Source organism: Bradyrhizobium barranii subsp. apii, from assembly GCF_011516635.5.
Classification (GTDB): domain Bacteria; phylum Pseudomonadota; class Alphaproteobacteria; order Rhizobiales; family Xanthobacteraceae; genus Bradyrhizobium; species Bradyrhizobium barranii.
On sequence record NZ_CP096255.1, the window covers coordinates 6,000,967 to 6,228,725 of the forward strand.

The following is a 227,759-nucleotide window of genomic DNA, read 5'->3' on the forward strand; positions in this document are numbered from 1 at the left end:
GCGAGCTCGTCGAGTTCCGGCTTCCAGTTCATTCACTCCCTCCGAATTGATCGGCTTGTTATTGTTGTGCACGGCCATTGCGACCGGTTTACGCGAGATACGGTTGTTGAAGACGTCGCCTTCCGCGCCCTCCATCAGGCTTCCGAGCGAGCGGCCGAGCGCGACCATCAACGGCGCGACTTCAGCATGCAGACGCTGCTCGTCATACATCGACGACAGCAGCCCGATCGTGATGACGACGAAGGTCTGGTATTGCGGCGACCAGATCGGCACCGCGAGGCCGTTGATGTGCGGGCTCCACAGGCCGCAGGCCGTGACATAACCGCGCTCGAGCAACGACTGCCTGTTGGCCTCGATGCGGGGCCGCAGGATCTTTGCAGCTTCGGGCGCTTCCCGTTCCATGTCTGTAATGAAGGCATCGCCGACTTCAGGCGCCAGCGCCGCGGTGTAGGCCGCGCCCGCGGCCGTCGAGGCCATCGAGATGCGGCTGCCGGTGCCCTCATGCAGGCCGAGCGCAGTCGCCGAGCGCGCGAACTGGAGATAGACCAGATGGAAGCGATCGGGGACGACGAAGCCGACAGTGCCAGGCAATTGCTCGGCGACTTCCTGCAGCCGCTGCCGGATCATGCTGCGCAGCTGCGCGCCCTTCATCATCGAGGCGCTCATCGCCACTGCGCTCGGACCGATGCGATATTTCTGGTCGCGCGGCAGGTAGACGAGTTGCCCCATCCGCGTCAGCGTGTGCGTGTGCGTGTGCGTGAGCCGCGACACCGTCGAGCGCGGCAGGCCGCAGCGATTTGAAATCTCGAGATTGCCGAGTCGGGCCTCATGGCCCTCGAAGCATCGCAACACGTCGAACGCGCGCGACACCACCTGGATGACATCACCCTCGCCGGCATCGCCAGCGAGCGCACCTTGCCTGCTTAACCGCTCCGATCGTCGTCCCATGTTCCCTACCGTTCGTTCCGCTCTGCGGAATTAAATTCCACTTGCAGACGACGCTACCTCAGGCATTTTGCAACGACAACAAAAAGGCGATGGCATGCCAGAAATTAAGATCGTCACGGAGGTCGCGGGTCGCATCTGCGCAACTCCCGTGCAAGTTGGAGGAACCGTTGCTGATGGCGATGACGTTGTAGTCGTCGAGGCCATGAAGATGGAGATACCTGTGCCCTCGCCTGCGAGCGGCACGATCACATCGCTGCTCGTCAAGCTCGACGATGTCGTCGCCGAAGGACAGGCGATCCCGATCGTCGCGAACTGACTGCATTATCCGTGGCTTCCGCGACAATCTGTCTGCCTCATCGCCGCGTTCGCGGTACGGCGTTGCCATCGCCTGATCGCGATGACATGATCTGCTTCAAACAAAAATCTGTTTCAAACAAAGAATGAAACTCTTCGCGGCAAACGCGAGGATCATTGGAGGGAAACATGCTTCGTGGGCTGACCATGCTCGCGCCTGCCTTGGTTGCGGGCATTTCTTTTGCGTCTACAAGCTATGCAATCGCCGAAGACATCAAGCTGCCGGCGACATTGACGTTCACCGCCTATGACACCGGCACCGCCGGCTTCAACATCGCGGTCGGCGTCGGCAAGATGATGAAGGACAAATACGGCACCGATGTGCGTGTGCTGCCCGCAGGCAACGACGTCGCGCGGCTTGCACCATTGCGCGCCAAGCGCGCGGCGTCATCGGCGATGGGATCTGGTACCTATTTCGCGCAGGAAGGCGTGTTCGAGTTCGGCTCGAAGGAATGGGGCCCGCAGCCGCTCCAGATCATGCTCTCGAGCGTCGATTGCATTGCGGTTCGCTTGGGGTCGCAGCCGATAGCGGCGTGAAAGATCTGAAAGACCTGAAAGGCAAGCGCGTCGGATTCGTGGTCGGCTCGCCCGCGCTGAACCAGAACTCGCTCGCGGTGCTCGCCTTCGCAGGCCTGACACAGAAGGACGTCAAGGTCGTCGAGTTCGCGAGCTACGGTGCGATGTGGAAAGGCCTGATCAACAACGACACCGACGCCGCCTTCGGCACCACCATCACCGGCCCCGCCAAGGAAGCCGAGACTTCGCCGCCCGGCCTGGTCTGGCCGCCGCTGCCCGCCAAGGACAAGGAAGGCTGGGCGCGGATGCAGAAGGTCGGCTCGTTCTTCTTCCCGCAGACCGCAACCTGCGGTGCCGGCATCACTCCGGACAAGCCGATCGAGCTCGGCAACTACCCCTATCCGATCTTCGTCGCCTATGCCTCGCAACCCGCCGACCAGGTCTATGCGATGACCAAGGCGATGACCGTCAACTACGACGCCTACAAGGACTCCGCGCCCGGCGCCGGCGGGCTCGCCGCCGACCGGCAGACCAAGAACTGGGTGGTGCCCGTGCATCCCGGCGCGGTGAAGGCCCTGAAAGAAGCCGGGCAATGGTCTGACGCTCAGGACGCCCACAACAACAAGCTGTTCAAGCGACAGGACGTGCTCGGCGCGGCGTGGGCGGATTACGGCAAGTCCAATCCGCCGTCGGACGAAAAGGCCTTCCTCGAGGGCTGGATGAAGGCGCGCGCCACGGCGCTGGCCAAGGCCGACATGCCGAACGGGTTTGACTGACCGTCAAGCTGCCTGCCGCAGAACTGTTTGAGGAGAGCGCCGATGTCAGAGACTGCGGCAGCGCCGGCGACGAAGGTTGAGTTCGCAGATCCGCATCTCGGCGCCGCCGCCGACCTGCAGGAAGCCGAGGTCACGCGTGTCCGTACGCTGAAGGGCGCGTGGCGCTGGGTGCTGATGGCGGCCACCGCGGCCACCATTCTGTTGTGTGTGAACCAGCAATTCTCGCTGCGGTTCTTCATCGACTACACCCAGCTCAACACCGAATATTTCTACCTGCTGATCGCGTTGATGCTCCCATTCACCTTCCTGATCTTTCCGGGATCGGAGAAGGCACCGCTCGACCGCATCCCCTGGTATGATCTGCTGCTGTTCGCGGCGACCTTCGGTTCGGCGATCTGGCTGATGCTCAACATCCGCAAGGCCGCGCAATTCGGCTGGGAGTTCGATGGCGCGCCTGGCAGCGTCATCGCCGCCGGACTCGTGATGTGGTTCGTGCTGATGGAGGCGCTGCGGCGCACCGGCGGCTGGAGCCTGCTGCTCAGCGTATTGCCCTTCACGCTCTATCCGCTGTTTGCGGACTCTTCCTGGCTCGGGCCGTTCCGCGGCACGCAGTCGACGCTGCAGCAGACCACGTCCTATCACATGCTCTCCGGTGAGAGCCTGCTCGGCATTCCCATCCAGGCCTTTGCCGACACCGTGATCGGCTTCCTCGTCTTTGGCACCGCGCTGATGATGACGGGCGCGGGCAAATTCTTCATCAACATCGCCTTCGCGATGTGCGGCACCTTCCGCGGCGGCGCGGCAAAAGTCTGTGTGTTCGCCTCCGGCCTGCTCGGCACCGTCGGCGGCAGCATCGTCTCCAATGTTCTGACCGCCGGAACGATGACGATCCCCGCGATGAAGAAGACGGGGTTCACGCCGTCCTATTCCGGCGCGATCGAGGCCTGCGCCTCGACCGGCGCCGTGCTCGCGCCGCCGGTGCTGGGCGCCACCGCCTTCGTGATGGCGCAGTTCATGAACACGGGCTATGCCGACGTCGCGCTCGCCGCCACCATCCCCTCGATCCTCTATTATGTCGGCCTGTTCGCGCAGGTCGACGCCTATGCCGCCCGCCACAAGCTGAAGGGCCTGCCGCGCGCCGAGCTGCCGCGCTTCTGGGACGCTTTCAAAGAGGGCTGGTATTATCTCTTCGTGATCGTCGTGCTCGTGGTGATGCTGCTCTACTTCAAGCGCGAGAGCCACGCGCCGTTCTATGCCTCCGTGCTGCTCGTGATCCTGCATCAATGGTCCGGGCCGGCGCGCTGGAAGCACGGCAATACGCTGGTGCTCGCCGGTTCGATCGCGGCAACGGCTGCGATGTTCTGGTTCGGCGTGCTCAACGCCGCGCTGTGGGGCATGTGCCTGCTGGCAGCACTGAACGAATTCTTCCCCGGCAAGAACTGGGGCGGCGCGCGCTGGCTGCATTTCCTCGAACTCAACGGCAAGACCTTCGTCGAGCTGATCGCCATCCTCGCCGGCTGTGGCCTGCTGATCGGCGCCTTCTCGCTCACCGGCGTGATCTCGAGCCTTGCTAACGACCTGCTCAGCATCGCCGGGGGCGATGCCTTCCTGCTGCTGATCATGTGCGCCATCACCAGCCTGATCCTCGGGCTCGGGCTGACCACGACCTCCTGCTACATCTTCCTGGCCATTCTGGTGGCGCCGGCGCTGGAGAAGCTCGGGCTGAACAAGATGGCCGTGCACATGTTCATCTTCTACTGGGGCATGCTCTCTTCGATCACGCCGCCGGTGGCGATCGCCTCCTTTGCGGCGGCCGGCATCGCCGGTGCGCCCGCGATGAAGACGGGCTGGGAGAGCATGTGGGTCGGCAGCATCATCTATTTCATCCCGTTCTTCTTCGTGCTCAATCCGGCGCTGCTGCTTCAGGGCAGCAACCCGTATCTGGAGGCATTCGGGCTGACCGGACTTGCCTGCTTCGGCATCGTCTTCATTTGCGGCGGCATCCAGGGCTACCAGGCTTTTGTCGGCGACCTTCGCGGCGCCGGCCTGATGGAGTGGCCTTTGCGGGTGCTGCTGGTGATCGGCGGCTTCGTCGTGGCCACCCCCGGCGGCGGGATCATGCCGCTGTCGCAGATGCAGGTCACGCTGCTGGGCCTCGCGATCCTCGTGCCCACGGTTTTGATCGCCCTGCTGCTGGTCCGGCGGCAGGCCGTGGTGCTGGACGGGTTGCGCGTGCCCTGATTGCGTTGCACAACAGGGGCGATGACATCACTCTCGCCTCTCGCCTCTCGCCTCCGCCTGGACCCGCTCTAAGCCGCCCTTGCTGCGGTTTCTGGGCAATTGTCTCAACGAATTCTCGGCCGAGACCTCCGGCGCCGTCGCCGACTACATCCCCGAGCTGAGCAAGGCCGACCCTGCCCATTTTGGCATCAGCCTCGCGACCCTGGACGGCCATGTCTACGAGGTCGGCGACAGCCGGGTGCCCTTCACCATCCAGTCGATGTCAAAGCCGTTCGTGTTCGCGCTGGCGCTGGACCTGCTGGGCGCCGGCCGCGTCGAGAGCGCGATCGGCGTCGAGCCCTCGGGCGATCCCTTCAACTCGATCCGGCTCAATTCCGACAACCATCCGTTCAACCCGATGGTCAATGCCGGCGCGATCGCCTGCACCGGGCTGATCTATGACAGCAAGGGCACGGAAGCCTTCGAGCAGATCCGGCTTGCGCTCAGCCGCTTTGCGGGGCGCGATCTCGCGGTGGACGAGGCCGTTTACAGCTCGGAGAGCCAGACCGGCGACCGCAACCGCGCCATCGGCTACCTCCTCAAGACCAATGCGGTGATCTCGGACAATGTTGCGGGCGTGCTCGACGTCTATTTCCGGCAATGCGCGGTGCTGGTCACGGCGCGCGACATCGCGGTGATGGCGGCGACGCTCGCCAATCGCGGCGTCAATCCGGTCACGGGCGAGCAGGTGCTGACGCCCTACGCGATCTCGCGCACGCTGTCGGTGATGACGTCGTCGGGGATGTACGACTATGCCGGCGAGTGGATCTACCGGATCGGCATCCCCGCCAAGAGCGGCGTCGGCGGCGGCATCCTGGCCGCACTCCCTGCCCGCCTCGGCCTCGGCAGCTATTCGCCGAAGCTCGACAAGCACGGCAACAGCGTGCGCGGCATCAAGGTCTGCGAGGCGCTGTCCTCGCATTACGACCTGCACATGCTCAACCGCAGCGACGACGCGCGCAACGCCGTCATCGCCGACTACGACATCGGCAAGAGCCCGTCGCGGCGCGTGCGCCGGCCGCAGGAGCGCGAGATTCTGGCCGGGCATGAGCAGGAAGTGCGGGTCATCGAGCTGGTCGGCACGCTGTCGCTGTCGGCGGTCGACTATGTCTCGCGCAGGCTGGCCGGACAGCCGCGGCCGCAAATCGTGATCTTCGATCTCCACCGCGTCACCTCCACTACTCGCGCCGGGGCGCGGCTCGTTGCCGAGGCGTTCGAGGAGCTGGCGGCGCTGAACGTGACCGTCGTACTGTCGGGGGTCAGGCGTGCGTCGAAGGAATGGGACAGCCTGCGGGAATGGACGGCGGAGCTAAAGAACGTCCGCGACTTCTATTTGCTCGACACCGCGATCGAATGGGCGGAAGACCAGATCGTCTACCGCTACGGCGGCTCGATCGATTTCCACGAGACCACCGAGCTTGCCGAACAGCCGCTGCTATCAGGCATGAGCGAGGAAGAGCTGACCGACCTCGCCTCGATCTGCACGATCCGGACCTTTCCATCCGGGGCAAAGATCATCACGACAGGCGACCCCGCCGATTTCCTGTTCTTCCTGCGCAGCGGCGCCGTGCATGTCACCCTGCCCGACGGCGTGCGGCTGGCGACGCTGACCGCCGGCATGGCCTTCGGCGAGATGGCGCTGCTGGAGCCGACGCGTTCGGCCGATGTTTACGCGGACATGGCAGCGACCGCATTCGAGGTGCCGCTGAAGGATTTCGAGCGCTTCCGCAAGCAGCACCCGCGCGCTTCCGAGCGCATCATGCGCAATCTGGCGCAGCTGCTCGCCGACCGCCTGATCGTCGCCAATGCCAAGGTCGACATTCTGACGTCGACGTGAGCGCGCTGATCCGGGTCAGCGGCTCGCGGCTTCGCTCAGTCGCCGCTTGATCTTGGCCGCGCTCGCCTTGAGCAATTCGGACGGCTGCTGGCCGGTCGCGGCGCACAGGCAAGCCCAGTAGTAGATGACGTCGCCGAGCTCATCGACGAGGCCCGCCTTGTCGAGCCAGTCATCGCGCAGCAGCTTCTTGATGTGGTCGGCGACCTCGCCGGATTCGCCGGCGAGGCCGAGCCCGAGATAGGACAGCCGCTCGTTGGACGGATGCTCATCGACTTTCGCAATGCTCGCGGCCCAGACCGCGTATTCATCGATCGTCATCGGCAGACCTCGCCACAGTTTTTGGATCAGCCCACCACTTCCGTGACGGGCTGGAGATCGATTTCAAAAGTCTCCAGAAATTTCGACGTCATGATGTAGAAGCCGACCGAAAGCTGGAGTTCGACCAACGCGGCCGGTGTCAGCTTCGATGCGATCGCCTTGAACGTCGCATCCGTCGGCTTCTTCAGCTTCACGATCTCGTCGGTGAAGGCGAGCGCGGCGCGCTGCACCTCATTGAAGCAGGTCGCGGCCTGCCAATTCTCCAGCGCTTCGTTCTGCTCGTCGGTGACGCCGACATTCTTGCCGATGCGCTTGTGCGCGACGATCTCATACGGCGCCTCGCACAAAATGCCGGTGCGGGTGATCGCGAGCTCACGCACGATGGGATCGAGCTCGCCCTTGTGGCGGATGGCTCCGCCGAGCCGGCAATACTGCTCAAAATAGCTCGGCGAGTGCGCCATCATGCGGAAGATGTTGGCGTTGCGGTTCTTGTCGAGAATTTCGCGGGTGCGGTCGGACGCCTTGATCGGGTCGCTGTAGTTGATGCGGGCCATCAGTCACCTTGGGTCTTGGTCTTGTTGTCGTTTTTTCGAGCAGAGGTCCCAAGAGTATTCTCGCACCGGCCCAAGAGCAACATCGTCGCGTGAGGTCATCCCCCTTGTGCGGGGGCCTTCGGCACCGGGAATGGCGTCGAATCGGCGAAGCGCCTGACGATGTTGGTCACCAGCAGGGCTGCCACGTTGTTGTAGCCGTCGACCGGCAACGCGCCGATGAAATTCATCGAGCCGACAGAGAACACCGCACCGCCATTCGGCGTCTCGAAAAAGGTCAGGTCGGAGCGGATGATGTCCTCGCGCGATGCCGGCCAGGTATGGTCGTAGCGCTCTTCGTTGACGGGCTGATAGGTCGGATCAGTGAGGACTGCGCGGCCGACGATGATCGCATGATGCGGGGTGCCAAGGCGCGTGTCCGCCCGATCCAGCTCGTGACCCGCCGCGCCGCCGCCCATGAAGCCGCGCTCGCCAAGCTTGGCACCGGGCTTCGCCAGATCCTCGATCCCCTCGCGCATGAAGGCGACGCGGGAATCGAGAATGCCGTCGAGGAAGGTGTACGGGAAACCCATATACTCCCCTTGCGTGCTGAAGCCGACGCCGACCAGCGCCTGCGGCGGGCGGCCGAGCCGCCGCCAGAGGCCGCCATAGGACCCGTCGAACGCGTGATAGCTCTCGCCGGGCAGCGTTTCCCAGAGCCGGATGCCGCCCTCGGCGCGGCGCAGCTCGAAAGCCCAGGTGCCTGTCGCATGCGGCACCACTTTCCAGTAGAAGCCGTTGCCGCCGAGATACATGAAGCGGCCGCCATTGTCGAGATAGGCGCCGAGCGCGTCGAGCGTCTCATGGGTGTGATATTCCGGATGCTGCCCGGTCAGAACCACAGAATATTTCGACAGCAGATCGACGCCTTCGGCATGGACGTCGTGATCGGTGATGACTTCGAAGTCGATACCCTTGCGGGTCAGCAGATCGGTGATGGCGCTGTCGGCGGAGATCCAGTAGAGGCCGGAACCGTAGTCGCTGGGATCGACCAGATGGATCTGGTTCACACGCTTGTCGATCAGCGGCCGGCGCATCGTCGACATCACCACGCCGCTGCCGTCAGAGTGGAAGTTGTAGGGCGAGACGCCGTACTCGGGATGACCGTCCGGCGCCTGCGCCAGCGCGCCCCAGGCCAGCGAGCGCTCCGTGATCAGGGCTTGCCTGCCCTTCTTCTGATACTGGCTGTAGACCGTGTAACTGAAGGTCGGCGCGAGAAAAGCCACCTTGGCCTGCGATCCCGGTATCCGGGCGCGGACATAGAAGACGATGTTGTCGCGCGTGCCATCCTTTTCGAGATGCAGTGCGTGGACGCCGCTCTTCCAATCCTCCGGCACGGTGAAGGTCAGCGACGGCTGCCAGCCGGAATCGCCGATATCGTCGTCGTGAAAATGGATCGCACCCCAGAGCTTGGGTTCTTCTGTCCAGCGATGCGTCACGCCGCCGGTCCAGCGCGACCCCGTCATCGCGCGCGTCGGCAAATTGATGCAGGTGCCGTGCGCCTTGGCAGCGCCGATATCGGTCGCGGAGTCGGTCGGAATGCCGATGGAAAAATCCCATTCGGCGATCGACGGAGCCGCCGTTCCAGAAGCCTGCACGGCGATGGTGCCGTCAAGGCCGGTGCTGCCATCGGTGATGCGCGGCCGCTCGATCTTGCCGTTGAAATGGTGGACTACGCCCCGGCCTGCGCGCTCCGCTGCAATCGCCGCCGCCCCCGTGCCGGCCAACGCGGCCTTTGGCGCGCCCAGCGATTTCGTCGTGCGCTCGTCGCGGTCGAGCCTGATCTTGCGCGGTGCCTGTGCGATCGCCAGCGATCCGGTTGCCGGGTCGAACAGGCACGCGATGTCGTGCCACGCCCGCTCGGTGAGCGCGATGCCGGTCTCGACCTCGATGGTGCCCCCGCCAGTCACGAGTCGGACGAAAGCGCCCGCCTTGCCGACGCCGAGCGTCATTGAGCCGCCTGCGCCGGCCCAATTCAGCACGGCCTGCTGGCCCGCGGCCAGCAAGGTCGGCCAGACAGTCGCGGCAAAGGCGATCGGGCCCGCCGGCAGCGTCAGCGCCGATACATCGACCCATGAGCCCTTGGCGATGGTCTGCTCGATGCCATCGTGCTGGCCTTCCAGGTCCCACTTGACCGGAATCTCGCGATAGCCTGGTCCCCTGGGATTCGGGTCGCCACAGATGATGCGGGCGATCCGCGCCGAGTAGCGGCCGCCGCCCTTGACCGCAATCATGAAGTTGATGTCGTCGCCGGAGCGCACGCTCCAGCGGTCCGCATAACCGGTGATCGGAAGCATCGAAAATCCCTCTTCAGGCGCCGCGCACGTTCCAGAACAACGGCAGGCCCTTGAGCATGCCCGTCAGGCTCTTCTTGTAAGCCGTCGGCTGATAGAAGACACCAAGCGGAACATAGGGAACATCGATGAAGCACTGCTTCTGCATCTCGACGCCAATCTTCGTTTGCGTGGCGGCATCGGGCGCGGCGAACCAGGCATCCCGGAGCTGCTCCAGCCTCTCGCTCTTTGCCCAGCCGAAGGTCGCCTTGTCACCGCTGCCGCGGATGAAGTTATGCGCCGAGGGGTTCAGCTGCGTGACGCCCGCAGAATAAGTGCAGAAGGCGCTATATCCGCCCTTGTCCGGTGTCTCGCGGTTGCCCATGCGCCGCAGCATCGAGCCCCAGTCCATCGCCGCGTAGTCGACATTGAAACCGAGCTTGCGGAACAGATCGGCTGCGACTTCGCTCATCTGCCCGATGACAGGGAAATCGCCCGGCGCCATCAGCAGCACTTTCTCGCCTTTGTAGCCGGCGTCCTTGATGGCTTTGGCCGCGGCGGCGATATCCCGGGGGCCGTTCAGCGCGTCCATGCCGGCATCGTTTGCCATGATGCCGCCGGGCGCGAAGAAGCCGACCTTGTCGCGCCAGAGACTGGTGTCGTCGCCCGCAACCGCGGACATGAATTCCTTCTGGCTGATGGCGGAGAGCACCGCGCGGCGGATGGCCGGGTTGTCGAACGGCGGCTGCGTATGGTTGAAGCGCAGCACGCCGACATTACCGATGGGGTCGAGCAGTTCGACGGTCAGCGCCTTGTTGCCCTTCAGCTTCGGCAACAGGTCGACGATGGGCTGATCCCACCAGTCGATCTCGCCCTGCTGAAGCGCAGCCGCAGCCGTCGCGGGGTCCGGGATGACCTGCCACTCGACCCGGTCGAAATGCGCGATCTTCGGACCGGCGAGCAGGCTCGGCGTCCCCTCGGGGCGCGGCACGTAACCATCGAAACGCGTATACACCAGGCGCGCGCCGGGCACGTGCTGATCGGCCTGGAATTTGAACGGACCGGAACCGATCAGCTCCTTGACCGGCGTGACGCTGTCGGTCTGCGCAAGACGTTCCGGCATGATGAAGGCGATGATGGCACCGACCTTGCCGAGCGCTTCCGGCAACAGCGGAAACGGTGACTTCAGACGCCAGCGCACGGTCTTGTCATCAGGCGCCGAGAGTTCGTCCACCAAATTGAAGAGCGAATTGCCGAAGGCATCGCGCGCGGCCCAACGTTTCAGGCTCGCCACCACATCGCGCCCGCGTACCGGCTCTCCGTCGTGGAATTTCAAGCCGTCGCGCAACGTCATCGTCCAGAGCTTGCCGTCGTTCTCGACGGTATGGCCGGCGACCATCTGCGGCTGAACCTGGAATTTCTCATCTACGCCGTAGAGCGTGTCCCAGATCAGGAAGCCGTGGTTGCGGTTGACGAGGCCGGTCGTGATCATCGGATCGAGGATGGCCGCATCGGCCTGCGGCACGAAGCGCAGCACGCGCGAACCTTGCGCGCGGGCCAGCCGCGGCATCGCAAGACTCGAGCCCAGGGCGACGCCGAGACCGGCGCCCAGTGTGGATCGGAGCAGGTCTCGACGGCGCATGCTATGGTCTCCTCAAGGGGTTACGCAGATGGACGTGTCTCGGCAAAGTTGGCTTCGGCGCTGAGCAAGGTCCGCGCGAACAGGTCGAGCGCCTCGTCAACTCCGGCTTCGTCGATGATCAGCGGCGGGCAGAACCCGATCGTGTCGCCCATCGCGCGGATGATCAGGCCATTCTCGATTGCGAGCGCATCGAACATCGCGCCGACCTTCAGCGCGGGATCGAAGGCCTGCCGCGTCGCGGGGTCCGCGACCAGCTCGACCCCGATCATCAGCCCCTCGCCCCTCACCTGCCCGACGATGCGCGAATCCCGCGCGATCTGCTCCAGTCCGGCGCGGAGCCTCGAGCCCATGCGGCGGACGTGCGGCACCACATCCATCTCGTGATAGATCTTCAGCGTCTCGAGCGCGATCGCCGCGCCAACCGGGTGCCCGGAATTGGTGAAACCGTGGCCGAACAGCTCGCCGCCCTTGTTCATCTCGCTGAGCGCGTCGCGGATCGGACGGCCCAGCAACACGGCCGACATCGGGAAATAGGACGAGGTGATGCCCTTGGCGAGCGCCACCATGTCCGGCTTCATGCCGACCGTCTGGCAGCCGAACCAGTTGCCGGTGCGGCCGAAGCCGCAGACCACCTCGTCACCAAGCACCAGGATGTCGTGACGGCGCAGCACGGCCTCGATCCTCGCGAAATATCCCTTCGGCGGCACGACGATGCCGCCGCCGGCGTTGATCGGCTCGGCGATGAAAGCTGCGATCGTATCGGGTCCCTCGGCCAAGATCAGTGCTTCGAGATCGGCTGCGAGGCGGTCGACAAACGCCGCCTCGCTCTCACCGGGCCTCGTGCCGCGATAGGCATCCGGGCAATGCGTGTGCAGGAAGCCTTCGAGCGGAAGACCGAATTCGCGGTGCATGCGGGGCAGACCGCACATCGAAGCAGCAACGATCGTCGAGCCATGGAACCCGCGATCGCGGGCGATGATCTTGCGCTTTCCGGGCTTGCCGTGAACGGCGTGATACACCCAGGCGAGCTTCACCATCGTCTCGGTGGCTTCCGAGCCTGACGTTGCGAAATATGCTTGAGCATCCGGGATCGGCGAGATCTCGACCAGCTTCTCGGCGAGGTCGATCGTGTTGTCCGGCGTCTTGTGATTGAAGCTGTGATAGAAGCCGAATTTGTCGTAGGCCGCCGCTGCTGCCGCTTTCAGGCGCGTCTCGGAAAAGCCGAGCGAGGTACACCAGAGCCCGGCCATCGCTTCCAGATAACGCTTGCCGTTCGCGTCAAAGACATGGACGCCCTCGCCGCGCGCCATGATCAGCGGTCCGATTTCTGCATGTCGCTGGGGGTTGGTCTGCGAGTGCAGATGGAACGCGATGTCACGCGCCTCGGCTGAATTCGGCTTGCTGTCGAACACGCGCGCAGCCTCCATCGTCCCACCGACAGAGTATTCCCAACCCCGGTCGCGCGAAACTGGTCAGTCCAAATTGGTCTGACCAACTTGGCTTTCGCGCGGCAGCTTGTCAAACTCAAAAAAAGGACTGATGAGCACGAAGATGTTGCACGATCCCCCGTCCAAGCCTGAACGCAGCTTCGAGATCGTTGCCCGGCGCATTGCTGCGATGATCCAGGCGAGTTACCGGATCGGCCAGCGCCTGCCGGCAGAGCGCGATCTCGCGAAGACGTTTGGCGTGTCGAGGCCGACGGTGCGCGAGGCCATCCTGTCGCTGGCAATGGCCGGCATGCTGAAGGTGCGCAGTAACAGCGGCGTCTATGTGATCAGTCGTCAGGAGGCACCTGACGTGCACGTGCTCGAAGGTTTTGGGCCATTCGAGAACCTGGAGGCGCGCCAGCTGATCGAACCGCAGATCGCCGCGATCGCGGCGCAGCGCGGCTCCGAGGCCGCCTTCGCGCAGCTCGCCGAAGCGCTCGCGATGATGCGCTGGGAACATGCGCAGGGACGCGAGGCCGACACGTCCGACCACCGCTTCCACATGGTGCTGGCCGAGGCGACCGGGAACGGCGCGCTGGTGTCGATCAGCGACTCGCTGTGGCGCGCACAGACCGAGTCCGGCATCTGGCAGGAGATTCACAACCACATGCAGATGGAGGACTACCGGCCCGTGTGGCGCAGGGATCACGAGGCCATCTTCGAAGCCGTTCAAGCGAGGAACCCGCGCAAGGCGAGCCACGCCATGACGCGTCACCTCACCAACATCAGGGATGCGCTGATGGAGGCTTCGAAAGCCAAATCGATGGCCACAACGAAGCCCGCGAACTCTCGCGGGAAACTCCGATGATTTGTCGCGGTTGAAGAAAGTTGCCGCAAACCCTGCGCTGCTCGACCGCAACAGCAACATCATCGAGTCAAAATGCCGCCGCATTGCTGATCGACCTTGGCACAGTCGATATTCGCCGTGTGGGGACAAATCACGGTGAATACTCGCAAGGGGTGTTCCGAGTAAAAACAATTGACCGTCGGGTGCGCAGTGCGCGCAACGATGAGTCACGCCCAAGTCTACGGAGAATAGGCATGAAGGAAGCCACCAAGGGGGCGGCCTCGGGAGCGCTCGCGCACATGCTGGCGGTGACGGCGATGCTCGTCATCGCCAGCATCTTGTTCTACGGGCGTTAGCAAAAGAGTTGCGTAGAGTGTTTTCGTCATTCCGGGGTGGCTCTCGCACAAGCCAGGCCCAGAATCCCGTTCCAGGCTCGGTCCCTTGGACCGCCCCCGAATGACGAATCCTACTATTTCCTTTTGCTGAAAAACGGCACGAGCTTGCCGGCGAACGTCGGGAAGCTCGCGGTGACCTCATCGCCGATAGCTAGATTCGTCTCGCCGTGCGCCATCATGCGAAATCCCTCGACGCAATCGACCAGCAGGATGTTGTAGGGCACGTGCGCACGCGTCTCGGGCGTGGCGGCGCGGCAGACCAGCGAAGTCGCGTAGACCCTACCCTTGCCGCTGGCGCGCGCATCGCGCGGATCGGGCGCACCGCAGGCCGCGCAGAAGGCGCGATGGAAATACTGCACATGGCCGCATGCGCCACAGGTCTGGTAGGTGATGGCCTGCTCACCCTTGGTCCAGTCCGCGATTCGTTCGCTCATCGCACGCGCTCCAGAAACATGCTCACGTGGGACGACAGCACGCCGCCGTCGCCGTGCAGCAGCGCGATCGATGCGTCGCGCACCTGGCGGCTAGCCGCCCGCCCCGTCATCTGCAAATGCGCCTCGACCAGATGCGCCATGGCGCTGCCGACGCCGCAATGGCCATAGCTGAGCAGGCCGCCATGGGTGTTGAGCGGCTTCGCGCCGTCGCGGCTGAAATGGCCTGATCGCACGCGCGCAGCCGCCTCGCCGCGGCCGGCAAGGCCGAGGTCTTCCAGCAGCATGGCGAGCGTGATCGTAAAGCTGTCGTAGATCGCGGCGTAGCGCACGTCGGAGATCGCAAGGCCGGTGGCCTCCTTGGCGCGGGCGACGGAGATTTCAGCACCGAGCTCGCTGAGCGCGGGCGCGGCCGTCACGTGCTGATGGGTATGCGCCTGGGCGCAGCCGCGGATGCGCACGCCGGCCTCGCCGGTCCGCTCACGGCTGATGACGAAGGCCGCGCCGCCGTCTGACACTGGGCAACAGTCTAGCAGCTTGAGCGGCATTGCCACCGGCTTGGACGCCATGACATCGGCGACCGTGATGGGATCGTGGAATTGCGCGCCGGGATGGGTGCAGGCATGCGCCCGCATCAGCACAGCGAATTCGGCGAGGTCCTCTTCCGTCACGCCGTATTCGTGCATGTAGCGCGTGGCGACCAGGCCGTAATAGGCGGGAATGGTCGGGCCGAGCGGCACCTCGTAGTCGGGATGACCGACCTGCGCCAAAGCCTGGATCGAAGCGTCGCGGCTCTGCCCGGTGAGCCGGTTCTCGCCGGCAACGACGAGGACGTTGCGCGCGACGCCCGCCTCGACGAGGTGATGTGCCAGCATGGTCATAGCAAGGCCCGTCGCGCCGCCGACCTGCACGGCATGCGCGTAGGACGGGCGGATGCCAAAATGCTCGGCGAAGACGGTCGCCAGCATGATGTGCGGCGACACGGTGGAGTAGCCGCAGAGGATGCCGTCGATGTCCGAACGCTTCAGCCCGGCATCGTCGAGCGCGGCTTGCGCGGCCCGGCTCATCAGGTCGAGCGAGGACGAGCCTTCGTGCTTGCCGTAGGGTGTGAGGCCGACGCCGGTGATGAAGCTCATGGTGACGTTCGTGCTCCTGCGATCTGGTAGCGGCGCGCTACTGCAACACCATCTCTACCCGGCGGTTCCGCGTACGGCCCGCGTCGCTTGCGTTGTTACCGAGCGGCGCATAGTTGGCGACGCCGGCCGCCGACAGCCGCTTCGGGTCAACCTTGTACGTCGTCGCCAGGGCATCCACGACCGATTGCGCCCGTGCTTTCGACAGGGCCAGATTGGCGTCCAGCGCGCCCTGGTTGTCGGTGTGCCCGACAATATGGACCTTGAGAGATACATCGGACTGGAGCAATTGTGCCATCTGGTCGAGTTGAGCTTTCGACTCCGGCTTGATGACGGATTTACCCGTATCGAAGTACAGGCCGTACAGCGCCACCTTGCCCTCGGCCTGCAAGCCCTTCGTCAGGGCCCTCACGTCCACCACCACCTTGTCGGACTCCATCGCCTTGGCCTCGACGATCTCCACGATGGTGGCCACGTACTTGCCGGACAGTGCAACCGTTCCCGGCTTCGCCGTGACAATCGCGACATGCAGCATTGCACCGGATGCGTTCACGGTCCCGTACCAGTAGCGCTCGGTCCCGGGTTCCTGCCATTGCTGGAGCAAGGTGATGGGGGTCCACCCTTCAAGCTGGGCCTTTGGCAGCGACGGGTTAGCCGGCAGCCTGCGAAGCTGGCCGAAGTCGCGCGCCCCGCAGTCCTCGGCGCAGCCATCCTGCCTGGCCGCGCCAGCGCGCTCCAACGCCTGCTCGTAGTTGCGCTGAACCTCCAGCGCCGATTTGCCGGCCGGGGCAAGGTAGAACAAGCGAGTGACACGGCCCTCGACTTTCACGACCTCGCCATTCTGACTCCCGCGCGGCATCCCGACCTGATCGAAGCCCTGGACGTCCCGCGCCACCAGCCAGGAGCCGGCATAGCGACTGATCAGCGCGTGGTCGCGGGCATCGGGCGCATCGGCCGGCATCGCAGCACGAGCGACGGCAGGCGCGAGCACGATGCTGCACGCAATCATGAGCAGACGGGTGAAGATGATCATGAGAAGGTCCGTTTTACGAGTTCGGGGAGCGGCGCTTTGATGCAGGCCCACGGATCTTGTCCAACAATGGATACATTTTCACGACTGCGCCGCCGCAGGGCACGAATCGACATAGCCAATCCCTACTGGCCGGCAATAGCCCTGGTGACACCGTCGCGCACCATGGCGGCGATCTCGTCCGGGGAGTAGCCGACCTCACGCAGAATCTCCGCGCCGTGCTCGTTGAGCCGCGGCGCGAGCCGTACCGGCTCCGCCTCGGTCTCTGACCAGGTCGCCGTCACCTTCATGCTGCGGATCGGGCCTTCGGTCGGATGGTTCACGACCGGGAAGAAGCCGGTGGCTTCCAGATGCTCGTCGTGCAGGATGGACGCGAGGTCGTGCATCGGCATCACGGGCACGTCGGCCTTGGTCAGCAAATCGATCCACTCGGCCGTGGTGCGCGTCTCGAAGATGCGCGCGAGCTCGGCATAGACGACGTCGATATTGGCGGCACGGCCGGCGAAGGTCGCGAATTTGGGATCGGCGCGCAGATCGTCGCGGCTCGTTGCCTTGAAGAAGTTCTCCCACTGCTTGTCGTTGTAGACGATGACGCTGAGATAGCCGTCCGAGGTCTTGTAGGGCCGGCGGTCGCGCGAGAGGTGGCGGGCATAGCCGCCCTTGTCGAGCGGCGGCTCGTAGGTGAGCCCGCCCATGTGGTCGCCCATGACGAAGCCGGCCATGGTCTCGAACATCGGGATGTCGACGCGCTGGCCGCGGCCGGTGCGATCCCGATGCACGAGGCTGGCGCAGATCGCGCCGACCGCAGTGAGGCCGACGATGCGGTCGACCAGCGCGTTGGGCACATAGCGCGGCACGCCGTCACCGGTCTGCGCCATCAAGGCGGGGAGCGCCGTCGCGCCCTGGATCAAATCGTCATAGGCGGGCTTTGCCGCATAGGGCCCGTCCTGGCCAAAGCCGAACACCCCGGCATAGACGAGGCGCGGGTTGATTGCGGAGACGACGTCGTAGCCGAGCTGAAGCCGCGCCATCGCCTGCGGGCGGACATTGTAGACGAGAACGTCGGCGTCCTTCAGCAGCCGCAGCACGGCATCGCGGCCGGCGGGCTTCTTCAGGTCGAGACAGATCGAGCGCTTGCTGCGGTTGGTATTGAGGAACACCGGGCCCATGCCGGCATGGCGCATCGGGCCGATCAGGCGAGTGACGTCGCCGTCGAGCGATTCCACCTTGATCACGTCGGCACCGTAGTCGCCGAGCATCTGGGTCGCATAGGGACCCATCAGCACGGTGGTCATATCCACGACCTTGATGCCCTTCAGCGGCCCCATCCGTTCGCTCCCGATTGCGCGGGCTCAACCTGACCCTGCGATTTCGGTCCAGCTAAGGGCAGCGACGCCGCGCGCGCAAGGGCGGCCGGGGTATGGCCGCATGCGCGGTGCCGCGGCCGCTATTTCTTCTGGCGGGATTCGCGGATCTTGATGAGACGGTCGAGCTCATCGTTCTGCTGGTTGATCCGGTCGGCGATCCGCGACTCGTTCTGCTCGCCGGAGGCGGCCGCGGCCTGCTCGATGAGCTGCCGGATATTGTCCTCGAGGATCGCGATGCGATCGTTGAGTGCGTCTATCGACAGCGAGTCTTCGTAGTCATTGCCCATGATGCATTCCCTGCCAATCAATGAAGAGCCGCAGGATGGGCAAAGCGTAGCGTGCCCACCATGATCTAGCGCAACAAAAAGGTGGGCGCGGCGCAAACGCGCCTTTGCCCACCCTACGAGAACTTACTTCAGCGGCTCCAGCACGGAAACGTAATTCGCCACCGCTGCGCCGCCCATGTTGAAGATGCCGCCAAGCTTGGCGTTCTTGAGCTGCATGCCCTCGGGCGCCTGGCCGGCGAGCTGCATCGCGGTCATCACGTGCATGGAGACGCCGGTGGCGCCGATCGGATGGCCCTTGGCCTTCAACCCGCCGGACGGATTGACCGGCAGCTTGCCGTCCTTGAGCGTCCAGCCTTCCTTGATGGCGCGGGCGCCCTGTCCCTTCGGCGTCAGGCCCATCGCTTCGTACTCGATCAGCTCGGCGACCGTGAAGCAGTCATGGGTCTCGACGAAGGAGAGATCGGTGAGCGCAACGCCCGCCTTCTCCAGCGCGCGCTGCCAGGCGACCGTGCAGCCCTCGAACTGGAGGATGTCGCGCTTGGACATCGGCAGGAAGTCCTGGGCGTGCGCGGTGGCGCGGAAGCCGATCGACTTGCTCATGCCCTTGGCGGTCTCGGCATCGGCCAGCACCAGCGCCGCGGCGCCGTCGGAGACCAGCGAGCAGTCGGTACGCTTCAGGGGACCCGCGACATAGGGGTTCTTCTCGCTCTCGGCGCGGCAGAACTCGAAGCCAAAGTCCTTGCGCATCTGGGCGAAGGGGTTGGCGACGCCGTTCTTGTGGTTCTTGGCCGCGATCAGCGCCAGGGCGTCCGACTGGTCACCGTACTTCTGGAAATAGGAGCTGGCGATCTTGCCGAACACGCCGGCGAAGCCGCCGACAGTGTCGCCGTCTTCCGGCAGATAGGACGCCTTGAGCAGGTTCTTGCCGATCTCAGGCCCCGGCGTGCGGGTCATCTGCTCGACGCCGACGACGAGCACGATCCTGGCCGCGCCTGCGTCGATCGCACGCAGGCCCTGATGGACCGCGGCGGAGCCGGTGGCGCAGGCGTTCTCGACGCGGGTCGTCGGCTTGAAGCGCAGCTTCGGGTCGGCCTGGAGCACCAGCGAGGCGGTAAAATCCTGCGGCGAGAAGCCGGCGTTGAAATGGCCGAGCACGATCTCGTCGACGTCGGACGCGGAAATGCCGGCATCGGCCATCGCCTCGTTGGCCACGCGGGTGACGAGGCTTTCGACGGTCTCGGTGTCGAACTTGCCGAACGGCGTATGCGCCCATCCGACGATGCTGGCGGTCATGGTCATCTCCCTGGGGTCTCTTACTGACCTAAGTCTTAGCCCACCAACCGCAAGACTTCACGTGGCTTTCAGGGCCTTGAGGGTGCGCTGGCAGATGGCAGTTATGCCGGCCCAGTTCCCTGCCTTGATCTCCGCCGTCGGGCATAGCCAGGAACCGCCGACCGCGACCACGTTGGGCTCGGCGAGCCAGGTCGCCGCATTGGCCTCGCCCACACCGCCGGTCGGGCAGAACCGCACATTCGGGAACGGCCCGCCCAGCGCGCGCAGGCCCTTGATGCCGCCGGCCTGCTCGGCCGGGAAGAATTTTGCGACGTCGAGGCCGTACGACAGCGCCAGCATCAGTTCGGACGCGGTGGCGATGCCCGGCGCGAACGGCAAGGAGCTGTCGGCGGCGACCTTCAGGAGATCGGGGGTCAGGCCCGGGCTGATGCCGAACGCGACGCCGAGCTTCTCGACGCGGACGAAATCGGCCGGATTGAGGATCGTGCCGATGCCGACGACCGCCTCGGGCACCTCGGCCATCATCGCCCTCGCCGCCTCGATCGCAACGGGGGTGCGCATGGTCACCTCCAGCGTGCGGACGCCGCCGGCAACCAGCGCTTTCGCCAGCGGCACGGCATCCTGGATGCGCTCGATGGTGAGGACAGGAATGACGGTCGCGGCCTTGAGCAGCGCGACGAGATGGTTCTGTTGGGCAGTCGTGGTCATCTTGGCTTTCGTTTCACTTGGTCGCTTGACGCGTGGTCGCCGGCCGGTGCCGCTTCTTCGGCGGCATGGCATAGCCCGGAATGATGGCGCCGGCATAGCAGATCACGAGGCTGGCGAGGCGGTGCCCGGCCTGGGCCGCCTCGACCGGATCGGAGCCGCCGAGCCGGGCCGCGATATAGGCCGCGGCAAAGCTGTCGCCCGCCGCTGTGGTGTCGACGACCGGGTTTGTCATGGGCTCGGCGCGGACTTCGCTGGTGCCGCCGGGGAAGCGCAGCAGGCTGACCGGCTCGGCCAGCCGGAACACCAGCTCGGGGCTCGGGATGCGTGCCATCAACTGCTCGTGGCTTTCGCCGGGATAGAGCGCGAGCAGATCCTCGGTCGAGGTCAGCACGATGTCGGCGGTCGCAAACGCCGTGGCAAAGACCTCGCGGGCGACGTCGCGGTCCGGCCATCCCCGTGCGCGGAAATTGGTGTCGAACACGAAGCGGGTGCCGAGCAGGCGCGCCCGCTTGATCGCCGCGAACAGTCGCTCGCGTCCGGGCGCATCGTAGATCGAGAGCGTGATCGCCGAGAGATAGACGATGTCGTAGCTCATCAGCGAGTTGAGCAGCTCGTCCGTCTCGGGCAGGCTCATCAATTGGCGCGCCGCCGCGCTGTCGCGCCAGTGGAAGAACTGCCGCTCGCCCTTCGCATCCGTCTGGATCATGTAGAGGCCGGGCAGCTTGCCCGGCAGCCGGGAGACGCGGCGGGTCCCAACGCCCTCCGCATTCCAGGCCGCGATCATCTCGTCGCTCAGGGCATCGTCGCCGAGCGCGGTGAGATAGTCGACCTTGACCTCGAGCCGCGCCAGATACACCGCCGTATTGAGGGTGTCGCCACCGAAGCCGCGCGAATACAGGCCGCCGCCCTGGCCATGCCCGGTGGACTGTCCACCCTGGGCCTGCCGGAGCTCGACCATGCATTCACCGATGCAAGCAACGCTCGCCATCGTCATATCCACGCTGTTCATCGGTTGGATCAAGCGACGAAGTTGCCGCCGAGCTCGTCTTCGATGTGAATGCGGATGATGTCGTCAAAAGTCTTTTCTTCGGTGGTGAAGCCGAGCTCGCGCGCCCGCTTCGCCTCGAAATTGCGCGGCCAGCCGCCGACGATGCCGACGATGAACGGATCCAGCTCGTGCTTGATGCGCGCGGCGACCTTGTCGCCGGCCACCCGCTTGAGCGCAGCGATCTGTTCGCCGACCGTGGCCGAGAAGCCGGGCATCGTCAGGTTGCGGCGCGGGCCGACCTTGGCGAGATCCATGGTGCCGGCATGGAGCAGGAAGCCGACAGCCGAGCGCGGCGTGGCGTGCCAGTGGCGGACATCCTCGGAGACCGGGAGCACCGCTTCCTTGCCGGCCAGCGGCTCGCGCAGGATGTTGGAGAAGAAGCCCGATGCCGCCTTGTTGGGCAGGCCGGGCCGGATGCAGATGGTCGGCAGACGGATGCCGATGCCGTCGAGGAAGCCGCGGCGCGAATAGTCGGCGAGCAGCAATTCACCGATCGCCTTCTGGGTGCCGTAGCTGAGCAACGGGGTGTGGAAGAACTCGTCGCCGATCGCATCCGGGAACGGCGCGCCGAACACCGCGATTGACGAGGTGAAGACCACGCGCGGCTTGTAGCCGCCGCCGACGAGCCTGACGGCATCGAGCAGCATCCGCGTGCCGTCGAGATTGATGCGGTAGCCCTTGTCGAAATCGAGCTCGGCTTCGCCGGAGACGATCGCGGCGAGATGGAAGATCACGTCGGGGCGGCCGGCGATCAGCCTTTCGGCTGCGCCCGGCACGGCGAAATCGCCTGACACGGTCTCGACGGGGAAACCGGCCTTTTCCGGCTTTTTGGGCTCGACCACGTCGTGCATGGTCAGCTTGGTGATGTCGCTCTTGCCGAGCCGGCCGTCGCGCAACAGCCGTTCACACAATTTACGGCCGACCATGCCGGCGGCGCCCAGAACCAGAATGTGCAAGAGCCTACTCCTTCTTATTGGCCGGAGCGCGCCGCTCCTGACACGTTCTCCTGGCACGCTCTCAAGGCAGGCCCCGCGATCATTCCTTCACGGCGCCGGTCATCGCCGACACATAGTACTCCACGAAGAAGGAATAAAGGATAACTACGGGGACCGAGCCGATCAGGGCCGCCGCCATCAGCGCGCCCCAATGGTAGACGTCGCCGCTGACGAGCTCGGTGATGGCGCCGACGGGAATCGTCTTGTTCTCCGACGAGGAGATGAAGGTCAGCGCGTAGATGAACTCGTTCCAGGACAACGTGAAGGCGAAGATTCCGGCCGAGATCACCCCCGGGAGCGACAGCGGCAGCGTGATCTTGACCAGGATCTGGAGCCGCGTCGCCCCGTCGATCAGGGCGCATTCCTCGAGCTCGTAGGGAATGGTGCGGAAATAGCCCATCAGGAGCCAGGTGCAGAACGGGATCAGGAAGGTCGGATAGGTCAGGATCAACGCCAGATTGCCATCGAACAGGCCGAGCTGGAACACGATCGCCGCCAGCGGAATGAACAGGATCGAGGGCGGCACGAGATAGCCGAGGAAGATCGCAAGGCCGATATAGCGCGAGCCCTTGTAGCGGACACGTTCGATCGCGTATGCGGCGCAGACGCTGGCGAACAGCGAGATGAAGGTGGAGGACACCGAGACGATCACGGTGTTCCACATCCAGAGCGGATAGTCGGTTTCGACCAACAGCTTCTTGATGTGCTCAATGGTCGGATTCACGATCCAGAACGGATTGTACTTCTCGTAATCGTACATCTCCGCGTCCGGCTTGAACGTCGCGACCGCCATCCAATAGAACGGGAACAGCAGGAAGAAGATGATCAGGCCGAGCGGAAAGTATACCCGCAAGAACTTCCGCGGGAAGCTCTCGAGATAATCCATTCCGACGCTTTGGTCGTCTGCGGTGCTCATGGTCAGTCCCTCCCGCCCTGCTGCCAGCGGGAGCGCTGAAGCCCGAAGAAGCTGAGCAGGATCGCTGCGACCAGGAACGGGATCATCGCGTTCGAGATCGCTGCGCCCTCCCCGAGATTGCCGCCGGTGATGGCGCGCTGGAACGAAAGCGTCGCCATCAGATGCGTGGCATTGATCGGCCCGCCCCGCGTGATGGTGTAGATCAGCTGGAAGTCGGTGAACGTCATCAGCACCGAGAATGTCATCACGACCGCGATGATCGGCGACAGCATCGGCAGCGTGATGTGGCGGAAGCGCTGCATGTTGGTGGCGCCATCGAGATTGGCGGCCTCGTAGAGCGAGGGCAAAATCGTCTGCAATCCCGCCAGCAGCGTGATCGCCACGAAGGGCACGCCACGCCAGATGTTGGCGGCGACGACCGACAAGCGCGCATTCCAGGGATCGCCGAGGAAGTCGATGTAGCGCGTGATCAGGCCGGCCTTGATCAGTACCCAGGAGATGATCGAGAACTGGCTGTCATAGATCCACCAGAACGCGATCGCGGACAGCACTGTCGGCACCACGAAGGGCAGCAGCACGATGGCGCGAATCATCGACTTGAACGGCAGCCGCTCGTTGAGCAGCAGCGCGAGGTAAAGGCCGATGGCAAATTTCACGATGCTCGCGGTGAACGTATAGAAGATGGTGTTGAAGACCGAGAGCCAGAACACCGAATCCTTGGAGAGCGAGACGAAGTTCGCAAAGCCGATATAGCGCCCGGCCCCGCCGATCTTGGTGTCGGTCATGCCGAGCCAGAAGCCCAGCGCCAGCGGATAAGCCAGAAACAGGATGAGGATCGCGATCGCCGGCACCATGAACATCGCGCCGAGCCAATTCCGGCTCTCGAATGCTCTGTTCCATAGGCTGCTGCGCTTGACCTGCGCGACAGCGGACTCGGCCATGACTGCCATGTCGGATTCCCCTCGGAAGAAGAGTCACGGCGTCCGGCGAACCGGACGCCGCGCAGATTGGCGTTGATCAGACCTGATAGTAGCGCTTGGCGCGCTCGGCGGCGCGCGCCGCCGCCTGCTTCGGCGTCGCCGAGCCGGAGGCTGCTTCCGCGAACATGTCAACGACGACGAAGTCGCCCATCACCGCGGCGGAGGCATAGCCGAGATCGCCGGCAAAGCCGTTGTCGCGGCAGCGCTTCAGGCAGTCGCGGTACGGGGTGATCTTCGGATCCGACGTCCACACCGGGTTGTCGTTGTAGGCCGGCAGCGGCGGCGACACGTAGCCGTTGGAAGCGACCTCCCAGGCGTCGTAGTTCTCCTTGTCCATCATGAACTTGATGAATTCCTTGACCGCCTTGGGATACTTCGAGTGCTTGTAGCCGTAGTAGACCAGCACGTTCTGCTGCTCGGTCGACACGCCCACGGGGCCGATCGGCATCGGCGCGTGGTTCATGTCCTTGGCGATCTCCTGCTGCTTCGCATCGGTGGAGTTCTTGCCGACGGTCCAGATCGAGATGCCGTTCAGCGTCAGGCTGAGTTCGCCGTTCAGGAACGCCTTGTTGTTGTTCGAGTCATTCCACGACAGCACGCCCGGGATGAAGGTCTCGTAGAGCTGCTTGACGTATTCGAGCGCGGCGACCGTCTCCGGGGAGTCGATCACGACCTCGTTCTTGTCGTTGACGACCTTGCCGCCGAACGCCCAGAGCGCCCACTGGCACCAGCCATTGGCATCGCCCGTGGCATGGCCGAGCGCGAAGCCGGCCGGCGTGTTGTTCTTCTTCAACGCCTGGCAGAGCTTGAGGAAGCCGGCGGTGTCCTTGGGGAATTCCTCGAAGCCCGCAGCCTTCACGTGGCTGATGCGGTAGTTCAGGCAGCCGCCGGTCGCGCCCTGCGGAATGGCGATCCAGCTGTTGCCCTTCTTGCCGTAACGTTCGGCAACCGGATACCAGCCGCCATACTGCGCGCCGAGATAGTCGGCGACATCAGTCATGTCGATCAGCTTTTCCGGGAATTTGTGGGGATCGTCGAGCGTGCCGATGATGAGGTCGGGGCCGGCGCCGACATTGGCGGCCACCGCGGCCTTGGGGCGGATGTCTTCCCAGCTCTCGGCCTCGAGCTTGATCTTGACCCCGGTCTTCTCGGAGAACTTCTTGGTCTGCTCGGCGAACTTGTCGAACTCGGCCTGGATGAACTGCTTCCAGCGCAAGACGCGGATGGACGCGTTCGGTTCGGGCGTGTTGGTCCACTCCGCGGCGCGGACCGGCACGATGCCCGGGCCGGCCAGCAGCGCTGCGCCGCCCAGGCCGGCCTTAAGCACACTTCGCCTGTCGAAATTGCTCATCGTTCTCTCCCTGAATTTTATATTTGTATTGGGTCGTTCTTGAACAGTCGTTGGGCAATCCTTCGGCGCGGCTACATGCGTTTGCCCGTCGCCTCGTCGAACAGATGAACCAGTGACGGGTCAGGCTTCAGCTTGACCTTGTCGCCCGGATTGAACTGGTGACGCTCGCGGAAGACCGCGACGACCTGCTCGCCACCCACCTTCGCGAACACCTGCGTCTCCGAGCCGGTCGGCTCGACCACGATGATCTCGGCATCGGCGCCGTCGTCCGCGATGGTGAAATGCTCGGGTCGCACGCCATAGACGACAGGGCGACCGTCGGACGCCGCCGGCGCGTTCTTGAGCGGCAGCTTGACGCCGTTCGGCCCCTCGAAGGTCGCAACGCCGTTGACGCGCACATGGCCCTTCAGGAAGTTCATGGCCGGCGAGCCGATGAAGCCGGCGACGAACTGGTTGTCGGGCTTGTCGTAGAGCTCGAGCGGGGTGCCCATCTGCTCGACGATGCCGTCATGCATGACGACGATCTTGTCGGCCATGGTCATGGCCTCGATCTGGTCGTGCGTGACGTAGACGGTCGTCGTCTTCAGCCGCTGGTGCAGCTCCTTGATCTCGGTGCGCATGGCGACGCGCAGCTTGGCGTCGAGGTTCGACAAGGGCTCGTCGAACAGGAACACCTGCGGATCGCGCACGATGGCGCGGCCCATCGCGACGCGCTGGCGCTGGCCGCCGGAGAGCTGGCGCGGATAGCGCTCGAGCAGCGGCGACAGCGCGAGAATTTCGGCGGCGCGCTTGACGCGCTTGTTGATCTCGTCGGAGCTCGCGTTCCGCAGCTTCAGCGAGAAGCCCATGTTCTCGCCGACGGTCATGTGCGGGTAGAGCGCATAGTTCTGGAACACCATCGCAATATCCCGCTCCTTGGGCTGGATATTGTTGACGACGCGGTCGCCGATCGAGATCGTGCCGGAGGTGATGTTCTCGAGGCCTGCAAGCATGCGCAGAAGCGTCGACTTGCCGCAGCCGGAGGGGCCAACCAGGACGACGAACTGGCCGTCCTCGATCGGAATCGAAACGCCGTGCAGGACTTCAAAATTGCCGAACGATTTCCGCACGTCGCGGATTTGCACAGACGACATCTAGCTCCCTCCTCGAAAGTCCACGACGCCTCACGCGCCGCGACCGTCTTGTTTTTCAGACTTCACCGAACGAAGCCCGATCTTAGCGAGCGACATTGTCGGCAGTTTGTGCGGTTTTGGCAATTTGTCTTTGGTTAGTCGTTGCTGGTAGCGCTGTCAACGTTCCTTTGTTTGCCGGACCGACTGTGATAAGAGCAACTAATGGGTCGAAAACGCACCAAGTCAGGTAAAATCCGGCTGGCGGAAGTTGCCGAGCTTGCCGGCGTCAGCCCGATCACGGCGTCCCGGTTCTTCCGCAATCCGGAGGCCCTGTCGGTCGCCAAGCGGACGCGGGTCGAGAGCGCGGCCAACGAGCTCGGCTATGTGCCGAACCTGGCGGCGCGAGCGCTGGCCTCGCAGCGCACCGAAGTGATCGGCGTCTTGATCCCGTCACTGACCAACAACGTGTTTTCCGACGTGCTGCGCGGCATCTATGACGCCTCCGAAGGCAGCCGGTACTCGATCCAGTTGTCCAACACACGCTACAGTATTCTCCAGGAGGAGAAGCTGCTGCGCCTGTTTCTTGCGCAGAAGCCGGCCGGACTGATCGTCACCGGCATCGACCAGACCGCGGAATCGCGCGCGATGCTGGAGGCCGCCGACTGCCCGATCGTGCAGATCATGGAGATCGGGCCCAATCCGGTCGACATGATGATTGGCTTTTCGCACTATGATGCGGCCCGCGCGGCGATCGCCCACCTGTTCGCGCAAGGCCATCGCAAGATCGGCTTCGTCGGCGCGCGCATGGATCCGCGGGTGCAGCGGCGGCTGGACGGATATGTCTCGGCCATGAAGGACGCCGCGCTGTTCGAGCAGCGCCTCGTCGTCACGACGGCGACACCGACCTCGGTGACGCTCGGCGGCACCCTGTTCACCGATCTGCTGGCGCGCGAGCCCGATATCGACTCGGTGTTCTGCGCCAATGACGACCTCGCGCTCGGCGTGCTGTTCGAATGCCGGCGCCGGGAGATCGCGGTCCCCGAGCAGATCGCGATCGTCGGATTCAACGACCTCGAATTCATGGCCTCCGCGGTCCCCACCCTCACCAGCGTGCGCACCAACCGCTACGAGATGGGCAACACGGCCGCCACCATGCTGATCGAAGCGATCGACGGACGCCGCCCCGAGCAGCCGGTGCTCGATCTCGGCTTCAAGGTGATCGAGCGGCAAAGCTCGTCGTCGCGGCGGTCGGACGACAGGCCTGCCGCATCAGGCGCGGGCGCCGCGAACAAAATGATAGCGTTACCAAGTGGCCAAGACTAGTATCGCGCTTGTGAGGGAATGACCCGCCAACGGGCCTTTGAACCATGGATCGCGCCGTTGGGCATCGCACCAGCCGAAGCTGAGCTCCCGACGCCAGTGCGTTTGCATTGCAGGAGAAACCAATGACAAAAAAACCAACCAATGGGCATGCGCCCGCCAGCAACGGCGCTCGCCGCCACCTCCGCTCGCAGGAATGGTTCAACAATCCGCATAATCCGGGCATGACGGCGCTCTATATGGAGCGCTACCTGAATTACGGCCTCACCCGGGCCGAGCTTCAGTCCGGCAAGCCGATCATCGGCATCGCCCAGACCGGCAACGACCTTTCCCCCTGCAACCGCCACCATATCGAGCTGGCGCACCGCGTCCGTGAAGGCATCCGCGAAGCCGGCGGCATTGCGATGGAATTCCCGACCCATCCGATCCAGGAGACCGGCAAGCGCCCGACCGCGGCGCTCGACCGCAACCTCGCCTATCTCGGCCTCGTCGAGATCCTCTACGGCTATCCGCTCGACGGCGTGGTGCTGACCACCGGCTGCGACAAGACCACGCCTGCCTGCATGATGGCTGCGGCGACCGTAAACCTGCCCGCGATCGTGCTGTCGGGCGGGCCGATGCTGAACGGCTGGCATGCCGGCGAGCGCACCGGCTCCGGCACCATCGTCTGGAAGTCGCGCGAGCGGCTCGCCGCCGGCGAGATCGACTATGAAGAATTCATGGAGATCGTGGCGTCCTCGGCGCCGTCGGTCGGCCATTGCAACACCATGGGCACCGCCTCGACCATGAACGGGCTTGCCGAAGCGCTCGGCTTCTCGCTGCCGGGCTGCGCGGCGATCCCCGCCCCCTATCGCGAGCGCGGCCAGATCGCCTACGAGACCGGCAAGCGCGCCGTCGAGATGGTCTGGGAAGACCTCAAGCCGTCGGACATCCTGACCCGCAAGGCGTTCGAGAACTGCATCGTGATCAACTCGGCGATCGGCGGCTCGACCAACGCGCCGATCCACATCAACGCGCTGGCCCGCCACATCGGCGTCGAGCTGTCGATCGACGACTGGCAGAAATTCGGCCACGACGTGCCGCTGCTGGTCAACATGCAGCCGGCCGGCTTCTATCTCGGCGAAGAATTCCACCGCGCCGGCGGCGTGCCGGCCGTGGTGCGCGAACTGATGAAGCACAAGCGCATCCACGAGGACGCGGTTACCGTGAACGGCCGCGGCATCGGCGAGAACTGCGCCAATGCGCCCGCGCCCGACAATGACGTGATCCGGGCCTACGACAAGCCACTGGTGAAGGACGCCGGCTTCCTGGTGCTGAAGGGCAATCTGTTCGATTCCGCGATCATGAAGACCAGCGTGATCTCCAAGGAGTTCCGCGACCGCTATCTCAGCAACCCCAAGGATCTGAACGCCTTCGAAGGCCGCGCCATCGTGTTCGAGGGCCCGGAGGATTATCACGAGCGGATCGACGATGCCTCGCTCGACATCGACGAGAATTGCATGCTGTTCGTCCGCGGCACCGGCCCGATCGGCTACCCCGGCGGCGCCGAGGTCGTGAACATGCAGCCGCCGGCTGCGCTGATCAAACGCGGCATTCTCGCCCTGCCCTGCATCGGCGACGGCCGCCAGTCCGGCACCTCGGGCTCGCCGTCGATCCTGAACGCCTCGCCGGAAGCTGCCGCCAATGGCGGGCTCGCGATCCTCAAGACCGGCGACAAGGTACGCATCGACCTCAACAAGGGCAGCGCCAATATTCTCATTTCGGACGACGAGGTGAAGAAGCGCCACGCCGAGCTGATGGCCAATGGCGGCTTCAAGCATCCGGCGAACCAGACGCCGTGGCAGGAGATCTACCGCAACACGGTGGGCCAGCAATCGACCGGCGCCTGCATGGAGCTCGCCACAAGGTATCAGAACGTCGCCGGCACGTTTGGTGTCGCCAGAGACAACCACTAACAGCCACGTCGTCATTGCGAGCGAAGCGAAGCAATCCAGAGATATCTCCAAGGAGACAGTCTGGATTGCTTCGTCGCAACAGTGCAAAATTGCTGCGCAATTTTGTCACGAGCTCCTCGCAATGACGAGCCGATAGACAAATTCAAGCCAAGGAGAAAAACAACATGGCAGACCGCCTCAAGGGAAAGCGCGCCGTCGTCACGGCTGCAGCGGCAGGCATCGGGCGCGCATGCGCCATCGCATTCGCGCGTGAAGGCGCAACCGTCATCGCCACCGACATCAACGAGGCCGGCATCGCGGGCCTGACCAAGGAAGGCATCGCCGAGGTCGCCAAGCTCGACGTCCGCAACACCGCCGACGTCAACGCCTTCGCCAAGCGCATCGGCAAGATCGACATCCTGCTCAACGCGGCGGGCTTCGTGCATCACGGCACCATCCTGGAGTGCTCGGAAGAGGATTTTGACTTCTCGTTCGACCTCAACGTCAAGTCGATGCACCGGACCATCCGGGCGTTCCTGCCCGAGATGCTGGCGGGCGGCGGCGGCAGCATCGTCAACATCTCGTCCTGCGCCGCGCTGCGGCCACCGGCCAACCGCTACGTCTACAGCGCGTCGAAGGCCGCGGTGTCGCTGCTGACGCGCGCGGTCGCGCTCGACTTCATCACCAAGGGCATCCGCTGCAACAGCATCTGCCCCGGCACCGTCGAGACGCCCTCGATGCTCGACCGCGCCGCCGCGCAGGGACCGCAGGGCAAGGAGATGTTCGTCTCCCGCCAGAAGATGGGCCGGCTCGGCACCGCCGACGAAATCGCATCCATGGCGGTCTATCTCGGCAGCGACGAAAGCGCATTCACCACCGGCGTCGACCTTGTCGTCGACGGCGGCTACATGCTCTGATCGCTCCTCATCCCGAGGAGGCGCGACAACGCCCTCTCGAGGGATGGGCCACGGGCTTATGGTTCGAGACGCGCGCAAGTGCGCGCTCCTCACCATGAGGGATAGACAAGGGAGTTCTCGATGAACAAGATCGATCTCAACGGCCGCATTGCCGTCGTCACCGGCGGCGCGCAGGGCTTTGGCCGTGCCATCACCCGGCGTTTCATCGACTCCGGCGCCAAGGTCGCGATCTGGGATTTCGACTCGGCTCTTGCCGAGAAGACCGCGAATGAAGTCGGCGGCGAGACAAAAGTCTTCAAGGTCGACGTCACCGACCCCGCCGCCGTCGAGCAGGCGCGCGATGCGACGCTTGCCGCCTTCGGCAAGATCGACATCCTCGTCAACAATGCCGGCATCGCCGGCGTCAACAAGCCGGTCTGGGAGACCGATCTCGAGGAGTGGCGCAAGGTCCTGCGCATCAATCTCGACGGCCCTTTCATCGTCTGCAAGGCGATCGTGCCGACGATGCTCAAGCAGAAGTACGGGCGGATCGTGAACATCGCCTCGATCGCCGGCAAGGAAGGCAATCCCAACGCCTCGCATTATTCGGCCTCCAAGGCCGGACTGATTGCGCTGACGAAATCGCTCGGCAAGGAATTGGCGGCACATGACATCCTCGTGAATGCGGTGACGCCGGCCGCGGCGAAGACCGCGATCTTCGACCAGATGACGCAGCAGCATATCGACTTCATGCTGTCGAAAATCCCGAAGGCGCGCTTCGTGCTGGTGGAAGAGCTCGCCGCGATGGTGAGCTGGCTCGCATCCCAAGATTGTGCCTTCTCCACCGGCGCGGTGTTTGATATTTCCGGCGGACGGGCGACCTACTGAAGCTTTGGCCGCCCCTGGAAGGGGCGGACCATGCGGCTTGGACGTCGGGATTTTGGGCGTCGGGATTTCGTGAAGCTCGCAGCGGGCGCAGGCGCGCTTCCGTTGCTGTCGCGTGTTGCGCCCGCGCAACAGGCGCCCAGCCCGCCGAGCATCCGTCCGCCCTCGCCGGCCGAACGCGGCGCCATGGCGCGGCTCGCACGCAGCTTCATGGACAAATACGACGTGCCCGCGCTGTCCTTTGCGATCGGCTATGCCGGCACTGTTGTCCACGAGGACGCCTTCGGTCTTGCCGATCGCGAGCGGAACGAGACCGTGACGCCGCGACATCTGTTCCGGATCGCCAGTGTCAGCAAGATGATCACCTCGGTCACGATCTTCCGCCTGATCGAGGAGAACCGCCTCAAGCTCACGGATCGCGTGTTCGGCCCCGGTGCGCTGCTCGGCACCGATTACGGGTCACCGCCCTACTCTGCCGGCATCGACCAGATCACGCTCGAGCATCTGCTGACGCACGCTGCCGGCGGCTGGAGCAATGACAACCGCGATCCCATGTTCACGCATCCGCGGATGGATCATGCCGAGCTGATCGCCTGGACGCTCGCCAACCGGCCGCTGGACCGGCCTCCGGGCCAGCACTACGCCTATTCCAAGTTCGGCTATTGCGTTCTGGGCCGCGTGATCGAGAAGCTCACCGGCCAGGCCTATGCCGAGCACGTCCGCACCGAGGTGCTGACGCGCTGCAGTGTCACCGACATGACCATCGCCGGTAATACCCGCGACCAGCGTCAGGCCGGCGAAGTCGCCTATTACGGTCAGGGTGAAAGTCCGTATGAGATGAAGGTGAGGCGGATGGATTCCCATGGCGGCTGGATCGCGACGCCGGCGGATCTCGTCCAGTTCCTGATGCATGTCGACGGCTACACGAGACCGGCGAACATCCTGCGGCCGCGCACCATCGAGGTCATGACCACCGCACCCAGTTACAGCCCGAACTACGCCAAAGGCTTCTGTGTCAACAAATTCGACAATTGGTGGCACAATGGCAGCCTGCCGGGCACGAGCACGATTGCCGTGCGCACCCATGGCGGCTTCTGCTGGGCCGCCTTCACCAACACCAGACGCGGGAATTCCAACATGGATGGCGATCTCGACAATCTCAACTGGAGCATGGCGCGCCAGGTCGGCGAATGGCGGGTGGCCTGAGCCATGATCCGGGAAGGTGGATGCCTGTGCGGCGCGGTGCGGTTCAAGGCGGAGGGTGAGCCGCTCAACGTCCGCATCTGCCATTGCCGCCTGTGCCAGAAGGCGATGGGCTCGCCCTACTTCGCCCGCGCGCAATTCGATCAACGCGCGCTGACCGTCGAGGGCGACATCGAGCGTTATGCCTCGTCCGAGAACATCGACCGCGTGTTCTGCAAGCGCTGCGGCACGCGCCTGTTCTCCTGGCGGCGCAACGGCACGCTGGCGGGCGTCTCGCTCACGACCTTCGACGATCGCAACGCCTTCGCGCCGACCGAGCACATCTGGGTCTCGGAGAAGGTCGCATGGCTGAAGCTCGACGACGGCCTGACGCAATATCAGGGCACCATCCCGGCGTGACGTCAGGCTTGCCCTGACGCAGGCACTCTCGCCGCCTGAGCGCGCCGTCCCGTCGTCGTCGCGATCCAGATCCCGGCAAACACCGCGACAATGCCGGCCGCCAGATTCCAGCGCAGCGGTTCGTTCAGCAGCCAGGCGCCGACCAGCGATGCCGTGATCGGGTTGACCGAGATCGCGACGCGCGTCGGCGTGGTCCGCTCCAGCGCGAAGGCCCAGAGATAGAAGGTCAGCGCCGCGCCAACGGCGCCGAGATAGAAAGCCGCCAGCCATTGCGGCGCGCCGAAGCCGGCGACCGGCGCAAAACTGCCGCGGACATAAGAGAGCAGGATGAGGCAGGCTGCGCCGGCCGCCATGCTCATGGTCGTGAAGGCGATCGGGCTGGAGCGCCGGATCAGCGGCTTCGACCAGATGCCGTACAGCGCCATGCACAGCGCAGCCGCCATCATCAGGAGATCGCCGCGCCAGGCGCCGGATGGTGCCGAGGTCAGGTCGGAGAGCAGCGCGACGGCAACGCCAAATGTCGCAATCGCGACACCGATCGATTTGCGCCAGCTCAGGGCTTCGGCGCCGAGCGCGGCGCCGATCACGAGCGACAACAGCGGAAGTGTCGACAAGGCGAGCGCGCCGCGCGCGGCGGTCGTGAAGATCAGCGATGCGTTGAACAGGATCGGAAACAGCGCGAAGAACAGGATGCCGAGCCCGGTCGCGGCGGCCCAGTCCCCTCGCCCCGGCCAGCGGTCACCGCGGAGCAGCGTGAGGGGCAGCAGCAGCAAGAAGCCGATGCCGAACCGGAACGAGCCGATCGCGAGCGGATCGAGGCTGCTCACGAGATAGCGCGTGGCACCGATCGAGGTGCCGCCGAGGCCGCTCGACAGCACCGCGGCCAGAACGCCGGAGATTTCGCCCACACTCCCTCCCTTGACGAGCCCTGAACGCAGCATACGAGGCGCGCCGAAACAGGGAATGGAGTTTCCGTCATGCTGGGATAAGTTTTCGTCATGACCACGCCTGTTCTCGACCCCGATCTGCTGAAGGCATTTCTCGCCGTCGCCGAGCATCGCTCGTTCACGCGCGCAGCCCGATTGCTCAACCGGACCCAGTCGGCGGTCAGCGTCCAGATCAGGCGCCTGGAGGAGCGGATCGGCACCAAGCTGTTTCAGCGCACCAGGGCCGGCGTCGCGCTGACCGCGGCGGGCGAAGAACTCCTCGTTTATGCGACACGGCTTCTCGACCTCAATGCAGAGGCGATCGATGTGCTCCGCGCACGCAAGCGCGACGCCGTGGTCCGGCTCGGCGTGATGGACGATTACGGTACGATCGTCATTCCGCCCTTGCTGGCGCATTTTGCCAAAAGCCATCCGGAGATCCGGGTCGAGATCGAGACCGGCCTGACCGCGACGATGCCGGCCCGGCTCGGCGAGGCCTATGACCTCGTCATCGCCATGCATCCGGAAGGACGCGGCGATGGCGTGCTGCTGCGGCGCGAGCAGGCGGTCTGGGCTGCGGCCAGGACGTATCGGGCCGAAGCACAGGACACGCTGCCCGTCGCGCTCTACCCGCCGGGCTGCCTGTTCCGGCAATGGGCCGCGGAGGCCCTCGATGCCGCAGGCCGGCCGTGGCGCCTCGCCTATGTCAGCCGCACCCTTGCGGCGGTGGAAGCGATCGCAGCGGAGGGCCTCGCCATCACCGTCGTGAAGGCCGGCACCCTGCCGCCTCGCCTGCGCGTCCTGTCGGACGGCCTGCCGCCACTGCCGCCCGCCGACATCCGCCTGCACCGCGCGCGCAACCTGTCGCAGCCGGCGGCGCTGCTGGCGGATCATTTACGGCTTGGGATTTCGGAACCCGCGTCCCATATCCTGACCTGACGCGTTGCCCCATCACCGGATCGGCCGGGTTGGCTGCAAGGCCGCAGGCAAACCGGGATAGACGAGCCGTGAACATTTCCTTCTATGACCTATCGGTGTGGGTGCTCCCGCTGGTGCTCGCCATCACCTTCCACGAGGCCGCGCACGCTTTCGTCGCGTACCGTCTCGGTGACAACACGGCCTGGCAGCTCGGCCGCGTCAGCTTCAACCCTATCAAGCATATCGATCCGTTCGGCACCCTGATCCTGCCGGCGATGCTGCTGTTCGCGCACTCGCCGTTCCTATTCGGCTATGCCAAGCCGGTTCCCGTCAATTTCCGCAAGCTCAACCATCCCAGGCTCGACATGGTCTGGGTGGCCCTTGCCGGGCCCGCCACCAACATCCTGCTGGCGCTCGCGGCGGCTCTTGCCCTCCATGCCGTGCCCTTTGCACCGGCCGGCTCGGCCCAGTGGATTTTCGACAACCTCAAGAACGCGCTGGTCATCAACGCGGTGCTGGCGGTGTTCAACATGATGCCGATCCCGCCGCTCGACGGCGGGCGCGTCGCGGTCGGGCTGTTGCCTCGGCTGGCCCGGCTCGAGCCATTCGGGATGCTGATCCTGATTGGTCTTCTGATCCTGCTGCCGCTCGCGGGCTCGCAGTTCGGTCTAAATCTTGATGTTATTTCAGGAATACTGCGGACGTTGACCGGTTATGTGATTCAGGCTGTTCTCTTCCTGACCGGCAACGCGTAGTTCAACAGAACACCCGAACATAAGCCGAAGGGCTCGAGGCCGACTTGGTCAAAGCTGCCGATATGCTGATCGCGCGACGCGCGGACACCCGTGCCCGCGCCGATTTTGCCACCTGGAAGATGATGGCCAAGCTCAACGGGGCCTCCGCGCTGCCTGCCGAGGCGCAGGAGTTCCTCGCCAGCTACAAGAACCTGCTCGCGCAGATGAGCGAGGGCGAGGCCACCGAGGCCACGATCGGCGCGATCTACAAGGCCTACTATGCCGAGATGGGTGGCGCGGGAACTCCGCCCGACGTCCGGACCCGTCCGCCCGAGCCGGCGGCGGACAATGTTACCGCTTTCCGCCGCCCGCCTCCGAAACCGGCGAAGACGGCCTCCTTTACGGCGGCGTTTAGCGGAGCCCAGAAACGGCCGCTCCCGGTGGCGCTGATCTTCGTCTGCCTGGTCGTGGTCTATGTCGGGATCCGGCTCTACTGGCGCTGAGCCGATTTCTTCTTTTTCTTCTCGTCCGGCGGCGTGAAGATGATGTCGACGGTCCGCTCGAACCGGTCTTCGGTCAGTCCGGCCGGGGGCTGCGGGATGGGATCGGACTTGCGGACAATCGAGAGCGCGGCCGCATCGTAGGCCACATCCCCTGACGACTCCACGACGTCGACGGACAGCACATTGCCCCTGCGGTTGATCGCGAAGCTGACCTTCACCTTCTGATTATTGGGCTGCTTGCCCTCCGGGTTGACCTTGTGGGCCGTGAGGTGCGCGCTGATCTTGCGATTCCAGTCGGTCGTAATCCTGAGGATGTCCTTGCCGAGGCCAAGCACCGGCGCCAGGGCCTTCTCGGCCTCGCGCGCGTCCTCGTCGAGGGTCTGCCGCGCCGTTGCAACCGACTGCGGCGAAGCCTCGGCAGCGGGTGTCTCGACCGCCGCGATCTTGGGATCCTCGTCCTGCGGCTTCTTCGAGATGTTTTCGGTGACGACCCGATCGGGATCGTCGACCTGTTGCGACTGGTCCTTTGGAAGCTCGGTTTCTTTGGTCTCGGCCTTTTGCTCGGGAAGCGCCTGCTGCTCCTGCATCGCTTCGCTGTCCGGTCCCGGCGGAAGGTCGGTCTCAGGCGCCTTGGGCGAGGCCATCTCGACGGCGAACTCCGCGCCGGACGCGCCCAGGCCATCGTCGTCGTCATCGGTCCGCAGATGGGCCAGGGCGAGCGCGGCCCCGCCCAGATGGAGCGCGAGCGCCGCCACCGCTGCCAAAATCCAGAGCTTCCGGGATGGTCTGACTTCGTCCGACATCGTGCGCCTCTAAGTGTCCGACCGAAAAATAAGTTGAGTGATATCAGCGAGTTCTGATTCCATCGGTGTTGCGAAGCATCAAAGGGATCGAGAATGTGGACTGATATCACCCGGGCACAGTTTGCCCGAGAGGAGCTGCGTTTGCCAAGCGACTTGACGGATGCGGAATGGGGCGTGCTGGAGAGGTTGCTTCCTGTGCGGGCCAAGCGCGGGCGGCGCCCGAAATGGAGCTATCGCGACATCGTCGAGGCAGTACTCTATCTGCTGCGCGGCGGATTGCCGTGGCGCATGCTGCCGCCCACTCTGTTTCCACCAATGACCACGGTGCAGTACTATTTCTACCAATGGCGCGACAGCGGATTGTGGCAATCGATCAACCACGCACTCCTGATGCTGGCGCGCGAGGCGATCGGCCGGGAGGCCTCGCCGACGGCCGGCGTGATCGACAGCCAATCGGTCAAGACCACGGAAAGTGGCGGCCCTCGCGGCTACGACGCGGGAAAGAAGATCAAGGGTCGAAAGCGCCACATCGTCACCGACACCCAAGGGCTCCTGGTCGGAGCGATCGTTCACGCTGCCGACGTCCAGGATCGTGACGGCACGCCAGATGTCCTGTGCAGCATTCGCTACCGCTTCCCCTGGCTGCGCCATATCTTCGCCGATGGCGGCTATGCCGGCGAAAAGCTCAAGGCGGTGCTGGAAAAGATCGGCCGGTGGACTGTCGAGATCATCAAGCGCTCCGATGCCGCACAGGGCTTCGAGGTGCTTCCGCGCCGCTGGGTGGTCGAACGAACCTTCGCCTGGCTCGGCCGCAACCGCAGATTGGCCAAGGACTTCGAGCGAACCATCGAAAGCGCAACTGCCTGGCTCTTCCTCGCCTCTGTCCAACTCATGACAAGGCGCATCGCAGCGATAAAAACAGCAATGCAATTTTGAGTCAGGCTCTAAGGCTGACCGGCGCCTGCCACGGGCGCTCCGGGAGCGCCCTCCAGCGCGACCAGCTTCACCCGGGAATAGCCGCCTGAGCGCAAGAGCTCCATGACACTCATCAATTCGCCATACGGCACCGAGCGATCGGCGCGCAGGAAGACATACTTGTCCTTGCTCATGTCGGACAGGCCGTCGAGGGTCCCGATCAACTCGGCGCGGTGGACCGGGTTTTCGCCGATCGCAAGCGTCAGATCGGGCTTGATGCTGAGATAGGTCGGCTTGTCCGGCTTCTTCTGCGGGGTCGCGCTCGAGGTCGGCAGATCGATCGGCAGGTCGACCGTGGAGAGCGGAGCTGCGACCATGAAGATGATCAGCAGCACCAGGATGACGTCGATGAACGGCGTGACGTTGATGTCATGCGTCTCGCCGAAATCGTCGTCGTCATCATTGTCTGCGAGCGAAACGCCCATGGTTCACTCCGCCGCGCGCGAATGCGCGCTGCCGTGGCTGCGGTCGAGATCGCGCGAGAGCAGCCGCCCCGCCGCGCCCGAGGCACGGCTGACGAGCTCGAGATAGCTTTTCGTCATGCGCGAGAAGTGGTTGTAGATGATGACGGCGGGAATGGCGGCGACGAGGCCGATCGCGGTCGCAAGCAGCGCCTCGGCGATGCCGGGCGCGACGACGGCGAGGTTCGTGGTCTGCGACTTCGAGATGCCGATGAAGCTGTTCATGATGCCCCAGACCGTGCCGAACAGGCCGACGAAGGGCGACGTGGAGCCGATGGTCGCGAGCACACCCATGCCGACGCGGATGCGCCGCGCCTCCGCGCGCACGATTTCGGAAAAGCTCGAGACCGCGCGCTCCTTGATGCCGGCATCGCTGGACAGGCCGGCCGACATCCGCGCCTCACGCAGCGCTGCCGCCAGGAAGGACGGCAGAATGCCCTGCTTGGCGCCGAGCGCCATTTGCGCTTCCGCGAGCGAGCGCGCCTCCGAGATCTTCTTCAGTGCCGAACGAAGCTTGCCGGACGCGACCGACAGCTCGATCGACTTGGCGATCAGGACGGTCCAGGTCATCAACGATGCGAAGGCAAGCCCGATCATCACCGCCTTCACGATGACGTCCGCCGACATAAACATCACCCAGGGGGACAGCTCCTTCATGGCCGGCGCGATAGCGGCCGCGTCGGGCTTCGCCACGGGCGCCACCACCGCCGGAGCGGCAGCCGGAGCCGGGCTGGCGGTGGCCGGCTGAGCCGTCGCCTGTGCCGGTGCAGGTGCCGCCGGCGGGGTCTGTGTCTGGGCAGAAACAGGGGATACGAGCCAGGCGGCCGCCAGCATCAAGGCGGCGGCAAGGCTTGCTTGGAAGGACATGATCTTCATACTTCGGCCCAGTAGCGAATGAGGTTGTGATAGATACCCGTCAATTTGACCGTTTCGGGATCGTCACGCCCGAGCCGTTCCACCAGCGCCTGTATCGCGGTGTCGAGGTCAAAGATCATGCTCCGGGCTTGATCGTCCCGTATCATGCTCTGAAGCCAGAAGAAAGACGCAACCCGCGTCCCCCTCGTCACCGGCGTGACGAGATGGAGGCTGGTCGAGGGATAGAGCACGCAGTCCCCGGCTTGCAACTTCACTTCGTGCGAACCGTAGGTGTCCTCGATCACAAGTTCGCCACCGTCATACTCTTCCGGCTCGGCCAGGAACAGCGTGACCGACAGGTCCGTGCGGATGCGAAGGCCGGTCAGGCGGTCGCCGCGGATCGCATTGTCGACATGCAGCCCGAAATGATGGCCGCTGTTCGCCGCATAGCGGTTGAACAGCGGCGGGAAGATCTGCAGTGGGATCGCCGCTGCCAGGAAACGCGGGTTCGACGTCAACGCCGAGATGATGCGGTTGCCGAGCTTGCGCGCGACCTCGCTGTCAGGCGGCAACTGCTCATTGCGCTTGACCATTGCTGACTGCGCGCCCGCGGTGGAACGGCCGTCTTCCCATTCGCTGGCGTCCATGATGCGGCGGAATTCCGCCACATCATCCTTGCTCAGGACGCCGTCTATGCATGTCAGCATGGCACCTCGTCGTTACTCCATCAGTAGCGCGCCGAGATCACCAGATAGGCGGCGCGTCCCGGTGCTTCCAGCACGAAGGGCGCGGCGCTCTGGTACAGCGCGTCATAGCAGCGTTTGTCGAAGATGTTGTTCACGAACAGCTTCAACTGCCAGTTCTTGTTGATCTTAGCTTCCGCGAACACATCGAAGCGCCAGTAGCTCGGAAGCGACGTGCCTGCGTTGGCCGCAAGCAACGAGCCACCGTAGATCTTCGAGCGGTAGACGGCCTGCCCGCCCAGTTCCCAGATATCGTTGAACTGGTACTTCGACAGCATGCTGAACGACTGATGGGCAACGTTGGCCAGAGGAAGCCCGACATTGGTGGTGTAGAGAAGCGGCGCGGGCATGTTCGCGGGCCTCACATTTGAAGCCGTAACCTCCGACTGCATCAGGACGAGACCGCCGAACACGCTCCATTTGTCCGTGATCTTGCCGCTCACGCCGAGATCGATGCCGCGAATACGATAAGCGGAACCTGCGGTGATACACGATATGTTGCCGGTCGTGCCGGCGGGATAGACGCATCCCAACGCGGACGCCGTGGCCACACTATTGACGTTCTGTGCCTCGCGCGCATTGTCCTTGGTGGTCTGAAACAGCGCAGCCGTCAGGAGCAGGTGGCGGTCGAACAGCTCCCACTTGGTGCCGAGTTCGATGGCCGTGTTCTTCTCCGGCCCGAAGATCTGATTATTGCCGCCGGCCAGAGCGGGATTGACGCCGCCATATGCCGTGCTGGTGCCGTCGAACTCGGCGCCCACCGGGTTCGCTGAGGTCGCGTAGGCCACGTACACGCTGCCGTTTGGCGCCGGCTTCAAGGTCAAACCGAGATTGAAGTTGGGAATCAGGAAGTTTGCCGATTGCTGCTTGAGAGCGTTGCCCGCCCCGTATGCAGACGTATCGAGGTTGTAGTTGTCGTAGCGGAAGCCGCCATTGAGGATCAGGAGGTCACGATAGTTCGCACTGTCCATGACGTAGCCGCTGACAGTGTCGATGCCGATCTTGGCCGGCAGACCGGCCAGTGCGAGCGCCTTCCCGGGCAAGAACGTGTCCTGAGGGAAGAAGACGCTGACACCTGTCGGTGAGCCGCCTGGAGTGATCGGAACTCCGTTCCCTTCCGAGGTGAGCCCGAGATACTTGTCGATCGACGACCGCTCGCGATCGACTTCGATCCCGGCCAGCGCGGTGTGCTTGAAGCCGGCCCAGTCCTGGAACTTGTAGGTCGCTTCCGTCTGGTTGGCGAGCACGTCAGTGATCTGGAGACGGCTCTGCGGATTCATCGTGAGCGTCGAATTCGAAAGCGGGTTGGCGATCACCGGCTGCTCAGGCAGCGTTCCGACATAGTTCTGGGTCGAACGAGATACGCGGAACTTGTTGCTGACCATCAAGTCGGGCGTGATCTGCACTTCCGCGTTCAACGAACCGATGTCCTGGCCGGTCCGGTAGAAGTCGCGGTTGATCTGGCCATACCAGTTGTTGCGGTTGGAGCCGAAGTCCGGGAACGGCCCACCGGCGGTCGTCGCCGTGCTCGGCCGGTAGTAGGGCACGCCGAAGTCCGGCACGCCGGTCAACTCGGTGTGGATGTAACCCCCGGTCACCTTGATCGTGTCGGTCGGCTTCCAGGTCGTGGCGACGAACGCGCCGTTGCGATTATCCTTGACGAAATCGCGACCGGCGACATCGGCGTCCTGGAACAGACCGCCGGCACGAACGGCCAGCGTCGGGTTGATCACCTGGTTGACGTCGAGCACCACACGCTTGGTCTGGTCGGTGCCAAACGTCGTGTCCATGTTGTAGAAACTGTTCTGCGTCGTCGCCTGCTTGGTGACGATGTTGATCGCACCACCGGCGACACCGCGGCCCGCGAAAGTTGAGCCCGGACCACGCAGAATTTCGACCTGCTCGGTGAAGAAGTTTTCGCGCACGCTGACACCGGCGTCGCGCACGCCGTCGATGAAGATGTCGTTGCGGGCATCGAAGCCGCGAATGAAGAAGCGGTCACCGAAGGCATTGCCGCCCTCACCCGTTCCGAGCGTCACGCCTGCCGTGCTCAGGATCGCCTGCTTCAGCGTCGTGGCGTTCTTGTCCGCGAGCACATCCTTTGTAAGCACGGTGATCGATTTTGGCGTGTTGAGGATTGGCTCAGGGAATTTACCCGACGCTTGCACTCGGGTGGCCATATAAGGCGCGGCGGGATTTGCGTACGGATCACGATCGGCAGGACCAGGGCTCGGATTGGCGACAGGCGCTTGTGCGGCCTGCTGCCGCTGCGCCGCGCGCCGCAGCGCGTTGCGCGCGCGAATCTGATCGGCGGTGGGCTTCGAAGCGGTCGGACGCGGACGCTGCTGAGGCGCATCGACGTTCACGGGGGGCAGATTGGTCTGCTGCGCCTGTGCGCCGGTCGAGACCGTCGCGACCGCGATCAGACTGGCGACCGTGGACACAGTCTTGCCGGTCGCAGCGTCGAAATTGTTGCCGAAGGATTTCCGATCCGCGACCGAACGCAACGATCGCGGTGTCTTCATCATGCCCATCACACGCCCCACAGTGCTTATGCTTCCATTGGTCGCGTTGCGACAACGCGACGCATTGGTGCTATCGGGCGTGTTCATGGGGGTCAACGCGATCTCTGCAACACTCCGTTTGAATCCGACCATTTCAAAGCAATTCTAAACTCGGTTGAGTGCGCCGCAGTTTTAAATGGTTCTAAACTTGAACCGTTCTAATCTGGACATTGATCGCTGCGATCTCGTCGTACCGCATCAACCTTCGAGCTGATGCGCTTCGTCGATGCAGAAACGCGAACGATGGGGCGGTGCTATCGGTCGGAGAAAAGCAGGTCAATGCGATTGATCTGCCTGCACATTTGAATTCATCCAGATCGGACTCGGTGCAGATTTCAATCTGGAAACATGGGCGCATGCGAGAGCTGCGCAGGCGCGAGCAGCGGCGCCGCTCTCAATCGCTGCTCGGCGGCTTCATCAGCGAGAACAATTCGTCGACGGTTTTCTGCGCGACGGCACGCACACGATCGGAGTTGTCCATGCCGGCGATGTTGACGCCGCTAACGACGGCTTTGATCTCGTCGCGGAAGTCGGTCAGAAATCGCAAGGGATCGCGCTGCTCGTTGGCGACGCGCGCGATCAGTCCCGTGATCAGAATCTGGCACGCGATCAGCTTGCCGTTCAGTTCGTCCATCCTGCGCTCCCGTTGTGGCGGGGCCGATATGACCGATGCCGGATTTCCTGACAACCGAAACGCCGTGCAGGCGAATTAGAACCGTTCTCACGGGGGGTGATTCCGGCGCGCTTCGCGGCGCAGCCGGGGCGCCCTCGCGGACAGCTCTGCAAGCCGCCCACACCGGCTCCGGGCATTGCCCAAGATTTGCGCGCGGATCGCTCGCGCCGGGAAAATGCAGCACTGCACACCGTAGTGTCACGGAGCTGCCTAGACAGTGCAAAGCTTTCCAATTGTTTAGGATTCCGAACCGATAGTGCTGTTTACACTGGAACTTGGCGTGTATTATACAAGCGCGCTGGAACCCTATGATTGCTCCACAATTCGTAGTTTTGGGCGTAAAAGCCAACGAGCCGACATGAAAAAAACACGGCCGATCCTCTGGATTCTGATCATCGCGGCTGTGGCCTCCGCGGGTTACTATGGCTGGCAGAAATTCAGCTCGCCCGAGGCCGGAAAAACCCAGACGGCTCAGAAGGGTCCGGCGCGTCCGCCCGCCATCCCCGTCAGCGTTTCGCCGGTCCAGAAGGCCGACTTTCCGGTATATCTGACCGGTCTCGGCACGGTTCAGGGCTTCAACACCGTACAGGTCCGGAGCCGGGTTGACGGCCAGATCGACAAGATCGCCTTCAGCGAAGGCCAGATGGTCAAGCAGGACGAGCTTCTGGTCTCGATCGACCCCCGGCCCTATCAAGCCACGCTCGACCAGGCCAAGGCCAAGAAGGCGCAGGACGAGGCGAATCTCGCCAACGCCAACCTCGAGCTCCAGCGTGCCATGAAGCTTGGCGAGTTCGCGACTGCGCAGCGGGTCGACACCCAGCGTTCCACCGTCGCGCAGCTGACCGCCCAGATCGCCGCCGACGAAGCCGCCATCTCCAACGCGCAGACCCAGCTCGACTACACCCAGATCAAGGCGCCGTTCACCGGCGTGGCCGGGCTGCGCCTGGTCGACGTCGGCAACATCGTCAACGCCTCCACGCAGACGGGAATCGTAACGATCTCGCAGGTCGAGCCGATCTCGGTGATCTTCACCGCGCCGGAAGATCAGCTGCCCTATATCAGCGAAGGCCAGAAGGCCGGTGCGCGCAAGGTGATCGCGTTCACCACCGACGGGAAAAAGACGCTGGCCGAGGGCAAGCTCGCGGTCATCAACAATCAGGTCGACACGACCAGCGGGACTATTCGGCTCAAGGCGGTGTTCGACAACAAGGAACACACGCTTTGGCCGGGCCAGTCGGTTTCGACGCGCCTTCTGGTACGCACCCTGAAGGACGCGACCGTGGTTCCGGATGACGCGGTTCAGCATTCGACCAACGGCCTCTACGCCTATACCGTCAATCAGGACAACAAGGCGGAAGTGCACAAGATCAAGGTCAGCTACGCGATCGACGGCCGTTCGGTCGTCGACGAAGGCTTGAGCCCGGGTCAACAGGTGATCACCGGCGGCCAGTTCAAGGTCCAGCCCGGAAGCCTGGTCTCGACGGCCGTAGCAAGCTCGGATCCGAGCCAGAACAAGGTACGACAGGAATGACCGAGGGCGGGATTTCGGCACCTTTCATCCGTTATCCCATCGGCACCTCGCTGCTGATGGCCGGCATTCTGTTCGTCGGTCTCGTCGCCTATCCCCTGCTGCCGGTCGCACCGCTGCCGCAGGTGGACTTCCCGACCATCCAGATCACGGCCAATTTGCCGGGCGGCAGCCCCGAGACGATGGCCTCGGCGGTGGCCCAGCCGCTCGAGCGGCAATTCGCCCAGATCCCCGGCATCGCCCAGATGACCTCGACGAGTTATCTCGGCACCGCCTCGATCACCATCCAGTTCGACCTCAACCGCAGCATCGACGGCGCCGCCAACGACGTGCAGGGCGCCATCAACGCTGCAAGCGGCCAATTGCCGAAGAACCTGCCCTCGCCGCCGACCTACCGCAAGGTCAACCCGGCCGACGCGCCGATCCTGCTGCTCTCGGCGACATCCGATACACTGCCGCTGACCACCGTCAGCGATGCCGTCGACGCCAAGCTTGCCCAGCAGATCAGCCAGCTCTCGGGCGTCGCCCAGGTCTTCATCGGCGGCCAGCAGAAGCCCTCCATCCGCATTCAGATCGACCCGGCGAAACTCGTCGCCAAGGGCCTGTCGCTGGAGGACGTGCGCAGCCAGATCGCGATCACCACGGTCGACAGCCCCAAGGGCAATATCGACGGGCCGAAGCGCGCCTACACGATCTACGCCAACGACCAGCTCACCCAGTCCAAGGACTGGAACGACGTCGTCATCGCCTATCGCAATGGCGGTCCGCTTCGAATCCGCGACATCGGACAGGCGGTGAGCGGCGCCGAGGACGCCAAGCAGGCAGCCTGGGCCAACGGCAAGCGTGGCGTGTTCCTGGTGGTGTTCAAGCAGCCGGGCGCCAACGTCATCGAGACCGTCGACCGGATCAAGGCCACCCTGCCCCGCCTCGTCGCGGCGATTCCGCCCGCGATCAAGATCGAGTTGATCAGCGACCGCACCACGACCATCCGCGCCGCGGTCGAGGACGTCCAGTTCACGCTGCTGCTAACCATTGCCCTCGTGGTCATGGTCATCTTCGTCTTCCTGCGCAGCTTCTGGGCGACGGTCATTCCCACCATCACGGTTCCGCTGGCGCTATTGGGCGCGTGCGCCCTGATGTGGGTGGTTGGCTATTCGCTCGACAATCTGTCGCTGATGGCGCTCACCATCGCGGTCGGATTCGTCGTCGACGACGCCATCGTGATGCTCGAGAATATCACGCGCTACATCGAGGAAGGCGAATCGCCCATGGCGGCCGCCTTCAAGGGCTCCAAGGAAATCGGCTTCACCATCGTCTCGATCAGCATCTCGCTGGTCGCGGTGCTGATCCCGCTGCTGCTGATGGGCGGCATCATCGGACGCCTGTTCCGCGAGTTCGCCGTCGTGCTGGCGATGACCATCTTCGTCTCGATGTTCGTGTCGCTAACGCTGACGCCGATGATGGCCTCGCGCTTCCTGCGCGCCCACGGCGAGGTGACCCACGGCAAGTTCTACCAGTGGAGCGAACGCGCCTTCGACGGCATGCTGCGCGGCTACGAGTACGTTCTCGATCATGCCCTGGCCTGGCGCCGCACCACGCTCCTGATCTTCTTCGCCACGCTCGGCCTGTCGATCTATTTGTTCATCCTGATCCCGAAGGGCTTCTTCCCGCAGCAGGACGTCGGCCTGATCACCGCGACCTCGGAAGCGTCCCAGGACATCTCTTTCGCCGAGATGCAGCGCCGCCAGGTCGAGCTCGGCAAGATCGTGATGGACGATCCCGACGTCGCCACGATCGCGATGAACATCGGCGGCAGCGGCCGCGCCGGCAACAACGGCAATTTGTTCATCACGCTGAAGCCGCGTAACGAGCGCAACGCGTCGGCGCAGGAGATCATTGCCCGGCTGCGTCCCAAGCTCGATAAGGTGTCGGGCGCCCGCCTCTACATGCAGGCGGCCCAGGACGTCCGGCTCGGCGGCCGGCCGACGCGCACGCAGTTTGAATTCACGCTACAGGATGCCGATCTCACCGAGCTCAACGACTGGGCGCCGAAAATCCTCGCCAAGATGCAGACGCTGCCGCAACTGCGCGACGTTGCGACCGACCAGCAGACGCAGGGCACCACGGTCCAGCTCAAGATCAACCGCGACACCGCATCGCGCTACGGCATCCAGCCGCAGCTGATCGACGACACGCTGTATGACGCCTTCGGACAGCGGCAGGTCACGCAGTATTTCACCCAGCTCAACACCTACAAGGTGATCCTCGAGATCCTGCCGGAGATGCAGGGCAGTCTCGACAGCCTGAACAAGCTCTATCTGAAATCGCCGCTGACCGGCGACCAGGTGCCGTTGTCGACCTTTGCGACCTGGACCACCGATCCGGTCCGCCCGCTCTCGATCAGCCACCAGGGCCAGTTCCCGGCGATCACGATCAGCTTCAACCTCGCCCAGGGCGTCGCGCTCGGCCAGGCCACCGAGGCCGTGCAGAAGGCGATGGCCGATCTCGGCGCACCCCCGACCCTGAATTCGAGCTTCCAGGGTACCGCGCAGGCGTTCCAGCAGTCGCTCGGCACCGTGCCGCTGCTGATCCTCGCAGCCCTCGTCGTGGTCTATTTGATCCTCGGCATTCTCTACGAGAGCTACATCCACCCGATCACGATTCTGTCGACCCTGCCCTCGGCCGGCGTCGGCGCGCTCCTGATCCTGATGGCGGCCGGCTTCGACTTCAGCCTCATTGCATTGATCGGAATCATTCTCCTGATCGGCATCGTGAAGAAGAACGGCATCATGATGGTCGACTTCGCCATCGCGGCCGAGCGCGACGAACACAAGACGCCGGAGGAATCGATCCGTCAGGCCGCGCTGCTGCGCTTCCGGCCGATCATGATGACGACGATGGCCGCCCTGCTCGGCGGCGTGCCGCTGATGCTCGGCCACGGCACCGGCGCCGAGATCCGCCAGCCGCTCGGCTACGCCATGGTCGGCGGCCTGATCGTCAGCCAGGCGCTGACGCTGTTCACCACCCCGGTGGTCTATCTCTATCTCGACGAGCTCAACAATTGGTTCTCGGGCTGGGGCCGTTCGGGTGACGGCAAAGGTCACGAGGCGCCCGAGCACAGCACCGTCAAGCAGGCCGCCGAGTAAGCTTGCACCGCGGCTTCCGCGACGCTACAGCGAGGCCCTCGGTTCACGCCAACGCGGTTTCGCCATGTCCATGCAATCCAGACTTGTCGCCCTCGCCGCCGCCCTTCTGCTGTCGACAGGCGGCGCGTATGCCCAGCAGAGCGCCAAAAAGAACGCCGCTTCCCCTGCACCGGCCGCACAGCCCGCGCCAGCTCCGACCCAGCCGCAGGCTGACGGTGCGCAGCAAGCCGGATGGGTCGTGCGCTGCACCAGCGTCAGCCGCGATGCGCCGCTCGAATGCGCGATGGAGCAGAACGCGGTGCTGACCAAGACCGGCCAGACCATCGTCCTGATCAACATCCGCATCGCGCCCGACACCCGCACGCCGGTGGCGCTGCTGCAATTGCCGCTCGGCCTCAACCTGCCCGTCGGGGCCAAGCTCCAGGTCGACGAGGGCAAGACATTCGACCTTCAGATCCAGACCTGCGAGAACCGCGGCTGCTACGCCTCGACGCCGATCGCGGCGGACCTGCTCGCGGCCTTGCGGTCGGGCAAGCAGCTGAAGGTCTCCTTCCAGAACATGGCCAAGGAGGCGATCGCGATCCCGATGCCGCTGGGCGATTTCGCGGCGGCCTACGACAAGATCAAGTAAGGCCCACACTGTCATCGCCCGCCTTGTGCGCAATTGCGCACTGGGGCGGGCGATCCAGTGCTCCGAGACGGTTATGGTTCAATCGATAGGCCGCGGCGTACTGGATGCCCCGCCTGCGCGGGGCATGACACCGGTTCTCGCCGCCGAACCTCCCGTCCCTACTGCCGCGCCATCTGGGCATTGCCGACGGCATCGCCGTCGAGCTTCTGGTCGTTGTGCATGGTGACGGTGACGCGCAGCAATCGCCCCTCGAACTCGAACGGCGCCTCGTAATGCGACACGGGGCTGCCACGGTCGCGGCCGATGTCGAGGCCGGACCACGAGATCAGCGTGTGGAAGCCGAGCTGGGTCTGGAGCGCCCCCGCCGGCTCGCCGTCGATCAGCAGCGTGTATTCGGTGACGCCGGTGCGCGAACCCTTGGCCGGCGGCTCCTTGCGCACGAGCCGCTCGACATGCACCCCGAGCCGCCGCGCGCCTGACGGCACTTTCCGGTCCGAGCGCACGATCTGGTGGCTGCCGCCGATGTTGAGATCGTGCACGAGATGGCCGTCCCTGACGTAGAGGCTGTAACCCGACGTCGCGTCGCCATGCGAGATCAGCACGCCGTTTGCACCCGCTTCGTCAATCTCGACATGCGCCTCGATTGTGTAGCTGCGGCTGCGCACATCAGGCGCGACATCGGTCGGCACGTGGCCCATGCCGGCGTGGAAGACGAAATGGTGGCGCGCACCGTGGAAGCGTGCGGCGTTCTCGGCGAAGCGCGGACCGAAGCGGTCGTCGAGCGGCAGCACCTTGTGCCTCTCGGCCTCCGCCCACCAGGTCGCGATCATTGCTGCCAGACGCTCCGGCTCCTTTGCGGCGAGATCGTCGGTCTCGGAGAAATCCTGGTCGAGATGAAACAGCTCCCATTTGTCGTTCTCGAACGGCGTGCCCGAGGGATGGAAGGCGACCGCCTTCCAGCCGCCCTGCCAGAGGCCGCGATGGCCGAACATCTCGAAATATTGCGGCGAGCTCTTTGAGGGCACGGACGCATCCGTGATCGAGCGCGCAAAGCTCTCGCCTTCCAGCGGCATCTGCGGGCACCCCGCGATCGTGCTGGGAGACTCGACGCCGATCAGCTCCAGTAGCGTCGGCGCGAGGTCGCAGGCGTGGACGAACTGGTGCCGTAGCTCGCCTTTACCTGCGATCTTCTTCGGCCAGTTGATGACGAAGGGATCGCGGATGCCGCCGCCATGGGTGTTCTGCTTGTAGCGCCGCAGCGGCGTGTTCGACGCCATCGCCCAGCCATGCGGGAAATTGCTGTGGGTGTCGGGACCGCCGATGTCGTCGATACGGCTGAGCTTCTCGGCGATCGGCTCCGGCTTGAAGTTGAACGGGCCCATGGCGTTGACGAAGCCGAGCGGCCCGCCCTCCTGGCTCGCGCCGTTGTCGGACATCACGATGATCACGGTGTTGTCGCGAATGCCGGCCGTTTCCAGGAACGAGACAAGCCGTGCAAGATGTCGGTCGGAATGATCGAGCATGCCGGCGAAAGCCGCCTGCAGGCGGGTGAAGACGCGGCGCTCATCGGCCGAGTGCTCCTCCCAGGCCTTGACGCCGTCGTTGCGCGCCGGCATCCGCGTTCCCTCAGGCACCAGCCCCATCGCCTTCTGGCGTGCCAGACGCCGTTCGCGCTCGACGTCCCAGCCGTGCGCGAATTCGGCGTCGTAGCTCCCAATGATGTCGGCCGGGGCCTGATGCGGCGCATGGCAGGCGCCAAGTGCGACCCAGGTGAGCCAGGGAATGTCAGGACGGTCGGCAACATGGTCGCCGATGAAGCGGATCGACTGATCGATCAGATCTTCGGTCAGATGATAGCCGTCCGCATACGTGCCCGGTGGATCGATATGCGTGTTATCGGAGACGAGCTCGGGCGCGTACTGGTCGGTCTCCGCATCGAGGAAGCCGTAGAAGCGGTCGAAGCCACGGCCGAGCGGCCAGCCGTCGAACGGGCCGGTGGCGCCGCTTTCGGTCAGCGGCGTGACATGCCATTTGCCGACCATGTAGTTGCGATAGCCGTGGAGGCGCAGCATCTCGGCCAGCGTCCCCGCCTCGCGCGCGATCTTGCCGCGATAGCCGGGATAGCCGGAATCGAAATTGGCAAGGCAGCCGACGCCGACCGAGTGATGATTGCGTCCGGTCAGCAGCGCGGCGCGCGTCGTCGAGCACATCGCTGTGGTATGAAAGCCGGAGTAGCGCAGCCCCTCCGCGGCGAGCCGGTCGATGGTCGGCGTCTTGATTGCCGAGCCATAGCAGCCGAAATCGGAGAAGCCGACGTCGTCGAACAGCACGACCAGGATGTTCGGCGCGCCCTCGGGCGGCCTTGGCGCATCCGGCCACCAGGGTTTCGACTCCGCGACCGTCTTGCCGACGGTGCCGCGGAACGGCGTGCCGCTGTTTGCGCTCATCTGCTCCTCCCGATGTTGCCGGCGGCTGCGGTTGACCCGCGGCTCGGCCATCTCTAAATTATAATCCGAATTATGATTATGATTTTGCCGGATGCAAGCACGGATGCGGCCAAGCTCGGACGAACCCGATTTCGACCTGCCCGGCGTTGCCCCGTCGCGGCAGAAGCGCAGCCGCGAGACGACGCTGGCGCTGCTGCGCGCCGGCGCCGGCATGCTGCGCACGCGCAGCCTTGCCGAGCTGTCGATCGAGGCGCTCTGCACCGAGGTCGGCGCCACCGTCGGCGCCTTCTACAGCCGCTTCGAGAGCAAGGAGGCCTATTTCAACGCACTGATGGCGCTGGCCGCGCGCGACGGCGAGCAACGGCTCGGCGACATGAGGCGACCGTCACCGGATACGGACCTCGACAAGCTCTGCCACACCATCGTCAGCGGGATCATCGCCTGGATGCGCAACCACGAGGGCGTGCTGCGCGCCGCGCTTCAGCACGACGACACGCGCCCGGACAAATGGACGCCGTTCAAGGCCCTCGCGAAGGCAACGACGGAACGCGCGACCCCTCTCCTGCTCCCGGCCATGGGCAAGGGACGCAAGGCCGCCAAGACCCGCACGATCGCCTTCGGCTTCCAGGTCGTGCTGGGCACGCTGGTGAACGCGATCCTCAACGATCCCGGGCCGCTTTCGCTTGGATCAAAGGAGATGGAGACGCGGCTGGCCGGTTGCCTGTTGCTGTTGCTCCAGGCGGAGATCAATCAGTCGACGCCGAGATAGGCCTTCTGCACCTGCGGGTCCTGTGCGAGCGCCGCGGCCGTGCCGGACAGCACGCTCTTGCCGACCTGGAGCACGGTCGCGAAGTCCGAGACTTCCAGCGCGAGCTCGATCGACTGCTCGGCGAGCAGGATGGTCAGGCCCTCGCGATGCAGGCGGCCGAAGGTCTCGTACATGGATTCGACAACCGCCGGCGCGAGGCCGAGCGACGGTTCGTCCAGCATCAATAGCTTCGGATCGCTCATCAGCGCGCGGCCGACCGCGAGCATCTGCCGCTCGCCGCCGGACATCGTGCCGGCGCGCTGGTTGCGGCGCTCCTTCAGGCGCGGGAAGATCTCGTAGACGCGCTCAAGCAAATTGGCCTGGCGTGACTTGTCGTGCAACGGCGTCGCGCCGAGCATCAGATTGTTCTCGACGCTCTGCTGCACGAACAGCCGCCAGCCTTCCGGCGACAGCGCCAGCCCCTTGCGCACGATCGCAAAGGCCTTCTGGCCGGCGATGTCCTCGCCGCGAAAGCTGATCGATCCGGAATGCACGGGAATGAGACCCGCGATTGCGTTCAGCGTCGTGGTCTTGCCGCCGCCATTGGAGCCGAGCAGCGCGACGACGCTGCCCTCCGGCACCTCCAGCGAGACGTCGGAGACACCGATGAGGTCGCCATAGCGCACCTCGAGGTGCTCGATCCGAAGAAGCGCGCCGCTCATAGGTCCCGCCCGCCCATCAGCTCGACCGGCGTATGGCCGGCCGCGGCCTTCGCCGCGCGTTTGCCGAGATAGGCTTCGATCACCGCCGGGTTCGAGGTGACCTCGCGCGGCGAGCCGCGGGCGATCTCCTTGCCCTGGTGAAACACCATCACGCGGCTCGCGAGCGACATGATCACTTCCATGATGTGCTCGACGATGACGAGCGTGATGCCGGAACGGTGGATGTCGCGCACGAGATCGATGGCGAGCCTCACCTCGTGGGCGTTGAGCCCGGCCATGGCCTCGTCGAGCAGCAGCACCTTCGGCTCGGTCGCAAGTGCGCGGGCGATCTCCAGCCGCTTGCGGCCGGGCGTGCCCAGCGAGCGCGCCGGCGCATCCGCAAGCCTGCTCATGCCGACGCGCTCCAGCACCGCGCGCGCCCTGGTCTCGGCCTCGTGGCGATGCGAGGTGCGCAGGAAGGCGCCGATCATGACGTTCTCGAGCACCGTCATGCCTTCAAAGGTCTGCGGCACCTGGAAGGTGCGGGCAAGCCCGAGCCCGGCGCGCTGCTCCGGCGCGAAGTCGGTGATGTCGGTCCCCTCGAACAACACGCGGCCCGAGGTGGTCTTGAGGTCGCCGGTGAGGCAATTGAAGAAGGTGGATTTGCCGGCGCCGTTCGGGCCGATCAGGCCGAGAATATCGCCCTGCTCCAGCGTGACGGACGCATCGTCCACCGCCTTGAAGCTGCCGAACGCCTTTGTGATCCCGCGCGCCTCAAGGAGCATGGCCGGCTCCCTTATCTGCGCCGGGCTTGCGTCGTCCCATGAACAGGCTGAGCAGGCCGCCGGGCTGGAAGCGCGCGATCAGCACGATGATCGCGCCATACAGGACGAAGGTGAGGCCGGCCCCCTTACCGCCAAGCCAGCTGTTGGAGATCTCCTCCAGCGGCACGAGGATCGCGGCTCCCACCAGCGGACCGAACAGCAACCCCGCCCCGCCCAGCGCCGCCATGATCAGGATTTTGACCGAGATCAGGATGCCGAGCCCGGACTCGGGATCGACGAAGCCGAACATCATCGCATAGAGCGCGCCGGCAACGCTCGTCAGCGCCGCGCTCAGCATGTAGGCGTAGAGCTTGGTCCGGCTCGCGGGTGCGCCCAGGGAACGTGCGGCCCTCTCGGAATCCTTGATCGCGCGCAGATAGAATCCCATGCGGCTGTTGGTCATCCACCAGGTGATGAACAGCGTGATCACGAGGACGACCAGGAAGAGGTAGTAGTACGGTAGCGACGACAGGAACGAGAGATCGAAGATGTTGCGGGGGACCGTTGGACCGGAAAGACCCACGGCCGCGCCGAGCCAGTCGGTGTTGGTGACGATCAGCCGCATGGTCTCGGCGACCGCGATCGTCGCCATGCTGAAATAGTGACCCGACAGCCGCAGCGTCGGCACGCCGATGATCGCGGCAAGCCCCACCGCCAGCACGATACCGCCGGGGATGCCGAACAGTGGCGACAGCCCGAACTTGGCGTAAGACCCCATCGCGGCATAGGCGCCGCAGCCGAAGAACACGACATGGCCGACCGAGACCTGGCCGGCATAGCCGCCGACGATGTTCCAGGCCGACGCGGCGATGGCATAGAGCAGCACCAGTGCGCCCAAGCGCTGCTGGAACGGCGAGGACAGCAGCAACGGATAGGCAATCGCCAGTGCTGCGACGATTGAGAGCCAGATCAAGCGCCGCATTGCAGCTTTCTCATCAGAGCTTGCCCATCAGGCCTTGCGGCCGGAACCAGAGGAAGAACAGGAACAGGACATAGACGACGATGTCCTTGTAGACCGCACCGATCAGATAGCCGGAGAGCGACTCGATGACGCCGATCAACAGGCCCGCGACGAGCGCGCCTGGCACGCTGCCGAAGCCGCCAAGGGATACCGTGACGAAGGCGACGATGCCGAGCGTCTCGCCGACCGTCGGCACGATGTAGAAGAAGTTCGCGATCAGCGCGCCGGCAAGGCCGGTGGCGCCGGCCGCGATGGCCCAGGCAATCGCCTGCATCGTATCGGGCCTGATGCCCATAAGCTGAGCCGCGGTCTGATCCTCCGCCACGGCCAGCATTTTTGAACCAAGCGATGTGCGCGTCAGAAGCAGGTGGAGGCCGAATGTCACCAGCAGCGCGACGACACCGGCAAGCAGCCGCGAGGCTTCGATCCGCAGGCCCGCAAACGCATAGGTGCCGCCGACGATATTCGACGGCATCGACAGGAAGTTGGCGCCGAACCACCAGAACACGGAATAGCGCAGCAGCAGCGCGAGCCCGAACGTGCCGAGGATCTGCGCCAGCATCGGCCCCTTCATGATGTCGCGGATCAGGGCGAAATAGACCACGACCCCGACGGTCGCGAGCACCAGTGTCGCCAGTGGGGCGCCGAGGATGGGCCCTCCCCCCATCAACGTATAGACGACATAGGCGACGTACATGCCAAGCATGACGAAGTCGCCATGCGCGAAATTGACGATGTTCATCATGCCCCACACCAGCGTGAGGCCCGAGGAAAACAGGGCGTAGACGGCGCCAAGCAGAAGCCCGCCGACAATCACCTGCACGAGTACGAAGGACATGAGCTGCGTTGCTCTGATCAAAACATTCTGGGAAAGGCGGGACGCGCGGTCCCGCCTTCAGGCAATCTCACCAGCCCTTGTAGGGCAGTACCGGCGCCTTCTCGGCATTGGCCTTCGGCCACACCGCGACATAGTTCTCGCCATCCTGAAGCTGGATGATGGCGCCGGACGCGAGGACGTTCTGGCCCTTGTCGTCGAACTTCACGCCCTTGTAGCCGATCATGAGCTGCTCGGGCTTCAGGTCCGTCGCCTTCAGCGCGGCCTGGATCTTTGCCGGATCGGTCGAGCCGGCGCGGTCGATGGCATCGGCCAGCACGAAGAAGCCCTGCATCTGCCGGGCGACCGTGTCGTCCATCTCCTCGCCGCTCTTCTTCTTGTACATGTCGGCGATGATGGCGGACGCCGAGCCCGGCGGTCCCACGACCCAGGACGAACGGTTGAAGACGCCTTGCGAGATCTTGCCGACCGCCTTGGTGAAGGACGGATCGGAGTAGCCGGCATCGTCGGCCAGCAGCACGGCCGGCTTGTAGTCAAGCGACTGCATGGTCTTGGCGAACAGGATCGCATCCGACGTGTAGCTGATCATGATGACGACGTCGGGCTTCTTGTCCTTGAGCTGGAGCACCTGGCCCTGCAAGTCGGTCGCATTGACGGGATAGGCGATGTCGAGCGCGATCGGTTGGCCCTTTTCCTTGAAGGCGCCGGCGATCGTGTTGGCGACCGAGGTGCCGTATTCGGTGTTGTCATGGACCACCGCGACGCTGTCGGTCTTGGCACCCTGCGCCTTGATGTCGGCGAGGAAGTCGACATAGATCTTGGCGAAATCGGTCGCAATCGGCGTGGTGCGGAAGAACCATTTGAAGCCGCGCTCGGTGAGATTGGCGGCGACCGATTCCGAGTTCAGGAAAGGAACGCCGTATTTCTCGGCGATCGCGCTCGAAGTCAGCGTGACGCCGGACTGGTAGGAGCCGAACACGGCCGCCACCTTCTCTTCCGTGATCAGGCGTAGCGCCTGATTCTGGCCCGTCGCCGGGTTGCCCTGGTTGTCGGCGAACACAGCCTCGATCTTGGCGCCGCCGAGGCCGGCAAGGCCGGCGTTCTTCGCCAGCGGCAGATTGCCAAGCTCAGGATGGGCGTTGTTGATGATGTCCATGGCGACTTCGAGCGCCGCCTTGGCGTGCGCACCGATCGAGGCGGTGCCGCCGGACATCGGCATGATGACGCCGATCTTGATGACCTTGTCCTGGGCCTGCGCGCCGGAGCCCAGCGTAAGGAACATCGCGGCTGCGCAAAACAGCCCGGTGACGTGCTTGAAATTCATCAAATCAGACCTCCCAAAGGGTTTCCCCGACCAAGCTATTTTGGAAGCTGCAGGCTAAGCGCCCGCTTCCGTTTGTTTATGCCTGGTGGATCTAGGATGGCATGCCAGCCGGACACCGGCAAGACGAAACGGACTTGCGCAATGCTGCATGGGAGAGGCAGCGAATGCGCCGGCGCGGGCGGCGTTCAAATCCGGCGTCGCCCGGCGCGAACGCGGTAACTCGAACGGTGGACGTCATTGCCATCTGCAGGGGTGGGTTAACACTGCGACTGCACCAAGCGCGGTCCGCTGGCGTAACCCACCCCCGTGTGTTTCCGCGAACGCAGAGGCGGTGGGTGACGCTGTCGCCAACCCACCCTGCGAGACGCCGTCAGCCGACGATGTCGCTCGCCCGCAGCAGCGTCGTGAAGCCGCCATAAATCATGCGCTTGCCGTCGAAGGGCATGTCGGCGCCCTTGAGCCGCTCATCGGCCATCACCTTCTTGTTGACGGCATCGCGGGTCTCCCGGTCACGGTAGACGATCCAGGAGAACACCACGACCTCGTCCTCCGTCGCGATCACCGCGCGCGGAAACGAGGTCAATTCGCCATAGGGCACGTCGTCGCCGATGCACTCGACGTAGTCGAGCGCGCCGTGCTCCATCCATATGGTGCAGGCGTTTCGCGCCAGCGCCTTGTAGGCCTCGATCTTGTCCTTCGGCACGGCCAGCACGAAACCATCGACATAGGGCATCACGGGATCTCCTTTGGGTTGCCTGCCCCAAGGACGTAGCGGCGCACGGCGATCCGACACGTCATCACACCCGCAAGGTGAGGCAAACTGTCGCGAGGATTTCGTGCGCTACTTCACATTTGAAGCTCGCCGCGCCGTGACATCATCCCGGACGTTTGCGCTCGCACATCGGCTACTTCAGATTGCAGTTGAGAAGGCAGCTTTCATGAGCACCCGCCTGTCATTGCTTTGTGTCCACGGCGTCGGTCACGCGGAGATCGACGCCGAGTTTCGAAAGTCATGGTCCGAGGCGATCATACGCGCCGTCCAGTCCGTCGATCAGAGCTTCAATCCGGCCATCGACTTCCTCTCGTATGACGACCTGTTCGACAAGAGCCCGCCGAATCTCATCACCTATGGCATCGCACTGGCAAAACTGCTCGCGAGCGCGACTGTCCACGGCGGCGGTGATCTGCTCGCGGGCACACGCAGCCTCGATGACGTACCAACCCTGATCAGATGGACCGCGGGCATGGTCGCCCAGTGGTCGGTGGATGAACAGCTGCAGGCCGCGCTGCGCGGCGCAGTCCTCGACAAGCTGAAGAGCGGCAACTACGACGTTGTCCTGGCTCACAGTCTCGGCTCGCTGATCTGCTACGACACGTTCGTGCGCAACCCCGCTGCGATCAGGGACAAGGTCTTCGTCACGTTCGGCTCGCAGATCGGCAATCCCGCGGTGCGCGACATCTTCGCAGGCCGCATTCAGGACCTTCCCTGCCGGAAATGGTACCATCTGTTCAACCGGGAAGATCGCGTTCTCACCTATCCGCTCGAGATCGCCGCAGACAATTTTCAACAGGTGCTGACACCGTTCGATGTCCCCAACGATCTCCTGAATCACAACGCGACCTGGTACCTGTCGCGCCCCGAGACCGTCGCCACCGTCTGGCACGACGTGGTCCCGGTGCCGACGTCCCGCTCCATCGTCAGCGCCGCGCGGGGGATTGCCCGCATTGACGCCCGGCCGACCCGCCGCGCCCTGCTGATCGGCATCAACGACTATCCCAAACCCGCGGACAGGCTCGAAGGATGCGTCAACGACGTATTCCTCATGAGCTCGGTGCTACAGGAGAGCGGCTTCAAGCCGGACGAAATACGCGTCGTGCTCAATGAGCGGGCGACGGCGCAGGGCATCATGGAAAGGCTTCACTGGCTGCTCGAGGGCGTCCGCGACGGCGACGAGCGCATGCTGTTCTACTCGGGCCATGGCGCCCAGATTCCCAGATACAGCCCGAGCGGCGCACCGGATAGCGTCGACGAGTGCCTCGTTCCCTATGATTTCGACTGGACGCCCGAGCACGCCATTCTCACGCCAGTTCAGCCAGCTCTACTCACAGCTTCCGTACGACTGCTATTTCGTCGCCATGCTCGACTGCTGCCATTCCGGCGGCATGACACGTGACGGTGGTCCGCGTATCCGCGGCCTGACGCCGCCCGACGATATCCGCCACCGGGCGCTGCGGTGGGAGGCAAGCGAAGGCATGTGGGTGCCGCGCGAGTTCCCTCCCCTCAACGAGAGCCTGAGCAAGAGCAAGAACGGTGCCGACTATCTCGGCGACAACGGCGCCACGCAACGGCTCGGGCGCAGCATGGCGCTCCGCACCCAGCCCGATAAGGAATACAACAAGACGCGGGCCGAGCTCGGGCATCACGGTCCTTATCTGCCGATCCTCCTCGAGGCCTGCCAGGAGCAGGAGCTATCCTATGAATATCGTGACGGCGTCACGTCGTATGGCGCCTACACGTTCTGCATGGCGAAGGTGCTGCGTGAACAACGAGACCGCGGCGCCAATCCGTCGTTCCAGGAGCTGAGCGAGCTCGTCACGGCCAAACTCCGTCGCCTCAAATACAACCAGACGCCCAATCTCGTCGGCGCCAAGACGCGCGTCAGCGCAAAAATTCCATGGGGCGCGGCAGATGCAGGTCGCGGCCAGCGGCGGACGCCGAAAAAGCGTGCCGCCAAGACGGGCCGGAAGAAGCGCCGCTAATCGTTTCGCCTAGCCCGCCCTATTCGTGAGAGCGCGGTATTTTGGTCCGACTGGTGCATCCGCACACCTCCGCTGACGAGGCGCACAGGATTGCCTTCGGCTTTTCACCGCCTGACGACCGGTACTTTGCAACGCGCTTGAGGGATGGGTTGGGTGAACGCGGGCGGACGCCCCACCGGTCAAGGACCGAGCGGCAGCAGCGCGCCGGGCAAGCTGCGGATCAGGTCGGCTTCGGGACATGCCGCGGCGAACGCAAGGCGAATGCGGCTCTTGGTCTCGACAACCCGGGCGGCGATTTTCAAGAGCCGAAGACGCAGCGTCGCGAACTCGGCAGTGGCCAATTCCCGGACTTTGGGAATGGCGTCGCGCACGGTCAGCATCAGCCAATAAGCGGCGGTATGGAGAACGAGGCGGACTTGATTGGCGAGCGCCGAACGGCAACTGGTGCGATCGGAGGCGAGCTGCGTCTTATGCAGCTTGATCAGATTCTCGGCTTGGCCGCGCGCGCAATACAGGCTGTCGTAGATCCACTCGGCCGAGCCGACATCGAGGCTGGTGACGACGAAGCGGATGTCGAGGCCGAGCATCGTCGCCTCAATACGGGCGACGGTGCGTCGTTCGCGATCCCAGGACTTTGCCTTGTGGCGCGTCTCGGTATAGCCGCGCAGAACCGGCAGGTTCTCGATGGCGCGTCGCGTGCGGATGTCGTCGGCGACCGCGTCGACTTTTCTGGCGAGCGGCTTGGTGCCGGACAGACCGAAGATGTAGTCGATGCCGTTGGTCTCGCACCACGCCATTGCCTCCGGCCGGGCATAGTGCCCGTCGCCACGGAACGTAATTCGCGTGTTGTGCCACCGCGTCCGGATATGCCGTACCAGGCGGCGCAGATGGGCACGCACCTCGACGCCGCCCGGCGTCTTGCCGGGCCGCAGCACGACCGCCACGGGCCGGCTCTTCTCCGTGTCGTAGACGTGGATCGGCAGGAAGCAGCGTTCGTCATAATGAGCGTTGAACAGCGAGAGCTGCTGATGGCCGTGGACGACATCGCAGGTATCATCGATGTCGAGCGTGACGGATGCCGGCTCGCGCGGGTAGCTATCCATCCATGCGTCGACCAAAGTGTAGGTCAGTCGGATCACGTCGCGCAGGCGCGGAGCATTCTCCAGACGCGACAGCGTCGGTTGGGAACACAGATCGCGACCCGTGTCCGGCAGCCGTCCGCAGGCCAGCTTGAATGCGGGATCGGACCGCAGATGATCGAGGTCGTCGGCGTCCTCGTAGCCGCAGCAGATCGCGAACATGCGCGCGCGGAACATATCGACCAGGCTGTGCACGACCCGCGTCGGATCGCGCCGATCCGGGAACACCCGGGCCAAATTGTCGGCCAAGCCGAGACGCCGCTCGGCCATCGCCAGAAGCATCACGCCCCCGTTCGAGGTCAGCCGACCGCCATCGAAGGCAGCTGTGACTTTCTTGGCGTGAACGGCTGGAAACGAGAAGGGCAGAATCGTATCGTCGGTCATGGCGGGCGTGGTGTTCGCGGCTGAAGGTGATGGGGTTGGCTTCGCAACCGAATCCTACGCCGCATCAGCGCTTTACACCACGCTCGCCAGCCTCTCAGGCGCCCTCTGACGAATAAGACGGGCTAGCATCGCGGCGCGGCGCATCGTGGGCGCCATGAGTCGGGCCAACGCGCCGAGGTGGCACCGACGAAAGGAGACGCCTGCCGACGGCACGTCAGGCTCGCGACGCGGGCCCGATTCAGAGCAGGTTATGATCTGGGTAAATCGCCCGGAACTGGCTGGGGAACCTGGATACTCAACCAAAACATCTCGGAAGCCCTATAACGCCTTGTTTATAGCGACTTCCGACGATAAGTCTAGGTGGGTGATCTAGGTGGGTTGGCATGGACCGCAAGTATCTCGTCAAGCAGTACAACACCTATTCCGTCGTCGTCGAGGTCCCTAAGGCCCTCCAGGCCAAGGCTGGCAGAAAGCGCTTCAAGAAGTCCCTTGGCACCGACAGTCTCGCTGAGGCGAATAGGCGCAAGCACTTCCACGTCGCCAATTTCCACAGACAGATTGCCGAATGGGCGAAGGGCGGTACTGACAGCGACGCCAAGTTGGCTCGGTTGGCAGCAGAGTTCCGACAGGCCCTCGAAAGCTCCAACAAGCGCTGGCACGAAGACGACCAAGAGCGAGAGTGGAACGAATACGAAGAGGAGCTTGACCGCCTCAGAGCGAAAGCGAACGAGATAGTAGATACGGACGGCTCCGACGCCGCAGCACGGTTCTACAACGCCGCCACAGGCCAAGCGACCTTCCTGAAGGATCAGTACCCCCTTTGGCTCGCTGAGGTCCAGCATGCAGGACAAACTAAGGGGCAGCACGAGAGCACCATTAAGCGCTTCATGGGTTGGGCCACCGACAGCGTGACCGTTGAGGAGGTATCCCGGAAGAAGGCAGGAGCCTACGTGACCGAACTGCTGACTGGCTCCGGGTTCGCCCGCGCCACCGCAAGGAGGCACGTATCGTCCCTCTCCTCCCTGTGGCTTTGGCTCGTAGGACGCGGCGTGGCCCAAGAGAACCCGTGGCGAGGCCAGCAACTCGGCAAGAAGGAGGAACCGGCTGAGCGCAAGGGCCTGCCTGACAAAGCACTCCTGAAGCTCCTTAGGGGCATCTACAGCACGCCCAAGTTCGCTCAGGTGCTCAGCGACCTCCTGAGGCTCGCACTGCTCCACGGGGCTCGTTTGGAGGAGTTGTGCGCCCTCAAGCGCGCCGACGTACACAAACGCGACGATGGATATTGGCTGGACATCACAAGCGGCAAGACGCGAGCCGCTAAGCGCGAAATACCAGTTCACCCACTGGCTGTGAGCATCATCGAGCGCCGCCGCGCTGACAAGGACGAATACCTTTTCGCCGGTCTTGATCCTGGAGGACCGGACAACCAGCGCTCTTGGTACATCAGCAAGGCGTATGGGCGGTTCAGGGATCAAGTCGAGGTCGATGGGGATAAGGAGGACTTTTCTTGATGCTGAGTGAGCCTGTAATAAAGCGCCTTGTGTTAGCCCGGTACTTGTTCGAGCTTGCTTTGCAAAACGTGCGTGCGCAGCAAGAGACGGGAGACGCCGCCTGCGTAAGTCTTCTACAGGACGCAATCGAGGTATTCTTCGTTGCCTCCCTTGATCATCTAAATGTTGCGCTGAAGCCTAAGAGTCTGTCCGGAAAGATTACCTTGGATTGCATAGCTTTCGCAGCATGAGTCGGATGGAGGCCAGCTTGAGAAAGGCGAGCGCCCTGTGATTGAAGCATTCCCAATCTTTGGACAGTCTTCGGCATCGCCCGAGCCAGGCAAAGGTACGCTCGACGATCCAGCGTTTGGGCAAGACGACGAAACGGTGAGCCTGATCGGAGCGTTTGACGATTTCGAGGTTCACGCGCTTCAGAGCGCTACGCAGCCCCTTCTGGAAATGTGGCCCTTGATATCCGCCGTCGGCGTAGAGCTTCAGAAGAAAGGGATAGAGGCCGAACAACGTTGCCATCAGGAGCACGCCGCCGTCGCGATCCTGGATGTCCGCCGCATGCACGATGGCGTGCATCAAGAGGCCTTGCGTGTCGACGAGAATGTGCCGCTTCTTGCCCTTGATCTTCTTGCCCGCGTCGTAGCCATGGAGATCATGAGGCCCCCTTTTTCAGCGCTTTTCACGCTCTGGCTATCGATGATGGCGGCGGTGGGAGAAGCCTCGCGCTCGGCCCTTTCGCGACATTCGACATAGAGGGCGTGATGAATTTTATCGAGCGTGCCGTTCCAGCTCCACAGATCGAAGTAGCCATACAGCGTCGAGCGCGGCGGCAGGTCCTTGGGGATCGCGCGCCACTGGCAACCTGTGCTCAGGATGTACATCAGCCCGTTGGCAATCTCGCGCAGGTCCACCGTACGCTTGTTGCCGCCGCGCTTGGCCGGCGGGATGCGAGGCGCGATCAGCGCCCACTCCTCGTCGGTCAAGTCGCTCGGATAGCGCAGGCGGCTGCGGTCGTAGCGTGCACGGTTCTCGGTAGTCCACATTGGCGGCGCGTCCCCATCGAATCAGGCCGCTCACCTTGAATCACAACCGATTCATTCGACTCAACATGTTTTGGAACAGACACTAAGACGGACTTCCCACAATATTTGGATAAGCTGAGCGAAGCCTTGGGCTCTGATCTGCCTTATCGCAGACGGCTGCTCGAAGTGAACAGGGTCCGAGTATCGGCAAAGCATGATGGAATTCCACCAAACCGCAAGGAGGTCAGCGGTTATGTGACGGACACCAGAAAATTTCTGGAGGAAGTTTGCCGGAAGGTCCATGGTGTAGACTTCTGGACCATCAGTCTCATTGACCTGCTTGACGGGGGATGTCCCGATCGCTGTTGAACTACGTCGGGTCGACGTTGCCGGAATGAATATTACGCAGCCCTCGTGACGTGGGCAACGGACTTGATTGTCATGCGATCGTGGTGAGCTTGAAGGGCCGCACGCAGAACCGACAATTGCTTATGCGCCTTCAATCGTCGGAAGCCCTTGTTGGCCTCGATCATACCGGCCGCGACCCATCGCAAGGCCATACCGGCATCCCGCCAGCGTTTAACGTTGCGCGTGACGCGGCGAATGGTGCCCATCATGTTCTCGGCGATATTGGTACAGGCGAGCGATCGGCGAAGCTCCTTCGGCAACTTCAACCGGACGACAGTCAGGATTTCGTCGAGGCCTTCGAGGATACTGGCCGCAACGCCGGGCCATTGCTGGTCGAGTCGACGCGCGAGATTGCGGATCAATTTTTCAGCCTTGTCGGCGTCATCGAGCTCCCAGGCCTGGCGCAGCACCCGGCGGGTGGCCGCATGATGCTCTTTCGGCAGGCGTTCCATGATGTTGCGCGCCTTGTGGATCTGGCAGCGCTGGATCGCAGCGGCCGAACCGAAGGTGCGGCGGATCGCCTTCGACAACGCCTTCGCGCCGTCGGCGATGAACAGTCTTGGCACCGTCGGGTCGAGCCCGCGCGAGACCAGGTTGTCCAGCAGGGCCTGAACCGTTGCTGCATTCTCGGTCGCCCCTTCCACCAGCGCCAGCGGATGCTTGTTGCCTTCGCCGTCAACCCCGATCGCGGCCACCAGCACGAGATCGTCGTCGAGATGCAGCCCGTCGATTTGGACCACCAGAAGGTCGAGCGCGGACAGATCGGCAGCCATGAAGTCGGCCAGCCGCGCCGCCGACAGAGCCACGAACCTCCGCGAGGCCGCCGACTTCGAAATCCCCGATCCGGGCGGTGCCGGCACGTCACCCTCGGGCAGCCGGACGGCGCGGCCGAACCGGCGCGTCGACACATTGATCAGCATCAGGTTCATCGCCCAGCGACCGAGCCAGTCCTCCTGCGCCGCCGTTTCCCAGCTCGGGATCGTGACCTCGCGGCCGTCCATGCCCCGGACCCGCGGGCGATCGACCTCGATCTTGCCGCCGTGGAAACCGATCCGCCCCCGCGTTCGGCCCCAACGGTGCGCCCGCCGCGCCGCATCACGACCGTGGCGCGGCCCGCAGGCCGCTGTCACATCCGCCTCCATCATCGTGCCGAGCGCCTCGATTCCTGCCGCAAGGCAGAACCGATCGAAGCTCGCTCGCACTTCCGCAAATGATTTCTCCACAGCCCCGGTCGCCGGCCAACCAGCCGGTGTGATATCTCTCGTCATGGCGTTGCTCTCCTTTGTGGAATCAGCACCCCGAGCCTACCGGCTCAAGGTGGGCAACGCCGACCTCTTCAGAAATTCAACAGAACCCGGGACATCCCCTGCTTGACGACGGAGAAGCCAAGAAGCTCTTGCAGGCGGCCGAAAAGGAACATCGCGATGGCAACTATGGTCAATGCTTGGCCGACTGCCGGAAGGCGTTCTTTGTTACATTCGAGACTTGGTACGATACACAGCGCGACTTGGACAACTCGTCGTTCGGACTGCTCTCTGACGGGAGTCGAGCGCCGTATTATGCTCGCAGCAAGGACTACATTGAGAAGAACGTCAAAGATCACTTCGGTTATGTTGTCTTGGACCACGCGCAGGTAGATCAGGACTTAACCAAGGAAGGCATAGACCACACAGGTTTCTGGAATGTGTGGCGCCTAACTCCGCAGGTTTATAGACACAAAGCGGAGGACAAGTGGCGTGTGAAGCATGACCCGCGACTTTACGACGAGGACGGCTTTCAGGAACGGTCGGCTCTAGTCCTATCCACCATGACATCAATTTTGCTTGCCCGACAAAATGCGCACAGGGCAGCGCGCTACGTCGAGGGGCACGGCCAGATAAACGCAAAGGTCAACAAAGACGCGAATATCTACGATAGAGCAGACAAAAGTGGTGCGGTTACTCACGTTGTGCCGAACGGGAAGGAAGTGTGGACGAGCTACGCAACAGAGGGAATGGTTGACGACGATTGGTACTGGTGGGTCATGTACAGCGATAAGGAAGGGGAGAAGCCCGTGCTAGTCTTTGGCTATGTCCTTGAGGATGATCTCATATTGACGTGACCTGGCCGATCGCTTCCATAATCTTCTCGCCGGAGTCATACTGGTGCGCTTGTGACCCACGAGGAGCTTCACCGTGCTCTCAGCGACCTCCAGGCCCTCCATAAGCTCAATGAACATTGGTCCATCATCCAACCAACCAGCACGATCCGTCATTGCGTGGTGGTGAGATAGACCACGATTGCTTGAAGGAGCGCTGAGGCGAACGCGCAACCGGCTGCGTACATGTTCAGCCGAGAAACCTTGCGCAGCGCTACCGAGAACGTCTCGATTTCTCCAATGCCGTCGAATGTAGCTCGCACTACGGGCAGATTTACAACGGCTGACCACGCCCACAAGAGCGCGGCCAGTCCCGCGAAGATAACACTCAACCAGCTAATGATCTTCATGTGCTCAACCCGCTTTCTCAGGACAGAAGACTTTCCTGTAGTACCTTCACGCGGCGTTAGATAGGCGATTGAGCAACCGCGCAACAGCGGTAGGATGCCACTCGCCGCCACGAGGCGCGTTGATGCCTTGACGGTTGACCGTGTTGTCAACGTCACAGGTACGGCGCTCGCCATCAACTTGGGCGCAACGGCTGTCGCTTATAACCCTCGCTTAGGAGCCTAAACGAGAACCGATAAAGACCTGGGATTGCCGAGTTCTTTACTAGGACGGCTTGGCCCACGATTGGGTCAGGCCGCTTCAGCATCAGCAGCGCCCCGGACCATACGCACACGACACAGTGACGTTTACGTTTTGGGGTGGATTGTTGATGCTCTGCAAGGACCTGCTCATGCCCTCAAGAGCCTCAGAGACCCTTGCGCGCTTCTGCTCTTCCTCCACCACGGCCTGTTGCCGGTAGCCTATCAAGTTCCTCCGGCACTGTGTGTAGGCGTCAGCGCCCTTTCCAGCGGATAACTGCCGACAAGAGGCGTCGTCTTGTGCCTCCATCTTAGCTGCCCTCACGCCAGCGTCCTCCTGCGTCACACAGCCTGCCAGCATCAGCGCCAGCACTAACCCCAAAGCTCTCATCAACCTCTCCTAAGCCCATTCACGTTGATGGAGCAGTGGCGGCTTAGAAGCAACCACCACCGACGACGATAATGCTGATGGCTGTGAGTTCTTCACTGCGAACCCCCCTGGGTCCTGTTCTCGGTGTTGCCCTCACGCGTCACCTTCAAAGCTCCTGAAGGGCACTAAGAATGATGACCTATGACCGTCATCAGGAATGGCCTCAGGACCTCGCAGCGGGGCTCACTGTGCGACTTAAGCGATGAAGGTGCCAAGGGAGCCTTCAGGCCGAAACGGCTCTGCGAAGGCCCTAGAGGCGCCTAAAGCGACCCTGTTTATGACCAAATAAACACACCCCTGAAACCTCTAGAGAGAGGGGTAAGAGCTTGAAGGGCGTATTTGACCTTTCAAGCGTCACGAGACCTCCGAAGCAGGCACGAGCCCCCCTCGCAGCCTTCAACCTCAATCCCGAAACATCAAGGTCCACAACTCATGACTACCGTTATCGGTATGCACGGGCAGTACGCTCTCGTGCCACCGCTGGAGTTTGTGTCCGCAATGAACGATCATTGGACACAGACGCTCCATATGCCGTCTTCAGGCTCTCTGCGCTCCCTTTGGGGATGTCCCGATCGCTGTTGAACTACGTCGGGTCGACGTTGCCGGAATGAATATTACGCAGCCCTCGTGACGTGGGCAACGGACTTGATTGTCATGCGATCGTGGTGAGCTTGAAGGGCCGCACGCAGAACCGACAATTGCTTATGCGCCTTCAATCGTCGGAAGCCCTTGTTGGCCTCGATCATACCGGCCGCGACCCATCGCAAGGCCATACCGGCATCCCGCCAGCGTTTAACGTTGCGCGTGACGCGGCGAATGGTGCCCATCATGTTCTCGGCGATATTGGTACAGGCGAGCGATCGGCGAAGCTCCTTCGGCAACTTCAACCGGACGACAGTCAGGATTTCGTCGAGGCCTTCGAGGATACTGGCCGCAACGCCGGGCCATTGCTGGTCGAGTCGACGCGCGAGATTGCGGATCAATTTTTCAGCCTTGTCGGCGTCATCGAGCTCCCAGGCCTGGCGCAGCACCCGGCGGGTGGCCGCATGATGCTCTTTCGGCAGGCGTTCCATGATGTTGCGCGCCTTGTGGATCTGGCAGCGCTGGATCGCAGCGGCCGAACCGAAGGTGCGGCGGATCGCCTTCGACAACGCCTTCGCGCCGTCGGCGATGAACAGTCTTGGCACCGTCGGGTCGAGCCCGCGCGAGACCAGGTTGTCCAGCAGGGCCTGAACCGTTGCTGCATTCTCGGTCGCCCCTTCCACCAGCGCCAGCGGATGCTTGTTGCCTTCGCCGTCAACCCCGATCGCGGCCACCAGCACGAGATCGTCGTCGAGATGCAGCCCGTCGATTTGGACCACCAGAAGGTCGAGCGCGGACAGATCGGCAGCCATGAAGTCGGCCAGCCGCGCCGCCGACAGAGCCACGAACCTCCGCGAGGCCGCCGACTTCGAAATCCCCGATCCGGGCGGTGCCGGCACGTCACCCTCGGGCAGCCGGACGGCGCGGCCGAACCGGCGCGTCGACACATTGATCAGCATCAGGTTCATCGCCCAGCGACCGAGCCAGTCCTCCTGCGCCGCCGTTTCCCAGCTCGGGATCGTGACCTCGCGGCCGTCCATGCCCCGGACCCGCGGGCGATCGACCTCGATCTTGCCGCCGTGGAAACCGATCCGCCCCCGCGTTCGGCCCCAACGGTGCGCCCGCCGCGCCGCATCACGACCGTGGCGCGGCCCGCAGGCCGCTGTCACATCCGCCTCCATCATCGTGCCGAGCGCCTCGATTCCTGCCGCAAGGCAGAACCGATCGAAGCTCGCTCGCACTTCCGCAAATGATTTCTCCACAGCCCCGGTCGCCGGCCAACCAGCCGGTGTGATATCTCTCGTCATGGCGTTGCTCTCCTTTGTGGAATCAGCACCCCGAGCCTACCGGCTCAAGGTGGGCAACGCCGACCTCTTCAGAAATTCAACAGAACCCGGGACATCCCCCTCCCTTTGGGAGACGATGGGAAATGTCTTTGAACGATCAATCATAGATAACATCAGCGAGCATGATGCGCGCTGGAAGGTCCTTCAGCCTCCTACCGGGTCAGGAAAGACACAAGGGGCGTGCCTCTATTCGGCGATGCAGGCGAAGCGCAATCGGGACACTCAAGGCAACCTCAAGCCTGTGGGTGTGCTCCTCGTGACCCGCCTGATTAAGCAGGCCGACGACCTCGCTGCTCAGGTCAACGCGATGGCGGGGGCGAACGTCGCCGTTGCTCATCACTCAAAGAGCGGAACTGATGCCGATGATATCGGGCGATATGACGTTCTGGTCGTGACACACCAAGCCTTCGTCAATGCCGCTGAGACCCTTGCCGGTGCCGCATGGTCACGCCTCGTGCAGTGGAACGGAGGTCATCGCCTCCTGACTGCATATTTCAGTGATCGTGAGCAGCCTCGCTCCGGCCGAGGCGGTGATAGGGTCAGCGTTCTGGCTGCTCGTCAAGGGTGATGGTTTTGGCGTTGCGTTTTCGCATGCTTTCGCCAGCAAGCTGGAGGCGGTGAGCGTTGTGGACGAGGCGATCCAGAATCGCGTCGCCTAGCGTGGGATCTCCGATAACTTCGTGCCATGTGTCCACAGGGAGTTGGCTGGTTACGATGGTGGAGGAGCGGCCATGGCGATCGTCAAGGATTTCCAGTAGATCGCGCCGCTCGGCAGCGGTGAGCACCGACAATCCCCAATCATCCAAAATCAGAACCTGGGCGCGGCCAAGGGTTTTGAGCAAGCGGGCATAACGTCCATCGCCCCGCGCGAGCCCCAACGCTTCGAACAATCTTGGGACGCGGTGATAGAGGACCGAGCGATTATCTCGGCAGGCCTTGTGGCCGAGGGCACAGGCTAACCAACTTTTGCCCAATCCGGTCGCCCCGGTTATGAGCAAATTCTCGTGGCGATCGATCCAGTCGCCGCTGGCGAGCTTGGCGAAGACGGCCCGGTCGATACCCCGCGGCGTGCGCAAATCGACGTCCTCCACGCAGGCATTCTGGCGGAGCGAGGCCAGCTTGAGGCGCGTGGTGAGCCGCCTGGTGTCGCGTTCCGCCGCTTCCCGGTCGACCAGCAGGCCGATGCGATCTTCGAACGGCAAGGCTTCGAGATCAGGCGATCGTCGCTGCTCCTCGAAGGCCTTGGCCATGCCGCTCAAGCCGAGCTCGATCAGGCGTTCGTGGGTGGGATGGTTGAGCATACAGGTCTCCTTGGCTTCAGTGAAAATAATCGCGGCCGCGGATGTTGCCGTGGCGCAGGGGTTGGTGTTCGGAGGGCTCGTCGAGAAAGGTACGATCCAGACCGTTCTGGAGGATGGAGCGGATCGAGGCGACGGATCGCGCCTTGATCAGAATGCCGCGCCGGCAGGCCGCTTCGACGCGCTCCGCGCTGTAGCTTTTGACCAGTGACAGAATGCCGAGGCAGGTGCGAAAGCCTTGCTCGGGATGCGGCCGGGCCGCGATCACGGCCTGGAAGAAGGCGGCGGTCGACGGACCGATCCGCTCGCCGGCGACGATCACTCCGGCGGGCGTCCATTGACCGTAGCGCCGATGGGCGCTGGGCATATGGTCGGCGATGGTGGTGTGGCCCCGCCGGTTGGGCGCGCGGGCGTGGCTGGCGATCCTGCGGCCGTTGTGGAAGATCTCGACCGTTCTGTCATCGATGCGTGCGTCGACAAGCTCACGGATGAGCCGATACGGCGCGGAATACCAGTGTCCATCGATCTCGATATGATAGTCGGGGCCGATCCGGCATCGCTTCCAGCGTGCGAAAGCGTAAGCCTGGTCCGGCAGCTTTGTAAGCTTGGGCTTGTCGAGCTCGGCGAACAGTTCGGCGCGACTGGCGCCAAAGTCGCGCATCTGCCTTGCATTGAGTTCGACGACGAGTGTTTTGATGGCTGCGTTCAGCTCCGCCAACGAAAAGAAGCGTTGGTTGCGCAGCCGCGCCAGAATCCATCGCTGGGCGACTTGCACCGCAACTTCGACCTTTGCCTTATCTTTTGGGCGCCGCGGCCGGGCTGCGAGAATGGCCGTGCCGTAATGGCTCGCCATCTCGGCATAGGTTCGGTTGAGGCCGGGATCGTGGCGGTCGGGATTGGTGACGGCGGCCTTGAGATTGTCGCAGACTACGAATGTCGGCACGCCGCCGAGGAAGGCGAAAAGATTGATGTGGACCCGGATCCAGTCGGCGAGCCCCTCGCTTGGACAGGCCTCGGCATAGGTATAGTTGGAGGCGCCCATCGCCGCGACGAACAGCTTCATCGACTGCACTTCCCCGTTTGAGGGATCGATGACGTCGATGGTGTCGCCGGCGAAATCCACGAAAACCTTCTCGCCGCCCAGATGCGTCTGCCGCATCGAAGGCCGGGCTCGCCCCTTCCAGGCCTCGTACGTCGTGCAGAACCAGGTGTAGCCGAAGCCATCGGGATGGGTGGCGCGATACTCGTCCCACAGCAGCCGACGGGTCACGTTGCGTCGGCGCAGCTCCTTGTCGACATAGCCCCAGTCGGGAACGGCCCGCTGGGGGCTCTGCGACGCAGGCCTCGGCGCCGGGAAAAGCAGCAGCTCCAGGTCCTCGTCGCTCATTCCGGCCGGCAACGGCCACTTCAGCCCGGCAGCCCCGGCTCGGCGTAGATAGCTGTGCACGGCGCCGTTGCTGATGCCCAAGGTGCGCGCGATGGCTCGCTCCGGCAAGCCTTGAACATGTTTTAAGCGGAGAACCTCTTTGATCCGGCGCATCGACAATCTCTGGGTGGGCATCGGCCTTCCTCGTTCACTGACGAGGCAGTTCCTAAGCCGGTTGAGTTGTCGGCCGAAGCGGGCTGAGTTGCTGAAAAGCTGCTCACGATCCCGCGAAATCCGTGCTCACGATCGTCTGAAATCTCTGCTCACGATCCCCTGAAATCCGTGCTCACGATCCCGCGAAACATGCATCCTGACCATCGTTGATGAGGCGTTAGCCAACGTGGTCGAGGAGAACAAGGTCACGCTGGAGAGCCTTCAGTTTGTTCTTGGCTGTGTGCCTTTTGACGTGGCGCAAGCCCATCCTGATCAAGTCAAGCTCGTCGAAGCGCTCAAAGACGTCCTGGTGAAACAGGCCCACTCGGACACCAACGACAGTACGGCGAAGCTGATGTGGAGGGATGGTGAGGCAAGCGCAGCACTAACCGCTCCCCCGGCCGCCATGAAGCCTCTGCGGGAGGCCATGCGCAAGGTGAAGTACGACCGCAGGATCAGGGAGGGCACCACCAAGCGAAACATAGCCAAGCTCGTAGACGACCCGCCGACTTGGTTGGCAAGCGTGTCCAGTTCCTGGCTGATCTTTGAAGCGGTTTGCATCAGCGCAAGCAAGGTTGCGAGGTCGGCTAGTTGCTGCGGGCTAGCACCTTCGACCGGGGTGGTTAAGCTAGGTGGGTTGATGTTTCGGGACATTCGGTAAGCTCCTGATTTCGTTGGCGAAACGGGCTTTCCGAGAACTTGGCTGGGGAACCTGGATTCGAACCAAGACAAACAGAGTCAGAGTCTGTTGTGCTACCGTTACACCATTCCCCAACGGAATAGCTGAACAAATTCAATAGCTTACTGACTTGTTCAGCTGCGGCCGGAAGCGCGTTTGGCGCAAATCACGGCTCAGGCGTGGCAGCCTTCTACCCGCTCGGCCTTGGGCTGGCAAGCGCTGCGGTGCACGGGCCTGTGAACCGGCGGCGCGACTGCGCCGGTGACCAAGACCGGCCGGCGCAGGCAGCGCCTGATCCAGTTCGCTGATGCCTGCGGCCGAAAATCCCCCCGTCTGCTGCTTCATCCGCGCCTCAGTTAATTCGAGCCGCAGACGCGGACCACGATCTCAGCCTTGCCGTTCGCGATCATCACCTGGCCGTATTCGTCCTGCGGCGGGCTCTCCTCGTAGCGGAGCGGGATCGGTGATCGCTTCCTGCGCTTCGCCGCCCGGCTGCTGCGTATTCACGTCGAGGATCAGGATCTTCGGATTGATCCCCTGCGGCGAGCGCCTGGTCAGCCGGGCCTGCCAGCCATCGGTCGGTACTCTCACGTCGCCGACCATGACCAGCTTGGGCGGCGCGCCCGGCGCCCGGTCGATCCAGGCCTTGAAGGTGTTTCTCAGCAGGACAGTCATGACACGTCTCTCCTTTGCCAAGCTGCGAATTGTCCGACCTCGTCCCGACGTGCGGCGCCGACCTTTCGCCTATCAAATCGGCGCAACGTGACGGACAGATATCAGGCCCCGACAAATCACCCGATCACCGCCTCCCCCTCCGACCAGGCTCTCAAGTCCCGGCCGCCACTTTGGCGCGGATTGCGTCAGCGACGGCCGGAGCCTTACCGCCAAGCGCCTTCACGGCCGGCAAGTTTTCCGGCCCGCCGACGGCTTTGGAGGCTTCCGCAACCTTGTTGATGTCGGGGACGCTCTTCTTCACGAACGCGTCGATGAAGTCGGCGCCAGCGTACCCGGCCGCCAGGACGCTCAGGAGAAATTGCCGGCCGATTTCCTTCGGCTCGACCATAAGCCCCGCGGAGATCCCCGCCACGCATCCGATAACGATCGACACCAGAAACGCCGACCCGTCAAACACGTCCTTGAAGCGGCGGGGGCTCGTGAGGAAGCCGAGCCGACAGCGACCCGATCGTCATCTCCGGATAAGCTACCACCCCTATTCCAGCTTGATATTCGCCGCTTCGATCACCTTCTTCCACCGCTCCGTCTCGGAGGCGATGTAGGCCTTGAAAGGTTCGGAATCGACCGCAACCGCGGCCGCGCCGAGCTCGGCCATCTTCTGCACCGTCTCCGGCTGCTGCATGAAGGCGCGGATCTCGCCCGACAGCTTTTCGACGATGGGCTTCGGCGTGGCCGCGGGAACGAAGAAGCCGTGCCAGGCCACGGCCTCGAAGCCCGGCAGGAATTCGGCGACGGCCGGGATTTCCGGATCGAAGGCGGCGCGCTTGGGCGTTGCCGTGGCGAGCATCGCGAGCTGGCCGGTCTTCACCTGCGGCAGCAGCAGCGGCACGTTGTCGAAGGCAAGATCGATCTGGCCGCTCAACAGATCCGTCAGCATCTGGCTGGAGCCCTTGTAGGGCACATGTACCATCTTGGTGCCGGTCATCTGTTGAAACAGTTCAGCGGCAAGATGCTGCGAGGTGCCGACGCCGGCCGAGCCGAACGAGACCTTGTCCGGGTTCGCCTTCAGATAGGCGATCAGCTCCGGCACGGTGCGCACCTTGATCTTGTTCGGATTCACCACGAGCACATTCGGCACGACGCTGATCTGGGCGACCGGCACCAGGTCCCTGTCCGGCTGGTAGCTGAGCTTCGGACCGTAGAGCGTGGGGTTGATCGCGAGCGCGGAGGTGCTGGCAAGGCCGAGCGTGATGCCGTCAGGCGCCGATTTCGCCAGCCGCGTCACGCCGAGGATCGAGCCGGCACCGCCGACATTCTCGACCACGAACGGCTTGCCCAGCTTCACTTGCAGCTGGTTCGATACCATGCGCGCGAAGATGTCGGCGGTGCCGCCGGCGGCGAAGGGCACGATCACCGTCACCTGCTTGGCCGGATAGCCGTCCTGCGCCTTTGCCGGCGACGTCGCCAGCAACACGGCTGACACAAGACCAAGCCACATCGATCTCATCGAAGTTTCCTCTACTGTTACTGTTTTGTTGATTGGGTGCCGCGCGCGGCGGAGGTGACTAGAACGCGACCTCGTACATGTTCAGGATCGCATCCCGGCCGAGGTCGCGCGGATTGTTGTCAAGCAGGCGGCGAATGGCGTGCGCCTCGTCGGCCATGACGCCGAGATCGCCCTTGGGCACGCCGAGCGCGGACAGACGCATCTCGATGCCGAGGTCCTTGCAGTACTCGTAAGTGGCGTCGAATGCGAGCTTCGCATCGTTCCGTGCCGGCAGGCCGAGCGCCGCCAGCACCGCGACCGTCTTCGCCTCGACTGCCGGCATGTTGAAGGCCAGCGTATGCGGGAAGATCACGGCACAGGCGAGCCCATGCGCGACATGATGGCGCGTGCCCAGCGGATAAGCGACGGCATGCCCGGCGGTGGTGTTCACTGGTCCAAGGCAATAGCCGCCATAGAGCGAGGCCAGGGAGAGACCCGCGCGTGCCTCGCGATCTCCGCCGTCAGCGACCGCCCGCTTGAGATATTGCCCGACCAGCCGCGCGCCCTCGAGCGCATAAAGGTCGATCATCGGATGCGCCTTGCGGCTGGTGTAGGCCTCGACGCAATGCGCCAGCGCATCGACGCCGGTGGCCGCAGTGACCTCCTTCGGAACGGTCATTGTGAGATCAGGATCGACGATGGCGATATCAGCAAGCATGAAGCGGCTCTGCACCGCCTGCTTGTTCTGGCTGACGGGATCGGTGACGAGCGCGCGGGTGCCGGCCTCGCTGCCGGTGCCCGACGTGGTCGGGATCTGCATCAGCGGCACGCTGCGGCCGGCGACTTTTTCCGGCCCAACGATATCGGCAAAGGCCACGTCGCTGGTGCAGAGCACCGCGACCAGCTTGGCGAGATCCATCGCGCTGCCGCCGCCGAAGCCGACGACGAGATCAGGCGCGACCTCTTTCGCCATCGCCACCGCCTTCTCCAGATTAGGCAGGTCCGGTTCAGGCTTGACGTCGCCAAACACTTTCACTGCACCCGGCAGCGCCAGCGCATCGACGCGGCGCGCATTGAACGGATCGGAAATCACCAGCGGCCGCCTGGCGCCGATCCGCTCGGCGAAGCGCGCAGCAGCCGTGATGGTGCCGTTGCCGAATTCCAGGATGGTGGGACGTTGGATTTCGATGGGCGTGAAGGCGTTGGTCATCGTGCGCTAGATCTCATGACTTGGAGGCGGAGACGCCGGCGGAGAGCCGCTCGGCATAGTCGATGGCCTCGATCAGGCTGTGCTCGTTGGCAATGCCCTTGCCGGCAATGTCGAAGGCGGTGCCGTGATCGACGGAGGTGCGGATGATCGGCAGGCCCAGCGTGATGTTGACGCCGGAGAGCTCCTGCCAGCGCCCGGTCGCGGGATCGACCTGGAAGCCCAGCAGTTTGACCGGGATGTGCCCCTGGTCGTGATACATCGCGACCGCAGCATCGTACTGGCCGGCGCGCAGCTTGACGAAGATGGTGTCGCCGGGCACCGGGCCGACGACGTCGAGGCCATCGGCGACGGCCTTGGCAATCGTCGGTGCCGAAACGTCGATATCCTGCCGGCCGAACAGACCGCCCTCGCCGGCATGCGGATTGAGCGCGGCGATCGCAATCTTCGGCTTGTCGATACCGAGCCGCAGCAAGGCCTCGTTGGTGAGATCGATCACCATGCGCAGACGCTCCGGCGTCAGGCGCTTCGGCACGTCTTCCAGCGCCACGTGGGTCGAGACATGGCTGACGCGCATGTTGCCGTGGGCGAGCAGCATCACCGATCCGCGCACACCGGTGAGGTGCGCCAGCATCTCGGTATGTCCAGGGAAGTGATAGCCGGCCTTGTTGAGTGCTTCCTTGTTGAGCGGCGCGGTGACAATCGCGGAGGTCCGCCCGGCCTGCGTCAGGCGCACGCCCTGCTCGATCGCCTTGTAGGCAAAGCGGCCACCGTCGGCGCTCAAGACGCCGGGCTTGATCGGGGTACCCTCGACATCCGCCTGGAGGAAGCAGAGGTTCGGCCAGTCAGCATCGTCGGCACTCACCTCCGGAATCGCAACGGCAGCGCCGAGCGCGGCCTTGGCATCCTCGAGCGCGGCGCCGCTGCCGATGATCAGGATGCGCAGATCGCCTTTCGCGATCCGGTCCTTCAGCCCGACGCAGGCCTTGACGATGATCTCCGGGCCGATCCCGGCCGGATCGCCCATGGTGATGGCAAGATGACGAGAGGTCATGTCGGGCTCCCCGTATTGAGCAAATGATTGTCCCGGAGCAGATCGCGCCACAGCTCGCTGGTGCCGAACGCGCCGGATTTCGAGATGACATCCACGCCGGCCCAGCGGCCGCCTTGCAGAATCGAGCGCGGCAGCCCCGGCACGATACGCCCCGTCACCTGGAGCGCATGCGCGCCGAGCGCAACGCATACGGCCTTCAAGGTCTCACCGCCAGCAACGATCAAGGTTCCGGGCGGATTGAGCACTGCAATCAGCGCTGTCAGCTCGCGCGCGATGCGCTGGGCGGCCTCGGCGCGCGAAAGGCCATCCGCGAACGCGAATTTCACCAGCGCCACGCCGTCGTCAGCCAGCTTGCGTTGAACGCCTGCGCCCCCCTCACCTTCGGCCAACGCGATGGTGGCTTCGCCACATGCTGCGAGCTGGGAGGCAGTGGTGGCCTGGTCGGAACCGAACAGCCCCAGCACCGGCCGCTTCAGCCGGCTAGGCGCATCGGCGCGATGGCCGCGGGCGAGCGCACCGGCCAGCCCGCCGCTTCCGCACCACAGCACGGGCCCCGGCATCTGCCGCGCCATTTCGACGACGCGATCGAGATCGATGTCGCTCTCGGCATCGAACACCTGAACGCCACCTTGCGCGAGCGTGTCAGGGCCGCCCTGCCACGCCTCGATACCTTCCAGTTTCAATTGGTCCAGCAGGTTGTCGCCGACGCGATGCCAGTCCCCCTGTACAGTGCGCGCGAATTGCTGGCCCTCGACGGTACGGCGTCCCTGATAGTCGAAGGCCGGTGCGACCACGCATGACGCCCAAGGGCCGCCGCGCAGGCAGGCGCCGAGCTCGGCCGCCCAGGCACCGCGGAGCAGGCTGTCGACCTTCTTGTAGGCGATCGTCCCACCCTGAAGCTGCGGCGCCAGCCGTCCGACGATCTCGACGCTGTCGGCTTTCGACCGCTCGCGGGTGCCGCTGTCGATCGCGAGGCTTTGCGCGCCCGGAGCCGCGGGCGAATCCGCCCAGGTGACGTCGAACGGTCCGCACAGGCCGACGAACTCCGCCGCGGTGTCGAGCGCGCCGGTGAGATCGTCGGCAAGCAGGCGCACGAACGTCGTCGTCATGCTGCTCCCGCGCCAAAGATCTTGCCGGGGTTCATCAGGCCGTTCGGATCGAGCAAGCGCTTGATGCCGCGCATCAGCTCGATATCGAGCGGATCGGCGACACGGGCCAGCCGGACGCGATTGGTGATCCCGATGCCGTGCTCGGCACTGATCGCCCCGCCCTGCGCCGCAGTCTCGTCGTCGACGATCTCATTGATTTGCGCCACCAGGGCGGCCGTCGTCGCCGGCTCCTGACAATGCGCACGGTCGATCAGGGCGATCACGTGGATGTTGCCGTCGCCGATATGGCCATGCATCACCACGCGGGCATGCGGTACCGCGGCCACAATTCGCGCTTCGACATTGGTGACGAAGTCCGCCTGGTGCTCCAGCGGCACAACGCTGTCGTGCGAGACGACATAGCCGCTGCGCTTGTTGCCTTCGGACACGCTGTGCCTGACGGCCCAGATTGCCTTCGTCTGCGCGAGGTTGGAGGCCAGGATGACGTCTTCGGCGATGCCGGCCTCCATCGCATCCGCCAGCGCCGTGGCGAGCGGCTCGTCGAGATCGACGCCCGCGAGCGTGTCGGTCAGCTCAACGATCAGGTACCACGGCGTCGTCAGCTCGAACGGGATGGTGACATGCGGCACGGTCTCCGCGATCGCCTCGATCTGCGAGCGCGACATGATTTCGAGGCTGCCGAGCCGGTCGCCGACCACGCCGCGCAGGCGCGCCATGATCTCGAGTGCCTGCGCGACACCCTGCAATTTCACCAGCGCCAGCGCCGAGCTGCGCGGCGGCGAGAACAGTTTCAGCACCGCCGCGGTGACGATGCCGAGCGTGCCTTCCGCCCCGATGAAGAGCTGCTTGAGCGCGTAACCCGTGTTGTCCTTGCGCAGCGCGCGCAGGCCGTTGAAGATACGCCCGTCGGGCAGCACGGCTTCGAGCCCGAGCACGAGATCGCGCGTCGGGCCGTAGCGCAGCACGGCCGTGCCGCCGGCATTGGTCGAGATGTTGCCGCCGATCTGGCAGGAACCCTCGGCACCCAGGCTCAAGGGAAAGTAGCGATCGACGCTACGCGCCGCATTCTGGACCTCGGCGAGAATGCAGCCGGCCTCCACCGTGATCGTGTTGGCGAGCGGACTGACGTCGCGCACGGCTCGCATGCGGTCGAGCCGGACCACGACATTGCCCGCGTGATCGTCCGGCGTCGCCGCTCCGCACATGCCGGTGTTGCCGCCTTGCGGCACGATCGCAAGGCGCTTGTCGGCGCAGTATCTGACGATTGAGGCGACCTCGGCAGTCGAGCCGGGCTTCACCACCGCGACCGCGCGGCCGCGATAGCGCCCGCGCCAGTCCACCACATAAGGCTCATGGTCGGCTCCGGACGCAATGACGTGCTTGTCGCCGACGATCGCGGCGAGCCCGGCCAATGCATCCTGGAATGAGTCGGACATCAGATCGCCTCGTCGTGCGTACCGGGCCTAGGCTGAGGCTGCGAATGCCGCAGCATTCGCAAGCAGCTCTTTCAGCTGGTCCGGCGGCAAGGACTCCAGTGGCGGCCGCAGGCGCTGCCAACCGGCATGCTTGGTGCGATCAGCCGCAAGCGCCTTCAGCGAGGCCATCTGCGGAAATTGCGAGACCAGCTCGCGCGCCTTCACGATGCGCGCCTGCGCCGCCTTGAGCGCCGGATCGTCGTCGCTGTCGCCAAAGTGCTTGAAGACATAGGCAAGACTGCGCGCGACGACATTGGAGGTCGCGGTGATGCAGCCCGCGCCGCCCTTGCGCAGCAGCGGCAGCATCAATGGATCGGCGCCGCCGAGGACAGCGAAGCCCGGGAAGCGCTCGACCATCGCCGTCATGTTGGCGAAGTCGCCGGACGAATCCTTGATGCCCGTGAACGTGGCCGGATAGGCCTTGCGCAGCCGCTCGATCAGCGCATGCGAGATCGGCTGCGCCGACATCTGCGGGTAGTGATAGAGGACGACTTTCAGACGCGCATCACCGATACGCTGAACCACCTCGCTGTAGGAGGCGAAGATGCCGTCATCGGTGACGTTCTTGTAGTAGAACGGCGGCAGCATCACCACGGTGTCGACGCCGACCGAGAGTGCGTGGCGCGTCAGCGCGATGGTGTCGCTGAGCGCGGCAACGCCGGTGCCGGGCAAAAGCCGCCGCGGCGCGATGCCGGCAGCCACCACCGCCTCGAGCAGCGCGGTGCGTTCGGCCACCGAAAAGGAGTTCGCCTCACCCGTCGTGCCCAGCATCGCGATGCCGTCGCAGCCTTCGTCGAGCAGATAGCGACAATGGTCCACAAAGCGCGCATGATCGGGAGCAAGCTCGGCGTCGAGCGGCGTCAACGCGGCGGAGAACACGCCATGAGGGTGCAGCGATGATGTCGACAAAACTTCCTCCGATCGTCAGAACGATGTTGTTCGGAATGCGAACATTTGTTATTTGCTGGTGCACTCGTAAAATCAGCTCGGCCCGACGTCAAGGGCATGGCTGTCATGGCGGGGCATTCGAGCATGACCAAGGCTGCAGGGAAGGCCGCGAAGCGCGTATCGGAAACTAGCGCCAAAAATCCCAAGAATTATGTGGCCTCCGTCGGCAAGGCCTTTGCCGTGCTCAAGAGTTTCACCAGCGAAACCTTCGAGCTGACCCTGAGTGAGATTGCCGCACGGGCTGATCTCGATCGCGGGACGGCGTTCCGCCTGATCCAGACCCTGACCGAACTCGGCTATCTCCAGGCCGTTCCGCAAAGTCGCCGGTTCCGTCTCGGCATCGCCTGTCTCGACCTCGGCTACACCGTGCTGTCGCACGGCTCGTTGCGGCCGATCGTCGAGCCGCTGCTGCGCGACCTCGTCCCTGATGTCGGCGATGCGGCATCGCTCGGCATTCTCGATGGCGGCGACGTGGTCTATCTCGCGCGCGTCGGTGCCGGCCTCGACCGTCACAAGATGGACCGCCGGCCGGGCACGCGCATTCCCGCCTACAGCGCCGCGCTCGGCCATGTCATGCTGGCGCATCTGCCACGCGACCAGCAGATCGAGCGGCTCGAGTTGCGTCCTCGCGTCAAACTGTCGGAGCGAACGCTGACCGATCTCGATGCACTGCTCGCCCGGCTCGATCAGGTGAAGAAAAAAGGCCATGCCGTCTCCGACGGCGAGAATGCCTATGGCCTGCGCACGCTGGCAACGCCGATCTTCGACGCTCAGGGTTTTGTGATCGGCGGCCTGAGCGTCACGGTCGATGCGATGCGCATGGACATGGCGGCCTTCCGCGACCAGGCGCTGCCGCGGCTCATGCAGGCGGCGGCCCAAGTCCAGGATCTCGCGATCAAGTCGGGATTGACGAGCTAAGTGCGGTGATGGCGATTAGATCGCGATGTGATCGAAGTCGGCGGCGATCCGCGTATTCGGAAACACCCTTGTCGCCTCCGCCAAGATCTCTTCATCCTCGTATCGTCCCGACATGTGGACCAGCACGAGCTGCTTGACGTTGCTGGCGGCGGCAAACGAAGCGGCTTCGGTTGCCGTGAGATGGCCGTAGTCCCGCGCGGTCGCGGCGTCACGATCGAGGAACGTCGCCTCGATCACCAGCATGTCGGCGTCGACGACATGTCGGGATAGACCATCCGTGGTTTCGGTGTCGCCGACCACGACGAGCTTCCTGCCGCCGCCCGGCGAGCCCAGGACGTCCTCCGGATCAATCGTTCGGCCGGCGATCACGACCGGCCGTCCGGCGGCCAGCTCTCCGCGCATCGGCCCGTCCGGGACACTGAGCGACGCAAGCCGCTCGGGCAGAAGGTGGCGGCGCGCGGGGCTTTGGAAAGAGAAGCCAAAGCTGTCGGTGTCGCGGTGGCGAACCGGAAAGCAGTCGATGGTGAAGTCGCCGGCATCGATGACCTGCCCCTCGCTCAGCGGCGCGAACGCCACGGGGATCGGCGCCCTGCCCGCGCCCCACAAGCCCGCGAGCATGCGAACGACGATGTCGAGCGTGCCCGGGCCCGCATGAACAGTCATCACTTCGGAGGTCTGCCGCAGCCCCAGCGTCGAGAAGAGACCGGGGATGCCGAGTACGTGATCGAGATGCCCGTGCGTCAGCAGGATGCGGCCGAGCCGGCGAAAGCCGGCGCCGCTGCGCAGCAACTGGCGCTGCGTGCCCTCGCCGCAATCAACCAGGATACGCTTGCCCGCGGCCTCCACCAGGAGGGCCGGATGGTTGCGCTCCACTGAGGGAACGCTTGCCGAGGTGCCGAGAAATGTCAGGGCGAACATGGTCGTCAGCGTCCAGAGACCGACCTCTCCCCGACAGCACCGCAACGGTCCGCACGGTGGGTGGCCTCACCGTCCCCAATGCCATGCGAGCAGCAGCGCGTACAGGCCCATCGAGCCCGCATAGAGCGCGGCAAGCAGTGCATATCCCGCGATCTGGCGGCCGAGCGCTGCCTTCGGCTTGATCCACCAGTCGAGCGCCCTGAAGGCGGCCGGCACGAGAAACCAGCCGAGCAGCTGGGTACTCACGAGATTGCCGACGAACAGCGACAGCCAGACCGGCACGCCGTGGCTGTCGATCAGCGGCGCGCTGACGAAATAACCCCAGAGATAGACCACGGGATAGAGCACCAGCAGGACGATGAGGTTGCTCTTCCAGATCAGGCCGGGCCCTTGCTCCGGAGCCTGCGTCTTGCCGGCCGGGAACCAGAAATTGAAGCCGTAGCTTGCCCGCTTCACGTTCATGCCGGCGTTGAAGCGCGCGCCTTCCTCAAGCAGCGTCTGCCGCAAGGGCGAGTCCAGCCATGCATTGAGGTTGGCATCGCTGTCGAACGACAGGATGACGATCCACTCGTCGTGCAGGCCCGGGATAGGCCGCTCGATCTTGTGGCGCAGGAACCCCCTGAATTCGGCCTCCGCGGCCTGGATGCGCTGTTGCCATTTGAGGAACGCATCCTCGAGTCCATCCGGCACCTTGAAGGAGATGACGGCGGAGACCGCGCTGTCGCGCTGAACGCCGGTGTCGGGAAGGATATGAACGTCCTCCGACCCGACGAAGAAGCGCTGCACGTCCGCGATCAGCCGCGCCCGTACATCGCTCTGAAGCCAGGCGCGGGCAGCGGCCGGGTTCGCGAAACGCAGGATGGTCACCCAGTCCACATGCGCCGGCGGCTGCGGCGGCACGACCTCCTGGCTGAGGAAGCCGGGCCACGCCTTCAGCGCCTCGCCGACCTCGCCGTTCCACCGCGCGAACGCGGCAAAGCCGTCGTCGGCGATGCGGCGCTGGATGACGAGGGCGACCGCCTGGGCCGCTGGATCCGGAGATGCGCTCATCGCGACCGTCCGCTTCAGCTCTGCTTGTAGAGGCGCTTGCCCATCACCCAGGTCTCGTCGACGCACCGGTCGTCGCCGACCATCATGACGGCGAACAGCATGTTCGCGGCGTCGTCGACCGTGCGCGGACCAGCACCGTCGGCGATCAGCGACTGGTGCCAGGGTTGCGCCAGCTGGCCACCATTCGGATCGAGTGCGACGAAATCGGCTTCCTTGCCGGGGTCGAAATTGCCGAGCTTGTCGTCGATATAGAGGCCTTCGGCGCCGCCGAGCGTGACCGACCAGAAACCGCGATAGGGCGAGAGCTTGTTGCGCTCGGCTTCCGCAAGATCCTTGCGCGCCGGATCGATGCTGCCGTCGAGCATCGTGTTGTTGCACATGCCGACCTTGTAGGCGTCGTCGAGCACGGAGATCATCGAGAAGCGGTTGCCACCGCCGACGTCGGTGCCGAACGACATCTTGACCCGATGCTCGGGATCGGTGGCACGGCCGAGGCGGAACAGACCGCTGCCGAGGAACAGGTTCGAGCACGGGCAGAACACCACCGCGGCGCCCTTCTTGGACATGCGGCGGAACTCGTTGTTCGAGAGATAGACACCGTGGCCGCCGGAGAACTTTGGCCCGACCAGGTCGAACTTCTCGTAGACGCCGAGATAGTCCTCGCAGTCCGGATGCTCGTGCTTGAGGCGCTGACATGCCTTGAGCAGCTCCGGCGAAGCGCCGAAGGCGAAGCGCGGCGTGATGGCGTAGAGGTTGCGGCCCTTGTTGTGGTACTGCGCGATCAGCCGCTTGCTGTCGCGATAGAAGTTTTCGGGCGTGTCGATGAACTCGGCCGGCGCGTTGCGGTCGATCCCGGTGAGGCCCGCGATCACGCGCATGTTGCGGCGGGCCGCCTCCTCGAACAGCTCTTCGGTCGCGACCGGCGAGGAGCTGGTGAAGGCCTGGCAGGTGGTGGTGCCGGCGGCGAGCAGTGCGTCGAGAAAACGCTTCACGCCGTCGCGCGCGTAGTTGCGATCCTTGTACTTGATCTCCTCGGGGTAGATCGACTTCTGGAGCCACGGCAGCAGCTGTTCGCCATAGGCGCCGAGCACGCGGGTCTGCGGCAGATGGATGTGGCCGTCGATGAAGCCCGGGACGATGATGCGGTCCTTGATATGGGTGATCTCGACGCCCGGATGCGCGGCGGCAATCTTGTCATGGGGACCGAACGCCTTGATGACGCCATCCGTGACGACCATCAGACCGTCCTGATGGAAACGCGCGGCCGCCTGCTCGTTGCCGATGTGCTTCCAGGGATCGTCGACGAAGTCGAAGAACGTGCCGCGAATACCAACGGTGGTCATGAATGGGTTCCTTCCTTAGGTCTGTGTGGCGTGGCGCGCCGAAGGCAGCGAGATCGCAAGCAGCGTCCCTGCGACGGCGCAGAGGCCGAGATAGAGCCAGCCGATCGGCGCCTGGGTCGCTTCAGGCAACACCGCCGCGATCGCCATGGCGCCGCTCACCGCGAGATAGCAGAGCGCGCTGATGAGGCCGCCGATCAGGCCGTGGTCGCGCTCGAACAGGCCGAGCGCCATGCCGTACATCATCGGGCACAGCACGCCGCAACCGCCGAGCACCAGCGCACCGCCGATCGTGATCGACATGAAATCGAGACCAAGCGTCATGCCGGTCGCGGTCAAGACCACAGCGCCGGCGAGAAACAGCGCGAAGGCGCCAAAGCCCATCACGCGGGCCGGCATGAAGCGCGCGAAATGCGCGCAGCCGAGTTCGCCCGCGAGATTCACGCCGCCAAGGCCGAGCGCGACAAGGCCGTAGATGGCCGCGGAATAACCGAGGCCGGTCTGGTAGAAGAACGGCGCGACGACGCCGAACGCCAGTTGCGCGCTGGCCGCGGCGGCGAACACCAGCACGAAGGCCAGGAAGCCCGGACGGACGAGCGCCTCGCGGAGAATGCTCGCCGTGCGGCGCGGATCGAACGGCGCGCGTCGCTCGGCCGGCAGCGTCTCGGGCAGAAGCAGCACGACGATCGCAGCGACGATGGCCGCGGCGATGGCGATAATGACGAAGACCCCGCGCCAGGATGTCAGCTCGACGATGAAGCCGCCGGCGGCCGGCGCGAGCACGGGTGCAAGCCCCCAGGCGGCACCAAGCAGTCCAGAGATCGCCGTGAGCTCGCGGCCGCGAAAGCAGTCGGCCGCAACCGCATAGGCGACGACGAGGCAGGTGCAGCCGCCGACGCCCTGCAGGAAGCGCAGCGCGAGCAGCAGCGATGCGCTGGTGGCGAGCGCACAGGCGATGCTCATCGCGATGAGAACCGATAGCCCCGCGAGCAGAACGTTACGGCGGCCGAGCGTGTCGGAGGCGATTCCAACGGGCACCAGCGCCAGACTCATGCCGAGCATGTAGGCGGTGACGGTGTTCTGCATCGACGCGGAATCGGTTGCGAGGTCCACCACCATCTGCGGCAGGCCCGGCGTATAGGCATCGAGCGGAATCTGACTGAACGGCACCACGCATAGCAGGATCGGCACGATCCCGCCCTTCGCGCGACCAGCGTCCGAAGCAACTGCAGTCATGGCTCACGCCCCCTCGATGCCCGCGGGTCCTGTCTTTTCGTGCGTGCAATGAGAGGCGACGATGCAGGTTGCGGATATTGACGCGCGGAGCGTGCCAGAACTGTGTATAAAAACTCTTAGAGTCTGTCCGGAAAGATTACCTTGGATTGCATAGCTTTCGCAGCATGAGTCGGATGGAGGCCAGCTTGAGAAAGGCGAGCGCCCTGTGATTGAAGCATTCCCAATCTTTGGACAGTCTTCGGCATCGCCCGAGCCAGGCAAAGGTACGCTCGACGATCCAGCGTTTGGGCAAGACGACGAAACGGTGAGCCTGATCGGAGCGTTTGACGATTTCGAGGTTCACGCGCTTCAGAGCGCTACGCAGCCCCTTCTGGAAATGTGGCCCTTGATATCCGCCGTCGGCGTAGAGCTTCAGAAGAAAGGGATAGAGGCCGAACAACGTTGCCATCAGGAGCACGCCGCCGTCGCGATCCTGGATGTCCGCCGCATGCACGATGGCGTGCATCAAGAGGCCTTGCGTGTCGACGAGAATGTGCCGCTTCTTGCCCTTGATCTTCTTGCCCGCGTCGTAGCCATGGAGATCATGAGGCCCCCTTTTTCAGCGCTTTTCACGCTCTGGCTATCGATGATGGCGGCGGTGGGAGAAGCCTCGCGCTCGGCCCTTTCGCGACATTCGACATAGAGGGCGTGATGAATTTTATCGAGCGTGCCGTTCCAGCTCCACAGATCGAAGTAGCCATACAGCGTCGAGCGCGGCGGCAGGTCCTTGGGGATCGCGCGCCACTGGCAACCTGTGCTCAGGATGTACATCAGCCCGTTGGCAATCTCGCGCAGGTCCACCGTACGCTTGTTGCCGCCGCGCTTGGCCGGCGGGATGCGAGGCGCGATCAGCGCCCACTCCTCGTCGGTCAAGTCGCTCGGATAGCGCAGGCGGCTGCGGTCGTAGCGTGCACGGTTCTCGGTAGTCCACATTGGCGGCGCGTCCCCATCGAATCAGGCCGCTCACCTTGAATCACAACCGATTCATTCGACTCAACATGTTTTGGAACAGACACTTAGATTAGGAGGCCCGCTTCAATGCGGGCGGCTGATGCTCTGGTCCTCGCGGCCTGGGGATGCTCCAACAAAAAATGCGAAAACAACCCCATGCACAGTACAAATCATTGAAGAATTTCGCTCCGGCATGGCGCTAGCGTGGCCCCCGAGGACGTTTGACACGTCGGGCAAAACAGGCGCAGGACTGCATCATCCCCGCTTGTGAATTCCCGCCGCACAGAAGCCATTAACCGTTCGGAAGGCATCGCCGTTTCGAGCGCAGGATCGGCATCGACCAGGCGCAGATCAAAGCAGGAAGCCGTTGAGAGCTACCAGAAACTGCCGCGGCGACTGAAGCTGCGGCACGTGCGCGCAGCCTGGAATGACCTTGAGTTCGGCGCGCGGCAAACCGGCGGCCAGCTCGCGCGACATTGGCGGAGGGGTCGCTTCGTCGTGCTCACCAACCAGAACGAGGGCAGGAACTTTCACCGCGGCAAGTTCGGCGCGGAGATCGAGGCTTGCCAACGCGTCGCATGCGCTGCGAAACACATCGGGATCCGTCTGCAGAAAAGCTTCACGACGATCCCGCATCAGTTCGGGATGCCGCTCCTGAAACTCCGGCGCAAACAAGCGTCGCATCGCAACGTCAGTGATCGCCTCGAGTCCCTTCTCCCGCGAGACCCTCGCCATGTTGCGAAACGCCTCGCGGCCGGGCTCCGAAAACGCCGCGCCGCAATCGGCGAGAACGAGCTTGCTGGCGATCTCCGGGTGCCGGATCGCCATCTGCAAGGCGACGAAGCCGCCATAGCCATTGCCGAGCACGATCGCCGGCGCACCGCCCGCAGCCTCCTTCACGGCCTCCGCCATCCTGTCCGCGACAACGACGAGCCCGCCTTCGACCGCGCGTGAACGGCCGAACCCCGGCAACTCCGGCACGATGGTGCGAAACGATCCCTCAAGCTCGGGCACGATCGCATCGAAGCTCGCACGGTCCGACAACAGCGAGTGGAAGAGAAACAGCGGCGGCCCCTCGCCCGATTGCGCGGCGTTGACGGTCCCGTTGGCAAGAAGCCTGTCCATGTCCGGTCTTTCCTTAACTTCGTCGGCGGGATCACACCCGTTTGCGTGCCGTGGAGGCCCCCGATTGATAAATCAACTGTCAGGGAATTCAAGCATTTGGCGCTTGACGTGAAATATCAGGATTGCCAAATTGGAGCCAATGAGGTCCCTAGAATCATGCTTTTGCGCGAAAACATCTACGATCTTCTCCGATCTGATATTTTAGCCTGCCGTTTTGCTCCGGGCGATGAAATGCGGGAGCAGGATCTGGCCGAACGCTATTCGGTGAGCCGCCAACCGGTTCGGGATGCGCTTTTGAGGCTGCAGCGCGAGCATTTGGTGACGGTGCAGCCGCGCCAGGGCTACCGGGTCACGCCGATCTCGCTGTCGGACGCCCGCGACCTCCTCCGCTTCCGTCTTACTCTGGAGCCGGCCTGCGTCGCCGAGGCGATCGAGAGCGCTCCGGACAGCGTTCTGAAATCGCTCGATGAATTTCGCCGCTTCTCCGGCAACCACGAAGACTTCATCGCCTACAACCGCGGCTTCCACTCCGCGCTGGCTCATGCGTCCGGCAATCGCCGCATGGCGACGGCGCTGTGCGACCTGATCGGCCAGGCCGACCGGCTGGTCCGCGTCAGCGTGTCCAATCTGAAGGGTCACGATCCGGCAAAGCTCGTCGCCGAGCACGTCGCCCTGATCGACGCCATGCAGAGCCGCGAAACGCGAACCGCGGCGCGCATCATCAAGGCCCATATCGGGGCCACCGAAAAACGCGTTCTGCCGGCGCTCAAGCGCAACGCCGTCATCGTCGAGGAGAGATCATCATGAACATTCCGTCAAAACCCGCGTCGATCGACGTCGAAACCCACGGCAATTTCATCGACGGACGTGAAGTCGAAGCCGGCAACGGCGTGATGCTCGACGTCCGCAATCCCGCGACCGGCGACGTCATCGCCCGCATCCCCAATTCGACCGCCGAGGACATCGACCGCGCGATGAAGAGCGCGCGCGCGGCGTTCGAAGGCAAAGCCTGGGGCGGCATGGACACACGCGCGCGTGCCAGACTGGTCAACAAGCTCGCCGATGCTTTCGAGGCCAATCTCGACAGCCTGTACCGGCTGGAAACCCTCAACAACGGCCGGCCGGTCAACGAGACCCGCGCCCAGCTCTCCCGCCTGCCCGACTTCTTCCGCTACTTTGCCGGCGTTGCGCTGGCGCGCCGCGACTCCGTCATCCCGGTCGAAGGCGCCTATCTGAACTACACGCTCCGCACCCCGATCGGCATCGTCGCCAATTGCACGCCGTTCAATCATCCACTGATGATCCTGTGCAAGTCGCTGGCCGTGGTGCTGGCGACCGGATGCGTCACCGTGGTCAAGCCGTCCGAATACACGCCGCTGACGACGTTGAAGCTCGCGCAGATCTTCACCGAAGCCGGCCTTCCGCCCGGCGTCTTCAACATCGTTCTCGGCCTCGGCCAGAACGCCGGCAAGATGCTGGCCGAGCATGGCGACATCAACAAGCTGGTCCTGACCGGCGGCACCGAGGCAGGCCGCATCGCCGGCAGCGCGGCCGCAAAAGTGTTCGCGCATCAAACCATGGAGCTCGGCGGCAAGACGCCGGTGATGGTGTTCGACGATTTCGACGTCGACCGCGCCGTCAACTACGCCGCATTCGGCGCTTTCATCGGCGCCGGCCAAACCTGCGTCTGCGCCTCGCGCCACATCGTCCAGGCTTCGATCTATGACGAATTCGTCGAGAAGCTGCAGGCCAAGACCCGCACGATCCGCGTCGGCGATCCCTTCGATGCGAACACCCAAATGGGCCCCGTGATCTCCGCCCGGCAGCGCGACCGCGTTCTCACCTACGTAGGCTACGGCCACGAGGATGGCGCGCGTCTCGTCACCGGCGGTGTTGCCGCGAAGGTGCCGGGTCACGACAACGGCTATTTCGTCGAGCCGACGGTGTTCGCCGACGTCACATCCGACATGCGCATCTTCCAGGAGGAAGTGTTTGGTCCCTTCACCTCGGTGACGCCGTTCAAGGACGAGGCCGATGCGCTTCGGCTTGCCAACAACTCGCCGTTCGGCCTCGCCGCAGCCATCCGCACCCGCGACGTCGCGCGCGCGCATCGTGTCGCCGCCTCCGTCAAGGCCGGCATCGTCTGGATCAATGATCACCACCGTCTCGACCCGGCCTCGCCCTGGGGTGGCGTCGACGATTCCGGCATCGGCCGCGAATGCGGCACCGAGAGCTTCAACGACCACTTCAACACCAAGAGCGTGATGGTCGCGACCCACGAGCAGCCGTTCGACTGGTATCGCGACACGGCCAACCAACAGCGCCTGAACTAGCAAAAAACGACGAGCGGCCGACCGCCCATAGAAGGCGGGCCGCATCGACCAGAACAACAGTCAGGGGAGAGCGTATATGTCGACATTGGTGAACGCAGGCAGCCGTCTGGATCGGCTGCCGATCGGGCCATTCCACCGCCGCATCATGCTGCTGATCGGCATCGGAATGTTTTTCGACGGTTTCGACATCTATATCGCCGGGACCGTGCTCAGCGTCACGCTGAAGACAGGCTTTTCAACCCTCGCGCAGAATGCGGTTTTCATCTCCGCGACCTTCGTCGGCATGATGCTGGGATCATTCGGCACCGGCTTCCTCGGCGACCGCTACGGACGCCGCTTCACCTATCAATTCAATTTGCTCCTTTTCGGCGTTGCCTCCCTGGCCGCGGCGTTCTCACCGAACATGGCCTTCCTGATCGCCTGCCGTTTCGTGATGGGCGTTGGGCTCGGGGCGGAGAACGTCGTCGGCTATTCGACGATGACGGAATTCGTGCCCGCGCGCACCCGTGGCAAATGGCTCGGCTTCACGACCGTGTGCGTCGTCACCGGTCTGCCCGTGGCGCTATTGATCGCGTCCGTGGTGGTGCCGCAATTCGGCTGGCGCTCCATGTTCGTGCTCGGCGGCGTCGGCGCGCTCGTGGTGTGGTACATGCGCAAGTCGCTGCCGGAATCGCCGCGCTGGCTGGAAGCTGTGGGACGCACCGCCGAGGCGGAAGCGCTGATGCAAGCCATCGAGAAGGAAGCCGCGCAGGGTCAGCCTCTGCCTCCTCCCGCGGCCACGACACCGGTCCCGGCATCTGCGGATCTCGGCACGCTGTTCACCGCGCCCTTGCTGTCGCGGATGATCGTCGGCGCCGTCTGCCTGATCACCATCAACACCCTGCTCTATGGCTTCGTGACCTGGCTGCCCGTGTTCTTCGTCAAGCAGGGCCTCTCGATCGCGACCTCGTTCGGCTATTCGCTGCTGATGGCGCTCGGCGCGCCCGTCGGCTCGGCCATCGGCGCGCTGACCGCCGACCGCTGGGGCCGCAAGCCGACCATCATCGGCGCATCCCTGATCACGGTGGCGCTCGGAATCCTCTACCCGATGATCTCCGACCCGATCCTGCTGCCAGCTGTCGGCTTCGCGCTGACGGTACCGATCTACGTCCTGGTCGCCCTTCTGTTCGGCATCTATATCCCCGAGCTGTTTCCGACCGAGGTCCGCCTGCGCGCCTCCGGCATCGTCAACACGCTGGGGCGCGGCGCCACGATCGTCACACCGTTCCTCGTCGTGTCGCTGTTCGAGACGCGCGGCGTGGCCGGCGTGATGGCGCTGATGATCGGACTGCTGGTGGTGCAGATCATCACGGTCTGGGCGCTGGGCATCGAGCCGCGGCATCGCAGCCTCGAGGAGCTCAAGGCGGAGGAATCTGCCGCGCCGGTGCTGAAGGAGGCTTCCTGAGGCTCTCCACCGCGTCATGGCCGGGCTTGTCCCGGCCATCCACGCCTTGCGACGCCGCACTGAGAACGTGGATGCCCGGGACAAGCCCGGGCATGACGACCAGATGCGATAGCGTCGTCGCCCGGATGAAGCGATAGCGTAATCCGGGTCATGCATCCGCGTCGGGATATCTCCTGGATTGCGCTGCGCTCCATCCGGGCTACAAGGTCTCAGTCGGGATACAATGGAGCTCGTGATGACCGCAGATGCCGCTGAGCTGGACTACGGCTCGATCAGCACACTTCTGACCGCCCTGCACGCTCGCAAAGTGTCCGCGTCCGACTTGCTCGCGCATACGATCGCGCGCATCGAGGCGCTGGACGGGCGCATCAACGCGATCATCGTTCGCGATTTCGATCGTGCGAGAGAGGCCGCACGCGCCGCCGATGCCGCGCTTGGTCGCGGCGAGCGGCTGCCGCTGCTCGGCATCCCCGTGACCCTCAAGGAACCGTTCAACGTCGCCGGCCTGCCGACGACATGGGGCTTCCCGCATTTCAAGGACTTCCAACCGGCGGAAGACGCCCTTGTCGTCGCGCGGTTGAAGGCGGCAGGCGCCATCATCATCGGCAAGACCAATATCCCGATCGGCTTGCGGGACTTCCAAAGTTACAACGACATCCACGGGACGACGAACAACCCGTGGGACCTCGGCCGGTCACCCGGTGGCTCCTCGGGCGGATCGGGCGCGGCGCTGGCGGCTGGTTTCGGTCCGCTTTCGATCGGCTCGGACATCGGCGGCTCGATCCGGGTGCCCGCGCATTTCTGCGGTGTGTTCGGACACAAGCCGAGCCTCGGCCTGGTGCCGCTGCGCGGCTACAGCCTGCCGCCTGCACTACCCGTCCCCGGCCAGGGCGATCTGGCTGTCGTCGGGCCGATGGCGCGCACTGCCTCAGACCTCGCGCTGGCGCTCGACGTGATTGCCGGCCCCGACGAGACGCGCGACGGGATCGGCTATCGCCTTGCGCTACCTGCCCCGCGGCACAACGATCTCAAGGATTTCAGGATCCTCGTGATCGATACCCATCCGCTGATGCCGACGGGTGATGCCGTGCGTTCAGCCATCGGGCGATTGGCCGACCGGCTCGACAAATCTGGCGCGCGGGTCGCGCGCGCGAGCACCTCGCTGCCTGATCTCGCCGACTCCGCGCGGCTCTACATGAAGCTGTTGAACGCAGCGCGAAGTCCGCGCCTGACACCGGCCGCTCTCGCAGAGGCGCAAGGAGTTGCCGCGGCACTCTCGCCCGACGACCGCAGCCTGCAGGCCGAGCGCGCCCGCGGCTGGGGCATGATCCATCGCGAATGGCTGGCGACCGACGCGGCGCGCTTGCAGTTGCAGCAGCGGTGGCAGCAGTTCTTCCGCGAGTTCGACGCCGTGATCTACCCGGCCGCCGCCGTGCCGGCCTTTCCGCACGACCAGTCCGAACCGTTCGACGCGCGGCAACTGGACATCGACGGAAAGCTGCACCCTTACGCCGATGCGTGCTTCATCTGGGCGGACCCGGCCTCGACCTGCGGACTGCCGGCGACCGCCGTCCCGGTCGAACGAACGCCGTCGGGCCTTCCAGTCGGGGTTCAGATCATCGGGCCTTATCTCGAGGACCGCACGACGATTGCGCTGGCCGGGTTGATTGAACGCGAGTTCGGTGGCTTCGTCGCGCCGCCGGCGCTGCAATCGTCAAATTGACAACGGCGGGCGGCCGTCACGTTCTGTCGGCCGACTGCGCCTCGACCGCCTGCACGGCAACGCTCGCGACCTGACGCAGCGCCTCGCGGTCGGAGCCTGAGGACGCCATCACGCCCATGCCGACCGAGACGGCCGAGACGTAGCGCGCGAGCGCGGCGGGATCAGAGCTCGGCTTGAGATCGCCTTCGGCCTTGGCGCGAACAAAGCGCTCGCGGAGCTGGTCTTCGTTCTCGGCGCGGCGGGCGGCGAGCTCGAACGGGACGTTCTCGGAGCCGCTGCCGCAGGCGATGCCGCCCTGCACGAGCAGGCAGCCGGGCGGGTTGGCGGGATCGGTCTGCTTGTCGGCGATGCCCGTCAGCATCCGCTCGGCGACGTCGCGGGCGGTCGGTGCGGCGACCACCTCGTTCATCCAGACGCCACGCAATTTGGTGTAACGGTCGAGCGCGGCCTTGAGCAGGCCTTCCTTGTTGCCGAAGCAGGCGTAAAGGCTCGGCGGATTGATGCCCATGGCCTCGGTGAGCTGGGCAATGGTGGCGCCCTCATAGCCATGGCGCCAAAACACTTCCATCGCCTGGTCCAACGCCGTTTCGGCGTCGAATTCGCGGGGGCGTCCCATGCCCATGTGCCTGTCTCCTCGGAATTCACGTTCTGCCTGAAGCTTAACGCCGAATCCTATCTATTTGTTCTAGCTTTATTTTCTCTGCCGTCTTCCAATTCTTGCGGTATGCCGCTACAATTTTCTTAGTGAATGGTACATAAGTATCTTGCACTGCGACATCCAGCTCCACATCTGTAGTGAACACTACATATCTGGAGCGCGCAAATGCATCCCTCGCAAAACTCCCCCCGCACCGGCCGTTTCCGCCGCCTCCTCGGCGGCGTTGCCATCGTGGGCGCCCTCGCCGTGGCCGGCTCGATCGCGACCGGCCATTACTTACGTGCCGCGCAGGCGACCGCAACGGCTGCGGCAGCTGAGCAGGCCGTCCCTGTCACGGTCGCGCTGATCGAACCGAAGCAGACCGTGCTGTGGGACGATTTCTCCGGCCGGCTCGAGGCCATCAACCGTGTCGAGCTTCGTCCCCGCGTCGCGGGTGCGATCCTTGCGACCAACTTCACCGAAGGCGCGCTGGTGAAGGCCGGCGACGTGCTGTTCAAGATCGATCCGGCGCCTTACGCAGCAGAGGTCGACAAGGCCAACGCCCAGCTCGAGGCTGCCAAGGCGCGCGTCGTGTTCACCCAGAGCGAGCTCGAGCGCGGCGCGCAGCTGGTCGGCAATGCCGTGGTCACTCGGCGTGACTACGACCAGCGCGACAATGCCAATCGCGAAGCCATCGCCAATGTGAAGGCGGCCGAAGCGACGCTCCAGACCGCAAAGCTCAATCTCGACTACACCGAGGTGCGCGCGCCCGTGGACGGCCGCGTCGGCAAGTTCGAGATCACGGTCGGCAATCTCGTCGCCGCCGGCACCGCCTCCCCCGTCCTGACCTCGCTGGTGTCGGTCAATCCGATCTACGCCTCGTTCGATGCGGATGAAGAGGTCGTGCTGCGCGCGCTGAACTCGATCGCGGATGCCTCCGGCAAGCGCGGCAATCTCGACCAGATCCCGGTGGAAATGACGACATCCGGCGGCCTCTCGGCGAGAGGTCATATCCAGCTGATCGACAACCAGGTCAACGGCCAGAGCGGCACCATCCGGGTCCGCGCGGTGTTTCGGAACGAGGACGGCCGTCTCATCCCCGGCCAGTTCGCCCGCGTACGCATGGGCCAACCGAAGCAGCAGACGCTGGTGATGATCGACGAGCGCGCGATCGGCACCGACCAGGACAAGAAGTTCGTGATGGGGGTCGGCGACGACAGCCGCGCGGTCTACCGGCCGATCACGCTCGGCGGCTCGGTCGACGGCCTTCGCATCGTGACGGCGGGACTGAAGCCCGGTGATCGCATCATCGTCAATGGCCTGCAACGCGTGCGTCCCGGTGCGCTCCTCAAGACGGAGGTCGCGGCGATGGGTGCGCGCGGGCCGCAGCAGGCCTCCAACCACAGCAACCAGGACGTGGTGCAACGCTAGTTACATCATTCCGGACCGCGTGCCCGGAATAACGACGTCATAGAGCTACCAAGACATCGCATCTCGATTCCGGGCTCGCGGGCGTTTCCCGCGTCCCGGTAACGGGAGAGCTGTCTCTCTTGCAGGGGCAAGGCCATGAATCTCTCAAAGTTCTTTATCGACCGTCCGATCTTCGCCGGCGTGCTATCCGTCCTGATCTTCCTCGCAGGCCTGATCTCGCTGTTCGCGATGCCGATCTCCGAATATCCGGACGTGGTGCCGCCCTCGGTGCTGGTGCGCGCGACTTATCCCGGCGCCAACCCCAAGGTGATCGCCGAGACGGTGGCGACCCCGATCGAGGAGCAGATCAACGGCGTCGAAGGCATGCTCTACATGTCGAGCCAGGCGACCACTGACGGCGCCATGACGCTGACGGTGACGTTCCGGCTCGGCACCGACCCAGACAAGGCGACACAGCTGGTGCAGAACCGCGTGCAGCAGGCCGAGCCGCGCCTGCCGGCCGTGGTGCGCCAGCTCGGCATCATCACCAAGAAATCGTCGCCCGACCTCACCATGGTCGTGCATCTGCTGTCGCCGAACAACCGCTACGACATGACGTATTTGCGCAACTATGCCGTGCTCAACGTCAAGGACCGGCTGGCGCGCATCGACGGCGTCGGCGACGTCCAGCTCTACGGTGCCGGCGATTATTCGATGCGGGTCTGGGTCGATCCGCAAAAGGCGGCCGAGCACGGCCTGACCGCGAGCGACATTGTCAAGTCGATCCAGGCCCAGAACGTCGAGGCCGCCGCCGGCGTGGTCGGCTCCTCCCCGAACGTCAGGGGTATCGACCTGCAAATGTCCGTCAATGCCGAAGGCCGGCTCGCCAACGAGGAGCAGTTCGGCGACATCGTGGTCAAGACCGGCACCCGCGGCGAAGTCGTGCGGCTGCGCGACGTCGCACGCATCGAGCTTGGCGCGTCCGAATACGGCCTGCGCTCGCTGCTCGACAACAAGCAGGCGGTGGCGATCCCGATCTTCCAGGCACCGGGCTCCAATGCGCTGGAGATTTCCGACCACGTCCGCGCCACCATGGCCGAGATCAAGAAGAACATGCCGGAGGGCGTGTCCTACCAGATCGTCTACGACCCCACCCAGTTCGTGCGCTCCTCGATCGAAGCTGTCATCCACACGCTGCTGGAAGCGATCGCACTGGTCGTGCTGGTGGTGATCCTGTTCCTCCAGACCTGGCGCGCCTCGATCATCCCGCTGCTTGCGGTGCCGGTGTCGATCGTCGGCACCTTCGCGGTGATGCATCTGTTCGGCTTCTCCATCAACGCGCTCAGCCTGTTCGGTCTCGTGCTCGCGATCGGCATCGTCGTCGATGACGCCATCGTCGTGGTCGAGAACGTCGAGCGCAACATCGAGGGTGGCCTGTCGCCGCGTGACGCCACCTACCAGGCGATGCGCGAGGTGTCGGGTCCGATCATCGCGATCGCGATGGTGCTGATCGCGGTGTTCGTGCCGCTCGCCTTCATCTCCGGCCTGACCGGGCAGTTCTACAAGCAGTTCGCGCTGACGATCGCGATCTCGACCGTGATCTCCGCCGTCAACTCGCTGACGCTCTCGCCGGCCCTGTCGGCGCTGCTGCTCAAGGGACACAACGAGCCGAAGGACCGGCTGACGATCATCATGGAAAAGGGCCTTGGCTGGTTCTTCCGCGGCTTCAACAAGGCCTTCACGCGTTCGTCGGAGAACTACAGCGGCACCGTCACCAAGGTGATCTCGGGCAAGGCGGCCGTGATGGGCCTCTATGTGGTGCTGGTTGGCGTGACCGCTTTCCTGTTCCAGCAGGTGCCGAGCGGCTTCGTGCCGGGTCAGGACAAGCAATATCTCGTCGGCTTCTCACGACTGCCCGACGGTGCAGCGCTCGATCGCACCGAAGAGGTGATCCGCAAGATGAGCGACATCGCGCTGACCCAGCCGGGCGTCGAGAGCTCGGTCGCGTTTCCGGGCCTGTCGATCGCCGGCTTCACCAACTCCTCCAACGCCGGCATCGTGTTCTCGACGCTGAAACCGTTCGACGAGCGCAAAGGTCCGGCCCTGAGCGGGAATGCGATCGCGGCCGACCTCAACAAGAAATATTCCGGCATCCAGGAAGCCTTCATCGCCATGTTCCCGCCGCCGCCGGTCAACGGCCTCGGCACCATCGGCGGCTTCAAGCTGCAGATCGAGGATCGGGCCGGTCTCGGTTATGAGGCACTGAACGAAGCGACCAAGGCATTTACGGCGGCGATGCAAAAGGCGCCGGAGATCGCCGGCGTGTTCTCGAGCTTCCAGGTCAACGTGCCCAGCTCTTCGCCGACATCGACCGCACCAAGGCGCTTCAGCTCGGCGTGCCCGTGACGGAGGTGTTCAACACCCTGCAGATCTACCTCGGTTCTTACTACGTCAACGACTTCAACAAGTTTGGTCGCACCTACTCCGTCTACGTCCAGGCCGACGCGCCGTTCCGCGCACGCGCCGATGACATCAGGCAGTTGAAGGTGCGCTCGTCCTCCGGCGACATGGTGCCACTGTCGGCGCTGCTGACGATCCGCCAGAGCGCCGGACCTGAGCGCGCCATCCGCTACAACGGCTTTTTGTCGTCCGACATCAACGCGGCCGCTGCGCCCGGCTTTTCGTCGGGCCAAGCGCAGGAAGTCGCGACGCGGATCGCGGCGGAGACATTGCCCCCCGGCTTTGCCTTCGAATGGACCGACCTGACCTATCAGGAGTTCATCGCCGGCAATTCCGGCCTCTGGGTATTCCCGCTGGCGATCCTGCTGGTGTTCCTGGTGTTGGCGGCGCTCTACGAGAGCCTGACCCTGCCGCTCTCGATCATCATGATCGTGCCGATGGGCCTGTTGGCGGCGATGTTCGGCGTCTGGATCTCCAAGGGCGACAACAACGTCTTCACCCAGATCGGATTGATCGTGCTGGTCGGACTCTCTGCCAAGAACGCGATCCTGATCGTCGAATTCGCGCGTGAGCTCGAATTCGCGGGACGCACGCCGATCCGGGCCGCGATCGAGGCGAGCCGCTTGCGGCTGCGTCCGATCCTGATGACGTCGATGGCGTTCATCATGGGCGTCTTGCCGCTCGTGCTCTCGACCGGCGCGGGCTCGGAGATGCGGCGCGCGATGGGCGTCGCGGTGTTCTCCGGCATGATCGGCGTCACCGTGTTCGGCCTGTTCCTGACGCCGGTGTTCTATGTGCTGCTGCGGACCGTCACCGGCAACAAGCCGCTGGTGCATCACAGCAGCGACACCAGCGCGGCGCCGGTCCAGGGTCTCAAGCACGAAGGCGCAGGCCACTAGATCAGGGAGATCCCCGAGAGCAGCAACAGAACGAGCACGGTCTTGCGAAAGACCGTCTCGTTGACCCGGTGAAAGGCGATCACGCCGAGCGCTGAGCCTGCGAACAGCGCCGGCAGGCTGATCGCGAGGTCGACGAACACCTTGGACGACAGGTCCTGGTGTCCGACCAGCAGCGCGATCGCAAAGACCTGCATCGCGGCGATGAAGGGCTGCACCAGGCCGCGCTGCTCGCTCTTGGGCATGCCGCGCATGTCGCACCAGATCGTGGGGATCGCGCCGGGCATCGCGGTCAGGCCGCCGACCAGTCCTCCCCCGAACCCGATCAGTGCGACCCAGGGCCGGCCAACGGCTTCGCCCGCCGTGACCAGCGTCGGCCGCAGCAGCGTGTAGGCCGCATAGAGCGCGACGATGATGCCGAAGCCGCGCCGGAGCAGATGCGTGTCCGTGGATTGCAACAGCGACACCGCGATGGGAACGCCGATCAATCCGCCGACGATCAGCAGCAGACTGCCCTCCCACCGGATGCTGCGCCGAAGCGCCCACAGATTGGTAGCCTGCACGCCGATGCTGCACGCCATCATCAGCGGCACGGCCTCCAGCGGCTGAAACACGCGGAGCAGAATCGCGCCCGCCACGGCCGAGAACGCGAAGCCCGAGAGCCCCGAGACGAAGGCGCCGGCGAACACGGCGACGCTCACGAGAAGGCTGGTCGTGATATCAGGCACGATGCGTTCTCCGGCTCAGTCGTAGGGTGTCTGCGTCGCCGGGACATCGGCAGTCCCGGTGCAGAGCTCCGCATCGTGCGAATTCAGGAGAGGCCGAGAGACCGGCTGCGCGTGCGAACGCTCCAGCATTGCCAGTCCGACCAGTTGAAGCGTGACGAGCGCCGCCGTCAGCGCGGCGGCGACAACATTGACGTTACGCGCGTTCGAACGTGGTGCGGCCGGCCGCGCGCGCGCGCGGATCAACTCCGTTGGCATTTTCAAAAGTATCCTCTTCATTGCAGACGGGAATAATTTCATTCAAACGCGACGTTTCATGCGGCGGCTCCAGCAAATGGCCGTAGCGCCGCAACGCGCGCTTCGCGTCGATCTCGCGCTGCGCGCGGAATGCCGCGCCGATGCGGGCGACGATGTCGCGGAACTTGCCGGCCGGAGCTGGTGACGCATTTGGCATGACAATCTCCTCTCAACTTGTGCGAGAGATTGATGAGGTTCACTTCCGCTTGCTGTGAGCACACGAAGATCGAACGCGTCGAGCAAGACAACGCGTGAGTTCTCGTAGAAGAGAGCGCGGAGAATCGCGTCATTCGATCGAACGACCCGCGATAACTTTCTAATGATTCTGCTGTTTGAACCTATCGCGAGCCGGAGCGACTCGCCTGCGCCTTCGCAAAGCGCGTCAGTGCAGAACCGGATTGGAGAATCCAGCCGCGAGCTTGACGAGATCGGCCTGACGCGAGACCCCGGTCTTCGCGAACACCCGATGCAGATGCGTCTTCACCGTCGTCTCCGCGATGCCGAGCGCCACGGCCGTCTCCGGCACACCGCCGACCTCGACGATCGATTGCATGACCCTCAGCTCCGCAGGGGTCAACTCGAACGCGCGGTCGATGAGGCCGGCACATGAGCGGCCGTCGAGTTCCGCCTTCCAGATCAACAAGGCGCCGACCGCCGACATGCGCTCCGCCGCGCCTTCACGCAACAACGACGGCAGCGCGATGACGTGCGCGACGTAGTAGGAGCCGTCATGCGACATCAGGGGAATCTTTCGTCCGGCGGCGGCCGCGACGGCAACCTCGCCTGCGTCACGGAAGATATCGCGCAGCGCCGAATTTGCCGCGGAAGATCGTGCCGCCAGCCGGCCCGCGACAGACCGCAGGACGTCATCTGCGGCGAGCAACGTGTCTGCGGCAGGATTGCTGTGGACGATGTTGCAGGCCGTATCGAGCAGGATGACGCCGGCATTCAGCCGATCCACGACATCGGCGAGCGCGATCGCCCGCTGCTGCTTCCGCTCGATCGCCCGGTTGATCAGCAGCGCCCGGCTCGCATGCGGAACCAGGAATTGCATCCGCGCCCGCTGCTCCGCATCGAGCATCCCCTTGCCGGGAATCACGGTGATCAGCATCGGACACGGCGACTTCGACTGTTCCAGAACCACGCTGGCGACATCGACGCAGCCGTGGGGCCGCAGCCATTCCTGATAGAACCGGCCGCGACGATATTCGTCGAAATTCACGAGATCGGGGATGTTACGAACCTCGCCATAGCGAGGCAGCCGTGCCAGCGGATCGTACTGGGCGTAGGTCTCGGCATAGAGCTGGATGTAGTGCGGATCGACACCGCAATAATAATGCGTCGCGCCGGACTTGCTGACGGGATCCTTCGAAATCAGCCCGCAAGCCTGGCTGCCGATGAACGCATTGAGCTTGACGACAACATCACTCCACAACTCAGGGTGGAGACCTGCGTCATATATGTTCTCGATCAACTCGGACTGTTTGGGAGGTCGGGACATCAGAACAGCCAATGGTGACTTGGAGATCGCGAAATGTTCGTCATGCCCGGCGGCACTAGTGAGTCTATCGTGGGAGCAAAAGGTTCAACCCCGACAGCGATTGACCGATCAGTTGACGAGCGGATTGGAGAATCCCGCCGCGAGCTTGACGAGATCGGCCTGACGCGAAACGCCGGTCTTGGCGAACACCCGATGCAAATGCGTCTTCGCCGTGGTTTCTGCGATACCGAGCGCTGCCGCCGTTTCCGGGACGCCACCGACCTCGACGATCGACAGGAACACGCGCAGCTCGGCCGGCGTGAGGTCGAAGGTCCGTGCGATCAGCTCGCCATAGGACTGCCCGCCAAGCGACACCTTGCGCAGGAGCAGCGCACCGGCGGCATCGACCACCTGCTCGCTGCCATTTCGCAGCACGGACGACAGCGGCAGAATATGCGCGACATAACGCTCGCCGCTCGGCGAAAGCAGCGGGATCGCATGGCCCCGTGTGGCAAGCAGGGCAATTTCGCTGCGGGTCGCAAGCGCCTCGCCCAGCGTCTGATTGGCTTCAGCGCTGCTGGTCACGAGCTGCCCGGCAACGGACCGGACCACGTCGTCGGCGGCAAGCAAGGCGTGGCCGGCCGAATTCGCATGCACCACCCGGCAAAAGGCATCGAGCAGGAAGATGCCGGACGCCAGATTGTCCAGGACATCCGCCAGCGCCGTCGCCAGCGTCAGTTGCGAGGTGATGGCGCGGTTGATCAGCAGCGCACGGCTGGCGTGCGGCACAATCAGCGAGAGCCGATGCTTCATCGCCGGGTCCACCATGCGCCGGCCCGACAGCACTGTCATCATCACGGGGCAGCTCGCATGCGATGTCTCGAGCACGACGTTGGCCGCGTCGCTGCAACCCTGCGGCTGCATCCACTCCTGGTAAAAGCGCCCTTTCCGGTATTCACCGAAATTGACGAGATCGGGGATGCTGACGATCTCGCCATGCGGCGGCAGCACCGTCAGCGGGTCGAACTTCGAATGGGTCTCTGAATAGAGCCGGATATAGTGCGGGTCGGCCCCGCAATAATAATGGGTGACGCCGAATTTGCTGATCGAATCCTTGGAAAACAGCCCGCAGGCCTGCCCGCCAACGAAATCGCGAATGCCGGCAACGGCGTTGTTCCACAGCGAGGGATCGAGCCCCGCGTCATAGATGGACTCGACCAGTTCGGGCAGCTTCCGTAGTCCGCGCATGGCTTGAAATGGCCTGAGTGATCAATATCACCAAACATACTACAACCACAGCATGCGGCGTCCTCCGATCGGAGGAGGCGCCGGCCGGGCGGATGGGGCCCGGCCGGCGGGCATCGCATTCGAGCCGCCAGGGCTGATACCGGCTCAGAACGCGACGCGAACGCCACCCTTCGCTGTGCCGGTGCGGCTCCGGTCGGACATCATCATGCCCTCGACCGCGCCGAACACGGACACGTTTTGGGTGGTGCGGTAGTCGAAGCCAAAGCCGGCCATCGCAGCATTGTTAAGTACTTGGCGCCGCGACCTGTTGTCGGCGTTGCCGCCCCGGAAGGTGAAGCCGGGACCGTCATGCCTGGTCCCAGCCGACCTTCTCGACATTTTCTGACCAGACCGCGGCGCGATAGACCTCTCGTCCGCCGGCATCCCTGACGCGAATCCAGGCGTCGCGATCGCGCAGATCGTCACGCCAGACAAACAGATGTCTCGCCATCTCGTCGGCCACGACGAACGTGGCCCTGGCCTGCTCGAAGACCATGCCGCCCGGATCGATCTTCACGACATTGTCGACCAGGAGATCAAAGAAGAAGCGGCGCATTCACAACTCCAATTGCCGGCGCCGTCCGAAACACAGCGTCATCGTTCTACTCCGCGCGCCAGAAGACGTAGTCGGCCGAATACGCGCACTCCGATAGGCACCCGCCTGGTCGCGCGAGCCGCGCACCGCGCGCAGTCACAGAGCTTCGCCGCTCCTGACGCCGCTGGGCGTCGCGCCATAGGCCCGCCGGAAACAACGATTGAAATAAGAGAGATCGCCGAAGCCCACGTCGTAGGCGATCGAGCTCACCGGCCGCCCGGCGAAGTCAGGCTCGCGCAGCATGCGATGCGCGCGTTTGAGGCGCTGCCCGGTCAGGAAGGACGAGAACGTCTTGCCGTCGGCTTCGAACAGCCGCTGAAGGTAACGTGTGGTCACGCCGAACTCCTGCGCCACAGTCGCGACCGAGAGGTCCTGATGCCAGCAATTGTTGACGATGAAGGACTTCACCTTCCGCAGCCGCGCGGCCCGGACGCCTCGGCGCCCGGCCAGCTCGTGAACCTCATCCGTCGCGCCGAGAACACGCGCCATCAGATCGTGGAGATGTGCAACAGCGAGCTGGCGCAATGCGGGCACCGCGAACGCGCGCTCGCGCACCAGAGACGTCGCGTAGTCGACCAGCAGGCGAAGTCCGGTGGCGCGCTCCGGAATGATTCGCATCACGGTGTCGTCGATGTCCACGATCATGGGCGCCAGCACCCGCCGCGGCACGCGCAGCGACAGACAATTTCCAAGCGAGAGGCGTTCGTAGATCGTCGCGTCCTCCGCGCTCGTCAGAACCGCGTCACCGGGATGAAGCCTCAGATCTCGTCCTCGCGCAGATACTTCGACGATGCCGGATCGGTTGATCATCAGGCCAAGGCTGTCGTTGCCGTCGACGACCAGTTGCTTGGTACGGATGACCCGCGCTCCGACCAGCCCGCCGATCACCAGCTGGACGTCCGGCAAACCATGGGATGTGAGGCTCGCCGCGAACGGTTTTTCGTCCGTCGGCTCGACCTCCGCCTTGAGCACGCCGCGGCAATAGAATTCGCGCAGCAGCGGCACACGCTCGTCTTCGGGAATGTGGTCCGTCGAAACATTGAGAATGGAAAATTCGTCCTTGCCGCTCACTGCAATTTCTCCAACCGACAGGCAGGCTCGCTCACGCGCTGTCGTCTCCCGCACCCGCGTCCGGTGCCGGCGCGCATTGTTCCGTGGCGCACGCTGCCCTTCTCATTCAAGTGGCGCCATATACGAAAGTATCAAATGACGCGCGTCGTACGTTCGGAGGACCAGACGATCCTGCTCATCACAATGGATTGACATTGCATCGCCGCGCGGCTTGCGCCGTCAAATGAATCACATGGTGTCGTCGTCGCGGCGCGTTCGCTGTACAAACGGCGCGGTGAAGCCGGCCGCGATCTTCACGAGGTCGGCCTGCCTGCCGGCACCGGTCTTCTCGAACAGGCGACCGAGATGCGTCTTCACCGTGGTCTCGGCAATGCCGAGCTTTGCCGCGATATCGGGAACGCCGCCGACCTCGACGATGGCCATCAGCACGCGCAATTCGGACCGCGTCAGCCTGAAGGCCGCAGCAATGGCGTCGGGCACGAGCGATGGCACCATCGCGGCCTTCTGTACGAGAAGCACCGTGGCCGCGACGTCTCGCGGCAGGCTGCGCTCCCGCTTCAATGGAAGGACTTGGACGAGATAGTGCTGACCGTCCGCCGACGTCGCGAGCCCGATGCGGCGGCGACCGGCCGGGTGAGTTTCACCATCTGCGGCAACTTCGAACAGGCCGCGGAATATTTTGTCGGCCTGGGTGCTACGGACCACGATCCGGTCGCCGACCATCGCGAGCAGGTTTGCATCGACGAACAGCTGCCGGCACGCCGCGTTGGCGTGGACGACCCGGCCATCCGCATCGAGCAGGCAGATCGCCGTGCTCAGGCCGTCGAGCACATCGGCAAGATCGTCCACGGTGTGCGAGCGAGCCCTGATCTGCCGGCCCATGATCCTGGAACGCTGGATGTGGGGTGCGAGCAGCCGCATGCGTTCGCGCATCGCCTCGTCGACGGTTCCGCGGGATCGGTGGCGCAACACCTGCAAGACCGTGGTACGCGCGTCCGATCTCTCGAGCGCGACGGTCGCGAGGTCTATCGCGCCCTGCGGCTCGACCCACTCGCGATAGAAGCTCGTCGCCACGAAGTCCGCGTGCGGCATGATATCGGTCACGCCGATGGCGTGCCCGGCCGCAAAAGCGAGATGACGATCGAGCAGAGGATCCTGCTCGACATATCTGTCGCGGTAGAGCTGGCGGAAGCGGGATTCGGTGCCAAAATGCTGGTGAATCTCGATCGAGAGCCTTGCCGCATCGCGGGACAGGATGGTCGCGGCACACCCGCCGACGAAATGGGAAACCTGTTCCAGCGCGCCGCTGCGCAGCGCAGGATCGACCGCCGCATCGTAGATCTCGCCGACGAGAGACGAGAACCGGTTTGCCTGGAGGATCGTCATCGGAACGACGATGCGATCGGCGTGCGGCCCCGGTGACGAAGGGAGCTTGCGCATTGGACATTGGCAGAGCCGACAGAGCGGTCGATCGTCGCCGTCGGCGTAGAAAAAGCAGTGCAACGAGATGCTAAAATATCGAACATCGTCCTTGCGTAACGTCAACCGCAGGGTGCGGCTTGGACGTTTTCGCCAAAGACTAGGATAAAAGCGAACAGCACGCGGGCTGTGTGCTGTGGGTCACGCGCCCTCGCGCTGCTTGCTCGATCGCGCGCGCTGTGCGCGGCGCAGCACTTTATTTCCGGTTCTCCTCGCAGAACTTCAGCGCGGCCAGCGCCTCGCCGGCGCGCGGGATCTGCATCTCGATGCTGTCCTCGTCATCATCCTCGAAATCGAGCGAGAGACGCCTGGCCTTCGACAGCCGGTCCATGATCGTCTGGTCGTATTCGAAGATGCCGCGCACGGTGGTCTTGTCCATGACCTCCCACTTCGCCTTCTTCATGATGTCGGCGTCATCGGTGCCGACGTCGGCCCGGAGGATCTCGCCGACCTTGTCCCACTCCCAACCGTCATAGATCATCACGATCACGATGGCCTTCTCGGAATAGGTGATCACGATGACGTAGTTGCGGTTCTCGTCTTCCTTGTCCTTGTAGCCGCGGCTCGCATTGCAATGCGTGTCCTGCGCGCGCTTCTCGATGGTCCAGTCGCCGACCCTGGATTGCTGCGCGAACGCCGGCCCTGTGCTCGAGACGGCTGCGCCTAGGGCGCCCGCGGTCAGCAAAGCGGCAAGAAGGAATCGTCTCATGTCAGCCTCCAGCGTTCCCCACGCGGAGATGACCACCTCAGCCTGCGGCCCGCAAGGGCTCGAGAAGGTTGATCCGGGCCGATGCTGAACGTCGCCGGCCTTACACCCGCCTGGGGATGATGGCGATCGGGGTGAAGGTGTAAACCTCCTCGCCGTTCTGGTTGAACATGGTCCATTTCACCAGCGCGATGCCCTGCGGCTTCGACTTCGACGGCGTCAGGCTCATGACCTCGCCGACCAGATGCAGGCGGTCATTGGGCCGTACCGGGATGGTCCAGCGCAGACCGTCGACGCCCGCGCCGATCAGCGGATGCGGGCCGAACGGGCGGGCCTGGATCGCGAGGTTCATGGCGATCGCGGCGGTGTGCCATCCTGATGCGGCCAGGCCGTTGAACAAGGTCTGCTTGGCGGCCTCGTGGTCGAGATGCATCGGCTGCGGATCGAACTCGGCTGCAAAGCGCTTGATATCGGCTTCGGTGACTTGCACCTCGGGGGATTTGAACCGCATTCCGATGGTGAGATCGTCGAACCACTCGACCTGCGCCATGATTTTGCCTCGCAATATGACTTGCCGTCCGCCGGAAAGGCGCGGCTGAAGGACTGAGCAGCGCGGGATGTAGCGGGTCTGCGGTGCACAAACCAGCCCCGGGTTCCCCGCGAAACCCGTTTCCCAAAACGACGAAACACGCCTGAAACAGATTGCCGGTTATCTGGTTGTCAAAATCATACAGGGACGGCCACCATGCAATTCTTCCTCGACCTCATCCTGGATTATGCCTGCTGCCAAAATCTCGTCTCCCAGCCGCTACGGGAGGATGAGCTATGATCGAGCTGATCTCAGCCGTGCTCGCGCTTTGCAGCGTCGCTGTCTTCGCGGCACATGCTTTGGATGCCTACCGCACCACGCACTCCTGATCTGTACGCCCTCCGGCCGCTAGAACGGGCGCCGGTAAAAGTGCTCCGAGTGCGTGGCCGGCGGAAACCGGTTGGCGAGCGCGATTGCCGCGTTCTCGTCAGTCTCGAGGGCGACCTTCTGCGCCAGCATCACGTCGCCGGGCACGAGAAAGCCTGACGGGACGAAGCACCATCCCATCGCCGCACGCCCCTCATCGTCGATCTCATGGACATTGGCGGCCGTGCCGTAGTGGATGCGGTACCTTTTGCCGGTATCGCAGCCGATGACATCGAAATACCGATGCTGCTCGAATTGCGCGCGCTGCGCCGGCGACAGCCATTCGGCCAAAAGCCGGCGGCCGCGGGCATCCGGCGTGTTCTCGCCGAAGAAGCGCCGATAGAGCTCGCGCAGCGCATGCAGCCGCGCACGCGCCGGCGCACGGAGCCAAATTGCCGCGATCATGAGCAGCTCAGATCAACCGCCGACCAGGCGGGGATAGAACAGCGTTTCGTGCGCGGTCGGATCGAATGACTTGATGCGGGTGACTTCACCGGGTCCAGTACGATAGGCGGCGGTGAAGCCCGCTCCGGTCAGCTCACGAAAGCGCCGTTCGGCTCGCGCCAGCGCTTCAACATTGTCAGGATCAAACTCGTGGCGCGTGTCGCCCGTCTGGTCCATCACGATCTGGGTAGCCATATTGAGTCTCCTCATGCCAGCCCTGCCCCCGATCAAAGCAAACCTCGTGCCGTCAGTTCCTCAACGCAAGAACTTTCTCGTGCGCGGCCGAGCCTTCATGCGGCCTCAACGCAACGCGGCCGCCCCTCCTCCCTCGTCGATCTACCGTCCCATCAGGGCGATTGCCTTCTGATAGACGCCGGCAGTATTCCAAGCCTCGATAGCGGCAAAATTCGGTTCGCCCGGCTGGTAACCGGCTCCTGCGCGCCAGCCATGAGCTTTCAGGAAATTCGCCGTCGAGTTCAGCGCATTGGCGGCAACCTCGAGATTGCCGGTGCCATAGGCCAGGATGTTCTTGGGCATGAACTGGGTCTGGCCGACCTCGCCGTGCATGGAGCCGCGGGTCGCCCCCGACAGCGTGCCGCGGTCGATCAGCTTGAGGGCGGCATAGAGCTGGTCGGTGAAGAATTCGGGACGGCGGCAGTCATAGGCAAGGGTCGCGATCGACGACAGCATGTTCTGGTTGCCGCGCTGGCTGCCGAAACCGGTCTCCATGCCCCAGATCGCGATCAGCGGCCCGGGCGGGACGCCGTAGCGCTGCTGGATCGAGGCGAACAAGGCGGCCTGCGATTGCTTGAGCTGCCGCCCCTTGGCCACGATGGTGGTGGCGCCGCGCTTGGCGAGGAACTGGTCGAGCGTCAGCGAGAAGCTGCGCTGGCTGCGGTCGGCCGCAATCGTGGCACCGGCGTAATTGGTCTGCATCAGCGCCGAGAGCGCGGCCTGGCCTACGCCCTTGCCCTGCGCCTCCGCGCTGAACTCGCGCTTCCAGGCCTCAAAGCCCGCCGGCGAGCTGCCGCATTGCGCGGCCTCGGCCATGGATATCAGGGACAAGGGCGCCAGCGAGAGAAGCAGCGCTGCAGCGCCGATCATGGCCGTCGCAACGGTCCTGCCCTTGGTCATTCCCTGGTCCTCTCACATAAACGTGCGCGACCGGCTCGCGCGCGCCCATGATCCTACGTCGGCCCCGATCGCTCAAGCCCCATCCGGCGCAACCTGTGCCTTGACACCGGAACGACTGCCTAGCCTTCCCCGTCGCGGCCGAGCAGGAAATCCACCATGATGCCCTGGTGCTGCTCGTACATGTCCGTACCGGTCCCGGTCACGCAGCCGACCCTGCGGGCGGCCGCGACGAAGGGCGAGACTTCGGGTTGTGTGATGACGCAGCCGCAATAGGCCGTCGGCGCGAGCCGCGCGACATCGACCGGCAGCGGATCGCCCTCCTTCATCCCGGCGGGTGTCGCATTGGCGACGAAATCGAAGCCCGCGGGATCCCTGGTGCCGACCCGCACAGGCTTTCTGCCGAGCCCGTTGAGCCGGCCGATCAGTGCGTCACGGCGCTCGGTCGCGCTGTCGTGAATCGCGAGATCGGTCACGCCGGCCTCGACCAGCGCCAGAGCGATCGCCGATCCTGCGCCGCCGGCGCCGACGAGCAGCGCCCGCATGCCCCGGGGATCGATCCCCTTCGCCCGCGCAGCACCAACGAAGCCGAGGCCGTCCACCATGTCGCCATGCCATGAGCGGTCGGCGCGCCGGCGCATCAGGTTCGCGGTGTGCAGGAAATGTGCGCGCTCGGTCGCACTGGCGCAGGCCTGATAGCAGGCAAATTTGTGCGGGATGGTCACGACGATGCCGTCGAGGTTCTTCAGCCGCGTTGCCACCGAGAGGAAATCCGGCAAATCCGCTGGCGCGACCTGGACCGGCACGAGAATGCCGTCATGGCCGCGCGCGGCGAAGGCGGCTGTTACGCCTGCCGGCGAGCGTACCTGCGCGATGGGATCGCCGACGATGACATGGAGCCGCGTCGCGCCTGATGGGGCCGGGATCATGCCGTTGAAGCCGGAACCAGAGAGCCGCCCGCCTCGGTCCCCTCAGTCAATTCCAGGCCATCCAGATTGCCTTCCTTGCGCCATTTGTCGAGCAGCCGCAGGAAAGCCACCGGTCCGCGCCAGTACTGGCTGTTTCTTGCCGCGATCGGATCGAACACGCCCTCGTTGTTGTAATAGCCCGGCGTGCACTCGGCCAGATAGGTCTGGCGGCCGAGCGCGGCCTTGACGACTTCGTCGACCCAGGCGTTCTCGGCGGCGAGCGTCGGCTCCAGCGTCCGCGCTTTGCGCTTGCGCGCCTCCGCAATCACATAGGCGATGTGCTGCGATTGCTCGTCGATGATGTGCGGAAAATTGGCGCTTTGGCCGGCCTGCACCGTGACGATCAAGAAGCAATTCGGGAAGCCGCGGCTGTAGAAGCCATGCAGCGTCTTGACGCCATCGCGCCATCGCTCGGACAGGCTCACGCCGTCGCGGCCGTAAACCTCGAAGCCCATGCGGCGCGCATAGTCGGTGCCGACCTCGAAGCCGCTGGCATAGATCAGGCAGTCGAGCTCATAGGCCTTGCCGTCAACGACGACGGCGTTCTCGGTGATGCGCTCGACGCCCTCGCCCCTGGTGTCGACCAGATGCACGTTGGGGCGATTGAAGGTGTCGAGATATTCGTCGTGGAAGCATGGCCGCTTGCAGAACGCCTTGTACCAGGGCTTGAGCGCCGCAGCGGCTGCTTCGTCCTTCACAACGGTATCGACGCGCGCGCGGATCTCTTCCATCTTGCGATAGTCGGCCTGCTCGATGACCTTCAACGCCTCTTCGAGCGAGGTCACCGGCTGCGGCTGGCGGCGCGGCGCCAGCAGGATCTCGCCAAGCAGGCCGGTCCAGCCGTCCTGTACCAGGTCCCGTTCGAACGGCTCGCCCGAGATCACCGCAGTGAAATTGTCCATGCGCTCGCGCTGCCAGCCGCGCTTGAGGCTCTGCGCCCAGCTTGCGTCCGTCGGACGGTCATCGCGCACGCCGATCGCCGATGGCGTGCGCTGGAAGACGTAGAGCTCCTTCGCCGATCGGCCGAGATGCGGCACGCATTGCACGGCGGTCGCGCCGGTGCCGATGATGCCGACGCGCTTGTCGGCGAGACCGGTGAGACCGCCTTCGGCCGTGCCGCCGGTGTAGCCATAATCCCAGCGGCTGGTGTGGAAGCTGTGTCCCCTGAAGGTCTCGATGCCGGGAATGCCCGGCAGCTTTGGACGGCTCAGCGGGCCACCGGCGAGAATGACGAAGCGTGCGCGGATGCGATCGCCACGATCGGTCTCGACCAGCCAACGTCCTTCCTGCTCCTGCCATTCCATCCGCGAGATGATTGTCTGAAACAGCGCGCGCTCGTAGAGGCCGAAGTGACGGCCGATGCGGCGGGAGTGTTCGTAGATCTCGGGCGCCCGCGCATATTTGCGCACCGGCATGTAGCCGGTCTCTTCCAGCAGCGGCAGATAGATGTAGCTCTCGGTATCACAGGCCGCACCAGGATAACGATTCCAGTACCAGGTGCCGCCGAAATCGGCGGCCTTTTCCACGATACGAAAATCCTCGATGCCGGCCTCGCGCAGGCGCGCGCCGCAGAGCAGGCCGCCGAAGCCGCCGCCGACGATGAGAACTTCGGTCTCCTCGCTGACAGCTGCGCGCGCAAATCCTGGATCGGCCCAGGGATCGTCGAGGTAGCGGCCGAAATCGCCTGCGACCTCGACATATTGCGCCTTGCCCTCGGCGCGCAAACGCCGGTCGCGCTCGTCGCGATAGCGCGCGCGGAGTGCGGAAATATCGACCGTAGATTCGCCGGCTGCACCGGTCTTGTGTCTTTCCGCTGACATCGATTTCCTCCACGGCGGACGCTGCTTCGGATCAGTTAGCCCCGAAAAAGTGACGCATGCAATCGCGTCCCTCGCTTTTTGCGTGAACGTCCCGTGACGTTCCGCTAACCTCGCACGAAAATCACAAGCATACGCCACGCAACGACGTGGCTGCGGAGGAGACCATGCAGGGATTGATGATGGATATGCCGCTCCTGATCAGCGGCCTGATCCAGTATGCCGCGGACTATCACGGCGAAGCCGAGATCGTCGCGCGCGAGATCGAGGGCGACATCCATCGCTACACCTACGCCGACGCCCATCCACGCATCAAGCGCATGGCGCTGGCTCTGAAGCGGCTCGGCATGAAGCAAGGCGACCGCGTCGGCACCCTGGCCTGGAATACGCACCGCCATTTCGAGATGTTCTATGCCGCGCCGGGCATGGGCTATGTGCTGCACACCATCAATCCGCGGCTGTTTCCCGAGCAGCTCGTCTACATCATCAACCACGCCGAAGACCGGCTGCTGTTCATCGACCGCGCCACGCTGCCGCTGGTCGAGGCGATCGCGCCGCAGCTGAAGACGATCGAGGCCTATGTCGTGATGTCCTCGCGCGAGCGGATGCCGGAGACCAAGCTTGCGAACGTGCATTGCTATGAGGATCTCCTCGCCAGCGAGAACGACGCCGGTTTCGTCTGGCCGGAGTTCGACGAAAAATCCGCATCGACCATCTGCTACACTTCAGGGACGACGGGCAATCCCAAGGGCGTGATCTACTCGCACCGCGCCGCCATCCTGCAGACCATGACTTGCTGCAATTTCGACTTCCTGCCGGGACATCTCGAAGGCGTGCGCGAAGTCATGATGCCGATGGCACCACTCTTCCACGGCAACGGCTGGAACATGCCGTTCACCGCGCCTTACACGGGATCAAAGCTGGTGCTGCCCGGCCGCAACTATGAGCCCGACAAGCTCTATGAGCTGCTCAAGGCGAGAAGGTGACGCTCTCCGCAGGCGTGCCGAGCTTCTGGCTGATCCTGCTCGATTGGCTGGGTCGCACCGGCAATAAATTCTCGACCCTGCGCGCGACGCTGTCGTCCGGCTCGGCGCCGCCGCGCGCGATGGTCGAGAGGCTCAAGCGCGACTATGACATCGACTACATCCAGGCCTGGGGCATGACCGAAGCCCTGGGCTGCTCGATGCCGGGCTTGCGGCCCGGCTCCGAGCTCCTCGGCGACAAGGAGAAATTCGACCGGCGCCAGGTGTCTGGCCGCGCCTGCTTCGGCACAGCCTTGCGCATCGTCGACGACGGCGGCAACGAGCTGCCGCGCGACGGCAAGACCGTCGGCCATTTGCGCGCCCGTGGCCCCTGGGTCGCCTCCGGCTATATGAAGCTCGACGAAGGTCTCGACCGTGACGGCTGGCTGATCACCGGCGACATGGCCGTGATCGATCCACAGGGCCACGTCACGCTGACCGACCGATCCAAGGACGTGATCAAGTCCGGCGGCGAATGGATCTCCTCGATCCAGCTCGAGGACGTCGCGTTGTCCCACCCCGACGTGCTGCAAGCCGCGGTGGTCGCGATCAACCATGAGAAATGGCAGGAGCGTCCGCTGCTCCTCGTCGTCCGCAAGAAGGGCGCGACCGTCGACGGCAAGACCTTGCTCGACCACATGCGCCCGAAGATCGCGAGCTGGTGGATGCCGGATGCGGTCGAATTCCTGGACGAATTTCCGATGACCGGCACCGGCACCGGCAAGGTGCTCAAATCCGCGCTGCGCGAGAAGTTCAGGGAGTACCGCGTCGCCTGAAGTACGCGCGCCCTGCCGTGTGCGGTCTTCATCTTTTGGTAGATTCGACGGCGATATATCGAGGTGTCGCTAACTCCAGGGATCGAGGACAGCATGGCGTTTTCCGGATTGGGCCTGCATCTCGGCAATCTGTCGCGCCTGTCGAATGCGCAGACGCGCTCGATCAGCCCCGAGAATTTCACCGGCGAGAAGGGCAAGGGCGGCATGTCCGTCGACGGACCCGCCGCACGCCAGGCTCGCGATCTCGGCCAGGGCTGGAAGATCTCGCCCTATGTCATCATCGAGCCCGGCGCTACCTTTACGCTCGGCGACATTCAGGGCCAGGGCGCGATCCAGCAGATCTGGATGACGCTGGCGCGCGGGCGCCTTCGTCACTCGATCCTGCGCGTCTACTGGGACGACCAAATGCTGCCAAGCGTGGAATGCCCGGCCGGCGATTTCTTCGCCTGCGGATGGGAGGAGTTCGCGCAGGTGTCCTCGCTCGCGGTCTGCGTCAATCCCGGCCGCGCGTTCAACTGCTACTGGGAAATGCCGTTCCGCACGCGCGCGCGCTTCACGCTGGAGAACCGCAGCGAGGAGCAGCTCACCGTCTACTACCAGATCAACTACACGCTCACTGAGGTGCCCGAGGACTGCGCCTATTTCCATGCGCAGTTCCGGCGTACCAATCCGCTGCCGTACAAGGAGGTCTACACCATCCTCGATGGCGTAAGCGGTGCGGGCCATTATGTCGGCACCTATATGGCCTGGGGCGTCAACAACAATGGCTGGTGGGGCGAAGGCGAGATCAAGTTCTTCATCGACGGCGACGGTGCATTCCCGACCATCTGCGGCACCGGCACCGAGGATTATTTCTGCGGCGCCTATAATTTCGATCCCTATGTCGCGCATGCCGGCCAGGGTCCGGCGCAACAATCCCGCTACCAGGAATTCACCACGCCCTATGCCGGCCTACCGCAGGTGATCCGTCCCGATGGCGTCTACAAGTCGCAGCAACGCTTCGGCCTGTACCGCTGGCACATCCCCGATCCCGTGCGCTTCCGCTCCGATCTGCGCGTGACGATCCAGGCGCTGGGCTGGCTGCCGGGCGTCAAGGAGGCGAAGTATCTTCCATTGCAGGACGACATCGCCTCGGTCGCGTTCTGGTACCAGACGCTGCCGACCCCGCCCTTCCCGACATTGCCCGGCCCGGATTATCTCGAAATCGGCTAGCCGCCCTTCCCTGCACTCACAGCATTTGCGCCGCCCGGACGTCGTGAAGATCGTCCGGGCGGCGCCTTCGTGTTCGGCGCCGGCTACCAGGAATACTGGAGCCCCACGCGTCCAAGGGCGCGCACGTCGCTCCACGACTGCGCCGGAAGCGCCACGCCAAACTCCGTCGCGGTCCGGTTGGACGTGGACGTCAAGCTGCCGCGATCGAGACCGAACGCGATGCCCATGGTCAGTGACAGGTTTCCCTGGATCCTGATCATTCCGACCACACCGGCGGCATGCTGCCCGTCGAAGACGGCCCAGTGCGTCGAGATCGCATAGTTGGTCCCGTCGGGCAGGAACGGATTGACGAGCGAAGTCGCCATGGCCGTTCCCGTCGCTGCACGGGTAATCTGGCGTGCGAGATCGAACTGGCTCTGCACCGTCTGCCCCGCGTTCACGCAGGTGTCAGTACCCGGTATGTAGAAGAAGTTGGCACCGTAGACTGAGCAGATCTTTTCGTACTCGACCGCAGCATGGCCGGGCGTCGGGATCGCCAGAACCAGAGCGGCAGTCGCAAGGATAGCGCGCAGGTGACGTCGGAAGACGTCTCGTGCCGCGTTGATTTGCTTCCACATGTTTGTCTCCAATCAGTGACGTTGGCGCGGCTCAGTAACGAGCAACGATGGCATCGCCGTTGAAGCGGTAGTTCACGCCGAGCTTCACGAGATGAAGGTCATGGTCGACGTTCTGGGTGCTGATCCGTGTGCTCAGCGCGATCGCGGCCGGACCGAAATACAGGTAGTCGTACTCCAGTCGCGCCGAGAGATTGCTCGTCAGCGCGTATTCAAGGCCGACGCCGCCGGTCAAGCCGGTCCGCTGGTGGTTCACGTCGAGCGGACCAACCGTGCCGACATAGGCCTGGTAGGCGACATTTGCCCAGGCAACCCCGCCTTTGGCGTAAGCCAGTACGTTATCAAACGCGTAGCCGATGCGACCGGTGCCCGTCGCCAGTGCCTGGTACGACACTGAAAGCCCGGACAAGATGGGGTTCGCGGGATCGAACGGCCGATTGCCCTTGATCGACGCCCAGGAGAGATCGAGCTCGGCACCGACCACGATGTTGTCGAACTGCCAGTTGCCGCCAACCTGCGCACCTGCGAGCGCGCCCTTTGTGTCCATCGTGAAGCGATCTTGCGCGAATGCGAAGCTCGGGTCGACGAGCCGGCTGCTGCCCATGCCATAACCGCCATGAGCACCAATGTAGAAGCCGTTCCAGAGCGGCACCGGAGCGACGACCGGAGCCTTCACGGTCATGTCGGCCGCGTTCGCGGATGTGGCGGTGAGCGGCATGGCCGCGAGAAGCGGCGTGACGGCAGCAACGCAGGAGAGGAAGCGGCGCGCCGATCGCGAGAGAGAGATTGTCATGGGATGATCTTTCAAATGTCAGAATGAATCTTAGGAGCGAGCGTCGCGTGCATCACCAGGCGTACATGAAGCCCGCGCGGCCGAGGCCACGGACGTCACTCCACGATTGCGCCGGGATCGCCGTGCCGAATTCCGTCTGCGTGCGGTTGGTGAGGGACGTGAGGCTTCCCTTGTCGAGGCCGAGCGAGAAGCCGCCCGAGAACACGAAATTGCCGGAGACCCGCACGAGCCCTGAGAAGCCCGCTGCGTGCTGGCCGTCATAGGTCGCCCAGTGGGTCGAGACCGCGTAATTGGTGCCGGTCGGAAGCCACGGCGCGACGAGCGACGCGGCCATCGCGGTGCCGGTCGAAGCGCGGGTCTGCGCACGCGCGAGATCGAACTGGTTCGTCGCGATCTGGTTGGCGTTGGTGCAGGTGTCGGTGCCCGGAATGTAGAAGAAGCCGGCGCCGTACAAGGAGCAGACCTTGACGTACTCGACTGGAGCGGCGGCGTGGCTTGGTGCGGCGATCATGGCGCCGAGGCCGGCGGTGACGACTGCGGCGATCTTGGACATGGTGGACATGATGTTGTCTCCGAGGATTTCTGTTGAATGTTGTTTCGATGTGCCGGGGAATTAACGCGGGAGGCCGCCGTCGCCGTTGAAACGGACGTTGATGCCGGCCTTCACCACCTGGACGAAATGCTTGATCTCGGAGGTCGTGTCCTGGCTCACCCAATGCAGCGTTTCGGTGGGGAGAAAGATCGCGTTGTATTCGACCTTGGCGGAGACGTTGCGCAGGAAGGCCACTTCCAGGCCGACGCCGCCGACGGCACCGAACAGCTCGCGGTTGTAGTTGGTGATCTCCGGGGTGAACCGCGACGAAAGCACCATGCGGGCATAGGCGGCACCGCCCTTGGCATAGGCGAGCCATTGGCCCGATGCGTAGCCGACACGGCCCGTCGCGGTCGCGAGGGCGGTGTAGCCGACCCCGTTGGTGGTGCTCGACGTGAGAAGGGGCGAGGTGCTGGTGTTGCCCTTCACGAAGGACCAGGAGCCGTCGACCTCGGCACCAAGGACATAGTTGCCCAGCTGCCAATTGTAGCCGAGCTGCCCGCCCGCGAGCGGTCCGTTGTAGTAGGCAAAGAACGGATTGTTGGCGGGGCTGTTGAGGGGATCGCGAAACTCCGACTTCCCCCATCCCCAGCCGCCATGGACACCGGCGTAGAATCCAGACCAGGAGACGACGGGTGCAGGCAGCGGACCGCCGGCGAAAGCAGGTGAAGTGATAATCGCGCTCACCGCTGCAACGGCGGCGGCGAGTCTGATGCGGTGAGTGACGGAGCGTTCTGATTGCGTGTGCATGTCGATGTCCATTTCCTTTTTCGAATTCAAGAGTGTGTTTCTTTATATTTATCTATTTTAGATTGCGCCTTGAGATGCAACGTTTGGATCAAGCCCTTGCTTGCTTTTGAACGAACGAAACCGGCGACCGCGCAGCTTGCGGATCGACGGGACGAACTATCGGTTGTTGGAAGAACCCGCGCGCAGTCTAGGACAATGCGCTCCGCGTCCTATCGACTGGCGAACTAGGGGCGCGCGATCCGTAAGGAAGTGCTTCCGTAGTCCCCTTGTGTTGTCATGACTGCTGCCCCCACTTTTGATTGAGGCCGATCTTAGGCACGACCTTTCGGATTGCCAGTCGCGTCAAAGTCACAGTTGCTGATTGTTTCCCACGCGCTTCTCATTCGGTGCACAAACGCAAGACAACGCATGAATGGACGTTAATATCGCTACGCAACAGGTGAGCTCTGACGCGATTTGCGCAGAGCCGCGCCGATGAAAATGCGATGAGGCAAGCGCCGCTATCGCCGACTCGATTCTGATGCAGGCCGGCCCCGCGTGCAGGCGCTGCTTGATCTACAGGAGGTCCAGATGCTCTACCCGATGTCGCCCAAAGTCGTCGAGCTCAAGCGCAAGCTCGAAAGTTTCATGGACCGGCACATCTATCCGAACGAGGAGCGCTTCTATCGCGAAGCGGAAGAGCTCGGACCGTGGAAGGTCTATCCCGTCGTCGAGGAGCTGAAGCCGCTGGCGCGCGCCGAAGGTCTCTGGAATTTGTTCCTGCCGGAGTCCGGCCACGGCGCTGGTCTCACCAATCTCGAATATGCCCCGCTCTGCGAGGTGATGGGGCGCACGCATCTGGCACCCGAAGTGTTCAACTGCTCGGCGCCCGACACCGGCAACATGGAGGTGCTGGAGCGCTATGGCACGGAGAAGGACAAGGAGCGCTGGTTGAAGCCGCTGCTCGCCGGCGAAATCCGCTCCTGCTTCGCCATGACCGAGCCCGCGGTCGCATCATCCGATGCGACGAACATCGAAAGCTCGATCGTGCGCGATGGCGACCATTACGTCATCAACGGGCGGAAATGGTACACGACCAACGCGACCGACCCGCGCTGCAAGATCTGCATCTTCATGGGCAAGACCGATCCGGACAATCCCGACCGCCACAAGCAGCAATCCATGATCCTGGTGCCGATGGACACGCCGGGCATCGAGGTCAAGCGTCCGCTGCCCGTGTTCGGTTTCTACGGCGTGCCCGACCGCGCTTCCGAGGTCGTCTTCACCAATGTGCGCGTGCCCAAGGAGAACATGCTGCTGGGCGAAGGCCGTGGCTTCGAGATCGCACAAGGCCGCCTCGGCCCCGGCCGCATCCATCACTGCATGCGGCTGATCGGCCTTGCCGAGCGTACGCTGGAAAAGATGTGCCGCCGCGTGCGCAGCCGCGTCGCCTTCGGCAAGCCGGTCTCGGAGCAGACCGTGACGCAGGAGCGAATCGCGGAAGCCCGCATCATGATCGAGCAGGCCCGGCTGCTGACACTCAACGCCGCCTACGCGATGGACACGGTCGGCAACAAGGTCGCGAAGGCCGAGATCGCGATGATCAAGGTCGCCGTGCCCAACATGGCCTGCCAGATCATCGACTGGGCCATCCAGGCGCACGGCGGCGGCGGCACCTCGAACGATTTTGGCTTGACCCAGGCCTACGCGACCGCGCGCCTGCTGCGGCTTGCCGATGGGCCGGATGAGGTGCACCGAAACCAGATCGCGCGATTCGAGCTGAAGAAATACTCGAATGACTGAGCAGACGTTGGTTCGTCAGTCCCTAACCGACGCCTGAGCATCGGGGTCTAGTCGATGCTTGGCGGCTCCTGGATGGGTGCAGAGACATTTTGCTTCGAAATCGCTTCGAGCATCGCTCCGAAAATGATGATCGGCAGATAGAACGCAAGCATGATCGTATTCCTCCTGCTGTGAAAACCTTGGCCTGCAGGACCAGGTTCCTCAATTTGACACTCGCCCGCCTCGGAACAATTTCGTCGCCTACCTAGCTACCGACGAAACCGAGTCGCATGCAGTATCAGGAACGCATCGCGTCAATCGCATGGGCGATCAGAACGACTGCGCTCGCGGCAATGAGAAACACAAACAACCAGCTCATGTCCGCCTCCGATCCCGGAAGTGAACGCGGTCATCCATGCACAGTCAAAAACCATCGGTCTGGAACCGCTATTCAACGGCTGGCTGATGCTTCGCAGCAACATTTGCGTCCGCTGTCGGCTCTATCGGCAGAATGCCAAAAGGAGCAACGCGCCGACGACGCAGGCTGCCAGGACTAAAAACCAAACGCCCATACGGTCCCCCGACTCACACAAGCGCGTCAGGATTAGCCCTGCGATTTGGCATTGAAACGCCTGTTGGCGGTTTTCCCCAAGCCAGGCGCGATCCATGGGCTCGTTGCGTTAGTCCAATACCTCTACCGTCGCGGAGCGGCCGGCGACGAGCGAGATGGTGTCGGGGACATTGTCCAGCGCGATGCGCACCGGGACGCGCTGGGCGAGCCGCACCCAGCTGAAGGTCGGGTAGACATTGGCAAGCAGGTTCGCGCCCTCAGCGCGGTCGCGGTCCTCGATGCCGGCGGCGATGCTCTCGACATGGCCCGACAGCGTGACCGTTTCGCCCATCAGGCGGACCCGCACCTTGTCGCCGGTGCGGATGCGCGCGAGCTTTGTCTCTTCGAAATAACCCTCCACGTGCAACGTATCCGTGTCGACCAGCGCCATCACGCCCTTGCCGGCCGTGACGTAAGCGCCGGGACGCAGATCCATATTGGTGATGACACCGTTCACGGAGGCGTGGACCTCGCTGCGATCGAGGTTGAGCTGGGCGACCGCGCGGTCGGCGACGGCCTGATCGAACGCCGCCTTGGCCTGGAGCTGGGTGGCCAACACCTGCTCCTGCTTCTGCTGCGATACCGCATCGGTGGTCAGCGCGCTGTAGCGCTTCAAATCGGAATTGGCCTGGTCGAGCGTGGCCTGATGACCCGCCACGGATGCATCGGCTTGCCGCAAGGCCAGCGCGAAACGTTCACGATCAATCCGGAACAGCACATCGCCGCGATGGACTTTCTGGTTGTCCTTGACCAGCACCTCCGTGACGAACCCGGAGACGTCAGGCGCGACCTGCACCACATCGGTGCGGACGCGACCGTCGCGGGTCCAGGGCTGCTCCATGTAATAGACCCAAAGTTCACGGCCGACCGCGAGCGCGGCCACGACGGCGAGAACGGTCAGCGCAAGGCGGCCAAACCAGGCGAAATTCCCCTTCATGGCAAAAACTCCGAGAGATAGACGACGCCGCCGAGAAGACAGACGAAAATCGCGAAATCGAACAGCGCACGGTGCCAGACCAGCCGGTAGAGGTCGAAGCGCTGCATGAGCCGGCGCAGGATCGCGCTCAGGACATAGGCGACGATGATCCACAGCAGTAACGCCGGCACGAGCACGCCATAGATGTCGATCACGTATCTCATGCTGCAACACTCGCGCCTGTACGCGGCCGGTAGGCCGGTGCGTCCGGGAACAGGCCGCGGCGGATGCCGACGAGGCCGATCAGAGCGTCTTCGCGCGCGCGGTCATTGGAATCCGTCACCGCCTTGGCCAGCGCCCGATCGACGCTGGTCAACAGCTCGGTCGGCATTCCTCCACCGGCATGGCTGCGGCAAGCGATCGCGAGCTGATCAAGCATGTCGTCGATGACGGCAATGGTGGTTGCGGCAAGCCCATAGCGGGCGCGGCGCAGGTCGATGATATTGATCCCGATTCGAAGCTGCACGAGGCTGTCGGCATCGTGGCGATCGCTCTCGGAGAGGAAGGCGATCCGCTGCACCAGAAGGCCCAGACGATGCAGCATGAGGCCCGCAAACTCCGCCCGATCATGCTTGCCACGGCGCTCGGCAGCGACCGCGAGCGTCTTCCAGCTCGACAGCACCAGGCGATTGGCGATCCACTCCGCGCCCACGCCGCGCGCGATCCGCGTCACGAGCTCGGCGATGACGACGCCGACGAAGAAGGCGACCGCGGAATTGGCATAGGATGCGAAATCCGCGCTGTAGGTCGATTGCAGCGCCAGCAGCGTGGCGGTGTTGGCCGCGAGCGCCATGCCTGTTCCCGCCGTTGCCGGCCGTCCGATCAGGAAGCCGTAGAGCAGAAAGGTCGGCGCCAGCGCAACGATCCTCGATATGGGAGATCGCGGGCACCAGCGCGAACAGATAGATCGCGACGACCACGATGGCGACCAGCGACCACAGGCCGAAACTGCGGATGAAACGTGCGGGCTCGTCCTGCGCCGCAAAGAAGGAGCACGCGACCGCCGCCATCATCGGCGCCGAGGCGCCGTCCGGCCAGCCGGTCCCGATCCAGAACGCGCAGCAGATCAGGATGGCCGTGGCCGCGCCGGCCGCCGACCACAAGGCAAGGCCGCGGTCGCGATGGCGCACCGGCGCGGCGCCGGCCTCGGAACGGAAGGCCAGATCGAGCGTCGAAACATTGCGGCTCTCGGCGATGGCCTCGCTGAGCACGCGGCAGTCGCGCGACAGGTCGACCAGCTCGCGCAGCCGCAACAACAGGCTCGTGGTGATGATCCGCTCCCATGAGGCGCTGTCATCGAGCACCGCCTGTCGCTCTGCAATCATGGCGCGGATCGGCTCGGCCGGTTGCCTCGCACCGACATCGCTCGCTATCCATTGCGCAAGATCCTCCAGCAACCGCTTCAGCTCGGGCTGCCGGCGCATCGCCTCCTCCCCCAGCGCTGCCAGCCGATCCTCCAGCGAGGCGATCACCGGCAACAGCATCAGCATGCGCAGCCGGATCTCGCCGAGGCCAGTCACCACATTGCGATCGGTCAGCCGGTCATACGCGAGATGGGTGGAAAGCGTGTCGATCTCGACGATGTCGGTCGCAAGCTTGAGTCGCCTGCCACGGCGCGTTTCACTCGTTCCCTGACGAAGCAGCACCGCCTGGCTCAGGCGCTGCGCATCCGACAGCCAGGCGTCGACGCGATTGGCAACGGCTGGCGCGACGCTGCGGGGAAAGACGATGGTGGAGACGAGGCTCGCGCAGATGATGCCGAGGGAAATCTCCTCCACCCGCGCAATGGCGGTATCGAAGATGGCGCCGGGCTCCGAGACGGAGGGAAACCCGATCAACGCGACCGTGTATCCCGCCAGCATGAAGACGTAGCTGCGCGGCGTGCCATCGAGCAGCGACAGATAGAGGCAGAGCCCGACCCAGAGCGCGATCGCGAGGCAAAGCAATTCCGGCGCATCAATCAGGTTCGGCACCAGCGCTACCGTCATGGCGGCGCCGACCAGCGTGCCCATGACGCGGAAGAACGCTTTTGAGCTGGTCGCGCCCGCCAGCGGCTGCGAGGTGATGTAGACCGTCGCCATCGCCCAATAGGGCCGCGGCAGGTCCATGGCGAAGGCGATGACGAGCGCCAGCATCGACGCGGCAAACGTCTTCAACGCAAAAATGACGTCCGCGTTGCGGACCAGGAACGGCTCGTCTGCGCGCATGCTATTTCGTCTCTGGACCGGTCTTGGCGTCCTGCAGGCGACTGGCCCGCTGCTCGATGCGCTGAAGAGTTTCGAAGGTTATCGCAAGTTCGTCCGCGCCGATATCCTTGAGCAAGCTCGCCCGTACCCGGCGCAGCACCCGGTTGGTCTCTTCGACCTTCGCCTCGCCCGCTTTGGTCAGATGTAGCGTTTTGGCACGGCGGTCGCTCGGATCCTCGCGACGTTCAACCAGCCCCTCGGCCTCGAGCAGATCGATCAACCGGACCAGCGACGGCCCCTCGATGCCGAGTTCGTCGGCGAGCACGCCCTGGCGCACGTTCTCGCCCTGCCGCGACAGCACCAGCAGCGGAATCGCGGTCGCATAGGACAGGCCGTGATCGGACAGCGCCTGATCCGACTCGCGGCGCCAGATGCGGGCCAGACGTGCGATGAGCCGGCCGATCTCGCCGTGGATATGCGCCTGCGAGGGAGCCATGCAATTTGATAGGACGCGAACTATTAGCTTGCAACTATATAATCCGACGTATCGCAATCGATCACGCAAATGCGAACGAGGACAACGCTGGATGGGACCGGGTTCCGCGACCGAGGCAAGGGAGACAATAGCGGGCGAGAGCACGCTGACGCTGGTCTCGACTTTCGTGGTCGTCGCTGTGGACGCCACGGGCATGGGAATCATCCTGCCGTTGCTGCCGTTCTATTCGCAGCGGCTCGGCGCGACGCCGTTCCTGCTCGGCGCGCTGATCTCGGCTTATGCCGTCTGTCAGCTCGTTGCCGGCCCCGTGGTCGGCATGCTCTCGGATCGTTACGGCCGGCGGAAGGTTCTGGTCGTCAGCCAGATCGGGACTTTCATCGGCTTCATCCTGCTCGCATTGGCGGGCAACCTGACGCTGGTGTTCCTGGCACGCATCATCGACGGCCTGACATCAGGCAACATCTCGGTCGCTCACGCCTATGCCGCCGAGCACAGCGCGCCGGCAACGCGCAAGCAGGCACTCGGCATGACCAGCGGCGCGATCGGAACCGGGCTGCTGCTCGGCCCCGCTCTCTCGAGCTTCCTCGTGCATTACGGCCAGACCGCGCCGGTGTGGGCCGCGGCCGCGCTCTCGCTGATCAGCATCGTTGCGACGATCGCCCTGCTCCCGCCTGATCACCCGGCGTCCGAGCCGCTCTACCAGCATCGCGTGCCCGAGCCGACGTTGGCCCGCAGCCTGCTCGGCATGCGCTATGCTTGGCGGCTGCTCGGACTGCTCATCGTATTCTTCTTCGTCAACTCGATGTTCCTGTCGCAGATCGGCCTGTTCCTGTCGGCGCGGTTCTCCTGGGACGGACATCCCTTCGGCGCGCGCGAGCTGGGCTGGATGTTCGCCTATGCCGGCTTCATCAACATGGTGGTTCAGGGACTGCTCATCACGCGTGTGAGCATCATCGCGTCAGACCGCAGCATCGTGATGGCCGCGTTCGCTTGCATGGGTCTCGGATTTGCCGGACTTGCGGCCCGCGACAATGTCGGCCTGCTCGCGATCAACCTGACACTGATCATCGTCGGCACCATGTTCGCGCGCAGCACGCTGACGGCCGAGCTGTCGCGCTCGACCGCGATCAATCGTCAGGGCATGATTATGGGCCTGAACCAGTCGCTGATGTCGGGCGCGAATATCAGCGCGCCGCTCCTGAGCGGCGCGCTGATCGGTCATCGGCTGTTCGTTCCGTGGGCGCTTGCTATGGCCGCCATCGCGGCGATCGGCGCGGCGCTGGCTGGCCAGCTGCTGGATGCACCGCGGACGCGCTAGCTCCTCGCCTCACTTCACCAGATAGACGTCGGGGTCAGCGCTCGAGCTCGGCGACTTGAAAGCATTGCGCAAGGCCGCCGACATCGGGACATTGTAGTTGAGGCCGTTCGGCGGCGTCGGCGATTCCAGCCAGCGCTTGTAGAGCACCTCGATCTCCGGGCTCGCGTAGAGCTCCGCGGTCGCGCGGTCGGCCAGCGCCTTGAACGGCGCGTCTTCCCGCCGTAGCATGATCCCGAAGGGCTCGGCCTTCGAGAACGTCTCTTCGCTGATCATGAACAGCGCCGGCTCCTTCGAGCGCGCAATCGCGACCGCAAGCTGGACGTCGTCGAGCGCGTAAGCCTGAGCGCGGTCGGTTTCCAGCAGCAGGAACGCTTCGGCTTGATCCACGGCCGGCATTATTCTGATGCCGAGATTTCGCTCGGTGTTGACCTTGGCAAGCTGATTCAGATTGACCGAGCCTGCCACCGCCGTAACGGCCTTGCCCTTGAGATCGTCAATGGTGTTGATCTTCGCGGCCTTCTTGGCCGCAAACCGAGTCGCGCTGAGGAAATGCGTGTTAGTGAAGGCGACCTGCTTCTGGCGGTCGGCGTTGTTTGTTGTCGCCGAGCAGTGCAGATCGAGGGTGCCGTTGACCATCAGCGGAATCCGGTTCGACGACGTCACGGCGAGCGTGTCGACGGCGATGTCGGGCATGCTGAGCTGCTTCTTCACGGCATCCACGATCTTGAGGCAGATATCCATGGCGAAGCCGATCGGCTTCTGGTTGCCGTCGAGATAGCTGAACGGAACCGAGGCCTCCTGATAGCCCAGCGTGATCTTCTTGGTCTCCTTGACCTTCTGGAGCGTGCCCGACAGGTCCTCGGCTGAAGCTGCGCCCGCAAGACATGTGACGGCCAGGATAATTGTGGGAAGACGCATCGCAGGGCTCCTCAAGGGGGTCATGGGCTGCGCCGCAGCGCAACTCCAGGGTTCATAGCCCACAGCCCGGATGATCGCCAGACGAGGTTCCGTCTATCAGCTATTGCGGTTTTGTATGTACCACTGCGGGAGAAAATACCGTGCCGCGCCGTCAGGGTTGAGCGCGCTGCAGCGCAGGCGTCTCTGGTCTGACAACCAGTCAGCACAAGTTTTCAGAGTTGGCGCGCAATACCTTGCCTCTCGCGAGGCTGCCTCTCTCCTGCGGTTTGATCCCACATCGATTGCCGTGCGCTGCCTCGCCAAAAAGGACCGGTTGCCGTAAGCGCGGCCGGGACAACAAGGGATGGACGGCCGGGTGGCAAGTTCCGGGGAAACGCGTCGCGGCGCGAGCGAGGTGCTGCGCGTCGAAGGGCTGACCGTGCAATATGGCGCGCTCGTCGCCCTGCGCGACGTGAGCTGGTCAGTCCATAACGACGAGATCCTCGGCATCATCGGCCCGAACGGCGCGGGAAAAAGCAGCTGCTTTGCCGCCGTCACCAATGCCGTCACCCATCGCGGCCGCACATTCCTCGACAAGGCCGACGTCTCGGCGCTCCGGACGTTCGACCTCGCCGGCCGCGGCCTGCGCCGCACCTTTCAGCAGAACTCGTTCTTCGGCGAGCTGACCGTCCTGCAGAACGCGGTCTCGGCCATCTTCCGCGATTTCTCGACCGATCTCGCCACATCCCTGTTCGCGCCCTGGCGCGAGGCCACCACGCGCCGCGCAGCCGAACTGGCGGCCGCACAACTGCTCGACTTCTTCGGCATCGCCCGACAGTACCACGACCACCTTCCCGGCGACATTCCCTACGGCGTGCAGCGCCTGCTCTCGGTCGCACTCGCCTATGGCACCGGCGCAAAGGTGCTCCTGCTCGATGAACCCGCGGCCGGCCTCAGCGGCGGCGACATGAAGAAGCTCGCCGACGTCCTGATTGGCCTCCGCAAGCGTAACCTCGCCCTCGTCGTCATCGAGCACCACATGGACCTCATCATGTCGATTGCCGATCGCATCGTCATGATCGACCAGGGTGCCATGCTGGCGACGGGAACGCCTGTTGACATCCAGCGCGATCCCCGCGTGCGCGAAGCCTATCTGGGACGCGACGAATGAGCGGCGTACTCCAGAGCGACGGTCTCTCAGTCCGCTACGCAGGCAATGTCGCGGTGTCAGGCGTCAATATCGGCGTGCCCGCGGGGCGAATGGTCGGCCTCGTCGGCGCCAACGGCGCCGGCAAGACCACGCTGGTCAATGCGCTCGCCGGCTGGTCCCGTGGCCGCGCCGTGGTCACCGGCAGCGTCCAGCTCGAAGGACGCAGCATCGAGAAACTCGCCGCGCACGAGCGGGTGGCGCGCGGCCTTACGCTGGTGCCGGAAGGCAAGAACATCTTTGCGGAGCTGACCGTCGACGAGAACCTGGCACTGGTGCGGCCGCCCGCGGACACGACCGGCCGGCATCTCTTCACCATCCCCGAGGTTTTCGAGTTCTTCCCGCGCCTCGCCGAGCGCCGTTCGCACAAGGGCGCAGCACTCTCCGGCGGCGAACGGCAGATGCTCGCGGTCGGGCGCGCCTTGCTCGCCGGCCCGCGCGTGCTGATGCTGGACGAGCCTTCCGCGGGCCTCGCGCCCCGGCTGATCACCGACCTGCTCTCCCGCATCCGCCTGCTGGTCGATCGCGGCCTGCCGGTGCTTCTGGTCGAGCAGAACGTCAAGGCGGCGCTGAAGGTGGTCGACCACCTCTACCTGCTCGAACGCGGCAAGATCGTCGGCGAAGGTCCTGCCGACGTCATGGCCGCGGACCATCGCATCATCGAGGCCTATCTCGGCACCATCGCCGATGGAACGCCGGCATGAATATCGCGCAGCAGGTCATCAACGGCATCGTGCTTGGCTCCGGTTATGCCTGCATCGCGCTGGGCTGGACCATTTTGCTCGGCGTCGCACGACTGGTGAATTTCGCCCATGGCCAGCTCTACATGCTCGGCGCCTTCGTCACTTGGTACGCCATCACCAAACTGGGCCTGCCCTACCCGCTCGCCATTCTGGTGGCAGTCATCGTGCTCGGCGTCATCGGCCTACTGATGCAGAGCGCGATGATGCGCCTGGTCATGACGCAGAACCTCACCAGCCTGATGATCGTGACGCTCGGCCTCGGCTACGTCCTGCAGGGCGGCAGTGCGCTGATCTTCGGCGGCAATCCGCAGACGCTGCCCGGAACATTGGCGCGCGCCAAGATCGACATCGGTCCGCTCTGGTTCACCTGGCAGGACGTGCTGGTGCTGATCGTAACCCTTCTTCTTTATGGCGCAGTCTGGCTGTTCACCCAGCGAACCCGCTTCGGCTCGGTCATCCGCGCCGTCGCCGAGGACCCGAAGCTCGCAGAGCTGTTTGGGATCAACGCAAAGTTCGTCTATCTCGGCGTCTTCGTGTTCGAATGCTCCGCGGTCGCGCTGGGGGCGGCGCTGGTGGCGCCCCGCTCGCCGATCCTGACCAGCATGGGCTTCAACGAGGTCATCATGACCTTTGTCGTGGTCGTGCTCGGCGGCATCGGCTCGATCGGCGGCGCGCTCGCAGCCGGGCTCGGGCTCGGCCTGTTCACCGCCTTCTTCGGCGCGTTCGTCGCGCCGGCCTATACGACGGCGGCGGCCTTTGCGCTGTTGCTGGCGCTGCTCGTGATCCGTCCCGCGGGGCTTGCAACCAAATGACCGCGATCGAATCCCCGCAACCCGCCTCGATCCCGTTCCTGCGCCTCGCCGCAGTCGCGGCCTTCGTCGTGATCGGCTTCCTCCTGCCGCGCCTGCTCGGCGGTACCTCGGTCGCATATTCCACGCTGACCACGATCGCGATCTTCGCGGTGATGTGCTACGGCGCCGACATCGTGCTGTCCTATCTCGGCGAGGTCAGCCTCGGCCACACCGTGTTCTGGGCGATCGGCGGCTATGCGGCCGCGAACCTCTCGGTCAAATACGGCCTGAACGGCTGGGCGACGGCGGCCGCGACGATCGCGCTGTGCCTCGCGGCCGCGGCCTTCCTCGGCGCCGTCACTTTGCGGACTCGCGAGTTCGTGTTCTCCCTCGTGACCTATGCGGCCGCCGTGGTCGCCTACGAGATCGCGTTCAACTGGGACGCCGTCGGTGGGTCCGACGGCATCGTCGGCATTCCGTCGCTGAAGCTCCCATTGCTCGTGACCAACTTCTCCGGCGCGATGCAGGAAGATCTCTGGCCGATCGCCTTCGCGCTGCTGCTGCTCACTCTCGCCTTCATCGCGCGCTTCCGCCGCTCGCGGCTGGGTACCACCGCGCTGATGGTACAGATGAACCCCGCGCTGGCCGCAAGCCTCGGCGTCGATCCGCGCCGGATCAGGCTCTCCGTGTTCGTGATCTCGGCACCGATCACCGGGCTTGCCGGCTGGCTTTACGCCTATCAGCGCGCCTATGTCGGCCCCGACATGTTCGAGTCCTACTTCCTCGTCATGATGCTCACCGCGATCGTGCTGGTCGGGCGCCGTATCCTGCTCGGCCCCTTGATCGGCACCGCCCTCCTGATTGTCCAGCAGAACTTGCTGTCGCTCGGCGGCGACTGGAACAAGATCGTGTTGGGATCGGTGCTGGCGCTCGTCCTGATCTTCTGGCCCGCCGGGCTCGTGGGCCTCTACCGCCGTATCACCAAGAAGACGTAGAACGCATTGGGAGGAAGCGCATGCACAAGACGAAACTGGCTCTCGCGCTATTATTGGGTCTCGCATCTGTGCCTGCCGTGGCACAGGACATCAAGGTCGGCACCATCTTTCCACTCAGCGGCGGCGCCGGCCCTGATGGCCAGACCGTGACCAACGCCGTCAAGCTGATGGTCCAACAGATCAACGACAAGGGCGGCCTGCTCGGCCGCAAGCTGACGGTGATCTCCAAGGACGACGAGAGCACGCCCGCGGTCGGCGTCAGCCGCGCCAACGAGATGGTTGCCGAGAAGGCGGACATCGTCATCGAAGGCTGGAACTCACCGGTCACGTTGGCGATGCAGCCGATTCTCGCCCGCGGCAACATTCTCGACTTCACCGCGGTCTCGAAGTCGGATCTGATCCTCAGCGGCGAGACGAACCCTTACGCGATGCGCATCAACAGCTCGAACGGCTTCGACGCGGAAGTCATCGCAAAATACGTCGCCCAGACGATGAAGGCGAAGAAAATCGCGTTCCTCACCCAGAACGACGTCTATGGCAACGGCTTCCAGACCGCCGTCGAGGCCGAATTCAAGAAGATGAACTTTTCGGGTGAAGTCATCATGACCGAAAAATTCGCGTTCAAGGACACCGATTTCCGCGTCCAGCTGACCAATATCAAGGGCGCCAATCCAGACGCCGTCATCGTCACTAGTTCGTCGAATTCCTCAGGCCTTCCCGCGCTGGTCGACCAGTATCGCCAGGCCGCATAAAATCCACCTTCGTCGGCGCCGTCGGCATCATGCTGAGCACCGTGTACAAGGTCGCCGGCGACGCCAACAACGGCGTGATATCGGCCGACATCTTTTTCCCCGATCTGCCGCCGTTCACGACGCAGCCGGAGAGCGTAGCGTTCGTCGCCGCCTACAAGAAGGCCTACGGCGTTGATCCGGACAAGAGCGCCGCGCTCGGCGCCGCCGCCGTGCAGGTGTGGGCGCAGGCGGTCGAACAGACCAAGTCGCTCGATCGCAAGATCGTGGCAGAGGCGATCCGGGGCAAGCCCGTCAAGGGCACCGTGTTCGGCGACGTCCAGTTCCTGCCGAACGGCCAGATGCAGCCGCGCTATGTCGTGTTCGAAGTGGTCGACGGCAAGAACACCAAGCTCAAGGCATTGCAGTAACGACGGTATTCGAGCCTTTGGGAGCGCCCGCCTGGTCGTCAGGCGGGCGTTTCCCTGGTCGCCTCCTACTCGCAGGTGAGCTGTTGCTCGAACCAACCGGAGACGCGCTCCGATAGGGACGGCCACATGCGCTGAAAACTTCCGAGCTTGCCGACATTGACGCGGTACATCGCCCGCAACTCCTGCTCGATGGCCGGCAGGTCAACGCCCATGCAGGCCCCGTCCTTCGCTATCGTCTTGCCGGCGACGACGACCTCCTTCACCAGCGACGCATTGCCCCGCGCGAACAGAAGCGCCATGGGGTCGACGGGCATGATCTGATCTCGATCCAGCCGGTCGAGGTCGATCACGACGAAATCGGCGGGATTGCCTGCGACGAGCGCGCCGCTCCCAGGCGCGCCGGTGGCACGGCGCCCATTGCGGACAGCAAGCGCGAACAGCTCGGCCGGCGCCCAGGTCGCCTTGAAGCCGAGGCCGCCATGGGCCATCTGCACCAGCCGCATCTCGCGCAGGATGTCGTCGTCCTCGTCCAGCGCCAGCCCGACGACGCCGACCGCGATGGCGCAGCCACATTTGTGTGCGGCGGCGATCGGGGCGAGCCCCGAGCGCAGATGCATGTTCGAGCTGAAATTGGTGACGATGCGCGCGCCGGAGGCCGCGATCATCTCCAGCTCATCGGGACGGGCGTGGATGCAGTGCGCCAGCGTCAGCCGCTCCGAGAGGAAGCCGATATCGCGCAGCCAACGCACCATGTCCGGAAAGTTTTGGTCGGCCCAGGCGCGCTGATAGACGGTCTCCAGCAGATGCATGTGAATGTGGCGGCCCGTCTGCGCCGAGTTCTCCGCCACCGCCTCCAGCAGCGGCTTCGAACACCATTGCACGCCGGCGGGCCCGAGCTGCACGTCCACCATCGGGCCGGCGATGGCCGCGGCGATCGCATCGGTCAACTCGATATACGCCTTGGGCGACATCGGCGCGCGGACGAAGAGGTCTTCGATCGTCTTGCGCTCATCGCCGGAGAGCCCCGAGAGCACTGGCCCGGCGTCACCATAGACGATCGGATTCTGGTCGCGCACGGCGATCGCAAAGGCGATGCGGATGCCGACATCGGCAGCTGCCGTGGCGATGGCCTTCGCCTCGTCAAGCAAGGGCATCGTCCCGCTCGGGCGCGTGTAATGCACCATCATCGCCGCGCAGCCGGCCTTGGCGGAACGGGCCAGTGCAGAGGCCGCGGTCAGATATGGATCGACCGGCGAACCGAGCGCGGTGCGCAGGATCCAGCTTTCGAGGGGCATGCCGACCGCCCCGAAGGACGACGCGGTCGCGCGCGCATGGTCATGGGCGTTGACGAAGGCAGGAATGACGAAGGAGCGAGGCCCGCCAGCAGGCCCCGCTCCTTCGAGAATGTCGGTGATGATACCGTTATCGTGCCGCAGCACGACATTGTCGGTCACACCGAGATCAAGGCCACGGAACAGGCTGGTTGCCGCAATCTCCGTGGCCATGACGGTCTCTCCAAAGATCTGTGAAGATCAGTTGGCAGTATACACCAGCTCCCGCTCCGCACGCGGCGGCAGGAATTCGCGCGAGAACACCTCTGCGGGCGTCGGCGCGCGGGCGAGCTGATAGCCCTCGACCACGATGCCGATGGCGCGCGTCATGCGGTCGTCCTTGATGTCGCCGATGCCGATCTCTTTCATCTCCGGCGAGACGATCAGCTTGTCGAAGGAATATTGCAGCCGGCGTTTCTCGACGGCGACGTCGATCAGATTGTCGTAGTTCAGCGCCGCCTTCATGCCGGCGTTCTGGTCCTTGGCCACCGCGATCGCGCCCTTGTTGATGGCGCGCACGAGCCCGGCCACGGCCTTCGGGTTCGACGCGATCAGCTTCTTCGAGACCATCACGCCGTTGGAGTAGAGGTCGAGGCCGTACTCACCGAACGAGAACCATTTGAAATCCTTGTCCGGGTCCTGGCGGTTCAGCACCAGGTTGAAATAGCTGGTGATGTTGAACACGAGCGCGGCGTCGATGTCGCCCTTGATCAGCATCGGCTCCTGGAGGTTCGGGGCCATGTTGGAGATCTTGATCTTCTCGCCGTCGAGCCCGTTCTTGCGGGTGAACACCGGCAACAGGCGCGTCGTCGGCGTGCCCTGCGCGCCGCCCAGCGTGTGGCCTTCAAAATCCTTGATGGTGTTGATGCCGCTGGTCTTCTTTGCGACGATCGCGAAGGGCGGCTGGTTCCACATCATGTAGACCATGACGGGCGCCTCCTGCGGCTTGGTCGAGGCGTTCTGGATGATGGCGTTGACGTCGCCGAAGCCGGCGTCATAAGCTCCCGACATCACGCGCGTGACGGTGGCGCCGGAGCCCTCGCCCTGATCGATGACGACGTTGAGGCCTTCCTCATTGAAATAGCCGTTGTCCTTGGCATAGAAGAATGCGGCATCGCTGCCTTGCGTCTTCCAGCCCAGCGTGAACTTGATCGTGGTGTCCTCGGCCGTGGCAGCGCCCGCGGACAGAGCCAATCCCAGCAGCGCGACAGTTACTTTTCTCAACATCGAGACCTCCTCAAGCTTCGTTGCATAACGGTTCAGAAATTCAGGTGGCGATCACGTCGTTCTTGCGCGTGGCCCAGCCGGTGACACGGCCTTCAATCAGCGAGAACACGGCGTAGAGCGCGACACCGAGGCCGGCGAGCACAAACAGCCCGGCGAACACCAGCGGTACGTTGAAATTCGAGGACGCGGTCATCATGACGTTGCCGATGCCGCGGTTGGAGGCGACCGTCTCCGACAGCACGGCGCCGACGAAGGCATAGGAGATCGCGACCTTCAGCGAGGCGAAGAAGAACGGCATGGTCCTGGGCAGGCCGACGTTCCAGAGGATGTCGAACTTGCTGGCGCCGAGTGCCTTCAAGACGTCTTCCAGCTCGGGCTCGGTGGTCGCAAGGCCCGTGGCGATATTGACGACGATCGGGAAGAAGCAGATCGACAGCGCCGTCAGCACCGCCGGCACCGTGCCGGAGCCGAACCACAGTACGAAGATCGGCACCACCGCGACCTTGGGGATCGAGGAGAAGCCGATCAGCAGCGGATAGCAGGTGTCATAGGCCGTCCTGGAGACGCCGATGATGGCGCCGAGGGCGACCCCAAGCGCAACGCCGAGGACGAAGCCGAACATGGTGGTCGCGAGCGTCTGCACGATGTGCGGCCACAGCACCGGAAAGCGCTGGAACAGCGTGACAAAAACCTGCGACGGCCGTGGCAGCACCAGGTCGGACATGCCGGTCATCAGGCAGAACAGCTCCCAGGCGACAAAGAACAACACGATCAGCCCGGCCGACCACGCCTTCTGCCTGACATCGATCCCGAACATCAGCCTGTCCCCTGTTGGGCCGCACTGCGCGCATCCTCGATGAAGGCGCGCAGCTTCTGGTTCAGCGCGACGAAATCCGGCTCGAAGGTCATAGCGACGGTGCGCGGCCGCGCGAATTCGACGCGGCTGTCGTCGAGGATGCGGCCGGGGCGCGCACTCATCACGCAGATGCGGCTGGCGAGGAAGCCGGCCTCGCGCAAATCGTGCGTGACGAGCAGGACTGTCGGCTTGTGCGTCATCCAGAGGTTCTGGAGGATCGCCCACAGCTCCTCGCGGGTGAACTGGTCGAGCGCGCCGAACGGCTCATCAAGCAGCAGCATGCGCGGCTCATGGATCAGCGCACGGCAGAGATTGGCACGTTGGAGCATGCCGCCGGATAGCTGCCAGGGATAGCGACTGCCAAATCCCTTGAGGCCGACCTGCTCCAGCAGCGCATTGGCCTTGTCGCGAAACTCGGTCTTACGCAGCTTGCGGAAGTTCGAGCGGAACGGCTCGACGATCTTCAGCGGCAACATGATGTTCCGCTCGATCGTCATCCACGGCAGCATGGTCGTGTTCTGAAAGGCCATGCCGACCCGCAGCGCCCGCGCCGCGACCTCGCGGCCGCCGACGATGACGACGCCGCTGGTCGGCTGCACCAGGCCGCTGACGAGACGCAAAATGGTCGATTTGCCGCATCCGGACGGGCCGACCAGTGCGACAAACTCGCCGTCGGCGATCCGCAACGTCGTCTTCGACAAAGCGGGCACGGCGCGGTCGCCGCGCCCGAAGGTCACGGAGGCCTCGGACAGCTCGATGGCAACAGGGCCGGAGCCTTCGGGAACAGGCTGGCCGTCAAATTGGGCGTTGGGTTGCATGCGCATCACAGCCAAAGTGCATGCAAGCTGGGTGCCAGTCGGCCGGTCCCGCAGAATCAATGATTTGGCCAAACGACGCACCAAACGGCCGGATTCGATTTAGGCAATCCGGACGCCAAACTGCATGCAATTGGAGCGCTGGATTGGCGCGGGGCTGTGCTAAAGAGAGCTTTCGACCCTCCCCGCAAGGATTCGCCGATGGCGGCGCGCACCACCAGCAAGACGTCTGAATCATCGGACAAGGTCGGCGTGATCTGCCGCGCACTCAGGCGCGCGATCATCGAGCAGGCGCTGGAGCCCGGTGCAAAGCTGCCCGAGGATGCGCTGGGCGAACGTTTCGGCGTCAGCCGCACCATTGCGCGCCATGCGCTGGGACAGCTTGCTGCCGAAGGCCTCGTCGAGCTCCGCCGCAACCGGATCGCGGTGGTGGCAACGCCGAGCTGGCAGGAGGCGCGCGACGCATTTGATATCCGCATCCAGCTCGAGGGCCTTGTCGTCCGCCAGCTCGCGGGCAAGCTGAGCAAGAGCCAGATCGCCGAGCTGAATGCCCATGTCGATGCCGAGGACCGCGCACGCGGCGGCACGGATGCAGTTTCGATCCGGCTCGCCACCGAATTCCACATCCTGCTCGCGCACATGACGAACAGCCCGATCCTGGTGCGCTATGTCAGCGAGGTCGCCTATCGCTGCTGCCTGACGCTGTCGCTCTACAGCCGACCGCACTCAACCGAATGCGCGATCAACGAGCACCGCGCCATCATCGCATCGCTCGCCAAGGGCGACGAAGCCAAGGTGATGCAATTGATGCATCATCATCTGGATTCCGTGGCCAATCGCGCATTGGTGGCCCCTACCCCGCAACGTGGCCGCGACCTGCTCGATATTCTCGCGCCCTATGCGGATGAAGTGACGAGCGACCGCGTCGTCAAGCTGCCGAAAGTGGCCCGCAGGGGTTAGGCCTCAATCCCGCGCTGGACCAGAATGCGCTCGGCACTGTCGTTCCAGACGTCCATCTTCACGATCTGTCCGCCCCGCACGACGAAGCGATCGACATACCGATTGCCCTCGAACGGCGTGCCGTCCATCCACTCGCCATAGAGCGTGCCAACGCTGTAGACCACGGTCTCGTCCGCGCCCGGACAGACGTCGAACCGGTCCATCTTCTTCTTGACCCAGCGATAGCGTTTTGCGTTGAAGCCGGTCGGGCCGCGCGGATGATCGAACTCGCGCCCGCCGGTAAACGTGATCACGGTGCCCGGCTTCATATAGGCCGCAGCCGCATCGGGATCGGGTATCATCGACGCGGTGAGATAGGCCCCCACGATCTCGGCGTCGGTCATCGGGCGTTCGGCTTTTGCGGGGGCGGACATGCTGGGCTCTCCGAGGTACCGGCATTCTACAATTCACACCCAAAAGTGCATGCACATTTTTTGAACAATTTTGTGGCATAACTGCACACAATCTGGAGCTGCCCACTTCCCCAGCTTCCGCTAGGCTACCACAGCTGAATCCGACGCCATGACCGCCCAACCCGCCTTCGACCTGATCTTCCGCAACACGCTGTTGCGATCATCCGCCGCACCCGTCGATATCGGCGTGAAGGGCGGCCGCATCGCCGCGATCGAGCCCAAGCTAACGAGTGAAAAGCTTGCCTGCGAGGCCGTCGAGGTCGATGTTGGCGGGCGCCTCGCCCTGCCCGGGTTCGTCGACACCCACATCCATCTCGATAAGGCCTGCCTGCTCGGCCGCTGCGGGCACAATCACGGCAACGTCTCGGACGCGATCCGCGCCGTGGCCGGGATGAAAAAGGATTTCACGGTCGAGGACGTCTACGCGCGCGGCGCAAAAGTGCTCGAGCGCGCCATCGTGCACGGCACGACGCGCATGCGGACCCATGTCGAGATCGACCCCCGCATTGCCTTGCGCGGCTTCGAGGCGGTCAAGGCGCTGAAGCGCGACTATGCCTGGGCCATCGACCTCTCCCTCTGCGTCTTCCCGCAGGAAGGTCTGACCAACGATCCCGGCAGCGAAGAGCTGCTGGTGCAGGCGCTGCGCGACGGCGGTGAGGCGATCGGCGGCTGTCCCTACATGGACACCGACCCGAACGCCCATCTCGAGCGCATCTTCGATCTCGCGCAGGAATTCGACGTCGACGTGGATCTCCATCTCGACTTCGATCTCGATCCCTCCTGGTGGCATCTCGACGAGGTCTGCCGGCAGACCGAGCGGCGCAACTACGGGGGACGCGTCGCCATCGGCCACGCCACAAAACTCTCGGCGCTGCCGCCCGAGCGGATGAAGGCGGCCACCGCGCAACTGGCGACATCAGGCGTTGCCGTCACCGTGCTGCCGGCAACCGATCTCTATCTGATGGGCCGCGAAGCCACCCACAACGTGCCGCGCGGGCTGACGCTTGCCCACAAGCTAACCGGCGAAGGCGTGCTGTGCTCGGTCGCCACCAACAACGTGCTCAATCCGTTCACGCCGTTTGGCGACGCCTCGCTGCTGCGGATGGCAAATTTCTACGCCAACGTCGCGCAGGCCTCGGTCAGCGACTTCGATACCTGCCTCGATCTCGTGACCGAACTGCCGGCGCGGCTGATGAACCTCGGCGATTACGGCATCAAGGTCGGCAACCCCGCCGATCTCGTCGTGCTCGATACCAAAGACAGCCGCTTCGCCATCGCCGAGTTGCCGGACATCGTGATGGGCTTCAAGGCTGGCCGGCAGACGTTTGAGCGGCAGCGGCCCACTTTGTTCGGGCCTAGCTGACCTTCCGCGCCTTGCGCCCGACCCGCAGCTTGCGCGATGATCATGACAATCGACCAACGGAGCAACCGGATGGCCTTCGACACGATCTTCCTGAACGCGCGCTTCGACGGCGGAGCCCGGCATCACATCGCCGTCGCCGACGGCCGCATCGCCGCGATCACGTCCGTCGATGAACGTCCCGCCGCAAACGAGACCATCGACCTCGGCAACGTCCTCGTCGTTCCCGGCTTCGTCGAAGGCCACATCCATCTCGACACCAGCTTCTATGGCGACGCCTGGCGTCCGCACAAGCCATGCACCAACGGGTTCGACGTGCATGAGCGCGTCGCCTTCCAGGCCCAGAACATGGCCGTATCAGCGCCGATGGATGTGCGCGCACGCAACCAGCTCGACCTCTGCATCGGCCACGGCACCACGCAGATGCGCAGCCACGTCATGGTCGACGGCTCGGTCGGCCTGAAATCGCTCGAGACGATTTTGCGCGTGCGCGAGGAATACAAGGGCCTGATCGACATCCAGCTCGTCGCCTTCCCCCAGAGCGGCATCCTGATGAGCCCGGGTACGCCGCAATTGCTGAACGAGGCCATCGGGCTCGGCGCCGATCTCGTCGGCGGGCTCGACCCCGCAAGCTTCGATCGCGACATCGAGAAGCATCTCGACGTCGTGTTCGGCGTGGCCCGCAAGCACGGCGTCGACGTCGACATCCATCTGCATGACATGGGCACGCTGGGCGCGTTCGAAATCGAGCAGATCGCAGCGCGCACCCGCGCGCTCGGTATGGAGGGACGCGTTGCCGTCAGCCATGCTTACGGGCTCGGCGACATCCCCATGGATCAGCTCAAGAAGATCGCCGACACCCTCGCCCGCTCGGGCGTCGCGATCATGACCAATGCGCCGGGCGCCCGGCCCTTCCCGCCGATCCTGGCCCTGCGCAATGCCGGCGTCACCGTGTTCAGCGGCAACGACAACATCCGCGATTCCTGGTGGCCCTATGGCGACGGCGACATGCTGCGCCGGGCCACGACGCTCGGCTATCGCTCGGGCTTCAACATCGATGAAGAGCTGCGTGTCGCGTTCGATGTCGTCACCGTATCAGGCGCAAAAGCGCTGCGGCTCGAAGGCTATGGCCTGCGCGTCGGCGCCAAGGCCGATTTCGTGACACTGAATGCCGAGCATATTCCTGAAGCCGTTGTCGGCGTGCCGCAAGGGCGCTCCGTGTACAAGGAAGGCAAGCTCGTCGCATGCGACGGTAAGATTGTCGGGAAGCGCGGCTAATGATCGGATCTTTTCCGTTCGATTATACCGCTAGCTTTCCTCACTCCCCAATCCGGTAGAATCCCTGACCGTAAATACGCGCATTGCACGACGGGCCAAGGAGATCATACTAAGACCCGCACTGACATCTGCGTTCTCCGGGGAAGTATGGAATGTTCAGCGCATTCAGCAGCATCGATTACCATTCCATTCGGGCCAACACGCCCGCCGAGATGGCCATCAAGCGACTGACCGGCATCGGCGAAGTCCTGTCGGGCATCGACATATCGGCAATCCACACGCAGGACGACATGGCCCGCGCGCTGTTGACGCTCGATACGGCCGACAAATGCATTCGCACGATTCTCACCGAGTTCCGCACCGAGCGCACCACGGAAGTCGTCCGCGAAGCCACGAGCCTGATCAGCCTGATCGAGCTCGCGCGCGACGAACTCTCGGACTACGCGGCGGCAGCAGAGTCTTGAGCTGAATGCGCGCTGGATCTCAGCGCTTGATCTTCGCCAGAATGCGATCCGCCTCGGTGCGCCAATCGGCGCTGCGGGCAAATTCCTTCGTCCCCTTGATGCCGAACAGGCCTTCATCAGCGAGATCGGCGACCCAGGCCTGCCGCTCGGCGGTGCCCTGCGCCGACCACGGCGTCAGTCCCGCCTCGCGCACGGTCTCCGCGACTTCACGCACCTCCTCGGCGCGGCGACGGCCGTGCTCGATCACGCGCTGGAAGCAATAGGCGCCCTGCTTCTCCCAGTCGATCGCCGGAAACGTCTCCGCGAGCGAGGCCAGCACCGCATCCTCGACGCCATAGGCGCGCGCGGTGGTGAAGCTCTCGATGACCATGGCCTCAAGGCCCTTGATCATGATGCTGCGGCACATCTTCACGGCCGACGACACGCCGAGCTTGTCGCTCGCAACCTTGGCCGCAAAGCCGATCGCGTTCAGGAGCGGCTCCAGCTCCTTCGCGCCCGGGCCGCCGAGCAGCAGCGGCACCTTGATGCGATAAGGCGGCACCGAGGTCATCACCGCGCCCTCGACATAGCGTCCGGCAGCGCCGTCGATCAGAGCGGCGGCGCGCTGCTTGGCGCCGGGAGACGCCGAATTGAAATCCAGGAACCAGGTGCCCTGGTTGATCGCAGCCGCGCAGGCTTTTGCAACAGGCACGGCCTGGCTCGCCGTGACCGCGGAGATGATGAAATCGGATTTCGCGGTCAGCTCGGCGTGAGACACCGCCAGCGTCACGCCGAACTTCGCCGCATGCTCCTTCAGCGGAGCGCCGTGCTCGCCTCCGAGCTTGATGTCGTAAGCGGCTACCTTGATGTCCTGCTGCCGCAAATCTTCAGCCAGGATCCTGCCGACCTCGCCGTAGCCGACGAGCCCGATCTGCCAGCGCCTGGGATCACCTGCCATCAATTCAATCCTCGCGTCGTCGCGTCGAACAGTTCCTCGACCGCATAGCGGCGCGGGATCAGCACCTGCTGGAATGCGTAGTCGACGATCAGCCCCAACGGTTTTCTGTTCGCATCGATCCCGAACGGAACGAGGTCGGGCGTTGCCGCGGGTCCCACCTGCGCCTTGTTCCGCTTAAGCAGATCATAAACGCCTGTGACTACGTCGGGGCGCGATTTCGCAAGCTGCTCGGTCACGACCACGAGATGATTGACCGGGACGACGCCACGACGGGTGTACCATTTGGCAGCCTCTGCGGCAGGATCGGAGAATAGCGGCTTCAACGTAGGATGATCAGAGGTCTCGCCGAGGACGGCGTCGAGCTCGCCATCGATCAGCATCTGCAAGATCTTCTTGTCCTTCGGCGCACGCTCGGTGGTGTCGACATATTCGGCAACGTGCGGATCCTCGAAGGTGACCCAGCGGATCTTGTCGAGATTGACGCCGTAGTCGTTGGCGAGAATGCCCCTGATCCATGCTCCCGTCGTCGTCGTGAACGAGCGGATGCCAACGCGCTTGCCTTCGAGATCGGATGGCCCGAGCGCTCCCCTTGCAGGGTTGTAGAGCGCGTAGGAATGCTGGAATCGACCGAGCATGGTGGCAGGCAGCAGCACCAGCGGCTTGCCATGCGCCTTCGCCATCAGATAGGTGACGATCGCCATTTCGCAGACGTCGAAAGCCTGCTCGCGCACCATCGGCTTGAACGCCGTGTTGGTCGGCGTGTACGCGATGAAATCGAGGTCGAACAGGTCGGAGCGGAGCTCGCCGCTCTTCACCGCCTGCACGTGAGGGTGACTGCCGAGCACAGCCTTCAACTTGAGACGATCCATCCGCCCGCTCCGCTGATTGCCTTAGACGTCCTCGGGATTGTCGACATAGACGAGCCCGGCTTTCGCCAGCGCCTCGCGCATGTTGTACATGTCAAGGCCGAGCTCACCCGAGGTCAGCCGCTTGCGCTTGCCACCCTCGTCCGCGTTGCGCTTCTTCGCCTTTTCGGCGACCTCAGAGGCATAGCGCTTGGGCACCACGACGACGCCGTCGTCATCGGCCACGATGATATCGCCGGGATCGACGTTGACCCCGGCACAGACCACGGGAATGTTGACCGAGCCGAGCGTCGCCTTGACCGTGCCCTTGGCCGAGACGGCGCGCGACCACACCGGAAAATTCATCTCGTGCAGCGCTTTGACGTCGCGGCAGCCGGCGTCGATGATCAGCCCCTGCACGCCGCGCGCCTGCAGCGACGTCGCGAGCAGCTCGCCGAACATGCCGTCGGTGTTATCAGTGGTGCAGCCGACGACGAGGATGTCGCCTTTCCTGCACTGCTCCACGGCGACATGGATCATCCAGTTGTCGCCGGGCTGTGCCAGCACCGTGACGGCGGGGCCAGCGATCGACGCGCCGGCCCAAACGGGCCGCAAGTAAGGCTTCATCAGCCCAATGCGGCCATACGCCTCGTGCACGGTCGAAACGCCGTATTCCGCCATTCCGGCCGGATCGGCTCGCTCAATGTTGCGAACGACGACGGGCTTCATGCCAGCTCCTCCGCAACCGTCGGGAACAACCGCTGATAGGCCTCGCCATAGGTCATGGGCACGCCGGTGTTGCGGCTGCCCTGGATGCCCCGGTTGAGCGCGACGCGCTCGTAATAGCCCCAGAGATGTTTTTGCGCGGCGAGGATCTGGAACGCCTCGTACTTCTCCTTCCAGACCTCGTCGATCTTGAGGAGCAGGTCCGGCTTGTAGTTGCACTGCTCGGGCTGGTGCGGCTCGAACAGGAACACCGGCGGCGCCGAATATTTGTACTGCGCGCCGGGCTTGTGGCCCATGGCCTGCGCGACCACGCGGGTCTCCTGCGCGAAATGCGCCGCGTTCGGATGGTCGAAATTATAGGGATCTTCCAGCGCATGCGTCAGCACGAAGCTCGGATTGAGCTCGCGGTAGATGTCGACCATGCGATCGAAATGCGCCTCGGTTAGCTTCAGCGGATAGTCGCCGCAGTCGAAGAACTCGATTTCGGCGCCGAGCAGCTTCGCCGCCCGCTCCGCCTCGTCCTTGCGGCCGGCCTTGACCGATTCCAGCGTCGCGCCCTTTTCCTTCCAGGCGAACTGGCTCTCGCCGCGCTCGCCGAAGGACATGCAAACGATCTTCATGCGATAGCCCTTCTTCGCATGCAGTGCGATGGCGCCGCCGGCGCGCCAGACGAAATCGCCGGGATGGGCGGTGATCACGAGACCTGTTTTCATGGGACGAACTCCCCTCTTTCCTTGATAAGCAACGTATCGATCGCGAGCACCGTCATGTGTCGAACCCAAACAGACGCGCGGGATTATCGACGAGGATCTTCTGCTGGAATTCCGTCTCCGGCGCGAACAGCGGGATCAGGTCGACCAGGTCGCCGTCATTCGGCATCACCTTGACGTTGGGATGCGGCCAGTCGGTGCCCCAGATGACACGGTCGGGCGCGGTCTCGACGATCTTTCGCGCGAACGGCACCGCGTCCGTGAACGGTGGCCCGGCCGAGGACACCCGCTCCGAGCCGCAGATCTTGACCCAGCACTTCTCGTCGCGCTGCATCAGCTCGATCAGGATCTTGAACGGCAGCTGGTCGAGCCCCTCGGACGCCTTCACCCGCCCCATGTGGTCGATGGTGTAGCTCAGCGGCAGCTTTGCCAGCATGTCGGCATATTCGGGCAGGTCGATCGCGTCGAAATGCAGATCGATGTGCCAGCCGAGCGGCGCGACCATCGCGATGACGCGGTTGAACACGCTCTTGTCGGGGACGCCACCGAGATGGCTGACGAAATTGAAGCGGCAGCCGCGGAAACCTCCCTCGTGCAGCACCTGGAGCCCACGCTCGGTGATGGCGTCGTCGATATTGGCAACCGCGCGATAGGCGCCATTGCTCTGCGCGATCGCATCGAGCGCGACCGTGTTGTCGGTGCCGTGCACGCTGGCATTGACGATGACGGCCCGCTCGACGCCGAGCTTGGCATGCAGCGCGCGAAAATCCTCCAGCGGCGCATCCGGCGGCGTGTAGGAACGGTCAGGCGCGTAAGGGTATGTCGCGCCGGGCCCGAAGATGTGGCAATGCGCGTCGCAGGACAGCTTTGGCAGCTTGAACTTCGGCGTGCGCGTGTTCGGATCTGGCGGCGGAATGGTCGGCGTGTAAATCGTTGTCATCAGGTGAACCGCCGAGCGAGATCGCTTCTTTCAAGTCTTGCTGCTGACGACCGGCCGCCGCCGTACCGGCGCGGCCTGATCGAGCGCCGGCGCCTGGAAGGCGGCGACGGTGGCCTGCACCAGTTGCTCGATGGCGCTGGCGGCATCGCTGCCGTCGGCCTCGCCGCGCGACAGGCGCGAGACGCGATCCGGCGTCACCAGCGAGTAATAGAGTGCGCCGAGCAGGAAGTGGCTGCGCCAGACGATGTCGGTGCGCGGAATATGCGGCAGGCTCTCGTGGACTGCGTCGATGAAGGCATGGCTGGTGTCGTCAAAGGTCTGCGCGATGATTTTTCGCACGACCTCGTTGCCTTCGGCGGACATCACGGCGCGCAGCCGCGTGAAGCGCGCCCCGCCCCCGGCGAGATCGCTGCCCGAGGTGAAGGCCGGCACCACATAGGCGCGCACGATCGCCTCCAGCCGGTCCTGGAGATCCCGCACGCGCTTGGCGGCGGCGAGCAGCTCGGAACGGCGCAAATTCATCGGCCCGCAATGGCGCTGGTAGATCTCCAGCAGCAGGCCGTCCTTGGTCTTGAAATGATAGGTCACGCTGCCGGGATTGGCGCCGGCGGCCTGCGCGATGTCGCGCACCGAGACCGCATTGAAGCCGTTGGTGGCGAACAGCTCCTCCGCCGCTGCGAGGATCGCCTCGCGCATGTTCGGCTTGCGGGCCGTTTCCTTGCTGGTGGGCTTGCGTACCATGTGATTTGTACTATCGTACAAAAGATCAAGTCTCGTCAACAAGAACCATGGGCGACGTCCGGACGACTCGGAACACCGAGGCAGGATGCGAAAGCCCGCAAGGAGTGCTGGAAAATGCTGGGTTTGAACACGACAATCGGCGGTTTGATGCTGAGCGCCGGTCTGTTGCTGGGCGGCGTCGCGCAGGCGGCCGACAATTACCCGAGCAAGCCGGTCCATATCCTTGTGCCCTACGCGGCAGGCGGTGCCGTCGACGTGCTCGCGCGTACGCTCGGCCAGGCGCTGGCGAAGACCTGGGGCCAGCAGCCGGTGATCGACAACCGTCCGGGCGCCGGCGGCATCGTCGCCTCGCAAGCGCTGACGCAGGCCGCCCCGGACGGCTACACGCTGATCCTGGTCGCGAGCGGCCATCCGCTCAACCAGTTCATCTATCCGAGCGTGCCCTACGACACGTTCAAGGATTTCACCGCGATCACCGAGGTCGCCTCCTCGCCGCTTGCGATCGTGGTCGCGAAGGACAGCCCCTACAAGACGCTCGGCGATCTCCTCGCCGCCGCAAAGAAGGAGCCCGACAAGCTCTCCTACGGCATGTCCGGCAACGGCACCTCGGCGCATCTCGCCGGCGAGCTGCTCAAATACATGTCCGGCAGCAAGATCGTCGCGATCCCCTACAAAGGCGGCGCACCGGCGCTGACCGCCGTTATCGCTGGCGAGATCCCACTCAGCATCAATCCGCTGGCGGAAGCGATCGGCCAGCTCGAAGGCGGCCCGGTGCGCGCGCTCGCGGTGACCTCGGCCGAACGCTCCAAGGCGCTGCCGAATGTGCCGACTATCGCGGAATCAGGCGTCCCCGGCTACGACGTCTCGGTCTGGTGGGGCGTTCTTGGACCTGCCAAGATGCCGCCGGAGATCGTGGCGAAGCTCGAGACCGATCTGAAGGCGGCGCTGCAGGACGCGAACGTGCTGTCGACGCTCGGCAAGATCGGCGCCTCGCCGGTCGGCTCCTCCGCCAAGGATTTTGACGCCTACATGCACGCCGAGGCGACCAAATGGGAGCCGGTGCTGAAGGCCGCCGACATCCGTGCGCAGTGAGGCTCGCCACATGAGGACCTCTTCCCGGCGATTTGCGCGCACTGCCCTGCTCGCATTTGCAATGACCGGCCTGCTCGGCGCGCCCGCGCGCGCCGATGGCGAAGTCAGGCTGCTGGCGCCGAGCGGCACGTTGCGTGTCGGCATCTATCCGGGCAGCCCGACCTCGATGGTGACGGATGCAGCCGGCAAGCCGCATGGCCTCGCCTACGATCTCGGCGGCGAGCTGGCCAAACGGCTCGGCGTTGCCGTCGACTATGTCAGGTTTCAGCGCGTCGCCGACATCGTCACCGCGATCCGTGACGGCCAGGTCGACTTCACCGTGACCAACGCCACGCCGGCCCGCGCCAACGAGGTCAGCTTCAGCCAGCCCGTGCTGGCGATCGAGCTCGGCTATCTCGTCCCGGCGAACTCGCCGATCGGCAGGATCGAGGACATCGACAGACCGGGCGTGAAGATCGGCGTCACCAAGGGCTCGACCTCGGAACGGACATTGCCGGCGAAGTTTGGGAATGCGACCATCGTTCCCGCGGAAAGCGTCAAGGTCGCCATCGCCATGTTCGGCCGCGGCGAGATCGACCTTTACGCCACCAACAAGCCGACGCTGTTCGAGATGTCCGATCAGATGCCGGGCGCGAAAATCCTCGACGGCAATTGGGGCGCCGAGCATATGGCCATCGCGATCCCCAGGGGACGCGAGGATGCCCTCCCCCTGCTCAACCGCTTCGTCGCGGACGAGCACTCGTCCGGCGCGCTGGACACGATCCAGCAGCAGGCGGGCCTGCGCGGCGCAACCAAGGCGACGCGCGAGTAGCTCGCGGACTGGGGTGTCCTCCCGCCCTGCCCAATACAGTATTCCCTCCATGCAACCGTCGCCGAACTGCGCTAGAGCGTTTTCCGATCACGTTGCGTCGTAACCAGCCGCGACGAGATAATTTTGACATTCCTCGGGTGAGAAGCGTTTGAGAGCGTTGGCGATTGCTTGCCAGAGATCGGGCATGGTGCGGGCTGCGGCGGCCCGCAACAGCGCTTTCAGTTTGGAGAAGGCCATTTCAATCGGGTTGAAGTCTGGACTGTAGGGCGGAAGATAGAGCAGGCTAGCTCCGACCGCCTGGATGGCCTCTCGAACGCCATGGACCTTGTGAGCGGGCAAGTTGTCCATGATAACGGTATCGCCCGGCCGCAGCGATGGGGCGAGCAATTGCTCGACGTAGGCCAGGAAAGCGTCGCCATCCATTGGACCGTCCAGAACAAGCGGCGCGATCAGACCGTCGGAGCGCAATCCAGCGGTGAACGTCGTCGTCTTCCAATGTCCGTGTGGGATAGCTGCACGACATCGCTCGCCGCGTGGCGAGCGCCCGTAACGCCGCGCCATTTTGGTGTTGGCGCTGGTTTCGTCGATGAAGACGAGACGCTCAGGGTCAAGGTCGATTTGCCCTTCGAACCACTCCTCACGTGCGGCATTTATATCGCCGCGCCGTTGCTCGGCGGCGTGCGCTGTCTTTTTTTAAGTGTGATCTTTCTGCGCTGGAAAAAACGCCAGAGCGACGCGATGCCAGTCGATATTCCATGACGTTTCAACAGTTCTCGCAACTCGGCAAGCGTGATATCCGGCCTCGCTGTCACCGCCTCCAGAATCAATTGCGAATGCGCTTCGATGCGCTGCGATTTGCGGTCACCGCCCTGGCGTTTAGGAACGATGTCGCCAACTTTCTTGAGGCGAGCGCGCCAGCGGATCGCACTGGCCGCGCTGACACCAAAGCGCTCAGCAGCCTGTCGACAGGACATGCCACCGTCAATCGCGGCTACCACCCTTTGGCGAAGATCAACCGAAAGCGCCCTGGCCATACATGCTGGCCTCCCTCGCCAGCATGCAGCTTGAATCTGACTCGCGCCGTTTTGGGAATCCCCACCCGATTCTTTCCGGTCGGAAAATGCTCTAACTTGCGTCGATCATGACTCGCCGAACCGGCAGCGCCGATCTTCCTCTCCACACCGGGCGGGTTCCGCCATGGCTTGCGAGCCGCATGTCGTCGCTGGGCGCAATCGTCACGCAGGCGATCGTGCATCATTACGGCCGCGACGCCTTCCTGCAGCGGCTGTCGCATCCGTTCTGGTTCCAGTCGTTCGGCGCCGTGATGGGGATGGACTGGCATTCCTCGGGCATCACGACCTCCGTGATCGGCGCCCTGAAGCGCGGGCTCGGCCCACTCCAGGATGAGCTCGGCATCTATGTCTGCGGCGGACGCGGCCAGCATTCGCGCAAGACGCCTGACGAGCTGTTGCAGCTCGGCGATCGCGTCGGCTTCGACGGCGCGAGCCTCACGCGGGCCAGTCGCCTGGTCGCAAAGGTCGACAGTGCCGCCGTCCAGGACGGGTTTGATCTTTACCTGCACGGCTTCTTCGTCACTGCAGACGCCAAGTGGACCGTGGTGCAGCAAGGCATGAACGGCGACAAACGGCAGGCCCGCCGCTATCACTGGCATTCGGAAGCATTGAAGAGTTTTGTCGACACGCCGCACAGCGCGATCGACGGCCCGCAGCAGGGCGAGATCGTCAATCTCACCGATCACCGCGCCGATGTCTCGCGCGCCGCGCAGCTCGAACTGTTGAGCGGTCTCGGCCCCGATCGCATCCTCACAGAATTCGAACGCCTCGTCGGGACGGCGCCCGCGCCGGCGCAGGCGATGCTCCCGCATCTGATCATGCCCGCGCATCATGATGTCAGGCCCAAGGACGTGTTCGCGCGCCGCCTGCACGGCACGCTGGCCGCCGCGGCCGAACGCGGCCCGGTCGATTTTCCGGAATTGCTGCTGACGCCCGGCGTCGGCGCGCGCACCGTGCGCTCGCTGGCGATGGTCGCCGAGGTCGTGCATGGCGCGCCCTATCGCTTCAACGATCCCGCGCGCTTCTCGCTCGCCCATGGCGGCAAGGACCGGCATCCCTACCCCGTCCCGATCAAGGTCTATGACGAGACCATCCGCGTGCTGAAGGGCGCGGTCCAGAACGCAAAACTCGGGCGCGAGGAGGAGATGCAGGCGATCAAGCGCCTTGACGACCAGGCGCGGCGGCTGGAGCGGACTGCCAGCGGTCCGTCGGTCGAGGCCTACATCGCCGGAGAGCGTGAAGCCTCGCCCGATCTCGACGGCCGCTCCGTATTCGGCTGGGAGCGCGATGTCGTGGCGTCACGGAAATCGACGGGCTGACTGTCCACCGCGACGACCGGCAACTCCGCGATGGCACGCATGCCCGGCCGCTTGCGCCAGTGGATTTGCGCGGGATCGACGGCGAGACCGAGCTTCGGCCATCGCGCAAACAACGCCTCCAGCGCACAGGCCGCCTCGATCCGTGCGAGCTGATGGCCGAGACAGAAGTGAATTCCCGTTCCGAACGAGATGTGGCGGTTCGGCTTGCGCGTGAGGTCGGGCCGCTCGGGCTGGTCATGCACCGCCGGATCCATGTTCGCCGCGGCGAGCATGACCATGACGCGATCGCCCTTTTTCAGCGGCACGCCCGCAAGCTCGATATCCCGCCGCACATAGCGCGGCTTGGAAAACTGCACCGGTGACACGAAGCGCAAAAACTCCTCGACAGCGAGCCCGACGCGACTCCGGTCTTGCTCCAGCCAATCGCGCAAGCCCGGATTTCTGAGGAGCTCGTAGACCGAGCCGCTGATCAGATGCGTCGTGGTCTCCGATCCTGCCGCGAGCAGCAGGAACACCATCGACACCATTTCGTCCGGCGTGATCTGGCCGCCCTCACGCTCGACCTGAACCAGCTCGGCAATCAGGCCCTCGCCGCCCTGCACGCGCGCGACCTGCAACTGCTGTTCGAGATAGGCGCGCATCTTGCGAAACGCGAGCAGCAGGCGGAAGAAGCTGACGACATTCGTCAGCGACGACATCTTGTTGGCCCAGGCGATGAATCGTGGGCGATCGGCCGCAGGCAGGCCCAGCAATTCGCAGATCACCGACACCGGCAGGATGCGGGCGTAACGCTGGACGAGGTCGGCGGGGCTGCCATCGGCAAACAGGTCGTTCGCCAAGCCGTCGGCGATGGCGCGAATGCGTGGCTCCATCGCCACGATCGCGCGGCGGCGAAAAGCCTCGTCGACGATGCTGCGCAGCCTCGTGTGATCAGGCTCGTCCATCGTCAGCATGTTGTTGGCGATGGTGGTGACCAGCTTTGGCATCCACCAGCGCAGGCCGGCGACTTTGCCGTCCCCCTTGCGCAGCGTGAAGGTGGTGCCGTCCTTCAGGACCTGCGCCGTGGCGTCATGGGTCGTGGTGACCCAGACATCGCCGACCAGAGGAAATCGCGTCGCGATCACCGGGCCGGACGCGCGCAGCGCCGCGATCGCCTTGGGCGGATCGCGGAAGAAGGCCTCGCTGGTGAAATCGAGGCGCGGTGTCATGGGATCACCGTATTGGTTGGTGGCGCCTCAACCAGATGGTCTGTACGCGGCGACGCGCAAGGGCCGGAACCGCGCGAAGAGAAGAGAGCCTATCCGCGTCCCGGCGAGCGCTGACCGGTCTTGCGCTGCTGATTGGTGTAGGCGTCCCAATGGCTCCAGCTACCGTTGGCGAGGCTTTGCAGATCGGTGCCGAGGGGGCGGCGCGTGCGCTTGTCGTGATCGGCGACCACGCGCTCGGACTGCGCGATCTTGCGCTTGAGTTCCGCAATCGCCTTCTGGGTCTGCCCGTCCCGCTTCGAAGACGCGATCTCGCCCATCGTGAAGCGCGCGGTCTCGAGCGCCTTCAACTCGGCGCGGTTCTTCTTCAACTGAACCGTGCCAGGCGATGTTGCTGTCGCTGTCCGCAACCATGTGGGAACTCCGCTGATTCGTTCCCACAGTGTATCGCGCACGGAATCGGCGCCGCAACGCCCGCCGAACGGCGGAAATACGGTCTTATTGGGCAGGAATTCCGGACCCATAGCGTTTTCGAGCGAAGTGGGTACCGGTTCGCGTCAAGAAAACGCGTCAAAATAAGACTCTAGAGGCTGTTAGGGACTGATTAACCATAGATGTTGAGGTTTGCGGGATGTCGATTCCCCGCGAGCCTTATCCTTCTGACGTTTCCGATGACGAATGGGCGCTTGTTGCGCCGTATCTGACACTTTTGCCGGAGGACGCCTCGCAGCGGACGCATGCGCTTCGCGAGGTGTTCAACGGCCTGCGCTATATCGTGAAGACCGGCGCGCCCTGGCGCTGGATGCCGAACGATTTGCCGCCGTGGGAGATCGCCTATCAACAGGCGCAGCGGTGGTTGCGCGCGGGTTGTTTTGAGGCCCTGGCCGAGGATCTGCGCGTCATCCTGCGCCTTGCGGCTGGCCGACCCGCGCAGCCGACCGCCGCCATCATCGACAGTCGAACTCTACGCTCGACGCCCGAGAGTGGCGCCCGCGGCGCCTACGACGGAGCCAAGCGCAAAAAAGGTTCGAAGCTGCATCTGGCCGTCGATACGCTCGGCCATCTTCTGGCGCTGCATGTCACGCCCGCCAACACCGACGATCGCGCCGAGATTGGCCGGATCGCCAAGACGATTCAGGCAGAGACTGGTCAGAGCGTCGAAGTCGCCTTCGTTGACCAGGGCTACACAGGCGACAAGCCTGCAATGGCGGCTGCAGAACACGGCATTGCCCTCGAGGTCATAAAGCTGTCGCAGGCCAAACGAGGCTTCGTGCTGCTCCCAAGGCGATGGGTCGTCGAACGATCCTTCGCGTGGGCCACACGCTTCCGAAGACTTGTCAAAGACTACGAGCGATGCGCTCAGACCCTCGCCGATCTCCACCTCATCGCTTTCGCATGCATCATGCTCAAAAACGTCGCTAAACTCGCCGCTGGTTCCTAACAGCCTCTAGAGCCTGCTCCGCTTCAGCGGAGCGGGCTCTAGCGCTCGGCAAAGGGCCTTTTCGACCACGAATTGGGCCGGCTCGCCGTGATTGCCCTCAATGAGGCCGCGCTCGCCCAGGAGCACGCGGGTGTCAGCGACCAAGGCCGGGCTGCCGCAGATCATGACCCGGTCATGGGCGGCTTCCAGCGGCGGCAGGCCGATATCGGCGAACAGCTTGCCGGACGTGATGAGGTCGGTGATGCGGCCGCGGTTGCGGAAGGGATCGCGGGTCACGGTCGGGTAATAGATCAGCTGATCGCGGATGTACTCGCCGATCAATTCGTCCTTCGGCAGCGTCTCGGTGATCATCTCGCCATAGGCGAGCTCCTTCACGTGCCGGCAGCCGTGCAGCAGCACGACCTTCTCGAACCGCTCATAGGTCTCGGGGTCCTTGATCACGCTCAGGAACGGCGCGAGGCCGGTGCCGGTGCCGATGAGGTAGAGGTTGCGGCCCTCTTCGAGATTGTCGATCACCAGCGTGCCGGTGGCCTTGCGGCTGACGATGATCTCGTCGCCTTCCTTCAGATGCTGGAGGCGCGAGGTCAGCGGACCGTCCGGCACCTTGATCGAGAAGAACTCCAGCGTGTCCTCGTAATTGGCGCTGGCGACGCTGTAGGCCCGCAGCAGCGGCTTCTCGCCGACCTTGAGCCCGATCATGGTGAATTCGCCGTTGCGGAAACGGAAGGTCGGGCTGCGGGTGGTCTTGAAAGAGAACAGCGTGTCGGTCCAGTGGTGGACGCTCAAAACGCTTTCCTGATTGAAATTGCTCATCTCACCTTCCCTGTCGCTTCCAATGCGGTTCCGAGGCGGGCAGCTATGCGTCGTTTGTACACGATCATTCGTGTACTAATGAATAATCCTGCTTGCTCCCGGGGTCAAGGCTGCCCAAGATCGCGAGCGTTGCAGTTAGGAACAAGGAGCCCCTTCCATGGCGCATGACGCCCCCCAGGCCACCGGACCCTCGAAGCTCGTGATCCGGAATATCGGCCTGATCCTGTCCGGCGCCCTGGAAAAGCCGATCCTGGACGGCGACACCATCGTCGCCGAGAACGGCAAGATCACTGCGATCGGCCGCTTCAAGGACCTCAACACCGAAGGCGCGACCACCATCGTCGAGGCCAACGGCACCACGGTCGCGCCCGGCCTGATCGACAGCCATGTCCACCCCGTCGCGGGCGACTGGACGCCGCGCCAGAACCAGATCGGCTGGATCGACAGCAATTTGCATGGCGGCGTCACCACGATGATCTCCGCCGGCGAGGTGCACATGCCCGGCCGCCCGCGCGACGTCGTCGGGCTGAAGGCGATGGCGGTCTTCGCACAGCGCGCATTCTGGAATCTGCGCCCGGGCGGCGTGAAGGTTCACGCCGGCGCACCGGTGATCGAATGCGAGATGGTCGAGGAGGATTTCAAGGAATTGGCCGCCGCCGGCGTCAAGCTGCTCGGCGAGGTCGGCCTCGGCGGCGTCAAGGACGGCCCGACGGCGCGCAAGATGGTCGGCTGGGCCCGCAAATACGGCATCCAGAGCACGATCCACACCGGTGGCCCCTCGATCCCAGGCTCCGGCCTGATCGACAAGGACGTGGTGCTGGAGGCCGACACCGACGTGGTCGGCCACATCAATGGCGGCCACACCGCGCTGCCCGACGACCAGATCCGCTGCATCTGCGAGGGCTGCAAGCGCGGCCTCGAGATCGTTCACAACGGCAATGAGCGCTCGGCCCTGTTCACGCTGCGCATCGCGCGCGAGATGAACGATCTGCACAGGGTGATCCTCGGCACCGACGCGCCGGCCGGCTCCGGCGTGCAGCCGCTCGGCATCTTGCGGATGGTCTCGATGCTGTCCTCGCTCGGCGATTTGCCGGCCGAGCTCGCCTTCTGTCTTGCCACCGGCAACACCGCGCGAATGCGTCAGCTCGATTGCGGCCTGATCGAGGTCGGCCGCGCCGCCGATTTCGTCATCATGGACAAGGCCCAGCACTCGCCCGGCAAGACCATCCTGGAGAGCGTCCAGCTCGGCGACCTCCCCGGCATCGGCATGACCATCATCGACGGCATCGTGCGCACCCAGCGCAGCCGTAACACGCCGCCGGCCGGCCGGGTGCCGGAAGTGGTGGCGAAGTGACGCAGCCGGAGCAGCTCGCCGCTCCGCGTCGCGCCTCGAAGGCATTGAACAAGTCTGCTGCCTGCCGCGTCTAACGCAGGCAGCCCTCGGCGGCGGCAGTTCATTGCTGGACCATCGAGGGAGACATGAAAAGTTCGCTGCGGATTGCCGCCGGCATCGCCGGTGCGGTGGCAGGCTTCATCGCCACGATCGGGCTGCTCGAGCTGACCGGCTTCGGCAATCGTGCAGACCCGATCACGACGGGGCTGGTCGCCCTGTTCGTCATCGCCCCCATCGGCGCAGTCATCGGCCTGGTGCTCGCCACCAAGCTAGCGACACCCAAGAACGACAATAGCGGCGGCCTCGCACGCAACAGCCTGAAGTCACTCGGCGTCGTCGTCCTGCTCTGCCTCGCCGCCGGTGTCACTTACGCCGTCTACGCGTATACGACCGCCACGCCCTGGCTCAATCCGAACGCCAGCAATCCACTGCTCGTGTTCGAGGTTCGCTTTCCGGCCGGCGTCATGGTGCCGACGTCACCGCAGGGCATCGCAATCGAATTGCAGACCGACCTCAACACCATGCCGGGTGAAGTGACCCCCTCCGCCTTCTACCGTGATGGCGACCAACCCGTTCTCGCGGGCGAAGTCGAGCTTGCCTTTAGAACCTCGCACCGGCAGCTCGCCGTCAACATCCAGGGCCAGCCGAGCCGGATCTATCCGATCGACCTGACGGCCCGGGCGCCGCATACGCCGGAGTTCGGCACGTGGCGGCGGCTCGCCGATGGCAGCGAAATCCGCTACCGCGCCAAATGGCCGGGGAAGACGTAAGGGATCAGCGCTTCTTTGCGATCTCACAGCGCACGTAGGTCTGGCGCTTGGCCTGGCCGACCGGGCCATTCTCGATCACCAGCCGGCCATCCGCCGCGACCGAAACCCGGGGATTGGAACGAAACTTTTCGCCCTCGCCTTCGCAGGCAAGCCGCATCTTCCAGCTTTGCTTGCCATCTGCGGTGATCTCGCCGGCGCGGCAGCGCGTCTCGTACCAATAGAGGCGGTTGCCGCCTTCGATGCTCATCCGGCTGGCGCTGTCCTGATCGCGGCAATCCTTCTTGGTCGACGCCCAGAAGCCCTCGTAGGGCTGCGCGGCAAAGGCGGCAGTGCAGCTGCTCGCCAACGCGGCAGTAAGACTCAGAACCATCGCAAATCGCGTGACTGCTCGCATGACGACAACCTCGATAAACCCTTCATCGACGTTAGTCGCCAGTTCCCGCCCCTTGTTCAACTGCCGTAGGGTGGGCAAAAGGCGCGAAGCGCCGTGCACACCATCTTTGCGACTTGAGGAAGAACGGTGGGCACGCTTCGCTTTGCCACCCTACGGCACCGTCCTCACCGCAGCTTGTTCAACAGCGCCATCAGCATCTCGCGCTCCCTGGCATCGAGCGGCGCCAGCGTTTCCCGGGTGATCGCGAGCGCACTCGGCGCGACCTTCTCCGCAAGCTGCTGACCGGCGCGCGTCAGGCTGACCAGAAGCCGCCGTCCGTCCTCGGGATCCTGGCTGGTCTCGGTCAGGCCTCGTGCGGTCAGGCGGTCGATCACGCCCTTGATGGTCGCGACATCCATCGCCGTCAGCCGCCCGAGCTGGTTCTGCGAGCATGGCCCAGTCTCGGCCAGTTTCGACAATGCCGCCCATTGCGTCGGCGTGAGATTGGTGCCGATGTCGCGCGAGAAGATCGAACTGTGGCGCTGCCAGACCTGACGCAGGATGAAGCCGACCTGCTCGTCGAGCACGTAAGACGATTTTGCCGGTTTGACGCTTTTCTTCGCCGCAACGCTTCTTGCCATCCGCTCCCCGCCCCTCACAACGACAGATGCGCGTCGCGGACATCCGGACGCGCGTCGAGCTCGGCCATGGTGCCGCCGAAGCAGATACGGCCACGCTCGATGATATAGGCGCGATCGGAGATCAGCCGCGCAAAGTGCAAATTCTGCTCGGACACGACGATGCTGACGCCTTCCTTCTTCATGGTCAGGATGGCATCGACCATCTGCTCCACGATCTTCGGCGACAGGCCTTCCGAGGGCTCGTCGAGCAGCACCAGCGACGGATTGCCCATCAGCGTGCGCGCGATGGTGAGCATCTGCTGCTCGCCACCGCTCATGCGGCCGCCCGGTCGGTTCTTCATCTCACCCAAATTTGGAAACAGCGCGAACAGCTTTTCGCGGGTCCAGTGCGGGGCGTTCGGACGCTTCGGCTGCCGGCCGACCTCGAGATTCTCCTCCACCGTCAAATCAGTGAAGATGCGCCGCTCCTCGGGCACGTAACCAAGCCCGTCGCGCACGATCTCATGCGTCGGGCGCGCCGAGACATCCTTGCCCTCGAACATGATGCGCCCCGAGCGCTGGGCAACGAGCCCGACGATCGAGCGGAACGTCGTCGACTTGCCGGCGCCGTTGCGGCCGAGCAACGCCACCACCTCGCCCTCGCCGACCTCGAAACCGATGTCGAACAGGATATGCGCCGGGCCGTAATGGCTGTTGAGGTCTTGCACCGTGAGCTTCATGCGGAGGCTCCATGCCCGGCATCGTAAAGCAGGCCCTCGCCGAGATAGACGGCCTGCACCTGCGGATTGCCGCGCACCTCGGCCGGCGATCCTTCGGCGATCAGCGTGCCGCGGTTGAGTACGATAATGCGGTCGGCATGCTCGAACACCACGTCCATGTCGTGCTCGGTGAAGAGCACGCCGATCGATTTTTCCCGCGCGATCTGCGCCGTTAGCCGCATCAGATCGACGCGCTCGCGCGGCGCCATGCCGGCGGTTGGCTCGTCCATCAGCAGCAGCTTGGGCTCGTTGGCAAGCGCAACCGCAAGCTCGAGCCGCTTGAGGTCGCCATAGGCAAGCTCGCCGCAGGGACGATCGGCGTAGCCGCCCATGCCGACGAGCTCGAGCAGCCGCCCGGCCTCGCCGCGGTCGAAGTTCGGCGCCGAGCCGAAGAGATTGAACAGCTGCTTGCCATGCGAGATCAGCGCGACCTGCACGTTCTCGCGCACGGTCATCGTCGCGAAGGTTGCGGTGATCTGGAAAGTGCGCCCGACGCCGAGCCGCCAGATCTCGCGCGGCTTCTTGCCGGTGGTCTCCTCGCCGAGCAGGCGGACATGGCCGGTATCAGGCTTGTTCTGGCCGTTGAGCATGTCGAAGCAGGTGCTCTTGCCCGCGCCGTTCGGACCGATCAGCGCCAAAATTTCGCCTGATCGCAGCGAGAACGAGACGCCGCGCACGGCGTGGATGCCGCCATAGGATTTGGACAGGCCTTCAACCGCGAGAAGTGGGGGTGCGACGCTCATTCGACGGACTCGATCGGCTTGGCAAGCAAGGGAGATCCCGGCGGCGATGTCTTCCTGCGCCGCTGCGCCAGCATCTCCAGCGTGCCGACGATGCCCTTGGGGAAGACGACGACGATCAGCACGATGAAGCCGCCGAGTACGAGCTTCGACAGGTCGGTCTGGCTGACCAGCCAGATGTTGAGCGCCTTGTAGACGATGGCGCCGATCACCGCGCCCGACACCGTCTCGACGCCGCCGAGCAGCACCATGACCAGTGCGTCGACCGACAGCGAGATGCCGAGATTGTCGGGGAAGACGCTGCCCTTGAGGTAGGCGAACAGCGCGCCGCCGATGCCGGCGGTCGTGCCTGCGATCACGAACGCCGTCCACTGGATGCGCTTGGCATTGATGCCGACCGCCTCGCTGCGCAGAGGCGAGTCGCGCGTGGCCCTGAGTGCGTAGCCGAACGGCGAGAATACCATGGCCCGAAGCGCAACCGTCACAATTGCCGCAACGCCGAGCGCCAACCAATAGAAATGCCCCGGGCTCGCCGCCCAGCTTGACGGCCAGACGCCGAGTATGCCGTTGTCGCCGCCCGTGACGCTCACCCACTGGAACGCGATCGACCAGACGATCTGCGCAAACGCAAGCGTCAGCATCGCGAAATAGACGCCGGAAAGCTGCACCGCGAAGAAGCCGAACACGGCCGCGCCCATGCAGCCCAGCAGCGGCCCGAGCAGCAGGCACACGACCATCGGCAGCCCTGCCATCTTGGCGAGGAAGGCGACGCCGTAGGCGCCGAGGCCGAAATAAGCGGCATGCCCGAACGACGCGAGCCCGCCGACCGACATCAGGAAATGCAGGCTGACGGCGAAGATCACGAAGATCGCAATCTCCGAACCGACCGTGAGAACATAATTGCCGGCGAACAGCGGCAACGTCGCCGCGATGACGAGCGCGGCAAGCGCAGCGAGCCGCTCGTTCGACGTCAGCGGCCGCCAGGGATTAACGGAGAGGCCTGGTGTCTTGCGCGCGGGCGCCTCGGGCTTGCCGAACAGACCCCAGGGCCGGACGATCAGCACCACCGCCATCACCAGGAAGACCAGGATGATGGAGATCTTCGGGAAGATCAGGATGCCGAAGGCGTTGAGCTCGGACACCAGCACCGCCGCAACGAAGGCGCCGACGATGCTGCCGAGGCCGCCGATCACGACCACGACGAAGACCTCGACGATGATACGCAGATCCATGGCGTGATGCACGGCATCGCGCGGGATCTGGAGCGCGCCGCCGAGTGCGGCGAGGAAGACGCCGACCGCAAACACGGATGTGAACAGCCATTTCTGGTTGACGCCGAGCGCTGCGACCATGTCGCGGTCCTGCGTCGCCGCGCGCACCAGCACGCCCCAGCGCGTGCGCTGGAACAGCAGCCAGAGAATGCCGAGTACGACCGGGCTGAGCACGATCAGGAACAAATCGTAGCTTGGGATGTTCTGGCCGAAGAAATCGATGGCGCCCTTGAAGCCCGGCGCGCGGCGGCCGACGAGATCGTCGGGGCCCCAGATCAGCACGACGAGATCCTCGACCATCAAGGTCAGGCCGAAGGTCGCAAGCAGCTGGAACAGCTCGGGGGCATGATAGATGCGGCGCAGCAGCACCATCTCGACGATGACGCCGATCAAGGCCACGGCAAACGCGGCGATGACGATCGCGCCCCAGAAGCCGAACGCGCCCGAAAGCCGCTCGGTGAGCGTGAAGGCGACGTAGGCGCCGATCATGTAGAAGGCGCCATGCGCGAAATTCACGATCCGCGTCACGCCGAAGATGATCGACAGGCCCGAGGCCACCAGCAACAGCGACGCTGCGCTGGCGAGACCGGTCAGAAACTGTACGACATAAAAGGCCATCGGCGGTCCGGGTTAAGAATAAGTCTCAGTATGGGGCTTCATCCTTCGAGACGGCGCTACGCGCCTCCTCAGGATGAGGTCCGGGACCCTCATGGTGAGGAGCGCGGCAACGCCGCGCGTCTCGAACCACGAGGCCCCGGTTCCTCTTCACATCAGTCCTTCGGACGCAGCTTATCGACTTCGGCGTCGCTCGGCAGATAGTCCGAGCCCTTCTTGTAAGAAGAATCCACCATCACGCCCTTGCCGTCCTTCAGCGCGGTCTTGCCGACATAGGCACCGAGCGTCGACTGGTGGTCGATCTTGCGGAAGGTGATCTCGCCGAACGGCGACGGCATCGACAGCCCCTCCGCCGCGGCGATCAATTTCTCCGGATCGGTCGAGCCGGCCTTCGCAAGGATCGCAGCAGCCGCCTTGATGGTCTGGTAACCGACGATCGAGCCCAGGCGCGGATAGTCGTTGTACTTGGCCTGGTAGGCCTTCAGGAACGCGTCATGCTCGGGCGTCTTGATCGAGTACCAGGGATAGCCGGTGACGATCCAGCCCTCCGGCGTCTCGTCCTTGAGCGGATCGAGGTATTCGGGCTCGCCGGTCAGGAACGAGACGACCTCGCGCCCCTTGAACAGGCCGCGGGTGTTGCCTTCACGCACGAGCTTCACGAGGTCGGCGCCGAAGGTGACGTTGAGGATCGCTTCGGGATTGGCCGCGGCAACCGCCTGCACCACCGGACCCGCGTCGATCTTGCCCTGCGGCGGCCACTGCTCGTCAACCCACTGGATGTCAGGGCGCTTCTCCGACATCAGCTTCTTGAACACCGCAACCGCGGACTGGCCATATTCATAGTTCGGCGCGATGGTCGCCCAGCGCTTGGCCGGCAGCTTGCTGGCTGCTTCCACCAGCATCGCTGCCTGCATGTAGTTGGAGGGGCGCAGACGGAAGGTGTACTTGTTGCCCTTGGACCAGGTGATGGCGTCCGTCAGCGGCTCGGCCGCGAGAAAGAACACCTTCTTCTGGTTGGCGAAGTCGCTGACGGCGAGGCCGATGTTCGACAGGAACGTCCCCGTCAGCATCGCCACGCCTTCGCTGGAGACGAGTTCATTGGCCGCAGTCTGCGCATCCGCCGGCTTGCCGCCGTCGTCCTTGGAGACGACGACGAGCTTCTTGCCGTTGATGCCGCCGGCCGCGTTGACCTGTTCGACTGCGAGCTGCCAGCCCTTGCGATAGGGCTCGGTGAAAGCCGGCAACAGCGAGTAGCTGTTGATCTCGCCGATCTTGATCTCCTGCGCCACGGCCGAATGAACCATGCCGCCCGCCAGCAGCGCGAAGGCCGCGCCCACAAAAGTGTTTCTCGCTCGCATCCCAACCTCCAGTTTTGAACTCTCTACGTCTTCAGCGTGATCTTGTCGGAGAAGCCATGCCCGCCTCCCCGGTTCAAACTCTATTTCAAACCGTCTTCACCCTTCACTTCCGCAACCGTCAGCCCGCCGACGCGCGGCAAGGGACGGCCGCTATCGGTGACGGCGACCGCGACCATGATCTCGTTGGCGCGCGGCGCATCGTTGATCTGCACCTCCATGCCGTCGAAATGGCTGCGCACGAAGGCTGCGTCCTTGTGCCCGAGCGGAATGTCCAGCGTCGTGCCCGGGCCGCTGCGCTTCTTCGACGATGGGATCAGCGCCGCGCCCTTGCTCAGGACCTTGCGAACCGGAGCGCCCATCTTCGGATGCAGGATAGCCGCCGCATGCTCCAGCTCGCCGTTCTCGCCGACAGCCGCGGCCTTGCCGTAGCTTTGCGCCTTCGCGCCATCGATACCCAGCGCCGCCACCGCGCGCTTCGCCAGGAGCTCGCCGAGCTCCTCGCCGATCGCGATCAGGGGCGAGAGATCCTCGACATATTTGCCGGCAAAGGGATTTTCGATCACGGCGATCGCCGCTGCGCGCCGCGTCGGCGGCGAGACCTGGCGGCCCATTTCCATCTGCGTCTCTTCGACGACGGTGACGATCTTGCGGATGATCGCGCTCATGTTTCGCTTCCCTGTTCAGGCATAGACCGCGTTCTCCAGCATGCGCGGGCGCGTTCGTTGCTCTTCCATATCCCTGGTTCCGATGACAAGCATATCACCACAAAGCTGCAACACGGCACCCTCGATCAATCCGCGATCGAACAATTGCCGTGCACATTCCGCGCCAGATTCCAGTGCGGCCGCGACCTCGTTCTGCGACAATTCACCGACATCGCGGGTGACGAGACGCGCGCCGAGATCGCTGTCGGGCTGAAGATCGTTGGCAGACTTTCTGATGATGCCGGGATGCCCGGGCAGATCGACGGCATTGGCGATGACCGTCGCGGCCGCATCGGCCTGCGATGCGGTGGCAGCCAGCACCGTGACCGCGTCGGCAATGCCGAGCGAAAAGCTGCGGCCGTGACGCCCGCTGGTCGCGATGCCGCGCACGGGATCACCGGAGTAGACCCTCATCTTGCGCAGCACGCCGTCACGATCAGGCCGGTCCATCAGGCCGACCGAGAAATGCTCGCCCTCGCCGAGATGCAGCGCGATATCACCGCCATTGTTGACATAGGCCTGATCGAGCGTCGCAGCGCCCAGCATGGCGCCAAGGATCTCCTCCGCCACGCTGCCGGCAACCGCGGCCATCGGCGTAATGAAGCAATCGGCGGCATAGGGTACGACAGCAGCGTGCATCCGACGCGCCACCACGCCCTTCAGCGAAGTCCGCTCCACAGCGGCCGTCCGCAGTTCCGGCAATTCCGCGCAGAGTTCGTCGAGCAGTCCGGTGAAACGCCGCGCCGCCGCCTCATAGGCCGCGCGCACTGCGTCCGCGTGCCCCCTCGCCTCCACGATCAGATCAATCGGTCCATCCTGCAAATGCAGCCGCCGGCCACCAGACAGCAATGCGATTTGCGGGAGCCTGGTCATGCCCGGCGTCCCGGAATCGGGTTCTGCCAGGGCAACTGGCGAACATCTTCGCCGTTCTGCACCTCGGAGAGCGGTTTGACGTAATCCATGTGCCCGCCGAGCGCGGCGTAGTCCGACAGCTTCATCGTGAATTCGATCGGCGCGACCAGCGCCGGCGTCGGAACATAACCGAACGCGCCCGAAGGCATCTGCGTCACATCGACCATGTAGGTGATGCCGCCGCCCGGCCAGACATAAACAGGCGCGCCGCCGCTGGTGACGCGCGTCAAAGCGTCCTTGACCGAGCGCGTCAGCCGCACCGGATTGTCGGTGACGCCCGCGCGCAAGGAGCCGCCGGCCCCCGCCATGAACAACACCGTGCACAGCGCCGGCTCGCAATTCTCCTGGATGCGCTCGACCGAGAACTTCAGGTCATCAGGCATCTCGGTCTCGACCGGCTTCAGGGCCTCGTCGAGCACATAGTAAGACGAGTGCTCGCCGGTCGTGGAGACCATCAGCATGGAGAGACCAGGCTTGGCTTCCTTGGCATCGAACGGCCCGAGAATCGCCAGCGGATCGGAGATGTTGGTGCCGCCCCACCCCGTGCCGGGATCGGCGACCTGGAAATAGCGGCCGGGCGTCGAGCGCCGGCCCTTCATCTTGATGCCGGTGTCGGCGATGTCGAGCAGCTTGCCGGCCTGGTGCTCCGAGAGCACGCCGGTGATGTGGTCGTCGACGACGACGACCTCGTCGACCTTGCCGTGCCATTGCTTGGCGAACATGCCGATCGTCGCCGAGCCGCAGCCGACACGCATGCGCTCCTCTTTCATGCCGTTGACGATCGGCGGCTGGCCGGCCTGCACCACCACGCTGGCGCCGCCGTCGATGGTCAGCTCGACCGCCTTGCAATTGGCGAGATCCATCAGCGTGTCACAGGTGACGCGGCCCTCTTTCTTGGAGCCGCCGGTGAGATGATGCACGCCGCCGAGCGACAGCATCTGCGAACCGTATTCGCTTGTCGTGACGTGGCCGACCGCCTCGCCCTGCGCGCGAACGGTCGCGGTTTCCGGGCCGAGATAGCGGTCGGTGTCGATCTTCACCTTGATGCCGCAATAGGAGAAGATGCCCTCGGTGACGACAGTCACCATATCGACGCCATCGATCTCGGACGAGACGATGAACGGCGCCGGCTTGTAGTCGGGATAGGTCGTACCCGCACCGATCGCGGTAACAAAGGTCGAGGGCTCGTGGACGATCTTGCCGTCCCAGTCTTCGGTGCGACTGAACGGAACGAGCTTGCCGCCGTGCGAGACGGTGCGTTCCAGGATCACATGCGGGTCGACGCGGACGAGCTTGCCGTCGTGGTTGGCATAGCGGTCGCAGGCGCCCGCCGCGCCCGGCTTGATGTAGCACATCACCGGACAGGCATCGCAACGGATCTTGTCGATGGCGGCGCTCGTCGTTTCAGTCACCATGTCCAAAGCCAGTCGACTGCGGTTATCATTCGTATACGAACGATGTTGCGCGCCCTCCCGAAGGCTGTCAAGCGGCGGTGCGGCGCAAAAGATGCGGCTGCCGCATAAAACCCCATTTGCCTATCCGCTCTGTCCACAAAGAAGGCAGTCGCGCTGCAGTGCGGCATGCGCGGCTTGCACGTTTGTGTACAAACGGTATCGTCGCGACGTAGGTTTTGACGAGCACTTGGCCACGGGCTTGGGAACGAGGATGACGCAGACACCGATCCGCCTCACCGTGAACGGCAGGATCCACGAGATCACGGCAGCGCCGCAGACGCCGCTGCTCTATGTGCTGCGCAACGACCTCGCACTCAACGGTCCGAAATATGGCTGCGGCCTCGGCGAGTGCGGCACCTGTACTGTCCTGATCGACGGCGCCGCCGCGCGCTCCTGTGTGATTCCCGTGAGCGGCTGTGCAGGCCGCGACATCCTGACGCTCGAAGGGCTCGGCACGCGCGACAAGCCGGACGTGGTGCAGCAGGCCTTCATCGACGAGCAGGCCGCGCAATGCGGCTATTGCCTCAACGGCATGATCATGACCACCACGGCGTTGCTCGCGATCAACCCGCAGCCGACCGAGCAGGAGGCGCTGGCGGCGCTGCGCTACAATCTCTGCCGCTGCGGCACCCATGTCGAAATCCTGCGCGCGGTGATGCGCGCATCCGGCCAGATCACTGAGGCCGTTGATTGATGGCCTCCCCTGTTTCGAACGGAGCTGAGCGGCAATCCGGTTCGCTCGTCGTCGTCCGCACCGTGGACGAGGTCACATCCGAGACCTTCATCCGTATCACCACGGATGGATCGGTCACGGCCTATAACGGCCACGTCGATCTCGGCACCGGGGTCCGCACCGCGCTCGGCCAGATCGTCGCCGAAGAATTGGAGGTGTCCTTTGCACGCGTCGTCGTGGTGCTCGGCGATACCGCCGTGGTGCCGAACCAGGGCGCGACGATCGCGAGCGAGACCATCCAGATCACCGCCGTCCCCCTGCGCAAGGCCGCAGCGCAGGCGCGGCACTTCCTGATCGCGCGCGCTGCCGAGCGGCTGGAGCTGCCGGCCAGTGAGCTCAAGATCGAAGACGGCCTCGTCCGCGGGCACAACCGCAGCGTCAGCTATGGCGAACTGATCGGCGGCGAGACCATTCGCCTCGAGCTTGCCGACGACGTCGCTGTGAAGCCTGTCGGCGATTACGCCATCGTCGGCCAGTCGACGCCCCGCGTCGACCTGCCCGCCAAGGCGACGGGCGAGCTGACCTTCGTGCACGACATCCGCCTGCCCGGCATGCTGCACGGCCGGGTGGTGCGTCCGCCCTATGCCGGCGTCGATGCCGGCCCGTTCGTCGGCACCAGCCTGATCGCGGTGGATGAATCCTCGGTACGTGACATTCCCGGCATCATTGCCGTCGTGAGCATCGGCGATTTCGTCGGCGTGGTCGCCGAGCGCGAGGAGAACGCGATCCGCGCGGCGGAGCAGCTCGCGGTGAGCTGGAAGCCGACGCCTCATCTGACCGATCTCGCCGACGTCGAGACCGCGCTGCGCGCCAATCCATCGACGCCGCGCACGCTGATCGACAAGGGCGACGTCGATAAGGCGATATCAGGCGCGGCCAAGCCGATGCAGCGCACTTATGTGTGGCCGTATCAGATGCATGCCTCGATCGGGCCGTCCTGCGCAGTCGCCGATGTCCAGGACGGCAACATCCGCGTCTGGTCCGGCACGCAGAACCCGCATGTCCTGCGCAGCGATTTGGCGCTCCTGATCGAGCGTCCCGAGAGCGAGATCGAGGTGATCCGCTTGGAGGCCGCCGGCTGCTACGGCCGCAACTGCGCCGATGACGTCACCGCGGATGCGCTGCTGCTGTCGCGCGCCGTCGGCCGGCCCGTGCGCGTGCAGCTGACGCGCGAGCAGGAGCATGCCTGGGAGCCCAAGGGCACCGCGCAGCTCATCGACGTCAATGGTGGGCTCGACGCTGACGGCGGCATCGCTGCTTACGATCTCGCCACGCGCTATCCCTCGAACGCGGCGCCAACGCTGGCGCTGCTTCTGACGGGCCGGATTTCGCCGGAGCCGCGGTACTCCAGATGGGCGACCGCACCGCGATCCCGCCGTACGACTACGACCACATGCGCGTCGTCGCCCATGACATGGCGCCGATCGTGCGCGCGTCCTGGTTTCGCGGTGTCTCGGCCCTGCCGAACACTTTTGCGCATGAATCCTATATCGACGAGGCCGCGACCGAGGCCGGGGTCGATCCGATCGAATACCGCCTGCGTTACCTGAAGGACCAGCGCGCCGTCGATCTCGTCAATGCGGTGGCCGAGCGCGCGGGCTGGACGCCCCGGCCGGCCCGCGAAGAGAAAGACGGCGAGGTCGTGCACGGGCGCGGCTTTGCCTATGCGCTCTATGTCCACAGCAAGTTTCCGGGCTACGGCGCCGCGTGGTCGGCCTGGGTCGCCGACGTTGCGGTGAACAAGTCCACCGGCGATGTCAGCGTCACGCGCGTCGTCGCCGGGCAGGACTCCGGCCTGATGATCAATCCGGACGGCGTGCGCCACCAGATCCACGGCAACGTCATCCAGTCCACCAGCCGCGCGCTGATGGAGGAGGTATCGTTCGAGCGCGGCGCGGTGACGGCGCGCGAATGGGGCGCCTATCCGATCATCCCCTTCCCCGACGTCCCCAAGATCGACGTGCTGATGTTGCCGCGTCAGGACCAGCCGCCGCTCGGCGTCGGCGAATCCGCCTCGGTGCCGAGCGCGGCGGCGATTGCCAACGCGATCTTCGATGCCACCGGCGTGCGCTTCCGCGAGCCGCCGTTCACGCCGGAAGGCATCCTGAAGGGATTGCACGGTGAAACATCGCCCGTGCCGCAAGCTCTGCCCGCGCCCGCAGCGCCGCCGCCGTCCCGCATCTGGGAGAATCCGTTCGCCAAGCGCGCCGGCATCTTCGCGACGATCGCGGCCGTCTGCACCGCCGCGATCGGCGTCGGCGCAGCACTCCTGCCCGGACGCGCCATCGCGCCGATCGCGCGGCCTGATGCCTCGGTCTATTCCGCGGCGACGATCGCGCGCGGAGAGCAACTCGCAGCACTCGGCAATTGCGCGAAGTGCCACACCAGCCTCAATGGCGTGCTCAACGCCGGCGGCCGCGCGCTGGAGACGCCGTTCGGCACGATCTACTCAACCAACATCACGCCCGACGTCGAAACCGGCATTGGTGCCTGGTCCTATCCCGCCTTCGAGCGCGCGATGCGCGACGGGCTGCACCGCGACGGACGGCAGCTCTACCCCGCCTTCCCCTACACCCACTTCGCCAAGACCAGCGACGCCGACATGCAGGCGCTCTACGCCTACCTGATGAACCAGCCTTCGGTTCGCGCCACGGCGCCGGCGAATGCACTCGCCTTCCCGTTCAACCTCCGCCCGCTGCTTGCGGGCTGGAATGCGCTGTTTCATCAGACTCAAGAATTCAAGCCCGATCCCGCCAAATCCGAGCAGTGGAATCGCGGCGCCTATCTCGTCGAGAGCCTCGGCCATTGCAGCGCCTGCCATTCGCCGCGCAACCCGCTCGGCGCGGAGCAACGCGAAGCCTATCTCGCCGGCGGCTTTGCCGAGGGCTGGGAAGCGCCGGCGCTGACCTCGCTCTCACGCGCGCCGATCCCGTGGAGCGAGGACGAGCTGTTCGCCTATTTGCGCACCGGCCATTCGCGCTTTCACGGCATCGCGGCTGGTCCGATGGCGCCGATCGTCAAGGACCTCAAAGCCCTGCCCGACCCCGACATCCGCGCGATGGCGGTCTATCTCAATTCGTTCAACGACACCGCGATCGATACGCGGGGCCAGGATGCACTTGCCGCAAAGCTTGAAGGCTCAACGCAGGTCACGGTGGTGCCGTCCATCGGCGCGCGGCTCTATCAGGGCGCTTGCGCCGTCTGCCACGAGGTCGGCGGCCTGCCGCTGTTCGGAACTCGGCCCTCGCTCGCGCTCAACAGCAATCTGCACAGCGCGACATCGGACAATCTCGTGCAGGTCGTCCTGCACGGGGTCAATGAGCCCGTCTCCAGCGACCTCGGCTACATGCCCGCCTTCAAGAACAGCATGAGCGACGCGCAAGTCGAAGAGCTCGTCACCTTCCTGCGCCGGCAGTTCGCGCCGGACAAGCCGGCCTGGACCGGCGTCCGCGAGACGATCGCGCGTGCGCACCTCAACGCATTGATGGAGCACGACCTAATCGGAAAGCCGCTTCACACTTTGCGCTAACGCGGCCCTTCGGGTCCGGGTCATGCTCTAGCCGTGCTTCTTCGCCTCCACCGGCGGTGTGCCGTGGGTGTGGAACGACTCGATCGTCTTCAATCCCCACGCCTGGCCCTTCTTGCGCTCCTCCTCGGTCCACACGATCGGCTTCCAGTCGGGGGCGAGGATGAGGCGCGCGCCGGCATTGGCGACCTCGACGCGGTTGCCGCCAGGCTCGTAGACATAGAGGAAGAACGTCTGCTGGATCGCGTGCTTGTGCGGGCCGGTCTCGATGTGCACGCCGTTCTCCAGGAAAATATCGGCGGCGCGCAAAATCTCCTCGCGGCTGTCGAGCGCGTAGGTGACATGGTGAAAGCGGCCGGGCGTACCGGAATGGTCGAGCGAATAGGCAAAATCGTAGCTCTTGTTCGACATCGTCAGCCACATCGCCGCTTCCCGCCCGTCGTTGAGCACGATCTGCTCGGTGAGGCGGCAGCCGAGATAGTTTTCGAAGAACTCGCGGTTGGCCTTGATGTCGACGGCGAGGCAGTTGAGGTGGTCGAGGCGGCGGACATTGACGCCGCGCGCGGGAAAGCGTTGAGCCTGGTTCTTCAGCGCAGGTCTAAGCTCCGGCGGCGCCTGGTACCATTCGGTCTCGTAATAGAGCTCGACGATATGGCCATCAGGGTCGCGGCAGCGGAAGGTCGGCCCCTGCCCCATGTCGCCGTCGATCCAGCCGATGTCGAAGCCGGAGCCTTTCAGCGCGGCGACGCGGCGCTCAAGCGCCTGCTGGCTGCGCGCGCGCAGCGCCATATGCTCCATGCCTGATGTCTTCGACGCCGTCAGCTTGAGCGAATAGCGCTCGTAATCGTCCCAGCCGCGCAGGTAAACCGACTCGCCCTTCTGCCCGCTCACCGTCATGCCCATGACGTCGACGAAGAATTTCAGGCTCTCGTCGGGCTTCGGCGTCAGCAGCTCCATGTGGCCGAGATGAGCAAGATCAAGGATCGGTTCGGGCTGCATGCTTTCCTCCAAGGGTGGCTGCGATCCGCCGGACCGGATCGCACAACCGGACGCAAGGCTGCAAACGCGCTCGAGCGTACGGGGGCGGCATCCAGGCCGCAGGTTCATTTGTACTAATGTACAAATGATTAGGTCCCGTCAACAAATCAAACATGGCCGCCCAGATCGAGTGACGCGCCAGCCGGGATGACCTCCATCCCCGAACGGCGGACCGACTGGCCGAATGGTAAAATCTTCCTTAAGCGCTGTCGGGCCTATCGGCCTAGAAAAGCGGCATCCCCCTACCGATTCCGCCCGCAAGTATGCATTAGGAGCAAATCTCTCAACCGAATTGTCGCAGATTTAACAAAGCCCCCGCGCCTGCCGTTTAACCGTTTGTCCAGCCGCGGCACGCATAGTCAGGGTTAAACCTCTTGCTCATGCCAGGTTCATTCATCGTGACATCCTTTGGACGCGTGATTTCGGTACGCGGGTCGCTCGCCCGGGTCGGGCTGCTGGCGGCAAGCCAGATGCCGGTCTCGGAAATTCGGGCCACCGTCGGCCGTTTCGTCAGCATCCGCTGCGCCAGCTCGGTGATCGTCGCCATGATCACCGAGGTGTCCTGCGAGAACCTCTCGAGCTCCGACTACATCGCCATCGCGTCGGTCGACCTGCTCGGCGAAATCCACAATGCCGCCGACAAGGCCAAGTTTCAGCGCGGCGTCACCAACTATCCGACCATCGGCGATTCCGTCGACCTGATCACGAGCCAGGAGCTGCGCACGATCTACGCGCCGACCGGATCGGACCAGATCAATGTCGGCTTCCTCCAGCAGGACCGCTCCGTCGTCGCCTACGTCGACGTCGAGGAAATGCTCTCCAAGCATTTCGCGGTGCTGGGATCGACCGGCGTCGGCAAATCCACCGGCGTGTCGCTGCTGCTCAACGAGATCCTGAAATCACGTCCGAACCTGCGCATCTTCCTGCTCGACGTTCACAACGAATATGGCCGCTGCTTCGGCGATCGCGCGCTGGTGCTCAACCCGCGGAACCTGAAGCTACCGTTCTGGCTGTTCAACTTCGAGGAAATCGTCGACGTGCTGTTCGGCGGCCGCGCCGGCGTGCCCGAGGAGCTCGACGTCCTCGCCGAGGTGATCCCGATCGCCAAGGGCATCTACACCCAGTATCAGAACACCGATCGGCTCGGCCTGAAGCGCATCGATCCCAAGCAGGTCGGCTTCACCGTCGACACGCCGGTACCATACCGCCTGGTCGATTTGATCTCGCTGATCGACGAGCGCATGGGCAAGCTGGAAAACCGCTCCTCGCGCATCATCTATCACAAGCTGATCTCGCGCATCGAGGCCGTCCGCAACGACCCGCGCTACGCCTTCATGTTCGACAACGCCAATGTCGGCGGCGACACCATGGCCGAGGTGATCAGCCATCTGTTCCGCCTGCCCGCCAACGGCAAGCCGATGACGGTGATGCAGCTCGCCGGCTTCCCGGCCGAGGTCATCGATTCCGTCGTCTCGGTGCTGTGCCGCATGGCCTTCGACTTCGGCTTGTGGAGCGACGGCGTGTCGCCGATGCTGTTCGTCTGCGAAGAGGCGCACCGATATGCCTCCGCCGACCGCAATGTCGGCTTCGGGCCGACCCGCAAGGCGGTGTCGCGCATCGCCAAGGAAGGCCGCAAATACGGCGTCTATCTCGGCCTCATCACCCAACGTCCGGCCGAGCTCGACGCCACCATTATCTCCCAGTGCAATACGCTGTTCACGATGCGTCTGGCCAACGAGCGCGACCAGGCGCTGCTGCGCGCCGCGGTATCGGATGCGGCAGCGAACCTGCTGTCCTTCGTGCCATCGCTCGGCACCCGCGAAGTCCTGGCGTTCGGCGAAGGCGTCGCGCTACCGACCCGCCTGCGCTTCAAGGAGGTGCCGCCGCATCAATTGCCGCGCGGCGAAGCCACCATCTCAAGCGTGCCGTCGGTCACCTCCGGTCACGACATGCACTTCGTCGGCGCCGTGCTCGAACGCTGGCGCGGTGCCACCTCGCAACGCGACGTGCCGAACGATCCGGTGTTTTCGCAGCCGCCCGCAAAGACGCTTGCAACCGCCGAAGCGCCGATGCTGCAGCCCTCGATGGGGCTGGACCCGGATCGCTTCTCGCTGCTGAAGAAGCCGCTGCGGTAAGGAACGGACACCACTTCGGCAAATTCCGCTGTCATGCCCCGGCTTGACCGGGGCATCCAGTACGCCGCGGCCCCTCGATTCAATCACGATCGCCTCTGGAATTTCCCGAACAACGAACAGTCGTGAAAGACGGGGAATGCCCCGGATATCGCGGATCGAGGCCGCGTCTCGCGGATAGCCCAAGGCTTGTCCTTCGTGCTACCCTTGCCTTTTGGAGCCGGTTTGAGCACGCGGGGCGCGAGGATGTCCGTGGGCGGTGCCAATATTGCGGATCGCAACATCATAACGGTGCTCGCCGTCGACATGGTGGGTTCAACTCGCCACATCGCGGCTTGCGACCCCGATGAAGCTCAAGCGTTTTTGGACCAGTGGCTGGATCACATCCGCAACTCCGTGGAGCGTCTCGGGGGACAGATTGTCCACTATGCGGGAGACGGTGGCATTGCCATATTCGGCTGGCCAACCGCATATGAGGATCATGCGGATCGTGCGTGCATCGCAGCCTGGGACATTCAGAGTCATAGCCAGTCGTCCGGCCCCAGGGGAGATCCGGTCAATTTTCGCGTCGGACTTCACTCCGGCCTGGTCGGCTTACGCATAGGCGGCAAAAATGCCATCGCCCGCTTCGACGTTGCCGGAGCGACTGTGCACGTTGCTGCCAAGCTGCAGCAGGAAGCAGCGGCAGGCGAGATCAGGGTTAGCGCCGAAACCGCAAAGCTGTGCCGATCGCCACTCGGCCTTACGGCGCACAAGACGACTTCGGGAATCGCCGATCGGGTCATCGAGGCCTACACGCTGAATGCCCGGCCGGACGATGTCGATCACAACGAAATCGCCAGCCGCTATCAAAATCCGATCGTGAATCGGGTCGACGAACTTGCGGCGCTTCGGGAGCTCCTCCCGCGCCCGGGCGCCAAAAGCTGCTCCGTCACGCTGCTGGGCGAACCAGGTATCGGTAAGAGCCGCCTTGCGACAGCCGTAATGACCGAGGCACTGACATCCGACGTGAGATGCTGCGTCTTTTATGGCGGCGTACAGAAACGTGCCACCGCGTTCGCCGCCGCCCGCACCTTGGTGGGCGACATGCTCGCTGCAAACAGCTCATCTTCGGATGCACATATTCGTGAGGCTCTCGCGGAACTGCACATCGAGGCAGCCGATCGCAGAAAGCTCGAAGCCCTATTCATCGCCGGAAAAGCGTCCTCTCGCCAACGATTGACCGACAATACGCAAACGCAAATTGCACGTGCACTTGTCAATGCCTTCCTCGCATTGGCGCTTGATAGACCAACTCTCTTGCTGATCGAAGACCTCCAGTGGATCGATCCGGAAAGCCGCCATTTCCTGAAATTGCTTGCTCGCGCAAGTACCCCACAGCCGCTTTGCATATTGCTGACCGGACGTCCGGAATCATCAGACCAGTCCATGGAGATTGCGGGCTCGCTCATTCATCTGCAACCGCTGTCGCGGGCCTGCATGGAGGCTTTGGGACGCCAATTGTGGCCGAAAACTCGATCCCCGACCGTGTTTGCGAGAGCAATCGATCGCGCCGACGGCGTCCCCATCGTATTGGAAGAGTTCTTGCGTTCGGCGGACGCGACGAACGCAACGAGCGAACATTCGCTGCCTCAGAGCGTCGAGTCCGTGATTCATGCGCGGCTGCAACGGCTTTCTCCGAAGTTGAAGGCATTCGTGCAGACGCTCAGCCTGCTGGGAGAGGAGGTCGAAATCCAATTGGCCACGACGGTGCTCGGCGTGGACGTAGGCGAGCTGCTGACTGCGTTGTTCGAGCTTGCCCGATTTGCTTTTGTCCATCCGCTTGCGGATAACTCCGTGCGTTTCCGGCATCAGATCATCGCCGAGGCCTGTGCAAACACGATACCGCGTGGCCGGCGTCTGGAAATCCACCAGGCCGCTGTCCAGGCGATCATTCGGCGCTACCCGAATCTGGATGGTCGTTACGAACAGTTGGCCTTTCATGCAGAGGAAGCCGGAGATGCTGATGCTGCACTTGGCTATCTCTGGGAGGCCGCCGTCGAAGCGCGCCGGAACGCCGCAGCCTCATCGCTCAGCTTGATATACGACCGGGCGCTCAAGCTCATCGAGCGTCTTGGGGAAGCCGCCGAAGAAAAATATGTCGACTTCGGTCGAATGAGCTTCGCTTCGATGCTGCAACTCGGCGAATTCAAAAAAGTAAATATGCATTTGCCGCGAACGTTGGAGCTGGCGCGGCGCCAAGGCAGGATTGCTCACGTGTGCAGCGTCCAGTCGCAACTCGGGATGGTCTACTGGTTTGAGGGCCGGTATGAAGAAGGGCTGCAAATAACGAGCGAGGGATTGAGAACGGCTCGAGCGCTGAAATCGACCGCACTCATATTTTCAAATCAGACTATCATGGCAAATGTGTTGCACAGCATGGGCCACGTCCATCGCGCGATTGCGGCGATGGACGAACTGAATGAAATGCTCACAGGAGAACTCGAGACTGCCCGTCTCGGGACACCGGCCGGTCCAAAATGCACGGTTTTGGCATTCAGGAGCTGGTTCATGAATGCAACAGGTCAATATGCGGAGGCGCTCGGATTCGCATTGCGTGCATTGGAGATCGCAATTCGTGAACAGGATTCATATGGGCAAATGCTCGCCCGCATTACGATGGGACGAAATCTCCTCATGCTCCATCGAAATGACCAGGCTGTGGAATGCCTGTCGATTGCAAGGGAGATCGTCGAACGTAACGGCTACGATGCCAGCAAGGCCAACCTGACCGGAGCAATGGCGACCGCTCTGGCACGAACAGGCCAGGCACATCAGGCCGTCGACCTGATAGACGCTTGTATGGAGAGCGGCACGCATCTGCGGACAGGCCAGATCGAGCTCTGCCTTCTCTATGCCGGTTACGCTGAGGCTCTCGTTCGGGACGGGAAATCCGAACGTGGCCTGAGCGCCCTGGATGCTGCTCTTTCCATCGCCAGGACCATCAGGAATCCATGGCTAATTGTCGAATGTCTTGGTTTGAGGGCGCGACTGCTCGCCGAGGCGAAGCCTGGCACCGCCCGCGTCGCTGAGGATCTCGCCGAGATGCACGCGATTTGCGATCAGTTTGGCATTGTTGCCTGGGACGGATCCCGGCTCGCGGTTTAGCAAGGCCGCTCGTGTCGAGACACACCAGTTCACAGGAACCCGTGTCGCGGGCTCGCCGCGCTCAACGGGCGTGGCATGCAATCCGGAGCTTCGACTCGGAGCAACGACCTTGACGGGACTTTGCCAAGAAGTACAATCTCGAGCATCCGGCGGCTATTTCTGACAGCTCTCGTCGCTACCGGGCGAGCTGCGTCTCGCCCAGCTCCGCATATCTGCACAGATTCTGGTTTCGAGAAAACGGGTGGTTCAATTGTAGTTCATGGAGGGTCATGCGATGCTTCGTATCGCTTTCCTCATTGGCTTTGCGCTGGTCGCCGCCGCAAGTTCGGGAATTGAGACCGCTCTCGGCGATCCCATTTATGTCGACCAAGGCCCGACATGGACAGCGGAAGACAGGGCCGACTACTACACGCGCGACCAAGGCTCCCGCTTGATCAACCTCACCTGGTTACGGGCATTGAAAGCGAAGGACGGACAACCGTTCCTCTCGGATGGTCTTACCCGATACGGCTTTCTCCCAAATCCGGGCAATAATACCAACCTCCCCGTCGGCCTCCACACCACAGGTCCCGCAGAGTCCCCGATGGTCGGGATAACATGCTCCGCGTGCCACACGCGGCAGGTTGAAGTGGGGGGCAAGACGTACCGCATTGATGGCGGTCCGGCCTTTATGGATTTCCAGGAGTTCCTGAGCGACCTGGACAAGGCGGTAGGAGACGCGACCGCCAGCGAGACGGCATTCGCTGCATTTGCTGCGGCCGTCTCCCAACCTGCGACACCTTCTGCTGCCGATATTGCCGCACTACGGCAGAGGGTTGATGCATGGCACCTGCGCTTCCATGCATTCGCGGCCGGTACATTGCCGCCAGTTGGCTGGGGGCCTGGACGCCGTCGGGATCATCTTCAACCGCATATCCGGCACCGACGTTGGGCCGCCGCCTGATTTTTTGATCAAGGAAAACATGAGGATTGCCGACGCTCCGGTGCGGTATCCTTTCCTGTGGAATACACCGATGCAGAACCAAACCGACTGGGCCGGTTTTGTGTCGAATGGAAACCGCATTTTTGCACTTGCCCGGAACACCGGGCAGGCTCTGGCGTTCGCCAACTTCGAACCAAAAAAGCTTTCGCTCGGCTTATTCTTCGACTACGCCAACTCCATCAACTTCGATGGGCTGGAAAGACTCGAGAAACTGGTCTTGAAGATGGGTCCGCCAAAATGGCCACTGGAATGGCCTTTCGACAAGAAACTGGCTGACGAAGGTCAAAAACTCTACCAAAGACACTGCAGTGACGGGTGTCACGAGAAGAAGGAGATACACGCCCTGCGTGACTTGTTTGCTACGACGTGGGAGACGCCGCTCAAGAATGTCGGCACCGACACTCGTCAATTCGATGAGCTCGGCTGGAGAGTGAAGACCGGCGCGCTGAAGGGAGCAGGCACCCTGGGCGTCGCCAGGGATCTCGAGGAAGAGGACTACGCCGTCCACATGATGTTCAGCGCAGTCGCCGGTACGATTCTGAACTATAAGCTGTCTCTGGGGAGCGAGCTCGGTGCCGGTGACGGCTTTGGCTCCTCCTTGCCTCGCAACGGGCAAGTGGCACGCACCGCGTCCAAGTCTCCGCTGCCAGCGTCACCGGCTCCGGCACGGGCCTCCGCCGAACCGCCCAGCGCGCAACCATCGGGACCGCCGGAAAGCCTGACGATCGAGCCTTGGACGTTCTTCAAGCGCACCCTCAACAGAGGCGAGTATGAAGCTCGCGTGCTGGAGGGAATTTGGGCCGCGGCGCCTTATTTGCACAACGGCTCGGTGCCGACATTGGCGGAATTGCTCGTACCGCCTGCGAAGCGCATGTCACAATTCAAAGTTGGCGCGAGATACGACATCAAGAATGTTGGTCTTGACGTCACACAAGAGGGGCCAACTCGTCCAGTCACCGATTGCAATGACCTCAATTCAGGAAACAGCCGGTGCGGGCATGACTATGGCACGCGCTTGAGCGACGACGAAAAGAAGGCACTCCTCGAATATTTGAAGACTCTTTGAGAGCCTCGGCTCTGTCTGCGCCAGCCAGGATGTAGTCCGCGCATGCGCTTTGCGCTAAGTGTCCGACCGAAAAATAAGTTGAGTGATATCAGCGAGTTCTGATTCCATCGGTGTTGCGAAGCATCAAAGGGATCGAGAATGTGGACTGATATCACCCGGGCACAGTTTGCCCGAGAGGAGCTGCGTTTGCCAAGCGACTTGACGGATGCGGAATGGGGCGTGCTGGAGAGGTTGCTTCCTGTGCGGGCCAAGCGCGGGCGGCGCCCGAAATGGAGCTATCGCGACATCGTCGAGGCAGTACTCTATCTGCTGCGCGGCGGATTGCCGTGGCGCATGCTGCCGCCCACTCTGTTTCCACCAATGACCACGGTGCAGTACTATTTCTACCAATGGCGCGACAGCGGATTGTGGCAATCGATCAACCACGCACTCCTGATGCTGGCGCGCGAGGCGATCGGCCGGGAGGCCTCGCCGACGGCCGGCGTGATCGACAGCCAATCGGTCAAGACCACGGAAAGTGGCGGCCCTCGCGGCTACGACGCGGGAAAGAAGATCAAGGGTCGAAAGCGCCACATCGTCACCGACACCCAAGGGCTCCTGGTCGGAGCGATCGTTCACGCTGCCGACGTCCAGGATCGTGACGGCACGCCAGATGTCCTGTGCAGCATTCGCTACCGCTTCCCCTGGCTGCGCCATATCTTCGCCGATGGCGGCTATGCCGGCGAAAAGCTCAAGGCGGTGCTGGAAAAGATCGGCCGGTGGACTGTCGAGATCATCAAGCGCTCCGATGCCGCACAGGGCTTCGAGGTGCTTCCGCGCCGCTGGGTGGTCGAACGAACCTTCGCCTGGCTCGGCCGCAACCGCAGATTGGCCAAGGACTTCGAGCGAACCATCGAAAGCGCAACTGCCTGGCTCTTCCTCGCCTCTGTCCAACTCATGACAAGGCGCATCGCAGCGATAAAAACAGCAATGCAATTTTGAGTCAGGCTCTAAGGACTGCGATCGACTATGTTCCGCGCTTCCCCGAGAGCCCCATCCGGAACATCGTCATGCCCCTTCCTCCTTCACAACGCTTCCCCGCACCCGCCCTCGACACGCTCCCCGACGACATCCGCACGCGCCTGCTCGCCGTGCAGGAGAAGAGCGGCTTCGTGCCGAACGTGTTCCTGACGCTGGCGTACCGGCCCGACGAGTTCCGCGCGTTCTTCGCCTATCACGACGCGCTGATGGAGAAGGACGGCGGCCTCACCAAGGCCGAACGCGAGATGATCGTGGTCGCGACCTCGGCGGCCAACCAGTGCCAGTATTGCGTGATCGCGCACGGCGCGATCCTGCGCATCCGCGCCAAGAACCCGCTGATCGCCGACCAGGTCGCGGTGAACTATCGCAAGGCCGACATCACGCCGCGGCAAAAGGCGATGCTCGATTTCGCGATGAAGGTCTCGGCCGACGCACAGCGCGTCTCCGAGGAGGACTTCGGGGCGCTTGCACCGCACGGCTTCAGCGACGACGACATCTGGGACATCGCCGCGATCTCCGCCTTCTTCGCGCTGTCCAATCGGCTGGCAAACTTCACCGGCATGAGGCCGAACGAGGAGTTTTACCTGATGGGGCGCTTGCCGAAAAAATGACGGAGCTCGACTGGTCCGAAATCCTTGCTCGTCTCGGTGCCGCGACCGTCGCCGCCGGCGCGATCGGCCTCGACCGCGACCTGCACGGCAAACCGATCGGGCTGAAGACGCTCGGCATCGTCGGGCTCTCCACGGCGACCGTGGTTCTGCTCGCCCTGCAGCTCGCCGAGCCAACCAGGGTCGCCGATGCCACCAGCCGCGTCATCCAGGGCATCCTCACCGGCATCGGCTTTCTCGGCGCCGGCGTCATCGTGCATCAGAGCATGGGATTTCGCGTCCGCGGGCTGACCAGCGCCGCCTGCACCTTTCTCGCGGCCTGCATCGGCATCGTCTGCGGCGCCGGACAGTGGAAGATCGTCGCCGTCGCACTGGCGCTCGCCTTCGTGCTGCTGACGGTGGGCCGCCACATCGAGCGACGGCTGCACCGCATGCTCGGCGGCAAGGGGGATGCGCACACCGCGGAGACGTCTCCGGACGCGCCGCCGCGGACCTAGCCGGCTGCGCCAGCACGCGGCTCTCACATCCGTCACGTTTTCCGTCGCTGGCTCCAGAAGCTTCCGACACCGACGATGGCGGTGACGAGCAGAACGGCAACGAAGGTCTGGATGATCGTGAAATTCAGGGCATCGCGCGCGACGAACAGCGCGGTGATGGCACCGGCAACGATGAACAGAATGCGAAAGATTGCGCTCACGGTGATGCCTCCGGGTCAGCATGACTCGGAGCCACCTGCGCCCTCGACATTCAGGCAACACCGGTTCGGCAATCATGCCGACGGACCATAGCGCCCTGCGCCGATACGAATTTGCGGTAGGTCAAGTCGCCTGCGCGCCTCAAAGCGTTGGCGACTGATGCAGGTAACGGCCGTCGAAATCGGCAAGGTCCAAGAATTTCCGCTCGTCCAGCACCGTGACGCGGCCGCGGTGCAGCTCGACGATGCCCTCCTGCCGCAACTGCTTGATCACGCGGTTGGCGTGCACCCCGGTGATTCCCAGGGCTTCGCCGATCTGCTCCTGGGTCAGCGGCATCTCGAAGCTGTTGCCGTCAAGACGCTCGATGACCCGGAGGCGTTCGCGCAGCTCGATCATGACATGGGCAAGCCTTGCGGGCGCGGGACGCTGGCCGACATTGACGATCCATTCGCGAAACATGGCGGCGTCGATCAGCGTGTCTCGCCAGAACAACTCGGCGACGCTTGGACTGCGCTGGTGCAATTTTCGCAGCGTTTCGTGACTGATGAAGCCGAGCGTGCATGGCGTCAGCGTCGACAGATCGTGATCCATCACATGCAGGAACAGGCTCATCAGGTCGGGGATCTCGCCGGGGATGTGGATGGAGAGGATCTGACGCTTGCCGCTTGCTATCGTCTTGGAACGCGCACAGAAGCCATCTGCGATCAGGCAGCAATCGGTTGCGCGCTCGCCGTCGTGCACCACGGGCGCCTCCGCCGGATATTGACGAACCGCGATTGGGAGCGCCTCGATCTCCTTCACGTCGTCGTCCGAGATGCCTGAAGATGTACGCAAACGCCTGACAAGCGCAGCACGGATCGTATCGCTAGGCACGCGAGCTAGCTCCGGTTGGCATGAGGTGGGATCTGTATTGCAATCCCTGGCGCCGAAGCGCCGCTGCAATGAAAAACCCGCGATCCACGCCCCCGGTTCCAACAAAAGTTAAGGACGCCACTCGCCTCCCCATGGTTGGCTTTGCGCCGGAAAGGTGCAGCCATGACCAAGAAGCGCAACCGCACGCGACCGGCCCTGTCACTCCAGGAGCGCCTGAACAGGTTCACGCAGGACGCCCGCGCCGCGGCCAAGAAGCTGCCCGCCGGCACCGAACGCCACACACTCTTGCAGAAGGCGCGCAACGGCGAGGCAGCCGCCGAGATCGAACGCCTTCTGTCCTCACCCGGCCCGCAGCACCAGAAGTGATCGTCCCACCGTTGCGTAGCGGCGACTGCGAGGCGCTACACCGCTAGCGCTGCGCCATCAACTCGAGCGCCGGAGCAAAGCGCTCAGAGAATGTCAGCGTCTTGGCGTGGCGAACTGCAGCAAACGATGCCGAGATTCCTGCTGTGGCGACTGCGAGCAAGGCGATTACGAAAACCAGACGGCGCATTTCGGCCTCCTGTGTGAGCTCGACTACCCACCAGAGATGGGGTGGCTCTGTTTCAGGACGGTTTCATCCCTGCGGAAAATGACTTCGCTCAAGCGGCTGTGATGAGATCCGGCTTCTCGGGCCGCCGCGCCGTAACCAACTAATAATCATCGTCGTTGTCTTGCGACGGTCGCGAGCGTTACCGGGAATTTCGCGCCAGCGACCACGATCATGAATCGCAAGACTGCCGCGATAAGCAGTATTCGCGGGAATGCGGAGTCATCGAGGATTGCTCAAATGAACGTCGTCATCCGGAGGCTCAATGGTCTATGGCACCTCGTCGTCGGCTCGTGCCAGATCCGAACGCCCTTCCTGGCAACCCAGGACCGCGCGCTGGTCGTGAGCTACGCCCGGCGCGTCTACCCCGGCGCCAAGATCTTTCAGCGCGACTGATGCGAGCGGTTGCGCCTAATCGTCATCCGCCGGCCCGCACCAGCCGGGCAGATAGATAGCGTCCTTGGTCTTGGCCGCGGACAGGGCCTTCTCGAGCGCCTTGTCGAAATTGGCATCGACTGCCTTGCGCGTCAGTTTCCGGCGCAGAAAGTCGGCCCACAGGAATTCCGAGAACGGCGTGGTGTCCTTGGCGAAGCCGCCCATGCGGCGGAGCTCGCCGGCAAGACTGCGGAAGGGATCATCCTTGAGATCGACGACCGATTTCGGCAAGTCGCGGAACGGACGCCGCTCGCCCTTGGAATCGTAAGGATAGACCCAGCGCTTGTTGTCCATCACGCCCCAGAAAGCCTCGCGCTCGACCATTCTGAGGTCGCCGACCACGGTCACCAGCACTTCCTTGACGCCCTCGTCGTGCAATGCGCGGCCGAGATGATGATGGTCGATCACGTAGTAGCGCTGGTCCGGTCCGTAGACGACGGGGATCATGTGATTGCCGAGCAGGTCGGCCTGCTTCTTCTTGCCGTGCTCGCGCCAGCGCTTGCGCTTCTCCTTGACCTCGCGCATGCCGACCGTCATCTGCGTCGGCCGGAGCGACAGGATCGGCACCGGATGCACTCTCGGTTCGCGCGCGTTGGTGGTGGTCATGATGAAGGCCCCTCACATGGTTGCAACCGGTGGTCCGGTTCCCCTGATTATGCCACGGGCCCCGCGGTGGCAAAATGCGTTCGATCCGGCCGCGGAGATCACAAGCAGATGTTCACGAGAGCCAGCGATGCATGCTTCGGGGTTGTTGCTGCAACGCAACCTCCGCTTCCTGTCACCGACCTGACAGCCGGCGGCGCGTTCGCTCGCGAGCCGCTCCGGAAATATGCCATGCAAGATAGTGCGAAAGCGCAATGCACGTGCGCGTTGAGAAGATTTTCTGCAAGGCATTCACGACGTATGCTATCTAAAAACCGCTGCTTCGGAGTGATCCCCTCACCATGAAAACACAGCGGCCCATCAGCTCGGATGACGAGCACCGGGTGCTCCAGTTCAGGCCGCGCAACGCGTCTCCCCCGCCGGTCCAACGGGGCAGCGGTATCGTGCAGCCGCTGCGCGTCGCGCCCGAGCCGCTCGACCTGTCGCGCTACGAGAAGCCCCGCCCGGAACCGGACAATTTCCGCCACCGCATGCTCGCCAATATTGCGGCGCTCGCCTTCACCATCGCGCTGACCGCAATCGGGATCTGGCTCGCGGTGAGCATTGCCGACCTGCGCCGTACCCAGGACTGCGTGCTGATGGGCCGCCGCGACTGTGCCAAGATCACGACGCCCCATATCTAGGCTCGTCCCCCGGCCGAAGGGGCCGCCGACGGCATCCCCAGCCCTGTCGCCGGGGCCGCCCGGCTCCATTGAACTCAGGGCGGCGCTCCGATATACGGGCTTTCGACCCGGCCAGAGGGGGGGTTGAGGGCATCATCGGGGCGCGATGCCCACCCACCGTTCCACTCTGGAACCTCAGACAAATATCAGCAATATATCAAAGGCTTAGTGATGTCCTCCACATTCGATCAGGTCGCTACGATCATCGCTGAAACCTGCGACATCCCGCGCGACACGATCACGCCGGATAGCCACGCCATCGATGACCTCGGCATCGACAGCCTCGATTTCCTGGACATCGCGTTCGCGATCGACAAGCAGTTCGGCATCAAGCTGCCGCTGGAAAAGTGGACCCAGGAGGTCAACGACGGCAAGGCGACCACCGAGCAGTATTTCGTGCTGAAAAATCTGTGCGCCCGCATCGACGAACTGGTTGCGGCCAAGGGCGCGAGCGCCTAAGCGCGCGGTCATGCAACTCGAATACTTCCACATGATCGATCGCGTCGTCGACCTCAACGTCGACGCGAAGACGATTGTCGTCGAAGCCCTGGTCCCCAAGGAGAGCACGATCTTCGAGGGGCACTTCCCGGGCTATCCCCTGATGCCCGGCGTGCTCCTGATCGAATCGATGGCCCAGGCCTCGGGCTGGCTTCAGCTCGGCGTGCTCAAGTTCGAGCGCATGCCGATCCTGGCCGCCGTCAAGGAGGCCAAGGTCCGCGGCTCGGTCTTCCCCGGCGATCTCATGACCATCGAGGCGACCCTGTCGCATCAGGGCTCGGGCTATGCGGTGACCGAGGCCAAGATCAAGGTCGGCGGTAAGCTGCGCGCGAATTCGACGCTCACCTTCACGCAGATCCCCTTCCCCAATGCGGATATGCGCGGCTTCATGGACGCGGTCGCCAAACGCGTCGGCTTCCCGCAACAGGCCGGATCGCCATGACTGACACTGCTTCGAAGCCCGGCCAGACGGAAGTCTGGATCACCGGCATTGGCCTTGCCACCTCGCTCGGCGAAGGCCTGGACGCCAACTGGGCCGCGCTTCAGGACAAGCGCATCAATGTCGACGAGAAGGGCTTTGCGCCCTGCATCGTGCATCCCCTGATGCCTGTGACCTTCGACAGCCAGATCCCGAAGAAGGGCGACCAGCGCCAGATGGAAGCCTGGCAGCGCATCGGCACCTATGCCGCGGGCCTTGCGCTCGATTCCGCCGGGATCAAGGGCAACAAGGACATCCTGTCGAAGATCGACATGGTGGTGGCCGCCGGCGGCGGCGAGCGCGACCTCAATGTCGACTCCGGCGTGCTCACGGCCGAGGTCAAGGGCGCCAATGCGCCCGGCTTCCTCAACGAACGGCTGATGAGCGATCTCAGGCCGACGCTGTTCCTGGCCCAGCTCTCGAACCTGCTCGCCGGCAACATCGCCATCGTGCACGGTCTCGGCGGCACCTCGCGCACTTTCATGGGCGAAGAGGTCGCGGGTGCCGATGCGGCGCGCATTGCGCTCGCGCGCATCGCCTCGGGCGAGAGCGACATCGCGCTGATCGGCGGCTCCCACAATGGCGAGCGCAAAGACCTGATGGTCCTCTACGAATTCGGCGACTTCAACCTGAAAGACAAGTTTGCTCCGGTGTGGGCGCGCAAGGATCACCCCGGTTTCGCGTTGGGATCTGCCGGCGCGTTCCTGGTGCTGGAATCGAAGGCGCACGCGGAAGCGCGCGGCGCAAAGCCGTTCGCAAAGCTGTCGAGCGTCGTTGCCGACCTCGCCCGGCGCAAGCAACCCGGCGACACGGCCGCGACGCTGGAGAAGCTTTGGGAAAAGCTGCCCAGGCGCGAGGGCAAGGGCGCGATCATATCGGGCGCGACCGGCGCGGAGCCCGCGACGTCAGAGGAGCGCGGCTTCCTGAAGGGCCATGCTGACTTCCCGGTGCGTTCGACCGGCACGATGTTCGGCCACGCCATGGAAACGCAATTCCCGCTTGGCATCGCGCTCGCGGCGCTGTCGATCTCGCGCGGTGCGCTGTTCCCGCCGAACGATTCCACCGGGACCGAGATTGAAATGCAGGGCGCGCCCACCCAGATTGTGGTGGTGGGGGCCGGACACTGGCGCGGCGAGGGCATGGCTCTGGTCGAGGCCGTAAGCTGAAGCGCGTCGCGCTTTGGCGGATGCTCTAGCTCAATCGGGGGATCGACATGACTGCACCACGCGACAAACTCGGGCGTCCCGTCGTCGTCGTCACCGGCATGGGCATCATGACCTCGCTCGGCAACGGCAAGGCCGACAATTGGGCGAAGCTCGTGGCCGGCGAATCCGGCATCCGCACCATCACGCGCTTTCCGGTCGACGGCCTGAGGACGACGATGGCCGGCACGGTCGATTTCGTCAGCGTCGATCCGTTCTCCTCCACCGGCCTGTCCGAGCGGATGGCTGAGCTCGTCACGCAGGAAGCGCTCGCGCAGGCCGGCATCGGCGCCAAGGCCGATTTCCCCGGTCCGCTCTTCCTTGCGGTTGCACCGGTCGAAGTCGAGTGGCCGCAGCGCCGTGAGCTCGGCCGTGCCGTCGGCGCGCAGGATATCACCTATGACGATCTGCTGCGCATCTCCGGCGGCGGCAAGTACAGCGCCTATCACCACCGCTTCATGTTCGGCTCGGTAGCAGCTTATCTCGCCGAGACCTTCGGCACCAAGGGCTCGCCGATCTCGCTGTCGACGGCCTGCGCCTCGGGCGCGACCTCGATCCAGCTCGGCGTCGAGGCGATCCGCCGCGGCGAGACCGATGCCGCGCTGTGCGTGGCAACCGACGGCACCGTGAACCCCGAAGCTCTCGTGCGGTTCTCGCTGCTCTCGGCGCTGTCGACCCAGAACGATCCGCCGCAGGCGGCCTCCCGCCCCTTCTCCAAGAACCGCGACGGTTTTGTCATGGCCGAAGGCGCCGGCGCCCTCGTGCTGGAAAGCTACGAAGCAGCGACCGCGCGCGGCGCAAAAATCCTCGGCGTGATCGCCGGCTGCGGCGAGCTCACCGATTCCTTCCACCGCACCCGCTCTTCGCCTGATGGCAAGCCGATCATCGGCTGCATGAACAAGACGCTGGCCGATGCCGGCATGACGCCGGACCAGATCGACCACATCAACGCGCACGGCACCGCGACGCCCGAGAACGACAAGATGGAGTTCAACACGACATCGGCCGTGTTCGGCGATCTCGCGCAGAAGATCCCGGTGACCTCCAACAAGTCGATGGTCGGCCACACCATCTCGGCCGCGGGCGCGGTCGAAGCGATCTTCTCGCTGCTCACCCTCGAGCATCAGCGCATTCCGCCGACGATCAACTACGACAATCCGGATCCCACGATCCTGTTCGACGTCGTCGGCAACAAGGCGCGCGATGCCCGCGTCACCGCGGTTATGTCGAACTCGTTCGGCTTCGGCGGCCAGAACGCCTCGCTGATCCTGACCCGCGAACCGGCCTGACCGGACGCATGGCGCTGTTACCTGCGAGCATCAAGGCCCGCGCGCGGGTGGCTGCCAAGTCGCTCGGCGGAAGCCTGATCGGGGCCACCACCGTCGGCATGCTGCGCACCACGCGCTATTTCGATCCGGCCAAGACCTCGGACTTCTTCTCCCGCGTGGTGAAGACGATCGGCCCGCGCCTGCGCGAGCACCGCATCGGCCGCGCCAACCTCACCGCGGCATTTCCGGAGAAGTCGCCGGAAGAAATCGAAACCATCCTGATGGGCGTGTGGGACAATCTCGGCCGCGTCGGTGCCGAATTCGCCCATATGGACCAAGTCTGGGATTACGACCGCGATCATCCGGAAAAGAGCCGGATCGAATTGCCGCCGCGCAGCATCGAGCTATTCGACCGCATCCGCGACGACGGCAAGCCGGCGCTGATCTTTGCAGCCCATCTCGCCAATTGGGAATTGCCGGCGCTCGCCGCCGTCGCACACGGGCTGGATGCCGCGATCCTCTACCGCCGCCCGAACATCGCGTCTGCCGACCGCATCATCCAGGAGATGCGCCAGGTCAACATGGGCACGCTGATCCCCGCGGGGCGCGATGCGCCGCTGCGGCTCGCGCAGGCGCTGAAGGACGGCAAGCACGTCGCCATGCTGATCGACCAGTACCTGACCGGCGGCGTCGAGGTCACCTTCTTCGGCCGCAAGACCCGCGCCAACCCGATGCTGGCCCGCCTGCTCCGCCAGGTCGAATGCCCGATCCACGGCGTCCGCATCATCCGCCTGCCCGGCAACCGTTTCCGCGGCGAGCTGACCGAGGAGATCAAGCCGGTGCGCGACGCCGACGGCAAGATCGACATCCAGGGCACGACGCAGGCGATCACGAGCGTGGTGGAAAGCTGGGTGCGCGAGCATCCCGAGCAGTGGCTGTGGCTGCACAGAAGGTGGCGGTAGCGAGCCGTCAAACGGCTAACGCGGTTACCTATTCCTCATCCTGAGGAGCGCGGAATGCGCGTCTTGAAGGATGACGGCCCGGCCGGTGGCCTCGCCCTTCGAGACGCGCGCGAAGAGCGCGCTCCTCAGGGTGAGGGTCTGGCCTTCTCTCTGCCGAAAGACTTCGTCCCAAACAAAAAGGCCCCGGCGCATGACCGGGGCCTTCGCGTTCAAGCTCTCGAACCGTTCAGTACTTCGCGACCACCGGTCCACCGAACGTGTAGTTCACGCGCACCGTGCCGATGTCGATGTCCTGGCTGATGCGGTGGGTGCTTGGCGGCGCGGCGAAGGGGGCAATGGTGTTCGTGGTCACGTCCCGGCTGCCCATGAACAGATGATCGTATTCGACAGCGACAGACCAGCCCGGCGCGAAGCCGAACTCGATTCCCGCTCCCACGGTCCCTCCCCAACGCGTCTCGGAGCCGACGGCACCGGTCTGGCCGGCGACGACGGCGAAGAACGGCGCGAGAGCGGCCGCGCCGGCCGGCGTCACCGTGAGCGAGTATTTGTCGTGAACGACGGCCGCACCGCCCTTGGCATAGAGCAGCACGTTGTTGAAGGCGTATCCGACCTGCCCCGTGAACAGGCCGAAGGCGTCGACCTTGGTGACGTCGTTGAGGAGAGAGGTGGTACCAAAGACGGCATACTGGCTCGCGTTGCTGCCCCTAAAATCGGCCCAGTTGCCCTGCGCCTCCAGGCCAAACACCCAGTTGGTCGCCTGCCAGCGATAGCCGATCTGTCCACCGACGGTGGCGCCTGTCGCGTTGTGGCACCCCTCGGGAACTGACGGCACGATCGGGAAGCCGGAATCGTTGAAGATGTCCCAGCAAGTGTGCGCAGAACCGCCGCCACCGTTGATACCGAGATAGAGACCGCCCCAATTGTAGACCGGCACCACGACAGGAGCCTTGGTGTAACGCGGGGCCATGTCAGCCGCCGACGCAGCGGTGACGAACAGCAACGAGCCAGCCGCAGCCAGAACAACTTTCTTCATTGGGGCAATTCCTATGAGCGAATATATTCCGGTTCCATACACCGGAACCGCGCCGGACGCTGTCACCCCAAGGACACATCCGGATACCATCGCAACGACGTCAGGTTGTATGCGCAATCTGAGAAGACCGGCCGCAGATCGGCACCGCGCGCTGCTTCAGGTCATTGCGTCCGCGCGTCGATGAAGCCAGGCGTCACCGCGACTTAGGCACCGCCACCGCCGGCGACCCGCAGGTGACGCTTCTACTGTGCATGGGGTTGTTTTGCAGATTTTGGCTTCCGGGCGGTTCCCAGAGCGACTACCGCCCTGTCTTCACCTTGGTCCAGAGCCGGTTGATGATCCGCTGTGTCGCCGGCTCGCGCGCCGTGATGACGAACAGTTTTGCCAGCGTCGCCTCGTCCGGATAGATGTTCTTGTCACCAAGGATCTTCGGATCGACCAGCTTCTGGCTGGCGAGGTTGCCGTTGGCGTAGGACAGGAAGTCCGAATTCTTGGCGGCGACATCAGGACGGTAGAGATAGTTGATCAGCTCGTAGGCTTCCTTGACGTTCTTGGCGTCCGCGGGGATCGCGAGATTGTCGAAGAACATCTGCGCGCCCTCCTTCGGGATGGCGTAGCCGATCTCGATGCCGCTGCTATCGTCCTTCTTGGCCTCCGCCGCGCGGGCGCGGGCCTGCATGATGTCGCCGGACCAGCCGACCACGAAGCAGATCTCGCCGGTGGCGAGCGCGCTGAGATATTCGGACGAGTGAAACTTGCGCACGGACGGTCGGACCTTGGCGACGATTTCGGCGGCCTTCTCGAGGTCGGCCTGCTTGGTCGAGTTCGGATCGAGCCCGAGATAGTTCAGCGCCGCCGGGAAGATGTCGTCGGCGGAGTCGAGCATGTGGACGCCGCAGTCTTTGAACTTCGCCAAATTTTCCGGCTTGAAGACGATGTCCCAGCTGTCGATCTTCGCGTCGGGCCCGAGGATTTGCTTCACCTTGGCGACGTTGTAGCCGATGCCCGTCGTGCCCCACATGAAGTTGGCGGCGTAGACATTGCCGGGGTCGTAAATGCCAAGGCGCTCGGTCACCACCGGCCAGGCATTGGAGAGGTTCGGCAGCTTCGACTTGTCGAGCTTCTGGAAGATGTTGGCCTTGATCTGGCGCTGGAGGAAATAGGCCGTGGGCACCACGACGTCGTAGCCGGACTTGCCGGCCATCAGGCGCGTCTCCAGCGTCTCGTTGGCATCAAACGTGTCGTAGACCACCTTGATGCCGGTCTCCTTGGTGAAGGCATCAAGGACGTCAGGCGCCATGTAGTTGGACCAGTTGTAGAAGTTGACGACCCGCTCCTCGGCCCCTGCGGGGGCGGAAAGCAACGTCAGCGCCGCGGCGATTGCAAAACCAAGGCAACGCCCGGAGCGGCCGACGTTCGTCATCTTTCCTACCTCTTGCGCCCGCGCACCGCGTCCGACAGCCGCTCCAGCGCGGTGTCGAGCGTCTCGTCCTTCTTGGCAAAGCAGAAGCGCACCACGGAGGTCACCGCATCCTGCTCGTAGAAGGCCGACACCGGGATCGCCGCGACCTTGTAGTCCTTCACGATCCGCCAGCAGAACTCGGTGTCGCTCTCGTTGAGCCCGAGCGGCGACAGGTCGACGGTGAGGAAGTAGGTGCCCTGCGACTTCAGCACGGGGAAGCCGAGGCTCTCCAGTCCCCTGGTCAGGCGGTCCCTGCTCCGCGTCAGGTCCTTCCGCATCGACAGGAAGTAGTCGTCGGACTTGCCGAGCCCATAGGCGACGGCGGCCTGGAGGTTCGGTGCGGTGGTGAAGGTCAGGAACTGGTGCACCTTGGCGGCCACCCGTAGCAGCGGCGGCGCGGCGCAGACGAAGCCGATCTTCCAGCCGGTCAGCGAGAAGATCTTGCCGGCCGAGCCGACCTTGATGGTGCGATCGCGCATGCCGGGGATGGTGATCAGCGGGATGTGCTTGTGCTCGTCGAAGGTGACGTGCTCCCAGACCTCGTCGCAGATCGCGATGACGTCGAACTCCTGGCAGTAGCGGGCGAGCAGCTCGAGGTCCTCGCGCGGATAGACCACCGCGGAGGGATTCAGGGGATTGTTGAAGAGCACCGCCTTGGTCTTTGAATTGAAGACGCTTTTCAGCATGTCCTCATTCAACCGCCAGTGCGGCGGCTCGAGCCGTACCAGGCGCGGAATGCCGCCGGCCTGACGGATGATCGGCAGGTAGGAATCATAGACCGGCTGGAAGCAGACCACCTCGTCGCCGGGCTGGACCACCGCGAGGATCGCCGAGGTCAGCGCCTCGGTGCCGCCGGAGGTCACCATCACCTCGCTCATCGGATCGAGCTTGAGGCCGTGCCAGTGGCCGTAATGGGTCGCGATCGCCTGGCGCAGCTCCGGCAGGCCCATCATCGAGGGGTACTGGTTGTAGCCGTTCAGCGAGGCCTCGGCCGCGGCGCGGCGGATATCCTCAGGCCCGGGATCGTCGGGAAAGCCCTGGCCGAGATTGATGGCGTTGTTGTCGCGCGCGGCCTGCGACATCGCCTCGAAGATGGTGACGGGAAGGTCGGCAAAGACCTTGTTCAGCGAGGAGCTCTTGGTCGTCATCGCGAGGTCAGCCACCGACCTTGCTGGGAAGACCCGCCGCCTTCCAGCCCAGCATGCCGCCGGCCAGATGCTTGTCATAAGGCAGACCCGCCGCCTGGGCCGCGAGCGAGGCCGTCACCGAGCGTTTTCCGGAGCGGCAGGCGAACACGACCTCCTTGCCCTGGGGATCGGGGATCGCCTTGGGATCGAAGGTCGAGAGCGGCACGACAACGCCGTAAGGATAGGCCCCGGCGTCGACCTCGTTCGGCTCGCGCACGTCGACGAGGAGATAGCGCCCTTCCGCGACACCCTTGGAGACCTCGTCCGGGGTCAGATCCTGTACCTGGTTTGCCACATCATCCTCCAACGTCACGAGCCGCCTGCCGGGGCGATCCCGGCGGGCGGCAACCTCGCCTCTCGGCAGCCGAAAATCAAGCGCTACAAAGGCTTGAGCTGCATCCCGCAAGTTAAAGCTAAATCGCAGCGACTTGAAGTGCGGCTTTCAGGATGCCTGAAACTCCTGCTTCGCATCCCACCACGCGCTCGGTGTCATTCCCCGCGAAGGCGGGGAATCCAGTACGCCGCGGCCTATCGATTCAACCACAACTGTCTCGGAGTACTGGGGCGCCCGGTCAAGCCGGGCGACGACGGCGGTGGGGCTAGATCGTGACCTGGGTACCGACCTCGACCACGCGGCCGGAGGGGATCTGGAAATAGTCGGTGGCGTCGTTGGCGGAGCGGCTGAGCGAGATGAACAGCCGGTCCTGCCAGCGCGGCATGCCGGAATGGGCGGCGGGCTTGAGCGCCCTGCGCGACAGGAAGAACGAGGTCGACATGATGTCGAACTGCCAGCCAAGCTTGCGGGCGATCGCCAGCGCCTTCGGCACATTGGGCGATTCCATGAAGCCGAACTTCAGCGTCACCTTGGAGAAGGTCGGTGAGATCTGCTCCAGCCTCACGCGCTCGGCAGGATCGATGCGCGGGGTCTGGGCGGTCTCGATGGTGAGAATGACATTCTTCTCATGCAGCACTTTGTAGTGCTTCAGACTATGCATCAGCGCGGTCGGGGCACTGAGGGGATCGCTGGTCAGGAACACGGCGGTGCCAGGCACGCGCTGCGGCGGCCGCTTCTCCAGCATCGCCACGAGGTCGGCGAGCGGGAATTCGAGCTTGCGCGACTTCTCGAACAGCAGCCGGCTGCCGCGCCGCCACGTGTACATCAGGATAATCATCAGCGCGCCGAGCGCGAGCGGCACCCAGCCGCCCTCGAACACCTTGAGCAGGTTGGCGGCGAGGAAGGTCAGGTCGAGGAACAGGAACGGTACGATCAGGGCTGCGGCAGCGAACGGCGACCACTTCCAGACCTTCCAGATCACGACGAAGCCCATCATCGCGGTGACCACCATGGTTCCGGTGACGGAGATGCCGTAGGCCGACGCCAACGCGCTGGAGGAACGGAACAGCAGCACCAGCAGCACCACCGCGACCAGCAGAAGCTGGTTGATGCGCGGGATGAAGATCTGGCCCGAATGGGCTTCAGAGGTATGGCGAATTTCGAAGCGCGGCAGCAACCCGAGCTGAATCGCCTGGCGCGTCAGCGAATAGGCACCGGTGATGACGGCCTGGCTCGCGATCACCGTGGCGGCGGTGGCGAGAACGACCATGCAGCCGCGGAAAAAGCCTTGCGGGAACAGCTGGAAGAACGGGCTCACGATCGCGCCGGGATCGCCGAGGACGAGAGCGCCCTGCCCCAGATAGTTCAGCGCCAGCGATGGCAGCACGATGAACAGCCAGGCGGTCTGGATCGGCCGCTTGCCGAAATGGCCGAGGTCGGCATAGAGCGCCTCGGCACCGGTGACCGCCAGGAACACGGCGCCCAGCGTCACGAAACCAATGATGCCGTGATGGAACATGAAGGACACGGCGTAGAGCGGGTTCAGCGCGAACAGCACCTGCGGCTGCTCGATGATCGGGTGGATTGCCGCGATCGCGATCACCGCGAACCAGACGCACATCACGGGACCGAAAAACGCGGCGACGCGGGCGGTGCCACGCGACTGCACGGCGAACAGGCCGACCAGGATGATCACGGTCAACGGAACGATGTAGGGCTCGAAGTGCAGGGTGACGTCCTTCATGCCTTCGATGGCCGACAGGACCGAAAGCGCCGGCGTGATCACGGCGTCGCCGTAGAACAGGGCGCCGGAAATGATGCCGAGCAGGACGATGGTCGCCCCGCCGGTGCCGACCGCGCGCTGCGCCAGCGCCATCAGCGCCAGCGTGCCGCCCTCGCCATTGTTGTCGGCACGGAGCAGGATCACGACGTATTTGAGCGTCACCACGACGATGAGCGCCCACAGGATCAGCGAGAGCACGCCGAGCACGGCCGCCGGCGTCGGCACCCCCTCTGCGCCCGAGGCCGCCATCACCGCCTCGCGGAACGCGTAGAGCGGGCTGGTGCCGATATCACCGTAGACGACGCCGATGCTGCCGAGCGTCAGCGCACCGAAACGGGCGGTGGTGTGGGCTTCGCCATGCCCATTGGCCGCCGCCGTTTCCGGGGCGGAAATCGCTACGTCACTTGTCATGGGAGAGCCCAGTGGCCTCTAGAATGCTTCACTGCACAACGGCGGAAGAGCGCGCGGCTTATAGTCCTGCGCTGCCGGCATAGCCTAGCCCGATTTTGGGCCCTTGCCATGCGAAATTTGCATGACTTGGCCAATTGCGTTCAGATGGTGACTTGGGTGCCGACTTCAACCACCCGCCCGGTCGGAATCTGGAAATAGTCGGTGGCGTCGTTGGCGGACCGGCTCAGCGCGATGAAGAGGTGGTCCTGCCACAGCGGCATGCCCGACTGCGCCGAGGCCTTGAGCGACCTTCGCGACACGAAGAACGAGGTCGACATGATGTCGAACTGCCAGCCCTGCTTGCGGGCGATCGCCAGCGCTTTCGGGACGTTCGGCTGCTCCATGTAGCCGAAGCGCAGTTTGACCTTGGAGAACTTGTCGCTGATCTTCTCCATGCGGAACCGCTCGGACAGTTCGACCCGCGGCGTGTGCGCGGTCTCGATGGTCAGGACCACGTTGTGCTCGTGCAGCACCTTGTTGTGCTTGAGATTATGCAGCAGCGCGGTCGGCACGAAGGCGGGATCGCTGGTGAGGAACACCGCGGTGCCCTTGACGATGTGCGGCGGGCGTTTTTCGAGGCTGCGGATCAGGTCGTCGAGCGGCACCTCGATCCGGCGCGTCTTCTGGAGCAGTATCCCCGTCCCCTTGCGCCAGGTCCAGATGGTCCCGGCCATGACCGCGCCGAACAGCAGCGGCACCCAGGCGCCCTCGAGCAGCTTGAGCAGATTGGCGCTGAAGAAGCTGATGTCGACGACGACGAAGGGCACGATCACCGCCGCAGCCGTCGCGGCGCGCCAGTTCCACAGTTTCCAGATCACGACGAAGCCCATGACGCCGTCGGCGACCATGGTGGTGGAGACCGCGATGCCGTAGGCCGAAGCCAGATTGCTGGGGGTGTGGAACAACAGCACCAGCAGCATCACGCCGATCAGCAGCAGCCGGTTCACACGCGGCAGATAGATCTGGCCGGCATGGGTCTCGGAGGTGTAGCGCACCTCGAAGCGCGGCAGGAGGCCAAGCTGCACCGCCTGATAGACCAGCGAATAGGCGCCGGTGATCACGGCCTGGCTCGCGATCACGGTTGCCGCGGTCGCAAGTCCAACCAGCGGCAGCACCAGACTCTCGGGCACCATGCGATAGAACGAATGCTCGATCGCGCTGGGATCGGACAGCACCAGCGCGCCCTGCCCGAAATAGTTGATCAGGAGCGCGGGCAGCACGAAGAACATCCAGGCCGACTGGATCGGCTTGCGGCCGAAATGGCCGAGATCGGCGTAGAGCGCCTCGCCGCCCGTGACCGCCAGGAACACGGCGCCGAGCGTGACCAGACCGATCGTGCCGTGCGACAGCAGGAATTGCAGCGCGTAATAGGGATTGATGGCCGCCAGCACCGACGGATCGTCGGCGATGTGCACGGCACCCATCACCGCAAGAACGGTGAACCAGATCACCATCACCGGCCCGAAGGCCGAGGCCACCAGCGCCGTCCCTTTGCTCTGGACCGCGAACAGCAACACCAGGATGATGACGGTGAGCGGTACGACATAGTGGTCGAAGGCGGGGGTCACGAGCTTCAGACCCTCGACCGCCGACAGCACCGAGATGGCCGGCGTGATCATGGAATCGCCGATGAACATGGAGGCGCCGACCACGCCGAGCGCCATCAGAAACCAGCTTCGCCGTCCGAGCGCACGCTGGCCGAGTGCCATCAGCGAGAGCGTGCCGCCCTCCCCGTTATTGTCGGCGCGCAGCAGCAGCAGGACGTATTTGGCGGTGACGACGATAAAGAGCGCCCAGAGGATCAGCGAGAGCACGCCGAGCACCATGACCCGCGAGACCGGCTCGCCATGGGCCGCGCCCCTGACCGCCTCGTGGAATGCGTACAGCGGCGAGGTGCCGATATCGCCGAAGACAACGCCGATGCTTCCGAGCGTCAGGCCCCAGAAACCCGAGGTGACCGGCCCGTCCTGAGCGTCGGTCGATGTGATGCTCGCCGTCATGTGAGATGAGAAACGCTTCTTCCCGAGAATTGATCCGGCGCCTTTTGACCGTTCCGGCGCGCCTGTCAATCGGCACACCACCATAGCAGCCGCCGGGGCGGTTGCTGTGACGGCGCAGCAACGATCGTTGTTAGCGCGACGACATGCCTCAGGTAAGATGGTAGCGCAAGTGCCTAGAGCCGTCCGCTCCAAGGGAAGCGGAACGGGCCTCGACATTCTGGGGTTGACGCGTTTTCTTCACGCGAAACCGGCGGCCGCTTCGCGCGAAACGCTCTACGGCTTCAAATTCGGCGGCAGCGGCGGATCCTCGCGCATCAGCGTGATCGTCACCCGCCGGTTGGCCGCGAGCGAGGGATCTTCCGGAAACAGCGGCTGAGTGTCCGCCTTGCCGGCGACGGCGAAGATGTGAGACGGCGGCAGGCCCTCGCGTTCGAGGATCTGACGCACGGCATTGGCGCGATCGGCCGACAGGTCGAAGGCGCCATAGTCGCTGCGGGTCGGCACGAATCCGGCGGCGGTGTGGCCGGCGATGGAGACACGGAGCGGCGTTGCCTTCAGCGGGATCGCGAGCTTCTCGATCAGGCGGCGGGTGCGGTCATACGGCACCTTGGAGCCGTCGGCGAACATCGAGCGGCCATCCTGGTCGACGATCTCCAGGTTGAGCCCCTGCTTGGTCTCCTCGAACATGATGTGCTTGGACATCTCGGTCAGTTCCGGCATGTCCTGCAACGCTTGGCGCAGCGAGGCCGCGGCGAGCGCAAAGTTGCGGTCGACCTTGATCTTCGCGCCCGACGTGCGGTCGCGGTCCTCCTGATCCGGCGTCGGCGTGTTGGAGGCGTCCTCGGGCTGGATGTGGTCGACGTTCTTCAGCCGCGGGCGGGTCGGCAGGCCGTCGGACTCGACGATGCCGGCGTAGCGCGCTTCGCTCTGCACGCCGAATGCGTCGCGCATGGAGCCGGCGACGATCTTCAGCTTGTTGGCGTCCTGGGTCGAGAACGCCACGAGCATCACGAAGAAGCTCATCATCAGGCCCATCAGGTCGGCGAAGGTCACGAACCAGCCGTGACCGCCACCGTGAGCATCGCCGCGCTTCTTCTTGGCCATCTCTCGAGATCCCGGGCGGCGGCTTTACGCCGGCACCGGCTCGCCCTCGGCGTGACGATGCTTCTCCGGCAAATAGGCCAGCAGCATTTCGCGCACGAGCGTCGGGCTCTTGGAGTCACGGATCATCAGGATGCCGTCGATGATCAGCGTGCGGTTGGTTTCCTCGTCGAGCAGCTTGCCGTGCAGCTTGTCGGCGATCGGCAGACAGAACAGGTTCGCGACGAGCGCACCGTACAGGGTCGCGAGCAGCGCGGTCGCCATGAACGGACCGAGCTTGGAGGGATCGGTCATGTTGGCGAACATCTGCACCATGCCGATCAGGGTGCCGATCATGCCGAAGGCCGGGGCGCAGTCGCCGATGGCGCGGTAGATCTTGCTGCCTTCGTCGAGGTGCATGAGGAAGTTGTCGCGGTCGCGCTCGAGATTGTCGCGGATGAAGTCGAGGTCGTAGCCGTCGGCGACGTAGCGGATGCCCTTGGCCAGGAACGGCTCGTCGGTCTCGACCTTTTCGAGGCCGACCGGGCCCTGCTTGCGAGCGATCTCGGCGATGCGGGCGAGCTCGTCGACGAGGTCGTGCGCCGACAGGCGGCTCATGGTGAAAGCGAACTTGGCGCCGAGCGGAAGGCCGTGCAGGAGCGCGCTGAGCGGAAAGCGGATCATGGTGGCCGAGACCGAGCCGCCGAAGATGATGATCATGGCATGTTCGGAGATGAACATGTGGAGGTCGCCGCCCATGAAGATCATCGCCGTAATGACGATGATGCCCGCAATGAGCCCGACGCTCGTCATGATATCCATGGGACACTCCAACGCGAACGCAACAACGGCCGTCCTGGCCGCTGGCGCGGCCCAACCCCGAACCGCATCGGAAACCCTAGAGTGCCCCCCTTAAAGCCGCGTAAAGGTTAAGTTGAGCCGGGGCGCCAGACCGACGCAGCGCGCTGACAGGGCGCCGGCTTTGCCCGCGACCGACGGGAATCTCAACACTTCGCTAACCATGGTTGCGGGGCGCCAGGACGGCAGCTCAGGACGAAAGCCCGGTCAGTTCGAGGCTGAGTGCGCGCAGGAGCCTGCGTGCGCCGGCATCGTAGGCCTGCGGATTGGCGCGGGTCTCGTTCATGCCGTTGAAGAACAGTCCGCTCTTGCCGGCGACGTCGTCGCCTTCGACGAGGTGCAGGATCGCCGCACCGCCCTGCTCCACCGTCGAGATCGGCGTGATGCCGCCGGCGCGCACCATCGTGGTGTTCATGTAGGTCGCCGGATGCAGCGCGTTGACGGTGATGCCCATGCGCTTCAATTCCTCCGCGAAGTCGATGGTGAACATGATCTGCGCGAGCTTGCTCTGGGCGTAGGCGCGCGAGCCGCTGTAGCCCTTGCTGATCATGACGTCGTCGAAATCGATCGGATGCTGACCGAGAGAGGCAACATTGACGACACGCGAAGGTGCCGCGGACTTCAGCAGCGGCAGCAGCAAGTGCGCAAGCAGGAAGCCCGAGAGATAGTTCACCGCAAAGCGCAGTTCGTAGCCGTCCGGACTCTCCTGCCGTTGCGGTCCGTCGTTCTGCGAGCCGATGCCGGCGTTGCTGACGAACACATCGAGACGGTGGTGATCGCGGAGAACGGCCGCAGCGAGCTCTCGCGTGCCTGACATCGACGACAAGTCGGCCTGGTAGAATGTCGGCGCGGCGTGGCCGGCCTGCACGATCTGGTCGATCAGCGCTTTCGCGCGCACGGCATCGCGGCCGTGGATCAGGACCCTCGCACCTGCTTCGGCCAGCCGGCGCGCGACGTGACGGCCGACGCCGTCCGTCGAACCGGTGATCAGGACGGTTTTGCCAGTCATCTTCATTGTGCGTCCTCCGACTGCGGCCCTGCGCCACATCCGCGACGAGAGATCATGCAGTATTCTATCGCCGGGCGGCATGCTCCATTGCAGGAGCCGTTTTGCCATGTTGACGCTGTTCGGTCTTCTCACCGCGCTGCCGGCGGTGCTGGCGCTCCACCTGCTCGAGCCAGGGCTCGTCCTGCCGGCGTTCAGCGTCTTGCTGTTTGTCGAGGCGGGCTTTGCCGTGATCGCAGCGCGCTTGATTCACGTCCCTGATAATGCCGACGACATCACCCTCTGGGATCTCGCCGGCGGCTTCACCCTGATCGGATGCGCCGCCGCAGTCTTCGGCGAGCCGGATCAGGCCGCCCTGTTTCTGACGGAACAGGGCGGCCCACGGCCGGCAACGCGGCCGTAAGTCGTTCGGTCGCCCGTTAGTGAATCTCCGCCGAGCGCTTCAGCGCGGCCTTCAGCTTCTCCAGCGAGAAGTCGGGGCTGCGCGCGATCTCCAGGATCGGCGTCTCGCGGCGGCCACAGAGTTCGGCAGCCTCGGGAAGCTTTGCGGCGATGTCGAGCGGGATCACGATCGCGCCGTGCTGGTCGGCGTGGATCAGGTCGTCGGATTTCACGGTCATGCCGGCAACGCGGACCTCGCCACCGAAGCTTTCCGCATGCACCCAGGCATGCGACGGGCCGATCGAGCCGGCCAGCGCCTGGAAGCCAGGGGCCCATTGCGGGATGTCGCGGATCGAGCCGTCGGTGATGACACCGAGGCAACCGAGCGCCTTGTGCACGTTGCTCTGCACCTCGCCCCAGAACGCGCCGTAGCCGACGTCGGGACCGTCGATGTCCTGGATCACCGAGATACGCGGACCGTGGCCGGTGCCGACATATTCGTAATATTCGATGCGGCGCTTGGACTGCTCTTCGGCCGGCAGCGAGGACTTCAGCACCGAGCGGATCGCAACCGTGCGGGCATAACCGACGATCGGCGGCAGGTCGGGAAATGGGCAGACCAGTTGCTTGGTGGTGTAGCCGATCAACCGGCGCTCGGGCGCCACGATCTCCATGGCATTGCAGATCGTCGGCGTGTCATAGCGGCCCAGCGCTTCGAGGACGGCAGCGGGCAGCAGCCCGGTCGCGGTATCAGTCACGGCGTTCTCTCCCAGATTGGCGGCCGCTGTTGGCGCGGTGCCGCCGGCACAGGGCGATATAGCCGAGATCGGGCTTCAACCCAACTCGGCCGCCTTCATGGCAGATATCCGCGAAAACCGCTCAGTGCATGATCCGGAAAAGTGCGCAGCGGTTTTCCGAAAAGATCATGCTCAAACAACGACCTAAAGCGCGATGACGATTCAGCCAAATCTCATCGCGCTTTAGTGCAGCCGTCCGGGCCGGTCGTCGTCGTCGTGTGGCGGCTCCGACAAATTGGCCAGCGTCGGCGCCGAAGGCGGCGACGGGACCTCGCCTCCCGACGGCGCGGTGGCCGCCATCGCGCGCGCCTGGTCGCGATAGGATTTGTAGCCGAGCGGCAGACCGAGCAGATACAGCACCGTGCCGATCGACAGCACGTGCCAGGGATAGGCGATCAGGATAGCGATGAACACGATCACCGCGACGAACGCCGGCAGCACCAGCTCGGGCGGCACGCGCATGCGCTTGGTCTTGCCGGAGAATACCGGCAGGCGCGACACCATCAGGAAGGCGATCAAGAGCGTATAGGCCGCCGTCACCGCCGCGGGCAGCCGGCCGAGATCGAGAAACGCGACGTAGATCGGCAGCAGCACGGTGATCGCGCCGGCCGGCGCCGGCACGCCGGTGAAGAAATTGGCGGCGAAGGCCGGCTTGTTCGGATCGTCCATGGTGGCGTTGAAGCGCGCGAGCCTCAAGCCTCCGGAGATCGCGAACACCATGGCGGCGATCCAGCCGGCATTGCCGAGCTCGTGCAACTGCCAGAAGTACAGCATCAGGCCGGGCGCGACGCCGAAATTGACGAAGTCGGCGAGGCTGTCGAGCTCGGCGCCGAACTTGGACTGGCCCTTGATCATGCGCGCGACGCGACCATCGATGCCGTCGAGCGCGGCCGCGAACACGATGGCGTAGACCGCGAGCGTCATCCGCCCCTCGATCGACAGCCGGATCGAGGTCAGGCCGGCGCAGATCGCCAGCAGCGTGATGACGTTGGGCACCAGCATCCGCACCGGAATCGGGCGGAACCGCCGGCGGCGGACGTCGGGATCCTTGAAGTCGTAGGGCGTCATGGCTCGTCCTTATCTCAATGCGAGATATAGCAAGCCCTGTTCCCCTCCGCCATTGCGGCGGAAGGCCCCTTTGGACCGACTATTGGTTAATTGGCGCGGTAGGCGCGGCTTGGGTCGTCCCCGGCAAGATCGGCCAAAATCGTCTCCCCGGCGATCGCCGTCTGCCCTTCCGACACCAGCGCCTTGGTACCCAGGGGCAAATAGACGTCGAGGCGCGAGCCGAAGCGGATCAGGCCAAACCGCTCGCCCGCCCCGATCGCCTGCCCTTCCCTGACGAAGCAGACGATGCGCTTGGCGACGAGCCCCGCGATCTGGACCACGCCGATCCGCGCCGTCGGCGTCGTGATCACGAGCGAGTTGCGCTCATTGTCCTCGCTCGCCTTGTCGAGCTCGGCGTTGATGAACAGGCCGGGCCGGTAGGCGATGCGGTCCACCCTGCCCGCGATCGGGCTGCGGTTCACATGGCAGTTGAACACGCTCATGAACACCGAGATGCGCGGCAGCGGCCGGTCGCCGAGCCCGAGCTCGGCCGGCGGCAGCGCCATGGTGATCATCGAGACGCGGCCGTCGGCCGGCGACACCACGAGCCCCTCGCGCACCGGCGTCACGCGCACGGGGTCGCGGAAAAACAGCGCGCACCACACGGTCAGGATCGTGCCGATCCACCCGAGCGGCGACCACAGCCAGAACAGGATCAGGCTTGCCAGCGCAAAGCCGCCAATGAAGGGATAGCCCTCCTTGTGGATCGGCGGGATCTGACGCTGGATCGAATCGAGGATGGACATCGCTATCTGCCGCCTGGAAGTTGATGGCGCCGGGTCGTCCCCGCGCGGTGGAGTTGTTTAGGCCAGAGTTGGGACCCGAGACAAGGTCACTCCGCGGCCGCTGACGTCGCGAGGGCGTCGTCGACCGGCGGCGGCTCCCGGTTGGGCGCCTCGCTGGAATCCGCCATCTTGGCCAGTTTCTCGCGTGCCGCCTCGGCCTCGCGCTGCCTGTTCCACATGCTGGCATAGAGGCCGCCCTGCACGAGCAGCTTGGCGTGGGTGCCCCGCTCGGCGATGCGGCCCTGGTCCAGCACGATGATCTCGTCGGCGCCGACGATGGTGGAAAGCCGGTGCGCGATCACCAGCGAGGTGCGGTTCTTCGCCACGCGGTCGAGCGCGCCCTGGATCTCGTGCTCGGTGTGGGTATCGAGCGCCGAGGTCGCCTCGTCCAGCACCAGGATCGGCGGCGCCTTGAGCACGGTGCGCGCGATGGCGACGCGCTGCTTCTCGCCGCCCGAGAGCTTCAGGCCGCGCTCGCCGACCTGGGTCTCGTAACCCATCGGCGCCATGCGGATGAAATGATCGATCTGCGCCAGCCGCGCCGCCTCTTCGACCTCGGCATCATCAGCATCCCAGCGGCCGTAGCGGATGTTGTAGCGGATGGTATCGTTGAACAGCACCGTATCCTGCGGCACCATTCCGATCGAGGCGCGCAGTGAATCCTGCGTGACCTCGCGGATGTCCTGGCCGTCGATCAGGATCTTGCCGCCGGACACGTCATAGAGGCGGAACAGAAGCCGCGAGATGGTCGACTTGCCCGCCCCGGACGGGCCGACGATCGCGACCGTCTTGCCGGCCGGCACCTCGAAGCTGATGCCTTTGAGAATCGGCCGCGTCGGCTCATAGGCAAATCGCACGTCATCGAAACGCAGATTGCCGGCCGAGATCACCAGCGGCTGCGCATCGGGCGCATCCTTGATCTCGGCCTCGCGGCCGAGCACGCCAAACATCTTCTCGATGTCGATGATGGCCTGCTTGATCTCGCGATAGACCATGCCCATGAAATTCAGCGGCTGGTAGAGCTGGATCATCATGGCATTGACCAGCACGAAATCGCCGACCGTGTTGGTGCCGTTGCGCACGCCGATCGCGCACATCAGCATGGTCGCGGTCAGCCCGAACGTGAAGATCACGGCCTGGCCGGTGTTGAGCACCGCGAGCGACGTATAGGCCTGGACGCTCGACTCCTCGTAGCGCGCGACCGAGCGGTCGTAGCGCTGCGCCTCGCGCGCCTCGGCGCTGAAATATTTCACCGTCTCGTAGTTGAGCAGCGAGTCGATCGCCTTGGTGTTCGCCTCGGTGTCGGAATCGTTCATCTTGCGGCGGATCCCGATCCGCCACTCGGTCGCGATGTAGGTGTAGTACATGTAGACCGCGACCGTGATCAGCGTCGCCACCACGTAGCGCCAGTCGAACTGCCACAGCAGCACCGCCAGCAGCAGCGTGACCTCGACGATGGTCGGGATCAGCTGCAGGATCACCATGCGCACGATGACCTCGATACCCTCGCGGCCGCGCTCGAGCACGCGGGTCAGGCCGCCGGTCTTGCGCTCGAGGTGAAAGCGCAGCGACAGCTCGTGCATGTGGATGAAGGTGATGGTGGCGAGCTTGCGCACCGCATGCATGGCGACGCGAGCGAAGATGCCGTCGCGCCATTGCGTCAGCACCGCCATCAGGATGCGCGTCACGCCATAGCTTGCGGTCAGCAGCAATGGCGAGGCGATCACCCAGAGGTGCCAGTTGTCGGGCTGCACCGGTGCGGTGTTGGCGCCGGTCAGCGCATCCGTCGCCCATTTGAAGCTGAACGGCACGGTCAGCGTGATCAGCTTGGCGGCGAGCAGCAGCACCATCGACCAGACCACCCGCATCTTCAGGTCGAAACGGTCGCCCGGCCAGATATAGGGCCACAGATGCGCCAGCGTGCCCATCAGCGTGGCTCGCTCCAGCGCTCCCCCTGCGGGAGGATCGGGAACGTCTGCGCCGTCGAACGATTGAGGTTGGTCCATCAAGAAGCCTGAAAGCCCGCCGGGTGCGGGCAGCGTTACGATTTGCGGTTTTCGCCCGTCATATAGAGCCTTCCCGATGCCAGCGCACCCCGCCAGATGGCGAATCTTTGATTGTTTGTCGCCATTTACCGGTAGATTTCCGGGTGATCCGAATCACCGATTGGGCTTGACGCCCCTGCGCTGCAATGCATCATGGCACCAATGAGCACGATCAAAACTGTCTGCGTCTATTGCGGCTCCGGCCCAGGAACCAATCCCAGCTTCACCGAAGGCGCCAAGGCGTTCGGCAAGGCTCTCGCCGAGAACAACGTCCGCCTGGTCTATGGCGGCGGCTCGCTCGGCCTGATGGGCTCGGTCGCGACCTCCGTGCTCGATCACGGCGGCACCGTCACCGGCATCATTCCTGAATTCCTCCGGAAGCGCGAGAACGCGCTGACCCGCGTGCAGGAGATGATCGTCACCCCCGACATGCACGAGCGCAAGCGGCTGATGTTCGAGCGCTCCGACGCCTTCGTGGCTCTGCCGGGCGGCGTTGGCACGCTCGAAGAGCTGGTGGAGCAGCTGACCTGGAAACAGCTCGGCCGTCACGCCAAGCCGGTGCTGCTAGCCAACATCGACAATTTCTGGGAGCCGCTGTTCTCGCTGCTGTCGCACATGCGCCAGACCGAGTTCATCCGCGCCGGCCTTTCGGTCGACATCCTCAAGGCCGATCGCGTCGAGGATATTCTGCCGAAGCTGAAAGCGGCAGCGGCACAGATCGCCGAATCTGAAACGCAGCTCGCCCCGGAAGTGGCGCGCAAGCTCTAGCGCCTTACTCCGCCGGAAACGTCACCGCCTCGATCCGGTTGCCATCGGGATCGGTCACGAAGGCCACGTAGTAGCGCACGCGGTCATGCGGACGGATGCCCGGCGCGCCGTCGGACGCACCGCCGGCGGACAGCGCCGCGGCGTGAAACGCATCGACCTCGGCCGTCGTCTTCGCCCGCAGGCAGATGTGCACGCCGCTCTCCGCTGCCACGCGCGGCATCCCCTCGCGTAAGTTGATCCAGAACTCGGGATAGGTCTTGCCGAAGCCGACCGTCCGCGGCCGCACGACGAGGCGCGCGAGCCCGAGGGCCGCGAGCGTGGTCTCGTAGAATTTTGCAGAGCGATCGAGATCGGTGACGCCGACGGAGATGTGGTCGATCATATGCCGTGCTCCCTCCCCTCGTCATTGCGAGCGAAGCGAAGCAATCCAGAGCCCCTCCGCGGAACGATTCTGGATTGCTTCGTCGCTTCGCTCCTCGCAATGACGGCGTTTGTGGCCGCGCCGTCCCTTACATTGCCGTCCCCTACGCCGGCGCCCCCGACTTCACCAGCTTGTAGATCACCGAATCCATCAGCGCCTGGAACGAGGCGTCGATGATGTTCGGGGACACGCCGACCGTGGTCCAGCGATCGCCGTTCTCGTCCTCGCTCTCGATCAGCACGCGCGTGACCGCGCCGGTGCCGCCGTTGAGGATACGGACGCGGTAGTCGATCAGCGTCAGGCCCTCGATGTACTTCTGGTACTTGCCGAGATCCTTGCGCAGCGCGACGTCGAGCGCGTTGACGGGACCGTTGCCTTCCGCGGCCGAGATCAAACGCTCGCCGGCGACGTCGACCTTGACCACGGCAAGCGCGACGGTGACGCGCTCACCGTGCGAATTGTAGCGCTGCTCGACGTTGACGTCGAACTGCTCGACCTCGAAATAATGCGGCACCTTGCCGAGCGTGCGCCGCGCCAAGAGGTCGAACGAGGCGTTGGCGGATTCATAGGCGTAGCCCGCCGCCTCGCGCTCCTTCAATTCCTCGACCAGCCGCGTCAGCTTGGGATCGCTCTTCTCGTAGGCAATGCCGGCCCGGTCCAGCTCCGCGATGACGTTGGAGCGTCCGGCCTGGTCTGACACCAGCACCTTGCGATGATTGCCGACCAATTCCGGCAGCACATGCTCATACGTCTGCGGGTCCTTCAGCACGGCGGAAGCATGAATGCCGGTCTTGGTGACGAAGGCGCTCTCGCCGACATAGGCCGCATGCCGGTTCGGCACGCGGTTGAGCATGTCGTCGAGGGTGCGCGAGACCTTGACGAGAGTTGCGAGCTTTTCGGGCGTGACGCCGATCTCGAAGGCGTCGGAAAACTCCTTCTTGAGCTTCAGCGTCGGGATCAGCGAGCACAGATTGGCGTTGCCGCAGCGCTCGCCGAGACCATTCAGCGTGCCCTGGATCTGCCGCGCGCCGGCCCGCACCGCGGCCAGCGAATTGGCCACGGCCTGCTCGGTGTCGTTATGGGCGTGGATGCCGACATGGTCGCCCGGGATGTGTTTCGTCACCTCGGTGACGATGGCCTCGATCTCGTTCGGCATGGTGCCGCCATTAGTGTCGCACAGCACCACCCAGCGCGCGCCGGCCTCATGGGCGGCCTTGGCGCAGGCGAGCGCGAAGGTTGAATCCTCCTTGTAGCCGTCGAAGAAGTGCTCGCAGTCGAGCATGACCTCGCGGCCCGCTGCCTTCGCCGCCGCGACGCTGTCGCGGATCGACGCCAGATTTTCTTCCTTCGTCGTCTCCAGCGCGACGCGCACCTGATAGGCCGAGGACTTCGCCACGAAGCAGATCGCGTCGGCCTTCGCTTCGAGCAGCCCGGCCACGCCGGGATCGTTGGAGACCGAGCGCCCTGCCCGGCGCGTCATGCCGAAGGCCGTGAAACGCGCATGCTTGAGCTTGGGCTTGGTGCCGAAGAACTCGGTGTCGGTCGGATTGGCGCCGGGATAGCCGCCCTCGACATAGTCGATGCCGAGATCGTCGAGCATCGCCGCGATGACCTGCTTGTCGGTCAGGGTGAAATCGACGCCGTTGGTCTGCGCCCCGTCGCGCAGCGTGGTGTCGAACAGATAGAGACGCTCCTTGCTCATTGCGCAGCTCCGAGCGTCTTCTTCATCGTGGTGTTGGCGAGCCACTCGTCGTTGATGGTGATGCTGTTGCGCTGCATGGCGACATAGCCGCGCTTGGCGAAGAAGTTTTGCGCGGTGTCGCTGGCATCGACCGACAGGCTGGTCGCGCCACGGCCGCCGGCGAGCTTTTCCAGCGCGTCCACCAGCATGGTCGCGATGCCCTGACCGGTCACGGCGGGATGCACATAGAGCATATGGATGTGATCGGCCCCGCGCAGCGAGGCGAAGCCGACGGGCGAGCCCTCCAGCGTCGCGACCAGCGTCAGGTCGGCCGCGAGCCGCTTGCCGAACTCTTCGGTTTCCGCCGCTTCCATCCAGGCCTGCTGCTGCGCCTCGTTGTAGTCTTCGCCGGTCAGCTCCTCGATGCTTGCCGTGAAGATCGCGGCGAGAACCGGCACGTCATCAGGCAGGAACGGCCGCAAGCCGGGTTTTGGCAAAGTCTGTCCCATCGTCTTCACCACATCCCATAGAGTTTCAGCGCCAGCGCCACGGCGGCCGCGAGCAGCAGGATCTTCAGCGCGATGTAATAGAGCCAGTGCCGTGGGAAAGGCGTGTCGGGCCGCTTCATCGCGCGACCTCCCAGGTCGTCGTGGGCCTTCCCTCGGCATCCTTGCCGTCCTTCAATACGACGCCCATCGCCGCAAGCTCGTCGCGGATACGGTCAGATTCCTGGAAATCCTTTCGCGTTCGCGCTGCCGCGCGATCTGCAATTAAGGACTCTATCTTGGATTCAATCGACCCATCATCTCCTCGAGAGGTAATAGAAAGAACACCATTTTCGAGGCTGACGTTTACTCCCCAACTCTCTATCTTTTTACGCAACTCAGATACTGTATCGGATTGGCCATTAGATTGTGCCACCCTGATGCGCTCGGCAATTGAGCCATCATCGCGTTGCATCATGATCTGACCGACACTGATGTCGGTGATCGGTCCGGCCAAACTAAAATACTGGATAGACCTTTCATCCATAATGCCCAGAAACTCCAAACTGGCTAATAGGCTCTTAGCGGAGTTAACGTCTGTACGCGCTTCCCTTGCGAGAGCTCGAAGGCGAGTAATTGCGAGTGAAGTATTGAGGTCGTCCGCGAGCGCAGCGATAACATCTTCATCCACCGATGGTGTGATGCCTTGGGCCTTCTCCGCGGCCAACTGAGCAGCAACGATTGGGTTGCCTGCAGCAACGCTGAATGAGAACAGCTCCTCTCTAGCGTGCTTGAGCTTTTCGAGTGTCCAGTCAATAGGCTGACGATAGTGCGTTTGCATCATCGCGAAACGCAGCACAGCGCCATGCCAGGGACGACCACCGAAAGAGTCTGTCGCGAGCAGCTCGTGGATGGTGACGAAGTTGCCGAGCGACTTCGACATCTTCTCACTCTCGACCTGGAGGAAGCCGTTATGCATCCAGTAGTTCGCCATGCGCTGCTGGTGGAAGGCGCAGCAGGTCTGCGCGACCTCGTTCTCGTGATGCGGAAACACGAGGTCGATACCGCCGCCATGGATGTCGAAATATTCGCCGAGATGCTTCCAGGCCATGGCCGAGCACTCGATGTGCCAGCCCGGACGGCCGTCTGCCTTGATGCCGGCCGGCGACGGCCATGACGGCTCACCCGGCTTGGACGGCTTCCACAGCACGAAGTCGGTGTTGTCCTTCTTGTAGGGCGCGACATCGACGCGAGCGCCGGCGATCATCTCGTCCAGCGAGCGATTGGACAGCGCGCCATAGCGCGGCAACCCGGAATTGGCCGCATTCATCGCCTGCGGCGAGAACAGCACATGGTCCTCGGCAGCATAGGCAAAGCCGCCCTTGATGAGCCTTTCGATGATCTCGCGCATCTCGCCGATATGCTCGGTCGCGCGCGGCTCGACGCTCGGCCGGAGTGCACCAAGCGCATCGACGTCGGCGTGAAACTGCTTGCCGGTCTGTTCAGTGACTTTCCGGATGGCCTCGTTCAGCGGGAGCCCCGGAAAATCGCGCGCGGCGCGGTCGTTGATCTTGTCGTCGACGTCGGTGATGTTGCGGACATACGTCACGTGCGCCTCGCCATAGAGATGGCGCAGCAGCCGAAACAGCACGTCGAACACGATCACCGGCCGCGCATTGCCGATATGGGCGAAGTCGTAGACGGTCGGTCCGCAGACATACATGCGGACGTTCTTCGCATCGAGCGGCACGAAGGTGCGCTTATCCCGGCTCAGCGTATCGTAAAGGCGCAATTCCATATGGATACCCGTCGGCTGTTGGCCGGGCGTCCGAGGCTCTCAATGTTTTTGAGAAAAGACGGCTCCAGCCAGCGAATCGCTAGCTCGTAATCTCGCGGCAAATGCCACAAATGGCGAGGAGACCGTTCATGCGGGAACATATGGGCCACGAGGCGCCCCCGCGTCAAGAGAGCCGCGAAAACGCCGTTTTATCTCCGCAAAGCGCGGCCGTCCCGCCTTGATGGTTCATCATCCTTAACCTTTTGAGTTTACTTGGAACCCGGCGGTTCCCTATAGCCCCGGTGCACCCATGCGATCCCTGCTCGCGCTCGTCTCTTGTGCCTCCATCGTCGCGGCATCCAGCGCGTTCGCCGAGACCCGCGTCTTCATCATCGCCAACCAGGCGGACGGCTACGGTGTCGACCAGTGCCTCGCCAAGGGTGAGAAATGCGGCGCACAGGTCGCGCGCACCTATTGCCAGTCACGCGATTTTGCCCAGGCCTCGGCCTACCGCCGGGTCGATCCCGACGAAATTACCGGCTCTGTCCCCAAAACTGGCGCAAACTGCTCCCATGGCCATTGCGACGAATATGTCGCAATCACCTGCCAGCGCTGAATTCCCTCGGAGCTGGCGGACCTTAGGACCAGTTTTCGGCCCCTGAAACGACGTGACGATGCCGCAGGAAGCGGCTATTGGAGGGCGCGCGTCGGCCCCCAAAATCACGCTGGGCCGTGACCTCGCTAGAATGGCGGATATGCCTGAATTTTTGTCTCTCTCCCGTGCTCGCTCCATCCTTGCCTGCACCGTGCTTCTGAGCACGGTCGTGCTCGCCAACGGTGCTTTCGCGCAAGCCGGCCCGCCCGGCCCGCCGCCTCAGCCCGGCCAGAACGGGCTTGGACCAAATCCGATGTGCGTGCGGCTGGAAGGCCAGCTCGCCGGGCTCGATCGTGGCGGCGGCGGTGGCGGTGGCGACCCCGCGCGGGAAGACCAGATCCGCCGCTACCAGGATTCCCAGGCCAAGCAGCAGGCCGAGCTCGACCGCGTCACCATGCAGGCCAAGCGCATGGGCTGCGATTCCTCCGGCTTCTTCTCGCTGTTCAACGGCCAGTCGGCGCAATGCGGCCCGGTCAACACCCAGATCCAGCAGATGCGCGCCAATCTGGACCAGATCACCGGCAATCTCGAACGCCTGCGCGGCGGCGGCCCCGGCGGCTTCAGCCCAGAGCGCGACAACCAGCGCCGCTCGGTGCTGGCGGCGCTGGCGCAGAACAATTGCGGCCCGCAATATGCCAACGCCGCGCAATCGCAAGGCGGCGGCAACTTCCTGAACAATCTGTTCGGCGGCGGCGGCAACAACCCCAACAATCCGCAAGGCGTGCCGCCCTCCGATCTCGGACCGCAATCCGGCACCTACCGCACCGTGTGCGTGCGCACCTGCGATGGCGCCTATTTCCCGGTCTCGTTTGCCACCGTGCCGGCGCGCTTCCCCGACGACGAGAAGACCTGCAAGGCGCTGTGCCCGGCCGCGGAAGCCGTGCTCTACACCCATCGCAATCCCGGCGAGGACATGAACTCCGCGGTCTCCACCAGCGGCCAGCCCTACACGGCGCTGCCGACCGCGTTCAAATTCCGCAGCGAGTTCAACCCGTCCTGCTCCTGCAAGGCCGCAGGCCAGACCTGGGCCGACGCGCTGAAATCCGCAGACGACAAGGCGGCGGCCGAGCAGCAAGGTGACATCATCGTCACCGAGGAGAGCGCCAAGAAGATGCAGCAGCAGCGGCTCAACAAGGGCACGCCTGCGACTGCCAAGAAGGGCGCGGCTCCCGCGCCGACGACGGCCAGCGCACCGGCTGCGGCAGCGCCTGCGGATACCGGCACGGCCCCCCCGTCGTCGGAGAACAAGCCGATCCGCTCGGTCGGTCCGACGTTCCTGCCGCAGCAGCAGAGGTAGGCTCTAACCCGTCATGCCCCGCGAAGGCGGCCGCCAGGTGCGGCCGTTTCGCTGTTACTGCTTACCCTCGCGGCTCCACGGGAAGAGATTGGCCGGAAAGTCCGCTGCGTAGCGCTTTCCCTTCGGGGGCGGCGGCGGCTCGTCCGGTGGATTCGGATTCGGCTCGACCACCCGCCGATAGAGGTGCCAGGTGGCATGACCGAGCACCGGCAGGACGACAGCGAGACCGACGAAGAACGGCAGCGAGCCGATCACGAGCAGCGCCGCGACGATGAGGCCCCATCCGGCCATCGCAACCGGATTCGCGGCCACCGCTCGGAGCGACGTGCGGATCGCGTCGATCGCAGTCGCATGCCGGTCGAGCATCAACGGAAACGACACGACGCTGACGCACAAGGCCACAACCGCAAACAGGAAGCCACAACCGCAACCGACGATGATGAGCGACCAGCCTTCCGGTGTCGTCAGCACCCGCGTTGCGAAGTCGGGAATGCTTGCGGCCGCCGCGTGACCGAAGATCGTGACATAGATTGCGTTCGCGACACCGATCCAGGCCCCGAACAGGACCAGCAGGAGCACGCCGAGCTCGACCATGGCGCCGAACGACGGTGCGCGCAGCACCTTGATCGCATCCCATGCATCGACCTCCTCGCCGCGCTCGCGACGCCGGCTGAGTTCATAGAGACCGATCGCGGCAAAAGGGCCGATCAAGGCAAAGCCGGCAGCCAGCGGAAACAGGAGCGGCAGCACCGAATAGCCGAGAACCATCCTGAACAGGACGAGACCGAGAACGGGATAAATCACGCACACGACGATCGCGTGGCTCGGCATCGCCTGGAAATCCTCCCAACCCAGGCGTAGGGCCTCGGTCAGGTCGGACAAGCTGATCTTGCGAATGGGGTAGGAGGCCGCTTCGCCGAACAGGTGCCGCTTTATGATGTTGTCGGGATAAAGAGTGGCCATGGACACACCCTCCTCTGCTGAAAGTCGCGGCGGCAAACGGCGCGCTTTCCGGCCGCGCGTATCCGCCCTTATGTGCGGGAGACGCGATCGAGCCGAGTACGGCAGTTCCAGGCTCAACGAGGAAGGAGCTTAGCCGGACGAAACCCGTCGCGACCTGCGCCCCGAGCTTAGCGCGCGCGATCTGGAATGACCAGCGCTCCCGGCGGGGTGAATTGTGCGTCGCTTATTTTGTGCGATGCATCACATCGAGAATGCGACTGACACTCGCCAGCTTGCACGGCAACATGGATCGCCCACGCCGCCTAAGCGTGTTGACATGCTATTGACGCCGGGTTCGCGGGGGATCATTTTAAAAGTCTGGACGCCCCCAGCGGTCGCGGTGTTCCTCTTGAATATCGCGACCGGTTGAATGGGCGAGGCAAGAGGCGCGGTGATGGCGCATATGTCAGCATAGATGTCCGCGTAGAGAAAGTCCGCCATCGCGACAGACGTGAGCTCCGCCCTGGATTCGTATCCGTAGCCTTCGATGGCAAGGATGGATCAGGATGGCTGTCGCACTGATACTGCTTCTGGTCGCGATCGGCTCGGTGCTGTTTCACCTCTACAGCCCGTGGTGGTGGACGCCGATCGCCACGAACTGGGCCTATATCGACCACACCATCAGCATCACGTTCTGGATCACGGGCTTCGTTTTCGTCGCGGTCATCGCCTTCATGGCCTATTGCGTCTTTCGCTTTCACCACAAAGAGGGAAGACGGGCTGACTATAATCCGGAAAACAAAAAGCTCGAATGGTGGCTGAGCGTCGGGACCGGCGTCGGAGTCGCGGCCATGCTGGCGCCTGGCCTCGTGGTCTGGCACCAGTTCGTGACGGTGCCTGCGGATGCCACCGAGGTCGAGGTCATGGGCCAGCAATGGCAATGGAGCTTCCGCCTTCCGGGCAAGGATGGGCGGTTGGGCACATCCGATGTCCGCAACATCGCTTCCGACAATCCGATGGGACTCAATCGTGACGACCCGCACGCGCAAGACGACGTCGTAATCGAGAACGGCGACCTGCACCTTCAAATGGGAAAGCCGGTCAAGGTTCTCCTCCGCTCGGTTGATGTCCTGCACGATTTCTACGTGCCCGAATTCCGCGCCAAGATGGACATGGTCCCTGGCATGGTGACCTACTTCTGGATAACGCCGATCCGAACCGGAACGTTCGATGTTCTATGTGCGGAGCTTTGTGGCGCGGCTCATTATCAGATGCGGGCCAAGGTCATCGTCGACGAAGAGCGTGAATATCACGCCTGGCTTGAGCAACAAAAGACGTTTGCCGAATTGTCGCCGGCAAGAGCTGTCGTGAAGGCGACGTACCAATCCGGTGGCAAGTAGCAGGCTGCCGCTGCGAAGATGGATCGGGTGCACGAGGCCGACGCCTCACCCCCGATGGAAACGACCGAGGAGGTTTCTATGGTCGATATTCCATATGAAGGGATCGCAGGCATCCCGCCTGCCGAAGTACCTGAAGTCGAGCTCTATCATCCAAGGAGCTGGTGGACACGGTATGTCTTCTCGCAGGACGCCAAGGTGATCGCCATTCAGTATTCGCTGACGGCCTCGGCCATCGGGCTGGTGGCCCTGGTGCTGTCGTGGCTGATGCGACTGCAACTGGGATTCCCTGGCACCTTCTCTTTCATCGATGCCAACCAGTACCTCCAGTTCATCACCATGCACGGCATGATCATGGTGATCTATCTGCTCACCGCATTGTTCCTGGGCGGCTTCGGCAACTACCTGATCCCGCTGATGGTCGGCGCCCGGGACATGGTCTTCCCCTATGTGAACATGCTGAGCTACTGGGTCTACCTGCTCGCAGTCCTGGTGCTGGCCTCGACATTCTTCGTGCCCGGCGGCCCCACCGGCGCCGGCTGGACGCTATACCCACCACAAGCCATCCTCTCCGGAACGCCCGGGCAGGATTGGGGCATCATTCTCATGATGTCGTCCCTGATCCTGTTCATCATCGGCTTCACCATGGGCGGGCTGAATTACGTGGTCACGGTGCTGCAGGCGCGCACCCGCGGCATGACGTTGATGCGCCTGCCCCTGACGGTGTGGGGCATTTTCACGGCGACCGTCATGGCGTTGCTGGCATTCCCTGCACTCTTCGTTGCCTCGGTCATGCTGCTGCTCGACCGTCTCCTGGGAACCAGCTTCTTCATGCCCTCCCTCGTCGAAATGGGCACGCTTTCGAAATATGGCGGCGGCAGCCCGCTGCTCTTCCAGCACCTGTTCTGGTTCTTCGGCCACCCCGAGGTCTACATCGTCGCCCTGCCCGCCTTCGGCATCGTCTCCGATCTGATCAGCACGCATGCGCGCAAGAACATCTTCGGCTATCGCATGATGGTCTGGGCCATCGTGGGGATTGGTGCGCTCAGCTTCGTCGTGTGGGCGCACCACATGTATGTGAGCGGCATGTTCCCGCAATTCGGGTACTTCTTCGCCACCACGACGCTCATCATCGCGATCCCCACCGCGATCAAGGTCTACAACTGGGTGCTGACCCTGTGGCGCGGCGACATTCATCTCAGGGTGCCGATGCTGTTCGCCCTCGGCTTCATCATCACCTTCGTGAATGGCGGCCTCACCGGCCTCTTCCTCGGCAACGTCGTCGTGGACGTGCCCCTCTCGGACACCATGTTCGTGGTCGCGCATTTCCACATGGTGATGGGCGTGGCACCGATCATGGTCGTGCTCGGCGCGATCTATCATTGGTACCCCAAGGTCACGGGACGGATGCTGAACGACCTCCTCGGCAAGTTTCACTTCTGGGTCACCTTCCTCGGCGCCTACCTGATCTTCTTCCCCATGCACTATCTTGGACTGCTCGGGGTTCCGCGCCGGTATTTCGAACTCGGCGACACGGCGTTCATCCCGTCCTCGGCCCATACACTGAACGCCTTCATCTCCGTGGTGGCCTTGACCGTCGGCTTCAGCCAGATGGTGTTCCTGTTCAACCTTGCCTGGAGCCTGTTCAAGGGCGAGGCCTCGGGCGGCAATCCGTGGCGGGCGACGACGCTGGAGTGGCAGACGCCGGAGACGCCTCCAGGGCACGGCAACTGGGGCAAGGAGCTCCCGGTCGTGTACCGCTGGGCCTATGACTACAGTGTGCCCGGCGCCGCGGAGGACTTCATTCCGCAGAACCAGCCACCACGCGCGACGCAGCTCGTTCAGGGAGCTGCTTCGTGAGCGCCATCATCCTGTTCCTGGCTGTGCTTGCGGTGATCGCCGGATGGTGGCTGTCGCAGCAGCGGCTGATGGCCAAGCCCTGGCTGGAGGAAGGCTCGATCGGTGACTTCCCCGGCGGCGATAGCATGACCTGGCCGGCAGCGAAGGTCGGACTTGGCGTGTTTCTCGCTGTCGCGAGCACACTGTTCGTCCTCTTCATCAGCGCCTACTCGATGCGCATGAGCGTGGTGGACTGGCGGCCGCTGCCGGTCCCGCGGCTGCTGTGGGTCAACACGGGCGTCCTGGTCCTGAGCAGTGTCGCGCTGCAATGGTCGTACGTGGCTGCTGGGCGACACGATACCGAGAGCGTCAAGATCGGTCTGCTCGCCGGCGGAGCATCTGCCGTGATCTTCCTCGCCGGACAGCTCCTGGCCTGGCAACGGCTCGGGGCTGCCGGATATTTCATGGCGTCCAATCCAGCCAATTCCTTCTTCTACCTGTTGACTGCGGTGCACGGGCTGCATCTGACGGGCGGCCTGGTGGCCCTCGGGCGAACCTCGGCCAAGGTGTGGCGCGGCACCGAGATCGCCGACATGCGCTTGAGCGTGGAGCTGTGCGCCATCTACTGGCACTTCCTGCTGTTGGTCTGGCTTGTCCTGCTCGGGCTTCTCACGGGCTGGACCGACGATTTCGTCAACATATGCCGTCAATTGCTGAGCTAGGGAGGCGAGACCAGATGGCTGAAACCGTGCTGACACATTCGGGCCAATCGCCTGCGCGGCTTGAAGGCTGGCGCGGTATCGCCGCCGACTGGGCGTCCGATCAGCGCGCCTTCAAGAACGTGTCCTGGGGCAAGGCCATGATGTGGATCTTCCTCCTCAGCGACACCTTCATCTTCAGTTGCTTCCTGCTCTCCTACATGACGGCGCGCATGTCCACGACCGTGCCGTGGCCGAATCCCAGCGAAGTCTTCGCCCTCAATATCGGGGGCCACCACATCCCGCTGATCCTGATCGCCATCATGACCTTCGTCCTGATCAGCAGCAGCGGCACGATGGCGATGGCCGTCAATTTCGGCTACCGCCGGGATCGCGTGAGAACCGCAATCCTGATGCTGGTCACGGCGGCCTTCGGCGCAACCTTCGTCGGAATGCAGGCGTTCGAATGGACCAAGCTGATCATGGAGGGCGTTCGACCCTGGGGCAATCCATGGGGCGCGGCGCAGTTTGGCTCAAGCTTTTTCATGATCACGGGTTTCCACGGCACCCACGTGACGATCGGCGTGATCTTCCTGATCGCGATCGCGCGAAAGGTCTGGCGGGGCGACTTCGACGTCGAGAGGCGCGGCTTCTTCACAAGCCGCAAGGGCTATTACGAGATCGTCGAGATCATGGGCCTGTACTGGCACTTCGTCGATCTCGTGTGGGTGTTCATCTTTGCATTGTTCTATCTTTGGTGAGGTCGGCGCATGACAAACGCGGCGGTACACATGGAAGGCCAGCTCCACGCTCCGGCGCACGGCGCAGTCGCAACAGCAGCCGTGCACGCCAAGGGGCAACAGCACCCGATCAAGCTCTACCTCGTGGTCTGGGGCTGGCTGTTCGTCCTCAGCACGTGCTCCTACCTCGTCGACTACTTTGGCCTACACGGCTACCTCAGGTGGTCGCTGATCCTGCTGTTCATGGTGTTGAAGGCCGGCCTGATCGTCGCCGTCTTCATGCACATGGCCTGGGAGCGGCTGGCCCTCACCTATGCCATCCTGCTGCCGCCGATCGCGGTAATGGTGTTTGTGACCATCATGGTGCTCGAATCCGAATACACCCACTTGCTTCGGGTGATGTTTTTCGCAGTCCCGTCGTAGCAGCAAGCTGATTTCGCACTGTCATGCCCCGCGAAGGCGGGGCATCCAGTAACCCGTGTCAGCAGTCGGTTCCTACAATGCCCGCCACGGAGTACTGGATCATCCGCCTTCGCGGATGATGACAGCGGTGGGGCGCCATCGCCTGATCCGCCGCGCGGCTCGCATCAGCCCTCGAAGGCGTCGATCGACGCCTTGCTGCCGCGCGAGATCAGCGTCTGGTCCGCCGCAGGCGACGGCTCGCCCTTGTCGCGAAAGCGGTTGGTGATGGGATAGCGGCGGTCGCGGCCGAAATTCCTGGCCGTCACCTTCACGCCCGGTGCGGCCTGGCGGCGCTTGTATTCGGCGACGTTGAGCAGATGATCGATGCGGGTGACCGTCTCGCGGTCGAAGCCGGCGGCGATGATCTTGTCGAGCGGCTCCTCGCGCTCGATCAAACGCTCCAGGATGGCGTCGAGCACGTCATAAGGCGGCAGCGAGTCCTGGTCGGTCTGGTTCTCGCGCAGCTCCGCCGTCGGCGGGCGCGTGATGATATCGGGAGGAATGACCTCGCCCGCGGGCCCTAGCGCGCCGTCGGGCTTCCAGTGGTTGCGCAGCGCGGCCAGCCGAAACACCTGCGTCTTGTAGATATCCTTGATCGGATTGAAGCCGCCGTTCATGTCGCCATAGAGCGTGGCGTAGCCGACCGACATTTCCGACTTGTTGCCGGTCGTCACCACCATCAGCCCGGTTTTGTTGGAGATCGCCATCAGCAGCGTGCCGCGGGTGCGGGCCTGCAGGTTTTCCTCGGTGATATCGGGCGGCAGATTCTTGAAGATGCCGGACAGGATGGTCTCGAAGCCGGTCACGGCTTCAGCGATCGGCAGCACCTCGTAGCGGATTCCGAGATGCCCGGCGAGTTCGCCCGCGTCCGCGATCGAGCTCGCCGCGGTGTAGCGATAAGGCAGCATCACGCCATGCACCTGGTCGGCACCGAGCGCATCGACCGCGATCGCCGCGCAGAGAGCGGAGTCGATGCCGCCGGAAATGCCGAGCAGAACGCCGGGAAATCCGTTCTTGGCGACGTAGTCGCGCAAGCCCAGCACGCAGGCCGCGTAGTCGGCGTGGTCGCCCTCCGGCTGCGCGGCGATCGGTCCGGCGCAGCGCCAGTCGTCGCCGTTCCTGGTGAAGCGCAGTGTGGTAACGCTCTCTTCGAACGCCGGCAATTGCGCCGCGAGCGAGAGATCGCCGTTGAGCGCGAAGGAACCGCCGTCGAACACCAGCTCGTCCTGGCCGCAAACCTGGTTGAGATAGACCAGCGGCAGGCCGCTCTCGGTAACGCGCGCCACGGCGACCGAGAGGCGTACGTCGCTCTTGTCGCGGGCATAGGGCGAGCCGTTCGGCACCAGGATGATCTCGGCGCCGGTCTCGGCCAGCGTCTCGACCACGTTCTCGTAATCCTCGGACTCCTCCAGCCAGATGTCCTCGCAGATCGGCACGCCGATGCGCACGCCGCGCACGGTCACGGGACCTGCGGCAGGTCCGCGCGAAAACAGCCGCTTCTCGTCGAACACACCGTAATTCGGCAGATTGCACTTGAAGCGCAAGGCGGCGATTTTTCCGCCATCGAGCAGCGCGCAGGCATTATGGAGCCTGCCGTCCTCGATCCAGGGCGTGCCGACCAGCACCGCCGGGCCGCCATCCGCAGTCTCGCGCGCGAGCGCCTCGATCGCGGCGCGGCAGGTGTCCTGGAACGCCGGCTTCTGTACCAGATCTTCCGGCGGGTAGCCGGCGATGAACAATTCCGGAAACAGCACGAGATCGGCGCCGTCGGACCTGGCTTGCGCGCGCGCCGCACGCACCTTCGCGGCATTGCCCTCGATGTCGCCCATGGTCGGATTGAGTTGGGCGAGCGTGACCGCGAATACGTTGAGACGTTCGGTCATGGCCGCCGCACTCCGCTTCAGAGGAACCCCAATCGCTCGATGATGGCGATGATCCAGAACGCGCCGGCCATCAGCAGCGCAACGCCGACCGCGGCCGAGCCCATGTCCTTGACCCGGCCGATCTGCTTGTCGTGATCCATGGTCAGGCGATCGGCAAGCTTCTCGATCGCGGTGTTGAGCAGCTCGACCGTCAGCACGAACGCAACCGAACAGACCAGCTCGACCGCCCGCAGCGCCGTCGCGGCGACGAACCACGCCAGCGGCACCGACAGGATGAGCGCAAAAATCTCCTCGCGAACGGCCTGCTCCGACCGGAACGCGAAGGCCAGACCGTTACGTGAATTGATCGTCGCCTTCCAGATCCGCAGCAAGGTGTTAGAGCCCCGCGGCGACCGGCATCGGCCTGGCCTTGCCGGCGCGTTCCTGTTTGAGGAGCTCCGCGATCAGGAAAGCCATGTCGATCGATTGCTCGGCATTGAGGCGGGGATCGCAGACCGTGTGGTAGCGGTCGTTGAGATCCTCGTCGGTGATCGCGCGGGCGCCGCCGATACACTCGGTGACGTCCTGGCCGGTCATCTCCAGATGCACGCCGCCGGCGTGCGTGCCTTCCGCCGCGTGGATCGTGAAGAACGACTTCACCTCCGACAGGACGCGGTCGAACGGGCGTGTCTTGTAGCCCGACGTCGAGGTGATGGTGTTGCCGTGCATGGGATCGCACGACCAGACCACAACCCTGCCCTCGCGCTTCACGGCGCGGATCAGTCCCGGCAGATGGTCGGCGACCTTGTCGGAGCCAAAGCGGTTGATCAGCGTCAGCCGGCCCGGCTCGTTGTCAGGGTTGAGCACGTCGATCAGCTTCAAGAGCTCGTCGGGCTTGAGCGACGGGCCGCACTTCAGGCCGATCGGGTTCTTGATGCCGCGGAAATATTCGACATGGCCGTGATCGAGCTGACGGGTGCGGTCGCCGATCCAGATCATGTGGCCCGAGGTCGCGTACCAGTCGCCGGTGGTGGAATCGACGCGGGTCATGGCCTGCTCGTAGCCGAGCAGCAGCGCTTCGTGGCTGGTGTAGAAATCGGTGGAGCGCAGCTCGGGATGGGCCTCGAGATCGAGGCCACAGGCGCGCATGAAATTGAGCGCGTCCGAGATGCGGTCGGCCAGCTCCTTGTAGCGGCGGGACTGCGGGCTATCCTTGAGGAAGCCGAGCATCCACTCATGCACGCTGCCGAGATTGGCGTAACCACCGGTCGCGAACGCACGCAGCAGGTTCAGCGTCGCGGCCGACTGGCGATAGGCCATAAGCTGGCGCTGCGGATCCGGCACGCGCGCTTCCTTGGTGAAGGCGATGTCGTTGACGATGTCGCCGCGATAGCTCGGCAGCTCGACGCCATCAATCTTCTCGGTCGGCGACGACCGCGGTTTTGCGAACTGGCCGGCAATGCGGCCAACCTTCACCACCGGCACCGCGCCGGCATAGGTCAGCACCACCGCCATCTGCAGCAGCACCCGGAAGAAATCGCGGATGTTGTTGGCGCCGTGCTCGGCAAAGCTCTCGGCGCAATCGCCGCCCTGGAGCAGGAAGGCCTCGCCGGCCGCAACGCGCCCCAGCGACTTCTTCAGATTGCGCGCCTCACCCGCGAACACCAGCGGCGGAAAGGTCGCAAGCTGCGCCTCCACGTCGGCCAAGGCCTTGGCGTCGGGATAATCGGGCACCTGTAGCACCGGCTTGCTGCGCCAGGACTCGGGCGTCCACCGCTCGGACATCGCAATCTCTCCGTGAAGTAAAAAAGCACAACCTGATCTGTGGGTTGCGAGGGCCGCCTTATACACAGCCCGGTCCCCCGCCGCCAGTTGTAAATCCATTTCGCACTGCAAACCCTTGCGGGGAAAGCCGAATTCGCATTTGCTGAGGGCTGGCAAGGAAACCGGCAGGACATCGGCTGCCCATGGACGCGGCGCGCGACGACGTTTTCATCGACGAGATCACCTTCCCGGCGACGGACGGGTATCCGCTGGCAGGCACCCTCTTCCTGCCGCGCGGCACCAAACGCCATGCCGTGCTGATCAACTCCGCCACCGCCGTCCCGCGAAAAATCTATCGCGGCTTTGCCTCCTACCTCGCCCATCGCGGCTGCGCGGTCCTGACCTACGATTATCGCGGCATCGGCGATTCCCGGCAGCCGGCGATGGTCGGCTACAACCAGCCGAAATCTCTGGTCGGATTCAAGGCCTCGATGTCGGACTGGGCCGCGCAGGACGTCACCGCCGCGGTGCGCTGGATGCGCGAGCGCTACACCACCCTGCCGCTCGCCTATGTCGGCCACTCCTTCGGCGGCCAGGCGCTGGGGCTGATCGACAACAACAGCGACATTTCACGCGCCGCGTTCGTGGCCTCGCAGGCCGCGACCTGGCAACTGATGGCGTCGCCGGAAAAATATCGCGTCTACGCCTTCATGAATTTCGTCGGCGTGCCGCTCGTCCACGCGCTCGGCTACGCCCCGGCCTGGGCCGGCATCGGCGAGGATCTGCCCAAGGGCGTCTTCCTGCAATGGGCCGACTGGGTCTCCAGCCCGCGCTATCTGTTCGACTCCAAATTGCCGGCGCTGGAGAACTTCGCAAAATTCAAGGGCGAACTACGCGCACTCTGCTTCTCCGACGATCCCTGGGCAACGCGGCCCGCGGTCGAGCTGCTCGCGAGCGGCTTCTCCGCGATCAAGCCGGAGGTGCTGACGGTGAAGCCGTCCGACGTCGGCGCCAAGGCGATCGGCCATTTCGGCTTCTTCCGCCCCGAGCACCGCGACACGCTGTGGCGCGGCGTGGCGGAATGGATCCAGGGGGAGTGACATTACGCGGCCGCCGCGGGCAGCTTGATGACGATCCGCAATCCGCTTCGTTCGCCCTCCGTGATGTTCGCAGCGTCGATCGATCCCCCAAGTCGATCGACAATCCGCTTGACGATCGAGAGGCCTAGACCGACGCCCTCTCCTTCCGGCCGCTGCCCACGGAAGAACGGCTCGAATATCCGGCCGATCTCTTCGGGGGACACGCCCGGCCCATTGTCCTCGATCCGAAGCACAGCCACGGCACCGTCCCGGTAAATCGCCACATCGATCCTGCCGCCCGCCGGCGTGAAACGGAGCGCGTTATCGAGAAGATTGCGGATCATGGCTGCGAGCATGACCGGCTCGCCGCGCACCGGAACAGACTCGGCCCGTTCGAAACCGAGATCGACGCCGCGACTGATGGCCTCCCGCAACAGATCGGCGATGACGCTCTTCGCCGCGTGATCGAGCTCCACAACCTCCCATTGCTCGCAATCGGTGGACGCAGCGTCGTGTCGTGCCAGCGCAAGCAACTGCTCCAGAAGATGCTTGCTGCGACTCATGCCCTGACGAAGCGCTGCAAGGCGCTCGCGCGCGGCCGGCGGCAGTTCGACGTGATCGAGATTCTCAGCCTGTACGCTCAACGCCGTCAGCGGTGTGCGCAGTTCGTGCGCGGCGTCCGCGATAAACCTTCGCTGCTGCCCTATCATCTCGTGCATGCGCTGCAACAGGCCGTTGATGGAAGACACGAACGGATTCAGTTCGCTTGGGAGGTCGCGCAGCGGCAACGCCGTCATGTCATCCGCACGCCGTGCGTTGAGTTCGTCCGCCAGCCGGACCATGGGCCGAAGCGATCCGGCAATGACAAAGGCGATCACCAGCATCAGGCAAGGGATCAGCGCGGCGATCGGAAGCACGGTGCGGAGCGCCATGTCACTTGCGATCTCATCCCTGACACCCGTGCTCTGGGCCACGGCAAACCGGCTGCCGTCGGATCGCGTCCTCAGCACCACCCGGACCGGCTTTCCCTGTCGCGTTGCATCGCGCATCCCATCCTGAAGCCGCCACAACTGGCGCTCCTCGGGTGCGCCTTGCGGCGCCCTGCCCAGCTCCATCAGCCAGACTTCGGAGTTTTCATCGACCCCATGGGGGTCCTGAGCTCCGGTGAAGCCACCGCTCTGAACGAGGCCCGCGATCTGGATCAGCACGGAGTCCTGCGTCTCGATCGCCTCATCGAATGCCCACCGGTGTGCGAAGACGCCTCCGATGAGGCCGGTCACCAGCACGATCGTCGTCAAGCTGATGAACAGCCGGCCGCGCAGCGAGTTGATCATGGCGCGCGATCCACCATCCATCCCATCCCGCGCACGTTGCGGATCGCCTCCGTGCCGAGCTTCTTGCGGATGGTGTGGATCAGGAATTCGACCGCGTTGCTTTCGACCTCCTCGTTCCAGCCGTAAAGCTGTCGCTCGAGCTCGCTCCGCGACAGGATGGTGCCGGGGCGCGTCAACAAAGCCTGGAGCAGCGCGAACTCGCGCGCGGTCAGGAGGGCCGTTTGGCCACACAGCGAAGCCTCGCGGGTCGCAGGATCGAGACTGAGCCTGCCGTTACCAAGCACAGCGGGCGCACCGCTGCCCTCGCGGCGAAGCACCGCCCGCATCCGCGCCAGCAATTCACGTATCTCGAACGGCTTGACCAGATAATCGTCGGCGCCGAGATCGAGGCCTTCGATCCTGTGATCGACGCCATCCCGCGCGGTGACGATAATGACCGGGCACCTGCAGCCATTCGCGCGCAACTGCCGCAGGATATCCCGACCGTCCGCGTTCGGCAGGCCGAGATCGAGCAGCAGGACTTCGTAGGATTCGCTCGCGGCGGCAAGCAGCGCGCTCTCGCCGTCTCTCACCCAGTCGACGGCGTAAGCAGCATCCTTCAGCGCCTGCTCGACGGCGGCTCCAACCATCCTGTCGTCTTCGATCAGCAGTACCCGCAAAGCTCGATCCTCGAAAGCCGGGCCATCCGGCCGTCAAAATCATGACAGTTCCGACTTAGCGCAGAGTTAGGGAGCGCCAGCAGGCCCAAAATGCGGCGAAGGCCGCCCCGCATTGAAAATTCTCGTCCCTAAGCCCGGCCTAAGTCGCCTGCGCGACGGTCTCGCATCGCTTCGGCTTTGGGAGATTTGGGCGTGTCGCAATATTCAGGTTTTGGCGCAAGACGGATGCTGAACAAGGTTCCGGAGGTCACGGCGATCTTCTGGGCCATCAAGATTCTCTCGACCACGGTTGGCGAGACCGGCGCCGACTATCTCGCGGTGCATGTCGGCCTAGGCGCCAGCCTGACCGCGATCTGCATGAGCGGCCTGCTGGTCGCTGCACTGCTGCTGCAACTGAACCGCCGCGTCTACGTGCCCTGGATCTACTGGCTGACCGTCGTTCTCGTCAGTATCGTCGGCACGCAGCTCACGGATCTCCTGACCGACAAGCTCGAGATCAGCCTCTACATCAGCACAGCGGCGTTCGCTTGCGCGCTCGCCGCGACCTTTGCGGTCTGGTACGGCGTCGAGCGCACGCTGTCGATCCACAGCATCGTGACGACGCGGCGCGAGCTGTTTTATTGGACGGCCATCCTCTTCACCTTCGCGCTCGGCACGGCCGCAGGCGATCTTGCCACCGAAGCACTTGGTCTCGGTTTCCAGCTCGGCGTCGCCGCCTTCGGCGTGCTGATCGCGGCGGTGATGATGGCCTATTACTTCGGCGCCAATCCCGTCCTCACCTTCTGGCTTGCCACATCCTGACCCGTCCGCTTGGCGCCTCGCTCGGCGATCTGCTCTCGCAATCGCGCGAGTACGGCGGCATCGGCCTCGGCACGATCCAGACCAGCATCGCCTTCCTGACCGTGATCGTCGGCCTTGTCGCCTGGGTGGCCTTCGAGGGCGACGGCAGGCGTCGCGCCGATCCGGCGCAATAGCTTCAACCGCGAAATCCCGCTCTCTGCATGAAGCAGGAGCTCCACCAGGAGAAACCACATGATGAAACTGATTTCCGCCGTCGCCGTCTGCCTCGTGACGACCTTCGCAGGCGAGCCGCGCATTCATGCGACCCAGCACTTCACCTTCGTGCCGCTCGCGGAAGCCGCGACCGCAAAGCTCGGCGATCTCACGCCGTTCCGGAGCATCGTGGTCGACGTCGCCGCGCTGATCGACAAGGGCGACCTCCCCGCCGCCAAGACAAGGATCAAGGACCTCGAGACCAAATGGGACGAGGCCGAAGCCGGATTGAAGCCGCGCGCGGCAGCCGATTGGCACACCGTCGACAAGGCGATCGACCGCGCGCTGGAGGCGCTGCGCGCGGCCGCGCCGGATGCGGCGAAGTGCAAACAGGCGGTCGCTGATCTGCTCGCGGCCATGGATACCGCCGCGAAGTCCTGACGCCTCTGCGCGCCATCATCCCGTCAGCCGCGGATCCCGGTCCGCGGCTGACGCAGCAACGAGGACACCATGGAAGATCAGACCAAAAGCAATATCACCAGCGAGAGCAAGGTCCCCGAGGTCACGCTCGGTTTCTGGATCATCAAGATCGCCGCCACCACGCTCGGCGAGACCGGCGGTGACACCGTCACCATGACGCTGAACTGGGGCTATCTGGCCGGGGCCTGCCTGTTCCTCGCGGCCATGATCGTGCTGGTCGCGGCGCAGGTCTGCGCGCGCAAATTCCATCCGGCACTGTATTGGGCCACCATCGTCGCATCGACCACCTTCGGCACCACGATGGCCGACTTCGCCGACCGCTCGCTCGGCATCGGCTATACCGGCGGCTCGACGCTGCTGCTCACTTGTCTCGTGCTGGTGCTCGGCCTCTGGTATCGCGCCGAGGGAACGATCTCGGTCAACAGCGTCAGCACACCGCGCGTTGAGGCGTTCTATTGGGGCGCGATCACCTTTTCACAAACACTGGGTACTGCGCTCGGCGACTGGATCGCGGATACCGGGGATATGGGCTATCGCGGTGGCGCACTGATCTTCGCGGCCGGACTCGCCGTTATCGCAGCACTTTACTTCTGGACGCGCGTCTCACGCGTCACGCTGTTCTGGGCCGCCTTCATCTTGACGCGTCCGCTGGGTGCGACCGTCGGCGACTTTCTCGACAAGCCGCTCGACCACGGCGGCCTGGCGCTGAGCCGGCCGCTGGCCTCGGTCGTGATCGCAGCTTTTATGCTGGTGTGCCTGCTGCTGCTCCCGCAACGCGCGGGGCAGCATCCCGGCGACGCCCCGACGCCGGAGCAAGCCTGAATGGCCGAACGTTAGCGAATGATCGTCGTCAGAGACGAGTAGCGCCGGTTCGGCTTGGCCTCGCCCGGCGCAAACTGCGCGAAGGCCTCGCTGACGCGGACCGCCGGCGGCGTGTCGCTGGCGAAGTGGAATTCCTTCGGCCGCGGCGCGTAGAAGCTGGCGCTGTAATAGGCGTCGACGAAACGCGCCTCGCCGACGCCAAACAATGCGTCGCAGACGAACAGGAGCGCGTAGACTCCCGCAACCGCCGCAACGATCTCCCTGAGAACAGACATGTCGATGCCCCAACCTTTTGCAGGCAGGATGCACGCCGGCTCCAAAGTGGAGGTTTAAGGCAGCAGCCTTCTTGTCCGCAGGGTTTGCCGCCGCTGAGCGGAATGCAGACAATTTTATCGATGTCGAAAAGGGAGCCCGCCTGACCGGATGATCAGGCGGGCCCAGGATTGGCCGATCGGGAGGTTATCAGACGGCCAGATTCATCCAGACAGCCTTGGGCTCGGTGAAATTGTCGAGCGCGGCGGTGCCGTGCTCACGGCCGAGGCCGGAGTCGCGCTCGCCGCCCCATGGCAGGCGCACGTCGGTGTAGCCATAGGTGTTCATCCAGACCGTGCCCGCACGCGCCCGCTTGGCGAAGCGCTGGAGCTTGCCGATGTCGCGGCTCCAGACGCCGGCCGCGAGGCTGTAGGCCGTGCCGTTGGCGATCCTGAGCGCGTAGGCCTCGTCCTTGAACTTGATGACGCTGACAACGGGGCCAAAGATCTCCTCCTGCGAGATCCGCATCTCGTGCGCGACGCCTGCGAACACCGCGGGGCTGATGAAATAGCCGCGATCTCCGACTTTCTCGCCGCCGGTGACGAGGGTCGCCCCCTCCTTTTGGCCGATGTCGACATAGTCGAGGATCGACTTCATCTGCTTCTCGGAGATGACGGGGCCGAGCACCGTCTTGCGATCGAGCGGATCGCCGATCCTGAGCGACTTTGCGCGCGCCGCGAGACGCTCGACGACCTCGTCATAAGCCTTCTCCTGCACCAGCACGCGGGAGCCGGCCGAGCACACCTGGCCGGCATTGAAGAAGATGCCTGAGGCCGCAGCCTTGGACGCCGCTTCGAGATCGGCATCGTCAAAGATGACGTTGGCCGACTTGCCGCCGAGCTCGAGCGAGACGCGCTTGAAGTTGCTGGCCGCGCCCTTCATGATTCCGCGGCCGACGCCGGGCGAACCGGTGAAGGTGACCTTGTCAACGTCAGGATGATTGACCAGCGCGTCGCCGACGACCCGGCCCGGACCGGTGACAACGTTGAAGACGCCCGCCGGCAGGCCCGCCTCGAGCGCGAGCTCGGCGATGCGCAGCGCCGACAGCGAGGTCAGCTCGGCCGGCTTCATCACGATGGTGCAGCCGCAGGCCAGCGCCGGCGCGAGCTTCCACATGCCGATCATCAGCGGGAAATTCCACGGCACGATCGCCGCGACCACGCCGACCGGCTCACGCACGGTATAAGTCAACGCATCGTCACGTACCGGCACGACGTCGCCGCTGATCTTGTCGGCCCAGCCGGCGTAGTAGATCAGCGTGTCGACGGCGGCCGGAAAATCCTGGCGCGTCGTCGCTGAGATCGGCTTGCCGGCATCGATCGACTCGAGTTCGATGATTTCTTCCGCGTGTGCCTTAAGCAGATCCGCCCAGCGCAGCAGGATCTGGCCGCGCTCCGAGGCGCGCATCGTACGCCACGGGCCTTCGAACGCGCGCCGCGCGGCGGCGACCGCATGCTCGACATCGGCCTCGCCGCCTTCGGCGACGACGGCGATGACCTGCCCGGTGGCGGGATTGAGGGATTTGAAGGTACGGCCGGAGCTGGCGGGGACGCGGCGGCCGTCGATGAGCAGATGCTGCGGCCGGGCCATGAATTCGGTGGCCGGAGAGTGCGCAAAGTCATATGCAACGGACATCATATTTCTCCTGTTCTGGTATACCAGACTAGGCGCCTATCGGCCGGAGTAAATATGATATGGTTTGCAAATGGACGTCCCATATATGAAGCGAAGTTCATAAGGAAGACCCATGCTTCAGATCGAGATCGAGGCTGTCTGGCGGTTTCGCCGGGAAGGCAATCCGCGCACCGTGGTGGTGATGCTCGGCGTGCTCAACGAAATCCGGAAGACCGGGAAGATCACGAGTGCGGCCAGCGATGCGCACCTGTCCTACCGGCACGTCTGGAATCTGATCGAGCAATGGTCGGAGTTCTTCGGAACCCCTCTGGTCGAAACCCAGCGCGGCAGAGGCTCGAAACTCACGCCATTCGGCGAGCGGTTGGTGTGGGCCGGCGAGCGCATGCAGGCCCGGCTCGGGCCGCAGCTCGAAAACCTGGCACAGGAGCTGGCGAGCGAGATCAAGCCGTTCCTCGAACAGCGCCCTTCGGTGATCCGCGTTCATGCCAGCCACGGCTTTGCCGTGGCAAAGCTGCGCGAATTCCTCGACCGCGAGCCCGGCATCGGCGTCGACCTGCGCTATGTCAGCAACCAGCATTCGCTGGTCGCGCTGGCGCAGGGCGCCTGCGATCTCTCGGGCCTGCATCTGCCGCACGGCGCGTTGCGGGCCCAGGGCATCAAGGCTGCGCGCGAATGGCTCGACCCGCGCGAGGATCGCATCATCAGTTTCGTCACGCGCGAGATGGGGCTGATGGTCGCGCGCAGCAATCCGCTGCGCATCGCTTCGCTTCAAGACCTCACCGGACCAAAAGTCCGCTTCGTCAACCGCGACCATGATTCCGGCACGCGGCTGTTGTTCGACCAGCTGCTTGCCGCGAACGGCATCGACGAGAGCAAGATCAACGGCGCGCAGCAGATCGAGTTCACACACGCGGCCGTCGCGGCCTATGTCGCGAGCGGCATGGCGGATGCGAGTTTTGGTGTCGAGGCGGCCGCCCGCCACTTCGGCCTCGATTTCATCCGCATCCTCACCGAGGATTATTTCTTCGTCTGCAAGCGCGCCTTCCTCGATACCGGGCCGATGCAGCGCATCCTGGAGATCATGCGTAGCGCCGATTTCCGCGCCGCCGTCGCCACCCTGCCCGGCTACGTGCCGTCGGATACCGGCAACGTAACCGGCGTGAAAGCGTTTCTGGAGCTGCACGCCGTGCGATGATGCTCGGCTCGGCGACGATCTCACGTCCGGCCGCTGGGACGCGCGGTACGGGCACTATCGGCAGCGTCCGACCTTCGTCGGTTCGCTCAAGCTGATCGTCAACCACATCTGCCCCGGCGCGGCACCTTATTGCCGAGCGCTCGGACTCAGCAGGCAAGCCGCAAGCTCGGTGCGGTTGTGCACGCCGAAGCGTCGGCACAGGTTCGCGACGTGCTCCTTCACGGTCTGATCGGAAATCCCCATCTCGCGGGCGATTTCCTT

Annotated in this window: 209 protein-coding genes, 1 tRNA gene and 13 pseudogenes (3 of these 223 cut by a window edge); 85 read left to right on the forward strand and 138 right to left on the reverse strand. The window is 64.1% G+C overall.

The features are described 5' to 3' along the window. Positions 1-32 (reverse strand): annotated as a pseudogene (locus HAP41_RS28675) (acyl-CoA carboxylase subunit beta); it reaches 1,527 nt to the left of the window's first position. Continuing rightward, positions 1-948 carry the 5' portion of an IclR family transcriptional regulator gene (locus tag HAP41_RS28680; protein WP_166095222.1) on the reverse strand. It extends 39 nt beyond the left edge of the window, so 948 of the gene's 987 nt are visible here — the first part of the coding sequence; the start codon lies at positions 946-948; its stop codon lies beyond the left edge, outside the window. Before HAP41_RS28680 ends, HAP41_RS28675 begins: the two are co-directional and overlap by 71 nt. Positions 949-1,042: 94 nt before the next feature. Between HAP41_RS28680 and HAP41_RS28685 the strand changes: the two genes are divergently transcribed. The 4 genes and pseudogenes from HAP41_RS28685 to glsA all read left to right on the forward strand — a co-directional run bounded on the left by HAP41_RS28685 (position 1,043) and on the right by glsA (position 6,711). Continuing rightward, positions 1,043-1,264 (forward strand): biotin/lipoyl-containing protein, encoded by a 222-nt coding sequence (locus HAP41_RS28685; RefSeq protein ID WP_166095217.1) that lies wholly within the window; start codon positions 1,043-1,045, stop codon positions 1,262-1,264. 167 nt (positions 1,265-1,431) lie between these two features. After that, positions 1,432-2,594: pseudogene (locus HAP41_RS28690) on the forward strand (TAXI family TRAP transporter solute-binding subunit). 42 nt (positions 2,595-2,636) lie between these two features. Next, positions 2,637-4,835, forward strand: a complete 2,199-nt coding sequence (locus HAP41_RS28695; RefSeq protein WP_175618069.1) for a TRAP transporter permease — start codon at positions 2,637-2,639, stop codon at positions 4,833-4,835. 79 nt (positions 4,836-4,914) lie between these two features. Next, complete coding sequence (glsA, locus tag HAP41_RS28700) at positions 4,915-6,711, forward strand: glutaminase A (RefSeq protein WP_166095209.1); 1,797 nt, start codon at positions 4,915-4,917, stop codon at positions 6,709-6,711. Between the two features lie 15 nt (positions 6,712-6,726). Here the strand turns inward: glsA and HAP41_RS28705 are convergent, their stop codons facing one another. The 5 genes from HAP41_RS28705 to HAP41_RS28725 form a co-directional block, all read right to left on the reverse strand. Beyond that, positions 6,727-7,029 (reverse strand): nucleoside triphosphate pyrophosphohydrolase family protein, encoded by a 303-nt coding sequence (locus HAP41_RS28705; protein ID WP_014495972.1) that lies wholly within the window; start codon positions 7,027-7,029, stop codon positions 6,727-6,729. Positions 7,030-7,055: 26 nt separating this feature from the next. Continuing rightward, a complete protein-coding gene (locus tag HAP41_RS28710; protein WP_028157706.1) occupies positions 7,056-7,583 on the reverse strand; it encodes a carboxymuconolactone decarboxylase family protein in 528 nt (175 codons plus the stop codon). 95 nt (positions 7,584-7,678) lie between these two features. Continuing rightward, positions 7,679-9,916 (reverse strand): N,N-dimethylformamidase beta subunit family domain-containing protein, encoded by a 2,238-nt coding sequence (locus HAP41_RS28715; RefSeq protein WP_166095204.1) that lies wholly within the window; start codon positions 9,914-9,916, stop codon positions 7,679-7,681. A 13-nt stretch (positions 9,917-9,929) separates the two neighbouring features. Beyond that, positions 9,930-11,534 (reverse strand): ABC transporter substrate-binding protein, encoded by a 1,605-nt coding sequence (locus HAP41_RS28720; RefSeq protein WP_166095201.1) that lies wholly within the window; start codon positions 11,532-11,534, stop codon positions 9,930-9,932. A gap of 20 nt (positions 11,535-11,554) precedes the next feature. Then, positions 11,555-12,961: an aspartate aminotransferase family protein gene (locus tag HAP41_RS28725; protein ID WP_166095197.1), complete on the reverse strand. Its 1,407-nt coding sequence runs from the start codon at positions 12,959-12,961 to the stop codon at positions 11,555-11,557. 112 nt (positions 12,962-13,073) lie between these two features. On the opposite strand from HAP41_RS28725, the gene HAP41_RS28730 reads away from it, so the two are divergent. After that, on the forward strand, positions 13,074-13,829 hold the full coding sequence (locus tag HAP41_RS28730) for a FadR/GntR family transcriptional regulator (protein WP_166095193.1): 756 nt from the start codon (positions 13,074-13,076) through the stop codon (positions 13,827-13,829). Between the two features lie 448 nt (positions 13,830-14,277). Here the strand turns inward: HAP41_RS28730 and HAP41_RS28735 are convergent, their stop codons facing one another. The 13 genes from HAP41_RS28735 to HAP41_RS28795 all read right to left on the reverse strand — a co-directional run bounded on the left by HAP41_RS28735 (position 14,278) and on the right by HAP41_RS28795 (position 26,875). After that, positions 14,278-14,637: a Zn-ribbon domain-containing OB-fold protein gene (locus HAP41_RS28735; protein ID WP_166095188.1), complete on the reverse strand. Its 360-nt coding sequence runs from the start codon at positions 14,635-14,637 to the stop codon at positions 14,278-14,280. After that, positions 14,634-15,770 carry a thiolase family protein gene (locus tag HAP41_RS28740; RefSeq protein WP_166095181.1) on the reverse strand — a complete coding sequence of 379 codons (1,137 nt, stop codon included), beginning with the start codon at positions 15,768-15,770 and terminating at the stop codon, positions 14,634-14,636. Before HAP41_RS28740 ends, HAP41_RS28735 begins: the two co-directional genes overlap by 4 nt. 37 nt (positions 15,771-15,807) lie before the next feature. Then, complete coding sequence (locus tag HAP41_RS28745) at positions 15,808-16,800, reverse strand: OmpA family protein (protein WP_166095172.1); 993 nt, start codon at positions 16,798-16,800, stop codon at positions 15,808-15,810. A gap of 122 nt (positions 16,801-16,922) precedes the next feature. Further along, on the reverse strand, positions 16,923-18,125 hold the full coding sequence (locus HAP41_RS28750) for a CaiB/BaiF CoA transferase family protein (RefSeq protein WP_028146561.1): 1,203 nt from the start codon (positions 18,123-18,125) through the stop codon (positions 16,923-16,925). Between the two features lie 119 nt (positions 18,126-18,244). Continuing rightward, positions 18,245-18,451, reverse strand: coding sequence for a hypothetical protein (locus HAP41_RS28755; protein ID WP_014495977.1), 207 nt, complete (start codon positions 18,449-18,451; stop codon positions 18,245-18,247). Between the two features lie 123 nt (positions 18,452-18,574). Continuing rightward, the gene (locus tag HAP41_RS28760; protein ID WP_063983845.1) at positions 18,575-19,744 is read right to left on the reverse strand and encodes an acetyl-CoA acetyltransferase; all 1,170 of its coding nucleotides are present in this window, start codon (positions 19,742-19,744) and stop codon (positions 18,575-18,577) included. 57 nt (positions 19,745-19,801) lie between these two features. Continuing rightward, entirely contained in the window at positions 19,802-20,452 is a 651-nt protein-coding gene (gene eda / locus HAP41_RS28765; protein WP_166095157.1) for a bifunctional 4-hydroxy-2-oxoglutarate aldolase/2-dehydro-3-deoxy-phosphogluconate aldolase, read from the reverse strand. A gap of 13 nt (positions 20,453-20,465) precedes the next feature. Continuing rightward, on the reverse strand, positions 20,466-21,440 hold the full coding sequence (locus HAP41_RS28770; RefSeq protein WP_166095152.1) for a sugar kinase: 975 nt from the start codon (positions 21,438-21,440) through the stop codon (positions 20,466-20,468). Positions 21,441-21,469: 29 nt separating this feature from the next. Beyond that, positions 21,470-22,456 carry a D-erythronate dehydrogenase gene (gene denD / locus HAP41_RS28775; RefSeq protein WP_166095147.1) on the reverse strand — a complete coding sequence of 329 codons (987 nt, stop codon included), beginning with the start codon at positions 22,454-22,456 and terminating at the stop codon, positions 21,470-21,472. A gap of 79 nt (positions 22,457-22,535) precedes the next feature. Then, positions 22,536-23,411: a carbohydrate ABC transporter permease gene (locus tag HAP41_RS28780; RefSeq protein WP_166095144.1), complete on the reverse strand. Its 876-nt coding sequence runs from the start codon at positions 23,409-23,411 to the stop codon at positions 22,536-22,538. 2 nt (positions 23,412-23,413) lie between these two features. Beyond that, positions 23,414-24,361 carry a carbohydrate ABC transporter permease gene (locus tag HAP41_RS28785; RefSeq protein WP_166095138.1) on the reverse strand — a complete coding sequence of 316 codons (948 nt, stop codon included), beginning with the start codon at positions 24,359-24,361 and terminating at the stop codon, positions 23,414-23,416. Positions 24,362-24,428: 67 nt separating this feature from the next. Continuing rightward, a complete protein-coding gene (locus HAP41_RS28790) occupies positions 24,429-25,742 on the reverse strand; it encodes an ABC transporter substrate-binding protein (protein WP_063983848.1) in 1,314 nt (437 codons plus the stop codon). Between the two features lie 71 nt (positions 25,743-25,813). After that, positions 25,814-26,875, reverse strand: a complete 1,062-nt coding sequence (locus HAP41_RS28795; protein ID WP_063983849.1) for an ABC transporter ATP-binding protein — start codon at positions 26,873-26,875, stop codon at positions 25,814-25,816. 201 nt (positions 26,876-27,076) lie between these two features. On the opposite strand from HAP41_RS28795, the gene gntR reads away from it, so the two are divergent. The 6 genes from gntR (at position 27,077) to HAP41_RS28825 (ending at position 33,491) form a co-directional block, all read left to right on the forward strand. Then, positions 27,077-28,177: an HTH-type transcriptional regulator GntR gene (gene gntR, locus HAP41_RS28800; RefSeq protein WP_166095128.1), complete on the forward strand. Its 1,101-nt coding sequence runs from the start codon at positions 27,077-27,079 to the stop codon at positions 28,175-28,177. A gap of 122 nt (positions 28,178-28,299) precedes the next feature. Then, entirely contained in the window at positions 28,300-30,129 is a 1,830-nt protein-coding gene (locus HAP41_RS28805; RefSeq protein WP_028146570.1) for an IlvD/Edd family dehydratase, read from the forward strand. A 164-nt stretch (positions 30,130-30,293) separates the two neighbouring features. Beyond that, positions 30,294-31,025, forward strand: a complete 732-nt coding sequence (locus HAP41_RS28810; protein ID WP_166095125.1) for an SDR family oxidoreductase — start codon at positions 30,294-30,296, stop codon at positions 31,023-31,025. Positions 31,026-31,145: 120 nt separating this feature from the next. Then, positions 31,146-31,892, forward strand: a complete 747-nt coding sequence (locus HAP41_RS28815; RefSeq protein WP_014495989.1) for an SDR family NAD(P)-dependent oxidoreductase — start codon at positions 31,146-31,148, stop codon at positions 31,890-31,892. A 69-nt stretch (positions 31,893-31,961) separates the two neighbouring features. Next, a complete protein-coding gene (locus tag HAP41_RS28820; protein ID WP_224580718.1) occupies positions 31,962-33,095 on the forward strand; it encodes a serine hydrolase domain-containing protein in 1,134 nt (377 codons plus the stop codon). Positions 33,096-33,098: 3 nt separating this feature from the next. After that, positions 33,099-33,491, forward strand: coding sequence for a GFA family protein (locus HAP41_RS28825; RefSeq protein ID WP_071914943.1), 393 nt, complete (start codon positions 33,099-33,101; stop codon positions 33,489-33,491). A gap of 2 nt (positions 33,492-33,493) precedes the next feature. On the opposite strand, the gene HAP41_RS28830 is transcribed toward HAP41_RS28825, so the two are convergent. Further along, positions 33,494-34,399, reverse strand: coding sequence for a DMT family transporter (locus HAP41_RS28830; RefSeq protein WP_166095107.1), 906 nt, complete (start codon positions 34,397-34,399; stop codon positions 33,494-33,496). Positions 34,400-34,489: 90 nt separating this feature from the next. On the opposite strand from HAP41_RS28830, the gene HAP41_RS28835 reads away from it, so the two are divergent. The 3 genes from HAP41_RS28835 to HAP41_RS28845 all read left to right on the forward strand — a co-directional run bounded on the left by HAP41_RS28835 (position 34,490) and on the right by HAP41_RS28845 (position 36,572). Further along, positions 34,490-35,356 (forward strand): LysR family transcriptional regulator, encoded by an 867-nt coding sequence (locus tag HAP41_RS28835; RefSeq protein ID WP_166095100.1) that lies wholly within the window; start codon positions 34,490-34,492, stop codon positions 35,354-35,356. A 68-nt stretch (positions 35,357-35,424) separates the two neighbouring features. After that, a complete protein-coding gene (locus HAP41_RS28840) occupies positions 35,425-36,090 on the forward strand; it encodes a site-2 protease family protein (RefSeq protein WP_166095094.1) in 666 nt (221 codons plus the stop codon). A 62-nt stretch (positions 36,091-36,152) separates the two neighbouring features. After that, positions 36,153-36,572, forward strand: coding sequence for a hypothetical protein (locus HAP41_RS28845; RefSeq protein ID WP_071917525.1), 420 nt, complete (start codon positions 36,153-36,155; stop codon positions 36,570-36,572). On the opposite strand, the gene HAP41_RS28850 is transcribed toward HAP41_RS28845, so the two are convergent. Continuing rightward, positions 36,560-37,375, reverse strand: coding sequence for an energy transducer TonB family protein (locus tag HAP41_RS28850; RefSeq protein WP_166095088.1), 816 nt, complete (start codon positions 37,373-37,375; stop codon positions 36,560-36,562). The two genes, HAP41_RS28845 and HAP41_RS28850, sit on opposite strands and share 13 nt — an antisense overlap. Before the next feature lie 93 nt (positions 37,376-37,468). Here HAP41_RS28850 and HAP41_RS28855 point away from each other — a divergent pair, with 93 nt between their 5' ends. Beyond that, positions 37,469-38,311 (forward strand): IS5 family transposase, encoded by an 843-nt coding sequence (locus HAP41_RS28855; protein WP_166060442.1) that lies wholly within the window; start codon positions 37,469-37,471, stop codon positions 38,309-38,311. 8 nt (positions 38,312-38,319) lie between these two features. On the opposite strand, the gene exbD is transcribed toward HAP41_RS28855, so the two are convergent. The 5 genes from exbD to HAP41_RS28880 form a co-directional block, all read right to left on the reverse strand. Beyond that, positions 38,320-38,775, reverse strand: a complete 456-nt coding sequence (gene exbD / locus HAP41_RS28860; protein ID WP_071914949.1) for a TonB system transport protein ExbD — start codon at positions 38,773-38,775, stop codon at positions 38,320-38,322. A gap of 3 nt (positions 38,776-38,778) precedes the next feature. Further along, positions 38,779-39,687 carry a tonB-system energizer ExbB gene (exbB, locus tag HAP41_RS28865; protein WP_166095080.1) on the reverse strand — a complete coding sequence of 303 codons (909 nt, stop codon included), beginning with the start codon at positions 39,685-39,687 and terminating at the stop codon, positions 38,779-38,781. Next, positions 39,684-40,373, reverse strand: coding sequence for a Fe2+-dependent dioxygenase (locus HAP41_RS28870; protein ID WP_028146578.1), 690 nt, complete (start codon positions 40,371-40,373; stop codon positions 39,684-39,686). The genes exbB and HAP41_RS28870 overlap by 4 nt, the downstream gene beginning before the upstream one ends. Before the next feature lie 20 nt (positions 40,374-40,393). Beyond that, positions 40,394-42,943, reverse strand: a complete 2,550-nt coding sequence (locus tag HAP41_RS28875; RefSeq protein WP_166095073.1) for a TonB-dependent receptor — start codon at positions 42,941-42,943, stop codon at positions 40,394-40,396. 424 nt (positions 42,944-43,367) lie between these two features. Continuing rightward, the gene (locus HAP41_RS28880; RefSeq protein ID WP_071914955.1) at positions 43,368-43,607 is read right to left on the reverse strand and encodes a hypothetical protein; all 240 of its coding nucleotides are present in this window, start codon (positions 43,605-43,607) and stop codon (positions 43,368-43,370) included. A 397-nt stretch (positions 43,608-44,004) separates the two neighbouring features. Here HAP41_RS28880 and HAP41_RS28885 point away from each other — a divergent pair, with 397 nt between their 5' ends. The 3 genes from HAP41_RS28885 to HAP41_RS28895 all read left to right on the forward strand — a co-directional run bounded on the left by HAP41_RS28885 (position 44,005) and on the right by HAP41_RS28895 (position 48,951). After that, positions 44,005-45,177: an efflux RND transporter periplasmic adaptor subunit gene (locus HAP41_RS28885; RefSeq protein WP_166095065.1), complete on the forward strand. Its 1,173-nt coding sequence runs from the start codon at positions 44,005-44,007 to the stop codon at positions 45,175-45,177. Then, the gene (locus HAP41_RS28890; protein ID WP_166095058.1) at positions 45,174-48,320 is read left to right on the forward strand and encodes a multidrug efflux RND transporter permease subunit; all 3,147 of its coding nucleotides are present in this window, start codon (positions 45,174-45,176) and stop codon (positions 48,318-48,320) included. The genes HAP41_RS28885 and HAP41_RS28890 overlap by 4 nt, the downstream gene beginning before the upstream one ends. A gap of 64 nt (positions 48,321-48,384) precedes the next feature. Continuing rightward, positions 48,385-48,951, forward strand: coding sequence for an invasion associated locus B family protein (locus HAP41_RS28895; protein ID WP_063983864.1), 567 nt, complete (start codon positions 48,385-48,387; stop codon positions 48,949-48,951). Between the two features lie 158 nt (positions 48,952-49,109). Here the strand turns inward: HAP41_RS28895 and HAP41_RS28900 are convergent, their stop codons facing one another. Further along, the gene (locus HAP41_RS28900; RefSeq protein WP_166095050.1) at positions 49,110-51,398 is read right to left on the reverse strand and encodes an arylsulfatase; all 2,289 of its coding nucleotides are present in this window, start codon (positions 51,396-51,398) and stop codon (positions 49,110-49,112) included. Between the two features lie 103 nt (positions 51,399-51,501). On the opposite strand from HAP41_RS28900, the gene HAP41_RS28905 reads away from it, so the two are divergent. Further along, complete coding sequence (locus HAP41_RS28905) at positions 51,502-52,167, forward strand: TetR/AcrR family transcriptional regulator (RefSeq protein WP_224580717.1); 666 nt, start codon at positions 51,502-51,504, stop codon at positions 52,165-52,167. Here the strand turns inward: HAP41_RS28905 and HAP41_RS28910 are convergent. From HAP41_RS28910 to HAP41_RS28935, 6 genes are all read right to left on the reverse strand, one after another. Further along, positions 52,149-52,868 (reverse strand): ABC transporter ATP-binding protein, encoded by a 720-nt coding sequence (locus HAP41_RS28910; RefSeq protein ID WP_014496007.1) that lies wholly within the window; start codon positions 52,866-52,868, stop codon positions 52,149-52,151. The two genes, HAP41_RS28905 and HAP41_RS28910, sit on opposite strands and share 19 nt — an antisense overlap. Then, positions 52,865-53,632 carry an ABC transporter ATP-binding protein gene (locus HAP41_RS28915; RefSeq protein ID WP_071914964.1) on the reverse strand — a complete coding sequence of 256 codons (768 nt, stop codon included), beginning with the start codon at positions 53,630-53,632 and terminating at the stop codon, positions 52,865-52,867. The genes HAP41_RS28910 and HAP41_RS28915 overlap by 4 nt, the downstream gene beginning before the upstream one ends. Further along, the gene (locus HAP41_RS28920; RefSeq protein WP_166095039.1) at positions 53,622-54,593 is read right to left on the reverse strand and encodes a branched-chain amino acid ABC transporter permease; all 972 of its coding nucleotides are present in this window, start codon (positions 54,591-54,593) and stop codon (positions 53,622-53,624) included. The genes HAP41_RS28915 and HAP41_RS28920 overlap by 11 nt, the downstream gene beginning before the upstream one ends. 13 nt (positions 54,594-54,606) lie before the next feature. After that, positions 54,607-55,470 (reverse strand): branched-chain amino acid ABC transporter permease, encoded by an 864-nt coding sequence (locus tag HAP41_RS28925; protein ID WP_071914968.1) that lies wholly within the window; start codon positions 55,468-55,470, stop codon positions 54,607-54,609. A 67-nt stretch (positions 55,471-55,537) separates the two neighbouring features. Continuing rightward, complete coding sequence (locus tag HAP41_RS28930) at positions 55,538-56,791, reverse strand: ABC transporter substrate-binding protein (RefSeq protein ID WP_166095023.1); 1,254 nt, start codon at positions 56,789-56,791, stop codon at positions 55,538-55,540. Positions 56,792-57,161: 370 nt separating this feature from the next. After that, a complete protein-coding gene (locus HAP41_RS28935) occupies positions 57,162-57,524 on the reverse strand; it encodes a DUF1428 domain-containing protein (protein ID WP_166095016.1) in 363 nt (120 codons plus the stop codon). Between the two features lie 205 nt (positions 57,525-57,729). On the opposite strand from HAP41_RS28935, the gene HAP41_RS50100 reads away from it, so the two are divergent. Beyond that, on the forward strand, positions 57,730-58,965 hold the full coding sequence (locus HAP41_RS50100; RefSeq protein WP_224580716.1) for a caspase family protein: 1,236 nt from the start codon (positions 57,730-57,732) through the stop codon (positions 58,963-58,965). Further along, complete coding sequence (locus tag HAP41_RS50105; RefSeq protein ID WP_256478296.1) at positions 58,928-59,551, forward strand: caspase family protein; 624 nt, start codon at positions 58,928-58,930, stop codon at positions 59,549-59,551. The genes HAP41_RS50100 and HAP41_RS50105 overlap by 38 nt, the downstream gene beginning before the upstream one ends. 179 nt (positions 59,552-59,730) lie before the next feature. On the opposite strand, the gene HAP41_RS28945 is transcribed toward HAP41_RS50105, so the two are convergent. Continuing rightward, positions 59,731-61,074 (reverse strand): IS1380 family transposase, encoded by a 1,344-nt coding sequence (locus HAP41_RS28945; RefSeq protein WP_166053720.1) that lies wholly within the window; start codon positions 61,072-61,074, stop codon positions 59,731-59,733. 383 nt (positions 61,075-61,457) lie between these two features. Here HAP41_RS28945 and HAP41_RS28950 point away from each other — a divergent pair, with 383 nt between their 5' ends. Then, a complete protein-coding gene (locus HAP41_RS28950; protein WP_224580714.1) occupies positions 61,458-62,585 on the forward strand; it encodes a site-specific integrase in 1,128 nt (375 codons plus the stop codon). A gap of 198 nt (positions 62,586-62,783) precedes the next feature. Here HAP41_RS28950 and HAP41_RS28955 read toward each other — a convergent pair. Then, positions 62,784-63,619 (reverse strand): annotated as a pseudogene (locus HAP41_RS28955) (IS5 family transposase). Positions 63,620-63,999: 380 nt separating this feature from the next. Next, on the reverse strand, positions 64,000-65,274 hold the full coding sequence (locus HAP41_RS28960; RefSeq protein WP_166064748.1) for an IS256 family transposase: 1,275 nt from the start codon (positions 65,272-65,274) through the stop codon (positions 64,000-64,002). 14 nt (positions 65,275-65,288) lie between these two features. Here HAP41_RS28960 and HAP41_RS28965 point away from each other — a divergent pair, with 14 nt between their 5' ends. Then, the gene (locus tag HAP41_RS28965; RefSeq protein WP_166095003.1) at positions 65,289-66,107 is read left to right on the forward strand and encodes a hypothetical protein; all 819 of its coding nucleotides are present in this window, start codon (positions 65,289-65,291) and stop codon (positions 66,105-66,107) included. Positions 66,108-66,256: 149 nt separating this feature from the next. Here the strand turns inward: HAP41_RS28965 and HAP41_RS28970 are convergent, their stop codons facing one another. Beyond that, positions 66,257-66,493, reverse strand: a complete 237-nt coding sequence (locus HAP41_RS28970; RefSeq protein ID WP_166094996.1) for a hypothetical protein — start codon at positions 66,491-66,493, stop codon at positions 66,257-66,259. A 1,281-nt stretch (positions 66,494-67,774) separates the two neighbouring features. Then, a complete protein-coding gene (locus HAP41_RS28975; RefSeq protein ID WP_166064748.1) occupies positions 67,775-69,049 on the reverse strand; it encodes an IS256 family transposase in 1,275 nt (424 codons plus the stop codon). Here HAP41_RS28975 and HAP41_RS28980 point away from each other — a divergent pair. Beyond that, positions 69,048-69,656 (forward strand): DEAD/DEAH box helicase family protein, encoded by a 609-nt coding sequence (locus HAP41_RS28980; RefSeq protein WP_175618066.1) that lies wholly within the window; start codon positions 69,048-69,050, stop codon positions 69,654-69,656. The two genes, HAP41_RS28975 and HAP41_RS28980, sit on opposite strands and share 2 nt — an antisense overlap. On the opposite strand, the gene istB is transcribed toward HAP41_RS28980, so the two are convergent. Next, a complete protein-coding gene (istB, locus tag HAP41_RS28985) occupies positions 69,628-70,389 on the reverse strand; it encodes an IS21-like element helper ATPase IstB (RefSeq protein WP_166063422.1) in 762 nt (253 codons plus the stop codon). The genes HAP41_RS28980 and istB overlap by 29 nt on opposite strands. Positions 70,390-70,405: 16 nt before the next feature. Further along, positions 70,406-71,947, reverse strand: coding sequence for an IS21 family transposase (istA, locus tag HAP41_RS28990; protein ID WP_166063394.1), 1,542 nt, complete (start codon positions 71,945-71,947; stop codon positions 70,406-70,408). 205 nt (positions 71,948-72,152) lie between these two features. Between istA and HAP41_RS28995 the strand changes: the two genes are divergently transcribed. Next, positions 72,153-72,626 (forward strand): hypothetical protein, encoded by a 474-nt coding sequence (locus HAP41_RS28995; protein ID WP_175618065.1) that lies wholly within the window; start codon positions 72,153-72,155, stop codon positions 72,624-72,626. 39 nt (positions 72,627-72,665) lie between these two features. On the opposite strand, the gene HAP41_RS29000 is transcribed toward HAP41_RS28995, so the two are convergent. The 9 genes from HAP41_RS29000 to HAP41_RS29040 form a co-directional block, all read right to left on the reverse strand. After that, positions 72,666-72,739 (reverse strand) — tRNA-Gln (locus tag HAP41_RS29000). Between the two features lie 292 nt (positions 72,740-73,031). Next, the gene (locus tag HAP41_RS29005; protein ID WP_224580713.1) at positions 73,032-73,319 is read right to left on the reverse strand and encodes a hypothetical protein; all 288 of its coding nucleotides are present in this window, start codon (positions 73,317-73,319) and stop codon (positions 73,032-73,034) included. Between the two features lie 151 nt (positions 73,320-73,470). Then, positions 73,471-73,752, reverse strand: coding sequence for a hypothetical protein (locus tag HAP41_RS29010; protein ID WP_166094982.1), 282 nt, complete (start codon positions 73,750-73,752; stop codon positions 73,471-73,473). 102 nt (positions 73,753-73,854) lie between these two features. Then, on the reverse strand, positions 73,855-74,817 hold the full coding sequence (locus HAP41_RS29015; protein WP_224580712.1) for a Bug family tripartite tricarboxylate transporter substrate binding protein: 963 nt from the start codon (positions 74,815-74,817) through the stop codon (positions 73,855-73,857). Positions 74,818-74,884: 67 nt separating this feature from the next. Next, positions 74,885-76,015 carry an iron-containing alcohol dehydrogenase gene (locus HAP41_RS29020; protein WP_135214371.1) on the reverse strand — a complete coding sequence of 377 codons (1,131 nt, stop codon included), beginning with the start codon at positions 76,013-76,015 and terminating at the stop codon, positions 74,885-74,887. Positions 76,016-76,028: 13 nt separating this feature from the next. Next, positions 76,029-77,066, reverse strand: a complete 1,038-nt coding sequence (gene pdxA / locus HAP41_RS29025; RefSeq protein ID WP_071914985.1) for a 4-hydroxythreonine-4-phosphate dehydrogenase PdxA — start codon at positions 77,064-77,066, stop codon at positions 76,029-76,031. After that, a complete protein-coding gene (locus tag HAP41_RS29030; protein WP_166094962.1) occupies positions 77,063-78,175 on the reverse strand; it encodes a four-carbon acid sugar kinase family protein in 1,113 nt (370 codons plus the stop codon). Before HAP41_RS29030 ends, pdxA begins: the two co-directional genes overlap by 4 nt. Next, positions 78,172-79,611: an FAD-binding oxidoreductase gene (locus HAP41_RS29035; RefSeq protein ID WP_166094957.1), complete on the reverse strand. Its 1,440-nt coding sequence runs from the start codon at positions 79,609-79,611 to the stop codon at positions 78,172-78,174. Before HAP41_RS29035 ends, HAP41_RS29030 begins: the two co-directional genes overlap by 4 nt. Before the next feature lie 27 nt (positions 79,612-79,638). Beyond that, on the reverse strand, positions 79,639-80,559 hold the full coding sequence (locus HAP41_RS29040; RefSeq protein ID WP_166094947.1) for a dihydrodipicolinate synthase family protein: 921 nt from the start codon (positions 80,557-80,559) through the stop codon (positions 79,639-79,641). Positions 80,560-80,682: 123 nt separating this feature from the next. Between HAP41_RS29040 and HAP41_RS29045 the strand changes: the two genes are divergently transcribed. Beyond that, positions 80,683-81,516, forward strand: coding sequence for an IclR family transcriptional regulator (locus tag HAP41_RS29045; protein WP_224580711.1), 834 nt, complete (start codon positions 80,683-80,685; stop codon positions 81,514-81,516). A gap of 15 nt (positions 81,517-81,531) precedes the next feature. Here HAP41_RS29045 and rnz read toward each other — a convergent pair whose 3' ends face one another. The 6 genes and pseudogenes from rnz to HAP41_RS29075 all read right to left on the reverse strand — a co-directional run bounded on the left by rnz (position 81,532) and on the right by HAP41_RS29075 (position 88,175). Beyond that, positions 81,532-82,434: a ribonuclease Z gene (rnz, locus tag HAP41_RS29050; protein ID WP_166094922.1), complete on the reverse strand. Its 903-nt coding sequence runs from the start codon at positions 82,432-82,434 to the stop codon at positions 81,532-81,534. Between the two features lie 66 nt (positions 82,435-82,500). Then, positions 82,501-83,484 carry an antibiotic biosynthesis monooxygenase gene (locus tag HAP41_RS29055; protein WP_166094919.1) on the reverse strand — a complete coding sequence of 328 codons (984 nt, stop codon included), beginning with the start codon at positions 83,482-83,484 and terminating at the stop codon, positions 82,501-82,503. 14 nt (positions 83,485-83,498) lie between these two features. Next, positions 83,499-84,827: a guanine deaminase gene (locus HAP41_RS29060; RefSeq protein ID WP_166094914.1), complete on the reverse strand. Its 1,329-nt coding sequence runs from the start codon at positions 84,825-84,827 to the stop codon at positions 83,499-83,501. Between the two features lie 15 nt (positions 84,828-84,842). Then, a complete protein-coding gene (locus HAP41_RS29065; protein ID WP_166094911.1) occupies positions 84,843-86,060 on the reverse strand; it encodes a multidrug effflux MFS transporter in 1,218 nt (405 codons plus the stop codon). Between the two features lie 136 nt (positions 86,061-86,196). Beyond that, positions 86,197-87,032 (reverse strand): annotated as a pseudogene (locus HAP41_RS29070) (IS5 family transposase). A gap of 369 nt (positions 87,033-87,401) precedes the next feature. Next, the gene (locus HAP41_RS29075) at positions 87,402-88,175 is read right to left on the reverse strand and encodes an alpha/beta fold hydrolase (protein ID WP_166094898.1); all 774 of its coding nucleotides are present in this window, start codon (positions 88,173-88,175) and stop codon (positions 87,402-87,404) included. Between the two features lie 156 nt (positions 88,176-88,331). Between HAP41_RS29075 and HAP41_RS29080 the strand changes: the two genes are divergently transcribed. The 4 genes from HAP41_RS29080 to HAP41_RS29095 all read left to right on the forward strand — a co-directional run bounded on the left by HAP41_RS29080 (position 88,332) and on the right by HAP41_RS29095 (position 93,675). Next, positions 88,332-88,982 (forward strand): GntR family transcriptional regulator, encoded by a 651-nt coding sequence (locus tag HAP41_RS29080; RefSeq protein WP_166105730.1) that lies wholly within the window; start codon positions 88,332-88,334, stop codon positions 88,980-88,982. After that, positions 88,979-90,508 carry an aldehyde dehydrogenase gene (locus tag HAP41_RS29085; protein WP_166094885.1) on the forward strand — a complete coding sequence of 510 codons (1,530 nt, stop codon included), beginning with the start codon at positions 88,979-88,981 and terminating at the stop codon, positions 90,506-90,508. The genes HAP41_RS29080 and HAP41_RS29085 overlap by 4 nt, the downstream gene beginning before the upstream one ends. A 76-nt stretch (positions 90,509-90,584) precedes the next feature. Then, positions 90,585-91,952: an MFS transporter gene (locus tag HAP41_RS29090; protein WP_071915003.1), complete on the forward strand. Its 1,368-nt coding sequence runs from the start codon at positions 90,585-90,587 to the stop codon at positions 91,950-91,952. A 235-nt stretch (positions 91,953-92,187) separates the two neighbouring features. Continuing rightward, a complete protein-coding gene (locus HAP41_RS29095; protein WP_224580710.1) occupies positions 92,188-93,675 on the forward strand; it encodes an amidase in 1,488 nt (495 codons plus the stop codon). A gap of 16 nt (positions 93,676-93,691) precedes the next feature. On the opposite strand, the gene HAP41_RS29100 is transcribed toward HAP41_RS29095, so the two are convergent. Beyond that, entirely contained in the window at positions 93,692-94,297 is a 606-nt protein-coding gene (locus tag HAP41_RS29100; protein WP_135214384.1) for a TetR/AcrR family transcriptional regulator, read from the reverse strand. A gap of 201 nt (positions 94,298-94,498) precedes the next feature. Here HAP41_RS29100 and HAP41_RS29105 point away from each other — a divergent pair, with 201 nt between their 5' ends. Continuing rightward, the gene (locus HAP41_RS29105) at positions 94,499-95,743 is read left to right on the forward strand and encodes an efflux RND transporter periplasmic adaptor subunit (protein ID WP_071915009.1); all 1,245 of its coding nucleotides are present in this window, start codon (positions 94,499-94,501) and stop codon (positions 95,741-95,743) included. 135 nt (positions 95,744-95,878) lie between these two features. Further along, a pseudogene (locus tag HAP41_RS29110) lies at positions 95,879-99,081 on the forward strand (efflux RND transporter permease subunit). Here the strand turns inward: HAP41_RS29110 and HAP41_RS29115 are convergent. The 15 genes from HAP41_RS29115 to HAP41_RS29180 all read right to left on the reverse strand — a co-directional run bounded on the left by HAP41_RS29115 (position 99,078) and on the right by HAP41_RS29180 (position 112,036). After that, positions 99,078-99,806 (reverse strand): sulfite exporter TauE/SafE family protein, encoded by a 729-nt coding sequence (locus tag HAP41_RS29115; protein WP_166094860.1) that lies wholly within the window; start codon positions 99,804-99,806, stop codon positions 99,078-99,080. The pseudogene HAP41_RS29110 and the gene HAP41_RS29115 overlap by 4 nt on opposite strands. Positions 99,807-99,999: 193 nt before the next feature. Then, complete coding sequence (locus HAP41_RS29120; protein ID WP_166094854.1) at positions 100,000-100,257, reverse strand: hypothetical protein; 258 nt, start codon at positions 100,255-100,257, stop codon at positions 100,000-100,002. A 225-nt stretch (positions 100,258-100,482) separates the two neighbouring features. After that, complete coding sequence (locus HAP41_RS29125; protein ID WP_166094846.1) at positions 100,483-101,601, reverse strand: helix-turn-helix transcriptional regulator; 1,119 nt, start codon at positions 101,599-101,601, stop codon at positions 100,483-100,485. 108 nt (positions 101,602-101,709) lie between these two features. Then, a complete protein-coding gene (locus tag HAP41_RS29130) occupies positions 101,710-102,828 on the reverse strand; it encodes a helix-turn-helix transcriptional regulator (protein ID WP_166094832.1) in 1,119 nt (372 codons plus the stop codon). Between the two features lie 144 nt (positions 102,829-102,972). Further along, a complete protein-coding gene (locus HAP41_RS50110; RefSeq protein ID WP_256468636.1) occupies positions 102,973-103,101 on the reverse strand; it encodes a hypothetical protein in 129 nt (42 codons plus the stop codon). A 73-nt stretch (positions 103,102-103,174) separates the two neighbouring features. After that, a complete protein-coding gene (locus HAP41_RS29135) occupies positions 103,175-103,423 on the reverse strand; it encodes a DUF6894 family protein (protein WP_085404769.1) in 249 nt (82 codons plus the stop codon). A gap of 135 nt (positions 103,424-103,558) precedes the next feature. Beyond that, complete coding sequence (locus HAP41_RS29140; RefSeq protein WP_135214390.1) at positions 103,559-104,533, reverse strand: helix-turn-helix transcriptional regulator; 975 nt, start codon at positions 104,531-104,533, stop codon at positions 103,559-103,561. 228 nt (positions 104,534-104,761) lie between these two features. Continuing rightward, complete coding sequence (locus HAP41_RS29145) at positions 104,762-105,919, reverse strand: helix-turn-helix transcriptional regulator (RefSeq protein ID WP_166105728.1); 1,158 nt, start codon at positions 105,917-105,919, stop codon at positions 104,762-104,764. A 289-nt stretch (positions 105,920-106,208) separates the two neighbouring features. Then, on the reverse strand, positions 106,209-106,721 hold the full coding sequence (locus HAP41_RS29150; RefSeq protein WP_028146621.1) for a hypothetical protein: 513 nt from the start codon (positions 106,719-106,721) through the stop codon (positions 106,209-106,211). Positions 106,722-106,821: 100 nt separating this feature from the next. Next, complete coding sequence (locus HAP41_RS29155) at positions 106,822-107,268, reverse strand: MaoC family dehydratase (RefSeq protein ID WP_014496047.1); 447 nt, start codon at positions 107,266-107,268, stop codon at positions 106,822-106,824. Positions 107,269-107,655: 387 nt separating this feature from the next. After that, positions 107,656-108,078: a hypothetical protein gene (locus HAP41_RS29160; RefSeq protein ID WP_063983909.1), complete on the reverse strand. Its 423-nt coding sequence runs from the start codon at positions 108,076-108,078 to the stop codon at positions 107,656-107,658. Between the two features lie 12 nt (positions 108,079-108,090). Continuing rightward, a complete protein-coding gene (locus tag HAP41_RS29165; RefSeq protein ID WP_166094819.1) occupies positions 108,091-108,312 on the reverse strand; it encodes a hypothetical protein in 222 nt (73 codons plus the stop codon). A 141-nt stretch (positions 108,313-108,453) separates the two neighbouring features. Further along, on the reverse strand, positions 108,454-109,251 hold the full coding sequence (locus HAP41_RS29170; RefSeq protein WP_166094816.1) for a lytic murein transglycosylase: 798 nt from the start codon (positions 109,249-109,251) through the stop codon (positions 108,454-108,456). 119 nt (positions 109,252-109,370) lie between these two features. Then, a complete protein-coding gene (locus tag HAP41_RS29175) occupies positions 109,371-110,177 on the reverse strand; it encodes a shikimate dehydrogenase family protein (protein ID WP_166094814.1) in 807 nt (268 codons plus the stop codon). Then, positions 110,174-112,036, reverse strand: a complete 1,863-nt coding sequence (locus tag HAP41_RS29180) for a flavin-containing monooxygenase (RefSeq protein ID WP_166094811.1) — start codon at positions 112,034-112,036, stop codon at positions 110,174-110,176. The genes HAP41_RS29175 and HAP41_RS29180 overlap by 4 nt, the downstream gene beginning before the upstream one ends. A 164-nt stretch (positions 112,037-112,200) precedes the next feature. On the opposite strand from HAP41_RS29180, the pseudogene HAP41_RS29185 reads away from it, so the two are divergent. Both HAP41_RS29185 and HAP41_RS29190 read left to right on the forward strand, forming a co-directional pair. Continuing rightward, positions 112,201-113,831 (forward strand): annotated as a pseudogene (locus HAP41_RS29185) (long-chain fatty acid--CoA ligase). Positions 113,832-113,924: 93 nt separating this feature from the next. After that, the gene (locus HAP41_RS29190; protein WP_166094808.1) at positions 113,925-115,043 is read left to right on the forward strand and encodes a glycoside hydrolase family 172 protein; all 1,119 of its coding nucleotides are present in this window, start codon (positions 113,925-113,927) and stop codon (positions 115,041-115,043) included. 83 nt (positions 115,044-115,126) lie between these two features. Here the strand turns inward: HAP41_RS29190 and HAP41_RS29195 are convergent, their stop codons facing one another. From HAP41_RS29195 to HAP41_RS29210, 4 genes are all read right to left on the reverse strand, one after another. Then, complete coding sequence (locus HAP41_RS29195) at positions 115,127-115,660, reverse strand: porin (protein ID WP_063983914.1); 534 nt, start codon at positions 115,658-115,660, stop codon at positions 115,127-115,129. 31 nt (positions 115,661-115,691) lie between these two features. Beyond that, positions 115,692-116,375 carry an outer membrane protein gene (locus HAP41_RS29200; RefSeq protein WP_166094805.1) on the reverse strand — a complete coding sequence of 228 codons (684 nt, stop codon included), beginning with the start codon at positions 116,373-116,375 and terminating at the stop codon, positions 115,692-115,694. 127 nt (positions 116,376-116,502) lie between these two features. Further along, positions 116,503-117,012: a porin gene (locus HAP41_RS29205; protein ID WP_063983916.1), complete on the reverse strand. Its 510-nt coding sequence runs from the start codon at positions 117,010-117,012 to the stop codon at positions 116,503-116,505. 51 nt (positions 117,013-117,063) lie between these two features. After that, positions 117,064-117,792, reverse strand: a complete 729-nt coding sequence (locus tag HAP41_RS29210) for an outer membrane protein (RefSeq protein WP_166094802.1) — start codon at positions 117,790-117,792, stop codon at positions 117,064-117,066. A 570-nt stretch (positions 117,793-118,362) separates the two neighbouring features. Here HAP41_RS29210 and HAP41_RS29215 point away from each other — a divergent pair. Beyond that, the gene (locus HAP41_RS29215) at positions 118,363-119,574 is read left to right on the forward strand and encodes an acyl-CoA dehydrogenase family protein (RefSeq protein ID WP_166094799.1); all 1,212 of its coding nucleotides are present in this window, start codon (positions 118,363-118,365) and stop codon (positions 119,572-119,574) included. Between the two features lie 659 nt (positions 119,575-120,233). On the opposite strand, the gene HAP41_RS29220 is transcribed toward HAP41_RS29215, so the two are convergent. The 4 genes and pseudogenes from HAP41_RS29220 to HAP41_RS29235 form a co-directional block, all read right to left on the reverse strand. Further along, positions 120,234-121,100 carry an efflux RND transporter periplasmic adaptor subunit gene (locus tag HAP41_RS29220; RefSeq protein ID WP_166094797.1) on the reverse strand — a complete coding sequence of 289 codons (867 nt, stop codon included), beginning with the start codon at positions 121,098-121,100 and terminating at the stop codon, positions 120,234-120,236. Continuing rightward, a complete protein-coding gene (locus tag HAP41_RS29225; RefSeq protein ID WP_028146630.1) occupies positions 121,097-121,303 on the reverse strand; it encodes a DUF1656 domain-containing protein in 207 nt (68 codons plus the stop codon). Before HAP41_RS29225 ends, HAP41_RS29220 begins: the two co-directional genes overlap by 4 nt. Next, positions 121,300-123,346: pseudogene (locus HAP41_RS29230) on the reverse strand (FUSC family protein). The gene HAP41_RS29225 and the pseudogene HAP41_RS29230 overlap by 4 nt, the downstream one beginning before the upstream one ends. 1 nt (position 123,347) lies before the next feature. Beyond that, on the reverse strand, positions 123,348-123,821 hold the full coding sequence (locus HAP41_RS29235) for a MarR family winged helix-turn-helix transcriptional regulator (RefSeq protein WP_166094786.1): 474 nt from the start codon (positions 123,819-123,821) through the stop codon (positions 123,348-123,350). A 91-nt stretch (positions 123,822-123,912) separates the two neighbouring features. On the opposite strand from HAP41_RS29235, the gene HAP41_RS29240 reads away from it, so the two are divergent. After that, entirely contained in the window at positions 123,913-125,139 is a 1,227-nt protein-coding gene (locus tag HAP41_RS29240) for an MFS transporter (protein WP_166094782.1), read from the forward strand. Between the two features lie 9 nt (positions 125,140-125,148). On the opposite strand, the gene HAP41_RS29245 is transcribed toward HAP41_RS29240, so the two are convergent. Further along, on the reverse strand, positions 125,149-126,057 hold the full coding sequence (locus tag HAP41_RS29245) for an amino acid ABC transporter substrate-binding protein (protein WP_166094779.1): 909 nt from the start codon (positions 126,055-126,057) through the stop codon (positions 125,149-125,151). Positions 126,058-126,412: 355 nt separating this feature from the next. Between HAP41_RS29245 and HAP41_RS29250 the strand changes: the two genes are divergently transcribed. The 6 genes from HAP41_RS29250 to HAP41_RS50120 are packed head-to-tail and all read left to right on the forward strand — an operon-like array spanning position 126,413 to position 130,931. Beyond that, complete coding sequence (locus tag HAP41_RS29250; RefSeq protein ID WP_224580709.1) at positions 126,413-127,207, forward strand: ABC transporter ATP-binding protein; 795 nt, start codon at positions 126,413-126,415, stop codon at positions 127,205-127,207. Next, a complete protein-coding gene (locus HAP41_RS29255; protein WP_028146635.1) occupies positions 127,204-127,947 on the forward strand; it encodes an ABC transporter ATP-binding protein in 744 nt (247 codons plus the stop codon). Before HAP41_RS29250 ends, HAP41_RS29255 begins: the two co-directional genes overlap by 4 nt. Further along, positions 127,944-128,798 carry a branched-chain amino acid ABC transporter permease gene (locus HAP41_RS29260; protein WP_166094756.1) on the forward strand — a complete coding sequence of 285 codons (855 nt, stop codon included), beginning with the start codon at positions 127,944-127,946 and terminating at the stop codon, positions 128,796-128,798. Before HAP41_RS29255 ends, HAP41_RS29260 begins: the two co-directional genes overlap by 4 nt. Beyond that, a complete protein-coding gene (locus HAP41_RS29265; protein WP_166094753.1) occupies positions 128,795-129,772 on the forward strand; it encodes a branched-chain amino acid ABC transporter permease in 978 nt (325 codons plus the stop codon). Before HAP41_RS29260 ends, HAP41_RS29265 begins: the two co-directional genes overlap by 4 nt. 20 nt (positions 129,773-129,792) lie before the next feature. Continuing rightward, positions 129,793-130,524 (forward strand): ABC transporter substrate-binding protein, encoded by a 732-nt coding sequence (locus tag HAP41_RS50115; protein WP_256478298.1) that lies wholly within the window; start codon positions 129,793-129,795, stop codon positions 130,522-130,524. A gap of 29 nt (positions 130,525-130,553) precedes the next feature. After that, the gene (locus HAP41_RS50120) at positions 130,554-130,931 is read left to right on the forward strand and encodes an ABC transporter substrate-binding protein (protein ID WP_256478299.1); all 378 of its coding nucleotides are present in this window, start codon (positions 130,554-130,556) and stop codon (positions 130,929-130,931) included. Positions 130,932-130,996: 65 nt separating this feature from the next. Here HAP41_RS50120 and HAP41_RS29275 read toward each other — a convergent pair whose 3' ends face one another. Genes HAP41_RS29275 through HAP41_RS29290 form a run of 4 tightly spaced genes read right to left on the reverse strand, consistent with a single transcriptional unit; the run spans position 130,997 to position 135,163 of the window. Beyond that, positions 130,997-132,436: an amidohydrolase family protein gene (locus tag HAP41_RS29275; RefSeq protein ID WP_166094722.1), complete on the reverse strand. Its 1,440-nt coding sequence runs from the start codon at positions 132,434-132,436 to the stop codon at positions 130,997-130,999. 27 nt (positions 132,437-132,463) lie between these two features. Next, the gene (locus tag HAP41_RS29280) at positions 132,464-133,489 is read right to left on the reverse strand and encodes an ABC transporter substrate-binding protein (RefSeq protein WP_166094713.1); all 1,026 of its coding nucleotides are present in this window, start codon (positions 133,487-133,489) and stop codon (positions 132,464-132,466) included. Positions 133,490-133,529: 40 nt separating this feature from the next. Beyond that, on the reverse strand, positions 133,530-134,306 hold the full coding sequence (locus HAP41_RS29285) for an ABC transporter permease (RefSeq protein WP_014496070.1): 777 nt from the start codon (positions 134,304-134,306) through the stop codon (positions 133,530-133,532). Next, the gene (locus HAP41_RS29290) at positions 134,306-135,163 is read right to left on the reverse strand and encodes an ABC transporter ATP-binding protein (protein ID WP_224580708.1); all 858 of its coding nucleotides are present in this window, start codon (positions 135,161-135,163) and stop codon (positions 134,306-134,308) included. The genes HAP41_RS29285 and HAP41_RS29290 overlap by 1 nt, the downstream gene beginning before the upstream one ends. 198 nt (positions 135,164-135,361) lie before the next feature. Here HAP41_RS29290 and HAP41_RS29295 point away from each other — a divergent pair, with 198 nt between their 5' ends. Further along, positions 135,362-136,120 carry a GntR family transcriptional regulator gene (locus tag HAP41_RS29295; protein WP_166094703.1) on the forward strand — a complete coding sequence of 253 codons (759 nt, stop codon included), beginning with the start codon at positions 135,362-135,364 and terminating at the stop codon, positions 136,118-136,120. On the opposite strand, the gene HAP41_RS29300 is transcribed toward HAP41_RS29295, so the two are convergent. Next, a complete protein-coding gene (locus HAP41_RS29300) occupies positions 136,117-136,533 on the reverse strand; it encodes a nuclear transport factor 2-like protein (RefSeq protein ID WP_166094698.1) in 417 nt (138 codons plus the stop codon). The genes HAP41_RS29295 and HAP41_RS29300 overlap by 4 nt on opposite strands. Positions 136,534-136,681: 148 nt before the next feature. On the opposite strand from HAP41_RS29300, the gene HAP41_RS29305 reads away from it, so the two are divergent. The 3 genes from HAP41_RS29305 (at position 136,682) to HAP41_RS29315 (ending at position 139,674) form a co-directional block, all read left to right on the forward strand. Beyond that, positions 136,682-137,935 carry an amidohydrolase family protein gene (locus HAP41_RS29305; protein WP_166094689.1) on the forward strand — a complete coding sequence of 418 codons (1,254 nt, stop codon included), beginning with the start codon at positions 136,682-136,684 and terminating at the stop codon, positions 137,933-137,935. Between the two features lie 69 nt (positions 137,936-138,004). After that, complete coding sequence (locus HAP41_RS29310; RefSeq protein WP_166094686.1) at positions 138,005-139,210, forward strand: amidohydrolase family protein; 1,206 nt, start codon at positions 138,005-138,007, stop codon at positions 139,208-139,210. Positions 139,211-139,362: 152 nt separating this feature from the next. Further along, positions 139,363-139,674, forward strand: a complete 312-nt coding sequence (locus HAP41_RS29315) for a hypothetical protein (protein ID WP_071915057.1) — start codon at positions 139,363-139,365, stop codon at positions 139,672-139,674. Between the two features lie 19 nt (positions 139,675-139,693). On the opposite strand, the gene HAP41_RS29320 is transcribed toward HAP41_RS29315, so the two are convergent. From HAP41_RS29320 to HAP41_RS29345, 6 genes are read right to left on the reverse strand one after another with little or no spacing between them, the layout of a single operon-like run. Continuing rightward, a complete protein-coding gene (locus HAP41_RS29320) occupies positions 139,694-140,611 on the reverse strand; it encodes a DUF1932 domain-containing protein (protein ID WP_166094680.1) in 918 nt (305 codons plus the stop codon). Further along, positions 140,611-141,480, reverse strand: coding sequence for an ABC transporter substrate-binding protein (locus HAP41_RS29325; protein ID WP_166094666.1), 870 nt, complete (start codon positions 141,478-141,480; stop codon positions 140,611-140,613). The genes HAP41_RS29320 and HAP41_RS29325 overlap by 1 nt, the downstream gene beginning before the upstream one ends. Positions 141,481-141,501: 21 nt before the next feature. After that, positions 141,502-142,185, reverse strand: a complete 684-nt coding sequence (locus tag HAP41_RS29330) for a 4-carboxy-4-hydroxy-2-oxoadipate aldolase/oxaloacetate decarboxylase (RefSeq protein WP_166094658.1) — start codon at positions 142,183-142,185, stop codon at positions 141,502-141,504. Continuing rightward, positions 142,182-142,895 (reverse strand): PIG-L deacetylase family protein, encoded by a 714-nt coding sequence (locus tag HAP41_RS29335; protein ID WP_027517331.1) that lies wholly within the window; start codon positions 142,893-142,895, stop codon positions 142,182-142,184. Before HAP41_RS29335 ends, HAP41_RS29330 begins: the two co-directional genes overlap by 4 nt. A gap of 52 nt (positions 142,896-142,947) precedes the next feature. Beyond that, positions 142,948-143,832, reverse strand: coding sequence for an amidohydrolase family protein (locus HAP41_RS29340; protein WP_166094651.1), 885 nt, complete (start codon positions 143,830-143,832; stop codon positions 142,948-142,950). 30 nt (positions 143,833-143,862) lie between these two features. Further along, positions 143,863-144,573, reverse strand: a complete 711-nt coding sequence (locus tag HAP41_RS29345) for a TetR/AcrR family transcriptional regulator (RefSeq protein WP_166094647.1) — start codon at positions 144,571-144,573, stop codon at positions 143,863-143,865. 114 nt (positions 144,574-144,687) lie between these two features. Here HAP41_RS29345 and HAP41_RS29350 point away from each other — a divergent pair, with 114 nt between their 5' ends. Both HAP41_RS29350 and HAP41_RS29355 read left to right on the forward strand, forming a co-directional pair. Further along, positions 144,688-145,665, forward strand: coding sequence for a tripartite tricarboxylate transporter substrate binding protein (locus HAP41_RS29350; protein WP_166094642.1), 978 nt, complete (start codon positions 144,688-144,690; stop codon positions 145,663-145,665). Positions 145,666-145,675: 10 nt separating this feature from the next. Further along, positions 145,676-146,476, forward strand: coding sequence for an ABC transporter substrate-binding protein (locus tag HAP41_RS29355; protein ID WP_166094639.1), 801 nt, complete (start codon positions 145,676-145,678; stop codon positions 146,474-146,476). Positions 146,477-146,563: 87 nt separating this feature from the next. On the opposite strand, the gene HAP41_RS29360 is transcribed toward HAP41_RS29355, so the two are convergent. Then, a protein-coding gene (locus HAP41_RS29360; RefSeq protein WP_166055883.1) for an IS630 family transposase occupies positions 146,564-147,510 on the reverse strand; the annotation gives its coding sequence in 2 pieces (ribosomal slippage) (positions 146,564-147,171 and positions 147,171-147,510; 948 coding nt in all). 107 nt (positions 147,511-147,617) lie between these two features. On the opposite strand from HAP41_RS29360, the gene HAP41_RS29365 reads away from it, so the two are divergent. After that, on the forward strand, positions 147,618-148,868 hold the full coding sequence (locus tag HAP41_RS29365) for a DUF763 domain-containing protein (protein WP_166094628.1): 1,251 nt from the start codon (positions 147,618-147,620) through the stop codon (positions 148,866-148,868). Here HAP41_RS29365 and HAP41_RS29370 read toward each other — a convergent pair. Beyond that, positions 148,769-150,076 (reverse strand): cytochrome P450 family protein, encoded by a 1,308-nt coding sequence (locus tag HAP41_RS29370; protein WP_166094621.1) that lies wholly within the window; start codon positions 150,074-150,076, stop codon positions 148,769-148,771. The two genes, HAP41_RS29365 and HAP41_RS29370, sit on opposite strands and share 100 nt — an antisense overlap. An 89-nt stretch (positions 150,077-150,165) precedes the next feature. Beyond that, positions 150,166-150,487: pseudogene (locus tag HAP41_RS29375) on the reverse strand (hypothetical protein). Positions 150,488-150,704: 217 nt separating this feature from the next. Between HAP41_RS29375 and HAP41_RS29380 the strand changes: the two are divergent. Further along, positions 150,705-151,514 carry an IS5 family transposase gene (locus HAP41_RS29380; RefSeq protein WP_166078165.1) on the forward strand — a complete coding sequence of 270 codons (810 nt, stop codon included), beginning with the start codon at positions 150,705-150,707 and terminating at the stop codon, positions 151,512-151,514. Between the two features lie 6 nt (positions 151,515-151,520). Here the strand turns inward: HAP41_RS29380 and HAP41_RS29385 are convergent, their stop codons facing one another. Continuing rightward, positions 151,521-152,327 carry a ferredoxin--NADP reductase gene (locus tag HAP41_RS29385; RefSeq protein WP_166094607.1) on the reverse strand — a complete coding sequence of 269 codons (807 nt, stop codon included), beginning with the start codon at positions 152,325-152,327 and terminating at the stop codon, positions 151,521-151,523. 157 nt (positions 152,328-152,484) lie between these two features. Between HAP41_RS29385 and HAP41_RS29390 the strand changes: the two genes are divergently transcribed. Next, entirely contained in the window at positions 152,485-153,681 is a 1,197-nt protein-coding gene (locus tag HAP41_RS29390) for an amidohydrolase family protein (protein ID WP_166094588.1), read from the forward strand. Positions 153,682-153,806: 125 nt separating this feature from the next. Next, positions 153,807-154,490: a hypothetical protein gene (locus HAP41_RS29395; RefSeq protein ID WP_166094580.1), complete on the forward strand. Its 684-nt coding sequence runs from the start codon at positions 153,807-153,809 to the stop codon at positions 154,488-154,490. A 4-nt stretch (positions 154,491-154,494) separates the two neighbouring features. Here HAP41_RS29395 and HAP41_RS29400 read toward each other — a convergent pair whose 3' ends face one another. The 9 genes from HAP41_RS29400 to HAP41_RS29440 form a co-directional block, all read right to left on the reverse strand. Beyond that, positions 154,495-154,884 (reverse strand): hypothetical protein, encoded by a 390-nt coding sequence (locus HAP41_RS29400; protein WP_166105725.1) that lies wholly within the window; start codon positions 154,882-154,884, stop codon positions 154,495-154,497. Positions 154,885-155,048: 164 nt separating this feature from the next. Then, complete coding sequence (locus tag HAP41_RS29405) at positions 155,049-155,504, reverse strand: MarR family winged helix-turn-helix transcriptional regulator (protein ID WP_063983949.1); 456 nt, start codon at positions 155,502-155,504, stop codon at positions 155,049-155,051. A gap of 14 nt (positions 155,505-155,518) precedes the next feature. Then, positions 155,519-156,223, reverse strand: a complete 705-nt coding sequence (locus tag HAP41_RS29410) for an ABC transporter ATP-binding protein (protein ID WP_085404805.1) — start codon at positions 156,221-156,223, stop codon at positions 155,519-155,521. Beyond that, positions 156,220-157,005 carry an ABC transporter ATP-binding protein gene (locus HAP41_RS29415; RefSeq protein WP_063983951.1) on the reverse strand — a complete coding sequence of 262 codons (786 nt, stop codon included), beginning with the start codon at positions 157,003-157,005 and terminating at the stop codon, positions 156,220-156,222. The genes HAP41_RS29410 and HAP41_RS29415 overlap by 4 nt, the downstream gene beginning before the upstream one ends. Next, positions 157,002-158,891 (reverse strand): ABC transporter permease, encoded by a 1,890-nt coding sequence (locus HAP41_RS29420; protein WP_166094561.1) that lies wholly within the window; start codon positions 158,889-158,891, stop codon positions 157,002-157,004. Before HAP41_RS29420 ends, HAP41_RS29415 begins: the two co-directional genes overlap by 4 nt. Before the next feature lie 152 nt (positions 158,892-159,043). Next, positions 159,044-160,246, reverse strand: a complete 1,203-nt coding sequence (locus HAP41_RS29425) for an ABC transporter substrate-binding protein (protein ID WP_166094556.1) — start codon at positions 160,244-160,246, stop codon at positions 159,044-159,046. 80 nt (positions 160,247-160,326) lie between these two features. After that, positions 160,327-160,911: an amino acid synthesis family protein gene (locus tag HAP41_RS29430; protein WP_063983954.1), complete on the reverse strand. Its 585-nt coding sequence runs from the start codon at positions 160,909-160,911 to the stop codon at positions 160,327-160,329. Positions 160,912-160,926: 15 nt separating this feature from the next. After that, a complete protein-coding gene (locus tag HAP41_RS29435; protein WP_166094549.1) occupies positions 160,927-161,823 on the reverse strand; it encodes a UPF0280 family protein in 897 nt (298 codons plus the stop codon). Then, entirely contained in the window at positions 161,820-163,277 is a 1,458-nt protein-coding gene (locus HAP41_RS29440) for a 6-hydroxynicotinate reductase (protein WP_175618064.1), read from the reverse strand. Before HAP41_RS29440 ends, HAP41_RS29435 begins: the two co-directional genes overlap by 4 nt. 250 nt (positions 163,278-163,527) lie before the next feature. Here HAP41_RS29440 and HAP41_RS29445 point away from each other — a divergent pair, with 250 nt between their 5' ends. The 4 genes and pseudogenes from HAP41_RS29445 to HAP41_RS50395 all read left to right on the forward strand — a co-directional run bounded on the left by HAP41_RS29445 (position 163,528) and on the right by HAP41_RS50395 (position 167,578). Next, on the forward strand, positions 163,528-164,010 hold the full coding sequence (locus HAP41_RS29445; RefSeq protein WP_166094542.1) for a (2Fe-2S)-binding protein: 483 nt from the start codon (positions 163,528-163,530) through the stop codon (positions 164,008-164,010). Next, a pseudogene (locus HAP41_RS50385) lies at positions 164,010-165,248 on the forward strand (molybdopterin cofactor-binding domain-containing protein); the annotation flags it as partial. The gene HAP41_RS29445 and the pseudogene HAP41_RS50385, both read left to right, overlap by 1 nt. 137 nt (positions 165,249-165,385) lie before the next feature. After that, positions 165,386-166,621: pseudogene (locus HAP41_RS50390) on the forward strand (molybdopterin cofactor-binding domain-containing protein); the annotation flags it as partial. Between the two features lie 486 nt (positions 166,622-167,107). Then, a complete protein-coding gene (locus tag HAP41_RS50395) occupies positions 167,108-167,578 on the forward strand; it encodes a c-type cytochrome (protein ID WP_321576686.1) in 471 nt (156 codons plus the stop codon). A 27-nt stretch (positions 167,579-167,605) separates the two neighbouring features. Here the strand turns inward: HAP41_RS50395 and HAP41_RS29455 are convergent, their stop codons facing one another. After that, positions 167,606-168,574 (reverse strand): catechol 2,3-dioxygenase, encoded by a 969-nt coding sequence (locus tag HAP41_RS29455; RefSeq protein ID WP_038955078.1) that lies wholly within the window; start codon positions 168,572-168,574, stop codon positions 167,606-167,608. A 367-nt stretch (positions 168,575-168,941) separates the two neighbouring features. Beyond that, positions 168,942-169,160, reverse strand: coding sequence for a hypothetical protein (locus tag HAP41_RS29460; protein WP_224580705.1), 219 nt, complete (start codon positions 169,158-169,160; stop codon positions 168,942-168,944). Between HAP41_RS29460 and HAP41_RS29465 the strand changes: the two genes are divergently transcribed. From HAP41_RS29465 to HAP41_RS29495, 7 genes are all read left to right on the forward strand, one after another. Beyond that, positions 169,159-170,748: an ATP-binding protein gene (locus tag HAP41_RS29465; protein ID WP_224580704.1), complete on the forward strand. Its 1,590-nt coding sequence runs from the start codon at positions 169,159-169,161 to the stop codon at positions 170,746-170,748. The two genes, HAP41_RS29460 and HAP41_RS29465, sit on opposite strands and share 2 nt — an antisense overlap. A gap of 249 nt (positions 170,749-170,997) precedes the next feature. Continuing rightward, positions 170,998-173,892, forward strand: a complete 2,895-nt coding sequence (locus HAP41_RS29470) for an ATP-binding protein (protein ID WP_166094537.1) — start codon at positions 170,998-171,000, stop codon at positions 173,890-173,892. Positions 173,893-174,166: 274 nt separating this feature from the next. After that, positions 174,167-174,835: a hypothetical protein gene (locus HAP41_RS29475; protein ID WP_206706237.1), complete on the forward strand. Its 669-nt coding sequence runs from the start codon at positions 174,167-174,169 to the stop codon at positions 174,833-174,835. Continuing rightward, positions 174,732-175,940, forward strand: a complete 1,209-nt coding sequence (locus HAP41_RS29480; RefSeq protein ID WP_248577244.1) for a di-heme-cytochrome C peroxidase — start codon at positions 174,732-174,734, stop codon at positions 175,938-175,940. The genes HAP41_RS29475 and HAP41_RS29480 overlap by 104 nt, the downstream gene beginning before the upstream one ends. Positions 175,941-176,078: 138 nt before the next feature. Continuing rightward, positions 176,079-176,921 (forward strand): IS5 family transposase, encoded by an 843-nt coding sequence (locus tag HAP41_RS29485; RefSeq protein WP_166060442.1) that lies wholly within the window; start codon positions 176,079-176,081, stop codon positions 176,919-176,921. Positions 176,922-176,989: 68 nt separating this feature from the next. Beyond that, entirely contained in the window at positions 176,990-177,571 is a 582-nt protein-coding gene (locus tag HAP41_RS29490; RefSeq protein WP_063986449.1) for a peroxidase-related enzyme, read from the forward strand. After that, positions 177,568-178,065 (forward strand): MgtC/SapB family protein, encoded by a 498-nt coding sequence (locus HAP41_RS29495; protein WP_063983961.1) that lies wholly within the window; start codon positions 177,568-177,570, stop codon positions 178,063-178,065. The genes HAP41_RS29490 and HAP41_RS29495 overlap by 4 nt, the downstream gene beginning before the upstream one ends. 32 nt (positions 178,066-178,097) lie before the next feature. On the opposite strand, the gene HAP41_RS29500 is transcribed toward HAP41_RS29495, so the two are convergent. Further along, positions 178,098-178,265 carry a hypothetical protein gene (locus HAP41_RS29500; protein WP_166094532.1) on the reverse strand — a complete coding sequence of 56 codons (168 nt, stop codon included), beginning with the start codon at positions 178,263-178,265 and terminating at the stop codon, positions 178,098-178,100. 139 nt (positions 178,266-178,404) lie between these two features. Beyond that, positions 178,405-179,136 (reverse strand): Crp/Fnr family transcriptional regulator, encoded by a 732-nt coding sequence (locus tag HAP41_RS29505; RefSeq protein ID WP_166105721.1) that lies wholly within the window; start codon positions 179,134-179,136, stop codon positions 178,405-178,407. A gap of 162 nt (positions 179,137-179,298) precedes the next feature. On the opposite strand from HAP41_RS29505, the gene HAP41_RS29510 reads away from it, so the two are divergent. After that, positions 179,299-179,502 carry a hypothetical protein gene (locus HAP41_RS29510; RefSeq protein ID WP_063983963.1) on the forward strand — a complete coding sequence of 68 codons (204 nt, stop codon included), beginning with the start codon at positions 179,299-179,301 and terminating at the stop codon, positions 179,500-179,502. A 43-nt stretch (positions 179,503-179,545) separates the two neighbouring features. Here the strand turns inward: HAP41_RS29510 and HAP41_RS29515 are convergent, their stop codons facing one another. After that, on the reverse strand, positions 179,546-179,689 hold the full coding sequence (locus HAP41_RS29515) for a hypothetical protein (protein ID WP_166094525.1): 144 nt from the start codon (positions 179,687-179,689) through the stop codon (positions 179,546-179,548). Between the two features lie 276 nt (positions 179,690-179,965). Here HAP41_RS29515 and HAP41_RS29520 point away from each other — a divergent pair, with 276 nt between their 5' ends. Then, positions 179,966-180,121, forward strand: a complete 156-nt coding sequence (locus tag HAP41_RS29520; RefSeq protein WP_166094517.1) for a hypothetical protein — start codon at positions 179,966-179,968, stop codon at positions 180,119-180,121. A 15-nt stretch (positions 180,122-180,136) separates the two neighbouring features. Here the strand turns inward: HAP41_RS29520 and HAP41_RS29525 are convergent, their stop codons facing one another. Continuing rightward, the gene (locus HAP41_RS29525; RefSeq protein ID WP_085404818.1) at positions 180,137-180,766 is read right to left on the reverse strand and encodes a ParB-like protein; all 630 of its coding nucleotides are present in this window, start codon (positions 180,764-180,766) and stop codon (positions 180,137-180,139) included. Between the two features lie 338 nt (positions 180,767-181,104). Here HAP41_RS29525 and HAP41_RS29530 point away from each other — a divergent pair, with 338 nt between their 5' ends. From HAP41_RS29530 to HAP41_RS29555, 6 genes are all read left to right on the forward strand, one after another. Next, entirely contained in the window at positions 181,105-181,446 is a 342-nt protein-coding gene (locus HAP41_RS29530; RefSeq protein ID WP_166094493.1) for a hypothetical protein, read from the forward strand. 210 nt (positions 181,447-181,656) lie between these two features. Further along, positions 181,657-181,944 carry an acyl carrier protein gene (locus HAP41_RS29535; protein ID WP_007592476.1) on the forward strand — a complete coding sequence of 96 codons (288 nt, stop codon included), beginning with the start codon at positions 181,657-181,659 and terminating at the stop codon, positions 181,942-181,944. 10 nt (positions 181,945-181,954) lie between these two features. Next, on the forward strand, positions 181,955-182,425 hold the full coding sequence (locus tag HAP41_RS29540; protein WP_063983966.1) for a 3-hydroxyacyl-ACP dehydratase FabZ family protein: 471 nt from the start codon (positions 181,955-181,957) through the stop codon (positions 182,423-182,425). Further along, positions 182,422-183,627, forward strand: a complete 1,206-nt coding sequence (locus HAP41_RS29545) for a beta-ketoacyl-ACP synthase (protein ID WP_063983967.1) — start codon at positions 182,422-182,424, stop codon at positions 183,625-183,627. Before HAP41_RS29540 ends, HAP41_RS29545 begins: the two co-directional genes overlap by 4 nt. Positions 183,628-183,674: 47 nt before the next feature. Next, on the forward strand, positions 183,675-184,952 hold the full coding sequence (locus HAP41_RS29550) for a beta-ketoacyl-ACP synthase (protein ID WP_063983968.1): 1,278 nt from the start codon (positions 183,675-183,677) through the stop codon (positions 184,950-184,952). 8 nt (positions 184,953-184,960) lie between these two features. Continuing rightward, on the forward strand, positions 184,961-185,893 hold the full coding sequence (locus tag HAP41_RS29555) for a lipid A biosynthesis lauroyl acyltransferase (protein WP_166094473.1): 933 nt from the start codon (positions 184,961-184,963) through the stop codon (positions 185,891-185,893). A 226-nt stretch (positions 185,894-186,119) separates the two neighbouring features. Here HAP41_RS29555 and HAP41_RS29560 read toward each other — a convergent pair whose 3' ends face one another. From HAP41_RS29560 to HAP41_RS29600, 9 genes are all read right to left on the reverse strand, one after another. Further along, positions 186,120-186,926 (reverse strand): outer membrane protein, encoded by an 807-nt coding sequence (locus HAP41_RS29560; protein ID WP_085404822.1) that lies wholly within the window; start codon positions 186,924-186,926, stop codon positions 186,120-186,122. A gap of 298 nt (positions 186,927-187,224) precedes the next feature. Further along, positions 187,225-188,349, reverse strand: coding sequence for a polyamine ABC transporter substrate-binding protein (locus HAP41_RS29565; RefSeq protein WP_166094471.1), 1,125 nt, complete (start codon positions 188,347-188,349; stop codon positions 187,225-187,227). Between the two features lie 5 nt (positions 188,350-188,354). Further along, positions 188,355-189,536: an aminotransferase gene (locus HAP41_RS29570; RefSeq protein WP_166094465.1), complete on the reverse strand. Its 1,182-nt coding sequence runs from the start codon at positions 189,534-189,536 to the stop codon at positions 188,355-188,357. Between the two features lie 7 nt (positions 189,537-189,543). Then, on the reverse strand, positions 189,544-189,870 hold the full coding sequence (locus tag HAP41_RS29575) for a rhodanese-like domain-containing protein (protein ID WP_166094460.1): 327 nt from the start codon (positions 189,868-189,870) through the stop codon (positions 189,544-189,546). 304 nt (positions 189,871-190,174) lie between these two features. Continuing rightward, the gene (locus HAP41_RS29580) at positions 190,175-192,103 is read right to left on the reverse strand and encodes a potassium transporter Kup (protein ID WP_028146684.1); all 1,929 of its coding nucleotides are present in this window, start codon (positions 192,101-192,103) and stop codon (positions 190,175-190,177) included. 140 nt (positions 192,104-192,243) lie between these two features. After that, entirely contained in the window at positions 192,244-194,142 is a 1,899-nt protein-coding gene (locus HAP41_RS29585; protein WP_166094449.1) for a potassium transporter Kup, read from the reverse strand. 273 nt (positions 194,143-194,415) lie between these two features. Then, positions 194,416-195,246: an OmpA/MotB family protein gene (locus tag HAP41_RS29590; protein WP_166094444.1), complete on the reverse strand. Its 831-nt coding sequence runs from the start codon at positions 195,244-195,246 to the stop codon at positions 194,416-194,418. A gap of 24 nt (positions 195,247-195,270) precedes the next feature. Next, a complete protein-coding gene (locus HAP41_RS29595; protein ID WP_028146686.1) occupies positions 195,271-196,044 on the reverse strand; it encodes a motility protein A in 774 nt (257 codons plus the stop codon). A gap of 226 nt (positions 196,045-196,270) precedes the next feature. Next, complete coding sequence (locus HAP41_RS29600) at positions 196,271-197,095, reverse strand: SDR family NAD(P)-dependent oxidoreductase (protein WP_166094418.1); 825 nt, start codon at positions 197,093-197,095, stop codon at positions 196,271-196,273. A gap of 100 nt (positions 197,096-197,195) precedes the next feature. Here HAP41_RS29600 and HAP41_RS29605 point away from each other — a divergent pair, with 100 nt between their 5' ends. Further along, a complete protein-coding gene (locus HAP41_RS29605; protein WP_166094405.1) occupies positions 197,196-197,489 on the forward strand; it encodes a hypothetical protein in 294 nt (97 codons plus the stop codon). 16 nt (positions 197,490-197,505) lie between these two features. Here HAP41_RS29605 and HAP41_RS29610 read toward each other — a convergent pair whose 3' ends face one another. From HAP41_RS29610 to HAP41_RS29625, 4 genes are all read right to left on the reverse strand, one after another. Continuing rightward, a complete protein-coding gene (locus tag HAP41_RS29610; RefSeq protein WP_166094401.1) occupies positions 197,506-198,225 on the reverse strand; it encodes an RraA family protein in 720 nt (239 codons plus the stop codon). A gap of 222 nt (positions 198,226-198,447) precedes the next feature. Further along, positions 198,448-199,332, reverse strand: coding sequence for a CDP-alcohol phosphatidyltransferase family protein (locus HAP41_RS29615; RefSeq protein WP_166094396.1), 885 nt, complete (start codon positions 199,330-199,332; stop codon positions 198,448-198,450). Positions 199,333-199,418: 86 nt separating this feature from the next. Continuing rightward, entirely contained in the window at positions 199,419-200,117 is a 699-nt protein-coding gene (locus HAP41_RS29620; protein WP_166094391.1) for a phosphatidylserine decarboxylase, read from the reverse strand. 86 nt (positions 200,118-200,203) lie between these two features. Then, on the reverse strand, positions 200,204-202,162 hold the full coding sequence (locus tag HAP41_RS29625) for an ABCB family ABC transporter ATP-binding protein/permease (RefSeq protein WP_166094388.1): 1,959 nt from the start codon (positions 202,160-202,162) through the stop codon (positions 200,204-200,206). A gap of 201 nt (positions 202,163-202,363) precedes the next feature. Here HAP41_RS29625 and HAP41_RS29630 point away from each other — a divergent pair, with 201 nt between their 5' ends. Further along, positions 202,364-202,969, forward strand: a complete 606-nt coding sequence (locus HAP41_RS29630) for an LOG family protein (RefSeq protein ID WP_071915130.1) — start codon at positions 202,364-202,366, stop codon at positions 202,967-202,969. A gap of 4 nt (positions 202,970-202,973) precedes the next feature. Here the strand turns inward: HAP41_RS29630 and HAP41_RS29635 are convergent, their stop codons facing one another. The 5 genes and pseudogenes from HAP41_RS29635 to cysS form a co-directional block, all read right to left on the reverse strand. After that, positions 202,974-203,351 (reverse strand): VOC family protein, encoded by a 378-nt coding sequence (locus HAP41_RS29635; protein WP_166094383.1) that lies wholly within the window; start codon positions 203,349-203,351, stop codon positions 202,974-202,976. A 142-nt stretch (positions 203,352-203,493) separates the two neighbouring features. Further along, the gene (gene cimA, locus HAP41_RS29640; RefSeq protein WP_166094380.1) at positions 203,494-205,092 is read right to left on the reverse strand and encodes a citramalate synthase; all 1,599 of its coding nucleotides are present in this window, start codon (positions 205,090-205,092) and stop codon (positions 203,494-203,496) included. Further along, entirely contained in the window at positions 205,089-205,580 is a 492-nt protein-coding gene (locus tag HAP41_RS29645; RefSeq protein ID WP_063986451.1) for a GNAT family N-acetyltransferase, read from the reverse strand. Before HAP41_RS29645 ends, cimA begins: the two co-directional genes overlap by 4 nt. Positions 205,581-205,695: 115 nt before the next feature. Then, positions 205,696-205,857: pseudogene (locus HAP41_RS50400) on the reverse strand (CysS/YqeB C-terminal domain-containing protein); the annotation flags it as partial. Between the two features lie 246 nt (positions 205,858-206,103). Continuing rightward, positions 206,104-207,354, reverse strand: a pseudogene (cysS, locus tag HAP41_RS29650) (cysteine--tRNA ligase); the annotation flags it as partial. A 289-nt stretch (positions 207,355-207,643) separates the two neighbouring features. On the opposite strand from cysS, the gene HAP41_RS29655 reads away from it, so the two are divergent. Together HAP41_RS29655 and HAP41_RS29660 are read left to right on the forward strand one after the other, a co-directional pair. Further along, positions 207,644-207,949, forward strand: a complete 306-nt coding sequence (locus tag HAP41_RS29655) for a hypothetical protein (RefSeq protein ID WP_166094360.1) — start codon at positions 207,644-207,646, stop codon at positions 207,947-207,949. 130 nt (positions 207,950-208,079) lie between these two features. Continuing rightward, positions 208,080-209,285, forward strand: a complete 1,206-nt coding sequence (locus HAP41_RS29660) for a DUF2865 domain-containing protein (RefSeq protein ID WP_166094347.1) — start codon at positions 208,080-208,082, stop codon at positions 209,283-209,285. Between the two features lie 54 nt (positions 209,286-209,339). On the opposite strand, the gene HAP41_RS29665 is transcribed toward HAP41_RS29660, so the two are convergent. Next, the gene (locus tag HAP41_RS29665; RefSeq protein ID WP_166105719.1) at positions 209,340-210,248 is read right to left on the reverse strand and encodes a DUF2189 domain-containing protein; all 909 of its coding nucleotides are present in this window, start codon (positions 210,246-210,248) and stop codon (positions 209,340-209,342) included. A 545-nt stretch (positions 210,249-210,793) separates the two neighbouring features. Between HAP41_RS29665 and HAP41_RS29670 the strand changes: the two genes are divergently transcribed. The 5 genes from HAP41_RS29670 (at position 210,794) to HAP41_RS29690 (ending at position 215,324) form a co-directional block, all read left to right on the forward strand. Next, positions 210,794-211,627: a cytochrome c oxidase subunit II gene (locus tag HAP41_RS29670; RefSeq protein ID WP_071915136.1), complete on the forward strand. Its 834-nt coding sequence runs from the start codon at positions 210,794-210,796 to the stop codon at positions 211,625-211,627. 78 nt (positions 211,628-211,705) lie between these two features. Further along, a complete protein-coding gene (locus HAP41_RS29675; protein WP_166094331.1) occupies positions 211,706-213,484 on the forward strand; it encodes a cbb3-type cytochrome c oxidase subunit I in 1,779 nt (592 codons plus the stop codon). Further along, positions 213,481-214,185, forward strand: a complete 705-nt coding sequence (locus tag HAP41_RS29680; RefSeq protein WP_166094326.1) for a cytochrome c oxidase subunit 3 — start codon at positions 213,481-213,483, stop codon at positions 214,183-214,185. The genes HAP41_RS29675 and HAP41_RS29680 overlap by 4 nt, the downstream gene beginning before the upstream one ends. Before the next feature lie 14 nt (positions 214,186-214,199). After that, positions 214,200-214,922 carry a heme-copper oxidase subunit III family protein gene (locus tag HAP41_RS29685; protein ID WP_063983988.1) on the forward strand — a complete coding sequence of 241 codons (723 nt, stop codon included), beginning with the start codon at positions 214,200-214,202 and terminating at the stop codon, positions 214,920-214,922. 9 nt (positions 214,923-214,931) lie between these two features. Then, the gene (locus HAP41_RS29690; protein ID WP_063983989.1) at positions 214,932-215,324 is read left to right on the forward strand and encodes a cytochrome C oxidase subunit IV family protein; all 393 of its coding nucleotides are present in this window, start codon (positions 214,932-214,934) and stop codon (positions 215,322-215,324) included. A 164-nt stretch (positions 215,325-215,488) separates the two neighbouring features. On the opposite strand, the gene HAP41_RS29695 is transcribed toward HAP41_RS29690, so the two are convergent. Genes HAP41_RS29695 through HAP41_RS29705 form a run of 3 tightly spaced genes read right to left on the reverse strand, consistent with a single transcriptional unit; the run spans position 215,489 to position 219,010 of the window. Further along, positions 215,489-217,246, reverse strand: a complete 1,758-nt coding sequence (locus HAP41_RS29695; protein WP_166094317.1) for an NAD+ synthase — start codon at positions 217,244-217,246, stop codon at positions 215,489-215,491. A 17-nt stretch (positions 217,247-217,263) separates the two neighbouring features. Beyond that, positions 217,264-217,617, reverse strand: a complete 354-nt coding sequence (locus HAP41_RS29700; protein WP_063983991.1) for a diacylglycerol kinase — start codon at positions 217,615-217,617, stop codon at positions 217,264-217,266. A 4-nt stretch (positions 217,618-217,621) separates the two neighbouring features. Beyond that, positions 217,622-219,010: a class II 3-deoxy-7-phosphoheptulonate synthase gene (locus tag HAP41_RS29705; protein ID WP_166094311.1), complete on the reverse strand. Its 1,389-nt coding sequence runs from the start codon at positions 219,008-219,010 to the stop codon at positions 217,622-217,624. 182 nt (positions 219,011-219,192) lie between these two features. Here HAP41_RS29705 and HAP41_RS29710 point away from each other — a divergent pair, with 182 nt between their 5' ends. Beyond that, positions 219,193-220,089, forward strand: a complete 897-nt coding sequence (locus tag HAP41_RS29710) for an alpha/beta hydrolase family protein (RefSeq protein WP_166094302.1) — start codon at positions 219,193-219,195, stop codon at positions 220,087-220,089. A 2-nt stretch (positions 220,090-220,091) separates the two neighbouring features. Here HAP41_RS29710 and HAP41_RS29715 read toward each other — a convergent pair whose 3' ends face one another. Continuing rightward, positions 220,092-221,402 (reverse strand): ATP-binding protein, encoded by a 1,311-nt coding sequence (locus HAP41_RS29715; RefSeq protein ID WP_166094296.1) that lies wholly within the window; start codon positions 221,400-221,402, stop codon positions 220,092-220,094. Next, positions 221,399-222,031, reverse strand: a complete 633-nt coding sequence (locus HAP41_RS29720) for a response regulator transcription factor (protein WP_321576374.1) — start codon at positions 222,029-222,031, stop codon at positions 221,399-221,401. The genes HAP41_RS29715 and HAP41_RS29720 overlap by 4 nt, the downstream gene beginning before the upstream one ends. Positions 222,032-222,286: 255 nt before the next feature. On the opposite strand from HAP41_RS29720, the pseudogene HAP41_RS29725 reads away from it, so the two are divergent. The 3 genes and pseudogenes from HAP41_RS29725 (at position 222,287) to HAP41_RS29735 (ending at position 224,356) form a co-directional block, all read left to right on the forward strand. Continuing rightward, a pseudogene (locus HAP41_RS29725) lies at positions 222,287-223,035 on the forward strand (COG4705 family protein). A gap of 58 nt (positions 223,036-223,093) precedes the next feature. Then, a complete protein-coding gene (locus HAP41_RS29730) occupies positions 223,094-223,495 on the forward strand; it encodes a hypothetical protein (protein ID WP_175618063.1) in 402 nt (133 codons plus the stop codon). 69 nt (positions 223,496-223,564) lie between these two features. Next, positions 223,565-224,356, forward strand: a complete 792-nt coding sequence (locus HAP41_RS29735) for a COG4705 family protein (protein WP_166094266.1) — start codon at positions 223,565-223,567, stop codon at positions 224,354-224,356. A gap of 11 nt (positions 224,357-224,367) precedes the next feature. On the opposite strand, the gene HAP41_RS29740 is transcribed toward HAP41_RS29735, so the two are convergent. Next, positions 224,368-224,631 carry a hypothetical protein gene (locus HAP41_RS29740; protein WP_166094259.1) on the reverse strand — a complete coding sequence of 88 codons (264 nt, stop codon included), beginning with the start codon at positions 224,629-224,631 and terminating at the stop codon, positions 224,368-224,370. 187 nt (positions 224,632-224,818) lie between these two features. After that, entirely contained in the window at positions 224,819-226,303 is a 1,485-nt protein-coding gene (locus tag HAP41_RS29745) for an aldehyde dehydrogenase family protein (RefSeq protein WP_166094254.1), read from the reverse strand. A 112-nt stretch (positions 226,304-226,415) separates the two neighbouring features. Here HAP41_RS29745 and HAP41_RS29750 point away from each other — a divergent pair, with 112 nt between their 5' ends. After that, positions 226,416-227,498: a substrate-binding domain-containing protein gene (locus tag HAP41_RS29750; RefSeq protein ID WP_166094249.1), complete on the forward strand. Its 1,083-nt coding sequence runs from the start codon at positions 226,416-226,418 to the stop codon at positions 227,496-227,498. 126 nt (positions 227,499-227,624) lie between these two features. Here HAP41_RS29750 and HAP41_RS29755 read toward each other — a convergent pair whose 3' ends face one another. Then, positions 227,625-227,759: the 3' portion of a response regulator transcription factor gene (locus HAP41_RS29755; RefSeq protein WP_135214413.1), read on the reverse strand. 657 nt of this gene lie beyond the right edge of the window; only the last 135 of its 792 coding nucleotides appear in the window; its start codon lies off the right edge, out of view; the stop codon is at positions 227,625-227,627.

Bases quoted from the DNA above. Each gene is read 5' to 3' on its own strand.
- HAP41_RS28685 (WP_166095217.1), top strand. From the start codon at position 1,043: ATGCCAGAAATTAAGATCGTCACGGAGGTCGCGGGTCGCATCTGCGCA.
- HAP41_RS28695 (WP_175618069.1), top strand. From the start codon at position 2,637: ATGTCAGAGACTGCGGCAGCGCCGGCGACGAAGGTTGAGTTCGCAGAT.
- HAP41_RS28705 (WP_014495972.1), bottom strand. From the start codon at position 7,029: ATGACGATCGATGAATACGCGGTCTGGGCCGCGAGCATTGCGAAAGTC.
- HAP41_RS28710 (WP_028157706.1), bottom strand. From the start codon at position 7,583: ATGGCCCGCATCAACTACAGCGACCCGATCAAGGCGTCCGACCGCACC.
- HAP41_RS28715 (WP_166095204.1), bottom strand. From the start codon at position 9,916: ATGCTTCCGATCACCGGTTATGCGGACCGCTGGAGCGTGCGCTCCGGC.
- HAP41_RS28720 (WP_166095201.1), bottom strand. From the start codon at position 11,534: ATGCGCCGTCGAGACCTGCTCCGATCCACACTGGGCGCCGGTCTCGGC.
- HAP41_RS28725 (WP_166095197.1), bottom strand. From the start codon at position 12,961: ATGGAGGCTGCGCGCGTGTTCGACAGCAAGCCGAATTCAGCCGAGGCG.
- HAP41_RS28730 (WP_166095193.1), top strand. From the start codon at position 13,074: ATGAGCACGAAGATGTTGCACGATCCCCCGTCCAAGCCTGAACGCAGC.
- HAP41_RS28735 (WP_166095188.1), bottom strand. From the start codon at position 14,637: ATGAGCGAACGAATCGCGGACTGGACCAAGGGTGAGCAGGCCATCACC.
- HAP41_RS28740 (WP_166095181.1), bottom strand. From the start codon at position 15,770: ATGAGCTTCATCACCGGCGTCGGCCTCACACCCTACGGCAAGCACGAA.
- HAP41_RS28745 (WP_166095172.1), bottom strand. From the start codon at position 16,800: ATGATCATCTTCACCCGTCTGCTCATGATTGCGTGCAGCATCGTGCTC.
- HAP41_RS28750 (WP_028146561.1), bottom strand. From the start codon at position 18,125: ATGGGGCCGCTGAAGGGCATCAAGGTCGTGGATATGACCACCGTGCTG.
- HAP41_RS28755 (WP_014495977.1), bottom strand. From the start codon at position 18,451: ATGGGCAATGACTACGAAGACTCGCTGTCGATAGACGCACTCAACGAT.
- HAP41_RS28760 (WP_063983845.1), bottom strand. From the start codon at position 19,744: ATGACCGCCAGCATCGTCGGATGGGCGCATACGCCGTTCGGCAAGTTC.
- eda (WP_166095157.1), bottom strand. From the start codon at position 20,452: ATGACCACGACTGCCCAACAGAACCATCTCGTCGCGCTGCTCAAGGCC.
- HAP41_RS28770 (WP_166095152.1), bottom strand. From the start codon at position 21,440: ATGGCGAGCGTTGCTTGCATCGGTGAATGCATGGTCGAGCTCCGGCAG.
- HAP41_RS28780 (WP_166095144.1), bottom strand. From the start codon at position 23,411: ATGAGCACCGCAGACGACCAAAGCGTCGGAATGGATTATCTCGAGAGC.
- HAP41_RS28785 (WP_166095138.1), bottom strand. From the start codon at position 24,361: ATGGCAGTCATGGCCGAGTCCGCTGTCGCGCAGGTCAAGCGCAGCAGC.
- HAP41_RS28790 (WP_063983848.1), bottom strand. From the start codon at position 25,742: ATGAGCAATTTCGACAGGCGAAGTGTGCTTAAGGCCGGCCTGGGCGGC.
- HAP41_RS28795 (WP_063983849.1), bottom strand. From the start codon at position 26,875: ATGTCGTCTGTGCAAATCCGCGACGTGCGGAAATCGTTCGGCAATTTT.
- gntR (WP_166095128.1), top strand. From the start codon at position 27,077: ATGGGTCGAAAACGCACCAAGTCAGGTAAAATCCGGCTGGCGGAAGTT.
- HAP41_RS28805 (WP_028146570.1), top strand. From the start codon at position 28,300: ATGACAAAAAAACCAACCAATGGGCATGCGCCCGCCAGCAACGGCGCT.
- HAP41_RS28810 (WP_166095125.1), top strand. From the start codon at position 30,294: ATGGCAGACCGCCTCAAGGGAAAGCGCGCCGTCGTCACGGCTGCAGCG.
- HAP41_RS28815 (WP_014495989.1), top strand. From the start codon at position 31,146: ATGAACAAGATCGATCTCAACGGCCGCATTGCCGTCGTCACCGGCGGC.
- HAP41_RS28825 (WP_071914943.1), top strand. From the start codon at position 33,099: ATGATCCGGGAAGGTGGATGCCTGTGCGGCGCGGTGCGGTTCAAGGCG.
- HAP41_RS28835 (WP_166095100.1), top strand. From the start codon at position 34,490: ATGACCACGCCTGTTCTCGACCCCGATCTGCTGAAGGCATTTCTCGCC.
- HAP41_RS28845 (WP_071917525.1), top strand. From the start codon at position 36,153: ATGCTGATCGCGCGACGCGCGGACACCCGTGCCCGCGCCGATTTTGCC.
- HAP41_RS28850 (WP_166095088.1), bottom strand. From the start codon at position 37,375: ATGTCGGACGAAGTCAGACCATCCCGGAAGCTCTGGATTTTGGCAGCG.
- HAP41_RS28855 (WP_166060442.1), top strand. From the start codon at position 37,469: ATGTGGACTGATATCACCCGGGCACAGTTTGCCCGAGAGGAGCTGCGT.
- exbD (WP_071914949.1), bottom strand. From the start codon at position 38,775: ATGGGCGTTTCGCTCGCAGACAATGATGACGACGACGATTTCGGCGAG.
- exbB (WP_166095080.1), bottom strand. From the start codon at position 39,687: ATGAAGATCATGTCCTTCCAAGCAAGCCTTGCCGCCGCCTTGATGCTG.
- HAP41_RS28870 (WP_028146578.1), bottom strand. From the start codon at position 40,373: ATGCTGACATGCATAGACGGCGTCCTGAGCAAGGATGATGTGGCGGAA.
- HAP41_RS28875 (WP_166095073.1), bottom strand. From the start codon at position 42,943: ATGGGCATGATGAAGACACCGCGATCGTTGCGTTCGGTCGCGGATCGG.
- HAP41_RS28880 (WP_071914955.1), bottom strand. From the start codon at position 43,607: ATGGACGAACTGAACGGCAAGCTGATCGCGTGCCAGATTCTGATCACG.
- HAP41_RS28885 (WP_166095065.1), top strand. From the start codon at position 44,005: ATGAAAAAAACACGGCCGATCCTCTGGATTCTGATCATCGCGGCTGTG.
- HAP41_RS28890 (WP_166095058.1), top strand. From the start codon at position 45,174: ATGACCGAGGGCGGGATTTCGGCACCTTTCATCCGTTATCCCATCGGC.
- HAP41_RS28895 (WP_063983864.1), top strand. From the start codon at position 48,385: ATGTCCATGCAATCCAGACTTGTCGCCCTCGCCGCCGCCCTTCTGCTG.
- HAP41_RS28900 (WP_166095050.1), bottom strand. From the start codon at position 51,398: ATGAGCGCAAACAGCGGCACGCCGTTCCGCGGCACCGTCGGCAAGACG.
- HAP41_RS28905 (WP_224580717.1), top strand. From the start codon at position 51,502: ATGCGGCCAAGCTCGGACGAACCCGATTTCGACCTGCCCGGCGTTGCC.
- HAP41_RS28910 (WP_014496007.1), bottom strand. From the start codon at position 52,868: ATGAGCGGCGCGCTTCTTCGGATCGAGCACCTCGAGGTGCGCTATGGC.
- HAP41_RS28915 (WP_071914964.1), bottom strand. From the start codon at position 53,632: ATGCTCCTTGAGGCGCGCGGGATCACAAAGGCGTTCGGCAGCTTCAAG.
- HAP41_RS28920 (WP_166095039.1), bottom strand. From the start codon at position 54,593: ATGCGGCGCTTGATCTGGCTCTCAATCGTCGCAGCACTGGCGATTGCC.
- HAP41_RS28925 (WP_071914968.1), bottom strand. From the start codon at position 55,470: ATGTCCTTCGTACTCGTGCAGGTGATTGTCGGCGGGCTTCTGCTTGGC.
- HAP41_RS28930 (WP_166095023.1), bottom strand. From the start codon at position 56,791: ATGAATTTCAAGCACGTCACCGGGCTGTTTTGCGCAGCCGCGATGTTC.
- HAP41_RS28935 (WP_166095016.1), bottom strand. From the start codon at position 57,524: ATGCCCTATGTCGATGGTTTCGTGCTGGCCGTGCCGAAGGACAAGATC.
- HAP41_RS50100 (WP_224580716.1), top strand. From the start codon at position 57,730: ATGAGCACCCGCCTGTCATTGCTTTGTGTCCACGGCGTCGGTCACGCG.
- HAP41_RS50105 (WP_256478296.1), top strand. From the start codon at position 58,928: ATGCTCGACTGCTGCCATTCCGGCGGCATGACACGTGACGGTGGTCCG.
- HAP41_RS28945 (WP_166053720.1), bottom strand. From the start codon at position 61,074: ATGACCGACGATACGATTCTGCCCTTCTCGTTTCCAGCCGTTCACGCC.
- HAP41_RS28950 (WP_224580714.1), top strand. From the start codon at position 61,458: ATGGACCGCAAGTATCTCGTCAAGCAGTACAACACCTATTCCGTCGTC.
- HAP41_RS28960 (WP_166064748.1), bottom strand. From the start codon at position 65,274: ATGACGAGAGATATCACACCGGCTGGTTGGCCGGCGACCGGGGCTGTG.
- HAP41_RS28970 (WP_166094996.1), bottom strand. From the start codon at position 66,493: ATGAAGATCATTAGCTGGTTGAGTGTTATCTTCGCGGGACTGGCCGCG.
- HAP41_RS28980 (WP_175618066.1), top strand. From the start codon at position 69,048: ATGGCGTTGCTCTCCTTTGTGGAATCAGCACCCCGAGCCTACCGGCTC.
- HAP41_RS28975 (WP_166064748.1), bottom strand. From the start codon at position 69,049: ATGACGAGAGATATCACACCGGCTGGTTGGCCGGCGACCGGGGCTGTG.
- istB (WP_166063422.1), bottom strand. From the start codon at position 70,389: ATGCTCAACCATCCCACCCACGAACGCCTGATCGAGCTCGGCTTGAGC.
- istA (WP_166063394.1), bottom strand. From the start codon at position 71,947: ATGCCCACCCAGAGATTGTCGATGCGCCGGATCAAAGAGGTTCTCCGC.
- HAP41_RS29005 (WP_224580713.1), bottom strand. From the start codon at position 73,319: ATGACTGTCCTGCTGAGAAACACCTTCAAGGCCTGGATCGACCGGGCG.
- HAP41_RS29015 (WP_224580712.1), bottom strand. From the start codon at position 74,817: ATGTGGCTTGGTCTTGTGTCAGCCGTGTTGCTGGCGACGTCGCCGGCA.
- HAP41_RS29020 (WP_135214371.1), bottom strand. From the start codon at position 76,015: ATGACCAACGCCTTCACGCCCATCGAAATCCAACGTCCCACCATCCTG.
- pdxA (WP_071914985.1), bottom strand. From the start codon at position 77,066: ATGACCTCTCGTCATCTTGCCATCACCATGGGCGATCCGGCCGGGATC.
- HAP41_RS29030 (WP_166094962.1), bottom strand. From the start codon at position 78,175: ATGACGACGACGTTCGTGCGCCTGCTTGCCGACGATCTCACCGGCGCG.
- HAP41_RS29035 (WP_166094957.1), bottom strand. From the start codon at position 79,611: ATGTCCGACTCATTCCAGGATGCATTGGCCGGGCTCGCCGCGATCGTC.
- HAP41_RS29045 (WP_224580711.1), top strand. From the start codon at position 80,683: ATGACCAAGGCTGCAGGGAAGGCCGCGAAGCGCGTATCGGAAACTAGC.
- rnz (WP_166094922.1), bottom strand. From the start codon at position 82,434: ATGTTCGCCCTGACATTTCTCGGCACCTCGGCAAGCGTTCCCTCAGTG.
- HAP41_RS29055 (WP_166094919.1), bottom strand. From the start codon at position 83,484: ATGAGCGCATCTCCGGATCCAGCGGCCCAGGCGGTCGCCCTCGTCATC.
- HAP41_RS29060 (WP_166094914.1), bottom strand. From the start codon at position 84,827: ATGACCACCGTTGGTATTCGCGGCACGTTCTTCGACTTCGTCGACGAT.
- HAP41_RS29065 (WP_166094911.1), bottom strand. From the start codon at position 86,060: ATGACTGCAGTTGCTTCGGACGCTGGTCGCGCGAAGGGCGGGATCGTG.
- HAP41_RS29075 (WP_166094898.1), bottom strand. From the start codon at position 88,175: ATGGACAGGCTTCTTGCCAACGGGACCGTCAACGCCGCGCAATCGGGC.
- HAP41_RS29080 (WP_166105730.1), top strand. From the start codon at position 88,332: ATGCTTTTGCGCGAAAACATCTACGATCTTCTCCGATCTGATATTTTA.
- HAP41_RS29085 (WP_166094885.1), top strand. From the start codon at position 88,979: ATGAACATTCCGTCAAAACCCGCGTCGATCGACGTCGAAACCCACGGC.
- HAP41_RS29090 (WP_071915003.1), top strand. From the start codon at position 90,585: ATGTCGACATTGGTGAACGCAGGCAGCCGTCTGGATCGGCTGCCGATC.
- HAP41_RS29095 (WP_224580710.1), top strand. From the start codon at position 92,188: ATGACCGCAGATGCCGCTGAGCTGGACTACGGCTCGATCAGCACACTT.
- HAP41_RS29100 (WP_135214384.1), bottom strand. From the start codon at position 94,297: ATGGGCATGGGACGCCCCCGCGAATTCGACGCCGAAACGGCGTTGGAC.
- HAP41_RS29105 (WP_071915009.1), top strand. From the start codon at position 94,499: ATGCATCCCTCGCAAAACTCCCCCCGCACCGGCCGTTTCCGCCGCCTC.
- HAP41_RS29120 (WP_166094854.1), bottom strand. From the start codon at position 100,257: ATGCCAAATGCGTCACCAGCTCCGGCCGGCAAGTTCCGCGACATCGTC.
- HAP41_RS29125 (WP_166094846.1), bottom strand. From the start codon at position 101,601: ATGTCCCGACCTCCCAAACAGTCCGAGTTGATCGAGAACATATATGAC.
- HAP41_RS29130 (WP_166094832.1), bottom strand. From the start codon at position 102,828: ATGCGCGGACTACGGAAGCTGCCCGAACTGGTCGAGTCCATCTATGAC.
- HAP41_RS50110 (WP_256468636.1), bottom strand. From the start codon at position 103,101: ATGGCCGGCTTTGGCTTCGACTACCGCACCACCCAAAACGTGTCCGTG.
- HAP41_RS29135 (WP_085404769.1), bottom strand. From the start codon at position 103,423: ATGCGCCGCTTCTTCTTTGATCTCCTGGTCGACAATGTCGTGAAGATC.
- HAP41_RS29145 (WP_166105728.1), bottom strand. From the start codon at position 105,919: ATGACGATCCTCCAGGCAAACCGGTTCTCGTCTCTCGTCGGCGAGATC.
- HAP41_RS29150 (WP_028146621.1), bottom strand. From the start codon at position 106,721: ATGAGACGATTCCTTCTTGCCGCTTTGCTGACCGCGGGCGCCCTAGGC.
- HAP41_RS29155 (WP_014496047.1), bottom strand. From the start codon at position 107,268: ATGGCGCAGGTCGAGTGGTTCGACGATCTCACCATCGGAATGCGGTTC.
- HAP41_RS29160 (WP_063983909.1), bottom strand. From the start codon at position 108,078: ATGATCGCGGCAATTTGGCTCCGTGCGCCGGCGCGTGCGCGGCTGCAT.
- HAP41_RS29165 (WP_166094819.1), bottom strand. From the start codon at position 108,312: ATGGCTACCCAGATCGTGATGGACCAGACGGGCGACACGCGCCACGAG.
- HAP41_RS29170 (WP_166094816.1), bottom strand. From the start codon at position 109,251: ATGACCAAGGGCAGGACCGTTGCGACGGCCATGATCGGCGCTGCAGCG.
- HAP41_RS29175 (WP_166094814.1), bottom strand. From the start codon at position 110,177: ATGATCCCGGCCCCATCAGGCGCGACGCGGCTCCATGTCATCGTCGGC.
- HAP41_RS29180 (WP_166094811.1), bottom strand. From the start codon at position 112,036: ATGTCAGCGGAAAGACACAAGACCGGTGCAGCCGGCGAATCTACGGTC.
- HAP41_RS29190 (WP_166094808.1), top strand. From the start codon at position 113,925: ATGGCGTTTTCCGGATTGGGCCTGCATCTCGGCAATCTGTCGCGCCTG.
- HAP41_RS29195 (WP_063983914.1), bottom strand. From the start codon at position 115,660: ATGTGGAAGCAAATCAACGCGGCACGAGACGTCTTCCGACGTCACCTG.
- HAP41_RS29200 (WP_166094805.1), bottom strand. From the start codon at position 116,375: ATGCCGCTCACCGCCACATCCGCGAACGCGGCCGACATGACCGTGAAG.
- HAP41_RS29205 (WP_063983916.1), bottom strand. From the start codon at position 117,012: ATGTCCACCATGTCCAAGATCGCCGCAGTCGTCACCGCCGGCCTCGGC.
- HAP41_RS29210 (WP_166094802.1), bottom strand. From the start codon at position 117,792: ATGCACACGCAATCAGAACGCTCCGTCACTCACCGCATCAGACTCGCC.
- HAP41_RS29215 (WP_166094799.1), top strand. From the start codon at position 118,363: ATGCTCTACCCGATGTCGCCCAAAGTCGTCGAGCTCAAGCGCAAGCTC.
- HAP41_RS29220 (WP_166094797.1), bottom strand. From the start codon at position 121,100: ATGAAGGGGAATTTCGCCTGGTTTGGCCGCCTTGCGCTGACCGTTCTC.
- HAP41_RS29225 (WP_028146630.1), bottom strand. From the start codon at position 121,303: ATGAGATACGTGATCGACATCTATGGCGTGCTCGTGCCGGCGTTACTG.
- HAP41_RS29235 (WP_166094786.1), bottom strand. From the start codon at position 123,821: ATGGCTCCCTCGCAGGCGCATATCCACGGCGAGATCGGCCGGCTCATC.
- HAP41_RS29240 (WP_166094782.1), top strand. From the start codon at position 123,913: ATGGGACCGGGTTCCGCGACCGAGGCAAGGGAGACAATAGCGGGCGAG.
- HAP41_RS29245 (WP_166094779.1), bottom strand. From the start codon at position 126,057: ATGCGTCTTCCCACAATTATCCTGGCCGTCACATGTCTTGCGGGCGCA.
- HAP41_RS29255 (WP_028146635.1), top strand. From the start codon at position 127,204: ATGAGCGGCGTACTCCAGAGCGACGGTCTCTCAGTCCGCTACGCAGGC.
- HAP41_RS29260 (WP_166094756.1), top strand. From the start codon at position 127,944: ATGAATATCGCGCAGCAGGTCATCAACGGCATCGTGCTTGGCTCCGGT.
- HAP41_RS29265 (WP_166094753.1), top strand. From the start codon at position 128,795: ATGACCGCGATCGAATCCCCGCAACCCGCCTCGATCCCGTTCCTGCGC.
- HAP41_RS50115 (WP_256478298.1), top strand. From the start codon at position 129,793: ATGCACAAGACGAAACTGGCTCTCGCGCTATTATTGGGTCTCGCATCT.
- HAP41_RS50120 (WP_256478299.1), top strand. From the start codon at position 130,554: ATGCTGAGCACCGTGTACAAGGTCGCCGGCGACGCCAACAACGGCGTG.
- HAP41_RS29275 (WP_166094722.1), bottom strand. From the start codon at position 132,436: ATGGCCACGGAGATTGCGGCAACCAGCCTGTTCCGTGGCCTTGATCTC.
- HAP41_RS29280 (WP_166094713.1), bottom strand. From the start codon at position 133,489: ATGTTGAGAAAAGTAACTGTCGCGCTGCTGGGATTGGCTCTGTCCGCG.
- HAP41_RS29285 (WP_014496070.1), bottom strand. From the start codon at position 134,306: ATGTTCGGGATCGATGTCAGGCAGAAGGCGTGGTCGGCCGGGCTGATC.
- HAP41_RS29290 (WP_224580708.1), bottom strand. From the start codon at position 135,163: ATGCAACCCAACGCCCAATTTGACGGCCAGCCTGTTCCCGAAGGCTCC.
- HAP41_RS29295 (WP_166094703.1), top strand. From the start codon at position 135,362: ATGGCGGCGCGCACCACCAGCAAGACGTCTGAATCATCGGACAAGGTC.
- HAP41_RS29300 (WP_166094698.1), bottom strand. From the start codon at position 136,533: ATGTCCGCCCCCGCAAAAGCCGAACGCCCGATGACCGACGCCGAGATC.
- HAP41_RS29305 (WP_166094689.1), top strand. From the start codon at position 136,682: ATGACCGCCCAACCCGCCTTCGACCTGATCTTCCGCAACACGCTGTTG.
- HAP41_RS29310 (WP_166094686.1), top strand. From the start codon at position 138,005: ATGGCCTTCGACACGATCTTCCTGAACGCGCGCTTCGACGGCGGAGCC.
- HAP41_RS29315 (WP_071915057.1), top strand. From the start codon at position 139,363: ATGTTCAGCGCATTCAGCAGCATCGATTACCATTCCATTCGGGCCAAC.
- HAP41_RS29320 (WP_166094680.1), bottom strand. From the start codon at position 140,611: ATGGCAGGTGATCCCAGGCGCTGGCAGATCGGGCTCGTCGGCTACGGC.
- HAP41_RS29325 (WP_166094666.1), bottom strand. From the start codon at position 141,480: ATGGATCGTCTCAAGTTGAAGGCTGTGCTCGGCAGTCACCCTCACGTG.
- HAP41_RS29330 (WP_166094658.1), bottom strand. From the start codon at position 142,185: ATGAAGCCCGTCGTCGTTCGCAACATTGAGCGAGCCGATCCGGCCGGA.
- HAP41_RS29335 (WP_027517331.1), bottom strand. From the start codon at position 142,895: ATGAAAACAGGTCTCGTGATCACCGCCCATCCCGGCGATTTCGTCTGG.
- HAP41_RS29340 (WP_166094651.1), bottom strand. From the start codon at position 143,832: ATGACAACGATTTACACGCCGACCATTCCGCCGCCAGATCCGAACACG.
- HAP41_RS29345 (WP_166094647.1), bottom strand. From the start codon at position 144,573: ATGGTACGCAAGCCCACCAGCAAGGAAACGGCCCGCAAGCCGAACATG.
- HAP41_RS29350 (WP_166094642.1), top strand. From the start codon at position 144,688: ATGCTGGGTTTGAACACGACAATCGGCGGTTTGATGCTGAGCGCCGGT.
- HAP41_RS29355 (WP_166094639.1), top strand. From the start codon at position 145,676: ATGAGGACCTCTTCCCGGCGATTTGCGCGCACTGCCCTGCTCGCATTT.
- HAP41_RS29365 (WP_166094628.1), top strand. From the start codon at position 147,618: ATGACTCGCCGAACCGGCAGCGCCGATCTTCCTCTCCACACCGGGCGG.
- HAP41_RS29370 (WP_166094621.1), bottom strand. From the start codon at position 150,076: ATGACACCGCGCCTCGATTTCACCAGCGAGGCCTTCTTCCGCGATCCG.
- HAP41_RS29380 (WP_166078165.1), top strand. From the start codon at position 150,705: ATGTCGATTCCCCGCGAGCCTTATCCTTCTGACGTTTCCGATGACGAA.
- HAP41_RS29385 (WP_166094607.1), bottom strand. From the start codon at position 152,327: ATGAGCAATTTCAATCAGGAAAGCGTTTTGAGCGTCCACCACTGGACC.
- HAP41_RS29390 (WP_166094588.1), top strand. From the start codon at position 152,485: ATGGCGCATGACGCCCCCCAGGCCACCGGACCCTCGAAGCTCGTGATC.
- HAP41_RS29395 (WP_166094580.1), top strand. From the start codon at position 153,807: ATGAAAAGTTCGCTGCGGATTGCCGCCGGCATCGCCGGTGCGGTGGCA.
- HAP41_RS29400 (WP_166105725.1), bottom strand. From the start codon at position 154,884: ATGCGAGCAGTCACGCGATTTGCGATGGTTCTGAGTCTTACTGCCGCG.
- HAP41_RS29405 (WP_063983949.1), bottom strand. From the start codon at position 155,504: ATGGCAAGAAGCGTTGCGGCGAAGAAAAGCGTCAAACCGGCAAAATCG.
- HAP41_RS29410 (WP_085404805.1), bottom strand. From the start codon at position 156,223: ATGAAGCTCACGGTGCAAGACCTCAACAGCCATTACGGCCCGGCGCAT.
- HAP41_RS29415 (WP_063983951.1), bottom strand. From the start codon at position 157,005: ATGAGCGTCGCACCCCCACTTCTCGCGGTTGAAGGCCTGTCCAAATCC.
- HAP41_RS29420 (WP_166094561.1), bottom strand. From the start codon at position 158,891: ATGGCCTTTTATGTCGTACAGTTTCTGACCGGTCTCGCCAGCGCAGCG.
- HAP41_RS29425 (WP_166094556.1), bottom strand. From the start codon at position 160,246: ATGCGAGCGAGAAACACTTTTGTGGGCGCGGCCTTCGCGCTGCTGGCG.
- HAP41_RS29430 (WP_063983954.1), bottom strand. From the start codon at position 160,911: ATGAGCGCGATCATCCGCAAGATCGTCACCGTCGTCGAAGAGACGCAG.
- HAP41_RS29435 (WP_166094549.1), bottom strand. From the start codon at position 161,823: ATGACCAGGCTCCCGCAAATCGCATTGCTGTCTGGTGGCCGGCGGCTG.
- HAP41_RS29440 (WP_175618064.1), bottom strand. From the start codon at position 163,277: ATGGTGACTGAAACGACGAGCGCCGCCATCGACAAGATCCGTTGCGAT.
- HAP41_RS29445 (WP_166094542.1), top strand. From the start codon at position 163,528: ATGACGCAGACACCGATCCGCCTCACCGTGAACGGCAGGATCCACGAG.
- HAP41_RS50395 (WP_321576686.1), top strand. From the start codon at position 167,108: ATGGCGGTCTATCTCAATTCGTTCAACGACACCGCGATCGATACGCGG.
- HAP41_RS29455 (WP_038955078.1), bottom strand. From the start codon at position 168,574: ATGCAGCCCGAACCGATCCTTGATCTTGCTCATCTCGGCCACATGGAG.
- HAP41_RS29465 (WP_224580704.1), top strand. From the start codon at position 169,159: ATGATCACCGAGGTGTCCTGCGAGAACCTCTCGAGCTCCGACTACATC.
- HAP41_RS29460 (WP_224580705.1), bottom strand. From the start codon at position 169,160: ATGGCGACGATCACCGAGCTGGCGCAGCGGATGCTGACGAAACGGCCG.
- HAP41_RS29475 (WP_206706237.1), top strand. From the start codon at position 174,167: ATGCTTCGTATCGCTTTCCTCATTGGCTTTGCGCTGGTCGCCGCCGCA.
- HAP41_RS29480 (WP_248577244.1), top strand. From the start codon at position 174,732: ATGCATTCGCGGCCGGTACATTGCCGCCAGTTGGCTGGGGGCCTGGAC.
- HAP41_RS29485 (WP_166060442.1), top strand. From the start codon at position 176,079: ATGTGGACTGATATCACCCGGGCACAGTTTGCCCGAGAGGAGCTGCGT.
- HAP41_RS29490 (WP_063986449.1), top strand. From the start codon at position 176,990: ATGCCCCTTCCTCCTTCACAACGCTTCCCCGCACCCGCCCTCGACACG.
- HAP41_RS29495 (WP_063983961.1), top strand. From the start codon at position 177,568: ATGACGGAGCTCGACTGGTCCGAAATCCTTGCTCGTCTCGGTGCCGCG.
- HAP41_RS29510 (WP_063983963.1), top strand. From the start codon at position 179,299: ATGACCAAGAAGCGCAACCGCACGCGACCGGCCCTGTCACTCCAGGAG.
- HAP41_RS29515 (WP_166094525.1), bottom strand. From the start codon at position 179,689: ATGCGCCGTCTGGTTTTCGTAATCGCCTTGCTCGCAGTCGCCACAGCA.
- HAP41_RS29520 (WP_166094517.1), top strand. From the start codon at position 179,966: ATGAACGTCGTCATCCGGAGGCTCAATGGTCTATGGCACCTCGTCGTC.
- HAP41_RS29525 (WP_085404818.1), bottom strand. From the start codon at position 180,766: ATGACCACCACCAACGCGCGCGAACCGAGAGTGCATCCGGTGCCGATC.
- HAP41_RS29530 (WP_166094493.1), top strand. From the start codon at position 181,105: ATGAAAACACAGCGGCCCATCAGCTCGGATGACGAGCACCGGGTGCTC.
- HAP41_RS29535 (WP_007592476.1), top strand. From the start codon at position 181,657: ATGTCCTCCACATTCGATCAGGTCGCTACGATCATCGCTGAAACCTGC.
- HAP41_RS29540 (WP_063983966.1), top strand. From the start codon at position 181,955: ATGCAACTCGAATACTTCCACATGATCGATCGCGTCGTCGACCTCAAC.
- HAP41_RS29545 (WP_063983967.1), top strand. From the start codon at position 182,422: ATGACTGACACTGCTTCGAAGCCCGGCCAGACGGAAGTCTGGATCACC.
- HAP41_RS29550 (WP_063983968.1), top strand. From the start codon at position 183,675: ATGACTGCACCACGCGACAAACTCGGGCGTCCCGTCGTCGTCGTCACC.
- HAP41_RS29555 (WP_166094473.1), top strand. From the start codon at position 184,961: ATGGCGCTGTTACCTGCGAGCATCAAGGCCCGCGCGCGGGTGGCTGCC.
- HAP41_RS29560 (WP_085404822.1), bottom strand. From the start codon at position 186,926: ATGAAGAAAGTTGTTCTGGCTGCGGCTGGCTCGTTGCTGTTCGTCACC.
- HAP41_RS29565 (WP_166094471.1), bottom strand. From the start codon at position 188,349: ATGACGAACGTCGGCCGCTCCGGGCGTTGCCTTGGTTTTGCAATCGCC.
- HAP41_RS29570 (WP_166094465.1), bottom strand. From the start codon at position 189,536: ATGACGACCAAGAGCTCCTCGCTGAACAAGGTCTTTGCCGACCTTCCC.
- HAP41_RS29580 (WP_028146684.1), bottom strand. From the start codon at position 192,103: ATGACAAGTGACGTAGCGATTTCCGCCCCGGAAACGGCGGCGGCCAAT.
- HAP41_RS29585 (WP_166094449.1), bottom strand. From the start codon at position 194,142: ATGACGGCGAGCATCACATCGACCGACGCTCAGGACGGGCCGGTCACC.
- HAP41_RS29590 (WP_166094444.1), bottom strand. From the start codon at position 195,246: ATGGCCAAGAAGAAGCGCGGCGATGCTCACGGTGGCGGTCACGGCTGG.
- HAP41_RS29595 (WP_028146686.1), bottom strand. From the start codon at position 196,044: ATGGATATCATGACGAGCGTCGGGCTCATTGCGGGCATCATCGTCATT.
- HAP41_RS29600 (WP_166094418.1), bottom strand. From the start codon at position 197,095: ATGAAGATGACTGGCAAAACCGTCCTGATCACCGGTTCGACGGACGGC.
- HAP41_RS29605 (WP_166094405.1), top strand. From the start codon at position 197,196: ATGTTGACGCTGTTCGGTCTTCTCACCGCGCTGCCGGCGGTGCTGGCG.
- HAP41_RS29615 (WP_166094396.1), bottom strand. From the start codon at position 199,332: ATGACGCCCTACGACTTCAAGGATCCCGACGTCCGCCGCCGGCGGTTC.
- HAP41_RS29620 (WP_166094391.1), bottom strand. From the start codon at position 200,117: ATGTCCATCCTCGATTCGATCCAGCGTCAGATCCCGCCGATCCACAAG.
- HAP41_RS29625 (WP_166094388.1), bottom strand. From the start codon at position 202,162: ATGGACCAACCTCAATCGTTCGACGGCGCAGACGTTCCCGATCCTCCC.
- HAP41_RS29630 (WP_071915130.1), top strand. From the start codon at position 202,364: ATGAGCACGATCAAAACTGTCTGCGTCTATTGCGGCTCCGGCCCAGGA.
- HAP41_RS29635 (WP_166094383.1), bottom strand. From the start codon at position 203,351: ATGATCGACCACATCTCCGTCGGCGTCACCGATCTCGATCGCTCTGCA.
- cimA (WP_166094380.1), bottom strand. From the start codon at position 205,092: ATGAGCAAGGAGCGTCTCTATCTGTTCGACACCACGCTGCGCGACGGG.
- HAP41_RS29645 (WP_063986451.1), bottom strand. From the start codon at position 205,580: ATGGGACAGACTTTGCCAAAACCCGGCTTGCGGCCGTTCCTGCCTGAT.
- HAP41_RS29655 (WP_166094360.1), top strand. From the start codon at position 207,644: ATGCGATCCCTGCTCGCGCTCGTCTCTTGTGCCTCCATCGTCGCGGCA.
- HAP41_RS29660 (WP_166094347.1), top strand. From the start codon at position 208,080: ATGGCGGATATGCCTGAATTTTTGTCTCTCTCCCGTGCTCGCTCCATC.
- HAP41_RS29665 (WP_166105719.1), bottom strand. From the start codon at position 210,248: ATGGCCACTCTTTATCCCGACAACATCATAAAGCGGCACCTGTTCGGC.
- HAP41_RS29670 (WP_071915136.1), top strand. From the start codon at position 210,794: ATGGCTGTCGCACTGATACTGCTTCTGGTCGCGATCGGCTCGGTGCTG.
- HAP41_RS29675 (WP_166094331.1), top strand. From the start codon at position 211,706: ATGGTCGATATTCCATATGAAGGGATCGCAGGCATCCCGCCTGCCGAA.
- HAP41_RS29685 (WP_063983988.1), top strand. From the start codon at position 214,200: ATGGCTGAAACCGTGCTGACACATTCGGGCCAATCGCCTGCGCGGCTT.
- HAP41_RS29690 (WP_063983989.1), top strand. From the start codon at position 214,932: ATGACAAACGCGGCGGTACACATGGAAGGCCAGCTCCACGCTCCGGCG.
- HAP41_RS29695 (WP_166094317.1), bottom strand. From the start codon at position 217,246: ATGACCGAACGTCTCAACGTATTCGCGGTCACGCTCGCCCAACTCAAT.
- HAP41_RS29705 (WP_166094311.1), bottom strand. From the start codon at position 219,010: ATGTCCGAGCGGTGGACGCCCGAGTCCTGGCGCAGCAAGCCGGTGCTA.
- HAP41_RS29710 (WP_166094302.1), top strand. From the start codon at position 219,193: ATGGACGCGGCGCGCGACGACGTTTTCATCGACGAGATCACCTTCCCG.
- HAP41_RS29715 (WP_166094296.1), bottom strand. From the start codon at position 221,402: ATGATCAACTCGCTGCGCGGCCGGCTGTTCATCAGCTTGACGACGATC.
- HAP41_RS29720 (WP_321576374.1), bottom strand. From the start codon at position 222,031: ATGGTTGGAGCCGCCGTCGAGCAGGCGCTGAAGGATGCTGCTTACGCC.
- HAP41_RS29730 (WP_175618063.1), top strand. From the start codon at position 223,094: ATGATGAAACTGATTTCCGCCGTCGCCGTCTGCCTCGTGACGACCTTC.
- HAP41_RS29735 (WP_166094266.1), top strand. From the start codon at position 223,565: ATGGAAGATCAGACCAAAAGCAATATCACCAGCGAGAGCAAGGTCCCC.
- HAP41_RS29740 (WP_166094259.1), bottom strand. From the start codon at position 224,631: ATGTCTGTTCTCAGGGAGATCGTTGCGGCGGTTGCGGGAGTCTACGCG.
- HAP41_RS29745 (WP_166094254.1), bottom strand. From the start codon at position 226,303: ATGTCCGTTGCATATGACTTTGCGCACTCTCCGGCCACCGAATTCATG.
- HAP41_RS29750 (WP_166094249.1), top strand. From the start codon at position 226,416: ATGCTTCAGATCGAGATCGAGGCTGTCTGGCGGTTTCGCCGGGAAGGC.